Origin of the sequence: Campylobacter curvus, assembly GCF_013372125.1 — a bacterium.
Lineage (GTDB): Bacteria > Campylobacterota > Campylobacteria > Campylobacterales > Campylobacteraceae > Campylobacter_A > Campylobacter_A curvus.
In genome coordinates this window covers 1,724,441-1,955,126 of record NZ_CP053826.1, presented here as the reverse complement: position 1 = coordinate 1,955,126, position 230,686 = coordinate 1,724,441, and the positions used below count along the sequence as shown (strand labels likewise).

The window sequence follows — 230,686 nt, the reverse complement described above, 5'->3', positions numbered from 1 at the left end:
CGGCAAATGCGGCCTCTGCGGCCTCTAAATTTTGATTTATCAAGAGATTTTTTGCCTCTTCGAGGCGGATCTTTTTTTGAAACTGAAGCGGACTAAGCGCCGTAATACGCTTGAAGTTATGATATAGCGACGATGCGCTGATACCGAGCTTTTTGGCTAAATTTTCGATATTTATTGCCTCGGCGTAGTTTGATTTTATCTCTTTAGCAGCGCGCGTGACGCGGTTTTCTATAGTTTCTAGCATTACGTATTGGCGTAGGAAATCGCCGTTTTCGCCCTTTAAGAGTATGTATAAAATTTCTTTTATCGCGAGCTTTGCTAAAAATTTAGCATCGTTTGGGCGCTCTAGCAAACGGATAAATTTAAATACGGCTTCAAGCAGCTCATCATCTACTGCCCCAAGAGCTAGCCCTGCAAACTCGCCCTTTTTGCTCTCGGCGCCGCCAATGCTCTCGATCACGCTTAAAATATCCTCTAGCTCAAAGTTGATCGTTATAGCTAGATACGGGCAGCCTTTGATCTTCGCAACGGCAGGGATATGCGTAGCGGCTAGCAGATAGCGCTGCTCATCGTACTCGTAAAAATCATTACCGACTTTGGCCAGTTTTGAGCCTTTAAAAACCATGCAAAGCGCCGGCTCGTAAACGCCAGTTAAAAACTCGGTCGGCACACTTGCTCGGTAGATAAATAGCTCTTTGATGTCGCTTTGTATCTTGCCGTTTGAGCTAAATTTAGCGTCCAAATACTTGCAAATTTCATCTATCTTGCCCATTGTGCTCCTATTTTTTGTTTTTAAAATTTTAGCAAAAATTTTTAAATTAGACTATTTTTACGCCCAAGCACCCAAAAGTCCTTTAACTACATCTCCATCCCATCCCTACTATACATCTTGCCTTGTATCTCATTTTTTACCTCATTTGGTTCGTCATCTAGCAACCTACTAAAATTCGGTATTAGATTGCTTATTTTTGAGATAAAACTAATAACCTTCGTTTTAAAGTTTTCTAATACAGTTAACTTATCCTGTAAATTTTCTATCGTTTCGTCTTTAACTTTTACTTCTCCTTCCAGCTTGGATATTCTTTGATCTTTGTTATTTATAGAAGTTTGTAGTTTAACGATTTGTAGTCGTTTACTATCATTATCTTCCTTTAAGGCATTCTCGTTACTTAGCGACGCCTCCAGCTCTTCGTTTCTTTGTTTCAAAGACTGATTTGTTTTTTCTTTGCTTTCTAGATCTGCATTAGCTTCTTCGAGCTTGCTTTGTAGGGCATCGCTTTGATCGGCTTTTTGTTTTAGTTTATCTATTTGCGCTATGTCAGCTTCAATATTTTCTAATCTACTTTTTAGTTTATTGTTTTCATCTTCTTTTTGGATTAGGTCAGCCGAGAGATTGCTTATTTGCAAATTTCTATCTTTTATAATTTCATCTTGATTATTTAGATTTGCGTTTATCTCTTTTAGTTTTTTATTCTCTTGTATTAGTTCTTCGTTAGATTGCTCTAGTTTATTATTTTTTGCTATCACTTCACCTTTGTTTAAAAGTTGCCTGGTTAGTTCCTCTATTTTTTGCTTTAGTTCGCTATCAGTGACTATGTTTATATTGTCTTTCATTTGATCTAAAACCAAATTCGTAAGACTCGTTATAAAAGCCTTATCGTCCTCGATTTCTAATCTCAAATAATCTTTGCCAAACATAGACTCTTTCTTTTTTATATACTTCCTTGCTTCATTAACTATCAATTGTCTAATTTTATTATTAAACTCTTGCTCATTATTAAACTCTTTTTCATCTTTGTGCATTTGTTTTAAATTCTTATGCTTTGCCTTGCTACCTATTTCGCCTCTTAGAGCGATGCCGTCAAATGCTATACCGCCCATTTCTTGCATACTTCTGCCAAATTTACTCGTATTTCCTTTTCCGTCGAATCTTAAATTTCTATGTTCTTTAAAGAGATAATTCGTAAAAATTAGTTGATAGTGTTTAGTCTTTTCGTCGTTGTGCTCGCTAATCAATAAACACTTTACGCCGTATTTTGCACAGTACGATCTCGCAAATCTAAGGACTCTATCAAACGAAACTTGGGCGTTAACAAAATTAACTTCGGTTTGATTTAGCCCTTCTTTTTGGTTTTTTGGTCGTTCGGTGCCGAAACTTATCACCACTTCAGAAAACCCGACCATATTTTCTCGCCAACGATTCTTTACCACCTTGCCGTTTTTATAGGTTTTAGTTTGAGCTTCGTAATCGGCTTTCATTTTTTCGTGATATTCTCTCAAAAGCGCTTTTATGTATTTCTTATCATTAAATTCTTTATCTCCAGCTGTGATCTCTCGCATGTGGCCGTTGTTGTTATATTCGCTAAGCACTATGTATCTATTATTGCGACTGTTGCCTCTAAGGTATCCGATCTTAGAGGCATGCTTAACCTCTCTAACATTGTGCTCATACCTTATAATGGCTTTTTTGAGCGTCAAGAATTCGCTTCTTACACAAAGAACTAGGCTGTGTCCGCCTATTTGAAGGGCATTACTCATTTTTAGTCCTTTTCTTTATTATCTACTATAGAAATTAAGAGCATGTTTTAACCCTTTTTTGAAAAATATAAGCTGCAATATCCGTTATCGCAAACGCTATGCGAGAATTCTTTGCATCTCCCATTTTGATATAACGTGGAATATCCCTGCCCTGCGATATACGAAGATCAAGAGTGGATATACCAATGCCAAGAACCGCTGCGGTTTGCTTTCTGTCTAAAACTACCTTTCCTTTATATTGGCTAGATATGTGCTCAAGAAGCGTTTTGTACTCTACGTCGTTATATAGTTCGTTAAGCATATTATTTTTATCCTTTTGCTAAGCTCTTACATAACTAATTATATGTACTTTTCATTTACTTTTATCGTTTTAAGCGGTTTTTGGATAGTTTTTGAAAAATTTTTAATACCCTATGGTTCCTTGGGGTATTTTAGAGTAATTTAGGATAAAAAATTATTTTCGTATTTTTAAAAATAAAAATAAGGTATCTTAGATTAACTTAGAAAGCTTGGTAAGAAATTGGAATATTAAAAAATTTTGGGAACAAATAGGGAACAAATTTTTAAAACTAAGAAAACTTAAAGTTCTTGAAATATCTGTAAAATCGGGGTTTAAAAGGGATTTTTATAAGTAAATGGCTCCGGATGCTGGATTTAAACAGGGAAATATCCTTGAGAAGAAGATAAAGGAATTGATACACAAATCTACACTTTATATTACTCAAAGTGCTTAAATTAAAGGATTTAAGAAAAATCAAAAATCGAATAGAAATAATCGTTGTTATAGCTAATCGGAAGGCTAGATTTTTTTATTTTAGGGGTGCTTTTTTCATTGAATAGGGTGTCAATAAAATCATTTGGGGTGTGTCTTGATATTGCTTGACTTACCTAGCTTAAAGAGTGATGTATATTAGCTAAGGAGGTCATTGTAATGAGAGAAGTTAAACAAATAATAAAAGATGAGATGGATTATAGCCTTTGTAAAATACTACTAGATTATTTGTATTTCAGAGAATTGATAGATGAAGAAAAATGGATAGCAACAAGTGCAGAGGTAAAAGAGAAATACGATCCACCGACGCTAATGCTGAAGTGATGATACGGGGAAAGAAGTAATTAAACTTGAACCTAAGTTTACGGAACTCATCAAACTTGAAAAATTAAAAGTTGCTGCATATGCGAGAGTGTCGACAGAAAAAGATGAGCAGCATAATAGTCTAGAAGCTCAAAAAGATTATTTCTTGAAATATATAAAAAATGAACCGGAATGGGAGTATGTAGGGTTATATTATGACGATAGAATTTCTGGATTAAGTAAAAAAATAGAGATGGTTTTAATAGCCTTGTGAAAGATGCACTTGATGGAAAAATAGATTTAATCGTCACAAAATCAATAAGTCGATTTGCAAGAAATACTGTAGATACCATTAGCACAATTAGAAAACTGAAAAGGGAAGGAATCGGAGTATACTTTCAAAAGGAAAATATTCATACCTTGGATAGCAAGAGCGAGTTTGTTTTAACTCTCATGTCTAGTTTTGCTCAAGAGAAATCTAGGTCTATTTCAGAAAACTGTACATGGGGCCAAAGAAAAAGATTTGCTGATGGCAAAGTGACAGTACCTTTTGAAAGATTTCTAGGATATGACAGGGGGGAGAAGACGGAAACCTAGTTGTTAATCATGAACAAGCCAAAGTGATAAAAAAGATTTATAGACTTTTCCTTCAAGGCTATTCACCTTTTGGCATCGCAAAGGAACTGATTAGCAAGGGAATATTAACACCCAGTGGAAAGAAGAAATGGTCAGCAAGAACAGTTGCAGCAATACTTAGTAATGAGAAATATAAAGGTGATGCACTGCTGTAAAAGTCATTTACAGTTGATTTCTTAACTAAGGAAAAGAAAAAGAACGAGGGTGAAATACCTCAATACTATGTAACCGGAAACCACGAGGCTATTATTCCACCAAGTACATTTGATAGGGTGCAGAGGCTACTAGAGCAAAGAAAAGCCAGTAAGAATCGAATTTCAAGCGTTAGCATTTACTCAAGTAAGATTAAATGCGGGGATTGTGGATCTTGGTATGGTTCGAAAACATGGCACTCAACCAGCAAGTACTGTCAGAAGATATGGCAGTCCAATCATAAGTTTGAAGAAAAATGTACCACTCCACATTTAACCGAAGAAGAAATTCAAAAGCTATTCTTAGAGGCTGTCAATAAGCTGGTTAAAAACAAGAAAGAAATCATAAACAATCATAAGGAAATGGCAAAGATAATCTTTGATACCTCCGCTCTTGAGAAAGAAAAGATTGAACTTGAAGAAGAACTTAATATTGTGGCTGAGCAGGTGAATGAATGCATTAATGAGAATGCCAGAAAAGTTCAAAACCAAGATAAATATGAAATTAGATACTCTAGCCTAGCAAATAGGTTTAATGCTACAAAGGCTAGGCTGGATGAAATCAAGCAAACCATCATAGAAAAACAGTCCAAGCGTGATGAGGTAGAGGACTTTATACATGAATTTGAAAGGCAGGAACTGCAGACATCCTTTGATAAAAATGTATGGCTTAGTATGGTAGACTACCTTACAGTTCATTATGATGGAAAGGTTGAATTCACGTTCCTTGATGGCAGCCAGATAGAATTAAATAAATAAAATTCAAAACAGGCGCTTTACTAAAATTGGTGAGGTGTCTTTCTTTTGTAAAAAAGTATTGATTAAAATCCTGTTTCGTGTTATAATAAAATACGAATTAGGATTTTAAGAGGAGGATATGAATTCAAAGCAATTTTTTTATAATTTCGGAAAAGCTATGTACCATGTAGATTCATTTTATGATGATTTTGCAAAACAAAGTAGCATCTCTACTACCTTGTTATGGGTGCTGTATGCCTTAAATGATGGAAATGCTCACACTCAAATTGAAATTTGTAAGGACTGGGAGCTACCACGAACTACGGTTAATACTGTAGTAAAAGAAATAGAAAGAAATGGATATATTGACTTGATTCCGATTAAAGGAAAAAAGCGTGAAATGAATATAGTCCTAACAAATCTAGGAAAGGCATATGCTGAAGATGTCCTTTCCGAATTATATGAAATAGAAGCCAAAGTTTATGACACGCTTGATGCTAACGAAAAACAGGTTGCTTCTATGCTAAAAAAAATAGCTGAATCTTTAAAGGAAAGTAAAGGAGGAAAAAAATGTCAGAAAAAATAGTACAAACAGCAGGAAGAGATCAACTTGGAGAATTTGCACCTGAATTTGCTCATTTTAATGATGATGTTTTGTTTGGAGAGAATTGGAATAATGAAGATATTAATTTAAAGACTAGAAGCATAATTACTATTGTAGCATTAATGTCGTCTGGTATTACAGATTCATCTTTAATTTATCACTTACAGAATGCAAAAAAAATGGTGTTACAAAAAAAGAGATAGTGGCAATTATTACACATGTAGCATTTTATGTTGGCTGGCCAAAAGGATGGGCAGCGTTTAGTCTTGCTAAAGATGTATGGAAAGAAACTGCGGATAAAAATGATGCAAAGGCACAACATCAAGCGTCTATGATATTTCCAATAGGAAAGCCTAATGATGCATTTGCAAAATACTTTGTTGGTCAAAGCTATCTTGCACCTATTTCTATGGAGCAGATTGGAGTTTTTAATGTAACATTTGAGCCTGGTTGTAGAAATAATTGGCATATCCATCATGCAGATAAGGGTGGTGGTCAAATACTCATTTGTGTTGCAGGAAGAGGATATTACCAAGAATGGGGTAAGGATATTATAGAAATGAATCCTGGAGACTGTATCAATATTCCTGTTGGTGTTAAGCACTGGCATGGTGCAGCGCCGGATAGCTGGTTTTCTCATCTTGCAATTGAAGTTCCGGGAGAAAATGGATTCAATGAATGGTTAGAACCAGTATCTGAGGAACAATATGGTGTACTGAACTTAAAATAAATGGAGGATTAAATATATGATTACAAATGAAATGATTAAATTAGAAAACGGTGTGAAAGTTCCAAAACTTGCTCTTGGTGTATGGATGATTCCAGAAAAAGAAACAGAAGCCGCAGTTAAATCTGCAATTGCTATGGGTTACCGTCATATTGATACTGCGCAAGCATATGATAACGAAGCTGGCGTTGGTGTCGGTGTCAGAAATTGTGGAGTACCTAGGGAAGAACTATTTGTAACATCAAAAATTGCTGCAGAGAATAAATCTTATGAATCAGCAATGGAATCTATTGATGAAAGTTTAAGAGCAATGGGGCTTGATTACATTGACATGATGATTATTCACAGCCCACAGCCTTGGGTTGAAGTAAATCAATCTGAAAATAGATACTTTGAAGAAAATATACAAGTATGGAAAGCTCTTGAGGATGCTTATAAAGCGGGCAAGGTAAAAGCCATCGGACTATCTAATTTTCTTAAAGTGGACATTGAAAATATCTTGGCTACTTGTGAAGTTAAACCAATGGTAAATCAGGTCCTTTCACACATCACAAATACACCATTTGAACTTATTGATTACTGCAAATCAGTAGGCATTGAAATGGAAGCATATTCTCCTGTTGCCCATGGTCTTGTACTTCAAAACGAAAAAATTGCTAAAATTGCAAAAAAATATGGTGTAAGCATTCCTCAACTTTGTATTCGTTATGATTGGCAACTTGGTATGATTGTTTTACCAAAAACTGCTAATCCAGATCATCAAAAAGAAAATATGGCAATAGACTTTGTGATTAGTGATGAAGATATGAAAACACTAAAAAATATGGAAAGAATTGAAAGCTATGGCGAATTTGGATTTTTCCCTGTATATGGTGGGAAATTTAAAGGCTACAGCGGAAAACCTGGGACAGAAATAGTTGATTAATTATCACTAATCCTAAACTTATCTCAAATATCAGTCTGTAATAAACCCAAAAAATGGAGGGAAAACTATGAAATTAGTAGCATATTTCAGTGCGACTGGAACAACAAAGAATATGGCAAAAAAGGTTGCTACAGATGTTGGTGGAGATTTATTTGAAATTACTCCGGAAACACTATATACAGCAACCGACTTGAATTGGATGGATAAAAAATCACGTTCATCAGTTGAAATGAGCGATAAATCTTTTAGACCAAAAATGAACGGAGAAAAAATTGATATCTCAAAATATGATGAGATATATATTGGATTTCCAATTTGGTGGTATGTAGCACCAACAATTATAAATACTTTTTTGGAAAGTGATGATTTTTCAGGCAAGAAAATAAAGTTATTTGCAACAAGCGGTGGCAGTGGATTTGGAAAAACTGTTAAAGAGCTTCAAGCCTCTGCAAAAGGGGCAACAATAGAAGCTTGGATGATAAATGGAAAACTTGTATAGTATGAGTGCATTCTAGGAATATAGTATTAAAAAAAATATGGAAGGATAAAGCATGAAAAGAGGTAAAAAATTATTTATATTTCCGATGATTTTAGTGTTTTTTCACTTGTACTATATGGATGTGGAAATAAAAACCAAAAGAGTGCAGATGTCAACTTATCAGTAACACAAAAACAAGAAAGTGATAGCAATGATAGTAAAAAATTCTTGTAGCATATTTTCCTGTACAGGAAACACAAAAGGTGTAGCAAAGCTCATTGCTTCAGAAACGAGAGCAGATCTATATGAAATTACTCCGAAGATTCCGTATACTGATGAGGATTCGAATTACAACAACAGTAATAGTAGGGCAACAAATTAAAAGAACAAGCTATCAAGCTATATCATCAAAGATTCCGATAAAAGAGTTAATAGAATACTTTGAAGAAAACACTATGGTTAAAAAATATAAAGATTATCAAATACTTTTTAATAATAACAGTAGATATCTATACTTGCCAGAAGAAAACACGGCCTACTCTTTTAACCAAAATAGACACTATACTCCATATATCTACATTAGAGATAAATTTTATGAAGCAGCTAGAAAGATAAAAACTGGATTTTATGATGATGATCTCATTCAAAAGCTAAGACTTAAACAAAATGAATATGAAGACTTCGTAAAAGGTATTGATGGTCATCTAGATATAAATAGGTACTATTTGGTGTTTATCAATAGAATAGAAAACTTTAAAAAATATCTATCAGATATAGTTCGAATTAACTACCAAGGCCTAATTTATAATATAAAAACATATATGAAAGATTGGCGGGATATGCAAGGCTTTAATAAGCTAAAGGAGCGTTATAAAACAGATAAGATATATCTAACAGAGGATCATATATTATTTGGCTCACTAAAAATAACAAAGCAAGAGCTATACGATCAAGGACTTGATAAGAATTTTGGAGTAGAGCAATCAAAACAACCATCGAATATGATAGAGACTAAAAAACAGAGTGTAAAGTCAGAGTATGATGGTTTGGGAAGGTAGGCAAGACAAGCATCAGCAAAGCATGAATGTCTATTGTAAGGTCAAGTATCACCAAGAGTCTATATCTTTTTAACTGCTAGCATTACGGCAATATGTTTGCTTTTCTTGTCACACACTAGTCTTTTATCCTTTAATATTTAGGAACATAATACTAATATGCACAAATAAACAAAATTAATCTGATCAGGCAGGTATTAATACAAAAACCCGAACAACCGAAGAGGGATTTTATTTCCTGTTACAACTTCTATATCATCGGCAGCCATATAGGAGTTTTGGTATGTCCTTTATCTGTTCAAAGCCTTTTAATATAAATTTATCGTCCACGATAAAGTCACTGTGTCTGTAATTACTATTTAAATTAGTTGAAGCTTTACTTTGTAAAAAACTATATTAATTTATTTTATTACCAATTAATATCTATAAAATCGCTCATCTTCCATAAAATCAAATTTCTTTTCTCTATCAATACGACGTTTTAAATCATCAATTATCTTGTTAATAAAAGTCCTGTGTTTTAATAAGTTTGCCGTATTCATCATAGATATTAGTTTTTCATAAAATTTGATATCTCTTTGTATTACGGGCACCCAGCTTCCATGGGACATTCTTAAATTTTTCTCAAATTTTAGGCTTTCAAATAACTCGTAATCATTGTTTTTTGAAATTATATAAGCGTATAGATGTGCCCTGGTATCAATGTTGGCATTTTCAGATTCATCGCTATTAAACTCGCAGATAAGTCTAGATATAAAAATCATCCTTTCTTTATCCGTAAAATATTTATCTATAAATTGTTCTATAATATTTATTGTTTTTTGCGCATCCAGTAATGGTGAATGAAATCCCATAAAAAATGATTTTAGAAATTCTCCTTTTCCAAAAACGAATTTCTTATCAGGGATTTTATGTATAGTTTCTATAATTTTTAAAAATACTGTATTGCAATCTTTTCTATCAAATAGGATGGAAAAATCTGTATGCATATTAACGCTAGAAACACCATTGCTAAGAGTTTTTAGTATATTAACTATATATCTATTTATAAAATCAGAATCATAGTTTAGAAATTTATTTAAGATGTTGGCATCATGATCAAAATTTATATTATCTTTTAGTCTCATAAAATATGCTGTTTCTATCAGTTTTTTATCTGTTTTGATATATTTATCTAACATGCTGGTAAACCGGTAGAAAAACATCTCAATAGTTATTAAAAATTTGTTATTGCTGATAGCTCTATTGCAAAGTACTTTTAATATTTTTAGTGTAATGTCTTTTTTGATATTTTCATACTTTTGTAAATGGTCAGAATATTGTGGAATATTTGTAATATCGGCACTTTTATACAAATCAAGCAAATTCTTAACATCTGTTTGAGTGATATCGTTTTCGTCTATGGCTGTAAATATCCCAAATCTCCAAAAGTCTTTTGCTTTAAAATTCTGTTTTTCTATAAACTCAAAAGCACCATTTTTACCCAAAATCTTTATAAGAATACGACGATCTAAATATAATAAAAATGGATCGCCTAGCTTAAAATACTCGCCTAAAACCTCTATAAACAGTTGCAAATCATTGCTTGATAAAATTTCAAGCAAAATACTAAAGTTGTTTTTAAAACTATATGTATCGCTATCATCAATCACATTATAAATTTCTACGCATATATTAAGTAGCTCTAGCCACCTATCTTTTGTTTTATTATTATTCGAAATTTTTTCTAGTTCATTTTTTATATATGCCTTGTTTTGTTCAATATCATTGCCTTTAAATTTATAAGGACTTGCGCACAACAAATCATCTATATCAAAATAACTATTCTTAAATAGAGTTTGTGCATTTTTGTCATATGAAATTTTATTTTCATCCAAAAAAGATAAAAATTTTCTTACTATTTTACAATGTTTATAAATCTTTGGATTAAAGTATTTTACAACTAAATCTACTATATATTTTTTATCTTGCTCTATTATTTCTATGCTATTTGAAATATTGGGTTTTCGATAGTATGTATTTATAAATTTTTCCAAGTCAGCCAAAAAATAGTTATTTTTAAAGATCTCATCAAGCCTTTCAAATATAGTTTTTCTAAAATCATTCAAAGCTTGTGTTGGAACAAGAGTATAGTTGTATAAATTTAATGTTCTACCATGATGTCTAATATCTTGAAAGTCAGCACCCAACATCTCACTGGCAATCCTAATAAATAGTCTTTTTAAGAGCAAAGTATCGCTATTTTTTGATAGCTCCCAAAGCCTATCCATAACTATATTTTCTTTTTTGTATCCATATCTATAGCTATTAAGCTCATATCCAAAATCTTTTACCAAAGTATAAATAACTTCATGTATTTTATTTGGCTTTTTATTTAGATAGGCCACTATTAACTCTATTGTGATCTTTAGGTTGCTTTCATCATTACTTCTGGATAGTAAAGAGAGTATTTTTAGCACTAAATTTGATTTGTTATCGCCATTTTTAAAAATATCAATACTATTTACATCTATATGCTCTTGTTCTAAGTCTTGTATCTCTTCATGTAGCTTTTCTAGTATTTCTGATTCTTTTAGATACCAAAAAATTTCTATAAACTCTATTATTGGATTATTATCACATGCAGTTAACAATAGTTTATCTGAGTATTTTATCCACAACCTATCTATGGGATCTTTTAGCTCTTTTAAGATTAAATCGATATCAAAAACTGGCATTATTTGATTTAAAACATCTCTTGTTTTACCTAAATGGTTTGGGAAAAAATTTACTATAAAACTACTTATTTTTAGGCTTTTATCCACAAATACAGTCTTATAAAAAAGATATGTTGCTAGTATCTGATCTGATACTTTAATGACACTATTTTCATACATATCAAATATCTCATATTTATGAAGCTTTTCTATTTTATCCCAAATAGCAACAATATCAACCTCAAAGGCTTGTTTTATAACTTCCACTTGTTTATCGTTTTGCCTGTCAATCACTCTAAAAAATGCTACTATCGCAACTATTTTTCCAATGTCAATATCGCCAAAAATATTTATATCATTATCAGCACTTTTAAAATACTCTTTGTATAAATCATATGTATTATTTACAGCATCAAAAGATCCATTTTGAGCTATTTTACAAGCCATAAAAGCCATTCTTGGATTATTTTGTGAAATCTCTAAAATTTTTTCATTATGTATAGGATCTATATTTTTAAAATTTTTAGAAATGATTTCACTTACTGAGATATTGTCCATAGATTGTATTTCAATAACTGAGCAACTAATATTGCTTGGAACTTTTTCTATAATATCCTTAGCATAGTCTCTAACGGTAGCAACTATCTTAATTTGAGAATTTGTAATTTTTTTGTTAAAAGAGTTAAACAAGTATCCAAGTGCTTGATGAATCCTGTTGACATCATCAATAAAAATTAAGAATTTCTCATCTTCAACTTTAAAATACGCCATCAAATCATCGTAAATATTGACACCTCTATTAAAAATGGCCTTAAATTTATACCCATTTTCCTTAGCAAATTTAGGTGCAACCTCTATTGCTAATCTTGTTTTTCCAACTCCAGCCTTTCCTGTTATAAATGTTATTTGACTATCTTTTAAAGCAAGCTCTATATTAGCCACTTCTTTATCTCTACAACAAAGTACTGTATTTAGCGGTGTAGCATAGCCGCCGCTTTCATACTCCGCAACAAAATCGCTCTCGTCTAATATCTGCACGGTATCTACGCTTACACCAAGAAAGTCATATACTATTTTAGAATAGTTTGCATACAAGTCATTTGCTAGACTTGAAATTCCTATAAAAAATAATTTATCTTTTGAATTACAATACTTTTGTAAAATTTCTAATTCATTAGGCTTAATATCGCAATTGCAAGCTAAAATAACTTTCTTTATTTTAGAGATACCAATACCGGTTTTTGCTTCATCAAAACATTTTTCCAAATCTTTTAAAAATTTAGACACTATATCTGATTTTTGCGTTGTACATTCTACAAAGATATAATTCCCATCTTCTAGAGCTACAAAACTATCCGGAGTCCCTGAAATAGGTTTATCTTCGCCTATTTTTGTACCGTTTGAATGAACCATAAAAGAAAACTTTTTGGATAAATATGTGTTTATTAATTTGTGAAATTTTGAGGCATCTATTTGAGATAACTCTTGTTCTATTTGGTTTATCTTACTCATACATAAATCCCTAATACAAAAACCCAAACAGCCAAAGTGGAATTTTATTTCTCACTCCGACTTCAATATCATCTGCCGCTATAAAAGAATTTGGCATATCTTTTATCTGCTCAAAGCTCTTTTTAGCTCCACCTATTTCAAAGGTAAAATTATTACCAACCATAAAGTCACCATTTTTGCCTGAGTAAATTTCGGTGATATTTCCAAGCTGATTGGCAAAGAATGTCTCTCTAACATTTCCTATATCTGGGCTATTTATATACATTAAATTTGTATTTTCAAGGTAAATCTTATCTGTCTTATCCATATTTTTTATAGCTAGCTCGTTTTTCATTAAAAGCCTTATAAGCCCAGCACTATCAAGCATAGCAAGATACTCTTTTAGTGTTCTATCATCTCTTATATCAACAAGTGATTTTAGACTTGAGTAGTTTGGTTGATACGGGACATTTGTACTTATGGCATGAGTTAAGATCTTTAGCTTTCTTGCCGTGTTGCCGTTTAGATTTGGATATATGCTTAAAAGATCGCTATCTATCGTAGCTTCTATACTTTGTCTTAGAGTCTGATAAAAGGCAGTATCATTTGGCATATCGTTATAATATGGATAGTAGCCTACTTTTAGATACTCTCTAAAAAGCTTAATGACGACTAGATCTTTTTGTTTTAAAGCATTAATGATATCAACAGCCATCTCCTGATGGCTTGCGAGCAAATCTTTAAGCTCAATCGCTTCTAAATTTATACCATACCTTAGCCCTAGATACTCCCTAAAACTCATGCCGCTCATCTTATATACGATCGCTCTTCTGCTTAGATCATGAGAGCTTTTTAGTACTTCAAGAGCAGATGAGCCGGTAGCTACTATGTTTAATTCTTTAAAGCTATCATGGGCAAATTTCAATACAGCCGATATATCTTTGCTTTTATGAATTTCATCCAGGTATAGATGCTTTCCACCATTTAATACAAACTCTCTTATAATCGAGGTTATATCGTTTGATATTTCTATGTCATCTAGGCTTAGGTAAAGACTATCTTTGTTTTTACTGGCAAGTTGAGCTAACGTAGTTGTTTTACCTATACCTCTTTGCCCAAGAATAACAATAAGCCTATGAGATAAATCTTTAGAATCTATAAAGTATCTTTTAAATTTATGGTTGTTTAACCTTATAAGGTCATTGCTCTTTAAAAAAAGTTGATCTAACATGGCTTATCCCTAAATTATGTAATGTAATACAATTATAGCATAAAAATATGTGTAATAAGATACAGACAAGATTGTTTTTTAAATAAAAGCGTATTTTATTATAAATGACTATAAGCATTTGTTTTTACGGGAGAAAGCAGTGCTATTGGGCTCTTTTTAAAATTTAAGTTCCCTAATATTAAAGCGTTACTTTTAATATCCACCTTAGTTTAAATATAGCGGCTGCACCGGCTATGCCGTTTTCAGGCCTGCCACACATTGTTCTCCAGATCCATCTTGCACAGACGAAATATTGATTTGGTGCATCATTTAGCAAGTGACCAAGCATATCCTTTGCTTGCTTCTCTCTTCTAGCTTCAAATAGCTCTTTTGCTCTTTTAATCTTTTTCATCGCTACTCCTTTTTTGGGATGAATTTTAAAGTAAAAAGCAGACATTTTTTATTCCTATTTTATAGGTATGATCCTACAAAAGGACGTTAAAACAAAGATATTTTTGACGATATATAAGAATAAATAAAATTTAAAGGTATAAGAAATGGCACTATCTAAGTCCCTATATATCCGCGGTCTTCAGTGCGAAAAGAGCTTGTGGCTTAAAAAGAAAAAGCCAGGGGTTTTGCAAGTTCCGGATGATGGCGCGCAGGCGATATTTGACACCGGTACATCGGTCGGCGAGCTAGCCTGTGAGCTATTTAGTGGCGGTGAGAGGATAGAGTACACGGGCGATTTTAACGCACAGATGGCAAAAACGAAAGAGCTAATAGGATGCGGCACAAAGGTTATCTACGAGGCTACATTTTGTTTTGACGGCATTCTTGTGATGGTCGATATCCTTCGCATCTACGAGGATGGCCTCATCATCAACGAAGTAAAGAGCTCCACCTCAGTAAAAGAGGTCTATATCGATGATGCAAGCATCCAGTACTACGTCATTAGCTCGCTTGGCTACAAGGTGAGCGGCGTAAATATCATCCACATAGATAGCAGCTACGTAAGAGGCGAGAATCTCGAGCTTGAAAAGCTTTTTCATACCGAAGATGTGACCGAGCAAATCATACAGAAACAAGCGCAAATACCTCGAATTTTAAATAAATTTGAAGAAATTTTAAGCAAAAACGTTGAGCCAGATGTAGATATCGGTCCTCACTGCTCAAATCCTTACCACTGCGACGCTTGGGAGTACTGCTGGTGTGAGCAGCGTGGCATACCAGAGTATAGCGTCTTTAACATATCTAGGCTCAGAAGCGATAAGAAATTTGACCTTTACAAAAATGGCGTGGTTAAATTTGAAGATATCAAAGATCTAGATAAATTTAACGCCTCTCAGCAGATCCAAATCCGCTCCGAGCTCTCACAAGAAGAGATCATAGACAAGGATACCATAAAAGAGTTTTTGGACACGCTTAGCTATCCGCTCTATCATCTTGACTTTGAGACCTTTCAACAGGCGGTACCTGAGTTTGTGGGGCTTAGTCCATACGAGCAAATACCTTTTCAGTTTTCTATCTACAAAGAGGACGGCAAGGGGAATTTAGAGCATTTTGAGTTCTTAGCCGAGGCCGGAGCCGATCCTAGATACGAGCTGGCGCTAAATTTGGTCAAATTTATCCCACAAGATGCCTGCGTGCTAGCCTACAACATGAGCTTTGAAAAAGGAGTGATAAGACGTCTTGCCGTAAACTATCCTCAAATTTCAAATGAGCTTATGGCTATCCACGACAACATAAAGGACCTAATGACGCCATTTGCAAGCAAGAGCTACTATCATCCAAAGATGCAAGGCAGCTACTCTATAAAATACGTCTTGCCGGCGCTCGTGCCTGAATTTGAGTCAGCGTATAAGGATCTAAATTTGATCCATCATGGCGGCGAAGCGATGCAGGCCTATGAGGCTATGGCGTATATGCCAGCCAAGGAGCGCGAGGCCTACAAAAAGGCACTTTTGGAATACTGCAAGCTAGACACGTTGGCTATGGTTAAGGTTTTAGAAAAACTGCGCGAAGTGGCAAACTAGACAAAAAGTGTCTGCTTTACTGGCTATAATGCCTATAGGTATTTTAAACCATAGGAGGCAACATGGACGCAGATAAATTTGAATCATTGGAAGAAGCAATACTCCACGCAAAGGAGATCTCAAAAACACAGATGCCACAGTCATCACAGCAGGTGCTGGCATTCTTATTTTTTAATAATTATAAATTAAATATAAAAACGGCTATAATAGTAGCCAAATTTTAAAATGGAGTAAATATGGCTGGATTTCAACAAATAACAATAGCGGATGCGATACGAGAAATCGGGACGGATAAATATCTTATTCCCGCATTTCAAAGGGAGTATGTTTGGTCTGGAGAGCAAGTGGAAAGGCTATTTGATTCTATTATGCGAGGCTATCCTATTAGCTCTATGCTTTTTTGGAAAGTTAGAAGCGAAAGTGCAGAGCAATGGAAGTTTTACAGTTTTTTAAGATACTTTAGGGAATGGTATCATACTCATAACGAATACAAGCCTACCAAGAGCATTAGTGAATTTTCGGCTATACTAGATGGACAACAAAGATTAACTTCGCTATATTTGGCGCTTTGCGGCGAATACCATACGCATAGGCCGTATAAAAAATGGGAAGATACAGACGATAAATTTAAAATTTGTGAGTTTTATTTTAACCTAACCGCAAGTCAAGAACCTAAAAATGATAACGTAGAATATGAATTTTTATGGTTGGAAAAAGCTGAAACTGGCAGCAAAACCATTTACATGGATAAATTTGGTCAAAAATGGTTTAGATGCAAAGATATATATCCTCATAGCAATAACGACGTAAAGGCTATGGAAATACAAGAAAATTTTGGTTTATCCAGCAAAGAAACTAAAAATTTAGCACTTTTTGAAAAAAGAGTATTTTCAGAAGATATTATTAGCTTCTATCAAGAAGATGAACAAAATCCAGAAAAGGCAGTGAATATATTTATTCGTATTAACTCAGGCGGGACACACCTTAGCTATTCTGATATCTTATTTAGCTATGCTATCGCTAACTGGAAACAAAAAGATGCCAGAAAAGAGATCAATGAACTTGTTGATTTTATAAATAACTCTAAAGGCTTTAATATCTCGAAGGATTTAGTACTTAAAGCGTTTTTATATTTATATCACGAAAATATAAAATTTGACATAGGTAGTTTTAATAACGGATTTATAGAAAATATCGAACAGCAATGGGATAACATAAAAATGGCTTTTCATAGCGTTTTTGATCTGCTTGAAAATTTTGGGTTTAATGCGCAAACAATGAGTTCAAATAATGCAATTCTACCGGTACTTTATTATGTATATCATAAAAATTTGGCCAGTTCTATAGTTCACAGTACTGGGCAAAAGCAAACTAGGGAAGTTATAAAAAAATACTTACTAAGGGCTACGCTATTTAAGCCGTTTGGAGGAAGTGCAGATAGCGTTTTAACCGCAACGAGAAAAGTATTTAAAAAGGATTTTGACGGTAAAGTATTTTTTGACGAAAACATTGATGAATTTCCGTTAGAAGGTATTGAAAAGTCTTATAAATATAGCAATGCTGTTGATGATGACTTTTTGCAAGACTTAATGCTGTATAGAAAAAATAGTCCAGAGGCTTTTGCCGTCTTATCTATCTTGTATCCAAATTTAGACACAAAGAATAACTTCCACAAGGATCACTTGCATCCAGAAAGTAAATACAAAGAGTATAAAAAATTGATGGAGAAAAATAAAAAAGAATACTATGACTTTTCCATGTACGATGCTCTCCCTAATTTACAGTTGCTAGATGCAAACGAAAATATGGCTAAAAATGATAAGAGTCTTGAGGAGTGGGTTGAAAACGAATGTAGAAATAAAGACAAGAGTAAATTTTTAATGGATCATTTAATACCTGATGTTGATTTATCTTTAGATAATTTTGATGATTTTTATGAAAAACGTGAAAAACTAATGATAAACAAATTACGAGAGTTACTATAGGGTATACTTTATAGTTGTATAAATAAATTTAAGCCCTGATCTCTGGGCTTAAATATTTTACCTATCTTACATTTGGTAAGCAAAAAGATGTTTATAAAATTTTGAGTGGGCGTTTGTCTAAAGCGAGTAATAAAATTTTTATAACTTTTTGGCAAAATGTTATATTCGAAATTACCCAAGAGCTCCAAATACTTCTACGAATACGAATATATATTATCAAAGTCTTTAAAAGGTGTCTACCTCTCTAACACCCTTTGGCAGATATACGTCGTAGTCATCGGAGCTTACAATAGGCATCCAAATAAGCTTCTCATTAAGCGCGGCACCTATTTTTTCTTTTTGTAGTATAGCTTTGGCTAAAAATGCCAATATATATATCATCAATAGACAAAATTTCTTCTATAGTTATTGAGGTGCTATGTATCTCAGTGAGTATGATAGAGCAGTCAAAGCCCTGCAGCCGCCCATCACAGCATAGTTCTATACCACTAAGATCATAACCATCTTCAAAGTAAAAGTCCTGTAACTTAACAGAGAGAATTTCTTCTTCGTAGTCTTTCATATAAAATAAACCTCGCAGACAATGTCTATCATGTTATGATCATGGTCAAAATTCGCCTTAAAAAGCTCTTTAATACGTAGATACTCTGCCGTCATCTCGCGCTGTATCTCAAGAAGCTTTTGATCAAAAGCTATCAAAAGCTCTTTTCCTTGTTTGGTGTAAGCCATTTTTTTATCTCCTAAAATTTAAGAGGATATTAATGAGAGTTAAAGACATGAAAATGTCTGTTTTTGAGATATTTTATAGACAAATTTTGTCTATATTTTTATTTACAATAAAGGGATAGGAGTAAAACATGACCAAGCAAGAATTTTGGCAAGAATATGATGAATTTTCTTTTTTGGCGCAGGCAAAATCAAGCTATGATTACGTAAATAATGCTAATTTTACTAAATACAGCTGCACAGAAATGTCAAAAGATTTTTACAAGCAAGCTGTTAAGGCATTAAATAATGCGTATGATTTCGTTACTGAGGCTAAATTTATACTGCAAAATCTAAAAAACGACTTTGGCTGTGAGGGCGAATTTATAAAAGAGATATGCTTGCAAATTTTAAATATAGAAATGACACCATATGAGCATCAAGAGGTGGCTAAAATGATAGAAAGTTATAGCTCTATCTCTTGATAAAATGGCTCTTTTGAGCCGCTGCTTGCTGAGTTGTAAATTTTAACTCCGTTTAAAACGTCCGTGTGTGATTTTGGCTCGTGGATATGCCCGCAAAGGATGATCTTTGCCTTTAAAAGATTATTTTTGATAAGCCTTGCAAGCTCTATATCTCCGTGATCCTTGTCATTTTTACTGATGCTCGTATTTGTCTTTGCTGGTGGGACGTGGGTCAGTAAGATATCACACTCCGCAAATTCAATCAGATCATCACACAAGTAAGGCGCGCAGCCAAATTTAACGCCATTTATGGTTTTTATAGTGCCATCAGCATATATGCCGCTTATAGAATTTAGCCAAGAGGGCGGCATATCGTGGTTACCAGAGCATGCAAATACAGGCTTTTTAAAGCTTTTTAGCCACAAAGCAGTTTGCTCTTTTTCTTGTGTGCTCTCTTTGCATAGAAAATCACCACTAAAACAAAAAATGTCAAATTTGTCTTGAAGGGTCAAAATGTATTCGAAATAGCCAGCATTAAAGTGTAGGTCGCTAGCGTGAAAAAGTTTTATGCCGCTCATTTGTATCTATCAGCCTTTAATCCACAAGTAAATTTGTGATCAAATTTACCACCATGTCTTTTTGCTTTGGCTCACTTTGAGCAATTAACAATGCAAGTGCAACAAGGGCGTTGTCGTTTATCCTTAGCTCGCCACTGCTTTTATAAAGAAACTTGCACTTTGATAAAAACAAGATAAATATAAATGATCCGATACGTTTGTTGCCGTCGCTAAAAGGGTGGTCTTTGATGATGTAGTAGATCAAATTTGCCGCTTTTTCTTGCGGGCTTACTAAAAGATCACGTCCGCCAAAGGTCTGATATATATTTTTTATTATCCCTTCAAATTCGCTCGCCTTTTGAATGCCAAAAATTTTAGATGCCTCGCCCTTTTTTCCTAGCTCTCTTTTTAGCTCATCCACTGCCATTAGCGCCTCGTCATATTCAAGGATAAAATTTTCGCCCACATCGCTTTTGCAAAGACCAAGTGAGCCATCATCAAATTTTTGCAGTAGCAACCAGCTCTTTTTGTAGTCTCTTATTAGCTCAAGTGTCTCTTTGTCGTTGCTGCTCATGGCTTAGAAATTTATCTCTTTTAGATACTCGCTGACATCCTTTTTGACCTCATCTGCTAGCTCTTTTGGCGCAAGGACCTTGATAAATGGCAGGTAGTAGTATATAAGTGGCTTTATCTCCATGATGTGTGTAAATTCTATCTCTATCTCGACTGAGCCGTCGTTATCTTGACCTGTTATGCGCTGCTTTGCGTGCGGTTTTCGCTCGAAGTATTTTGCCACTTCAGGGGCTAGTAATAGCCTTGCTGTTTTTGGCTTTTCAAGGTTTGCCCAGGCCGAGTTCATAGCCTTTACTCGCTCATCTAGCTCACTACTTAGTTCAAATTTACCCCCACTTTGCCTTATATCTTTTATGCTTTTTAGGTGAAATTTTTTAAATTTATCGCCTTTGTTACTATCAAGCAAAAGCAAATACCAAAATCCCTCAAAAAGTGCCAGTTTTAGCGGTTTTACACGAAATTCAAAACCGTTATAAGTGCATATTATCTCGGCTTTTTCTCTTATGGCGTCCTCAAGCGCTTGGAAATTTACAAGATCATCCTCGCTTAGCTTTTCGTTGTTGATATTTGTTAGTATTGGGTGGTTTAGCTGCTGAGAAATTTGCTCTAATAGCACGTGAGCTTTGCTGTAGAAATTTGATCCCATGTTTTTAGCTACGTTATCAAGTATGTTTAGCACCACTCTATCATCGCCGTTTAGTCCGTCGCTAGCCTCTTCGTCATTTATGCTCCAGTAGTGCCCCTTTTTGACCGCACCATAGTCTTTTAACGTGTCGTAAAGGTCGCGCTGTATGGTCTTTGAGGTCACTCCAAGCATTTCTGTTAGCTCTTTTATCGAGTGGGGTCTCTCCCTTAGCTTTAGGGCTATTAAATTTATGCGTTCAAATTTGCTGTTTTCTTGTTTATTTATGATAGGTTTCATTTGATCTCCTAGTTCGGAGATTATATCCAAACTAGGACTAGGATATGTCTTTTTTAGCATAATATCTGCCTAAGGCCATCTAGCGCACCACATTTTAGACTTATGCCGATATACTCCGAGATGTAGTTATCTCGCGGGTTTATGCGTATGAGCGTCGCTTTTTTGGAGCGCTTGACAAATTTCTCACCAAAATTTCTGATAGTCGGCACCGCAAGCCCTGCACCTAACTCTATAACCACAAAACGGCTATCTTCATTTGTATCTAGCCATGCTTTATATCTCTCATACTGCTCGTTTATGCGTTTTGTGTTTATCATCCAGTCGTAAAACATCACGATATTTGGACGGCTCACACAGCCACACTCTGGGCAAATAGGCATATCTAAAGCTATAAATTTCTCTTCATCTACTTTGACATTGCTGCTTGTTTCCCAGATATCTCCATCACGCTTATGTATACACTGAGAGTAGTGGATAGAGCCGTGACACTCGTAAATTTTCTCCTCGCTAAAGCCAGCTTTTTGGAAGTGACCATCGACGTTTGATGTGTAGATGAAGTAGTTGTCGTTTTTGCTTTTTACAAGATCTAAAAGTAGCCCAAAGCCCTCGTGAGGCTCTGCGCTTTTGTATAAATTTAGCCTGTGTCCGTAAAATGCCCATGCTAGCTTTGGATCGTCTAAAAACCACTGCGGATTTGCCATATCTTCAAAGCTTAAATTTTTATCCCTTAAGAGTGGATATGCTTTCCAAAAGCCAAGATCGCCTCTAAAATCAGGCAATCCGCTATCCACACCCATGCCAGCACCTGCTGTTATGATGACCGCATCAGCCTCTGCGATGATCTTTTTGATCCTATCTATATTCTCTTGCATTCTGATCCTTTTAAAGAAATTTTAGTAATTGTAATAAACTAATAAGACAATTTTTTGTCCGTTATCTTTTGGTAAAATAGTGAAAATCTTATGAAGGAGAGAAAATATGATAGAGAAATTAACACTTAGAACAAGAGCATATATTTTAACAGACAAGAGATTTGAGAATTTTATATCCAATTCCGGTGACTGGTTTTATGCTGAAAAAGACGACGAGAAGGTGATTGTAAAAAGTATTTCAAAAAGAGCCGATAAGAAATATAGACTTTTATTAAAAAAAGAAATATTGGAAAAAGTTAAAAATAATGTCAATGTAATCATTGGTTGCATTGATGATGATAAATTTTATAGGCTTGAGCTTAAGATAAAAAAATTTGATGCTGATATGGAGGTGCTTTTTAATGATAAATTTGAAATTTGTAAAAATAAAGGTAGTGTAACAGTAGCACAAAAAGATATGATTGACTTAAATATCGAATCATTTACTGATTATGCCGATAACGATAGAAGAATAAATAGCCTAGCTACTGCGGATAGAATAAAAGGTTTTGGCGGAAGAGATGAATTTTTAAATTGGTATAACAACCAAGAGAAAAAATGTTGCTATTGTGGCATTGAAGAAGCAGACCTAAAAAAATATTTTCATAGTAAAAACACACAATATAAAGATGCTAGACAAAGAGGAAAATTTTTAGAAGTTGAGCGAGTGATTACAGCACCAGAAAGTAAAAATAAATATTCAAAAGAGAATTGTCGCTTGGCTTGCTACATTTGCAATAATGCAAAAAGCGATTTTTTGTCAGCTGAGAGTTTTGAACCTATTGCCAGAGGTATAAACAAATTTTGGAATAATTATTTAAACAAGAATGTAGAATTTCCAGAAGATTTTGAATATTGGAGCAAAAACAAAAAATAGTTTTATAAATGGCGGTAACTCTACCACCCAAATTTCTCTGCCGTTATGCAGTGTAGCGCTCCGCCAAGCTCTATGATTTCGCTTAAATTTATCGTCTCTACACTGCAGCCACTATAAATTTTCTTGATCTGCTCTATCGCCGTATCGTCATCATCCATCCCATATATCGGAACTATTAAAATATCCTTAATTTTAATAAAATTTAAGTAAGCGCCCCAATCTCTCTTTTTACTAAAAAAGCCCTCGCCATACTTCATAAATTTGATATTCAAACCGTACTTTTTAAGAGCCTTTATAAGCCTATCGTTAAAACTCTTACTCTCGTTTGAAAAGTCATTTAATAGCACGCTGTTTTCATCTATCCACCTCACCATGCCGTCGCTGTGACCTAGCATATCGTATGGCTGCCTTGGTATGATGATGAGCTCATTTAGCGCGCATTTTTGCTTTATGGTCTCAATGATCTCGGACTTTGTTTTTGTTGGATTTTCTTTGAAAATTTTATCAGTCATGATGGCTTTGCCTCCAAGCCTTATGAAATTTCCACCATCAATGACTAAATTTATATGTTCTTTTAGCGGCTGGATCTTTGTCCTTAGATGGCTATATTTATCATCTTTTAGGTAGTCTGGATCGTAGTCGTAAGAGACGAGGCGCCCATTATCTAGCAAAAACGGCATAAAGTCCCTCATCCAAATGTCTTTTGTTTGCAAAAACTGATAGCCAACTCCGTGCCGGTCAAATATCTGGCACAAACTGGTGGTTACTTTGGCGTGGTGTTTTGGTAAAAGTGCTGAAAGTAGGATAGTTGGCTGCATATTTGCTCCTAAATTTTATAGTTTTTGTGAAATTTTACTAGTAAAATTCTGGACATTTTTTGTCTACTCTGGTTGCTATAATTTCACATATCGCAAAAAATGTATCGGCGATAAAAATCAAAAAAGGATAATCAATGATCTACGAAGAGCTCAAAATTCTCACACAAAATAGCGACAAGAAGGCACTCTCGAAAGCACTTGGCTACGTAAGAGAGCAAAATTTCACAAGAGCACTTGCAAATTTAGAGGCGGCAAAGAGCCTTGATGAGTTTATCACAAAGGGGCATTTTGACTGGGCGCACAGCTCAGAAACGCTCATCCTTGCTCTTAGCAAGCACTTTGGCCTTAGCATAGACGCTGAGCTTAGCGAGGTGCAAAAACTCTACAACGAGCGAGTAAAATTTAGAGGCTCATATATCTACATAGATACAAATTTCAAGCGCAAAAATGAACCTATATTTGCCCTTGCTATGACGCAGCATCTAAGATATATCAGCCTAACGCCATTTTTAGACAAGCTCTGTTTTAAAGCATTAGACGAGCAGCTAAATACAATCTCTCAAGTCGTTAAAGACTACTATCAAAAGACGAAAACGCTACCTATCTTTGGCGAGATAACGGGCTTTAAGCTCTATTTTTTAGGCAAAAATTACTCGCTTGATACAAACGGAAATTTTACAGATAAAGAGATGGCTGAACAAGTTGCGACGATTAAATTTTAAAGGACAAAAATGGAAAAATTTACAAAAGAACAAAGGCAAAAGCTAAATAGCATAAACGAAAGGCTTTATGACCTTGAGCGCCGAGTTGTGCCACGTGCAAAACAGATAAACATCTCTGTAAAAGATATAAAAGAGGCATGGGATCATAAATGTAGCCTATTGCTCTCTTTTTACTCAAAAGATAAACTTCTTATGCGATATGGGCAGTTTATGAATCACATAGATGACTACTTTTATACTGAAAATCAGAGCGAATTTAGAAACTGGCCAACGCATGAGATGTTTGGTGAGTGGCATTGCTGGTTTTATCACTGCTTATATGACCATACAGATCTTAGCTGGGATGAAATTTTGACTATTGACAGGATGGATGGCAAGCTTCACTCATGGTACGACTATACGCCTATAGATCTTTACCTAGAAAAACTAGAGTGTAGCAAGAAAGAAGAGTATATTTCTGATGCTAATAAGGATCAATGGGAGCAGATAGAAAAGATAAATAAAGCGCTAGCTGCTTATCAAGATATACTAATAAGAGATGCACAGATACTTGAAAACAGGCTAAAAGCAAGGGTTGAGGGTGGATTTATCGAGGATTATGCTATGGAATTTCGTTTGGTCTTTCGCCTGTGCGAAGACGATCCAGATTATGACGAAAATGACGACAATTTCTTAGCCATCATCAATGAGCCTATCGTTCCTGGCGAAATGAGCAAGCAAAAGAGCCGCTGGACGCAAAACTGCAATGAATATTTTGGTAGTTCGATCTACTTTGACGACAAGGCGTATTTTTGCTATCTATTTGCAGCTTTTAACAATAACACACATATCAATAAGATCAAAGACATGCTGCGCATAGGCTCTGTTGATATGGCACTTTGCTGGGATGAATACTATGAAATTTAAAGAAAAATAAGCTAAAAAAACCATAGCAAGTTTAATCAGATCAAAAACAAAGCAAGGTTGTTTTTATCTTTTTTTATAAATATCATTATCTAAGCTTAATTTTTTACATATAAAGATAAATAAAGCGCAAGACAAAAAGCGATTAATTTTTTTATTAAAATTTCTAAATATAGACATTTTTTGTCCATTTTGCTTGTTATAATTTCACATGTCACAAAGATATCTTGACAAAAAATAATTAAAACAAAGGAGAAAAAATGTCAAAGAAAAAAGTTGTTAAAACTGCTCCTATAATTGAGCAGTTTGTAGATTTGGCTAGCACACAAAGAGAGCTAGCAGATGAATTAGGAGCTAAGTTTTTAGAATTTTGCAATTCATACCTAAATGAAAAATGTGTTATTGCTAGGAGTGAATTTAACTACCAAAACTCTTTTATGCCAGCAAGCCTGGCCATAGAAGCCTATACTAAAAAACCGACTTCTTATATGTCAAGTGTAAGTGCTTGCATTGGTAATGTCTCTTTTGAACTATCATATGATGCTCAGGGTGAAGAGTATGATGATGACTATTTTAAAGATGAACTAGTTAAGTTCTTAAATAAATAAAAAAATAAACCTACAATACAAGATTGTGCTAATCTAGTGCAAAAGATCTGGAGCTGCCATATAGTGGTGATACGCTGGAGTAAATAAAGAGCGTTTTAGGACGCTCTTTTTAAATTTTTCTCACAAAAATTTCCCAAATTTTTATCATTATGGACATAAAAATGTCTTTTATGCCAAGTAAAATAGCTCCAAACAAAAGCAAAAGGAGTTTGTCATGGAAAAAGAGATTTTTTACGTAGATGGCGAGATATATGAGCTTGCGACACTTTGGACACTTCGTGCTATTTTTGATCTCGGAGGAGAAAGAGAATTGTTAAGAAGCGGATGTGACGATGTTTTAGAGTTTTTGGGTATCGAGTCAAAAGAGCCTAAAGAAGAAGATATCCAAAATCTTAAAAACAGACTTGAAATTCTTGAAAAAAGTCAAATTTCATGCGAGCTAAAAGATCTTGAACACAACCTAAATTTACTTCAAGAAAATTTAGGTCTAAATAGTACCGAGAGAGATATTTTGAGATTTGTCGCGATCATGTACAACTATGAAGTAGTCTCTAATGCCTGCAATACACTAGGAGAGTTAAATAACATACAAGCCATAAAAGCTATCTCAAAGATACTAAATTTAAACTTTGGCGATGTTCAAAAGGTCTTTAGAAAAGATGGAATCTTTGCCAAGACTTCGATAATAAGACTAGACACTAATACGCATAATCTAAAATATAAAATCGATGTCATAAACAATAACTTTATGTGTGATTTGTTTATTAAATGTGAAAGCATGGACGAGATATTTGAAAGCTCGATAAAGCCATGTAGCAAGACAAATTTGACCACAAAGAGCTACCCACACATAAAAGAAGATGTGAAAATTTTGCTCTCATTTCTAAAAAATGCCATTACTAAAAAGCAAAAAGGAGTAAATGTACTCCTATATGGCTCAGCAGGAACTGGTAAAACAGAGCTTAGCAAAGTGATAGCTAGTGAGCTAAATTTGAAGCTTTATGAAGTAGCTTATGATGACGGAGATGGATATGCAAATGAGCATCAAAGGATAAGATCGTATTGTCTTGCACAAAATGTACTATCCGCTGGATCAAATTTATTGATGTATGACGAAGCAGAGGATATATTTAACACAAATAATGACGAAAAAAGACAGTACGGCAAAGCCTTTATAAATAGATCTCTTGAGACTAATGAGCTGCCTACTATTTGGATAACAAATAACATTTTTGATATGGATGAGGCCGTGGTTAGAAGGTTTAACCTAGCCATAGAGATAGGCATACCAACTGAAGATGTAAGAGCAAAGATCATAAAAAAATATAGTGAAAATTTGATAGACAATAAGCTCGTAAAAAAGCTAGCTAAAAATAAGTTTATAGCTCCAGCGCTCATCAGTAACGCAAGCGCTGTTGTCTCAAATTTAAACACAAAGGACAAAAATAAAGCCTTTGAGCGAGTGATAAACAACACTTTAAAAGCACAAGGTTACGAGGAGATAAGAGATTACAATCCAAGAGACGATCTGCCAAGCAGCTACGATCCAAATTTCGTAAACTCAGACTGCGATCTAAAAGAGTTAATGCAAGGCATAAAAGTAAGCAAAAACGCAAGAATATGCCTTTATGGTGTGCCTGGAACTGGCAAAAGTGCTTATGCTAAATTTATCGCTAAAAGTCTAAAAAAGCCGATCATCATCAAAAAAGGAAGCGATCTTTTATCTATGTTTGTAGGAGGAACTGAGAAAAATATAGCATTAGCCTTCAAAGAAGCCAAAGAAAAACATGCTGTGCTAGTCTTTGACGAAGTAGATAGCTTTTTGCAAGATAGAGGCATGGCTACAAGAAGCTGGGAAGTAACCCAAGTGAATGAGATGTTAGTGCAGATGGAGAGCTTTGATGGTATCTTTATCGCTACGACGAATTTGATCGATAATCTAGATAAAGCCTGTCTTAGAAGGTTTGATCTAAAACTTGAGTTTAGCTATTTGCTGCCAGAGCAAGCGCAAAATTTGTTTAAAAAAGAGTGCACACTACTAAAAGTCAAATTTGACGAAAATGCAGCCAAAAAGGTTTCAAATTTAGGCTTGCTAACGCCTGGAGACTTTGCCAGTGTGAGAAGACAAGCTAAATTTAGACCTATAAAAAACGGCGACGACTTTTGCCATAGACTTGAGCTTGAAGTTGCACTAAAAAATGAAGAAAAGAGTGTGAAAATAGGGTTTTAGGGACTATCCCTAACGAGGTGTTTTGTCTGACTTGTCGGACAAAAAGTATCCTCGCCCAAATGAAATACAAGATGACTTTTTGATAGCAAATACCATATATAGAATATAGATGCAAGCTGGTTTAGGTTATGTTTTTCGTTGTTTATTGATCCGTTTAAGATAAATCAAATAACATATAGCAAAATATTAAAAAGCCATAAAATTAAGCATAATTTTAGAATCTTAAATAACCTTAAATTATAAATCAATCTTTACTATTTATGCTAACAATCCCATCATTTTAAATAGTTTACTACGCTCACCCTTCCCCTCCTTGATAAAAATTTATCTCCTCGACTAGATCCTTTAGAATTTTAGGAGTTACTGGTTCGCCATAAGTATTCATAGTGATCTTGTATTGTTGCTCGTATCCTACCAGAGCAGCTATATGCTCGACCCTCTGGCCACTTTGGATGAGCTTGTTTATGAAAGTGTGTCTAAATGAGTGAAATGTCCTTGTTTTATCACTATCTTTTATAACTTTAGTATTGATATTCTTTCTAAAATACTCAGAAAAGTCTTTATTATCACAGTTAAATAACCTAACTGCTTTGCCGCATTTCCTAGCTAGCTTCTTTTTGCTCTCTATAAATTCAAACAGTCCAATGCTACTTAGCTTAGAGTGGATAGGGACTATCCTTACAGAGTTTCTAGTCTTTAAAGTCTTACTCTTGCCTGTTTTTACATCTATTTTTGTATTTAAACTAAAGCATACTATGTTATATTTTTCAACTATGTCATCTGTGTTTAGCTGGATTATCTCATTTAGTCTCATGCCAGAGTAAGCTGCTATATGAGTAACAAAAAATAGCTCATCTTTGCTAATCCTTTGGCTTTTGGTATCTCCACTTGATCTGATCTTACTCACAATATCCAAAAGTGCGTTTACGTCACTATCTTCATAAGGGTTTTTATTTGTAACATCATCTTGGTTTATATTTATTTGCAGATCTATAGCTGGGTTCTTATCTATATAATCACTATCGTAGCAGTATTTAAAAAACTCACTAACTCTAACAATATACTTCTTAATGGTTGATTTAGAAATTTTTGGTCTATCCTTTGCTAAAGCTATGATCTCATCTAAGCTTTTATCTTTATAGAGACTATTTTGAGAGAGCTTGGTTGGTAGTTGTAGTAAGACATTTCTAAAATTTAGTAAGTCATCTCTTTTTATCTTTTTAATATCTAGCCCATCACCAAATTTCATAAACATCAGCTTTCCTACATATCTAACAAGACCAAATGTGCTATCACTCCAGTTGTTTGAAATACTCGTGTTTGATACATAGTTTTCAAATGCGCTCTTTAGTGTGACCATGTCAGCTTTGCTCTCGCTTTTGGTAGTTGATGTTAGATTGGATTTAAAGCTTTTGGCTCTATTTGAAAAGAGCTTTTGAAAGAAATTTATAGCTTCATTGAAAGTCATGCCACTAGCATCACTCGTATCATCTATCGCAAGGTCTTTAGCCTCAATGTCGCTTAAAACCATGCCCTTATCTTCATATTTATCTGCCTTGTATAGCTTTACCTGACCACCAAAGGTAGGATCATCTAAATTTCCATACCCAAATTTTAGATCATCACTTAGCTCACTATCTCCATCTAGTGATAACTCGCAGCCAAATATTCTTAGAATATCGTTTTGTGTGAGTGCGCCTTTTTGCTTGGCTAGCTCATTTATAGCATCTCTTAGCTCGCAAATAGAGTATTTTAGAGATTTTTTAGTAAAAGGGAGTACTAAATTCTGCTTTTTTAAAGTCTCTATATCGTCTTGATAGCTATCTATGTTAGCCTCTTTAACACCTTTTGCTATCTCTTCTTTGACACTATCATCTAAATTTGCACTCTTGTGCTTTTTGCCAAGTGGTACAAATATCTGTTGCTTATCATTTAGTAGCTTTTGGTTTTTGCACATCTTATATGATATGTGATTTATGTTATCTATCGTTGCTTCAAGCACTCTTTTGCCAAGAAGCTTTTTGGTGTGAGAGTCAGTACAAGATAGCTTTTTGCAGATATCATCAACCTCTTTTGATATGGCGCTGGGCAAGCTATCTTCTTTTAAACTCTGTTTTAAAAACAAATTTAGTGATAGTAGTCCATCTAAATTTATATATCTGCCAAGCATATCATGCTCTTTGATACTTTTGGCCTCCTTGGCTTTTAAAAGCATAAGCACCAAGTACTCTATAAGTTCGCTGCTCAAATTCATCTTCCATGCCTTTTTGATCGCGTTAAAAATTATAGAGTAGATCTTAGCACGATTTTTTGCTGTATCAAAGCGTTTTGTGAGGAAGGAGGTTATATATTCAGTTTTATTACCAAAATAAGGTCTCAGATATAGTGGGATAGCTACTCTAAAGTAGTATATGCCATTTCGTTTGATTAGATATTGCATCTTTGTTACCTATGCAATATAACTTTGTAGCAAAATGTAGCAGATATTTAGTGTGAAACTGGCTATGTGCCGTCTTTTTGGTGCTTACACAAAGTTTATTTTAAACCCTCATAAGCCGGAGGTCGGGAGTTCAAGTCTCCCCCGTGACACCAACTGCCTATTTTCTCCTGTTTTTACCTATCGTTTTAGATGATATTTTTATATGTATTTAAGATTTTAGAGGTTATAATCCGCAAAATTTCATGGGGCGAGTTCGCCTATTACTTTTACAAAAATTATTCAAATTTCTGTAAATTTTAGATTGTCAAATTTCATTTTAAAGGTGTTACCATGTTTAAGAAAATGGCTATTTTCATAGCTGTTTGCGGGCTATTCTTCGTCGGTTGCGGCGAGGACAATACTCCAAAAGAGAACGTAAAAGTCGGTGTCGTAAGCACCCAAACCCCGCTTGTCATCGACGAGGCGAGCAAGACTATCACTGTCCTTGCAAAGGTAAATGGCAAGTATCTTGACGAAAATACGCGCCATGCAGTGGTTTTTAAGGGCGGCAAATTCGGCGAGAAACCGGTTTTCATCTCCGAGGCAAATCAAAACGATTTTTACAAAGCTTTGATACAAATCGGCGGCAAACCAGGCAACAATATGACGCCTAAAAACGCTGCTGAGACGCAAGTAGAGGGCGATAAGATCAATATCAGCGTCACTTGGGACGGCGCGCCAAAGACCTACGACATCAACGAGGTCATCTCTGACAGCAACGGTAAGCCGATCGATATGAGATTTGGCGGCAACGAAGCCAACGCGATGAGCTTCAATACTGGCTGCTTAGCCTGCCTGGATAGCTGCCCTGTAGGTATCATCTCAAATCACACCTACACAAACGGCGCGGTCGAGAAACGCAACGAAGTCGTATTTCACGGTAAAAAAGACGTGTTGCCAAAAGACGGCACATACGTGGCTATCAGCTTCAAACTCGCTCAATGAAAATTTTTCTAGCCGTTTATTACGCGTTTTGCGCTATGCTCCTCGGGCTTAGCGCGACGCTTTTAGCTTCGCTTTCAGTGTGGCTGGAGATGCGTATCCACAACAGATACATCGTCGTCGGCGCACTGATACTTGGCGTCATCTACTCGTTTTTTAAGAAAAATGCCAAAATTTCAGCCCTGTTTATCTGTGAAATTTTGCTATTTTTGCTTGCGTTTTTGATGGATAAGCAAAATTTGATCTACTACAACATCAAAGAAACCTATCTGGACGCCTTTTCATTTTCGCAGATAAAGTGCGCATTTTTAGGGCTTTTGCTTGCGTTTAATTGCTTTGCGCTGTTTAAAATTTTACCCCGCAGGTCAAAATGAGTGACGCAAAAAATGCGGTGATACTTTTCACCAGAGTGCCGCTACCTAAAAAGACCAAAACTAGGCTACTTGATTTCCTAAGTCCGCGCGAGGCTACGAGGCTACACGCTCATCTTATCGGCGAGATAAATTTAGAGCTGAAAAAGCTAACAAACACGCAAATTTTCGTATTTTTCACACCAAAGGGCGAGGGCGAAATTTTACGTGAAATTTTAGGCGAGGAGTGGCTTTATCACGCGCAAAGCGAGGGCGATCTGGCGATTAGGATGCTAAATGCGTTTAAATTTGTAAAATTGCTTGGCTTTGAGAAAATTTTACTACTTGGCAGCGACATCGTAAATTTACGCGCACGCCGAATTTGCGAGTGTTTTGACGCACTTGATACAAACGACGTCGTGATAGATCCTACGCTTGATGGCGGATACGCGCTCATCGGGCTAAAAGAGATAAAAGATGAGATTTTTAGCAGCGATTACAGTGACGCAAAAAACGTCTATAAGGGCATCTGCGCTAAATTTAACGAGCTAAATTTAAGCTTTAAGTCTTTCGCCTCACTTCGCGACATCGACACCAAAGAGGACATCTTCGCTCACGTTTTGCGTGTGCGCCGCCTCAGCGCGCTAGCTAGCGGCGAATACAACATCAACTATAAAATTAAAAAGCGCGGCGCGAGCCTTGTTTTTCGCATAAACACAAAATCTCAAATCGGGCTGAAGCACCAGGTCAAATACGAATTTGACGCGCTAAAAGTGCTTGAAAGCTCGGGTGTGACGCCAAAAGCGTACGAATATTTCGCGCCAAGCCCGTTTTTACCGCGCGGGGCGATGAGTATGGAGTTTTTGCCCGGGCGCGCGCTTGATTATAGGCGGGATCTAAAAACCGCGGCGCAGCTTTTAGTGCGCATTCACAGCGTGCCGCTTCCTAAAAAGCATAAATTTTTGATCGCTCGCAAGCCGCTAGCTGCGATGATGACGGAGTGCGGGAAAATGGCGCGAATTTATCACGGATCGAAATTTAAAAGCAAAAACGCGAGCGAATTTTTATCGTGGCTAGAGGAGCGGCTGGGCGGGCTAAATTTAAGCCGCGAGATAAGCGAGCCTCGTATCATCAACACCGAGCTAAATTCCGGAAATTTTTTGATAAACGAGGGCGCGCAAAGCTACGTCATCGACTGGGAAAAGCCGATCGTAGGCGAAAAGGAGCAAGACTTGGCGCACTTTTTAGCCCCGACTACGACGTTTTGGAAAACGGACGTCATCTTAAATTTTAATGAAATGCAAAATTTCTTAAATGAATACGAAAAATTCCTTAGCGTCGATAGGACGAAATTTAACGAATACCTGGCAATGACTTGCTTTCGCGGGCTTAGCTGGTGCGCGATGGCATACACCGAGTATCAGGGCGCTCGCGCTATCAAAAACGCCGCGACCTACGCAAAGATAAAGGAGTATTTAAGCGATAAGTTTTTATCGAACATATCAATTTTTTTAAAGGACATTTCATGAAGAAATCTCAAATCGCGTTGCTGGTAGTGGTTATCGCCATTGCCGCTATCTATTTTTTCGTGCCAAGCGTGAAATCATACATCGATAGCTCGGTATCTACGCTTAGCTCGTTTGATCTAAACGCCGTCTATCACTACTTGCAAAGCTACGAGCATAAGGACGTGATCGCGGTCGTTAGCTTTTTTTTGATGATCTTGCAAAGTATCATCGCGCCCGTGCCGGCATTTTTGATCACTCTTTCAAACGCTCTCATCTTTGGCTGGGCGTGGGGTGCCTTGCTGTCGTGGAGCTCGGCGATGGTCGGGGCTGCGATGTGCTTTTATATCGCTAGGATCTTAGGTCGCGATGTGGTCGAGAAGATCACGGGCAAAAGAGCACTTCAAGCGACCGATGAATACTTCACCAAATACGGCAAGCACACGATCATGGTATGTCGCTTGCTGCCGTTTGTGAGCTTTGATCTGGTTAGCTACGCAGCGGGGCTCACGTCGATGAGATTTTGGTCGTTTTTCTGGGCGACTGGCTTAGGGCAGCTTCCGGCTACGCTTGTATATTCGTATTTTGGTCAGAGCATTTTTGGCACGGCCAGCGTGCTATTTTGGGGGCTGATGATGATGTTTGCCTTCTCTATCGTGGTCTATGTGGCTAAAAATATCCTAAAAGATCGCAAGGCGAAAAAGCTTGGCGAGCAAAATACTTAAAATCGCGGCTGTCCTGCTCATCATAGCTTTTGGCGCGTATCTTTTAAACCGCGTCGGCGTGAGCGAACTAAAAGGCTTTGTGGGCGGATATGGCATCTATGCGCCGATCGTTTATATCGCGTGCTTTGCGATCTTGCCGATATTTTTATTTCCCGTGCCGATCCTTGCAGTAGTCGCAGGAGCGATGTTCGGGCTCGTTTGGGGCAGCGTCTATACGATCGTCGGCGCGATGATAAATTCCATTTTGATGTTTTATATCGCGCGATTTTTGGGCTTTAAAAGCGTTTCAAATTTTATAGGCAGGAGCGATAATTTTTTAGCCAAGCTAGATAAAAGCGTAAATAAATTCGTCCTTATCTTGATACTGCGCCTCATGCCCTTAGTGCCCTATAACGCGCTAAACTACGCTTGCGGGCTAATAAACGTGAGCCTAAAAGACTACGCGGGGGCGACCTTTGTAGGCATCGTGCCAGCGACATTTATAATGGTAAATTTAGGCGATAAGGTGCTTGATGTAAAATCGTTTGAATTTGCGTTTGCCTGCGTGCTGATGGTGCTACTAGTCGTACTTTCAAGCTGGGGCGCAAAGAAACTGAGGGCTAAAAATGGCGATCTCGGTCGTGATCCCGATCTATAACGAAAGCCCCGCGGTGCTGGAAAACATCGTGCGCGAGCTAAAAAAGCAAAGGGGCGAGTTTGAAGCGATATTTGTCGATGGTGGCGTGAGTGAAGATAGGGATTTGGGTGGATTTGCCATGCTGGCCTCGCCAAAGGGCAGGGGCGCGCAGCAAAATTTAGGCGCACGCGTAGCAAAATTTGAAAAAATTTTATTTTTGCACGCCGATAGTAAATTTAAAAGCGAGAGTGCGCTTCTAGCGGCGGAGGCGGCGCTAGAAAAGTGCCAGATAGGCTGCTTTGAGATGAAATTTGACGAGGGCGGCGTTTGGTTAAATTTGATAGCCACGTGTGCGAATTTGCGCGTGAAATTTAGAAATATCGCATTTGGAGATCAAGGCATCTTCGTGCGAAAGGATTTTTTCACGCAGCTTGGCGGCTTTGAGCAGATCCCTATAATGGAGGATTTCGAGCTTAGCCTAAGGCTAAAAAAAGTGGGCGTGAAATTTCATCAAATAAGCGAGCAAATCACCACGAGCGCGCGAAAATTTAAAAAAGAAGGGACGCTAAGAACGCTAATGAAAATGCAAAAATTCCAATACAAATTTAGGCGCGCGCTAAGCGTGTATGGCGCAAAGGGCGCGCAAAAGGCAGCTGATGAGATCGCCAAAGACTACTAAAAACCCGCCCCAGATGTGCATTGACTGCGGGGCATGCACGAAAAAATGCGAGTTTTTAACCAAATACGACATAAATTTACTGGACTTCTCCAAGCGCCCGGATCTCGCGTATAGCTGCTTTTTGTGCGACAAATGCTACCAAGTCTGCCCAAAAGACATCAGCGGCAACGAGATCGCGCTAAATTTACGCGACCTGGCCCCAAAGCCGTTTAGGTATCTAAATTTTCAAAAATCGCCCTATCTTTTCGCGAACAATTCGCCCAAACAAAGCCGCGAGCTCGTGTTTTTTGGCTGCAATTTCACGGGATATTATCCAAAAACGACGCGAAAGATCATCGAAATTTTTGGCGAAGCGGGGATCGATTTTAGTATCGATTGCTGCGGCAAGCCGCTATACGAGGCGCACCGCGGGTATTTTGACGAGACCAAAAAGCACCTTGACGAGCTCTTTGCGGCAAAGGGCGTGGAGACGCTCATCTGCGCCTGTCCAAACTGCTATCATTTTTTAAAGGACAAGGTAAGCGTGAAGATAAAAACGCTTTATGAGAAATACGAGGAGCTAGGGCTTGCAGCGGACATCGAAGAGGAGGCGCATATGTTTTTCCCCTGTCCCGAGCGCAACGGGCGCGAAATTTTTAACACCATGGCGCACCGCATAAAAAATAAAAAGGAAAGTTTCAAAGACGTTAATTGCTGTGGGCTTGGCGGGCTGGCGCGCGGCGAAGAGCCCGAGATCGCCAAGCAATACCCAATCACCGTGCGCAATAAAAACACGCCAAACATCTATACCTACTGCGCGACGTGTGCGGGAAATTTCGCCAAAAACGGCTGTAAAAACGTCAAGCACGTGGCTAGCTATATGTTAGGCGTCAATGAATCGCCAAATTTAAGCTACCTAAAAAACGTGCTCGGATTAAAATTTTATAAAAGGAGCAGGAAATGAAATTCACCGAAAGGATCGCGCCCGAGTTTAAACGCACGAGCGAGATCACGACGCTTCAAATAAACGTCGGCAAAATTTGCAACCTCGCCTGTCATCACTGCCACGTCGGCGCATCGCCAAATCGCACCGAGACGATGAGCCGCGAGGTTGCGCAGGCGGTCGTTGAGGCGCTAAAAAGGCATAAATTCAGCACCCTTGACATCACGGGCGGCGCACCTGAGATGAACGCGAATTTTCGCTGGCTCGTTAGCGAAGCGGTAAAAATCGTCCCGCGCGTCATCGTGCGCACGAATTTAGTCATTTTGCTTGAAAAGGGCTACGAGGACTTGCCAAAATTTTACGCGGATAAGGGCGTGGAGCTGGTCGCCAGCCTGCCTTGCTACACCAAAGAAAACACCGATAAAATGCGCGGCAACGGCGTATTTGAGGGCTCGATAAAGGTTTTAAAAATTTTAAACGCGCTTGGATATGGTAAAAATTTGAGCTTAAATTTAGTCTATAACCCGGGCGGCGCTTTTTTGCCAGGCGATCAAGCGGGACTTGAAAAAGACTACAAACGCGAGCTAAAAGAGGGCTTTGGCGTGGAATTTTCTCATCTTTTTACTATTACGAATTTGCCGATCGGCCGCTTTAAGACCGCGCTACAAAACCACGGCGAGCTGGAAAGCTATATGAGCTTGTTGGAAGCAAATTTCAACCCCTGCGCCGCGCAAAACATCATGTGCCGTAGCCAAATTTCAGTTGCTTACGACGGCTCGCTTTACGACTGCGACTTCAATCAAATGCTGGATTTAAAAGCAAACGGCGTGCGCGATATTTTTGAGCTTGCCAGCGCGCAAGAGCTTTCGCGCGAGATCGTGTTTCGCGACTACTGCTATGCCTGCACGGCGGGGGCTGGAAGCAGCTGCGGCGGAGCGATAGCATGAGGGCTGATATGAAGGCGGCGAAGTCGGAGGGTGTGGCTGGCGCGCGAAATTTACAAAAGCTCACGACCGAGCAGATCGCGGCGAAATTTAGCCAAATAAACTGCGCGCAGGTGCTTTTCGAGCGATACGCAGGAGCGTTAAATTTAGACGAAAAACGCGCGATTTGCCTTGGAGCAGGGCTTGGCGGCGGGCTGCGAGAGGGACTGACGTGCGATACGTATCTGGCGGCGGTGCTTGTTTTGGGGCTTAAATTTGGTGAAGAGAAGGCGAAATTTGAAGCCAAGTTGGCAGAATTTCAAAGTGCGTATTTTAAAAAATGGAATTCAAAAATTTGCCGCGAAATTTTGGGCTTTGATCTAAGCAAACCGGACGAAATGGCGCAGATTCAAAAGCGCGGGCTATTTAAAAGCGTCTGTCCTTGCGTCGTAAGAGACTGCATCGAAATTTTAGACGAGATCTTAGGCGATGCGAAGTAGGCGGGCTTGGAGAGCTAAATTTAGGTCTTAGTTAAGACAGATTAATACAAAGGATTTTTATGGATACAAGTTGTGATTGCGGTGCGGTCAGTAGGGCGATCTTTTTAAAGCAGGCCGTGGGCGAGATCATCGGCACGTTTTTGATGTGCTTTTTTGGTATCGGTGCGGTGGCGACGGCGACGCTTTACGGCGCGCATACGGGGCCCTTTCAGGTAGGCATGATATGGGGTCTAGCCATCGCCATAGCGATCTACGCGACCAGAAACCTCTCTGCGGCGCATTTTAATCCCGCCGTTACCTTTGCGATGTGCGCTAGCGGCAGGTGCTCGTGGATAAATTTCCCGCTTTACGTCGTCGCTCAGTTTGTGGGCGCGATACTGGCTGGCTTCGTGCTTTGGATATTTTTCGCAGATAGCGTGCAGGCTGCTCTAAGCGCTGCGAGTGCTACGATGGAGGCAAAAAGCGCCGCTTATAGCATCTGGTGCGAGGTCTATCCAAACACTGCCAAAGGCGTGATAAGCACCAATGTTGCGGCGTTTGCCGAGGGGCTTGGCGTGTTTGTGCTGGTGATGGTTATATTTTGCATGACCGAAAGCTGCAACCTGGGACGCCCTAGCAACGACCTTTTCCCGCTTTTCATCGGGCTAACGGTCACGTGCATCATCGCAGTCGTAGGGCCGATGACGGACGCGGGGCTAAATCCAGCAAGAGATATGGGGCCGCGCGTGGTGGCATTTTTGGTGGGTTTTAAAGAGGCCTTTTCGTGGGACGTTCTTTACGTTTATGCGCTAGCGCCGATGATAGGCGGGCTGCTCGCGTCGCTGTTTTTCACCAAAGTGATCGAGCCGCTACACGTAACGGACAAAAAGAACAATAGTTGCAATATATGAATTTATAGGCTATGTTTTAAAAGTGTTGATTTTTAAAATTTAAAACGTTATAGCGTAGCCAAATCTTATGTAGCGACGCTATCGCCGCCGATTTTCAAGGAAGCCATAAGGCTGACCGCGAAAATCGTGCTACATGTTCGGCGCTTTGCGGAGTAAATAAGATTTGCGAAGCGTTCGTTTAAGGGTATTGACACTTTTTCAAATTAAAATTTAATCCAAAGGAGAAAACGATGAGTGACATCAGAGAACAGGTAAAAGAGTATTACAGTAAGGTTACCAAAGAAAATGCGGGCAAAATGGAGACTAAAATTTGCTCTTGCGCGGCTGAAAATTTACCGCGCCATTTAAAGGAGATCAGGGCGATGATCCCGGATGAGATCGTGCAGAGATTTTACGGCTGCGGCTCGCCGATACCGCCTGCGTTAGAGGGTTGCACGGTGCTTGACCTTGGCTGCGGCACCGGGCTTGATGTGTATATCCTCTCGCGTCTAGTGGGCGAGAGCGGCAGGGTCATCGGTGTGGATATGAACGAAGATCAGCTGGCTATCGCCAGAAAATATCAAGACGAGATGGCGAAGAAATTCGGCTATAAAAGATCAAACGTAGAATTTTTACAAGGCTACATCGAAGATCTAGCGAGCCTAGGCATCAAAGACGCCAGCGTCGATGTGGTCGTATCAAACTGCGTGATAAATTTATCTCCGTGCAAGCAAAGTGTTTTTAGCGAAATTTGGCGCGTGTTAAAGCGAGGCGGCGAGCTATATTTTTCCGATATTTTCGCCGATCGCCGCGTGCCTGAGGAGATCTCAAACGATCCTGTTTTGCGCGGAGAGTGCCTGGGTGGAGCTATGTATGTGGAGGATTTTAGGCGGCTGATGAGCAAGGTCGGTTGGAGCGATTTTAGATACGTTTCTACCGCAAAAGCCACGATAGATAACGAAGAAATCGAAGATCTGATAGAAAATATAAATTTCACTTCGCGTACCGTTAGAGCCATCAAGATCCCCGATCTGATGGAAGACATCTGCGAGCAATACGGGCAGTTTGCGACCTACAAAGGCGGCATGGTAGGGGCTAAATTTTACTTTGACCTCGACGATCATCACCGCTTTTTCAAAGACTTGCCGATGAGCGTGTGCGGAAATACATGCGCGATGGTCGAGGTGACTAGATTTGGCAAATATTTTGAGATACACGGCGACAGGAGCAAGCACTTTGGGCCGTTTGACTGCAGTGGCGGCTCATCTGGTGCAGACGGGGGCGCGTGCGAAGGCGGGTCTTGCTGCTGCTAAATTTAAGAAGCAAGGGCGATATTAGGCGGCTTTGCGCGGGTAAAAATTTAAGCTAAAAAGAGTAAAATAACGAGCTTAGAGGGCGGTCGCCTTTAAATAAATTTTAGGAATTTACATGAGAAAATTTCTTTTAGCACTTGCGAGTGCGGTTGTTTTGTTCGCTGCAAACGAGGTAGGACATCTAAGCGGCGATGAGGTGAGCAAGCTAGTGGGCTCAAAAGACGCAGTGATCGTCGATGTGAGGGTCGATGAGCAGTTTAACGAGGGGCACATCAAAGACGCCGTGCATATCCCGCTCAAAGATATTGAGGCCAATCCTGGTAAATTTAAGGATTTTGACGGCAAAAAAGTCGTGCTTTACTGCAACAGCGGCAGACAAAGCGGCAAAGCGGCTGAAATTTTACACAAAAACGGCATCAAAGACGTCTATAACGCCGACGGTGTCAAACAATACAAATACGATCTCGTAAAATAGATAAATTTACGGCTGGCTATGGCTGGTCGTAAATTTCCTTACTTTAAAATATTAAAATTTATACCAAATCCAAAACAGCCGCTAAAATTTAGGAGCAAGCATCATCCTAAACATCGCTATGGCATCTCTTACCATGCCGTTATATTTGGTATTTTCGATGTTGAAAAATCCTCTATGCAAGGTGAGTCCGTCCATCATGCTGACTATGGCTCTACTTAGTGTGAAAGTGTCGATATCGGCGTCGGCCTCACCTTTTTCTATCAAAAATTTTAAATTTTGCTCGTAAAAGGCGGCGATCTCTTCGAAAAATAGATTGTATTCGTCGGTAAAATCTTTGCTATTTAGCTGCGCCCCAAACGCCTCGAAGAAAATTTTTACATATTCGGCTCTTTTTTTGTTGATGAAGAGATTTTTTTCTATATGTTTTAAGAAATCATCAAGGCTCGGAAGCATTTTTTTAGGTATCAAGGACGATTTTAGGCTTGTGTAATGATCGACGTTGCACGCAGAGACTAGATCTTGTTTTGATGAAAAATACAGATACAAAGTGCCTTTTGCGATATCCGCCTCTTTTGCAATGTGCTCCATCGTCGTGCTGTTCACACCGTTTTTTAGGAACGTTGCGACCGCCGCTTTTATTATATTTTCTCTCATCAGTTCTTTATCTACGACCTTTGCCACCCTGTCCCCTTTATGCAAAAAGCGTTATTATAACAGTATTGTTGCTTATTTATTACTAAAATTTTTGACTTAATTATTAAAATACAGAAATTTTAGCAAAAAATCAAATTTTTAAGCTGTAATTAATGTAAAAAGGATTACTATTCTACTAAATAAATGACTGGCTAGTCAGTCATAAAATTTCAAAATTCAAACCTATCGCAACGATAGACGAAAGGAAAACACATGAAAATAGCCGTAGTGTATAAGTGGGGCAGAGACCCCGAGTCAGCCGTCGTACGCAGTGACGGTAACGTTGATTGGCGCGGTGCGAAAATGGTGGCGCTAGAGGACGACCCTGCCGCACTTGCGGTAGCTAAAAACATCGCAAGTGGCACAAATGCCGATATAGTCGGAGTTTGCATCGGGGACGGCGATGCTAGCTGGATACTTGCGCGCGGTGTGAAAGAGACATTCAGCGTGGCTGACGCGCCAAATTTAGACGATCAGGCGTTGGTAGCTAAAATTTTAGCCGCCGCTATCAAAAAGATAGGCGATGTGGATGTGGTCGTTATAGGAGATTGTGCGGCGTATCCTATGGTTGCAGGCTGCTTGGCGGGCGAGCTTGGATTTAGCGCTGTTGGTAGTGTGATCTCTGCGAGCGCGACTGCTGATAGTATCGTAGCTACAAGACATATCGGCAACGAAGAGCAGACCATCACGGTTAAGACCCCAGCCGTGCTTGGCGTGGTGGCTCAGACCGAGGAGAAAAATGCTCCCGGCATGAAAGATATGCTGATGGCGAGGAAAAAACCGATAAACAACGTCGCTTCTGCCGAGCTTGGAGTGGAGCTAAAAGATAGATTCGTCTCGCTTAAATTAAGCGTGCCTGAGACTAAGCACACTACGCTGTTTAACGAGGACGCACAAAGTGCGGCTAAAAAACTAGTAGATGCATTGAAAAAAGAGGGAGTATTGCTATGAGTATTTGTATGATCGTAACTGATGAAGCGCCGTTTGGCGGCATGTTAAATATCGCTAAAAGCTTAGGCGATGTCTGCGCCGTGGTGCTTGGTTCTAAAAATTTAGCGGATAAAGTCGCTGCTAGCGGCGTTAGCTCGGTGATATTCGCCGAGACGAATTTGCCCGAGTCAAAGGCAAAAGCGGTGGCAGCGGAAATAAAAAATTTAGCTCCAAAGCTTGTTTTAGCAAGTCTCGCTCCGGGAGCGAAGATAGTAGCAGGAGCCGTTACAGCGGCACTTGACGGGGTCGCTATACCAAATGTCACGGAGGCTAAATTTGAAAATGACTCGCTAGTCGTCACTCAAAGCGCACTTGGTGGTCATGTTTTAGAGACATTAAAAAGCGACAAACCAGTCGTTGCCTTTTATGACGGCAAAGATGTCGAAGCGCCAAGCGGTTCAAGCGTAGAGATAAAAACGCTTGACGGTGAGAGCTATCAAATGGATATGAAAAGCCAGAATTTAGGCTCTGAAAAATCAGGCTTACTGGAAGCTTCTAGGGTCGTATCTTTTGGTAGGGGCGTGAAGTCAAAAGACGATATCGCGCTCATAAGGTCTTTGGCAGAGGCGCTAAATGCCGAAGTGAGTTGCTCGATGCCGATCGCAGACGATCTTGGCTGGATGCCAAAGGAGTGCTACATCGGACGTTCAGGTCAGAAAATTTCACCAAAGCTTTACTTTACGGTGGGAATTTCAGGCGCTCCTCAACATTTAGAGGGCGTAAGAGGTGCAAAGATAATAGTAGCGGTCGATAAAGACCCTGACGCTAGGATATTTAAGTCCGCTGATTACGGCATAGTAGGCGATCTTTATGAGGTCATACCGGCGGTTCAAGACGCCCTTAAAAATTAAAAGGATAAAAAATGGAATTTGACGCACATTACGATGTAGTGGTTATCGGTGGTGGCGGATCAGGACTTTCGGCTGCCGTTCAGGCTGCAAAAAACGGCAACACTTGCGCCGTTTTGGAAAAAGAGGCGACTACGGGCGGTAGCTCGTCTTTTGCCGAAGGGCACGCGGCATTCGAGTCTGACGAGCAGGAAAAAAGAGGCATACACGTAAGCAAAGAAGAAGCGTTTAACACCTATATGGATTATTCTCATTGGAGGGCAAAGCCTGCTTTGGTGTCAAAATTCGTCCATAATGCCGATAAAACGATAGTAAAAATGCGTGAAGAAGGCGCAGTGTATGAAAACGTCGAGGTCACAGCGCCAGATCAACCAGGCGAGCTCGTCACTTGGCACCTACCAGAGGGCGAAGTAGCGCGCGTCATCGAACTTTTAGAGGCGGACGCCGTAAGGCGCGGAGTGGATCTGTTTTTATCGACATCTGCTGTTGAAATTTTAAAACAAGACGGAAAGATCATCGGCGTCAAAGCCGTAGATGCAAACAATGAAGAGGTCTTACTCGGTGCAAAGGCTGTCGTAGTGGCTACCGGCGGATATGCAAATAATCCTGAAATGATGAATAAATACGGCAAGCATAACATCGGTGAGCGAGTCATAAACGTAGGAGGTGCGGGCAATACAGGCGACGGCATACGCATGGTGCTAAATGCGGGCGGAGCGTTAAATTCAAATATCGGAACGAGACTACTTTTTCCTTTCATGAGAGACAAGACGATCACGAGCCATACCAATGCCGCAGGCTTTCAGCCGTATTTTTGGGTCGATAAAGACGCAAAACGCTTCGTAAATGAGCAAATCGGGCTAAATTTCGGTAATGCGGGCGATATGGTCGCATCGCTTCATGGCTCTATGTTTTGGTCGGTCTTGGGACAAGAAGCCATAGAGCACCTAGTAAATGCAGGAAACGAGGTCGGTCTTGGAATTTACGTCAGAAACTATGAAAAGCTCGTAAATTTACCGACTGAAATAGCGGCCGATGCAGCTGACGCTGCTCGCACGAATGTCGTCTCGGCTGGCACGATAGAGGAGCTTGCCGCAAAAATGGGTGTAGATAGCACTATGTTAAAATCGCAAGTCGATGAATACAATAAAATTTGCGACCTTGGCGTGGATGATAAATTTTATAAAGAGAAAAAATATCTCTATCCTATCAGGAAAGCTCCGTTTTACGCCATCAAAATGGAAACGGGCATAATGATAACTATGGGTGCGCTTGAAATAGACGAGTGCATGAGATCACTTGATGAAAATGGAGATCCTATCCCTGGTCTATATGTCGTCGGCTGCGATGCGGGCGGTATGTATGGCGAGTCTTATGCGCTTCCTGTGCCAGGCTCGGCTAACGGTTTTGCGCTAACTTCTGGTTGGCTTGCAGCCGATGATATAAGCGCAAGAATAAACTCCAAAGAGCTTTAAAGGAGCGAGTAATGGCTGATGAAACGCTTGATGTCGTCGTCGTTGGCGGCGGTATAGCAGGTCTAGTGTGCGCGTATGAGTTAGCAAAGGACGGCAAGGAAGTCGTCCTTATAGAGCGTGGAAGCGAAGTGGGCTCTAAAAATTTATCCGGCGGCGCATTTTACTGCCGCGTGATGGAGGAAATTTTCCCGAATTTCATAGAAGAAGCCCCGATAGAAAGGCGTATAACTCATAATATCGTGAGCTTTTTAAATGAAACCTCAGCGGTGAATATCGATTATTACGATGAGCGCTTGGCAAAACCGGTAAATGCCGTAAGCGTGCTGAGGGCTAAATTTGACGCGTGGCTCGCGCAAAAATGCGAGGAGGCTGGCGTGATGATAATGCCTGGCGTAAAGGTCGATTCTCTCATCAAAGAGGGCGATAAATTTGTAGGGGTCAAAGCCGGAGACGACGAGCTGATGGCTAAGGTCGTCGTCTTGGCTGATGGAGTGAATTCATTTTTAGCAGTCGATGCGGGCGTCAGGCAAAAGCAGCCTCCAAAACGCCTAGCCGTAGGCGTGAAATCAGTCATCGCCCTGCCTAAAAAGACGATACAAGACAGATTTCATCTAAAAGATGATGAGGGCGCGGCGTATGCGATAGTAGGAGACGCTACCAAAGGCGTAGCAGGAGGCGGCTTTTTATACACGAACGCCGAGTCTATATCGCTTGGCGTCGTGCTTCAGCTTGAAGATATGGCAAGTAGCGGATTTAAATCCTCCCAACTTCATGATTATTATCTCTCGCACCCAGCTATCGCACCGCTCATCGATGGCGGCGAACTCCTAGAATACGGCTGTCACTTGATAATGGAGGATGGACCCGCGATGATAAAAGAGTGCATCGCAAAGCCGGGGCTTCTTATAGTGGGAGATGCGGCTGGATTTGCGCTAAATACGGGCTTTACGGTGCGCGGAATGGATCTAGCGGCTGGGTCTGGACTGGCGGCTGCAAACACCATAAAAATGGCGTTTGAAAAAGATGATTTTTCTCAAAGCGCTATGGACGTTTATAAAAGTGAGCTTGATAAAAACTGGGTCGGGCTCGATATGAAGACGTATGAAAAAGCGCCGCATTTTTTAGAGACGAAGCGCCTTTATAAGGACTACGGTTTGCTTTTAGCCGATGTGCTTTACGGAGTTTATAACCACGATCTGACACCAAGAAGGCCTTTGCGAAAGGTTGCGTTTGACGCATTTAAGAGCTCGAAGATAAAATTTAGCGAGCTCGTAAGAGATGCGTTTGTGGGCTTGAAATCTTTATAAAAGGATAAAAAATGGTAAATTTTGGCAATGTGACCGAGAGGCTGAATAAAAATTTATATTATTTGGATGAGAAAAATTCGCATATAAAGATAAATCAGGAAAATTTGAAAAAAAGCGGTATAGGCAAGCTTTTGGTGGATATTTGCCCTGCGCACGTTTATACTCAGGAGAGTAACGGCGATGTGAGCGCGTCGTATGCGGCTTGCTTGGAGTGTGGCACCTGTTTTGCGCTAGCGAACAAAGGTGAGCTCGACTGGCATTACCCGATCGGCGGATGCGGAATTTGCTTTAAAGAGGGGTAGATAAAATTTGGCCTTGTCTTCAGCAAGGCCAAATTTGGATATCTTGTGGTTATAATCTTTTATAGTTCTTGGTTAAACCTTAATATACAAACAGCATCTCTATTATCTGCTAATATAGAAAGTAAAATTTTCATGATAGTATCCTTTGGGGGAATTTGGTATTGGTATTATAGCTTTAAAGGTTTTAAATCATAAAGGAGCTGGCGGTAAATTTATACCGCCAAATTTAGGAGTAGGTTATTGATTTTTATCAGTCATTTTTTCAAATTTTGCTACGCTAAAAAACGCAAATTTATAGCCAGCGATGAGTGCCACCGGCCAAAGTATAAGAAATATCAAAGAGTGTATCATCTTTTCTCCTAGTATGCGTGGTGATCGTTTGCGATCTCGTCTTGCGTGATCTTTTTGCTGTCTATCGCGCACCAAACTACAAATATATACGCTAAGACGACCGGAACTAGCAGGCTCACATACGCCATTACGCCAAGAGTATAGTGGCTGGAGCTCGCATTTTTGATGGTAAGTGAGCTTTGAAGGTCGTTAAATGACGGATAAAATGCCGTATCGTTTAGCCCTGTTATCAAAAATAGCGCGGTCACGACGAGTATCACGCCTACGCCGTAAGGTAAAATCCCATAGATGCTTTTGCTAAATGCTCCTCTAAAAATTCCATACAGCACGAGCAAGATGCCAACTATCATCGCAGCTGCGATCCATGGCATCTGGATCAAATTTAAAGCGTATTTGTAGCTTACCATGCTAACGATGCCGTCTTTGTCGTATCCAAACCCATCTTTCATTAGCACCCACGCAAGAAATGCAAGGAAAAACGGCAAAAATGCGATCGTATTTTTCAAAAGCGCCTTTCTGGCGTTTGCTCTAAATTCCTCGTCGTCAATGTTGTTTATGAGATAAAGCGCCCCGCCCACGCGAGAGAGGAAAAACATAGCAAGCCCCAGTAGATAAAGCATCGGGTTTGCGAGTGCTTCAAGCCCACGCCAAGGGGTTTGCCATTGGACGAAATTTTGGTCGTTTAGTACAAAGTCACTACCGGCAAAAAACGTGCTAACGGCCATACCTATCAGTATCACTCCCACCGAGCCGTTTATGAAAAGGAAAATTTCATAGGTTTTTGCGCCCAGGAAGTTATCGGGCTTTTTGCGGTATTCGTAGCTGACGGCCTGGACGATGAAGCAAAAAAGTATCGCTAGCCAGACCCAGTACGCTCCGCCAAAGCTCGTCGCGTAAAATAGCGGAAACGCCGCAAAGCACGCTCCGCCAAACATCACGAGCGTAGTGAATGTGAGCTCCCATTTGCGTCCGATCGAGTTTATGAGCATATCTTTTTGTATCTCGTTTTTACCGAGTGAAAATATCATCGTTTGGCCGCCTTGAACAAACATCATAAACACGAGTAGCCCGCCTAACAGACTGACTATGAACCACCAATAAATTTGTAAAGTTTCGAGTGAGAGACTATGCATGGTTTTCAAATCCTATCTTTATTTGCTTTAGCATGATTTTGACTTCAGCGATGAGAAGCACGGTAAAGAGTATCGTAAACAACGCGACTGAAATTTTGATATTCGTATCGGCTAAATTCGTAGCTCCTACGCCCACGGTCATGAGATCTTGTATGACCCAAGGCTGACGCCCGACCTCGGCCACTATCCAGCCGGCCTCAGCCGCCACGAAGCCAAGCGGTATGGTAAATACGCACAGCCAAAGTAACTTTTTGAAATTTACGATGTCAAATTTGCTTGAAAGGCACATAAACAAAGTCAGCGCAAATAGTGCGATAAAATAAGTGCCAAGTGCGACCATCACGTGAAAGCTATAAAACGTGAGCCCGACATGAGGTACGAGATCCTCGACATTTTTGATGTAGCCGTAGCCTAAGAATTTTAAATTTTGCTCCAAAGTTTGCTTTGAGCTTGCCATCACGCTCTCATCGCCCGCTTTTTTGGCATCTTTGTAGGCTCTTAAAGCATCTACTGCGAGCCTTCCTTTTTCCATCTTGCTGGCTGCGCTTTCGATGCCCTCTTTTTCGTTGCCGTAGATGATGTCGTCGATGCCCGGAGTGAAGTTGTTTATGCCTCTAGTAGCCATGAGCCCAAGCGCATAAGGCACCTTTAGCTCGAGTAAAAACGCCTCTTTATCATCGCCCGCTTTTTTGTTGGGGTTTAAAATCCCCATCGCTACGAGGCCGGCATTTGTCTCGCCTTTATAAAGCCCCTCCATCGCAGCTAGCTTCATAGGCTGTTTGTTTGCAGCTTGATACGCGCTCTCATCGCCGCTAAATAGCAAAAATACAGACGTTATCAGTCCAAAGCTGGCCGCTACGACGATACTTTTTTTAGCCATCACGACGTTGCGTCCTTTCAGCAAAAACCAGGCTGAAATTCCGATCACAAAAAGCGCCGCGATAGAGTATCCGCTGGTGACGGTGTGTAGAAATTTTATGATACCGACCGGATTTAGTGCGACGTCTAGGAAATTTTGCATCTCCATCCTGGCGGTATCAGGGTTGAATTTCATACCTATTGGATACTGCATCCAGCCGTTTGCGATGAGTATCCAAAGCGCGCTTAAATTTGAGCCGATCGCGACAAGCCAGGTCGAGACGAGGTGAAATTTCTTGCTGACTTTGTTCCAGCCAAAGAACATGACCGCAAAAAACGTGCTCTCTAGGAAAAATGCGAGCAATCCCTCGATCGCAAGCGGTGCACCGAAGATGTCGCCCACGAACCAGCTGTAATTTGCCCAGTTGGTGCCAAACTCAAATTCCATTATGATGCCGGTGGCCACGCCGATAGCGAAATTTATACCAAAGAGCTTGAGCCAAAACCTCGTTATATCAAGCCATTGTTTGCTGCCCGTCTTGACGTAGATGCTCTCCATTATCGCGACGATGAAACTAAGCCCCAGTGTGAGCGGGACGAAGATGAAGTGATAAATCGCGGTTAGCGCGAACTGAGCCCTAGACCAGTCAACCGAAGCCAAATCAGACATTTTATTCCTTTGTGAGACTGTTGATAACGAAGTCGCTTTTTTCCTCGTTGGTCTCAAATTTTGTATTTAACGTTTCATTGAAAAGAAAAATTTTAAGTATGCCAAACATTATGATAAGCTTTATCGCTATTATGAGCCATAGCTTTTTACCCAGCTTCATGCCCTTAAAGCCGTCTATATATAAAGACGCGATGTTGTTTAAGTATCGTTTTATCATGATTTTGGAAGTGTATAACAAAAAAACTTAAAAAATAATTTTTAAATTTCACAATGACTTAATACCTTACTAAATATTTAAAAGGTATAATCGACACATCTAAAAAATAATAAATTTAAGGAAAATTCATGGCTAAAGAGACGAAGTATATTTTTATCACCGGAGGCGTGCTGAGCTCGCTTGGTAAGGGTATCGCAGCCGCATCTATCGCCACGCTTTTAAAAAACGTAGGGTTAAAGGTGAGTATGCTAAAGGCCGATCCATATATCAACGTAGATCCGGGCACGATGAGTCCGCTTGAACACGGCGAGGTTTTCGTGACTGATGATGGAGCGGAGACGGACCTTGATCTGGGACATTACGAGCGTTTTTTAGACGAGAGCTTGTCTCAAAAAAACAACTTCACCACCGGACGCGTTTATAGCGCCGTCATAGAAAAGGAGCGCAGGGGCGATTATCTTGGCAAAACGATACAAGTCATCCCGCACATCGTAGGCGAGATCGTGGATCGCATCAAAAAAGCGGGCGAGGGCAATGACGTCCTCATCGTCGAGATCGGCGGGACGGTCGGCGATATAGAGGGGTTGCCTTTTTTAGAGGCTATCCGCGCACTTAGGATAGAGGTCGGCAAAAAACGCGCGATGAATATCCATCTCACGCTCGTGCCTTTTATAAAGGTCGCAGGCGAGCTAAAGACCAAGCCTACACAGCACAGCGTGGGCGAGCTGCGCCGTATCGGCATAAGCCCCGATATGATCATCTGCCGCTCGGAAATGCCGTTAAACCGCGAGCTAAAGGACAAGATCGCTTCAAGCTGCGGCGTGGAGAAAAACTGCGTCATCGAAAGTAGCGACAGCGCGAGTATCTATCAGATCCCGCTTTCGTTTTTAAAACAAGATATTTTAACGCCGATCGCTGAAAATTTAGGCCTTGGCGAGCTAAAGCCAGATATGTCGAAATGGGACAGCCTCGTTAAACGCATAATAGCTCCGACAAACGAGACTACGATAGCCTTCGTGGGTAAATACGTCGATCTAAAAGAGAGCTACAAGAGCCTGACTGAGAGCATCATTCACGCAGGAGCAAATCTTGATACGAGAGTAAATTTAAAATGGATAGACAGCGAAAAGATCGAGCCCGGCAACGTAAACGAGCTGCTTAAAGACGTGGACGGGATCTTAGTCGCCGGCGGCTTTGGCGAGCGCGGCGTTTTAGGCAAGATGCAGGCGATAAAATTTGCTCGCGAGAATAAAGTCCCTTATCTTGGAATTTGCCTTGGCATGCAGCTTGCGATGATAGAATTTGCAAGAGACGTGCTGAATTTAGAGGATGCAAATTCCATAGAATTTGACGCAAAATGCAAAAATCCTATCATCTATCTGATAGACAGCTTCATCGACGTAAGCGGTAAAAAGCAGATCCGCACGTACAAAAGCCCGCTTGGCGGGACGATGAGGCTAGGAGCCTATGAGTGGGACATAAAGGCAAATTCACTTTTAAGTAAAATTTACGGCGGAGCCAAGAAGATAAAAGAGCGCCACCGTCATCGCTACGAGGCAAACCCGAAATATAGGGCGGAATTTGAAAAAGCCGGGCTGATAGTAAGCGGCGAAAGCGACGGGCTGATCGAGGCTATCGAGCTAAAAGATCATCCGTGGTTCGTCGGCGTGCAGTGTCATCCTGAATTTACCTCCCGTCTGACCAGGCCAAACCCGACTATACTTGGCTTCATCCGCGCCAGCATAGCAAATCATGTTAAGTAAGGAAGATATCAGGAATTTATTGGAGCTTAGATTTAGTAACGATATCCACAAAAAGCTTTCGCAAATTCCTACTCCAAGCGCCCTAAAGGATATCTTTAAAGGCGCGATGCGTATCAAAGAGGCGATGCAAAAAGACGAACTCATAGTCATCGTCGGGGACTATGATGTCGATGGCGTTGTCTCTAGCGTGATACTGGCAGAATTTTTTGACGATCTGGGGGTTGGCAACTATCAAGTGCGTATCCCAAATCGCTTCAAGGACGGCTACGGTCTAAACCCGGACATTATCGAAGAGCTAGATGAAAACGTAAAGCTCATCATCACCGTCGACAACGGCATCAGCGCGAACGATGCGGCGCAAATTTGCAAAGCACGCGGCATCGATCTCATCATCACCGATCATCACATGCCCCCGCCCGTGATGCCGGAAGCCTACGCGATCATCAACCCAAAGCAGCCCGGCTGCACCTTCCCAAATATCGAAATTTGCGGCGCTGAGGTAGCGTGGTATCTAGTCGGTGCGCTAAAGGATGTGTGCAAGCTAAACTACGATATGAGTAAATTCCTGGAGCTTTTAGCCATCGCCATAATCGCCGATATGATGGAGCTTCGCGATATGAACAGGATGCTGGTGCGACTGGGGCTAAACAGACTAAATAGCTCCAAACGGGCTGCATTTCGCGCGATAAAGGAATTTTACGGTAAGGATAAATTTGAGTGCGATGATATCAGCTTTCTTATCGCTCCTCTCATAAATTCCGCCGGGCGTATGGACGATGCGATGAATTCGTTTGATTTCTTACGCGCAAAGACAATTGATAAAGCGTATGATTATCTTGATATGATAATCGACTTTAACAACTCCCGCAAAGAGGAGGAGCGCGCACTTTTTGAATGCTCGCTAAAGGACGTGAGAGATGATGACGAGATCATCGTCACGTGGGGCGAGCAGTGGCACGAGGGCGTCATCGGTATCGTCGCGAGCCGCCTGGCAAAGCACTTTTCAAAGCCGGCCATCGTTTTTAGTATAGATAGAGGCAGGGCCAAAGGCAGTGCCAGAAGTATAGGCAAGCTCGATATCCTCGCGCTCATCGCAAAGCATGAAGACCTGCTAAACAGCTACGGCGGGCACAAAGGCGCGGCCGGCCTTGTGATTGCGCCTGAGAATTTGCAGAAATTTAAAGAGGAGATAAACAAAAGCTGCTTTTTGATGGACTTGCATCAGTTTGCCAGCTCGGACGAGCTTTTGGGCGATATAAGCGCCAAAGAGATCGACTTTGAGCTACTTGAAATTTTGGAGCTTTACGAGCCATACGGGCAGAAAAATCCGCGCCCGATATTTAGGATCGACGGTGCTGTCGTCAAAAACGAAAAGCTGATCGGCCGCGATCAAAATCACCTCAAGCTCATATTGCAAAAAGACGACAAGACCCTTGAGGCGCTGTTTTTTAACTTCACGCGCCACGTCAAAGTCGGCGAGAGCATAAACATCATCTTTTCTATCTCTAAAAATTCATTTCGTGGGCTTGTCACGCCACAGCTTTTGATAAGAGAAGTTTTGTAAATTTAGGCGGGCTAAATTTAGCTTGCTTTGCCTTGTTTGAATGCTAAAATTCCTATTGATATGGCTTTATTTTTAAAGTATCAATTTTTAAAATTTTAGGCTCTGTTAAAATATTTCATTGATTTTTAACTTTCAAAGCAGGAGAATGCGAACAGCATTCGAGTAAAACCTTGTGAAGCGACGCTATCGCCGCCGATTTTCAGAGAAGCCGTAAGGCTGAATGCGGTCCGCTTGCGGTTGCGAGTGCAACGAAGCGTCTTGAAAAGCTGCGAGCAATGCGAAGCAGAAAAAATCGTGCTAAGGCTTAACTTCACTTCGTTCGCAACTACAAAGTAGAAGTGAAGCAAATGTCAATGATTTATTATAACGGAACCTTTAAATTTAAAGGACAAAAATGAAAAAATCTTTTTTTGCGCGATATTTGTAGCGGTGCTGTTTGGTAGGGATATTTGCGGCGATGTGGGTATGCAAGGGATATTGTTTAATCTAAAAACAAGCCCAGCAAAGCCATCTAGCGATGTGTCGTTAAAGGAAGTAACCTGCAAAAATAGCGTCGTCACGCAAAGATATGTCTTAAAAAATTTTGAAAATTTTGACTTTGACAAGCTGGCTGGCAAACAAAAACAAGAGCTAAAAGAGGTCATAAGACACGGCACGATAGAGTTTTATTGTAAAAAAGTTATGACGCTGTACGGCATAGATGTGCTAAATATATTGGGGCTTGGGACTTTTGATATGAGATGGGTGTATGAGACGCAAACGGGTAAAATTTTTGAAGAGGTCTTGACGCGCTACGAAGCAGACTGCAAACGCTAAATTTGCACGAGAGATAAATTTGACGGGGCAAAACGCCCCGAAATTTAGGCTAATTTCGCCAAATTCTTTTTAACGAATTCGCCAAACTCATCTTGGCTTAAAATTTTCTTGCCAAGCTTTTCCTTGTACTCTTTGCCAAGCTCACATAAAATTTTGCGGTTCACCTCACTTTGGGACTTGCCGTGCTTTTTGAGGATGTTGTTTAGCTCGTATTCCTCGGAGAAATTTACTAACTCTGCATCTTTTGCCATGGTTGCTTCTTTAAAAAGATATAGAGCAACTATACAACCTTTAGATTTAAATTTTTATTATAGTTTCGCTACTCTCGTCCGCTTAGAAGTGGCACGAACAAACACTCGTCAAATACGCTCTCGCTGATATTGCCGCTCTCGTCTTTTTTAAATTTCACGATGAATTGCTTCTCATGTTTTTTGATCGGAGCGACCAAAATGCCGCCGTTTTTGAGCTGGTTGAAGAGATTTTGTCCGACCTTATCAGTGGCCGCCGATATCAGGATACGGTCAAACGGTGCGTAGCTCTTCCAGCCGTTGTTACCGTCGTCGTAGCGCACATGCACGTTACGTATCTTTAGCGCTTCGAAGCGTTTTTTGGCCTCCATAGCCAGCTTTTCTATGCGTTCCACGCTAAATACCCTATGCGCCAGCTTGCCAAGTATGGCCGCCTGATAGCCGCTGCCACAGCCGATCTCTAGCACGTTGTCGATGCCTTTGTCGCACTCTAGCGCAAGCGTCATCTTTGCCACAGTCAGTGGCGAGCTGATCCATTGATTGCCCAAGATCGGCTGCGCGTCCAGCTTATAGGCGTGCGTTTTTATCGGAACGAAAATTTCTCTCTCTGTCGTTGCGATGGCTTTATAAACGGCCGGTGCGAGTGTGATCTCGTCTGCGATCTCATCGGCTAAATTCTGGCATTTTATCTCTTCGAGGGATGTCAAAGTCATATCCTAAATGAAAATTAAATTCGTATTATATGTAAATAAAACTTGCAAGATACTTTAAAATCTTTAAACGAACGCTTTGCAGATCTCACTCGCTTCACGAGCGCTACGATACGGATGTTTCTATTTTGGTAGCGCTTAGTAGCTTTTTGTTTGTAGTCAGGCACTCGTAGAGTAGAGTGAAATTTTATAAAATTCCTAAATTTTTCTTTACCGAGGTTATTAGATTCGGGTCAAATTCTACGCTTTTTACGAGTTCTCCCGTCGGCAAAAACACGCCCGAAAACTCTAACATCAGTGCGCTTGATGCCACGACGTAGCAGCCGTTTGCCAGCGCAAGTGCCTTGCAAAGCGTAAGATACGCGTCCTCTCGCTCCTTGCCCCACATCGCAGGCGCTAGGATGATGTCGCAGCCTTTTAGCTGCGCCCAAAGCTCGGCAAAACGCAGCTCAAAGCAGATGAGTACGCCTACTTTTAGCCCGCGAAAGTCAAACGGGCGTATCGCCGACGCGTCGCCCGCGGCGAAAATTTCGTGCTCGCGGTTTGGGCGAAAGAGCATGGCTTTGTTTTGCGTGTAGAAGACGTTTTGACTGTTTAGCAGGATAAATTCGTTGTAAATTTGCGTTTTATGCGGCTGCGTGATCGAGATTTTGGCTAGTCCGCTGGCGCGATTTAGGCTCGTTAGGTGCGTGAGAGCGAGGAATTTCTCGGGACTGAGGGCATCTTGAAGTGTCTCAAAAAGTATCGCGTCAAAGCTGCCGATCGCTCCGCCAAGCATCTGTGCGTTCGCGCCCGCGAAAAAGCCGTCGAAGTCATAGCCGCTGATACAAAGCTCGCTCGCGAGGATGAGCGAATTTTGGGGAGCCTCGCTAATAAAATTTACGAGCTCCTCAGTGCGATCGTTTGCGTTTTTGGCTTTTAAAACCACGCTTAAAAGATTCATTTTTTCCTTTTTAAATTTGGCTCTGTTATATCAGAGTATTGATGTCTGCTTCGCAAACCCTGTTCACTCCGCAAGACGCCGAACATGTAGCACGATTTACGCGGTCAGCTGTCGCTTCCCTGTAAATCGGCGGCGATAGCGTCGCTTCACAAGGTTTGACTTCGCTTTACTTTATTAGAAACAGAGCCTTAAATTTTAACCCCATCTTAAGGTAGCAACCTTGAACGTGCTGGGGTCGGCGTTTGTCTAAGGGACATGGGCGGTTTTTCTACTTCGTTGCACTACTCGAATACTGCTCGTATCCTCCCTTTTCAAGACGCTTCACGACCGTAAACAAAACGTTCTAGCCGCACCTCCCTAGAAAAAATATCAAATCTCGATTTTATAAATTTTAAAATTTATCAAGGGGCGGGCGGGTGTTGCTTTGCGACAGGGTTGATCCGCCTAAAAATCATCAAAACTCAAACTACCCTTGCTGTAATTAGTAACCTTACTCTCAAAAAAGTTGCTCTTTTGATCGTTAAATTTAGCAAAATCATCGACCCATTTGATCGGGTGTTTGGCGTTATATTTGCGTTTTAGCCCGATGGCGACTAGACGCTGATCGACTAGATAGTGGATGTATTCCTCGATGATGTCGTCGGTAAAGCCCATGATCTGATTTTGCGTGATGTAGCGACCCCATTTGATTTCGAGGTTGCCCGCCTTTTCAAACATATCGTAAATTTTCTCTTCCATTTCGGGCGTGAAAAGATCGCTTCTCTCGGCGCGCACGGAATTTATCATATTTTGAAACAACAGCAAATGCGTGATCTCGTCGCGCTGGATAAAGCGTATCATCTGTGCGCTACCTAGCATCTTGCCCGCGCGTGCCAGCGCGTAGATCGCCGTAAAGCCGCTGTAAAAGTAAATGCCCTCTAAAATTTGATTTGCCACCATGGCAAGCAGTAGCTTCTCGTCCGTGACTTCGCCCGCTAGCTCCTCATAGACGCTTGAAATGTAGTCGTTTTTCTCGCGTAAGACCTCGTCGTGCTTCTCCATCTCGTAGATGAGGTCGGTGTTATCGCAGATCGCCTCGACCATGACGGCGTAGGACTTGGAGTGGTTTGCCTCCTCGTAGGCTTGGCGGCTTAGCACGGCGTTGATCTCGGGGGCGGTGATGTAGGGGTTGATGTTGTCGGCGAGGTTGTTCGTCTGAAAGCTGTCCATCGAGATGAGCTGACTCCACACGAGGTCATACATGCGTTTTTCGGCGTCCGTGAGGTTGTAGGCGTAGTCGCGCACGTCGTCGGTGGTATCGACCTCTTTGGGAAACCAGGTGTTGGCCTCCATTAGATCCCAAAGCTTGAGCGCCCACTGGTATTTTGCCTTGGTGAAATTTAAAATACCGTGTGGATTGCCGTTAAATACGCGTCGATCGGTTAAATTTTCGTTCGAGCTTGGATTGTAGATGCGTTTTCGATTCATTTTTTCTCTCTTAAATTTAGTGGATCAAAGAGCGATTTTATCAAAAAATATATAAATTTTGGCCGCCAAGGCTATGGTCTAAAATTTTAAAGCCGAATTTAGCGCTTATTTATACGCTTAAACATCATCAAAAAGCCCGTCAAAAATAGCGACGCACCGATGAGACAGATAAACGCGAATAGCACCTGACCAAGCTTACCTAAAAATTCTCCCGTGTGCACCCTTAAGACCTTTTGGCTAAATTTCTTGCCTTGAGGCACGAGATCGTCTTTTGTGAGCAGCTTGCGCTCTTTTATCTCGCCAGTAGTGGTATCGATCTTGAGACTGCCGATCTTTTGGCTCTCTTTTGGCGAGTAAGAGATGGAGTAAATGGTGGAATTTGCGTCCGGTACGTTTATCGTCAAAGCGGTAAAGTTACCCTCAGTGCCCGCGACAAAAATTTCCATAGTCTTATCGATCTCTTGAAATTTAGAAATTTGCGTCGGCGCTTGATTTTTAGGCGGCATCTTTTTTGGGACCATTTTGACGCCAAAGGCCGCATTTACGCTACTTCGCACCCAGCCATACGACCAGTAAAGCCCTGTTAGCGGCATCACGATGAGTGCCACGCTCACCCACAAGCCAAGGCTCGCGTGAAGCTTGTAAAACAGCGCGTAGCCTTTGGCTTTGAGGTTAAATTTAAGCGCCTCTTTGAAATTTTTCTTAATGAGCGGCGCATAGAGCCAAATGCCGCTTATCATCAGCAGGCTCATGATTATCGAGCTTACGGCGACGATTTGCTTACCGATGTTTGCGCTGATGTTGTCGTTTATGAGCGCTAGGCCTAAATTTCGGTGCAGGCTAAGCACGATGCGTTTGAAATTTTCGCCGTTGTCCTCGCCGATCACTTCACCGCTACGAGGATCGACGAAATAGTTTAAAATTTTGCCGTTATTTGTGACGCTTATGCGATAGGCGGTGTTGTCGCCGCCGGTTTGTATAGAATTTAGCGTTTGAAAATTCGTTTGTCCTTTAAATTTTGTCAAAATTTCGCTCATTTTAAGGTCGGGCTTGTCGCTTTTAGGTAAATTTACGCTACTTTCGTTGATGAGGTCGGCGATCTGAGCCCTATATGAAACAAACGGCGCGCTCAGCGTCATTATAAGTAGCGGAAGTGCGGCTATGAGGCCTAGTAGGAGGTGAATGTTGAATATGATTTTGTTGCGTTTTAGTAGCATGGATCGTCCTTTGAAAGTTGTAATTTTATGCTAAATTTATTAAATAAAATATAAAGCATTATCAGAATCAAATTTGATTTATGGAATTTAGGATATGATTTTTGGATCTTAAATAGTGATAAATCTGCGCAAGGAAGTGGTGAAAAACGATGGTGGAGTTAAGCGGGATCGAACCGCCGACCTCTTGAATGCCATTCAAGCGCTCTCCCAGCTGAGCTATAACCCCAAAGGATTTGCTATTTTACAATTTTAAGCCTTACAGAATTTTGAAATTAACATTAAGAAAAATAAAATTTTAAGCAAATTTTGGCTAACATTGCAATCTTTAACGCGGGAATAGCTCAGGGGTAGAGCACAACCTTGCCAAGGTTGGGGTCGCGAGTTCGAATCTCGTTTCCCGCTCCATCAGATGCCCGAGTGGCGGAATGGTAGACGCAAGGGACTTAAAATCCCTCGGTAGTTTTTACCGTACCGGTTCAAGTCCGGTCTCGGGCACCATCACGGTGGCGACATAGCCAAGTGGTAAGGCATGAGCCTGCAAAGCTTTGATCCCCGGTTCGAATCCGGGTGTCGCCTCCATTTAAGAAAGGAAAAATATGCGAAAGATACTTTTGGCAGTATGTGCTATGTTTTTTATGATGGGTTGTTCAAACACATGGCATGGAGTGAAAGAAGACACTCATAACGCTAAAGAATGGACTAAAGAAAAGATCAACGACGGCGCTACTTACGTCAAAGAAAAAACCGAATAGTTATAGTAAATTTTAAGCAAAGTTCGCTATAATCACAAAACTTCATTTTCGGGAGATGGCTGAGCGGTCGAAAGCGGCGGTCTTGAAAACCGTTGAGGTGTGAAAGCCTCCTGGGGTTCGAATCCCTATCTCCCGGCCACAACCACTCTTAAAATATATCTTCAGATATCTGTATTTCAGCATTTTTAAGCAGCCTATATCACCATATTTTCGTCTCAAATTTCGGACGATTTTATTTTGTTACACCGAATTTGGATTTCTGTTACATCGTTTGCTTATTAGATTAGGAGTTTGCAATGACTTCTAAATTAATAACTCGAATCAAAAATAGACCAAGCTACTACTATTTCGATAAGGCCTTGAAAAATGATAAAATTATCACCGTCAAATATTGCCTATTTACGGACAATGAGTTTGAGGCCAAAGCCATCGCTTTAAAAATAAAAAACGAAGCCGATAACAGACGTAATTCTGTTCAAACCAAAAAATTTATTGATTTACCGTTAAGATACAAGATACGCAACATTCAAAAAAATATTAAAAACAAATCGCATCGACTACCGACGACCGAATATAAAGAAATATTTGAAAAAGTTATATCGGGCATTTATGGGATTACCAAAGCCGACAACGATATGTTTATCGATAGAAAAGAATGTCAAGAAAACGATAGGGCAAAGAAAACACGAAAATCGATAAAATTTACGGATATAGCATCCAGATACGCTCAAAACGAAAGTAAGAAGTCAAATAGTAAAAATACCGGATACTATCAGAGGGTAGCCAAAGCACTTGACATTTATTTTAAGCACAAGCAGATAACCCAAATTTCTTACCAAGACTGCGAGGATTTTCAATTACATCTCTTAAATAATAAAAGGCTTAACAAAAAGACCATCAATAACTACACGTGCTACGCAAGTAGAATGTTTGACTATGCTATCAAAATAGGCCTTATATCTCAAAACCCGTTTAAGCTTTTAAGCTCGTTTAAAATTTCCAAAGATCAAAAATCGCCGAAGGATAATTTTAGCATGGACGAACTGGTTAAGATTTTTAAGACGGATAAAAAAGAGCTTAAAGATTATATGGCGTTTGCCTTGCACACTGGACTTAGGCTTAGCGAAATTTGGAGCTTAGATGAAAGTAGCGTAAGCGAGCGAGACGGTATTAAAATTATCAAAGTTCAAACTGCCAAGCAAAAAGGCGGAGATGTTAAATTCAGAGAGCTGCCGATACATAAAAATATATATCGTCTAAGCGATATGAAGTGGTTAACGAAAATAAAAAAAGGTAAAAGCGATTGTAATTATCTTGGAAAAAGGCTTAACAAACATATTCATGCCGTTTTGCCGGACTCCAACGTAAGCTTTCATAGGCTAAGGGCAAATTTTGCGTCCGCTATTAAAAATTACTCCTTAGAAAATGGTTTTACGGATGTTACCTCGGTACTACTCGGGCACGCTACCGATCTAGCGACAGACGTATACGCCAAGGATATCTCGCTAAAAGCAAAGTTAAAAGCTATGAATGGTCTAAATATATTTTCCAGTCTCTAGCGATGAAATTCTATTGAATATCTTTAGCTAGTTATGTATAATTTGGCAAAAAGAGGTGAAATATGAAGAAAGAGATTTTAAATTTACTTGACGAAGAAAACGCAGACTTCGGTAGGCTTTATGAGTTTTACTCTGGCATAGAAAAGGCTTTTATAAACAAAACAGACAATATCAAGATGGGCTTTATCGGAAACACCCTAGATAAGGAGCAGCTTGAGAGAGATATGGACTATTGCGTAAAGAATTATGACAGAAATAAAAAAGACAAAGATAAATGGCGAAAAAGAGCGAATATTTTAAAAAAATTAAACAACTCAATACCTACCAAATATTACCTTCAAGTCGTTTTCAAAGATACTGCAATGAAAATTCAAAGCGTCATGAATTCGGTTAACGAACTTGATGTGCAAAATGAGCCAAAAACAGGTGTAATAGATCTTAAAAATTACGATATACCAGAAGAAGTAATAAAGTACGGCATTTTAACGGATGAAAAAGTAAAAGGCGGCAGATTTATCAATAATCAATTTGTACCCGACAATATTGCGGGGTACTTAGAGAGCGAAACACTTAAAAAAATACCAAAAAGTAAAAAACAACTATTGCCTGCAAATAATGAACTTAAGCCAGAGATAGATTTGCTTGAAACATATGAGTTGTATGAGATGCACGAAGGGGATAAACAGATGTATTCTGATGATACGTTGGGGAGATACAAAAAGGACGTTGAAAGATTAGTAGAATATATGAAAAACAACAATATCTATGAATTAAAGCAACTGCGTGCACAAAATTTTCAAAAGCATATAAAAGATAAAACCAGTAAGGGAAATGCAAATAATATAATAGGCAGACTAAGAAAATTTTTTAATTACGCAGTGCAAGAAAAATATGTGAGTTGTAATCCGTTTGAAAAACTTAGCAACTATAAAGTGGATAAAAATACAACGGATAAAAGAAATTTTACTCTCGATGAGTTAAAAGAATTATTTAGCGGTAAAAATAGCGGCATACGAAAAGAGCTATTAGATTGTTTAAGATTTTTATTATTAACGGGTGTCAGGACGGAGGAATTTTATAATTTAAATAAAGATAGTTTTTATACGGATTGCGATCATCCGTTTTTGAAGGTAAAAACCGCGAAGCAAGGTGCCGATAAGATATTTTATAGAAACATACCATTGCATACATTATTAAAAGATCTCTACAAATACGACTGGATTGCAAAAATTAAAAAAATATATTCAAATAAAGGAACTTTGTCCAAAGCTCTCAATGCCGAAATAGATAAGGTAATAAAAGATAATACGGTAAGCGTCCATAGACTTAGGGGAAATTTTGCTAACGCGATTGATGAGTATTTGTATTCTAGGGATTTTATCGAATATCAAGACACTTTAAAAAATTTAATGGGACATTCGAAAAGGCTAAGGAAAGACGATATCGAAGATCAAGTAAAATATAAAATAACCAAAACTATACTTGGTTATGCACCCGATATGACACAGGGTACATACTCGCAATCCGAGTATGCGGATCCAAAAATATTAGCAATACGAGGGCTTAATGTCTTTGAAGATATTTTTGAATATTTGAATATCCCAAAAAATCAAATCGGACACGTAAAGCCTAGAAAATCTAGAAAAACAAAAAATAAACCCATCGCCATGATTGCAAAATAAGATAAGACACCGTAATCTGCCGAATTTTGATAAAACTTAGTATGTAGACATGGGTATAAAATCGGTTTTTCGGTTTGACTGGTAGTCGCAAGCCCAAATTTAAAGCTATACCCAAATAGCCCCGCTATTATGGCAAACAGTTCGCTTCCGGCTATCACTAGCTCGGCTCCGTCTTTTATATCTCTTAGCACGGGTTTTATGGAGGCTAGTTTTATTTTTGAGCTTGCGGTTTTCTCGTCTTTGCTCGGCCCTTCGGCAGCTTTTGCTATGCTTGCGTATTTTTTTATCGTTTCTATTATGCTTTTATCTCAGCAGGCAAATTTTCGTCAAGCTTTTCTGGAATCGAAACGTATAAATTTTCCTTGCTTCTAGTTAATAAAACATAAATTTTTCTATAAAATAGCTTGCGGTCGTTTTTTAGCGTCGTTTGCAGAAACGGCAAAAAGTTGTGTATAACGACGTTTTGCGCTTCAAGGCCTTTGATAGATTGCATCGTAAGCACATCTATGTTTTTATCTTTTGGTAAGGCGTATTCTTTTATGCCCTCGACCGATTTCTTACTATTGCTTAAAACTACGCTAGTTTCGTTTACGGGCAAGGACTCTAAAACGCCTCTAAGTTGCGCAAAGTCATCCATCGCCTTTATATTCACGCTTCCGTCTTGCAGTACGCATTCGATATCTTTCAAAAAGCTTTTATCTAGGTAAAAGCTGTTTTTATAGTAGGTATTTATGGTACTATCGTTTTGCAAGATTTCAAATGCGCATCTAGCGATATTTGATGGTATTCGGTAGACGTTTTTTTAGATTTTTTACCCGCCCTCTCATGTCTATGCGCTCAAATTTTGGATGATGAAAGATATCTGCGATGCTATTCATCGTATGGGGGTAAAATTTCTGCGCCTCATCTATAAAAAAACACGCAGTCCTTTATCTCCTCGTAAATAACCCCCATAAATCTGGCCGGCATATCCTGTGTCTCGTCGCAAAGGACGTAGTCGATCGGATGCTTTGCTAGGTGAGCGCTAAATTTAGCTCTAAATTCGGCTTAAGGTGCTACCTTACAGCAAGGATGAAGCCAACACTATCTTTAAAATAGTCCAAAATTTTAAAGAGACTAACACAACACCTAGCAAACGCATAAGTGCAAATGATTTATACTATATAACCATGATAGCAGCATATAGTGGTATGAGGATAAATGAGATAGTTCAGCTAAGAGCACGTGACATCGTGCAGCACAATAACGTGCTTTGCTTTAGTATAAATAGAGATGATGGCAAGAGTACTAAAAATATAAATTCCATAAGGCTTGTATCAGTTCATAGTAAGCTAATAGAGCTTGGACTAATGGAGTTTGTAAAACAAAGAGCTAGCTCAAACAAAAGCATCTTTAAAGTAAGCAATAAAGACTTTTCTGAAATTTTTAGATCTCAAATACAACGAAAACTAATAAGCAACGATAAGCAAAAGACTTTTTACTCTTTTAGACACTATTTTATAGATACGCTTGTCCAACAAGAAGTAGAGCCAAATATCATAGCTCAAATAGTAGGACATGAGAAACAGTATAAAATTTTACTTGGAACCTATGCTACAAATATAAATGCTAGTGTGTTAAAAGCAAAAGTTGAAATGGTAAGTTACTAATATATCTCATAATACATTTTATTACGTAACTTTACTTAGGTATACGTGTTTTACTTCACTATACCTTACCATACTTAACCTAACTTCACTATACGTAAAATACGTATACTTACTTTACTATATGTAATTTACGTTACTATACTTAAGTATACCTATTTTACGTAGTTTTACTTTAGTATACGTGTTTTACCTTACTGTACTTCACTATACGTGTTTTACGTGGTTTTACCTTATGTAACATTACGTAAAATTATGCTACCATACACTTTAATTATCTAGATTCACTTCTATTAAACATCAACATTTTTATATGTTGATAAACTTACTTAGCAAGCTCAAACTGAGCTTGCTGTAAGGTCTTAGCCAGACGGGCAAAATTTTTATTTAGAAAGATACAGCTTAAACAAAACTTTATCCATCAAAGATGATCTTTGCTAATAAAATATTTAATTTTTTTTGGAAATTTATTTAAAGATATAAAGTTACCAACCAAACTCCTTTTTGTTTGAAGTTAGCAACTATTTGATTTTACAATGGGTCAAATTTAGATTTCTATCCAAATTTGACCTAAAAGTTTTTAATCTTCTTCTTTTGCGATTCCGTCTTTTGCGAAGGCTTGCATAAAGCGTAGTATTCTAGCTTTTTCTTCATCGTTTATTTTGGCAAATGTTTGCATAGCGGTTAGATATGCATCCCATTCGTTCATCAAATGCTCTTTTGGTTTGTGAGCCGCGTGACATGAGCTACAAGTGTCATAATAAACAAGCTCCGCCTCTTCCCATGAGGCATAGCTATTTTCATTTAACTTTTTGCTGTCTATTAGGTACTGCGCCTTCGGCTTTGCCTCTTGATTTTTAAGCATCAAAAAGGTTATCAACGGATCTTTTTTGTAGGCTAAGATATTTTTGTTATCGGTAACCTCTCCGCTAACTTCGATAAGCGATAAATCACCCTCTTGCTTTATAAATTTTACGGGCGTACCTTCGTAAATTTCACCTACGACCTCTTTGGTTTTAGGATCAAGCAAATCGGCCTTGATATCAAAGATAAACATATCTTTTGCAAAAACAAAATTTGCCAAAACCGCCGCTAAAAATAGAATTTTTCTCATTTATGCTCCTTTTATTATCGGTGTTTTAATGCCGGCATAAGCCTTGGCATCAACTTTTTTGATAGCTACCAAGCAAGTATTGATAGAAGTCGCTTGTGCCATAGTCGAAGTAGGTCTTGAGCTGGTTAATAAATTTACGTGTCCTGCGTTGCATCTTGGGTTTTCATCTGTTAAATTTTCAGGATCATACCAAGCACCTTCGCTTATCGACACGACGCCCTTCATAATGTCTTTGCTTACGACGGCGCCTGCTAAAATTCTACCCCTGTCGTTATATACTTCAACCGTATCGCCGTCTTTTATGCCAAATTTCTTAGCGTCTTCATAGTTTATAAGCACAGGCTCTCTATTTCCTACCTTATATGCTTTTCTTACAAAAGAGTTATCAAGCTGAGAGTGGATGCGATATTTTGGGTGCGGACTTAGCAAATGAAGCGGATATTGCTTTGTAAGTTCTCCATTGCCAAGCCATTCTGCAGGCTCAAACCACATAGGATGTCCCTTAAAATCATCAAGTTTATAATCAGCGAATTTTTGCGAGAAAATTTGAATTTTACCCGTTTCCGTAGCTAGTTTATTTGCTACCGGATCAGCTCTAAATGCAGCGTGACGAACAAATTTCTTTGCCTCTTCACCTGGCTCAAAGTGTAAATATCCTTTTTCCCAAAATTCATCAAAACTTACGTAATTAACGCAATCGCTTCTTTCGTAAAAGCTTCTTATGATCTCCTCTTTGCTCTTACCGCTTGTAAATTTACGATGCTCTTTTTCGCCCACCATTTTTGCCATCTGAGCAAAAACGTCATAATCGTTTCTAGCTTCAAAAAGCGGCTCTACAACCTTTCTCATCGCATAAACATAGTCTTGCGAATAAGAGCCGCCATAGCTTATATCGTCTCTTTCGAGCGGAGTCGTAGAAGGAAGCACTATATCAGCCATCTTTGCCATCGGTGTCCACCAAGGCTCATGAACTATCACGGTATCAAGCTTGCGGATAGCTTTTATAAGTTCATTTGTATTTGGATGGTGTCCTAAAACGGTTGCGCCCGTTATATACATGACTTTTATATCTGGATATGTTATCTCAGAGCCTTTAAATTTGATCTTTTTGCCCGGATTTAACAAAGCTTCGCTAACTCTTGAGGCTGGAATTTTTGCGTCTACTTTGTTTTTACCTTGCGGCAAGCCTACCGGCAAACTAACGCCCGAAAACGCTTGTCCGCCGCCGCCATAATGCATAGAAAATCCAAATCCGCCGCCTGGAAGCCCAACTTGTCCTATCATCGAAGCAAGCACCATAAGCATCCAGTCGACCTGCTCTCCGTGATGGGCTCTTTGCATAGCCCAGTTGCCTGCTAAAAATGTGCGATTTTTTACAAAAGTATCGACAAGCGCTTTTATAACGCTCTCCTCAACACCCGTTATCTTTGCTGCCCAGGCAGGAGTTTTTTCTACCATATCTTCGCTCCTACCAAGTAGATAAGGCAGGAATTTATCAAATCCAAAAGTGTATTTTTCGATAAATTCTTTATCATATTGGTTACTTGTATATAGATAATGGCACATTCCAAGCATAAGCGCCACGTCGGTATTCGGGCGAATTTTAATCCACTCGGCGTTAAATTTCTTGGCAATTTCCGTGTATTGCGGATCAATCGTGATAAATTTTATTCCCGATTTTGCATATTTTTCAAAATAAGGATTATTCCCGCGATTTGCTATCATGAAATCGATCTGATTGCATTTAAACAAATCGGCACCCCACATCACATAAACTTTCGTATTTTCAAGCATTGCTTCATGTGCGGTTTGCAGAGAATAAACTTCCAAATCTCCAACGATAGTTGCATTTACTCTGCCCGCAGCACCGTTGCTATACTCGCCGTCAGTTCCTACCGCTCCGCCAAAAACGGTATTAAAAAATCTACCCGCCACGGAGCTACAGTTGTGAAGAAGACCTGGATGCCCCCAGCCGCCACTTGCATTATAAATTTCGTCCGTCTTTACGCTTTGAAGCTTTTTAACTATTAGCTTCATCGCCTCGTCCCAGCTTACTCGCACGAATTCCTCTTTGCCGCGAAGCTCGGGAGCGTTTTTACCTTCTAGGTAGCTTTTTCTAACGCAAGGATATTTTATTCTGGTATCGGAATAAACCCTGTCTATCCATGCCTCGTTTCCGGGGTATTTTGGGTCTTTATCAGATACCTGCGGTCTAATTTTCACTATCTTTCCGTTTTCGTCGACGTCAGCGTAAAATGCACCTAAATTTGAAGCGTGCGGTATGCTTTTGGTTTTATTCTCCTTTGCTAGAAGAGGATTTGAGCATACTATTGCCGTAGCTGCAGCGGATGTCTTTAAAAAATCTCGTCTTGAAATTGACATTCTTTCTCCTTAATTTTCAAAAATTTGCCGCCATTATATTAAATAACTTCATTTTATTTTCATTTTTAAAATTAAATTTAGCTTATTTTTAAGATAATAAGCAAGATTAAAATTTATAAGGATTTTAAATTACATCAAGAATAAAAAGGCTTCAAAAGCTCTGCGTATTAGTTGTTTGTAGCGACGAAAATTTAATTGAAAAAATAAGGCTAAACAAGGATAAATTCTTAAATTTATATTTTATAAATTTTGATTACTTTTTGGATTTTTATCTTAATTGCAATACAAATTTAGATGTCGTAATTATCGACCTGGACCCTTTGTTTGAGAATAAAGAAGAAATTGATTTCTTTAATATTTCATCCATCTCGCCGAATCAAAAATTTATATTTTTAGCAAAAAACAAAAAAGTCTATTCTAAAATTTTAAAAAATTTTCACGGCGGAAGTTCTGCTATATTATTTAAGCCTATTAAAACAAGCGTTTTACTCGATAGTATCGCTATGCTATCTCCTAGCCGAGAGGCAAGTTTTTTAGTGCTAAACAAAGAAATTAAGATAAATCTCGAAAAAGAGCAAATTTATAAAAATAACGAACAAATTTTTCTAACAAATTTACAGCATAAGCTCATCTTGCTCCTAGCTCAAAACGTAAATAATATAACCACCTTTTCAATGATAGAAGAGATAGTGTATCATAATAAAATGAGTTCAAAAATAGCTATGCAAAATTTAGTAGGCGTGTTAAAAAGAAATTTAAATCTTGATATAAAAAATGTGCATTCAAAGGGCTATATTCTTAACTCCTATTGACTTTTGTTTTGCCCTAAGTTTGTAAGCAAGCTAGTGTAAATTTACTTAGTAAAATTTACACGACTAGCTTACTTTGGTGGCTTAAATTTATAGATTACGCATTGTAAAATTTAAAGGATGCTAGCTACCCCATCTCCATCCCAGCATCATCTTTTGTAAATTTACCTCTTAGCTCTGGTATCTCATTTACTATAATCTCTCTTATCTCTGGGTTGATATTTGCTATTTCTATTAGAATACCTAAGCTTTTGCCATTAAGGTCTCTTAGTCTGATATTTTCTTTTTGCAAACTTTCGGTTTTACGTGTTAGAGATTGATTTTCTCTATTCTTACTCTCTATCAATGTGTTTTGCTTATATATTTTTGTTTGTTGATTGATATGTGCTTCTAGTCTGTTTTTAAGAAGCATTATCTCTTTGTCTTGCTCGGCTTTGGTCTCTTTTAAATCATCTAGCTCTTTTTCTAGCTGCTCTTTTTCTTTTAAGACTTCTATACTTTTCTCTCTATCTTCTTCTATGATCTTGTTTTGTTCTATTATTTGTCCAGTAAGAAACTCTACTTGTTCTTTTAGCTTTTCATCAGATGTGATGGTTATGTTCTCTTGCAGCTGTTCAAAAACAGAATTTCTAAGACCTACTATTAAAGCTCTTTTTTCATTTGGCTCTAACCTAAAGTACTCGTCGCCCCACAAAGGCTCTTTCTTTTGCATATGCTTATTTGCTTCCGCTTCTATAAGCTTTTGAATTTTCTCTTTTAGCTCTTGCTCACTCTTATATTCACTTGCTATTTGGTGCATTTGGGTTAAATTCTTATGTCTATTTTTACTTGGTTTACCACGAAGCACCTGACCTTCAAATGCCTCTGCTCCCATATCTTGTAGCTCTTTACCAAATTCTGCTGTTTGTGCCTTACCGCTAAATCTCAAATTTGCATGCTTCTCAAAGTTGTAGTTTGTAAAGATAATCTGATAGTGCTTGGTCTTCTCATCATTATGTTCAGCTATAAGCAGACACTTTACACCATACTTTGCACAATATGTATTTATAAATCTCATTACTCTATCCATGTGTATGTTTTCATTTATAAATTTTGACTCTTCGTCATTTAGTCCTTCTTTTGGCTCTTTCTTCCTATCTGTACCAAATGTGATGATAATCTCACAAAAACCAGCCATATCTTTGCGCCAAGACTTATTTATAAGAGTTTCTATACCTTTTCTTTTTTGTGTATAAGACTGATTGGTATAGTCTTTCTCAAAGCTTTCTTGAAAGCATTTAAGTAAATTCTTTACAAAGGCTATATTGTGTAGTTCATCATCTTTAGCGTTAGCATCTCTCATATTGCCATTATTATTAAACTCGCTTAGGAGCTTGTAACGATTAATAGTGGCTGGATTTTTGTTGAGATACTTTATATGTTTCTTTTGATTTTTCTCACGACATGCATGTGCAAATCTACCTATAGCTCTACCATATGTTAAAAAATCTGACCTTACGTTTATAACTAGATTGTGATCATTTATTGTGTATGCATTAGCCATGGCAAATCACCTCACTACATAAACTTTCTCTCGTGCTAGCGGTGCTAGTTACTATCAATAAAAATATTTTCATTTTTATCCTTTTAAAATATATTTATAATAATTACACCAATTTTGAAAAAAATTTCAGCTAGAAATGCAAAATTTTGTAAAAAAGTTTATTTTTTAAGAAAGAAAAATTAGAAATATTAAAATGATGGAGGTTAAAAGTGTGTATTTAAGGAGGTTTTAGATAAAAAGTTAGAAGTAGAAATTAAAACAAATTTATTTTTATGGTATTAAAAGGGTGATGGCTTTATAATCGCTAGAATTTTTAAGAGACTGTCCCACTTTAGCAACTAAGTGTTCCACTCTTAAAGGAAATTTTAAAGAAAGGGAAAGAACAAAAGCATCACTGCTAGTGCCTAAAATAGTGCGTTTTGGTGTCACGGGGGAGACTTGAACTCCCGACCTCCGGCATTGCAAGTCGACACTATAAACGAGCAAAATATAAGAATATTTTTATCTTGTTCAGTATATACTTAGAAAAGTATATACGAGAGGTTGTAATAATGCAGGTTAGATTAAAAGTATTTAAAAGCGGTAACTCTTTGGCACTAAGGCTTCCAAAAAGCCTAAATTTAGACAACGTAAAAGAATTTATATTAAAGAGCTTTGATAATAACGAAGTGATTTTGACTCCGGTTAAAGATGATGAATGGAGCGGACTATTTAAGACTTTAAACGAGCTAAAAGATGCTGGAGTTAAATTTGAAAGAGCCGAGCCAAGCTTGCCTCAAGAGCGAAATTTTGGATTTAAATAATGTTTTTGCTCGATACTAATATTTGTAGTTACTTGATTTCTAGCACCGAGCCTTACAGTCAAAATATACTAAGCCATTTGACCAAACATGGCAAAAAAGATATTTTTATTTCAAGCATAACGATAGCCGAAATGTTTTACGGTATAGAAAATTCCACTCAAAAAGAGCTAAATTTAAGACTCATGAGCGATTTTATCTCAAATTTCGGCGTTTTGGATTTTACGAGCAAATGCGCGGCAAGCTACGGCAAAATAAGGCTTGAGATGAGAAATAAAAACAGAAGGATAGGCGATATGGACATGCTGATTGCCGCCGTAGCGCTTAGTAATGATCTTGTTTTGGTTACGAATAACGAAAAAGATTTTAAAGATATAAGCGAGCTTAGGATGGAAAATTGGAGCATTTGATATAATATACGGTAAATACAAAGCCTTTTGTTGGTTATATCGGAGGTTAGCTTAAAGCTGGAATGTGCAACCAAAACAAAGATGACTAAGCTCATGAAAATCAGTTGCGCCACTCTCGATAGACTACTAAACCCAGACAACGATTCGCTAACGCTAAGCACGCTTGAAGGTGCGATAGCGTCAGGCAAAAGACTAAGTATCTAGGTAACCTGGCGGTTGTCGATTAATATATTTAAATAAAAATCGTCTAAAATTTTGGACGAAATTTTATATAAAATATCGCAGAGGAAAGGAATTAATGGTGCTAGACTTGTTACATCTTTTTACCCAGAAAGAGTCAAAATTTATACTCTTAAAAATGCCATAGAAATCCCATTTTTAGGTACTTGTAGTAATAAAAAATGTTTTTACACTCTAGGTGTCCCTATCTCCCGGCCACGATCATATTATTTAAATATTTTTTAGATTAAAGTCATTTATTTTTACCTTTTGTATCTTGAGTTCTCTTAAATATACTTCATCATTTTTTACTTCTATTACGTTTGAAGATAGTCCGATATCTATATATTTATCTTTAAATAAATTTATATATTTGGGATGAAATTCTAAAAATCCTAAATCTTGATTGTGATAATACTCAAAGATTCCGTTTTGCTTTAAAATTTCAGTTGCCTTAAAGATATCCTCATCAAAAACCTTTGCAGTTTTTAAAAAGTAGTCGTTTTGGCTGAAGTATTGCCATTTTTCTTTGGGATATAGTGTATTTTGTTGATAAATTTGCCCTAGATGCTTATTTGCTAAAGAGCAATAAAATACACCCATTTTAAATTTGTTTTCACTTGCAAATTTTAAAAGCTCCAAGCTCTCCTCTTCGCTTCCAGATATAGCAAGGCCACCAGCGTACCAGTAGTTATAGTAGGTTTGAAATGGCGGATATTTGAGCATAAACCCTCTTTTTATATACTCTTTTTCATTCGTCAAAGGAAAGCAAAATTCGAGCAAATTCATACCATCGATTCCGATTTGTTCTAAATAAAACATTATATTTTTCATCTTTTCAAGAGTTTTTGGAATGACTGGCATCTCGACTATAACGGTTTTGATGTAGTGTTTTGCATCTTCGATCTTTTCTATGATGTCTGCTTGCTCGTTTAAACTATCCTCAAGTTTTATGCTAAATCTTATCTCGTCAAGTCCGCTGGATTTTAGCTTTTTGAGATATTTTGTGTCTATCAAAGTACCATTTGTATATAGTCTTTTGTGGATAGTGGTATTTGACTCATTTATGATTTTAAAAAATTCAAGCGCATCATCTTTGTATAGTAGGGGTTCGCCGCCGGTCAAAGCTACAAATTTAACGTTTTGATTATTTTTTAAAATCTTATTTGCTATCTGCTTTGCGGCAAATTTTCGTTTTACATCTTTTTTAAAATCATCTTGGTTCGGATTAAAGCAAAAATAGCAGTTCTTATTGCATTTTAAAGATAGATAAACACTGTGAGTATCGACTCCGGTCCTACATGCTTTACAGGCATTTGACTGAAAATTTATATATGAAAGTTCATTAGTAAATTTATTTGAAAAACCTTTTGTGAAAATTCCATTTTTATCGAAAACGAGCTTATATCTGGCTTCTATGCTTTTTATAAAGTCGTCTTCTATCTGCTTGTACTTATCGATAGCATTTTGTAGATTCGTACTCATTTTCTAGTCTTTGCTAAATTTTATAGGTTCATAAACTACTCTATGTTTTTTTGGGATTATCCCCCACCTATAATCGCTAAAAATATTTGTCTGTATGATGCACTCATAGCATGGCACAGCTGATTGTAAAAATTTTATTTTCTTATCATAAAGGCGGTCTTTTTTATCCAAGTTAGCGGCTAAAGATATAAGGGCGATGTAAAGATTTATCTGCTCATTGACTGACTTTAAAATTTTATAATCATTAGGATCGAACATATGTTTAAATTTTGTCTTTAAACTCTCATCATACGATAAATTTGCGTTTTTCCAAAACTCTTTAAATTCATCTATGTCCGTATCTTTATTTATAAAGCGAAAATAGCAGATCCCTCTACTAGTATGAGCTAAAAGTGCTTTACCTAGTACCGAATCTTGCAATACATAAGATATTTGGATATTGTTTGCGTATGTTTTAAACTCAAGCGGTGTGACCCCATAAACATTGACGAACATATTGTGAAGCTTTGAGGAGCTAGAAAGCCCCATATTAAAGGACGTATCTAATAAATTTTTAGAATTTCTAAGGCTTGCTCTTGCATAGTTTATAGTAATAAGGTGTAAAAACTGTATAGGTGTGACGCCGACATACGTTTTAAAAACCCTTATAAAATAAAATTTGCTCATATTTATTAATTGTGCCAGCTCGTCTATATTAACTTTTTTATCATGATTTTCGCATATATGCTTTATGATGCGCTCTATGTCTTGTTTTAGCGGGTCTTTATCTGTTTTCATAATGATCTTCAGGCAAATAAATTTATGGTTTTGCTTTTATTCTCGCATAAAAAGCACTCTTGTCTATCGTGTGGTATAAATTCTCCGCAGCTACATTTATTTGGTCGTATTTTATTTTCATGATAATGCATAAGCGAGCCTTTTAAATATATAGGTTTAAATCCTTCAATAGCCCCAAACAAACAGGTCGTTTTGCATAGTCCGCACTCGTTGCACCTCATGGCGGAGTGGTACAAGGTTATAGTATTGTTGCTTTTTGTAATACTTATAGCATCAAATGGGCAGATATTTTCACAAATTTGACATCCGCAGCATTTTTTATCGTTTATATTTAGTGTTTTCCAGCCAAATATCTTATCTTTTGCATAAAATTTAAGCCACTTATACATATCTTTTCTTGATATTTTATGTATGTAGTTATCTTTATAGTTTAGAACCGATCTTTTAATGCTGGAAAATAGTCCCCTTCTTGATGAGATATCGGTTTTTACTTCGTTTAAAGAGAGATTGATGTTTTTGTCATATAGCTCTTTACCTAAAAATTCTTTCACTCTTTTTATATTTTTTTCAAATATTTCTAAAAGACCTTTTTCTAGGCATGAGCTGCATTTATCATAGTAAAAGATCAACTTTTTATTGATCGCAAGATGAGCTAAAATCTCCCAAGGCAAAGAGGCTATGCAGTATAGATCTAAATTTTTATCAAATCCATTTTTGTAGCATCCTATGGTAATAGTTTCAAATTTCGATTTTAAAATTTCTTGAAATTTCTTTGCATTTACGGACGAAAAAGATATGGTTCTTATCGGGCAGACTACGGCGCAAAGATTGCAGTCAATACAGGCCTCAAACGAAGCGTGCTTGCTTGCGTCGTGATTCATTATGCCTTTGGGGCAAATTTGTTCGCAGTTAAAGCATATACTTTTGCCCTGTTTGCTGTTTAGACAGCCTTTAGCGTCTTTGCTAGTGTGAAGCCGATCAAAAGCTTCTTTTTCTCCCGATAAAAAATTAGCCAAAGTTATCTCCCGTCTTTTGCTATCTCCAAAAATGTTTTGTCATATTTTAAAAATGTGGTTAAAAAATATGATACCTTTTTTATGTATAAGCCGTTCTGATATTCTAAATCTGAGCTAAATTTACCTACCCATGTAAGTAAGTGCTCGTCTAGAAATTCCAAACTATCGTTGATAGCATCTTTATACGATCTCTCGTCTTGGTTTATGATACCAGCAAGATATAGCATAAAATTTAACTCAAATGCTATATGATCGTCCGCCTCGTGTGGGTGCTTAGTAGGAAGTAAGCCGTATTTGGCGTATTTGTTTCTCACTATAAGAGTCGAGTTGCCAAAGAGTATTTTTTCTTCCGATTCATACGCACTTTCCCAAGGTGGAGCGGGCAGCCTTTGCGGGCCGATGAGCATCGCAGTGTATTCGCTACTAAGCCTAGATAAAAATTCATCGCTTACCTCGCTTAAAAGCTTCGACAAGAATTTATAAAGCTCGCTTATATTGTAAATTTGCTCTGAAATTGCAAATGACTGCTTTATTTTTTCATCTAATAGCTCCTTTACACTTTTGGCGCTTAGCGGTGCGCTAAAAACTATATAAAAAGCTTTGTAGATATAGTATCTGCAAAGCATATAAATTTTTATGTCTTCACGGTTCATTGAAGTCCTACTGTCGTAGTTACCATAGCTACGTAAAATATCAGCTTTGCAAGTACTGCCGCTATAAATAAAAATATCGTCGCGGTAAGTGGTAAATTTAGAGCTATATAGCACTGTTTATCAGATGTTGATCTTATGCCTTGCACAAAAAATAAAAATATAGACACTGCACCCAAAACTGATATCAAAAGTATAAGGCTCGAATATGAAAATAGTATGCTTGCACTTTGTTTTGCGGCTAGTGAGCCTTGCGATAAGCCAAGTCCGTGCAGGACATAAGAGAGACCAAGCATTCCCGCTAAAACTAAAATCACTATGCCAAAAACATAAAAATTTAAACTCATTTCTTTATATGTAAGTGTATAGAAAAATATCGCTCCAAGCATAAGAGCCGATAGGTAGTATTCAAAATAAGTATTTGCACTATCCCAGAAAGGAACGCTTGTCGATATATAAGCCTGCGACATCACATATAGATCAAATATGCCAGCTAGTAAGCTTAAGGCGCAAATCGGCGTTAAAATACCCGTGAATTTACCTGTATATAATATAAGCGCATACGCACAAACGAGCCCTGTATATAGCGATGTAAAGAAAATTTCGCGAGATAGCCAAGAGCTTGAAAGGTTGCTCATCGTTAAATACGCGTTCATAGGATTTCCCAAGTGCAAGAATGAGCTCAAAACACCGATCACGGCTAATATCGCTGCTATCATAGCTGGCTTGGTAAATTCCTTTTTGTATCTAAATTTAAAGATCGCAACGAAAAAGATCATGCCTATTGAGGATTGCAAACATACTGAAAATACACTAAGTCCTAAATCTTGAAATAAACTATGCATCTTAATACTCCTTCTTGCTAAACGAGCTATCAAATGCCTGTGGTTTAGGCTTTATATAAACGCTTGGATGTGTTATCTGCGAATTTGGCAAGATAGGCAAGTCCTTGGTTAAATTTTCGCTTCTATTCGTATCTTCGGTATCTACTATCGTTAGACAACGCATTATACAAGCATCGACGCAAGCTGGATCTTGACCAATATCAAGCAGGTCTTGACACATATTGCATTTGCTTACTAGCCCTGTTTTTTTGGAAAATTGCGGGACGCCATAAGGGCAGTTCCAAATGCAATACTTGCATCCTATACATTTTGAAGCATCATGTTGGACGCTAAGATCCTCGCTTATATGCATAGCTCTTGTAGGGCAGCCTTCGACACATTTTGGATTTTCGCAGTGGTTGCAAGATGTGCTGTAGTGATAAATTCTGACATCTGGAAAGACTCCGGTCTCAAAGCTTACTACTTTTCTAAATAAAGTTCCTATATCAAGATCGTTTTTGTCTTTGCACGCTATCTGGCATGTCTTGCAGCCGATACAGCTTGTCATATCAAAATAAAAGGCTCTTCTTTTCATCTATCGCTCCTTAACTAAAAATAACTCTTGCAGGCTTATTGATATCATCGATCAGCTTACTATGATACTTCTCGATCTTTACTATGACCGAGTTAAAGCCTGACACGCCTTGTCCTGTTGGATACTGACCGGCTAAGATATTGTCGGCTCCGCCCATATCAATGCCTGTTTTTTCATCTATATCCACCCATGCACCGTGTGGCAAAGCTATGACTCCTGGCATCAAACGCTCGGTCACTACTGCATTTCTTAAAACCTTGCCGTAAGCACTCGTGATCAAAACACTGTCATTTTCACTTATACCGTTTTCCTTTGCGTCTTTGGAGCTTATAAATACGGGATTTCTCCATGCCTCTTGCAGCCATTTTACATTGTCAAATACCGAGTGTGACCGCCTTAGATAGTGCGGCGATATGAGCTGATATTTAAATTCTCCTTTTACCTTTTTGTCCCAATCGGCAAAGGTGTCTACGTAACCGTCTTTTACATTTATATATGTTGGTATAGGCGAAATTTTGCTATATCCCATTTGATTGATCTTGTTTGCCAGTGTCAAAGAGCAAATTTCTAACTTTCCGCTTGGGGTATTTAGGGGATTGCTTGTAGGATCTTTACTAAAATTCTCATATGCTATATAGCCGTAATTATCTCCTTGAAACCTCTTTACCTGATAAACGCCCTTTTCTTTAAATTCTTTATATGAAATTCTGCCCGTTTGCGGTGAGCCTTTGACCCCAAGCTCAGCTATATCTTCAGGCGTAATGGTAACTAGCGGCTCATACGTCTTGCCATCATCTTTTACGACTTCTATCGTCGATAGGGCGTTGAAATACTGCTGTTTTTCATCAAACGGATAAATTTCTTTAGGATCTATGCCAAGTCTTTTGCCTAGCTCTATGGCTATCCATTGATCTGACTTTGCTTCAAAAAGCGGTTGCGTGATTTGAGAGTAGTTTATTATCATCTCTCTGTTTCCGCTATGGACTAAATTTCCACCCAAAAAGCCGCCAAATTTCTCCCATTCGGTGATGACTGGCAAAACGATATCGGCGTATTTGGCATTTGTAGTGAGAAACTGCCCGTGAGCTACAACCAGATCGACTTTTCTATGTGCCTCTATGCCTTTGCTCATCCCGTCGCTCGTTTGTAAATTTGCCCCGGCAGCGCTATAAATGACGCGTATGTCGATATCTCTAATCTGTCCTTTGGCATATTGCTTAGGGGAAACGAAGGAACCGCTTCCGGTAAAATTATATTTTCCATCTATTATAGCGTTCCATACCTCATTGGCGTTTATTGTATCATCTATAGGATTCGCGATCGCGGGTAGTCCGTCGTTACCGGCTTTTACAAGTGCAGGACCGCCATTGCCTGATGTAGCGTGCATGGTGCTTCCTGTCATATGACCTGATTTACCCATATGCCCGGTCATCGCACCTATCGTCATTATTAGTTGAGGTAGATTATCAGCGTTTTTGGTTCTTGCCGAAGCCATGCCGCACAGAAACGCTACTTTGTTGTTTTTGCCGAGCTCCAATGCAAGATGCCTTATCTCGCTTGGCTCGATACCACAAATTTCAGACGCCCATTCGGCCGTTTTTGGCTTGCCATCATGGGTGCCTAGGACATAGTCTTTAAAATTATTTTTGACATCTTCGCCCTGAGGCATATGATCTTCGTCAAAACCGATAGTGCATTTATTTAAAAATTCCCAATCTATCAGCGGGTGATTTATAGGATCATCCATAGTGATCAAAGAGTGTGCCACCCCAAGAAGTAAAGCCGTATCGGTTGATGGCCTAACGGGTAGCCATTTGGCGTCTAAAAGGGCGCAGGTATCGTTATAAATAGGATCTATACATATAAATTTGGCTCCGGCTTTTTTGGCTTGCAAATAATGCCAACTAGCGCTTCCCATCGCGCTTCTAGCTGGATTCATGCTAAGCATTATGATCGTGTCGCAATTTCTCATATCAAATCTATCATTGATGGTCTGATCCCAAACTCCAAGCTGTAAAAAGCCTACGACTCCTGGCGTCATCGCCCAGCTGCCAAAGGAATTTGTGTTCCAATATTCCGTATATCCGCCAAAAATCCCCAATGTCCTTGACATCTCGACGATCTGGCTGTTCCAGCCGGCTGAGAGCAAAATAGAGCGGTTGCCATATTCTTTTTTTACTCTTTTTAGCTCGTTTGCTATCAGGTCTAGCGCCTCATCCCATGAAATTCTCTCCCATTCGTCCTGACCGCGTAAATTTTTATCTCCGCCACCAGGGCTATAATGCTTTCTTTTCATAGGATATTTAAGTCTATCGATGCTAAAGACCTGCTTTCTTTGACTTCTGCCCCTCAAGCAACCACGTTGCTGTGGATAGTCCGGGCTATCTGCGTGAGTATCGTCCGTCTTTTGCCTTATGACTACGCCGTCTTTGACTAGGACTTTATTTACGCATCTGCCGCCGCAGTTATGCCAACAGGCCGCAGATATCCACTGCGATGAGTGCTCGGTATCTTTTTTGTCTTGTTTTATTTGTTGCGCTGTGTCACTAGTCTTACTTAGCGAGTTATCCGCACCAAGAACGGAAGCTGCAGTGGCCGTAGCTAAAGCGCTTTTTAAAAAAGCCCTACGATCAAATTTCTGTATTTTTGATGTGTCAGACATGATTTTTCTCCCCACTAAAATAATTTTATGAAAATTATATGGGAACAGCTTTATAAAATCAATCTGAAAATTGCTATTTAGTAGAATATTTTTATTTTATAACTTTTGAATATCTGATGAATAAATTTCACTCTTTCTTACAAACGGCGGCCGAGTGTGTCAAGATATCGTGTAAATTTAGCCTATCTTTTCGTAAAAAGCATAGCAGCAACCCTACGATGCTAAATCCGGCGACGATAAAACAGACATATCGTAAAATAGCGTGTAAAAAGCCTATCTTGCGGCCATTTCGTAAATTTATTAGGTAAATTTGCTGGGCTTTGTAGCCCGGAGTCTGTGCGCTAATGCTAAAAAACAAGCACATTATGAGGCCAAAAGCGGCGTTGCAAACGGCGATAGAGAGCTGGCTGGCGGCAAATTTCTCTTTGCTGCCCAGTACTACATAGGTCGTAAAATACAAAATCGGCATCAAAATGACGAACATATCGATTATAAACGCCTTTACTCGCAGCCAAACCGGCGCGATAACCGCCTTTTGCTTTGGCATCAGTTTCCGCGACTGCCGGGCTTTATCGCTTGGCTCCCGCTCGCGCACAACGGGCAGTTTTCAGGCGCGTAGATCTCGAATTCAAAATTTCCCAGAGCAAAGAGTGGCACATCGCTTGGCAGTTTGCAGTTTGATTTCGCTTCGTTTTTTAAATTTGCCAAGGAGCAAAAGCCTCTGTTTGCAAGCGCTGCAAAGCCCACGACCTCGCCGCCTAGGCCTTTGATTATGTTTGCGGCCTCTAGCGCCGAGCCGCCTGTGGTTATGATGTCCTCGCAGACGATGAAACGCTCGCCTTTTTTGACCTCAAATCCACGCCTAAGCGTCATCACTTTATCGACTCGCTCTGTAAATATGAACCTCTTTTTCGCCGCTCGTGCGAGCTCGTAGCCGGCTAAAATTCCACCCAAAGCAGGCGAGCAAACGCTGTCGAATTCCACGCCATGCGCCGCTATGATCCGTGCCAGCTCATCTGCCAAACGTCCTGCCAGCTGCGGATCTTCGAGCACTTTTGCACTTTGCAAGTAAAACTGCGAGTGGTTGCCGCTCGTTAGTAAGAAATGTCCTTTCAAATACGCGCCCGCATCGCGGTAAATTCGCTCTAGATCCATTTACGCTCCTTAAAATTTTGCGCTATCTTAGCACACACGCTCTTAAGCTACTCTTGCCTCACATAGCCAAGCGGCCTTACCGACGTGACCTTGTAGCCGCTTTGCGGGTTAAATTCAAGCTCCATATTATAAAAAATTACATCTAAATTTTCCTCTTTAAACACTAAAAGATCGAATTTTATGTTTACGAGCCGCTCGGGGTCGTAAAGTTTCGTGGTGTTCATATCGTTTTTGCTAAAGGCATCTTTTAGATGCTCGTCAAGATCGATATCTACGCTTTCGTTGTTATCCAGGGCAAATTTCAAAACAGGTCCGTCGACTCTACTATCATAAAATCCGGGTCCTATAAAATACACCTGCGCTTCTTTGCCGACTTTCAGCTTTGCCGGTGCAAACGAGAGCGAAAAGTATTCGTTTTTGTCGGCATATATGGTGGCTATGCTGGCGTCAAACATATCGATAGCTTTTTTATTTTTGTTCGCGAATTCGCTGTCGTAGCTTTGTATGTAAAATAAAATATCTCTGATGCGCAACGTCAGCTCATCGCCTAGCTGTGCCAGCTCCCGCTCGTCGATATTGGTCCTGATATTGCCGTCGGCATCCAAGAAATTTAGTTGCTTGAATTTCGCAAATAAAATTTGCTTTTGCGAATTTAGCGCTATCGTTTTTGCATCGAGCACAAAGCCCGTGACGAAGGTCGCTAGGATAGCAAAAACGGCTACTGCGCGGTATGAAAAGAGCGGCTTAAATAGCATGGATACATAAATGACGCTCGCAAAAGCCGCCGAAGCGATCAGGTAAATTCTATCGACCGTAAGGCCGTATTCGCCGACTCTGGCCTCTATGCCGATCCATAAAAGCACTATCGCAGGGACGGCTAGGATGGCGAAAATTTTAAAGAATTTAGCCCAAGGCTGCCTGTCTAGGACTAAATTTATCGTGCTTAAAGTAAAGCCGCCAGCCAAATAAGCAAGGACTATGTATGCCACGCCGCCTCTAGGCAGGCCGCTAAAGATGGCGATATTTGCGATATAGCAGTAAAGCAAGATCGTATAAACCAGCAAAAGTGGCGTCAGGATGAAATTTATGATGAGCTCAAGGAATTTAGTAAATTCATACTCCGTCTTGCTGGTCTCAAACGCCAAAAACAAGATCGGCAAGACGCCTAGGACTGCGCCCATGTAAACTCTGGCAAATATCCCCTCTCTTAACATATCTGTGTCAAATAGATAGTCAAGTCCGCCAAACACGGAGAATACGGCAAGATAAAATATATGTGCAGCGATGAAGGCGAAGGCTAAATTTATGATGCGATTTAGCGCTTTGCGGACGAAATTTTGATTTTCTTTGGAGAAATTTTCGCTGATCAAGGCGATGAGCGCGATGAGATTTGCCGCCCAAAATCCCAGTTTGTCAAGATAGTGTTCGCCGTCCGTGTCGATAAATTTTATCGCTGCTATACCGATGATAGGCACCAAGGCCGAGCAGATATAAAGCGCTCTTTGACGCCTGCAAAGAAAGATGACGACTAAAAAGAGCGGCTCAAATACCCAAAATGCGCTATCTTGCTTTAGTGTGCTCATACTGATGAACGAAAGCGGCAGCATGAAAAGAACGATCGCTATGAGCTCGATCTTGTGTGATGATAACGTAGGCTTGAGATAGCAGAGGCTTTTGCGAAAGAGGCTCATAAATTCCCTTTGAATAAACGGCTGAATTTTGATCAGAAATAAGAGCTTTGACTAGAATTTCAGGGCCTTAGCAAAGCTCTTTGCAGCTTAAAATTTAGGCTTAGACCTTTAGTAGTTCGGCCTCTTTTTCTTTTACGAGAGCATCGATCTTGGCGACATAGCCGTCAGTTATCTTTTGAACCTCATCTTGTCCTTTTTTGCTCTCGTCCTCGGTTATGGCTTTATCTTTTTCAAGCTTTTTGACCTCGTCGTTTGCGTCTTTGCGGACATTTCTGACGCTTACTTTGGCTTTTTCGCCCATCGCCTTTGCGTGTTTGGCGTTTTCTTGGCGTTGCTCGATAGTCATCGGAGGGAAAAACAGCTTCACGCATTCACCGTCGCTGTTTGGGTTGACACCGATATTTGCCGCTTGGATCGCGCCTGAGATCGTCTTTATCATGCTCTTTTCCCAAGGCGTGATGCTGATCGTAGAAGCGTCGCTGGCAAGCACGGTGGCTACTTGATTTAGCGGAGTCATCGAGCCGTAATAATCGACCATGACGTGATCTAGGATACTTATATTTACCTTGCCTGTTCTAAGCGTCGTGAAATCGCGCTTTAGCGAAGCGATCGCCTTTTCGCAGCCGTCCTTTTGGGCCGCATAAACATCATTTAGCATTTATGTCCTTTATTAAGAGTTTTGTTGTCCTTTGATGATCGATTTTTAGCGACATCAAAATTTTGTTTTTATTGATAGGCTGGGCGAATTTGTAGCTGAATACGCCATTTTGCATAGGCACGGGCTTAAAGCCCTTAAAGCCGGTCATGAAAAATTTCCCCTCGCTCGCGTTCGTATCGGTCTTTATCGTTATCTCGTCTATCGCGTTGTCTTGCGGGTAATCTTTCGGAAATATCCACTCGGCCTTTAAAAATTTGCTATTTAGCGCCAGAGCTATCTTCGTGCCGTCCTCGACGGGCGTCCTGTAAAGATCGAAAACATCGCTTTTATCTGAAACGGCGCCTGAATTTTGATTTAACAGCGCGTCAAATCCAAATTCCTTTGTAAGCTCTATGACGCGTTTATCATATTCTCCGTAAGGTACGGCGAAATACTTTGGCTTATAGCCCATGTGCTTTTCAAAAATTTCAACCCCGTTTACGAAATCCTGCCTAAGACTCTCGTCATCAAGTCTCGTCATACGAGGATGGCCGTATGAGTGGTAGCCTATCTCGCCGTATTTTTCGGCCTCTTTTATCTGATCGAAATTCATATAGTCTTTATATCTTCGTGCGCTGGCCTCGACATAAACCATCAGTGTGAAAGGATAGTCATACTCTTTGAAAATGCTAAGAGCGTTGTCGTAAAAGCTCTTATACCCATCATCGACCGTCAAAACGACCCAGCTATCGGGGATAGCTTTACCTGCATTGACGGCCTCTACCAGCTTTGAAAATTTGACGACTTCATAACCGCCCGCCTTTAAAAAATCAAACTGCGCGCGTAAAGTCTGAGTGGATATGTTCGTGCTGGGGTATCTAGGGTCGTCGAATCGGTGATATACAAAGATATGCGCATCACCGAATGCGAAAATAAAGCTGCAAAATAAAATCAGCAGCGATTTATACATCATTATTTGGCTGGAGTTTGCGGAGCGCTCGGCACTGACGGCACTGACGGTTCGCTAGGCTCTGCAGGTTTTGGCGCGACTAACGAATTCGTATCGACGCTGTCGATCAAAGAGCGTTTCATATCTTTGTTGTAAAGATAGCCCAGCGTCAAGGTGTTTAGTATAAAAAGTATGCCTACGACAAAGGTAAATTTAGCTAAAAATCCGGCCGGACCCTTTGCGCCAAAGAGGCTTTCGTTGCTGCCGCTATACGCGCCAAGTCCGATAGATGAGCTCTTTTGAAGTAAGACAGATATGGTTATGACTACTGCCAGGATGAATTGTAAGATCAGAAAAATCAAACTCACTGAAATTCCTTTAAAATTTTTTAAATAATTGTTTGCGATTATACAAAAAAAGTTTTAAATTTATTGTTAAAGTCGCTTTTCTATCTCGTAAAGCTCGTATCTGATCGTCTTAAAAAGCTCGGAGCACTCTAAATTTACAAGTTTGAAGCACTCTTCTAAAACGCGTGCGCTCTCCTGCGCTCTTTTTAGGTTTGCGATCATGATGTCGCCTAAATTTTGACGATCTTGCTCGGTTTTGGTGCTTTTTTTTAACACATCCGAGTCGGCGTCTCTAAATTTTATGAATTCATTTGCGGGGATTTTTGCCTTATGGCGGAGATTTTTGATTTTATAGGCGAGCTGCGCGTCGTCAAAGACGTATCTTTTGATATCCTCGACGACACGCAAGCCCTCTTTTAGTCTATTTAGATTCGCATCTATAACGCGGTAGATGCGCTCGTTTTCACTCATCTCTGCCAAAAATTCCTAAAATTTGAAGCAACGAGGTGAAAAGATTTACAAAGTCAAGATACAAAGCGACTGCGCCCTCGATAGGAGTCTCGTAGTTGCCACGAACGATATTTTGCGTATCGTAAAGTATGTATGCGCTAAACAAGATCGCACCGATGCTGGCGATAACTATCTGAAAAATAGGGCTTTGCATAAAAATATTTATGATGCCGGCTACGATGATCACGATAAGCGTGATGAAGAGCATCTTACCCATCGCAGTAAAATCGCGCTTGCTGTTCATCGCAAATATGCTTAGAGCGCCAAATGCGACTGTCGTGAGAGCAAACGCTTGAGCTACTATGGATGCACCGCTTGGCATCGATAAGATAGCCGATAGTAGCGGAGTTAGCGTAAGCCCGCTGACGAAAGTGAAGCCAAATAGAAGTATTAAATTTAGCCCCTCTTTACGTTTGGCTGCCATTAGCCCAAATAACAGTGCAAATTCCACTATGACAAGACCCCAAAACAACAATCTGTTAGTCGCAAAAACGCTTGCTATGCTGATGCCTACGTAAGCACCTGCGGTAGCAGATAAAAGCGAAGCTGCGAAAAGCTGATATGTTTGTTTGATAAAAGTGCTTAACGAGCTTTGCGGATACGCTACTTCGCGCTCGTTTTCCCTTGAGTTTTCATTAGCGTAGTTTCTATCGTATAAACTCATTTTCTCTCCTTTTGAAATTTTTGCCTAAATTTAGCCAAAAATAGGTAAATAGTAGTTAAAATTTGACTTAACCGCAGAGCATAAATTCAACTTATGCGCATCGCTGTGGATTTTGCCATTTGAATCTAAATTTTAATCCTTTATATCATGTTCTCTTGCATATTCCTCTATCTTATCTTTTAACTCTTTAGGAAAATACTCTCTATACATCGCAGGTATCAAAGGATTTAACCTTTTGTCTAGCTTGCCACTTTCATAAAGCTCAATGAGCTCTTCGGGTGTATGATAGTATGGTGCATTGGGGTAGCCTTCAATTGGTGTTAGGGACATTATTTTTGATTCGAGCATTGCACTATCTATGTATAGTTCTAAATCTCTTTGGCTCCACTTATTAGGGAATGCATATTCATCATATTGGTCAGTATAATTTGGTAATTCTTTGGCTCAAGATAAGTTAAGCGGATTCTCTCTTATCAATTTCAACAGTTTCTGATATAAGTTTTCCTGTGTAGTTTTAGTATTATATCTAAGGCTCAAGATAAGTTAAAAACTTTCAAAGGAGTTTTTAACTTATCTTGAGCCATTCTTTTTTTACATACTCCATAAATTCTTTCCTAGTGTATTCACTGGCATTTATATCTCTTGGATCTAGCAATTTTCCTTCATCTTCGATTTGTTCTCTTAAATCCTTATGCATTGAACCACTAGGGTTTAGTGCCACTCCCCCCTGATTAAAATCCATAACCCAATCTACACCTATTATCTCATCAAGGTAAGGTATCATACCGAATTCATCATAGATGGGGGTGAGTCTTTATGATCTCAAGCTCTTTCTTTTCTAATCTATCAAATAAGTTATAATCATTCTTGCTTAAAAAGTATAGTTTATCTCCCCAGCCATTCTTTGTGAATAGGCTTTTTAATTCAAATGCTCTTATTTTATTTCTAACTACTCCGAACCAACCATTCCTATTTATGCGATATAATACATTAAATGCACCAACTCTTCCAAGCTGAGCTGCCAAGAATACACTTTGATATCCTCTCGCTTTAAATCCAGCTATGCCTCCTTTTAAAAACCCCGAAGGATCTCCTAATACTCCTGCACATAAATTCCACTCCCCTTCAAAGAGTTCTGATTTAAGAGTCCCCCTATGCCTCTCTACTTCATCATAAATTTCTTTATACTCTGGCTTAGTTAGTATTCCATTCTCATCCACTATACCTATGGCATCATCTGGGATATCTATCATAGTACACTTTAGACCACTTCTTTTAACTAGATAGATATATCTTTCTCTTTTAGTCTTCAAGCTTTCATAATAAGCTTTTTCTTTTTTAGTCCAAGGAGCTATCTTTCCTTTGGGAGGTTGTTTATAAGATATATCAAGCCATTCTTTAAATTTAAGATAATCAGTCTGTCCATAAGCATCAGGTTTAGGATTGTAATACAATGGTTTATGGTTAGCGTAGAGGGAGGAGTCGAGGATCTTTCTCGTGTCTAAAACAAGTTTTGCCGCCTTTTCCGGAGCTTGCATAGCTTCACTATTTTTATTGGATACTATTAGATTTGTGGCTTTATCAAATTTAACTTCTTTACCATTTGGTGCTATGACTGTGTATGTTTCCAACTTATTTCCTTCATATATCATTATTCCTATTATTAAAATGACAGTTGCTATTATGCCAAATTTTATAAATTTATTGAATTTCATCATATCTATCCTATCCTAAAAACAATCCGTCTTCCATAATGATAGTAGTAGCCAAACGACCTATAATTCTTGGTGGAATATCTTCTTTAGTTTTCTTTTCACGAGGAACCCTGATCCCCACATACATTCCCTTGACATTATTATTACCTATGACATCCAAGGCTTTCATAAGTCTTCTTGCTTTATCGTCTTTATGACCATAGCCGTCTACGTTGTATAATCCGTTACGATAATCTTGCAAAATCTCCATAGCTTCTTGATAACAATCAATCGGAATATTTTCATCTTTACCCATTTTTTTTTGATTATTCTCCGCCGTACCGCCGTATGTCTCATAAATTTCCTTGTGTTCATTCTCTGTGAGATCTAAAAGTCTAGTCCTTATTCCATTATCTCCTACGGCATTTCTAAAGTAACTAGGATCGTCATAATATACTGTCCTTAGCTCATCTAAGCATAAATAAGTTGCTAGCCTACTTAAAGGAAAAGCTCTTGGCAGACTATCATGCGAAGCTAAATTAGTAGAATTGATATGGTAAAACATAAATGAGTGATAATCAAGTCCTCCCGTACAAAATCTACCCCCTATAAACATATCTTTCAAATTTACACTTATGGATGAAGAGTAGATAGTGATAGGATAATAGGTGTATTCTAACGCCTTGGTTTTACTTATATGGTAGTCTTCATGGTTGATAGGCATAGGCGAGATGTTGGTTAGAGAGTAGGCTCCATTATGCTTATCGACAAATCTTTTGTAAAATATGGTTTCAAATTCCTTTTTTAGCTTTTCGTATTCGGTCATATAAACATCTATCAGCGCAGTCACTCCCGCCGACGCTAAAGTTCTTATTCCTAAGTTCATATAGTTTTTAAATCGTATTTTTGCTATATCCTTTTTAATGCTTAGTGATATATTTCCTATCTTTCGCCTGGCTTCTTCAAGTTTTTTTAGATTTTTCTTGCTTCCCTCGGTTATTTTATATTTTATGTGGTATTGGCTCTTTTTAGCTCTAAAGATATTAAAAAATGAAATTCCTTCTAGCTCATGATTACTAAATTTAGGAAGTTTTTTGCCTTTTATAGGGACTAGCTTTACATTTATATTTGCATCGGATATCGTAAATGACGTAAAGATATTTGCAGCACCAAGCTCGCTCATCAAAGCGGATGCAAAAGAGGTATTTTCAAACATGACTTTTGTTATGTTTTTTATAAACCCGTCATACTTACCCTCGGTTATATATGAGGCAAAAGGACAAAGCACTTCAAGCATATCGCCTGCTATAGATGTCATCACTTCATCGACATAGTCTTTGCTTATCGTATCTACTTTTAGTATCTCTTTAAGCTCTTCTTGGTGCCTGTTATCAACTTTTTTGAGTTCATTTATGATCTCATGTTCGTATTGTTTGATATTTTTATTTTGTTGTGCCAAGGCTAGTTTGATACCTTCTTCCTCTGTATCAGACGCTTTTACATCACTGATGTTATTTAATCTCTCTTGGTTTTGCTTTTCAAAATTTTCTATAAAGCTATAAAAATTCTCGTCAAATATCCTTTTACTGTCATTCAAAGAGTAGCCCTTGAATTTATCCGAAATATCTTCTATGCAGATATATGCCTTACTTCCCGATTCTTCGGCACTTTCTTTGAAAAAGTAAAGAGGTATGTCATATCCGTTTAAATTTATATTGGCTTTTGTATTTAAAACCTTAAAGCTATTACCATTAATGGATATCAGCTCCCCATCCTTAAAAATCTTGTCAAAAAAGCCTTTTTTGTTTTTTACTATAGTTGTCGCGTCATACATCTGCTTCATTATATAAAAAGAAATCGCCATTAAAAATATGTCTGTCATCGAGTAAGGCAGCTCAAATTCTTCCGCATTCATATCCTCTTTTTCATCATTATCCAGCTTCGCTTTTATAATAATAGGAGTATCGCTTTTTGACCCTTGTATGACGGTTATGTATCTTTGATTGATATTTTCAAAAAATAGTTTAAATTTAGTAACACTCTCATCAAGAAATATTTTTTCTTTCTTTTTTATTTCTTCAATCTCTTCTGGTTGTTTTGCGTATAAATTTATATGAGATAAATTTAACTTTGCTATATCAGACTTTTTATGAATTTCTCCAAAATCTTGTTCGTTATAGCTATAGTCATATCTCATTTTGTCGATAGCGGCTGATTCATCTTGTATGTTTTTATGAAAATTATTCATAGTATCTTGATCGACCCTGGCAAATGGGCTTAAACTTAATATATAAGTATCTTTTTCATCTTTTACTTTCGTATCTATACTGTAATGACTGTAATCTTTAACGGACTGTATATTATCCGGATTGCCAAAGCTATCTTTCGTTAATGTTTTATCACGCTTTCTATTTATATCGTCATCTATATTTTGTTCTAGCGCAGTTTGGATTATATAGTCACTAAGCCCAGCATTTTGTTTAAGAGGAGCATTTGATATAACAAGGTAGTTTTTGTTAAGACCTGAGAATTTTGAAGAGTTGTTATGCTCTTCATTGGTTTTACCTGATATTAGATTTGCAAATTTTAAAGAGTTAAAATAAGGAGCTTGGATATATACAAGGCTGGCATCCGTTTGGATGATGGAGTTTTTAATCTTACCGAAAAGACTATCTTTTTCTAGCATATCCGAGCCAAAGTTTTTATTTATGCTTTCATATATATAATCTATGTCGCTTGCACTATAATTTTTGCCTATATTATATGCAAAAATATCTATATCGCCTTCTATTTCGCCATAAACAGCCATATACTCATCTAAATTTACATCTATGTTACGGCTCATATCGTCCTTGTTTAAATTTAGTCCTAATTCATCAAACCCGCTAAAATCTATAAAATGTCCGTCCTGGCTATCTTTAGCACTCTTAAATACTAAGATATTGCAAATAGACGTAGTATTTATAAGATTGAAAATGAAACCGAAATCATCACATAAAAGCTTGGCTACAGGACCGGCTAACGCATAATATCCTTTCTTTTTGCTGTATTCGTATATGTTGATGCCGGTATTTACAAGATCTGGCAAAGCCAATATTAAATTGGATTTTTTAAAGGTACTTCTTATATTCGTTACATCTACAAGTCCAAGTATAAATTTTATTATCTCTTTGATAATGTAGTAGCTTGATTGATCATTTATTTTTTTAAATTATTTATAATCTCATTAAAAGCCGTATCGATATTTTGCTTAATGATCGAAGCATCGACCTTTTCTTCTTTTGGAATCTTATCTATGCGAGTGTTTATATCTTTTTTTAATTTTTCCAAAAGCTCTATTAGCTTACCCTTACATTCGTCAAAATTATCCGTGATAAAATTTATAGCCGCAGAAAGTGTTTTGATATCACTTTTATATGTTGGTTTGTGATATATATGGCTCGATATTTCCGTATTTTTTTTAATTTCTTTTTGCCTTTCATCCCATTTCTCACGTTCCAAATCACATACGAGTTTTTTAAGACTTTCGCCAAATTCCTTAAGCGGAGTTTTGTTGCCTTTATTATCTATCGGTATGGATACTGGTTTAATACCGTATGAACTTATATTATCTTTATCTACATCATCAAATAAGCTATCTTTATTAAAATAGTAGTTTGTAACTATATCTACTTTCTTATTGTCGCCACTACGTTTAAAATTAAATAGCTTGTTTATTATGGTTGGTCCAAGAGGTAGGGGATTTGAGAGTTTATACGGATAAAAATCATTCAAACTCGAACAATAAAAAGTAATATGAGAGCTGATGTCGGCAAATTTATCAATCTTCTCTAAAAGCTCATCTCTGGTGTATATAAAAGATAAATTTTGTAATGACATTTTTATTCTTTCAAATTTTTAAATATATTTTATATTTTTATAGATTATATATTGATGAAAGATATCGTTTTTTGGTATCCTAGCTACCCAAATATTATAATGACTTCAATTTCTGGGAGTGTCCCATGAGGTGTCACTATAGAAAGTAAAATTTTCATGAGTTGTCTTTAGTATTGGTATTATAGCTTTTTTAGATTTAAGTTAGGATTTAGCATATCGTTGCCCGTATCATTACTTTAAACTATCTGCAGATTAAATAAAAGTTGCTATAATCACGAAAAAATAGATTTGGAGAGGGTATGGATTCACTGCTTGAAGGTGCGGTTAAATTTATGGAAGATGGCTTTTTGGAGCATGAGGAGCTGTTTAAAAGTTTGCAACATGCGCAAGATCCGCATACGCTTTTTATCTCGTGCGTGGACTCGCGGGTGGTGCCTAATCTAATAACAAACTGCCTGCCGGGCGAGCTTTTCATGGTCAGAAATATCGCAAATATCGTACCGCCTTACCGCGTCAGTAGCGAATTTTTGGCTACTACTTCGGCGATAGAGTATGCACTTGAAGTGTTAAATATAAAAAATATAATAATATGCGGCCACTCAGACTGCGGCGGCTGTGCGGCGCTGTATCAAGACGAGAGTAAATTTAAAAATACGCCAAACGTCAGAAACTGGATCAAGCTCATCGAGCCGATAAAGCATGAGGTGCTTAAATTTACCAGCGACGATCCGGCCAAGATGGCGTGGCTGACCGAGCGGCTAAATGTCATAAATTCCATAGAAAATATACTGACCTATCCTAACGTAAAGAGCGAACACGAGGCGGGTAGGCTCGAAATTTACGGCTGGCATTATATCATCGAGACGGGTGAAATTTTCAGCTACGATCTAAAAAGCAAGACGTTTAAGCTCCTAGCCGTCAGACAGGACAAGCATGAGTAAAATTTTATTTTCCCTGCTTTTGTGTCTGGCATTTGTTTTTGGCGCCGATAACAACAATACCGACCAAAACGACACGAACATCGTAGACATCACAAAACAGATCCAAACCCTAAACGCTCAGATACAAATTCTAAAAGCGCAGCAAACGGACGCGAACTCCTCGGTCAAATCATCAAATTTAGACACGCTCGAAAAGAAAAAAAGTAGGCTGCTTGATAAGATCCCGCTTTCTATAATGCAAATCGACGTCAAGCAAAAGGATATCGATAAATTCAAGCTTCAAAAAGCCAGCCTCGAAAAAAAGGTCGCAAGATATGAAAAGCAAGATGACAAGGACCTTTACATAAAAAATGCCATCGAGCTTGAGAAGATGAAGATAGGAGAGTCTTATTTCACGACTCTTGTCAATCTTGAAAATATATTTAAAAACGGCGCAAAAGCGGGCTCGATAAAAGATCTCATAGACACCGGACTTTTAAACCTGCAGACAAATTCTTATGTGAGCATCAAGGAGCTAAAAGATAGCCTGGGAGATAATACGAACGCCTACGACAGCGCGCTGTCGGATCTTGAGCTGCAAAAGGAGACTAGCGAGGAGATATTGACATATTTAAAGGCAAACGCCGAGCTTTTGAGCTCAAACCTCATCCTATCGGAGCTAAATTTAACCAACGCGATAGAGTATATCAATAAACTAGTACCGCTAAATTCCGCTAAATTCAACACCGGCAAGATCATCATCATCATCGTGGTATTCGCCTTTTTCGTATCCCTCACCAGGCTTTTGGCAAAGCTCACGTATTGGCTCATGTCCTTGCTCACTTCGCTTCAAGAGAGCAAAGATATAAAAGATCAAATTTTAGACATAATCAAAAAGCCTATCACCTGCTTGCTCATCATCTACGCCCTAAATATCTGTATAGGCATAGGATTTTACCCGGCTCCGATGCCTATAAATACCGCAAATGTATTTTCTATCATCGATATCGCGGGCTTTACTTGGTTGATTTTAGCTATACTTGATGGATACGGCACGCTTTTGCTGGGCAAGATCGCGCAAAAAAGCGGACGCAAAGAGGTTGTAAATTTAGTCTTAAAGATCGTTTATTTCATCATAATCATCTTAGCTCTTTTGATGGTGCTAAGCAGGCTAGGCTTTGATATTTCCGCGCTCATCGCATCTCTTGGTATCGGCGGTTTGGCCGTAGCGTTTGCGGCAAAAGACATAATCGCAAATTTCTTCGCCTCCGTGATGCTGCTCTTTGACAACGCTTTCTCGCAGGGAGACTGGATAGTTTGCGGCGATATAGAGGGCACGGTCGTGGAGATAGGCCTTAGGAAAACGACGGTCAGGAGCCTCGATAACGCACTCATTTTCGTGCCAAATTCCAAGCTCACTAGCGATCCGATAAAAAACTGGTCGCGCCGCAAGGTCGGACGAAACATAAAAATGACGATCGGCCTCACCTACGACTCCAAGCCGCCTGTGATATTAAAATGTATAGACGAGATAAGGCAGATGCTACTTGAACACCCTAAAATTTCAAAGTCTGACAACGGCGGGGCGTTCAGAGCTAAGGATAGCAGGAGTAGGTTTAAGCAAAATATCGTTAGTATCGATGATCTCGCGGGCTATAAAAGCAGGCTTTGGGTGTGGCTAGACAAACTAAACGACAGCTCGATAGACATCAACATAAACTGCTTTACAAAGACGATAGTGGGCGATGAATACGTCCTAGTTAAGCAAGATATAATATTTAAGATAATGGATATCGTAGAGAGCAACGGACTAAGCTTTGCCTTCCCGAGCCAAAGCCTATATGTGGAAAATGCAGGCTCAAACGAGTTGCAACCTATCTTAAACAACGATAAAATTTCAAAGGAGACGGTATGAGCGATTTTGACGACGAAGATTTCGAATACGACGACGATGACTTCGAGGAGGATCAAAAAGAGGATTCGTATAATTACAACTACGATGAAAACGACTACGAATACGACGATAGCGACGAAGACGAAGACAGCTACGATTCGTATTGAAATTTAACGGGGATATCTTGACGCAGGATTTTGTAGATCAAAGCAGCTATAAGGCGATAGAAGACATCTATAAGATGATCTTAAACGTCATGATGGTCGGAAATTTGTTCGGACTATGTTTTTTGGTGTTTTTAAATACCTCTATCGTGCTTATCTGCTTTTTGTTTTTTATACTTGCCGTGATGATGAGGTTGAAATTTAAAATAAAATATAGAATTTTGATCTCGTCGATGTTTCATCTAAATTTGATCCTTGTGACCGTGATAGGTACGATGGCTATGGGCTGGAACAGCGGAATCTGGATAGTCATGGTAGGCGCGATATTTGCGAGCTATTTTTTAGCGTTTAACTCAAAGCCTATCACATATAGTGTCTCGATGTGTGAGCTTGGCATACTGATATGGCTTTATCTGGCGTATAAAGATATGCCTGCGGTCATCCCGCACTGGGCGGAGATGACGCTAACTATAACCAACATCGCCCTTGTGTTTTATACCATTTTAAAGATGTCCATCTATGCTGACGTGATCACTTCTAGCGGCTATCAGCAGGTGCATGAGGAGAAAGAGCAGCTTGAAAAGATGTCAAAGCATGACTTCCTCACCGGGCTTTTAAACAGGCGCACTATCGAAAAGGCGCTAAAATACGAGCTTAGTATGCTGCGCGATAAAAATACTAATACGAATTTGGTCGTGATGCTGGGCGATATCGATAACTTTAAGATTATAAACGACACCTACGGGCACGACTGGGGCGATAAAATTTTAAAAGAGATAGCAAAGACGCTTTTAGCGACATTTAGAAAAAACGACTATGTTTGCCGCTGGGGCGGGGAGGAGTTTTTGATCATCCTGCCAGATACGAAGATAGACTTCATCCACAAGATAACAAACCGCCTGACTAAAAACATAAACCACGTGAAGCTACCCGATAAAACGGCTGTTAGTATGACCTTTGGCATGCTAGTTTGCATAAATGCCGCAAGCGTAAATTTCGAATACATCATCAACAGGGTCGATAAGCTGCTTTACAGAGGCAAGCAAAACGGCAAAGACAGGATAGAAATGGAAATTTTAAACGATGCAACGAACGCAAAAAACGATGATGACTAAAATTTCTATATCCTTGGCGCTTAAGATCATAATGGCGATGGTCCTACTCGTGCATGCGTTTTACCTCGTGATATTTTACGTCATGCACGAGGAAATTTTAGCCACTACGAATATATTTTCCATAGTGATATATCTTTTCGCGCTAAAGCTTCTTTTAGACAGCGATGAGAATGGCAAACTCGTATTCGTCATGTTTCAGATCGAAGTATTTTTGCATGCGCTTATTTGCATGCTGATTTTAGGCTGGGGATACGGCTTTGAGCTTTTGTTCTTGGTCTCCACCGTCACTTTGTTTTTCGCGTCGTTTAGCTACAAACGCATAAACTACGCGATAATCACGATCCAGATATTGATCTCGGTAGCGTGCTATGTGCTGCTTGACGGCAAAAATATAAAAGTTTACAGCGAGTATAAAGATATCCTTTTTATATTCAATCTTTCGATGGTGTCGGTGTTTGCGGTGATGACCTCTTATCTTTTGGAAATTTCAAATTCCTTTATATTTTTAAATATCTTGGAGCAAAAAGAGCGCGTCAAAACGATGGTCAATCACGATCCTTTGACCGGGCTTTTAAACAGAGCCTCCATGCAAAATATCTTGCAACAAGGAGCGCTCTTTGAGGGCAAAGACTTTGCCGTGGTGATGTGCGATATCGATGATTTTAAAAAGATAAATGATACCTACGGACATAGTGCTGGAGACGCGGTCTTAAAAAGCCTGTCTGAAATTTTTAAAAATACCTTTAGAAACGACGACTACGTAGCGCGCTGGGGTGGGGAGGAGTTTTTGGTCGTTATCAGAAACGCTAAGAAATTTGGCGCTATAAGCGTTGTAAACCGTGCAAAAGAGCTGTTAAACGAAAATATCGTGGAATTTGAAGGCACAAGGATAAACGCGACGATGACCTTTGGTGTCGTGACTCATGACGGCGCCTCGAAATTCGACATCGAAAAGATGATCAAAAAGGCCGATGAGCTGCTGTATGACGGGAAACGAAGCGGCAAAAATATCGTCATGAGCACGGAATTTAGCTCCGCTTATTAAATCGGGCGTCCTCTCGCAAACCGCGGCGTCACCGATAAATTTCGTCGCTTCACAGATACAGTGTCTGAAGTGATTTTAGGAGCTCTCGCCCCTAAAATTTAAGCAAGCAGGCACAAAATCTGCAAAATTTCACTTACCATACATCAAATTTGGCAACCAAAGCGAAATTTCGGGGATGTAAGTGACTAGCACGAGTCCCAAAAAAAGCGTGAGCGTCCAAGGCAAACAAGCCATGATGACGTCTTTTAGATTCATCCCCGTTAGGCCGCTAGCTACAAATAAATTTAGCCCAACAGGCGGCGTGACCATGCCGATCTCCATATTGACGACTAAAATGATGCCAAAATGGATCGGATCGATGCCAAGCTGCGTCGAGATCGGCAGCAGTAGCGGCACCATGATCATTATTACGCTTGAAGGCTCCATGAACTGCCCCATGATGAAAAGCAAGATATTTACAAAGATGAGAAAGCCGATCTTGCCGATGTTTGCGTCCAGTAGTGCGTCGGCGATCACCTGCGGGATCTGCTCGCTCGTTAGCAAATAGGCAAAGACTACGGCGTTTGCGATGATGAAAAATATCATCGCCGTCGTGAGCGCGGAGTCCAGACAGATGTCCCACAGGTCTTTAAATTTGATGTCTTTATAGACAAAAAGCGAGATGAATAGCGCATACACCGCACTCGCCGCAGCCGCTTCCGTTGGCGTGAATATGCCGCCGTAAATTCCGCCGATGACGACCACGACGATGAGTAGCGCCCAAAATGCCTTGCCAAATTTCCTCATCCGTTCGCTCGCTGGCTCTGCGGCAGTGGCTCTAAACCCAAGCCGCCTAGCCCCGATGTAAGTCTGCGCCAGCATCATCGTCCCTAGCATGAGCCCGGGCACGACGCCCGCCATGAAGAGCTTGCCGATACTGACCTCTGCCGTGACGCCATAAACGATCATCACCACCGAGGGCGGGATCAAAATGCCAAGCGAGCCGGCGGTCGTGATGCCGCCCACGGCGTATTCTTTGGGGTAGCCGGCTTCCTTTATCGCGGCGAACATTATCGAGCCTATCGCTACGACCGTCGCAGGCGAGCTGCCAGATACCGCGGCAAAGATGATGCAGGCAAATATCGCGCTCATCGGCAAACCGCCCGGCAAGTGCCCGACCATGGACTTTGCAAAGTCGATGATACGTCTGGCGGAGCCGCCTTTGCTTAGTAAATTCCCTGCGAGGATAAACATCGGGATCGCCATCAGGCTAAATTTATTGATCCCGTCAAAGATGAGCTGAGGTATGCCAGCGACGTCCAGATCGGTGAAAAATATCATCGTCAAAACCGTGCTCGTTCCCAGCGATACGGCGACCGGCACGCCAATTAGCATGAGTCCAAAGAGCAAAATAAATAAAAATGCTATCGTCATCGCCGCTCCTTAGTTTTTCACTACGCTATCATGCACGAGCTCGGCCTCGGCGTTTAGCACGACGCGATCGGCGGGCGTTTTAGCTACCTGCACGATCTTTTCTCCCGCGCGGTAGCTCGCACCTAAAAACGCGATCGGTAGCACCAGCATCGGCACCCATTGCGGGATATTTAGATCGATCATCATCTGATCCATCTCGTGTAAAATTTGCAAGTACTCCACGCCATAAACCACGATGAAAAGCAAAAATACGCTCGTTAGCACGTGCGAAAAGACAAGGCACGCCTTTGCCAAAGCGGGTGGGAATTTTTCGATTAGGATCGTGACACTGATGTGAATGCCCTTGTTAAAGCCATACGCCGCAGCGAAAAACGCCGACCAGATGAAAAGGTAGTTTGTCACCTCTCCTGCCCACGACCATCCGCTGTTAAAGCAGTAGCGCATAACGACGTTGGCAAAGGCTAGCAACGTGCCGGTGGCTAGCCCGATGACGGCGATCGTTTTATTGATAGAGGCGATGCCAACGTCTAAAATTTTAAAAAAATTTTGCATTTTCGCCCTTTATTTCGCGTTCATCGTCTGCTCTATGAGCTCTTTGCCGATGATGTCGTAAAATTTAGGATAGATACCGCTCATCGCGTCCGACCACTGCTTCCTTTGCGCCTCGTCAAGCTTTAAAATTTCAAGCTTTTTGCCGCCTGCGATGTATTTTTCAAGCTCGGCGATGACGTGAGCGTCCTCTTTTGCGGTCTCTTCGCGCTCAAACGCGGTCGCCTCGCTAAGCGCTTGTACGAAGACCTTTTTTAGATCGTCAGGCAGTTTGCTCCAAAATTTATCACTCACGACGACTAGATAGCCCAAATACCCGTGCGATGAGAGCGTGAGCGAGGTTTGTACTTCGTGGAATTTGGAGTTGTAAAAATTTGAGAGCGGGTTTTCAGTAGCATCGACTACGCCTTGTTGCAACGCCGAATATACCTCGGAAAACGGCAAGACTTGCGGATTGCCCCCGACTGCTTTGATCTGCTCTTCGAGCACTTTTGAGCTTTGGATCCTAAATTTTTGCCCTTGTGCGTCGTTTGGTAACACTATTGGCTTTTTACTCGAACTAAAATGCTTGAATCCGGCGTCCCAGTAATCAAGCGCGACGAAGCCTTTTTTAGTCACGAGCTCTTTTAGCGCCGCACCTACCGCACCGTCTTGGACTTTATGCAAATGCTCGCTGTCAGCGAATATAAATGGCAGGTCAAATAGCTGAAACTGCGGCACTATCGGCGTAAATTTAGAAAAGCTGGGAGCCGCCATCTGCACGTTGCCAAGCTTTAATGCGCCAAACACGCGGTCATCGTCAATCAGCTGTGCAGACGGGAAAACCTGCACCTTGATCGCTCCATTGCTAAGCTCATCAACGCGCTTAGCAAAAAAGTCCGCCGCCTTGCCTTTTGGTGTGGAAGCCGCGACTACGTGGGCAAATTTTACCGTGTAGGTCTTGCCTGCGGCAAAAGCGGATACTGCTACAGCGCAGCTAAGTAGGGTAGAGATTAGAATTTTCATTATGTCTCCTTTGTGTTTTGGTTTAAGGCTTATTATAAATGAAACGATCAGCGACGTATATAATATGTTACTTTTAGTTACATTATTTTATAATATAATGTGTAAAAACGAAACATAATCCAAAATTTTATCCCCTAAAGGATAAAAATACTCAATTAATAATTTAATCAGGTTATTTCATTATAATAGCGACTCACAAACAAAATCAAAGGAGAAAGCAATGTTTAAACTAAGAGAACTTCCGTTTGATGCGAAGTCAAACGCCGTCGTCAGCGAGGAGACCTGTAATTATCATTATGGCAAACACCACGCGACTTATGTGAATAATCTAAACAATCTCGTAAAGGATACGAAATTTGAAAACGCAGGACTTTACGAGCTTTTGGTAGGCAGTGAGGGTGGGCTTTACAATAACGCCGCACAGGTCTATAATCACGACTTTTACTGGGACTGTATAGCTAAAAAAAGTGAGCCAAGCGCCGAGCTAAAAGCTGCATTAAGCGCGAATTTCACGGATTTTAAAGAGGAATTTATCAAGGCTGCGACCACGCTTTTTGGCTCGGGATGGTGCTGGCTGGTTTTGGATCCTAAAAGCAAAAAACTACAGATCGTTCAGACTTCAAACGCCGTCACGCCTGTGACTGACGGTAAGATCCCGCTTCTTGTCGTAGATGTTTGGGAGCATGCTTATTATATCGATAGTTTCAACGCTCGCCCGAAATATCTCGAGAAATTTTACGAAAATATCAACTGGGAATTTGTGAGCGAGGCTTACGAGTGGGCGCTCAAAGAGGGCTTAAATTCTGTTAAATTCTATATCGACGAGCTTCACGGCAAATGCGGCTGTCATTAAGGGCTGAATTCATCTAAAATTTGCCCGCCAATGAGCCTGGCGGGCTTTTAAAATTTTGCTCCATGCGTGCGAGATACCTTGCCTAAGCATCACTGAGATCAAAATTTAAGCGAAATTTCACTACTATTTTCAAACGGCTTTGTTTAAACGACGCAACTATGACAAAGCCTCTTAAATTTAGGTCAAATTTTGCTAAAAACTACGAAAAATAAACTAAATTCGTTCAAAACAACGCCATTCATCGCTTTGCTAAGCTACGATACACCGGACTTTGATATCGTTTGTAGTCCTGATGAGGCTACGAAATTTGGCCTAAAATTTAAGCTCGACGCCAAAAACAGCGTCCCATTAAAATACGACCTGCAAAAATTCCCGATCGGCTTTGAGGAGTATAAAAAGAGCTTTGACATCGTGCAGGAGCACCAAAAAAACGGTGATAGCTATCTTTTAAACCTCTGCTTCTCGACCGTTATAAAGACGGATCTTAGCTTGCAAGAAATATTTGAGCACTCAAATGCGAAAGCAGCGGTGCTAAAAGAAGGTGACTTCGTCTGCTTCTCGCCCGAGCCCTTTGTGCGCATCGAAAACGGCTACATCCACACCTTTCCGATGAAGGGCACGATAGACGCTAGTTTGCCAAATGCCGATGAAATTTTGCTAAACGACGAGAAGGAATTCAGTGAGCAGGCGATGGTCGTAGATCTGATGCGAAACGACCTGTCCATGGTGGCTAGCGAGGTTAGAGTGCATAGATTTCGCTTTATCGAGCGAGCCGCAGGGCTGCTACAGACCAGCTCTCACATCAGTGGCAAACTACACGAGGATTTAGGCTTTGGCGATATTTTTGATAAAATTTTACCTGTCGGATCGATAAGCGGCACGCCAAAGCATGAGACCTGCAGGATCATAAACGAGTGTGAACGCGAGCCACGCGGCTTTTACACGGGTGTGTTCGTCTATTTTGACGGGGAAATTTTGCAAAGCTTCGTGATGATAAGATTTGTAAAAAAGCTCGGTCAAACGCTTAAATTTTTTAGCGGCGGAGGCATAACCGCGCGTAGCGACGCCAGAAAGGAATACGATGAGCTACTGCAAAAAGTCGGATTTACTTTTTGAAACGATAAAAATTCTAGACTTCAGGCCGCAAAATTTAAAATTTCATATAAAAAGAGCGGAAGCCTCGGCCGATGAAGCGCTTAAATTTGACCTTGAAAGCTGCCTCGATTCGCCGCTCGCCGGCCTAGTCAGAGCCAAGGTCATATATGATAGAGGCGGGAATTTAAAAAGCGTAGAGTATTTTGCCTATGAGATGAGGAAATTTTATGAATTTAGGCTTGTGGATGTGGACTTTAGCTATGAGAAGAAATTTTTAGATAGAAGCGATATAGACGCTGCAAAGGGTGCATTCAGCGAGATAGTGATGATAAAAAACGGGCTTGTGACCGATACTAGTATCGCGAATTTAGCGATCTTTGATAACGGCTGGATAACACCTAAAAGCCCGCTTTTAAGGGGCACTACGAGGGCTAGGCTGCTTGAGGAGGACTTTTTGAGACAAGAAGACATAAGCGTGCAAAGGCTGCTTGAGGCTAAAAGATTTGGCGTGATGAACGCGATGATGGACTTTTTGGAGCTCAATGAGTTTAAATTTACGCGCTAGCGTGTGAAATTTTATGGCTCTACTAAAATATTTCATTGATTTTCATCTTTCAAGAGCGAAGTCAAACCTTGTGAAGCGACGCTATCGCCGCCGATTTACAGGGAAGCGGTAGCTGACCGCGTAAATCGTGCTATATGTTCGGCGCTTTGCGGAGCAAACAGGGTTTGCGAAGCAAGTGTCAATGATTTATTATAACAGGGCCAATTTTATTTTAAATTTATCTTTAAAAAGTAAAATCTGTCATAATTTCCCAAAGGATAAACATGAAAAAAATTCTAGCTTCATCTTTGATCGTACTCGCATTTTTAAGCGGCTGCGCGACTTCAAATACCGCTACTCAGGCGCCATCTATGGCTAAAGAGACAAAAACGATCGAATTTCACGGAACAGGAGACTACAAAGACTATAAAGCCACGCTAGTATCGAGCGATCTTTTTGAAACAGCCGTCTTTACGGACTCTATGGGCTATAAATTCGACATGAAGCACGCTCCTGCGGCTAGCGGCATAAGGATGGTTAGCGACAAGGGCATCGAGATACATTTCAAAAAGTGTGAAGGGATATTAAATTTCGGTCATGGTCAGATGTCTTTGGTATATGAGGATAAATGATTTTCTAGTGGATTTAAAGCCAAATGCGCTTTAAATCCCAAATTTTGATTGATCGCTGTGCGAGCCTCGTTCCTATTTTTGACGTGGTAAAACGACACTGTCTCGCAAGTGAGTGCCTTCTTGCTTCAATCATCTTTTCAAATATAAATTTATCCCGTTTTTTAGGCGATTTAGCCCTTCGATGACGCGGCTTTTTTGTGTCGCGATATTCATACGAAGGAAAAAATTATCCCCTCTGTAAGCGTTGCCGTCATTTAGCCAAAGTCCCGCTTTCTCGCGTAGGAATTTCATAAAATCGCTGGAATCCTCGCAGACCTTGGAGCAGTCCAACCACAAAAGATAGGTCGCCTCGGACGCGACTAGATGCACGGGTAAATTTTCATTTTTTATAAATTCTTGCACGATTTTTTTGTTCTCGTAGATGTAGGCTCTCATCTCGTCTAGCCACGTTTCACCACGCTCAAATGCTGCGATAGCAGCGATTATCGCAAAGGCATTGGCCTCGCCGACTTCGTCGTAGTTTATCGCTGCGGCCATTTTTACTCTTAAATTTTCGTTTGGCACGACGACTGCCGAGCTTTGAAGGCCGGCGATATTAAAGGCTTTTGTAGGCGAGATGCAAGCGATGGTGTTTTGCGCGCAAAGCTCGGAAACGCTTATAAAAGGCGTATAGCTCTTTCCCGGATCGGTGATGTCGCAGTGGATCTCGTCGCTGATGACTAGTACGCCGTGTTTATGGCATAGTTCGCCGATCTTGCCAAGTGTGGCCTTGTCCCAAATTTTGCCGATAGGATTGTGCGGGTTGCAAAGTAGCATCATCGTCGTGAGCGGGTTTGCGAGCTTTTTTTCAAGATCGTCAAAGTCTATCTCGTATTTGCCGTTTTTATACACGAGCTCGTTTGCCGAAATTTCCCTGCCGTTGTTTGCGATACAGTTAAAAAATACGTGATAAACGGGGCTTTGGACTAAAATTTTATCTCCCGGGCTAGTAAAACGGCGGATCGCGGTCGAGAGAGCGGGGATCACGCCGGTGCAAAATATCGCCCAGTTTGGCTCGAATCTCACGCCATGTCTGCGTTGCCACCACGAGCAAATAGCGTTGTTCCACTCCTTTGGGATGAACGAATAGCCAAAGACGCCGTTATCTAGGCGATCTTGTAAGACTTTCAAAATTTCAGGCGCAGCGCGAAAGTCCATATCTGCCACCCACATCGGTAGCTCGTTGCCTACGGTGCGCCATTTTGAGGAGTTTGTGCCGCTTCTATCGACGGGCGTGTCAAAGTCGTATTTCATCGTTTTACCTCGCAGTATTAAAATTTTCAGCCATTATATCAAATTTGCTCTATTTGCGTTTTGGCGGGGTCGATCCTATCTTTTTCAAGTATCACTTCGCCGAAATTTTGCGCTCTGATGCGCCCGCCGATCGGGTTTTTCACGCTGTCGATACCGCTTGAAATTTCAGCCTGCACGCTTGAATACTCAAACGCCAGGTTCGTGTTTACCGTCTTGCAGTTTTTTAGCACGACATTGTCGATGTAGCACATGCCTTGCTCGCTTTGGATGACACAGTCGATGAATGTGATGTTTTTCGAGTTCCAGCCAAGGTATTCGCCCGAGATGAAGCTACCCGTCACGGTCACGTTTTGACTGTTCCAAAAGGCGTCTTTTGAGATGATCTTAGAGTTTTTGATCTCTAAATTTTTGACGCCATCAAAGCTGTAGTTGCCTGCTAAATTTAAATTTTCAATGCTGACGTTCGTGCTGTTCATCGCAAAATAATCGCCCCTGGCGCTCACGTTTTTAAGCGTCACGTTTTCACAGCTCCAAAGTGTCTCGGCGGCGTTTGGCAGCGTCACGTTTTGTAGAGTGATGTTTTTTGAGCGTCTGAAATTTTTGGGCGCTTCGATGGTGCATTGGTTGAAAAAAATGTCCGAGCTATACCAGACGCCGGCCCTTGCCATCTCGTAGAAAGTACAGCTTTCCAGCCTGGCGTTTTTGCTATACCAAAGCGGATATTTCCACTTAAAAAGCGTGAAATTTAGCTCTAAATTTTGACTGTGCTTTAGCGGGGACTCACCCTCATTAAAGACGCAATACGAAAATCTCGTGTCCTTGCACCAAAACATCGCCCTTTCGCCGCTAAAATTTTGCTCGTTTATCTCTTGCATCGATATTCCTTTTTATTTTTTCGAAAGTATAGCAGTTTTAGTGCAATACTTACTACAACGCTCCTGTAAAATTTTTAAAATTTTTATGATATAATCCACGCTTATTGTAAAAATAAAGTAAAAAAGGAGAAGATATATTTTTACAAAAATTTGCAAAATTCCTGACTTTGGCAAGTCTCGCCGTATGCGTGGGCGCATTTGGCGAAAGTTCGCTCGAGCAGATCAAAAAAGACGGCGTCATCAGAATCGCGACCGAGGGGACGTATTCGCCTTATTCGTTTCATGATGAGAAAAACGAGCTTGTCGGCTACGACGTCGAGGTCGCAAAAGCGGTCGCAGCCAAGCTTGGCGTGAAAGTAAAATTTATCGAAGCGCCGTGGGACGCGATGCTAGCGGCATTTAACGCAGGCAAGGCCGATGTAGTGTTTAATCAAGTGAGCATCACGCCTGAGCGTAAGGTAAAATACGATTACAGCGAGCCTTACACTACGGCTTACGGCGCGCTCGTAGTTCGCAAGGATAACGATAGCATAAAAAAATTTGAGGATCTAAAAGGTAAAAATTCCGCTCACTCGGCCACTAGCAACTGGGCACAAGTAGCCGAGAAATACGGTGCAAACGTCGTTACAGTAGATGGCTTTAGCAAGGGCGTGGAGCTCATCATCGCAAGACGAGCGGACGCCACGATAAACGACACGATAACATTTTTTGACTTTGTAAAGCAAAAACCGGACGCCCCTATAAAAATAGCCGCCACAGCGAGTGAGCCGATATATTCCGCCGCTCTTTTTCATAAAGGAAGCGACACACTCGTAAAGGCCGTAAATAAAGCCTTACAAGAGCTAAAAGCCGAGGGCAAGCTAAAGGAAATTTCGATGAAATATTTTGACAAGGATGTCTCAGAGTGATGATACGGGCGTTAGATTTGGTTAAATTTGACGCCCGCCCGGCTTGCTAAATTTTGCAAAATTTATATTTTTTGTGATATATTTTCGCTTTAGATTGCCGTTGGCATATACATCAACATAAAGATACAAGTAAAATCATATCTTTCTTAAAGGACAAATCATGAAATTTGCAAATTTGCTTAAATTTGCCGCCATTTTGGCTTTGGGGCTAAATTTACAGGCCAAAACGATAAAAGATGGCGTTCTCACCGTCGCGACCGAGGGCACATACGCGCCGTTTTCGTTTTATGACGAGAAAAACGAGCTCACAGGCTTTGACGTGGATATCGCTCGCGCGGTCGCTGGGAAGCTAAATTTAAAGATAGAGTTTTTCGCCGCGCCGTGGGATAGCATGCTGGCTGGATTTGACGCGGGCAAGGCGGACGCAGTGTTTAACCAAATGAGCCCGACAGAAGAGCGCAAGAAAAAATACGACTTCTCAAAGCCCTATACCGTCGTCTATGGCGCGATCATCGTTCGCAAGGACAACGATAGCATCAAAAGCTTTGCCGATCTAAAAGGCAAAAAGGACGCCGACTCCGCGACTAGCAACTGGGCGCAAGTAGCCAAAAAATACGGCGCCGAGCACGTCGTAGTCGATAGCTTTGCAAAGAGCATGGAGCTGCTTTTTGCGGGCAGAGTTGATTGCGTCATTAGAGACAACATCGTATTTTACGACTTTATCAAAGCCCGCCCCGACGCACCAGTGAAAATAGCCGCCACAAGCGAGGAGAAGGACTACACCGCAGCCGCCGTGCAAAAGGGCAACACAAAGCTTTTGGAGCAGATAAACAAAGCCCTTGACGAGCTTCGCGCCGAGGGCAAGCTAAAAGAAATTTCTGTAAAATATTTTGGCAAAGACGTGACAGAGTAGTCGGGGTAAATTTTGGACGCAGATAGAATAAACCGCATAATCGAGCTCGTCTCGACCTCGACGTTGCCGATGTTAGACGCGCTGGTAAAGGTCACGATCCCGCTCACGCTCATTTCCTTTGCCTGCGGGCTGGTGATCGCGATCATCACCGCCATAGCGCGCCTGTCGAATTTTAAAATTTTAAAATTCATCTTTGGCGCTTACGTTTGGATATTTCGCGGCACGCCAATGCTCGTGCAGCTTTTCATCATATTTTTCGGCTTGCCGGCTGTGGGCGTGACGCTAGATACTTGGAGCGCGGCGATCATCGCATTTAGCCTAAACGTGGGCGCATACGCCTCGGAGTCGGTGCGAGCCTCGATCCTATCCGTGCCAAAGGGACAGTGGGAGGCGGCGACCTCGCTTGGCATGAGCCACGCGCAAATTTTACGCCGCATCATCGCCCCGCAAGCAGTCAGGATCTCGCTACCGCCGCTATCAAATACCTTCATCGGGCTCGTCAAAGACACCTCGCTCGCCGCGTCTATCACAATGGTCGATATGTTTATGGTCGCTCAGCGTATCGCCGCGCGCACCTTCGAGCCACTCGTGCTCTACGTGCTCGCCGCGCTCATCTACCTGGTCGTTTGCACGCTGCTTACGTTCCTACAAGCCAAACTCGAAAAATACACTTCAAGGTATGTCTGATGTCCGTTAAATTTACGAATTTAAACAAATCTTTTGGCGACCATCTCGTCCTTGATGACATCAGCGTCGAGATCTTTGACGGGCAAACGACGGTCATCGTGGGCTCATCAGGCTCTGGCAAATCAACCCTGCTGCGCTGCATAAATCTGCTGGAAATTCCGCAAAGCGGAGAGCTGGAGCTTGGGCGAGAGAGGATAAATTTTGGAGCTAAATTTAGCCAAAACGAGCTGTTGCCGTTTCGCAGGCACACGGGCATGGTCTTTCAGGGCTTTAATCTCTTCCCGCACCTAAATGTGCTAGAAAACGTCATCGAAGGTCCCGTGCACGTGCTGGGCGTCTCAAAACAAGCCACGATAAAAAAGGCGGAGGAACTGCTTGGCAAAGTGGGGCTGGGCGATAAAAAAGACGCTTATCCAAACCGCCTTTCTAGCGGGCAGTCTCAGCGCGTGGCGATCGCTCGTGCGCTTGCGATGGATCCATATTTCTTGCTGCTCGATGAGCCCACGAGCGCGCTTGATCCTGAGCTTGAAGCGGAGGTTTTAAAGGTCATCATCAGCCTCTCGCGTGAGAAAAAATCGCTCATCATCGTTACGCACAATATGAATTTCGCTCGTAAAGTCGCGGATAGAATTTTATTTTTAGACAAGGGCAAGATCGCCTTTGACGGTACGCCGGAGCAGTTTTTCACGAGCCAAAACGAACGTATCGTAAATTTTATCTCGGCGATGGATATTTGAATTTCGTCTAAAATTTACAAATTTAGAAAGGAAAAACATGAAAATCGACACTTTGATCGTAAAAGGCATAGAAGCCAAAGACAATCCGTATAACGCCGTCGTGCCGCCTATCGTGCTCTCAAGCACCTTCGCGCAGGAGGGGCTGGGCGAGTTTGGCGAGTTTGCCTACTCTCGTAGCGCAAATCCTACAAAAAAGGCGTTCGAGGAGCTTTTTGCAAAATTTGAAGGCTCTAAATACAGCTTCGCGCTAGCTTCGGGGATGGCCGCTACGACAGCGGTATTTAACCTATTAAAAAGCGGCGACAAGGTGCTTTTAAACAACAACGTCTATGGCGGCACCTATCGCTACGCAAGCGGAATTTTTAAAAATCAAGGAATCTCCTACGAGCTCGTGGACGATCTGAATTTAATAGAAGAGAACGACATCACGGACGACGTGAAGATGGTATTCATCGAGACGCCGTCAAACCCGCTACTTCGCGTGACGGATATCAAACGCATCGTGAATTTGGCCCACAAAAAGGGCGCGCTAGTCGTCGTGGATAACACATTTTTGACGCCATATTATCAAAGGCTGCTACCTCTTGGCGTAGATATCGTGGTTTACAGCGCGACCAAATACATCGGCGGGCATGCCGACGTCATCGCAGGCATCGTTAGTACAAACGACGATGCTTTGGCCGATAGGATAGCGTTTATGAAAAATACCTTGGGAGCGACGCTTTCGCCTACGGACGCTTATTATCTTATCCGCGGACTGAAGACGCTTAGCGTGCGATTTGACAGGCAGACGCAAAATACGCACAAGATAGTAGAATTTCTAAAATCAAATCCGGCGGTCAGGGCAGTTTATTACGCCGGGTCGCATTCGGAATTTGAAAAAAGAGCGCAAGAAGCGCAGGCTAGCGACATCGGTGCGGTCATCTCGCTTGAGCTAGCCGAGGGCTACGACTATGAGAAATTTGCAAAAAGTCTGCATCTGTTTGACCTGGCCGTCAGTCTCGGAGGAGTCGAGAGCCTCATCTGCCATCCTGCCTCGATGACGCACGAGTCATATCCAAAAGAGCTTCAAGAAAAGATCGGTATCTCACAAAATTTGCTTCGTCTGGCTATCGGTATCGAAAATGCGGACGATCTGATAGATGATCTAAAACAGGCTTTGATAAAGGCCAAAAAATAGATAATTGCTACCTAAATTTAGGTAGCAATCTACTTATCGTGTAAAGCGTAAATTTACTACCTTTACGCGGTATTTTACTTACAAAGCGAAGTCAAACCTTGTGAAGCGACGCTATCGCCGCCGATTTTTACTTCATGCTATGCACTCGTAACGAGACTTCGCTACGAGGACAGGGAAGCAGAGCTGACCGCGGCCTGCTTGCAGTTGCGAGCATGGCGAAGCAAAAAATCGTGCTATATGTTCGGCTACTCGCTCCCGCACAAACGCTGTTCGCGTCCGTGCCAGGTCGCTCCTGGAGTGAGCAAGGTTTTTGCTTCACTTCGTTCGCAACTGCAAAGCAGAAGCGAAGTAGGTGTTAAGATTTATTATAACAGAGCCTACTTATTTTTTGTCTTGCTGCCCCAGTATCCGGCTAGAAGCGAGCCCGAGATATTGTGCCAGATGCTAAATATCGCTCCGGGTAGGGCGCTGAGTCCTGAGAAATATTTGAGCGCTAGAGCTACGCTTAGGCCGGAATTTTGCATGCCGACCTCGATAGCGATCGTTCTGGCGATCTTCTCGCTAAAGCCAAAAATTTTAGCCCCAACGTAGCCAAAAAATAATCCCGCGCCATTATGAAGTATCACGGCGATCACGACGATAAAACCGACTTCGTGTAAACGTTTATTATTCAGCGCGACTACGATAGCGATGATGAGCACGATGACAGCGATCGAAACGGCCGGTAAAAACGGCTCTATACGCTTGACGCCTTTGCCTAAAAATTTATTTAAGATCACACCGAGTATGAGCGGTAAAAGCGTGATCTGCACGAGATCTATGAGCATATTTGTTACAGGCACATCGATCTTTTGTCCGATGTATAGCCACGTGAGAAACGGCATCAGTACCACTGAAAGTAGCGTCGAAGTGAGCGTCATGCTAACAGATAGCGCCAGATCGCCCTTAGCTAGGTAGCTCATCACGTTTGACGCCGTGCCACCCGCGCTAGTGCCTACCAGCATCATGCCTATTAGCAAGTCGCCCTCCAGTCCTAAGGCCAAACAGATCAAAAATGCAGCTGCCGGCATAATTAGAAACTGCAACACGACGCCTAAAACTAGCGCGAATTTCTGCCTCGCGACTTGACGAAAGTCCTCGAGGCTAAGCGTGATGCCCATGCTGAGCATGATGAGCATCAAAAGCGGCGTGATGGCGGGCTTTAAGCCTACAAACATATCGGGCCAAAAATAGGCAACTACGGTGAAAATAAACGCTAAAAATGGAAATATTAAAGTTTTCATGGCGGCGATTATAGCATATTAAGCTTCAAGCGGCTTTGGCTTGTCGAAATAAAACCCCTGAGACGCGTCTATGCCAATAGCGTTCACCGCGTTTAAAACGGTGTTTGAGTGCACGAATTCGGCGATCGTTTTTATACCAAACCTCTTTGTAAATTCCACCATCAGCTCGACCACTTTGCGTGATTCCTCGTTTTCATCGATATTTTGTATCATGGAGCCATCTATCTTGATGTAGTCGGCTTTGATCTTCATTAGGTATTCAAAATTCGAATACCCCGTTCCAAAGTCGTCTATCGCGATCTTGCAGCCAAATTTACGCACTTCGTTTATGAAGTGATTGACCTTGTCGAAATTTTCGATGCCCTCGTCTTCGACTACCTCAATAGTGAGACGTCGCCCGATATTTTCGTATTTTTGCAGCTTTGCTTTGAAAAATTCCAAAAATTTAGGTGACAGGATGTCCTCGATGGCTAAATTTATACTAAATTCGTCGCTGTTTTGTGAAAAATGCTTGAAGGACTTTTCTATCACGATGTCAGTCAGCTTTTGATATAGGTTGGAATTTTTGGCGATGCCTAAAAAATCTATCGGCAAGATCACGTTCCTGTCCTCGTCTATCATGCGTATGAGGCACTCGTATTTTATGACCTGGTTGCTCGTATTATCGACGATGGCTTGTTTATAAAGCACGATACGATCTTCTTCTATGGCTCTTTTTAAATTTTGAGTCAAATTCACGTTGCTTATGAGTTTGTCTTTTTTCTCCTCGAAAACTACGATCGGCGTTTTGGTCTCTTTGGCATAGTCTTTTGCCATTTCAGCGGTGATGAGGTGCATGTCGGAGGATATGCCAAACGCCAGGTCGATGTAAAATTTATTATTTTTGATGCCTAAAGCCTCGTTCTTGAAGTATTCGATGACCTGCTCGCAAAATTTAAAAAAACTCTCTTTATTAAAATCCGACTCTCGTCCCAGGAGTGCGAAGTTATCGTTTGTCAGCCTATAAAGCTCTAAATTTTTATTTTCCATCAGCCTTCGCACGGCGTTGCTTAGCTTTATGAGGATGAGATCGCCCGTCTCAAAGCCGTAGTATTCGTTGATCTGTTTAAATTTCAAGATATCAAAATTTGCGACGAATACACCGCCCTCGCCCTCGCTTAGCTTATCTATCAGGGCTTGGCGGTTTGGCAGCTTGGTGAGCGGATCTTGCAGGTGATTTTGCAGCTTTTCTTGCTGTGCTATTAGTAGCGTGATGTCCTGGCAGATGCAGACGAACTCCAAAATTTCATCATCGTCGCTTAGTATCGGTGTGATGCTCGTTTTCAGCGAACATACGCTACCCTCTTTTTTGTAGGTTTTTATGATGCCTTGCCACTCGTGCTTAGCCCAGATTTTTTGCGAAATTTGCTTTAAAATTTCGTAGTTTAGCCCTTTGTTCAGCAAAATTTCATTTGGCTTGCCGATCAGTTGCTTTTTGCTGACGCCTAGCAGCTCGCAAAATGCGCCGTTTACAAAGGTTATCATATCTCTGGTGTCAAACCTTAGCACAACAGCGGAGCTATCAATCGAGTTTTTGTATTGAGCTAGGAGCATGGTACTTTGCTTTTTCTCGAAATTTAGCCGCTCTTTTTCACGGATGATCTCGTTTATGTTTTGCGCGATCGTCTGAAGCTCTGTAAATTCTATCTCGTCGCTTGCGATATATCCGCCCGTATTTTCGCGCTCGCCAAAATATTCACTAAATTTGGCTATCGATCGATCGAACATATTTTTTATATATTTTGCACTCATTAGTATCAGCAAAACGACGATACAAAAATAAAACAGATAAATGACGATCTTATAGACAAAGTCATTAAACAGCTCTTGTCTTTGCGCGGTCGCGAGCTTGTCGGTCTCGTCCAGGAAAGTCCCCGTGCCAAGCACGAGCCCCAGCACGCCTATGTCTTTTACGAAGCTTAGTTTCTCGGCCCTGGTCCCGTCGTTTTTGCTCCACTCGTATGTCAAAAAGCCCTCTTTGGTATCAAATCTCGCGAGGCTGGTTAGCTGATTTAAAATTTCGTTTCGTTTTTGATTGAATATCGCGTATCGGTTGTTCTCGAGCTCGGCGGAATTTGAAAGTAGGATCTTGTCGGAGTTTTTATCGAGTAAAAATAGATATTTGTTTTGATCCAGCGCGAGATTTTTTATGAAAATTTTAGTCTCGTCTATGAATTTAGCGTTAAATTTATCGATGTCTTTTGAGTATATGACGGCGATGTTTAGCGGCTCGTAAGCCGTGGCAAAGCTAAGGATATTTTGGCTGCCCACGCTGCTTTGCATGATCGCGGCTTGCTTGTCTAAAGCGTTGTTCGCTAGGGCTAGGACGTGAGCGCCGCTATCTTTGCCAAAGAGCAAATTTCGCGATTTGTAGTCGTAGACCAGATAGTTCTCATCGCCTAAATTTTCAAATTCTGTTTTTAGCTTTTTTAGGGTCTGCTCCCTGTTTTGACCCCCTTGCATGTCGCGTGCTAGCTTCGTTCCATCAAGTGCTTTTTGTCTTATGCCGTCGGTGAAATTTTTATACTGGGATAGGTAGTTTTGCTTGATCTGATAGGCGACGCTGTAAATTTCGCCTCTTAAGTTCTCTTGTTCTTTGATTATGAGGTTTTTTTTGATATCCTGAAGCTCGTTTTGATAGCTTGAATAATCGTATCCTACACCCAAAATTTCAAGCATAGTAACGGCTATCAAAGAGAGGATCGTTACCGATAAAAATACGAATTTCCCCATCGATGAGGTCGTTCGTTTCTCTTTTTTGCTTGGCAAAATCAACCTTTTTATTTGGCTTTGTTATAACAAATCATTGACGCTCGCTTCGCTTCTAAAAATCGCGTTTGGCTTTATGTCTTCATTGATTTTACTTCGTTGCACTCGTAACTGGGGCAGAATAGCGGCGATAAGCTTACTATCAAGGTTTGACTTTGTTTTGAAAGTCAAAAATCAATACTTCTTTATAACAGAGCCTTTCGTTTTATTTAGCAGATGTTATTAAAATTTTGTTTAGAGTTTGATTAAAAAGTATGTTTAATTTACGCAATATTTACAAAATATAGCAAAAATGCTTCTAAACGATACAAACCGTAGCTTTTCATACTAAATTTCATTCACTATATATTTAAAATAGCTCCAAACTTGGTTGAAAATTTTTGATCACGAAGCTTTTTCGCGAAATTTCATTTTGTCCATATTTCGCGATCGCCTCTAAATGTGCTTTCGTGCCGTAGCCTTTGTGCGATTTGTAGCCAAAATTCGGGTAAATTTTATCCCACGCGCACATGAGCTCGTCGCGGCTGACCTTTGCCAGGATGCTCGCAGCCCCGACTTCTTCGACTTTTGCGTCGGCTTTTACCATCGTTTGCACGCCCGTACCGTAGTTTTGGTTGCCGTCATATAGTAGCTCGCAGCCCGAAAAATGCAGCTTGAATAAATTTAGCGCCCGTCTCAGGCACTCACTAAGCCCCAGCTCGTCGATCTGCTCGTTTGAAAAATAAACGATGAGATAGCGTGAGTTTTGCGTGATGAGGTGAAATAGCTCCTTGCGACGTTTTGGAGTGAGCTTTTTAGAGTCGTTTAGCCCTGAAATTCCGGCATTTAGCACGCATGCCGCCACCGCCATAGGACCAGCCAGCGCGCCGCGTCCCGCCTCATCGATACCGCAAACTTGCATTTAGCTTAATATCTCATCTACCAAGGCGTCGATGTGTATCTGTGCGGTATCGAGCGTCCCGACACCCAAATTTACGCCGTTAAAGATGAGCGGAAGCTCGGTGCAGCCAAGCACGACGGACTCGATGCCATAAATTTCGCGCATATTTTCGACTATGGTTAAAAATTTGTTTTGAGTTTGTTTATTTACTATATTAAGTTCGAGTTCGGTCGCGATCTTTTCGCCGATAAATTTCATCTCATCCTCATTTGGGGTGAAAATTTCGATACCGTTTTTCAAAAATGGCATTTTAAAAAAGCTCTCTTTCATCGTCGTGTAAGTACCCAGAAGTCCTATTTTAGATAGTTTTTCGCGCTGGGATTGTTTTAGCGTCGCCTCCACGATACTGATGAGCGGGATAGGTGAGCGCGCGGCGAGCTCGTCAAAAACGATGTGCGGAGTGTTCGCGCTGATAGCCCCAAACTGCGCTCCTGCAGCGTGAAGGCTACCGATGCCGTTTAAAAGATATTTAACAAGCTCGTCAAATTTACGCTCGCTACACATTTTTAGCACTTCAAACACATTCAGGCTCTCGACCGTGAAATTTGGAAAGAAATTTTTGCCTGTTTTTCGCTGCACGCCATACGCGATACCCTCGTAATAAAGCAGTGTGGATGCGGGTCCTGTGCCGCCGATGAGACCTAGTTTTTTCATCGTTTTTCCTTGATCTAAAATTTTATTATGGTAGCATTTTTTGCAAATTTAGGGCTTAAAATCGTGTTAACAAGGGCTAAATTTAGCTTTTTTCTGGGTTTAGGCGTGAGTTGATTTTTTCGTTACACCACATAGCCAAAAAAGTGGGTGGAGCGCTAGTTTGGCTGCATATCTCTCGTTTTTGCACAGTGCGCGAGCCATCAAACGCCGCCGACACGCTTCAAACTTGAAATTTTGGCTCAAAATTTATCACAAAATATTTTAGCCGATGTTTTAAAAAGAGCTGAATTTACCCGCCCTCAAGCGTCTTTTGATACTCCTTACCCCACTCGCAGAGCTCTTTTAACACCTTTTCCAGTTGCGCTCCGATGGGGCTTAGCGAGTATTCGACCTTTGGCGGCACTTGCGCATACACCGCTCTTTGCACGACGCCCTGCGCCTCGAGCTCTCTTAGCTGATCGGTAAGAGTTTTTGTGGTGATGCGCCCTAAATTTCGCTTTAACTCGTTAAATCGCACGACTTTTTTAGCGTGGATGAGTGATAAAATTTGCAGCTTCCATTTGCCGCTAAGCACGTTTATGCCGAGGCTCATAGGGCAGGTATCGCTAGATTTTTGGGCTTTTGCCATTTTCTCTCTTTGGTATCAAAAAGGATACAAAATATTAAAATTTAACGTATTGAAGGGCTTTTAAAAATACGCTAGGATTGCATTATATCAAATTTAAAAGGAGAAATTTATGATAATAGACGCTCACGAGCACGTTATGACGCCCGTTTCCTTGCAGCTACAAAAGCTCCAAACCGCTGGCATCGATAGGGCGATATTGTTTGGCACGACGCCTCATCCCGAGCGAGCGCGAAATTTTAGCGAGTTAAAAGAGGAGATGAAAGTTTTGTTTAAGATCCTCTCCGGCAGCGTTTCAAAGGAGGCAAATATGGCTAGATACGAGCGAAATAACCTCGAATTAGCCGCGCTTGTGAAGGGTCACCCTGATAAATTTTACGCATTTGGTAGCGTACCGACTGGCTTGACGCAAGGTGAAAACGGGATTTGGATAGAAAAGCTCGCTCAAAGCGGTTTTAAAGGCGTGGGAGAATTTACTTTAAGCGACGAGCAAATTTGCGAGCTTGAGCCGATTTTCCAGGCACTTTGCGATTTTAGCGGGCTTTGCGTCTGGGTGCATACGTTCTTCCCGCTTGGCAAAAACGGACTTGAAATTTTGATGAATTTGACTAAAAAATACCCCAATATCCCCATTATTTTCGGACATATGGGCGGGTATCATTGGATGGATATGATTGACTTTGCCAGCGTCACCAAAAACGCCTACATCGATCTATCTGCCGCCTTTTCGACGCTCGCGCTTAAAATGGCGATCTCGCAGCTGCCCGAAAAGTGCATTTTTAGCTCCGATGCGCCATACTCCGAGCCACTACTTTGCAAGGACGCCGCGAGCTTTGTAAGCGGTAACGAGCAGGTGCGTGAAATGGTGCTTGGAGGCAATATTTTACGGCTTATCGGCGGCTAGAAAAGCCCGAAATTTTCGCTCAAAAACGGCTTAATTGCGTCAAGCGGCACGCTCTTTTCGCCCTCGTCGTAAAATGTGAGACCAATCGGCGAAAGGGTGAAAATTATGTCCGTTTTTACGTCAAATTTAGCAAAAATTTGCTTCAAATTTTCGTCGTTTGGGTCTTTAAAAATTTGATTTAGCTTTATCTTTTTTTGCGTTTTTTGTGAGATGAGATCGCAAATTTTCAAGGTTTTATTTTTCGTTAGGCATAGATTTTTGATCTTGTCATTTTGATAAAAAAGCTCTAAATTTTGACTCACGCTGGCGGAGTCTGCGTCCTTTGCAAGCCACGTTTGTTTGAGCGCGTCAAGCTCGGATTTAAGCTCATTTTTATATTTTTTGCTAAATTTCGGCGAGAAAAAGTCACTCACTATGGCGTCAAATCTTTTGCCGTTTTGCACGAGCTGCACTCCAAGAGCCAAAATCTCGTAGTTTGCGGCCTGTTTTAGCGTAGCTTTGTAGGCTTTGTTTTTGATGATGATCTTGCCTGCTAGCTCCTCGCCCTGGGCTTTGACGTCTAAATTTAGCCACTCAGACTGCACGGAGAGGGCTGAGATTTTCGTGCCGTTTTGCTCCATTTTTCCTTTATCAAAGTCAAATTTAGCCCCGTTAAAAAAGGCATGTCCGCTGATCTTTGGTAGGATTTGAAAATTTTCACTGGGCTTAAAATTTTCAAATTCGTTTTCAAAATAGCTTAGATAAATCTCAAATTTCGCTCCGTCCGCAACACCGTCAAATTTATAAAATTTGCCCCAGTTTTCGTGGTCTATCTCATATCCAAAAAGCCCGAATGCTAAAAATAAAATCATAAAAATCGCTCGCATTTTCATCCTTTAAATTTTTGAAATTATAACGCAAAAATTAAATTTAAATCCCTAAAGCCCATCTAGAAAATGGTAAAATTTCGCATTTTATGCCCTCGATGCTTAGCTCGCCCGAGTTTGCCACGCTGATGACTTGCAGTCGTGAGACGTTTAAATTTTTAAGTAGCGGATGAAGTTTTTTAAATTTTAAAAATATGATCTCGCTTGCGCTAAAAGGTATGCAAAGCACCGCAAGTTTCCTTTTTATAAGGAAAAAATCAAGCTCTTTGGTATAAAAAATTTCATCCTTAAATTTAAGTAGCTCGCAAAGGATTACATTGGCAAAAGTCGCGGTGAAGTCCTTTTTCGCGCTCAAAGCGTTTCGTAGAGCGAAATTTCTAAAATATAATTTTTTCGTCGCGTTTGGCTCGTTAAATTTTGGCAAAGTAATGATAAAACCGCTGTTTTCCAGTTCATTAAGCCCGGCATAAACGCTATCTTTTGAAATTTTGACACTTTGCTTTAAAATTTTATAAATTTCAAAGGCGCTGACGGTGTCGTGACATTTTGATGCACACTCTTTTATGATGTTTAAATTTACGGGGGTTAGCTCCTTTTTTAGGTCGTTTTGTAGACTCTCGCTAACCTCGCTAGCGTCTAAAAACGCACATTTTATCGCCCCTCCGTGAGCTAAAAAATGGCTGAATAAAAAATTCGCGTCCAAATTTTTCTTAAAAAATAGGATAAACTCCTCGTAGTCAAGGTAGCCAAGCTCGAGAACGCTGAAATTTTCAAATCTAAATGACCTTTGATCGGTCGCGATGATGATCGTCTCAAGTGCGCTAGTATCTATCTTTTTTAAAATTTCAGCTTCGTCTTGGCTACTTAGATTGTCCACACCAAGTGCTTTTAGGCTAGGATGCGCGGCTAAAAATTCGCTCAAATCGGTAAGTAAATTTAAAGGATCCGCCCGCAGATCTTTTAAATTTATATATAGCCTCTCTTCGGCTTTGTATTGCGCCAGATATTCACACATCAGGCTTGTTTTGCCGCTTTGAGGAGAGCCTATTATGAGCGTTTTTTGGTTTGAGATGAACTGCTTTCGGTTTATGAATTTTATAGTTTTTAAAGGTGTCTCATAAAAAAAATCTAAATTTTGCAAAATTTCTCCTTTGCGCTATTCTAACATTTCCTTTTTAAAAGGAAATAAAATCGCTAAATTTAATCTCAAAATCGCTAAATTCCTTGACAATATAATGCCTTTTTTGTAAAATCACAACCTCTTTACGCAAGACGTATGTCTGCTCGTATGATCGCTTGATCCTATGCGAGGCTTGTTTATGTGAAGAGGTCGCGAGTTTGCGACAAGTTCTTTTTAAAGGAAAAACAATGGAAAGAATCAGGTTAAAGCTCAAAGCTTATGACCATAGAGTTCTAGACCGCACAGTTGCAGCAATCGTAGAAGCTGTCAAAAGAACTGGTGCTGACGTTCGTGGTCCAGTGCCAATGCCTACAAAAATCAAACGCTACACCGTCTTGAAATCTCCACACATCAACAAAGACTCACGCGAGCAGTTTGAGATGAGGATACACGCTCGTATGCTTGACATCGTGGCGGCTACTCCGGAGACCGTAGATAGTCTGACCAAACTCGACCTTGCTCCAGAAGTGAATGTCGAAGTTCGTGCGATGAAATAAGCGAGCAAAGGATAGAGTATGGAATATATCGTAGAAAAAATAGGCATGAGTAGAACGATTTCTACACAAAGCACCCCGGTTACGTTGCTAAAGCTCGTAGAGGCTAAAGTTTGTGAGATAGACGAAAACAAACGCGCTATCGTGGCTTACGCTCATACGAAAGCAAATAACAAAACTATTGCAGGTCAGCAAAAAAAATACAATCTAACTGCCGAATTCAATAAATTTGCAACTCTTGAAGTGGCAAATAGCGAAGTCGGAAATCTTGATTTCACACCGCTTAGCGAGGCTAAAATTTTAAAAGTTAGCTTCAACTCAAAGGGTAGAGGTTATCAAGGTGTCGTAAAAAGGCACGGATTTAGCGGCGGACCAAAAAGCCACGGCTCACGTTTTCACAGACGCCACGGCTCTATAGGTAACTGCGAATGGCCGGGTCGCGTTCAGCCTGGTATGAAGATGGCCGGACACATGGGTAATGAAAAAGTTACCGTTAAAAACGAGCTAGTCAGCTTCGACGCTGAAAACGGCATCGTCGTTGTCAAGGGTTGTGTTCCGGGACACAATGGCGCAATGGGCAGAATAAGGATCGTAAAATGAGTAAAATTTTAGTATTGAACGATAAATTTGAAAATTCTGGTGAGCTTGAGCTTCCTGCGAGCTACGCGGAGGTAAATCCGCACAACCTTTATCTTTATGTCAAATCTTACCTAGCAGGCATGAGAGCAAATACGGCTCACACTAAAAGTCGTGCTTATGTAAGCGGCGGCGGTAAGAAGCCTTGGAGACAAAAGGGACGTGGCGGAGCGCGTGCGGGCTCTACTAGAACTAACGTATGGGTTGGCGGTGCGGTAGCATTTGGCCCGACAAACGAGAAAAACTACTTCCAAAAAGTGAATAAAAAACAAAAAAGACTTGCTCTTGAGTGCGCTTTAGCCCAAAAAGCCGAGGCCAGAAAGCTTTTTGCGGTAGATAGTTTGGCGGTAGAGTCAGGTAAGACCAAAGATGCGGCCAAGATCATCGAAGCGCTAAATTTAAGAGATGCGCTTATCGTTAAAGATTTACTTGATGATAAAACGCTTCTTGCTTTTAGAAATATGGCAAACTGCTACGTAGTTGATGCAAGCGAAGTCAATGCTTACCTTGTTTCAGTCTTTAGCTCAGTGATCGTCGAAAAAGCAGCACTACAAACCATAACAAAAGAGGGCTAAAATGGCAGATATAACTGATATCAAAACGATTATTTATACAGAAAAAACTCTTGGCCTTCAAGAACAAGGTGTCGTAGTCATACAAACTTCACCAAAAGTCACGAAAAACGGGCTAAAAGAAGTTTTGAAAGAGTATTTTGGTGTAACGCCGCTTCGCATAAATTCTCTCAGGATCACAGGCAAAGTCAAGCGTTTCAGAGGAAAAGTAGGTCAGCGCGATGAGATAAAGAAATTTTATGTCAAGCTACCAGAGGGCGTCAGCCTAGAAAATACGGAGGCATAAAATGGCGATAAAATCATATAAACCATATACTCCAAGCCGTAGATATATGACGGGGCTAAGTAGTGAAGACATCACCGCTAAGCCAAGTGTCAGAAGCTTGCTTGTAAAAATTCCGGCAAGTGGCGGCAGAAACAACAACGGACGCATAACTTCAAGGCATAAAGAAGCAGGTGCGAAGAAGCTTTATCGTATCATCGACTTTAAGCGTAAGAAATTTGGTATCGAGGGCAGAGTAGAAGCGATCGAATACGATCCAAATAGAAACTGCCGTATAGCCTTGATCTCATATAAAGACGGTGAAAAACGCTATATCATTAGACCAAACGGCCTAAACGTAGGTGATGTCATAGCTTCTATCGACGAGGGCGCGCTCGATATAAAACCGGGCAATGCCATGAAGCTTAAATTCATCCCTGTCGGAACGATCGTTCATAACATCGAGCTAAAACCGGGTAAAGGTGCTCAGATAGCTCGCTCGGCCGGTGGATACGCACAGCTCATGGGCAAAGAGGAAAAATATGTCATCGTCAGGATGCCAAGCGGCGAGATGAGGCAAATTCTAGCCGAGTGTATGGCAAGTATCGGTGTCGTCGGCAACGAAGACTGGGCTAACATCACGATCGGTAAAGCAGGGCGTAACCGCTATAGAGGCATCCGCCCACAAACTCGCGGCTCGGCGATGAACCCGGTAGATCACCCACACGGCGGTGGTGAAGGTAAGAAAAATTCAGGTCGCCATCCGGTAACTCCGTGGGGCAAACCGACAAAAGGTGCTAAGACTCGCCGTAAAAAAGCAAGCGATAAGCTTATAATTTCAAGAAGGAAAGGAAAATAGAGATGGCAAGATCACTCAAAAAAGGTCCTTTCGTAGATGATCACGTAATGAAAAAAGTTGTCGCTGCTAAGGCTAGCAATGACAATAAACCGATCAAAACTTGGTCAAGACGCAGTACGATTGTGCCTGAAATGATTGGACTAACTTTTAACGTTCATAACGGTAAGAGCTTTATTCCTGTGTATGTAACAGAAAACCACATCGGCTACAAGCTTGGCGAATTTGCTCCGACACGCACATTTAAGGGCCACAAAGGCTCCGTGCAAAAGAAAATCGGTAAGTAGGGGTTAGACGATGAGTAAAGCAATTATAAAATTTGTAAGACTTTCTCCTACGAAAGCTAGACTAATAGCAAGAGAGGTTCAAGGAATGAACGCTGAGCTTGCCCTTGCAAGTTTGCAGTTCATGCCAAACCGCGGAGCTAAATTTATAGCCAACGCTATCAGCTCGGCTGTTGCAAACGGCGGGTTTGAGCCTGAAGAGGTTGTGGTGAGCAGTTGCCGTGTAGATGCCGGTCCTGTATTAAAAAGATTTAGGCCAAGAGCAAGAGGAACTGCGAGTAAAATTCGCAAACCGACTTCTCACGTAATGGTCGAAGTATCTAAAGCTCAAAAGAAGGAAGCGTAATATGGGACAAAAAGTAAATCCAATAGGTCTTAGACTAGGCATCAACCGTAACTGGGAGTCACGCTGGTTCCCTACTAAAGCTAGCCTTCCTGAAAATATCGGCGAAGACTATAAAATTCGCGCATTTTTAAAGAAAAAACTTTACTATGCGGGGATCAGTCAAATCTTGATCGAAAGAACGGCCAAAAAGCTTCGTGTGACCGTCGTAGCGGCTCGTCCCGGTATCATCATCGGCAAAAAAGGCCAAGATGTCGAAAACCTAAAAAATGACGTCAGCAAGCTGATCGGCAAAGAGGTCAATGTAAATATAAAAGAAGAAAGAAAAGCTCAAGCCTCCGCTCAACTAGCGGCCGAAAACGTCGCTATGCAGCTTGAAAAACGTGTGGCTTTCCGCCGCGCAATGAAAAAGGTCATCCAAGGCGCTCAAAAATCAGGTGCCAAGGGTATCAAAATTTCAGTTGCAGGACGTCTAGGTGGTGCCGAAATGGCCAGGACAGAGTGGTATCTAGAAGGCCGCGTGCCGCTTCATACGTTAAGAGCGAAGATCGATTACGGCGTTGCGGAAGCACATACGACTTATGGAAACATAGGTATAAAAGTGTGGATCTTTAAAGGTGAAGTCCTTCAAAAAGGTGTCCAACCTGAAAAAACCGAGGACGATGCACCAAAGAAAACACGCAGACCAAGAAGAGGTAAATAATCATGTTGATGCCTAAAAGAACGAAATTTCGTAAGCAAATGAAAGGTCGCAATCGCGGCTATGCAACTCGCGGTGCATCTTTATCGACAGGCGAATTCGCACTAAAAGCCGTTGAAGCCGGGCGTGTAAATTCACGTCAGATCGAGGCAGCTCGTCAGGCTCTTACTCGCCACGTAAAAAGACAGGCTAAAATTTGGATCAGAGTTTTCCCTGATAAGCCGCTTACCAAAAAGCCTCTACAAACTCGTATGGGTAAAGGTAAGGCCGGAGTTGAAGAGTGGGTAATGAATATCAAGCCCGGTCGTATATTATTTGAAATGGCTGGTGTCAGCGAGGAGCTTGCACGCGAAGCTCTTACTCTAGCTATGCACAAACTGTCTTTCAAGTCAAAATTCGTAACGCGAGAGAGTGAAAATGAAATATACTGAGATCAAAGAAAAAAGCGTTGCAGAATTAAACGCGTTGTTAAAAGAGAAAAAGGTGCTTTTATTTACACTAAAACAAAAGTTAAAAACTATGCAGTTAAGCAACCCTAATGAGATTAGAGCTCTCAAAAAAGAGATCGCTCAAATCAATACTGCAATCAGCGCTTCAAAGTAAGGGGTGAGAAATGGCATTAAAAAGAGAAATTCAAGGCGTAGTTTTACAAAAAGCGGGTGATAAGACGGCTACTATTTTAGTAGAAAGACGCGTTATGCACCCAAGATATCATAAATTTGTAAAACGTTTTAAAAAGTATTTGGTTCATGATGAAAAAAATGAGACAAATGCAGGAGATACTGTCGTAGCCGTTGAGTGCAGACCGCTTTCGGCTCGCAAATCTTTCCGCTTGAAAGCTATTGTTGCAAAGGGAGTTGAGTAATGATCCAAAGTTTTACAAGACTTGCAGTTGCTGATAATAGCGGCGCAAAAGAGTTGATGTGTATAAAAGTTCTTGGTGGCAGTAAAAGACGTTACGCTACTTTGGGCGATGTTATCATTTGTTCTGTCAAAAAAGCTCTTCCAAACGGCAAGATCAAAAAAGGCCAAGTGGTAAAAGCCGTCGTCGTCAGAACTAAAAAAGAGGTTCAAAGAGGTAACGGTTCGCTCATAAGATTCGACGAGAACGCAGCCGTCATCCTAGATAACAAAAGAGAGCCAATCGGAACTCGTATCTTCGGGCCTGTGGGTCGTGAGGTTAGATATGCTAACTTTATGAAGATCGTTTCGCTTGCACCGGAGGTTTTATAATGGCGAATGTAAAATTTCAAGTCAAAAAAGGCGATCTTGTAAAGATCATCGCCGGTGACGATAAAGGCAAAACGGGTAAAATTTTATCGGTCCTTGCTAAAAAAAGTCAGGTCATCGTTGAGGGCTGCAAAGTGGCTAAAAAAGCTATCAAGCCAAGCGAAAAGACACCAAATGGCGGTCATATAAACAAAGAGATGCCGATACACATTTCAAATGTAGCGAAAGTCGAGGGATAAGAGTCATGGGTAGATTAAAAGATAAATTTAACGAGAGCATAAAACCAGCTCTTGTAAAAGAATTCGATATCAAAAACCCGATGCTCGTTCCTGCGCTAGAAAAGATAGTCATCAGCGTTGGAGCAGGCGATTCTGCAAAGGATCAAAAGGTGCTTCAAAATATGGCTGATACCATCTCGCTTATCGCAGGGCAAAAAGCCGTCATCACGAACGCTAAAAAGTCAGTCGCTGGCTTTAAAGTGCGCGAGGGCTTTCCTGTGGGCATCAAAGTGACTCTTAGAAAAGAGCAGATGTATGCGTTTTTAGATAAGCTCATCTCTATCGCTCTTCCAAGGGTCAAAGACTTCCGTGGCTTGCCTAAAAATGGCTTTGACGGACGAGGCAACTATAACTTCGGTCTTAGCGAACAGCTTATGTTCCCAGAGGTCGAGTATGATAAAATTTTACGTACTCACGGTATGAATATCACTATCGCTACGACAGCTAAAAATGATAAAGAGGCATTCAAATTGCTAGAGCTATTTGGTTTGCCGTTTGCAAAAGGAAAGTAAAATGGCAAAAAAATCAATGATAGCAAAAGCCGCTCGTGCTCCTAAATTTAAAGTGCGCGGCTATACAAGATGCCAAATTTGCGGACGTCCGCACTCTGTTTATAAAGATTTTGGAATTTGCCGTGTTTGCCTAAGAAAAATGGCTAACGAGGGGCTAATCCCCGGTCTTAAAAAAGCAAGCTGGTAAGGAAAAGATATGTTAAATGATTTAATATCAGACGGACTAACCCGTATTAGAAATGCAAGCATGAGAAAGCTTGAAACAGCTAAACTACTTCACTCTAAAGTCGTCGAGGCTACACTTTCCATCCTTGCAGCAAAGGGCTACGTAGAAAGCTATAATGTCGTAGAAGAGAACAACAAGAAATTCATAAATGTAGTTTTAAAATACGACGATCATGGCAGAAGCATCATAAACGAACTAAAAAGAGTTTCAAAGCCAGGACGTAGAGTATATCAAGGAAAAGATGATATCAAACGCTTTAAAAATGGCTATGGAACGGTCATAGTCAGCACCAGTAAAGGCGTTATGAGCGGTATAGAAGCGAGTAAAGTAGGTGTTGGCGGCGAGGTTCTTTGCACAGTTTGGTAAAAATGGTTTTTGCTTTGCTAAATTCTAAGCAAAGCAAATATTTTACGGCATTGTGGTATTGATTCGAAAATGTAGCAATACCCTAGACAAGTAAAAGGAAAAAAATGTCACGTATAGGAAAACAACCTATCGCTATCCCAAGCGGGGTGGATGTTAGCGTTGCAAATAGCGTCCTAAAATTTAAAAAGGGCAACAATACAAAAGAGCTCGACACAAAAGGGCATGTCGATGTCAAGGTAGAAAACGGTCATATAGTATTTTCACCAAAGGGTGATGACCGCCAAAGCAGGGCCTACTGGGGAACATATAGGGCACTAGCGAACAATATAGTCACAGGTCTTACAAGCGGCTTCACTCGCCAGCTTGAGATCAATGGCGTCGGCTACAAAGCGGCCGCAAAAGGTAAAATTTTAGAGCTTACTCTAGGCTTTTCGCATCTTATAAATTATGAGCTTCCAAGTGGCGTCGAGGCTAGCGTAGATAAAAACATCATAACTATAAAAGGCGATGATAAGCAAGTAGTCGGTCAAGTCGCAGCTCAAGTAAGAGGCTTTAGACCGCCAGAGCCGTATAAAGGCAAGGGTGTTAAATATGTCGAAGAGCGCATAATCCGCAAAGCGGGCAAGACATCTAAGAAATAAGGGGCGGTAAATGACAGCAAAAGTATTAAAAAGAAAACTCGCTCTTAGGATTAAGAGAAAAAGAAGGATCAGAGGTAAAATTTCAGGTGTTGCCACGACCCCTAGAGTCTCTATTTTCAAATCAAATAGAACTATTTATGTCCAAGCTATCGACGATGTCACGGCTACGACTATCGTTGCGGCAGACGGTAGAAAGCTAGGCATAAAGGCAAACAAAGAGGGTGCAGCTATCCTTGCTAAAGAATTTGCAAGTGCGTTGAAAGCTAAAAAGATAGATACGGCTGTTTTTGATAGGAACGGCTACTTGTATCACGGCGTCATCGCGGCATTTGCTGATGCTTTAAGAGAAAACGGCATAAAACTATAACCCAAAGGAAAATCGATGGAAAAATATAATAGAGAAGAATTTGAAGAAGTAATCGTCGATATCGGTCGGGTTACGAAGGTCGTCAAAGGCGGTCGTAGATTTAGATTTACGGCTTTGGTCGTCGTAGGCAACAGAAACGGACTAGTCGGCTTTGGCTACGGTAAAGCAAAGGAAGTACCTGACGCGATGAGAAAAGCTATCGATGATGCGTTTAAAAACATTATCCACGTCAAGCTCAAAGGCTCTACTATACCTCACGACGTAGAAGTCAAATATAATGCAAGTAGAATTCTGCTTCGTCCGGCTAGCGAAGGTACCGGTGTCATCGCTGGTGGCGGTGCACGTCCTATCATCGAGCTTGCAGGTATCAAAGATATCCTTACGAAATCACTTGGCTCAAATAACTCGGCAAACGTTGTCCGCGCTACTATAAAAGCGCTTAGTTTGCTAAAAAGCTAAGAGAAAGGAAAAATATGGCATTACAAAATTTAACTCCGGCTCCTGGCTCGACTCATGCTACAAAGAGGCTTGGTCGCGGTCAAGGTAGTGGAAATGGTAAAACTGCTGGCAAAGGCAACAAAGGTCAAAGGGCAAGAAAAGGCTACAATGAAAAAAGAGGCTTCGAGGGTGGACAACAACCGCTTCAAAGACGCCTTCCGAAAGTTGGCTTTACGTCTAAATTCGAAAAACCTTATGTCATCAATGTAGAGAAAATCACCGCTATAAAAGAGCTTAGCGAGATCACTGTCGCGACGATCGCAAGCGTGCATAAAATTTCAAAAAGTGTAACAAAAATCAAACTTATCGGAGTAAGCGCAAAAGAGCTCGCTTCAAAAGTAAAAGACGAGAACGTTAGCGTTAGCGGATCGAAATAATGAATAAAACATTGACCAACAAGATATTAATCACGTTGGCATTTTTGTTCGCGTACAGGATACTGGCGTATGTGCCGGTTCCTGGCGTTAATGTCGATGTGATTAAAGAATTCTTTAACTCGAATAATAGCAACGCTTTAGGATTATTTAATATGTTCAGCGGTAAGGCCGCCGAGCGTCTTAGTATCATATCTCTTGGTATCATGCCATACATCACCTCGTCGATCATCATGGAGCTTTTAGCGGCAACTTTTCCAAATTTAGGAAAGATGAAAAAAGAGCGTGACGGCATGCAAAAATATATGCAAATCATCCGCTACGCTACCATAGTCATCACTCTCATCCAGTCTATCGGCGTTTCTATCGGCCTTCAAAGCATAACAGGACGTGGCGGCGAGCAAGCTATAATGATAGATATGAACGTTTTCATCGCGATCTCTGCAGTATCTATGCTGACAGGAACTATGCTACTTATGTGGATAGGCGAGCAGATAACTCAGCGTGGTATAGGAAACGGTATAAGCCTTATCATTTTTGCAGGTATCGTTTCTGGAATTCCAAATGCGATCGGTGGAACGGTGAATCTAATAAATACAAGCGAGATGAATTTCTTGGTTGCGATCGGAATTTTCATCATTATTTTGGTGACTATCGGCATTATCATCTTTGTGGAGATGGGTGAGAGACGCATCCCTATCTCGTATTCACGCAAAGTCGTCATGCAAAATCAAAATAAGCGCATAATGAACTATATCCCGATAAAGGTAAATTTAAGCGGTGTCATCCCGCCTATCTTTGCCAGCGCGATACTTATGTTCCCTAGTACCATTTTGCAAGCAAGCACGAACAAATACGCTCAAGCCATAAACGACTTTTTGAATCCACAAGGATATATGTTCAACTTCTTGACGTTCCTTTTTGTCATCTTTTTTGCATTTTTCTACGCTTCTATCGTCTTTAACACAAAAGACATCAGCGAAAATTTAAAGAGACAAGGCGGGTTCATCCCCGGAGTCAGACCCGGTGAAAATACCGCGAGCTATCTAAACGATGTCGCAGGTAGGCTTACTCTAAGCGGTGCGATTTATTTAGGTCTCATCTCGACCTTGCCTTGGGTTTTGGTCAAAACCATGGGCGTGCCATTTTATTTTGGCGGCACATCGGTGCTTATCGTCGTTTCGGTCGCACTTGATACAATGAGGCGCATAGAGGCTCAAATTTATATGAACAAATACCAAACTCTAAGTGCGGTAGGTCTATAAAATGGCGATCTCGCTAAAAAGACCCGCTGAGATCGAAAAAATGCGAGCGGCGAACAAGATCGTCGCTCAAACGCTAGATCACGTTTCTACCATAATAAAACCCGGAATTTCACTCCTTGAGATAGATAAAATTTGCGAAGATATGATAAGAGCCGCCGGTGCCAAACCCGCTTTTAAAGGGCTTTACGGCTTTCCAAACGCAGCTTGCATAAGTGTGAACGAAGTCGTCATACACGGTATCCCGAACCAATACGTTTTAAAAGAAGGCGATATCGTGAGCGTCGATATAGGCTCGAATTTAGACGGATATTTCGGCGATAGCGCCAGGACGTTTGGAGTCGGTAAAATTTCAAAAGAAGATGAAGAGCTCATCGCGTGCAGCAAGGATGCGCTTTATTTCGCGGTGGATTTCATAAGAGCTGGCATGCATTTTAAAGAGGTCTGCTACGAGCTTGAAAAATTTATAATAGCTCGCGGATTCGTGCCGCTTCGTGGATACTGCGGACACGGCATAGGCAGACGCCCTCATGAAGAGCCTGAAATTCCAAATTATCTGGAAGGAAACAACCCAAAGGCCGGTCCGAAGATCAAAAACGGGATGGTTTTTTGCATAGAGCCAATGATCTGCCACACTGACGGCACCCCGATAGTCGGTGAGGATAAATGGAAAGTCACTGCAAAAGACGGCCTAAGAACGAGCCATTACGAGCATTGTATGGCTATTATAGATAATGAAGCCGAAATTTTATCGATAGCTTGAAATTTTAAAATTTAAGAAAGGAGGATAGATGGCAAAAGATGACGTCATAGAGATTGACGGTAACGTGGTCGAGGCATTGCCAAACGCAACATTTAAAGTCGAACTTGATAATAAGCATGTGATTTTATGTCATATTGCAGGCAAGATGAGAATGCACTATATAAAGATAATGCCCGGAGACCGTGTCAAGGTAGAGCTTACACCTTATAGCCTTGATAAGGGTCGCATAACTTATAGATATAAGTAAAATTTCAGTATCGCCAGATTCGTTATCGGCGACATACTAAGTAAATTTAAAGCTGGATTTAGATAAAATCCAACCTTTGCAACAAGCTGTATGAAGAATTGTTTTCAAAGTTCCCACTTATTTTGAAAATAGTTGGTTTAGAATTTTTCTTTAAACCTGATGCAGCCCCTAAAAAAGTGGAATAAATTTTTAGGAGACTAAGATGAAAGTTCGTCCTTCTGTAAAGAAGATGTGTGACAAATGCAAAATTGTCAAACGTAGCGGTATCATTCGTGTTATCTGCGAAAATCCAAAACATAAACAAAGACAAGGATAAGGCATGGCACGTATTGCAGGTGTAGATTTACCAAACAAAAAGAGAATAGAGTATGGTTTGACATATATCTATGGCATAGGTCTTTACAAGTCACGTCAAATTCTTGACGCTGCGGGTATCTCTTACGACAAGAGAGTTTTTGAGCTGAGCGAAGACGAGGCTGCGGCTATCCGTAAAGAGATCCAGGAGCATCACATAGTCGAGGGTGACCTTAGGAAACAAGTCGCTATGGATATAAAGGCACTTATGGATCTTGGAAGTTATAGAGGTCTTCGCCATAGAAAAGGCCTTCCTGTTCGCGGACAAAAGACAAAAACTAACGCAAGAACCAGAAAAGGCAGACGTAAAACCGTCGGCGCGGCTACTAAGTAAGGCAAGGGTTAAAGGATAGTAAATGGCAAAAAGAAAAATCGTTAAGAAAAAAGTTGTTAGAAAAAGTATAGCCAAAGGTATCGTTTATATCAGTGCGACATTTAATAATACGATGGTGACCGTTACCGATGAGATGGGAAATGCTATCGCATGGAGCAGTGCCGGTGGTCTTGGATTTAAAGGAAGCAAAAAATCGACTCCTTACGCAGCTCAACAAGCCGTTGAAGATGCTCTAAATAAAGCAAAAGAGCACGGCATAAAAGAAGTCGGCATAAAAGTACAAGGTCCGGGCAGCGGACGCGAGACGGCAGTTAAGAGCGTAGGAGCGGTCGAAGGCATCAAAGTGACTTTCCTTAAAGATATCACCCCGCTTGCACACAATGGTTGCAGACCACCAAAACGCCGCCGCGTCTAAGAATAGAAATTAGGAGAAATTATTATGGCTAGATATACAGGACCTGTTGAAAAACTAGAAAGACGTCTTGGTGTTTCTCTTGCGCTAAAAGGCGAGAGAAGGCTTGCAGGCAAAAGTGCGCTTGATAAAAGACCGTATGCACCGGGACAACACGGACAAAGAAGAGCGAAAATCAGCGAATATGGCTTACAGCTTCGCGAGAAGCAAAAAGCTAAATTCATGTATGGAATTTCAGAGAAGCAATTTAGAAGATTGTTCCAAGAAGCAGCACGTCGCGAGGGAAATACCGGTGCGCTTTTAGTCCAGCTTTTAGAACAAAGACTAGATAACGTAGTTTATAGGATGGGCTTTGCGACGACTCGTCGTTTCGCACGTCAGCTCGTAACTCACGGACATATCCTTGTAAACGGTAAGAGAGTGGATATCCCTTCTTATAGGGTGGAGCCGGGATCTAAAGTAGAGGTTATCGAAAAATCTAAAAATAATCCGCAAATTGTTCGTGCGATTGATCTTACCGCTCAGACCGGTATCGTCGGCTGGGTTGATGTTGAAAAAGATAAGAAATTTGGAATTTTCACCAGAAATCCAGAAAGAGAAGAGGTTATCATTCCGATAGAGGAAAGATTCATAGTCGAGCTTTACTCAAAATAATAGAAGGTATAAAGATGAGAAAGATTACTACATCAGCTTATATGCCGACTGAGATCGAAGTTCAAAGCATCAGCGAGAACGTAGCAAAGATAACTGCATATCCTTTTGAGACCGGTTATGCAGTCACATTGGCTCACCCGCTTCGTCGTCTTCTTTACACAAGCACGGTCGGTTTTGCGCCTATTGGCGTAAAGATCAAGGGTGTCAGCCACGAATTTGACAGTATGCGCGGTATGCTTGAAGACGTTGCGTTTTTCATTATAAATTTAAAGAAAATTCGCTTCAAACTCAAAAACGATAGCGAGCGTGAGGTCGTAGAGTATAGCTTTAAAGGTCCAAAAGAGATAACGGGAGCCGATCTTAACAACGATGTCGTAGAGATCGTGAACCCCGATGCTTATCTTGCTACGATCAATGAAGACGCAGAGCTAAATTTCAGCGTTATCATTCAAAAGGGTATCGGATATGTGCCTAGCGAGGAGATCCGCGAGGAGATCGAGGACGATTATATCGCACTTGATGCTTTCTTCACTCCTGTCAAAAAAGCTGTATATGAGCTTGAAAACGTTCTTGTAGAAGACGATCCGGACTATGAAAAGATCGTATTTACTATCACGACAGACGGTCAAGTAGGCCCGATAGAGGCATTTAAACACTGCCTAGAGGCCATGTATCAACAAATGTCAGTATTTAAAGGCGTTTTAGATATCGATGTGAACGCTCCGATGATGAGCAGTAGTGTCGGCGGGGAGCATGCAAAGCTACTTTCAAGCGTCGAAGAGCTAAATTTAAGCGCTAGAAGCTTCAACTGCCTTGATAAGGCCGAGATCAGATATATAGGCGAGCTTGCATTGATGGATGAAAACGAGCTTAAAGATCTTAAAAATTTAGGCAAAAAATCTCTTGAGGAGATAAAAGCCGTCATGGAAGAGATCGGCTATCCTGTGGGTAGTGATGTGCTAAAAGATAGTAAAGAGCAGCTGCGAAAAAAGATCGCCGAGCTAAAATCACAAATGAGTGCAAAAGAATAAAAGGACAATAAATGAGACATAAACACGGATATCGAAAACTTGGTAGAACGTCATCTCATAGATCCGCGTTGCTTAAAAATTTAGCTATCGCGATCATCAAAAACGAAAAAATAGAGACGACACTGCCAAAAGCTAAAGAGCTTAGAAGCTATGTCGAAAAGCTCATCACAAGAGCCAGAAAAGGTGACTCTAACGCTCACAGAGCGGTTTTTGCCGCTTTGCAAGACAAAGAGAGTACAAATAGGTTGGTTACTGAAGTCGCTCCTAAATTTAAAGAGCGAAACGGCGGCTACACAAGGATAATCAAAACCCGCATCCGCCGTGGCGATGCTGCAGAGATGGCATATATCGAATTGGTAAGCGAATAACTAAATTCAAATAGAGGGCTAAATTTTGCCCTCTGCTTCCCCTTATTTTTATACCTTTTGTTATTAATAACGTCTTATAATCGTCTCCAAATTTTAAAATTTAGGAGATAAAATGAAAACTCTCATAGTCTTGGCGCATCCATCCTTAAAGGATTCGAAAGTAAATAAGCGCTGGATACAAGAAGCAATAAAGTATCCTGATAAATTTACTATCCACGACATATACGGCGAGTATTCACAAGAGATCATAGACGTAAAAAAAGAACAGGCGCTGATCGAGGCGCATGGTAGCATTGTTTTGCAGTTTCCGATATATTGGTTTAATTGCCCGCCGCTAATGAAAAAATGGCTTGATGATGTATTCACGGACGGTTGGGCTTACGGTAAGGGCGACGAAGCACTCAAAGGTCGCAATATGGGCTTGGCTGTGAGTGCTGGTATAGGCGAGAAAAACTATACCAGAACAGGCAAATATCACTACTCTTTAAAGGAAATTTTAGTACCGTTTGAGATAACTTTTGGCTACTGCGGCGCAAATTATAAAAATTTCGTAGCATTTTACGACGCGGAATTTAAAGCCACGCCAGAGCGTATAGAGGCGAGCGTGCCTACGTATATCGATTTTATCGCTTCGGTTTAGATGCGCTTTTATCTGTTGCATGCTAAATTTCGTCCGACTCGTATATACTAAAACTAAATGTAAAATTTTGCCCGGATTTGAGCACCTTATGAAGCGTCCTTAAGAGCTACGAAACAATAAGTCAGGCTTTGTCCTACGTTACTTGAATACAGATCGAATTTCCTACTCTTGTAAGCAGTGGAGCCGCCCCTTACAGATGTCGTTTTGCTCAATAAAGCTTTATTAAACGCCACTGTAAGCGGATCGTTCGTTTTCTTAATTTTTATAAAAATGGCTCTGTTAAAATATTTATTTATTTTCAGCTCTTAAAGCGAAGTCAAACCTTGTGAAGCGACACTATCGTCGCCGATTTGCAGGGAAGCGGCAGCTGACCGCGTAAATCGTGCTATATGTTCGGCGTCTTGCGGAGCGAACATGGTTTGCGAAGTAAGTGTCAATGATTTATTATAATAGAGCCATAAAAATAATCACGGCAAAATAAGCACTTTAAATTTTCTTTTGCCAAAAAGTGTATAATAACCCAAAAATTTCAAGAGGTAAAACATGATACCATTTAGCGACGAAGAGCTTTTAAAGCCTGTCACGGCGAGCCTGCAAAAGGTGCTACCGATGCTTGAGAACGACGGTGGAGGCATGGAGCTTTTAGGCATAAAAAACGGCAAAATTTATCTGCGCCTTACCGGACATTGCCACGGCTGCGCGGCGAGCACGACGACCCTAAAATACGGCATCGAGCGCCAACTTCGCATAGATATCCACCCCGAGCTTGAGGTCGTGAATATCCCCCTTGGAGAAGAGGTCAAATTTGATTGATTATAAAAAACTTGGCATAAAAAATTTCAAAAAAGCCAAATTTCGCGAGGCGATGACATATTTCTCGCTCGCTTATGAGACCAGCAAAGATAAAAACGTGCTATTTTTCATCCAGCTTTGCTCGCTCGCGCAAGAAAGCCCTGAAGAGGCAAGGATGCTCTTTGAGTATTTCATAAATAAGGATAGGCGCGGCGATACCAAAGGAAATTTCGACGAAATTTTGGAGGTCTTGGAGTCCAGGATCGTCTCTGAGGATGACTTTGAGGAGCAAGACGCGATCAGCTATGAGGACTTTAAAGAGGCCGTCTGGCGCGAGGGGAATTTCAAAAAAGTCTTTGAAAACATCATGTTTTCGACCAAGGTCATGATCTCGAACAAGGATGATTTTTTAGAATTTTTAGAAAATCTCATAAAAAATAATTTCCTCGAAATGGGTATGAACTACCTTGAGAGCGCAGCCGTGATGTTTAGCGGGGACGAGCGCATAGGTGCACTTTTAAAAGAGATACAAAAAAGACAGGGCGATGAAAATATCCATTGACGCAAATTTCTTGACGGACAACTCGAACGAGTGCGAGAGCGGCTGCTTTTTCGTGCAAACGCATGCAAATTCTAAATTTTCCCACGATGCCGTAAAAAGGGGCGCGAAGCTCATCGGTCTTGAAGAGTGCAAGAAAATTTTAAATATTGATGAAAATATCAAGATCGTTGGTATCACCGGCACTAACGGCAAAACTACGACCGCCGCAGCGATTTACGAGACCTTAAGAACGCTTGGTCATAAGTGCGCTCTTAGCGGCACACGCGGTGCGTTCATAGAGGGCGAGCGCATAGACGAAAAGGCGCTGACTACTAGCGCGATCTTGCAGACGCTTTGGTATCTAAAAGCCGCAAGCCAGCGAGGCTGCGAATACTTCGTAATGGAGGTAAGCTCCCATGCGATAGATCAAAAACGCATCGAGAGCCTGAAATTCGCACTTAAAATTTTTACAAATTTGACCCAGGATCACCTCGACTATCACAAGAGCATGCAGGAGTATGCGCGCGTAAAGTCGAGCTTTTTTGACGACGATAGCCTAAAGCTCATAAATATCGATGACGGCGGGATAAAATTTAACCCTAAAAACGCTTATACTTATTCGCTTAAGAAGCCCGCTTCTTTCGCCCCGGTCGCTTACGGTCTAAAGGGCGGCATCGATGCTGTCATAAAAACGCCAAACGGCGATGTGCAGATAGATTCGCCGCTTCAGGGGGAATTTAATCTTTACAACCTTATCGCCGCACTAGGCGCGGTATGCTTGCTAGCAAAGCCTGAAAGCTCCAAGCTTGCAAAGGCGATCAGTAAATTTAGCGGAGTGGACGGACGCGTCGAGGTCGTGAGTAGAGAGCCTTTGGTGATCGTGGACTTCGCTCATACGCCTGACGGGATAGAAAAAGTGCTAAATGCGCTGCGCCATCTAAATCTCATCGTGATCTTTGGCGCGGGCGGCGATAGAGATAACACCAAACGCCCGAAAATGGGTGCTATAGCGCAAAGATACGCTCAGATCTGTATCGTCACCAGCGACAATCCAAGAAGCGAAGATCCAGAAGCGATAATAGATGAAATTTGCGGCGGCATGCGCATGGATGAAAACGTATCGCGCATAAGTGATCGTAAAAAGGCGATAGAGCTGGGGCTTGGCAGGCTAAAAGAGCTGGGTGCTGGCTGGGCGCTCGTGATACTTGGCAAGGGCGATGAGGAGTATCAAGAGATCAAGGGCGTAAAATATCCATTCAGCGATAAAGAAGTCGTTTTAAAGGACCTGTCTTTAGAGGGCTAAATTTCGCCTGGCGTGATAATAGCTACTTGCTAGACGAGGTCGCAAATCGCCTATTTAGGGCATCAATGTTTTATTGAAACAAGAACCGAAGGAAAATCATGAGAGTAGAAATTTTATCCAGTAAAATTCACCGCGCTACCGTCACGGACGCAAATTTAAACTACGTAGGCTCGATCACGATAGACGAGGAGCTCATGCGTGCGGCAAATTTACTGGAAAATCAAAAGGTCGAAATTTTAGACGTGAATAACGGCGAGCGCTTCGCCACCTACGTCATCAAGGGCAAAAAGGGCGAGATCTGCCTAAACGGCGCAGCTGCACGCAAGGTCTGCATAGGCGACATCGTCATCATCGTGGCGTATGCTAGCATGAAATTTAAAAAAGCCAAGAAATTCAGCCCGACCATCGTGCACGTAAATGCGAAAAACGAAATGATCAAAAAATAAAATCGCAAATTTTAACGGGCGCAAAAGGGCTTGGGCCTAAAACCTAAGCAAGCTTGTGTTATAATCTGTCAAAATTTCAAAGGTGTTTTTATGTTTGAGGGATTTGACTTTTCTAAGATGGGCGAAGTGCTTGAAAAAGCCAAAGAGCAAGCTCAGGCGCTGGAGGCCGAGAGCCTGAATAAAGAATTCGGCGCAAAAAGCGGCGGTGGACTAGTCAGTGTCAAAGCAAACGGCAAGGGCGAAATTTTGGATATCACGATCGATGATAGCTTGCTCGAAGATAAAGAGAGTCTGCAAATTTTACTCATAAGCGCGATAAACGACGTTTTAAAAATGGCCGAGGACGACAAAAAGGCGATAGCCGGCAGGATGCTGGGCGGTCTTGGCGACTTTGGCTTTAAAGGATAAACGTGAAAAAGCTCCTTTTACTCATCTGCTTTGGTCTTTGGCTTTTTGCCGATCCGCGCCCGACTCAAGACGATTTCCACGCCTGCTACGAAAAAAACAAAAATTCTATCGTGGCTGTGAATAACCATTTTGGCGTCGTGCTCACCAAGGATCTCATCGCCGTGCCTAAAAACGGCGAAGCCCCGATAAACGACTATGTGAAATTCGATCCTTATTTGCAGCTTTATCTCGTGCGCTCAAACAGCGATCTAAGCCCCGCCGCGATGGCTGACGAGACGAACGAGGAGCGCATAAAAAAGAGCACTTGGGTCGGGATCTTAAGCGATAACAATAACACGAAAATGGGCCACATAAAAGCGCTCGGGCAAAATTTAGGCGAATTTGACACGCTTAGCTTCGAGTATAACGCGACTGGCGAGATAAATACCCCTTGCTGCAAGATGATAGGCATAAGCGTGGGCGGCGATAAATTTATCCCGAACCGCTATTTAAAGCATTTTGCGGCGTATGATGATGTGTATTACGGCGATATAGGCGTGAAATTTTTACCAAAAGACGGCAAATTTTTCGTGGCGTCGGTCGATCCTTTGGGCCGAGGCAAGATGCTGATGGTAAATGACGAGCTTATCAGCATAAACTCCAAAACGCCAAAGAGCCTAAGAGAGCTAAACGAGGCGATACTCTTTGCGCCAAAAGGCAGCAAGCTAGACATCATCGTAAAGCGCGACAGAGCCGAGCTTTTATATCAGGTGCCGGTATCTGGGGATCTAAAATTTACCCAAAGCCTTGATGCGTTGATGCCAGATAGCATGAGTATGCCAAATTTAAACATGATGCCCGGTGAAATTTCCTCGCAGATGGACGATAAAATTTTAAGAGACTACGGCATAAGCGTAGGTAAAAATCTAGTCGTGACAAAGGTCGAACCGCGCTCTAACGCCGATAAATTCGGTATAAAAGTGAGCGATAGGATATTACAGGTAAATCAAGAAGAGGTCGTAGATCGCGCTGATTTGCTAGCAAAGATAGCCGACCAGCAAAGCTTTTTGCTGCTATTTACAAGGCATGATTTTCAATTTTTTGCGAGAGTTCCTAAGTGACCTTGCTCGATGAATTCATAAAATTTCTAAACGCAAATTTGCCCAAAGCGCCGAGCTTTCATCCGTATTACGAGGAGGCGCTTGGCGTCATGCTAAAGGCGGGCGGCAAGCATTTTCGCGCTCAGTTGCTGCTTGGCGTCGTAGATGCTTTGCGTCCGCAGCTTACGCAAAATGCCATGCGAGTGGCACTGGGGCTTGAGATGATGCATACTTATTCGCTCATCCACGACGATCTGCCCGCTATGGACGATGCGCCGCTTCGTCGCGGAGTGCCTACGCTTCACACGAGATACGATGAGGTCACTGCTATACTCGCAGGAGATGCGCTAAATACGCAGGCTTTTTATGAAATTTCACGTGCCGACCTGGAGGCGCCGGTCGTCGTAAAATGCGTTGAAATTTTAAGCGCCAACGCAGGAGCTAGCGGTATGGTGCTTGGTCAGGCGCTTGATTGCTTTTTTGAAAATAGCGATAAAGCAGATGTGAAAAACGCTAAAAATAGGCTCGGTCTCGCTCAAAAAAGGCTAAATTTAGACGAACTAGAATTCCTGCATATCCACAAGACCGCCAAGCTGATCGCAGCAAGCCTTGAAATGGGCGCAGTCATCGCAGCTCTTGACGCGGCGCAGTGCGAGCGGATCTACGGCATCGGACTTGATCTGGGCTTAGCCTTTCAGATAGAAGATGACCTCATAGACGCTACTAGCGACGAGAGCGAGGCCGGAAAACCGGTGCATAACGATGTTACAAAGAATTCTTTCACGAATTTACTTGGCATCAAGGGCGCTAGAGACAGCAAAAACGAGCTCATCGCAAAGATACGCCGAGAGCTTTCGGATATGCCAAAGGGCGTTTGCGGCGTGGTTGAAAATTTGATAGATAAACACTTGAAAGGTTGAAAATGCTGAAAAAACAAGCCGATACGATAAGATTTTTGTGTGCCGATATGGTGCAGGCGGCAAATTCCGGTCATCCGGGCGCTCCGATGGGACTAGCCGATATAATGGTCGTCCTCTCGAAACACCTAAAACACAACCCCAAAGATCCTACCTGGCTAAATCGCGATAGGCTCGTTTTTAGCGGCGGACACGCGAGTAGTCTCGTTTATAGCTTTTTATATCTTAGCGGTTATGACGTGAGCCTTGAGGATCTTAAAAATTTCCGTCAGCTTGGCTCAAACACCCCGGGACATCCTGAAATTCACACTCCGGGCGTCGAGATAGCTACCGGACCTTTAGGTCAAGGCGTGGCGAACGCAGTAGGCTTTGCCATGGCGGCAAAATACGCTGCAAATGTCCTAAATACGCCCGAAAACGAGATAATAAACCATAAAATTTACTGTCTTTGCGGAGACGGAGACCTGGAGGAGGGCATAAGCTACGAGGCGTGTGCCTTAGCCGGGCGTTTGGGGCTTGATAACCTGGTGATGATATATGACTCAAACCACATCACGATCGAGGGCGATACGGCCATAGCTTGGAGCGAGGATGTAAAGGTCAGATTCGAAGCGCAAGGATTTGAGGTCGCACGCATAAACGGGCATGATTACGACGAGATAGAATTTGCTCTAAGCGAGGCGGCAAATAAAGACAAGCCCTATCTCATCATCGCAAATACCAGCATCGCAAAAGGTGCGGGCGAGCTTGAAGGCAGTCATAACGCACACGGTGCGCCGCTTGGCGAAGAGGTCATACGCGCAGCAAAGAGCGCGGCAGGCTTTGATCCGGAGCTTAAATTTCATGTCGATGAGGACGTGCTTATTAGATTTCGCGGGGCTCTTGAGAGAGGAGATCTCGCACAGGCCGAGTGGAACAAGCAACTCTTGTCGCTAGATGATGAAAAGGCCAAAATTTTAAACGGGCTTTTAAATCCGGATTTTAGCACGATAGAGTATCCTAAATTTGACGGTAAAAAGCTAGCAACGCGCGACAGCAACGGGCAGATAATAAACGCTATCGCAAGCGCACTACCCGGCTTCATCGGTGGTAGCGCGGATCTAGCGCCGTCAAACAAGACCGAGCTAAAAGGCATGGGCGACTTCCCGTGCGGCAAGAACATACACTTTGGTATCCGCGAGCATGCGATGGCGGCGATAAATAACGCATTTGCCAGATACGGGTTGTTTTTGCCTTTCTCGGCGACGTTTTTTATTTTCAGCGATTATCTGAAGCCAAGTGCCAGGATGGCCGCTCTCATGAGCCTAAAGCACTTTTTCATCTTTACGCACGATAGCATCGGCGTAGGCGAAGACGGTCCGACGCATCAGCCTATCGAGCAGCTAAGCCAGTTTCGTGCGATGCCGAATTTCTACACCTTCCGTCCGGCTGATGGCAACGAGAATGTCCTTTGCTGGCAAGCGGCTCTAAATTTAGGCGCTCCAAGCGCATTCGTGCTTTCTCGTCAAGGGCTTGCACCGCTTGAGGGCGGAGTCTTTGGCGAGGTCAAAAATGGAGCGTATCTGCTAAAAAAGAGTGAAAACGCGAAGATCACCTTTGTCGCAAGCGGCAGCGAGGTCGAGCTTTGCCTCAAAGCGCATGAAATTTTAAGCGGCGATGGCATAGCTACGAACGTAGTTTCTGCGCCTTGCTTCGATCTGCTTTGCGAGCAGTCATGCGAATATCTGGATAAAATTTTAGATAAAAATAGCGTCGTGATCGCCGTAGAAGCCTCAAGAGGCCTTGAGTGGTTTAAATTTGCAGATCATGTTTACGGCATGAAAGGCTTTGGCGCTTCAGGCAAAGCCGCCGAGCTGTTTAGCCATTTTGGCTTCGAGCCGACTCCGCTAAGCGAATTTGCAAAAGGTGTGCTTTAATGGATATCGTTCATATCATAGTTCTTTCATTGGTGCAAGGCATAACTGAATTCCTACCGATATCAAGCTCTGCGCACCTCGTGCTCGTACCGAAGCTACTTGGCTGGCCCGATCAAGGGCTTGCCTTTGATGTGGCGGTGCATATCGGTACGCTAACGGCGATCGTTTTTTATTTCAAAGATAGTATTTTCGGGCTTTTACGCGACTTTTTCGCCTCTATCGTAAGGCGCGAAAGAGTAGGCGACAGCACGCTGGTCTGGGCGGTTTGTTTTGCGACGATACCGGCAGGGATCTTTGGTCTAGCGTTTAATAGTCTGATAGAAGAATATACAAGAAGCGGCATCGTTATCGCGGTCACTACGATAATCTTTGGCGTAGTCTTATATCTAGCCGATAAGAGAGTTGGCACCAAAAGCGAATATGACGTCACTATAAAGCTGGCACTCATCATCGGTTTAGCGCAGGCTTTAGCGCTGATACCTGGCGTCTCTCGCTCCGGCGTAACGATGAGTGCGGCACTATTTTTAGGCTTTTCCCGCGTAGGAAGCGCGAATTTCTCATTTTTGATGAGTATCCCTATCATTTTACTAGCGGGCGGGCTAGAGAGTGTCAAGCTCATAAGGCACGACGTCTCTTACGTATGGAGCGATCTGGCTCTTGCAGCCCTGATCAGCGCTGTGAGCGCGTATATCTGCGTCAAGCTCTTTATGCACATCATTTCAAGGATGAGTATGACGCCTTTTGTCGTGTATCGTCTTATTTTGGGCGTATTTTTGCTCTTTATATTTGTTTAGAGTGATGGTTTAGGCTGTGAATTTAGCAAAAAGGCGAAATTTACAGCCTAAAATTAAATTTCGCATCGATTTTGCGGTATTCTTGTTTGATTTTAAGCACTTTAAGTTATAATACGCTTCTTTGGGTAGATGTCCGAGCGGTTGAAGGAGCACGCCTGGAACGCGTGTAAAGTGAAAGCTTTCGAGGGTTCGAACCCCTCTCTGCCCGCCATCTTTTATCACTGCTGATTATCAAAAGAATTTAAAAGCTTCGTATATATTTGACTACGCTTGCAATATAAAAATTTATATTTTGTCGTAAAAAGGCTTAAAAAAATTTTGTCTCATCATAAAGCTAAAAATTAAATTTATTTTTTAATATATATAAAGAATTTTTATCAATAAGCAATAATTATTAAAAAATTTGTTTCATTTTTACACATATTTTTTTAAAATTTTAGGATTTTAAATTTAGTTATTAAAAATAATAAAATTTTTATAAATAATGTAAAATATCTGTAAATATCCCTTATTTTAGCCGTTTTATGAAATAAATTTTAAATCAATGTAAAGCTAAAGTAAAAATCAAATCACATAAAAATCGCTATATTCTTAAAATTTACTAAAAAAATAATACTAAAAAAATCTCATTAAGAATTAGCTTATATTTAAAGTATTAAAATCGTATTAGAAAAGCATTAATAAATGATAAATGGAGGTAGGAAATCAGGTGCTTGAAGGATAAAATGGCCCAAAGGGTCTTGCGTCGGGAAATTTAGTGAGACTTTGTCTCTAGTTATAAGATAAAACAAAATCAAGGAGTTTTTATGAAACGCAGTTGGCTAAAAGATGGGGTTTTCGCCTGTATCTTCGCCCTTAGTGCTTCGTTTTTTTGTGTATCTGCTCAGGCTACCGAGAGCATGGAAAATGTATCGGATGATGCTCCAAAAACTTTTCAAAACGATGGAGTAAAGCCAAGGACACTTGAAGACATAGTGCATGGGGACGCAGACTTTTGGGACTATCTTAAGAAAAATCACCCTATTTTTAAATTTGAAAAAGAGGGACGTTTGATCGGAAAATACTCGCTTTCTGATCGTCAAAGTGAGTTTGTAAATTTCGGTGGCGGTAAAAAATATGCCGAGAAAGTTGGACATCCTACCTCTATCACATACCGCTTATCTATGGAGTCTTTTTTGGACTTTCCTAATAAATTCGTAGGCCCTGAAAAATGCGGCGAGTGCCACCCGGCTCAATACGCTCAGTGGGAGCGCTCACGTCACGCTAAGACCATAAGATGGCCTGAGGAGCTCAGCGAAGTAAACGGCGATCCAAAACAAGGTATGTACGGCACTAAAACGCCGATCTTAACGACTGGCATCAGGCCTGACGATACTTACGGTATCATCGGAACACCAAGGACGAAATACTGCTTTGTCGATAAATGGCTCGTTCGCGGCACTTATCACGTTATAGACGGCACGCTTGACGATCCTAACTCAAAAATCGTAGCCGGCGGAAATCAGTTCTCCGTGAACTGGACAAAAAACATCACCCCGGAAGTCGCTAAAAAGATAAAAGAAATTTCGCCCAATTTCCCTACCGAAATGAAAGATTTTGGCGGAAACGGCTCGCATATGTGGGGTATGAACTCTTACGGCTCGACATATCAAAACAAGATGCTTTTCCAGCCGGCCAGTGCATACTGCGAGGTCTGCCACTCGTTTAAATTCGACTTTAAAACCAAAGATGAATTTTTCGCGGCATTGGGAAACGCCAAAGAGCTTAGAAAACACACCGTCGCAAGAGGAATTTCATGCGAAGAGTGCCACGGAGCGGGTGCTCACCTATACGGAGCAAGAGGCGCTGGTATGCCTAGTAACTGCGAGCGCTGTCACCAAAGATTTGCATATCATGAAGACGATGCAAAGATCAATCCTAGCAAGCCTTTCAACTCGTTCTTTAAATCAAGCTGCCCTGCTTGCGGAACCGAGGGCTCTCAGCTTTATAACTCCAAACATTATGATAAAGGGCTAAGGTGCGCTACTTGCCACGATCCGCATGAGATCACTAAAAACGACTGGAGAGACAACTACACCCTAACAGGTCTTAAGAAAACATGCCAAGACTGTCACCAAGAGCAAACGGATATGTTTAAATACGGCGGACCTCACGCGAAGGATAACTGCACGGGCTGCCACATGCCGGCTATGATGAGCTGCGAGAATTTCGCCGCCATACAAGACCCGGATAAAGCCGGATACGACAATACCAGGACTTCGCATATCTGGAAAATTTTAGTCGATAAAGATAAAAAATCGATCAACCCTCCTGAAGGACAGCCACGCGATCCTAAGACCACAAAGGGCTGGAGACTCGCTCGCGAGGACGGACGCTTCTTCGTGGATTTGATGTGGAGCTGCGGCAGGACTGCGTTTGAGGATCCAAATTTAGTAAAACCGGGCGCGAGCGGATGCCATAGCGCTATCCAATCCACACTGCCAAAAGAGCTTCATTACACTGATCAAGCTACGATCTATGATGCTGTGATGCAGTGGCAAATGCCTGTAAAAGACGGATACGCCAAAGTTGAGATCGCCTTAAGAAAGATCGATCGCTTGATGGCTGATGACAACAAGCTTTCGACCGAGCAAAAGTCTAAAATTTTGAGCCTTGCAAAACAAGCTCAAGACAATCTAGACATCTTGAAAAAAGACGGCTCATGGGGCGTTCACGGACCAAAATATGCTAAAAAGCTAGTCGATGAGGCTCTTGTTTATACTACGTATGCCCAAGAGATAGCCGAAGGCAAAAGCAAATAGGCACAAAATTTAGAGGGGTTCGTCCCCTCGTTTTTTAAAAACAATAAAGGAGAAAACGGCTATGTTAAAATTTGCCAAGTTTTTATTTATTGCTTTGATGATTTGCCCTGCCTTTGCGTCGATGCCTGCTGATGTAAATTTAGGTATTGACGGGCTCAAGCCTATAAGTCTTAACGAAGCTGAAAATTTAAAAGCTAAAAACGCCTATTTTTTAGATACGAATACGCCGGTTGAATTTAAGCTTAGGCATATCGACGGTGCGATGAACGTAGATGCGAACAACACCGCTTCGATGCTACCTGAAGACAAAGACGCCAACATCGTCATATACGGGCTAAATTCCTCTTCAAGAGAGCCAAACGATGTAGCCTTGGTCGCAAAACAAAAGGGTTATAAAAATTTATATTTTATGACAAACGGCATCGAAGGTTGGGTGATCGCAGGCAAGAAAACCGTCTCATCGCAAAAGACAGACAAACTCACAAACAAAGAGGTAACTAACTTTCACGACGGAGTACACGGCAGACTTAGGTTCGCTAGCGTGCCAAGCTGTCGCGACTGCCACGACTCGCCTAAAATTTTATATGCGAGCAAGGCCGAACGCGAGGAGCTTTTTAAGGATAAAGAATTCGTAAATGACAACTGCAAAAGCTGCCACAAAGATGTAAAGGCTGATTTTGAGGAGAGCGTGCATTCACCGCTCGTGACAAAGGAGCTAAAAGATGGCAGGAAGCTACCAAACTGCACCGATTGTCACGGTATCCACATCGTCGATAAAAGCGGCGTAGCGAAAAATTTGAAGCAAGTCAGCGAAAGTAACTGCGGCAGCTGTCACGAAAAAGAGCAAAGCCTTTATCATCAGACTTTCCACGGCAAAGCGCTTTTACTAAACAAACCGGGCGATGCAGTAAGGGTAGCGGCGTGTTTTGACTGTCACGGCACTCACAACGTGATGAGCCTTGATAATCCAAAATCTACGATAAATCCTAAAAATCGCGTAAAAACCTGCGGCGAGTGTCACCCGAACTCAAATCTAAATTTCACCGGCTTCATCGCACACGCAGATCATACCGACAGCGAGAATTTCCCGCTTCTACACTCTGCGTATGTGTTTATGACAGGGCTTGTGATAACGGTGTTCGTGTTCTTTGGTCTTCACACTCTGCTTTGGTCTATCAAGCTCATAAAAACGAGACTGGAGAGACCTTTAGAGTGGAAAAAGGCGCGAGAGGCGGCTCACAACGATGCGGTAACGATAAAGAGATTTAGTGCATTCCACATAATCCAGCACTTCTTTATGGCCGCGTCGTTCTTGGGGCTTGCATTCTCGGGCTTGCCACAGAAATTTTACGACGCACCTTGGGCGCAAAGCATGATGGATATGATGGGCGGACCGATAATGGCGACAAAGATCCACCATATCTCGGCCATCATAATGTTTGCGGTGTTCTTTAGCCATATCTTTGAGATCATCATCGTTCAAAGTAAAAAGGGCTCAGGATTTTTCAAGCGATTATTCGACGCTGACTCGCTAATGCCAAGATGGCAGGACTTTGCTGATATGAAGGCGCATTTCTTGTGGTTTATCGGCAAGGGCGAGAGGCCGCAGTTTGACAGATGGACCTACTGGGAGAAATTTGACTATCTAGCCGTCTTTTGGGGTATGTTCATCATCGGATTTAGCGGGCTTGTGTTGTGGTTTCCTAACTGGTTTGCAAATTTCTTACCGGGCTGGATGATAAATCTAAGCACACTGGTGCACTCGGACGAGGCGCTACTGGCGACCGGATTTATATTTGCGATCCACTTTTTCAACACTCACTTCAGAGCCGATCGCTTCCCGATGGATATGGTCATCTTTAGCGGGACATTGTCAGAGCAAGAAATCAAGCAAGAGCGTGTCAAATGGTATGAACGCCTCGCAAAAAGCGGCATGCTCGAGAAGCTTTACCATAAAAACGAGAGCTTTGGCTCGTATAAGCTTATCGCTAAGATCGCCGGATTTGCGATGCTGATCACTGGCATGATCTTCCTCTTTATGATGATATACGCTTATATCGCAAGCTTATCTTAATAAATTTAGCTCCCCTTTGCGGGGGCTAAATTTCAAATCCTACCTAGTGCGGTGTGTTTATAAAATTTTAAGAAAAATGATTTTTTTACGATGATTTTACGCATCGGTCGCTTTACGATTTTATAAAAAATTAATAGTAAAAATTTATATTTGCTTAATATCTCTTTGTGAATTTTGATATCACGCGTCAAAGAGTTTAAATTTTTACTCCAAAGATCGGTATCGAAATTTCGCTTTGAAATATCGATTAAATTTTGTCATTTTTTTATCACGGAAATTCTTAAAAAATTTATTAATGATTTAAATTTATATAGCAAAATGCCTAAAAAGCACCGTTTCTCGGTATTTATGTATTAATATTTATTTAAGAGTATAACAGGTATAGTTTTCAGAGAGTTCTTGAAAAATGGTAATGAAAACGGACATGTGTATGAAGATTTTTCTTTTCTTAAGTTTGCTTTTTACTATTGTTTTTGCTCGCGTCCAAGGCTGTGACTACGACGTTAAGCTCGCTCAAGTCGCACTTTTGGACGACGGCTTGGTCAAAATTTTAAACATCGATACGCAAAAGATCATAAAAAATATCCATTCAAAAGACAAGATCACCTGCCTAGCTTATGACAAATCGGCTCTTTATGTCGGGCTTAGTAGCGGCGAAGTGATAAAATTTGACCCCGTTTTGGGGCAAAGATCGGTATTTTCTCTCGCCGACACCAAGGCTTGGGGCGAAATTTCACTCATGAAGATCCTAAACGATAAAATTTACGCTCTCATCGGGCAAAATACGCTGATCGTTTATGATATGAGCTCCAAAAAGCTCATCAAGAAAGATTTTCCTCAAATTTATAGGATTTCAGCTCTGCTTGCGCTGGATAGTGAGCTTGTGATGGCTGGCTACGACGGCGCGGTTTATAGTCTAGATCCTCAAAATTTAGAGGCTACCAGGCTCTTAGATCTTGGCTTCGTGCCTACTAGCGCCTGTATCTTAAAGGGCTCACAAGATGTGATATTCGGGCTTTTTGACGGTGAGGTGGTGAGCCTAAAAAGCGGGCTTCGCGCAAAGATAGCCGAAACTAAAATTTGCGCTTTGTCCTGTTTGGATAGTGAAATTTACGCTGGCGGAGGTGACGGTAAAATTTATAAACTAGATAAGAATTTTAAAATTTTAAGCGCCCAAAAGGTGCATACAGATGAGCTTAGAGCGATTTTTGCCGATAAAAATTTTATCTTGAGTGTCGCTTTTGACGGCGATGTGAAATACAAAAAAGCAGACTGAAAACATTTTAATAAAAGGAGAGCAAATGCAAAAGTTTTTAAACTCTTGTATCGCGGGTATCGCGCTGCTTGGGTTGTCTTTTAGCGCGGCGTGTAGCGCAAGTGATCTTGAACAGGTCATGAAAGAGCGCGGACTCAGCGAGAAAGACGTCCTAGCAGCCGCCAAAACCTATCAGCCAAGCGGACGAAAGGACGAATTCATCGTATTTTCATCCGGCGGTCAATCAGGCCAGATACTAGTTTACGGCGTTCCGTCGATGAGAATTTACAAATACATCGGCGTTTTCACGCCTGAGCCTTGGCAAGGATACGGCTATGACGACGAGTCGAAGGCGGTGCTAAAACAAGGCGCTATCAGGGGCAAAGAGATAACCTGGGGTGATACGCACCACCCGAATTTCACCGAGAAAAACGGCGAATATGTGGGCGATTATCTTTTCATCAACGATAAGGCCAACCCTCGTATAGCCGTCGTAAATTTACATGATTTCGAGACCACTCAGATCGTCGTAAATCCGATAATGAAAAGCGAGCACGGCGGTAGCTTCATCACTCCAAACAGCGAATACGTCATCGAAGCAAGCCAATACGCAGCTCCGCTTGATAACAACTACCACTCCATAGACGACTACGAGGCGGTTTATCGCGGTGCGATCACGTTTTGGAAATTCGACTATCCAAAGGGCAAGATAGACGAGAAGGCCTCTTTCTCACTTGAGTTGCCTCCATACTGGCAAGATCTAAGCGACGCTGGTAAGGGAGAGAGCTTTGGCTGGGCTTTCACAAACTCGATAAATACCGAGATGTATACAGGCGGCATCGAAAAAGGCTTGCCTCCGTTTGAGGCGGGTGCTAGTAGGAACGATACCGACTTCATGCACGTTTATAACTGGCAAATTTTAGAAAAGCTAGCTAAGGACAAGAAAAACTACATGGAGATAAACGGCCATAGAGTCATCACTATTAAGGCCGCCGTCGATGCGGGAGCACTATTTTTGATACCTGAGTCAAAGAGCCCTCATGGCATAGACGTAACGCCTGACGGTAGATACATCATAATCGGCGGAAAACTCGATACTCACGCTTCCGTTTATGACTTTAGAAAGATAAAAGAGCTCATAGATAAAAAGGATTTTGCCGGTACGGACCCGTATGGCATCCCTATCCTCGATATGAAAAAAGCCCTTCATGGACAGGTAGAACTAGGCCTTGGACCACTGCACAACTCTTTTGACTCTAAGGACGGCATAGTCTATACTTCGCTTTATGTCGACTCTCAGATCATAAAATGGGACTATAAAAATTTAAAGGTGCTTGATAAGGTAAATGTGCATTATAACATCGGACACCTTGACACTATGGAGGGCAAGTCCTCTAAACCGGTAGGCAAATACGCTATAGCGCTGGATAAGCTTTCTATCGATCGCTTCAACCCGGTAGGACCTCTTCATCCGCAAAACCACCAGCTCATTGACATAAGCGGTGCTAAGATGGATCTAATATATGATATGCCTATACCTCTTGGAGAGCCTCACGATGTCGTCTCTATCGCAGCTTCCAAGCTAAGTCCGGCGCTCACTTATAACATGGGAACAAACTCAAGAACAGGCAAGCCAAGCCCTTATGTCACCCTTGCAGGTCAAGAGAGGATCGAGCGAAACGGCAAAAATGTGACCGTCTTTGCAACGATGATAAGAAGCCACATCAACCCTGAGCACATCGAAGTGAATAAGGGCGATAACGTCACTATCCACCTTACAAACCTGGAGCGCGCTCAAGACGAGACTCACGGCTTTGGTATAGATCTATACAATATCCACGCATCGCTTGAGCCGGGCAAAACGGCAAGCGTGAATTTCGTAGCCGATATGGAAGGCATCTTCCCTTACTACTGCACGGAATTTTGCTCTGCGCTTCACCTTGAGATGATGGGATATTTGCTCGTTAAAGATCCGAATAAAAAATACGAATCCGCAAAAGGCAACAAGCTAAAAGCTCTAAGCCCTGAGGCTTTAAAAGCCGAGTATGACAAGGTCATCGCGACAAACAAAGCTACTGACGCGGTAATACAAGAGGTCGTAGCGTATCTCAAAGAAAAACATTTTGAAAAATATCCGAAGGTGAAAGAGCAAGTCGAGGACGCACTGGATCAATACAGCAAGATAGCCGAAGTCAAGAAAAAAGCCGATGAGGCCTATAAAAAAGGCGACGTAAACGGCGCGATCCTTTGGGAGTATCAAGTATGGCAATACATGGTAAAAACCGCCGACGTTGGCCTAAGGGCTAAAAACAATCTCGCAAAAGCTATCGCGACTCCTATGAGTGCGGGTGCTGCAAAAGGCGAGGAGGCCTATCTAAAAGGCGGATGCAACGGCTGCCACGTCATCGGTCAAGTAAGCTCTGGCCCTGATCTAACGGGCGTGCTTTTGCGACACGAGAACGGCGAGAAATGGGTGGCTGATTTCATAAAAGATCCTGCGAAATTTTATGAGGACGACTATGTTAAAGCGATGATAAATTACTTTAACCTAAGGATGCCAAATCAGCACATGAGCGACGAGGAGATAAAGCATATCATCGAATACCTAAAATGGATCGATGAGAACGCCGGTCTTTAAAATTTGGGCGGGATTCCCGCCCTTTAAATTTTGAAATTTGACTTGAAATTTTGAGCGTTTTATAATAGCGACATCGCTCGCAGCTTTTCAAGACGCTTTACGCTATGCGTTTGCAGTGAGACTTCGCTACAAACAAAGGAAGCTGCAGGGCCGACAGCGAAAATCGCGGCATGCTTATCAAATAAAATAGGCTCTGTTACAATATTTCATTGATTTTTAACTTCCAAGAGCGAAGTCAAACCTTGTGAAGCGACACTATCGTCGCCGATTTGCAGGGAAGCGGCAGCTGACCGCGTAAATCGTGCTATATGTTCGGCGTCTTGCGGAGCGAACATGGTTTGCGAAGCAAGTGTCAATGATTTATTATAACAGAGCCATAAAATACTAAGCATAAAAAGTAAAATTTTAAAATTTAAAGGAGAAATCATGAACAAGTATAAAATTTACACCCTTATAGCGCTTGTCATCATGACCGTGTGCTTTACCATACCGGTGCTTGGATTTTACGGAGCGAAGGCAAAGATCGAAAATGGCGACACTTTGCCCGCATGGACATATAAAATTTACGATGTTTATACGTCCTTTCAGTACAAAAACCACCTCCTGCCAAAGGACGTGGCATCAAGCCTTGAAAAGATGATCGAGCAAAAGGCCGAGATTGGCACGCCGTCCTTTCCTATCTGGTATGTCTCGCTTGAAGCGCCAAACTATCCAAAGGCGGCCTTTCCTGACGGTATCCCTGTTTATTTTCACGTAGACGGATACAGCGGAGACGTGCATGAGATGAATACGATAAACCACTACATCGGTATGTATCCGATGGAATACGGCGGCAATGTCGAGCGAGCCATAGCGCCTTATTATCTGCTTATTTGCACGCTTTGTATGCTTGCGTTTTTGTATTATGACGGTAAATTCAGCTCCCTTTTGATGATACCTCCTATCATCGCACCGATACTTTTCATGGGCGCTTTTACGGGCTGGCTCTACTGGTACGGACACAACATGCAAGAGTGGGGCGCGTTTAAGATCAAGCCTTTCATGCCGACGGTCCTTGGCGACGGTAGCGTCGCGCATTTTACGACGCACTCTTACCCGGCTATCGGTTTTTGGGTCATGATAATCATGAGTGCGCTTTGCCTGCTTGCGATGTTTTCAAAGAAAAAAGAGCTGAAAGGCTGAATTTATGAAAATTTTACTCCTTGTGTCGTTCGTGCTTAAATTTGCCGTGGCAAATGCCTTGCAAGAAGTGATCGACAACGCCCAAGCTGGCGACACGATAAAGCTTGGCAGCGGAGTTTACGAGGGGAATATCGTCATAAATAAGCCTCTAAATATCATCGGCGAGGATAAAAACGTCGTGATAAAGGGCGAGGGCAGATCGAGCGTGATAAAGGTCATCGCCTCTGACGTGAAGCTCGAAAATTTAAAGATAAGAGGTAGCGGAGATAGTCTGAGCGATCTTGACGCGGGCATAAGCTGCGACGGGGCAAATAACGTGACTATCAAAGCAAACGAGCTTACGGACGTGCTTTTTGGCGTTGAGCTCAAGCAGTGCAACGCCTCTAAGATCGTAGAGAATAACATCACCTCAAAGGCCGTCGCGATGCCTCTTAGAGGTGATGCGATCAGGCTTTGGTATAGTCATGAAAACTTGATCGAGTCTAACTATGTCCACGATAGCCGCGATATGGTCGCGTGGTATGCGAGCCTAAACACCTTTAGGAAAAACCACGGCGTGCGCGGTCGCTACTCGATACACTTCATGTATGCAAACAAAAATTTGGTGGAATTTAACACCTTTGAGGGAAATGCGGTAGGTATGTTTTTTATGTATTCGCAAGGCTCGCTCGTTCAAAATAATCTGGTCATAAATTCAGACGGTGCTTTTGGCATCGGCATCGGGCTAAAGGACAGCTCGGCCTTTACTATAAAAAACAACACTCTCATCTACAACGCGCGCGGACTGTTTTTAGACGCCTCCCCGTTTCAGCCAAATATGCCAAACGTCTTTGAAAACAACCAAATTTTACACAACACCATCGGCATACAGTTTCACGCCACCCAAGAGCCAAGCGTCTTTAAGGACAACGACTTCATCGGCAATATGCAAATCGCCTCAAACGATACGCCCGGCTCAAAGATGTATCTAAACCAGTGGCGGGGCAACTATTTTGACGAATACGAGAGCTTTGACATCGACAAAGACGGCTTTGGCGATACGCCGTTTTTACACTTTATATATGCCGATCAGCTGTGGCAGTATCATCCGAATTTGCAGTTTTTTTATGGCTCCAGTATATTCAGCGTGCTAAATTTCCTCGCCAAGCTAGCGCCATTTTCAGAGCCAGTCAAGCTACTGCAAGACGATAAGCCGCGTATGAAGCCTGTAAACGAGCAAAATTTGGCTAGGGGCTAGCGTGGATAGGCGAAATTTCATAATTGCCGGCGCTGCGGCGATAGCCTGCGGATATGGCGTAGGTATCGCCCTGCCAAAGACGAGAGCCGATGAGCTTTATCTAAGGCCGCCGGGAGCTGTTAAAAATTTCGAGTCGCTTTGCATAAAATGCGGTCAGTGCGTGCAGGTGTGCCCCTATCACAGCATCGATCTGCTAGACATCGCACAGGGCTACTCAAACGGCACGTCTTACATAGACGCGAACAAAAGAGGCTGCTATCTGTGCGATCTCTTCCCTTGCGTATTGGCCTGTCCTAGCGGTGCATTAAGCCACGATACGAAGGTCATCGGTGATGTGAAAATGGGCGTGGCGATCTTGGTAGACGCCAACGCCTGTTTGGCTTTTAAGGGTGAGAGCGTCGATGAGAGCGGAGTTAAAAATTTACTGGATAGGAAAATTTATAACGACAGGGAGCAGGCGGTAAAGGATAGCATAAAGGCCAAAATAGGCTCTATCTGCGATCTTTGCGCGAGCTTGTGCCCGGTCGGAGAGAGCGCTATAATCATGCAAGAAAATTTGCCTCTCATCAAGCAAGGCTGCGTTGGATGCGGCGTTTGCGCTGAGGTCTGTCCGCCACAGGTCATAAAAATAGCGCCAAATAAAACCTATGATGAAATTTACTAAGGAGAGATGATGAGATATATTTTTTATATTTTTGCCTTTATGCTTCTTTTTAGCGGCTGTAACGATAAAGGCAAAGACGATAAAAACCAGACCGCCTCGCAGTCCGCACAGACTGCCGGCGTGATAAAGGTCGAAAGATCAAGCGCTAGTGCCCAGCCAAGCAGATCGGACTTCGTTCATTACGATATGGACGGAGAAAAAAAAGTGAAATTTGGCCTTGAGGACAATAACGTAAGCAGGCAGATCGGCGCTTTAGCGATGGTGAAAAGCCCGCTTGAGAGCATAAACGCAAAGCTCGTGCGCGGCAGGCTCAGTAAGGACTTCATCGTCAAATGCTCCTCTTGTCACGATGATTACGCAAACGGCATCATCGGTCCGTCGCTGCTAAATAAAAGCGGCGATGAAATTTACGATATGATAATCGCTTATAAAAACAAAGAAAAAGCCAACGTGCTCATGCGAGATCTGGTAAATTCTATGGACGAGAGCGAGGTCAGGGCGCTTGCAAAGGATATAAGCGACTTTAACGCGCAGTTTAGGAGTAAAAAATGAATATAGGAAAGATCGTAACGATACTAATCGCCATAGGCGTCTGTGCGCTCATGGTGATGATGTTGATGTTTCAGACACCAAGTAAAAAAGGCGGCGAAGCAAAAGCGCAAAGCGCTTCTCAAAACAATGCCACACAGGTTTCAAACCAAGCTCAAAGCACGACTATCGAAAATTTCGCCTCAAGCGAGGAGCTAAAAAAGATAAAAGAGCTCGCAGGAAGCGTTCAAAACAAAGCCGCAGAGGGGACTAGCAAGCTATATCTGACCTCGTGTGCGCCTTGTCACGGGGCTGATGGCAAGGGCGTGATGGCACCAAATATCGCCGGAATGGATAAAGAGCAGCTCATCAAAAAGCTGCAAGACTATAAGGCGGGCAAGGTCGATAATTCGCTGATGAAAGGGCTTCTGACAAACACCAGCGACGCTGACATAGCCTTGCTTGCGGATGAAATTTCAAAATTTAAAAAGTAGCCATGAACAAATACACCACCCGCGCGACAGTGAGGCAGATCGGCTTTTTCAATACATTGATCAGCACCGATAAAAACGGCAAAAAACGCCCCAGCATTAGGGCTTGGCGCATAGGAGTCATCGTTTTGGTGCATCTTTTGTTCGTGCTGTCGTATCGAGCCGATATCCAAATTTTAGAGGGCGATATCAGCGGCTCGCGGATATTTGGCTTTCACTTGACGGATGTTTTCATGAGTGCGCAGGTGTTTTTATCCACGCATGAGATGCACGTAAATCTCATCATCGGATCGCTTAGTATACTGGCTTTTTACGTGATAGTGGGCGGTAGAGCGTTTTGCAGCTGGATATGCCCCTATTCTCTCATAGGCGAGATAGGCGAGAAATGGCATGAGAATTTGCGCGCCAAAAAGCTCATAAAAGAGCGAAATTTCGACACCAAATGGCGCTACGTCTTTACGCTGTTTTTTCTGGCTCTAAGTCTTGCTAGTGCGCAGCTCGTGTTTGAAATTTTCAATGTCGTGGGTATATTTTCGCGTTTCATCATCTACGGCTACGCACATGCGATCTGGTTTGTCGTAGCCGTCTTATCGGTGGAAATTTTCTTTTCACGCCGCGCATGGTGTCGCTACGTTTGCCCGATAGGCGCGACCTACTCGCTACTGGCTAAGCCAAACGCGATGAAGGTGAGCTGGGATAAAAACAGATGCGATCATTGCCTGGTCTGCATAGACGTCTGCCTCGTGCCTCACGTGCTCGAGATGACAAAGACCAAGGCAAAAGATAGCGGCGAGCAAAAAGAGACGTTTCGTATCGCAGGGGCTGATTGCACGCTTTGCGGACGCTGCATAGACGTGTGTCATCAAGACGCGCTGAAATTTGACAACGGGTTTAAAAAGCTGATATAAGGGAAAATTTTGATAAATCTAAAAAATATAACGAAGAGCTTTGGCTCGCAAAAAATTTTAGACGATGTGAGCCTTGATGTAGCACGCGGCGAGAAGCTGGTTATCCTGGGGCAAAACGGTGCCGGTAAAAGCTCGCTCATGCGTATCGTTTTGGGTGAGTTTTTACCTACCGGCGGTAGCGTCAGCATAAACGGCTTTGATCCGCTAAAGAGCCGAAAAGAGGCGCTCTCTCTCATATCTTTCGTGCCTCAGACGCCGCCTCCGCTTAAATTTAGCCTCGCCGAGCTTTGCGAATTCGTTTGTAAAAGCTCGAACGTGAGCTTTGATGAGATAGCGAAATTTTGTGGCGAGCTTGACTTTTCACTGGAGCAAAATTTAGGCAAGCCCTTTTACAAGCTCTCGGGCGGCATGAAGCAAAAGATGCTCATAGCCGTGGCGTTTGCTAAAAATACCGAAATTTTGATGTTTGACGAGCCGACGGCAAATCTCGACGTGGAGGCTAGGGGCGCTTTTAAAATTTTGCTAAAAAGGCTCGCCGGGGCTAAGACGATGGTCTTCATCTCGCACCGTATAGACGAGATAGACGATATCTTGCAGCGATACGTGCTGATGGATCTTGGCAAGATAGTAAAAGATGAAATTTTAAAAGGCAAGGGCGCGTGATGAAAAATCTACTTTTGATAGCAAAGCTCGATATAAAGGAGTCTTTTCGCTCCAAGTGGTTCATGCTTTATCTGGGGCTATTCTCGGCGCTGATGCTAGGCTTTTTGTTCAGCGGCGTGACTGATTCTAGAGTGCTTGGCTTTTCGGGACTTACGAGGGCGCTTTTGTTGTTCATTCAAATTTGCGTCGTCATCGTGCCTATTTTCATACTCATTTCCACCGTCAGGAGCATAAATTCCGACCGCGATACGAATTTGCTCGAATACGTCCTCAGCTTTCCCATCAGCTTAGCGGAATTTTACTTTGGCAAGGCTCTCGGACGGGCATTTGTCGTGTTCGTGCCGCTTCTTGTCGCTTTTATCTTATGCGTGGCGGTTGGTATTTTTAAAGCAGTCGCGATACCTTGGGACGTTTTGAGTCTTTATCTGGGGCTACTTTTTAGCCTCAGCATTGTGTTTTTATCACTTGGATTTTTGATCTCTAGCCTCATAAAAAACCAAGAAACTGGGCAGGGCGTGGCATTTTTACTGTGGCTTATAATGCTTGCATTTTTAGATCTTGCGCTGATTGGCTTTTTGATGAGGAGTTCAGTCGATGAAAGGGTTATTTATTTTATCGCTTTGATAAATCCTATCGAGCTTTTTAGGATAGCAGCCATCTGCCTTTTTGATCCAAACCTCGCTGTCATCGGTGCGGCATCGTATTTCATACTGGCGAAATTCAGCCCCGCAGCGTTCATCGCTTACAGCATACTTTATCCGCTGATCTTGGGCGTTCTTTGCCTTACGGGCGGGTATTTCGTCTTTAAAGAAAAAGATTTGGTGTGAAATTTCGATTTTATATTTCATTAAATAAGAATTGGCTTTAAATTTAGAACAAAGCTGTATCATTTCGTTGTCCAACAAGAAAAACCTCCTTTTTGTAGCAACCCCCTTTCCCCCAAGGGGGTTTGTTTTTAGTCTCCTGCATTTTTGCTTATATATGTAAAATCTAGGTAACACTTTTTTTAAATTCAGCTAAAACATAAAATAAGATGAGTAAAATTTATAAACACTTCGTCAAAAAAAGAGCCAAATTTCAACACATGAAAGGATCGAAGATGGAATTTTATATGAAAGCCGCCGTTTTGTGCGGTATATTGGCATCGTTTTGCTCGCTTGAGGCTAAAAATTTAGAGACTGCACACACCAAAACGATAGATGTCGCCGTCAAAAGAGTCGAGCTTGAGATGATATCCGATCTCGTCTACGCCCAGCCGCCTATTTATGGCTATAAAAACAAGGCGCTTGAGATGGATATCATAAAACCAGTCTCCGATCAGCCCTTGCCGACCGTGCTTTTCGTGCCCGGGGGCGGCTTCATCTCATCAAACAAGACTAAATTTTTTCAGCCTCGCGTAGATATCGCGCAAGCCGGATACGCAGTCGCCAGTATCGAATACCGCGTCGCTCCCGAAGTCACATTTCCGCAGCCTCTCATCGATGTCAAGTCTGCGGTCAGATTTTTACGTGCAAACGCCAAGAGATTTGGCATAGACCCGGACAAGATCGCCATAATGGGAAACTCTGCGGGCGGCTATCTCTCTGCGATGACAGGCGTTACAAACGGACTGAAAGAATTTGACGTAGGTGAAAATTTAGGCTTTAGTAGCGATGTCAAGGCCGTTATCGATATTTTCGGGCTATCTGATCTTAATAAAGTCGGTCAAGGATACGCCGAGGAGCTTGAAAACGAGCACTACTCGCCCTCAGCCCCGGAGGCGCTTTGGCTAAACGGGATGGCGACGAATTCTCGCACGAGCGGCAGTGTACTAGACTATCCCGATCGTGCTGCAAAGGCAAATCCAATAAATTATGTCTCGAGCAAAACGCCGCCATTTTTGATAATGGTCGGTGATGCCGATACGCGCGTATCGCCGGTAGAGTCTAAACTGATGCACGAAGCGCTGCTAAAAGCTGACGCTAAAAGCGAGCTCATAATCGTAAAAGGCGCCGAACATGGCGGAATTTATTGGGCGCAAAGGCAAATTTCAGACATTTTGATCAAATTTTTAGATGAAAATTTGAAAAAATAAAAGCCAACGGATAAAATTTAGACGTAAAATTTGAGTCCATATCTCATGGTCTGACAGGCGGTCTAAAAGCACGTTATCCAGGCGGTTCGACGTGCATGGCTCAAGATCTTAAATGATAACGGATTTTAAAATTTATTAACTAAGGGTTGAGTTAAAATTTAGAGCCAAATAGTATGATTTCGTTGTCCGACAAGAAAACCTCCTTTTTGTAGCAAATTAAAGCCCCTTATCCCCCTGAGGGGCTTTTGCTTTATCCTCGCTTTTAAATTTCTTTGTTATAATCCCCGGATAAAGGAAATTTTATGCTTACACATATAGATGAAAAAAACCGCCCCAAAATGGTCGATGTCAGTCCCAAAGAGCCTACGAAACGCGTAGCGAAGGCAAGCGGCGTGATAAAAATGAGTAAAGAAGCCTTTGAGGCCGTGAAGCAAAATACCGGTAAAAAGGGCCCGGTGCTACAAACCGCCGTAGTCGCAGCCATAATGGGTGCGAAAAAGACGAGCGAGCTCATACCGATGTGCCATCCTTTGGCGATATTAGGGGTCGATTGCGATATCGAGGAGCTGGCTGAAATTTGCGCTTTCAAGCTTTACGTGAGCGTAAAGATAGAGGGCAAGACCGGCGTCGAGATGGAGGCGCTGACGGGCGTGAGCGTGGGGTTGCTTACTATTTATGACATGATAAAGGCCATAGATAAGAGCATGCAGATAACTGATATAGTGCTTGAGAGCAAGAGCGGAGGCAAAAGTGGCGAATATTTGCGATCTTAACGGCAAACCTGATATAAAGTATCCGATCTTTTGGGAGTATAAAGTGATATTTGACGCGAGCGAGGATGCGAACGCCAAAATTTCACAGATAGTAAAAGATCGCGAGCACAAGGTGAAATTCTCTAAATTCAGCAAAGACGAAAAATATGCCAGCTACGATGTGAGCGTGCTTGTTTTTAGCGACGAGGAGAGGCTCGAGATATTTTCGGCATTGAAGCATAGCGCAAAATACGTTTTATAGGAGCAAAAATGAGCGACGAGAAGCTAAAGAAAAATTTGCAAAACTACAAGGACAGCGATGGCCTTCTCATAAGCATGAAAGCGCTTGCCGGCGACTTTTTTAAGGAGCTAAAGGATACGAACGAGAGCGAGCTAAAAGAGGCGCTAGAAGCCAAGATGAACGCGATGTATGAAAATTTCAGCGAGCAAAATTTGATCAGCGCCAAAAACCTAAAAAACGCGATGGAGGGGATAAACCAAGCCCTAGTCAGTGCCAAGGAAGAGGAGCTTTACGAGCTTATAGATAAAAAAGACGAGCTCGCACGCGCGATAGAAAGCAAACGCGAGGAGATAAAGCGTAGGCTCAAAATTTCGTTCGAGGCGGCTGAAAATGTGATAAGCGGCAAAGAATTTAACGAAAAAAATGAAATTTTAGAGCTTTTAAACAACGCGATAATCCGCGAGACCAGGATGCTCGGGATCTTGAAAGAAAGTGCTATGAACGCGTTTTTAACGACTATCGAGCGAGGCGAAGACGTGGGCGATACGGCTCTGGCGATAGCAAAAAACATGACCTACGTGGGCATCATCGGCGGGGAATTTAGCAAAGAGCGCATACTGGAGATATCAAAAGCGATCGTCACGGCTGCGTGCGAGGTGGCGAATGAGGGGCATATATTTGCCAAAGAGCTCGTAGACGGCGCGGTAAATGGCAGCAAAGAGGGCATATCTCGAGCGATAGAGCGTTTGAGAGAAAATTCTAAATTCGCCCCTGACGAGCTAAAGCTAAACAGCGAGCTTATGAGCCTAAAAAACATCGATCAAGGATTTATCTCGATGCTAAGAGAGCTTGAGCCTAGACTGGAGGGCGTAGCCAAAAACGAGGTAGAAAAGCTTTTAAATACCGAGCTGGATACGAATTTTGCCAAGCTTAGGCGCATAAGCGATCAAGCCAGCGAGCAGATACTAGCTCGCATCGAGGAGCTAAAGGCGAATTCCAGTATGCTTGAGCTGATGAACGCGGCGAACGATAAAATAGGCGCACTAAGACAAGAGATAAACGAGCGAAGCAAGAAACTCAAGCTAAATTTCGACGCCGGCGAGAAGCTAGAGGGTATCAGGCAAGACATCGCCGAGCTCGAGAAAAAGGCGAGCGAAAAGCTAGAAGACATCAAACAGCTCAATATCAAGATCGAAGCTAAAAAATTTGGCGATAGAGCGTATAAGGCCGCTAAAGACTTTTTAGCCGGGATAAAGAAAGAAAAAGAGTAGGCTAAACAGAGCTTAAAATTTAAGGCTCTGTTCTAACAAAGCATTGTTTTAGCTTTCACAAAAGCGAAGTCAAACCTTGTTAGCGAGCTTATCGCCGCCGATTTTTACTTCGTGCTACGCACTCGTAACGATACTTTGCTACGAGGACAGGGAAGCGGTAGCTGACCGCGTAAATTGTGCTATATGTTCGGCTACTCGCTCCCGCACAAAATCAGCATCGCGTTTTTTGCGAAGCAAAAAGATTTCTTTGAAACGCTGTTTGCGTCTGTGCTAGGTCGCTCCTGGAGCGAGCAAGGTTTGTGAAGCGGACACCAATACTTTACTTGTAACAGAGCCAATTTTTAAGGCAGTATTGACGCTCGCTTCGCTTGCGTAGTTGCAAAAGAAGTGAAGCATCTTGAAAAGCTACGAGATGAAGTCGAAACAAAAAACGGCGGCGATAGTGCCACATCATAAATTCCACCACACTCAAATGTTTAAATTTACGGAGTCATATTTGCAGTGATCTTGAACGGGAAATTTAACTAGCCCGTTCGATTATTTTTAGTGTTTTTAAGCTATCTTTTATCGCCGCACCCTCTTGCTCGCCGCCATTTAGTAGATGAACAAAGCTTTCAAGCTCGCTCGTTAGGGCGTCGGCGCGCTTTACAAAGCAGTTTTGTGCGCGGTAAGAGTTTGTGTCAAATTTTGCTCTCGGTAAAATTTAAAATTTATTTTAATTATAGCGATAATAAAATTTACGACCAATTGATATGATTTAATAGGGCTTTCAAATTCGTAGTAATATAATTTCAAATATACTTCACTATTAGGAGCACACATGTTTTCATTTCTGGCTTCTAAGCCCGGCACTCCTGTTCCGCAAGAAGAAATTTTAAAGCGCTACAATGTCATGCGCTGGTAAGCCCTCTTTGGAATTTTTATCGGTTACGCAGCGTATTATATCTTACGTAACAATTTCCTTTTAAGCTCGCCCGAGCTTCAAAGCAATTTCGGTTTTTCCAAGACCGATATCGGCTGGGTTTCTGGTACGATGCTGGTAGTTTACGGCGTCAGTAAGGGCGTGATGAGCGCACTGGCGGATAAAGCCAATCCTAAATTTCATGGCGTTTGGTCTTTTGATGTCGGCGGCGGTTAATGTTATGATGGGCTTTACGACTGCATTTTGGATATTTTTCGGACTTTGTATGCTAAACGGAATTTTTCAGGGCATGGGTGTAGGTCCTGCGTATGTTATCCTTGCTTCGTGGTTTTCTCGTAAGAACCGCGGCATAATCACCGCTACGTTTAACATTTCGCACAACGTCGGCGGCGGTATTATCGCTCCTATAGCCGGCGGTGCGGTCGCATGGCTAGGTCAGGAGCACTGGCAAGCGGCGCACTTCATGGTCCCCGCGGCGATCGCTTCCATAGTTGCGGCGATCGTGGTGATCTTCGGTAAGGGCAGGACATACAACGAGGGTCTGCCGCCTACGGGTCAAATTCTAGGCACTCAAAAAGAAGAGCTAGTAGAAACCAAAACCGAGGAGACAAAGCTTAGCTCGTGGGAAATTTTTAGAGATTATATTTTGAAGGACAAAAACGTTTGGTTCGTCTCGTTCATAGACGTTTTTACTTATATGATAAGATTTGGCGTGCTTACGTGGTTGCCGCTGTATCTACTCCAAGAAAAAGGCTTTAGCAAATCCGACATGCGTATCGCTTTTGCGATGTTCGAGTGGGCGGCGATCCCTACGACGTTATTTGCGGGAATTCTTACCGACACGCTGTTTAAAGGGCGCCGTATGCCTCTAGCGATGCTCGCGCTAACGGGCGTTTTCGCATCTTTATTTTTATACTGGGGCGGACAGACTTTGACTGCCGTAACGATAGGCGCGGCTATCATCGGATGCCTCATCTACGTGCCGATGTTTTTAAGCTCTCTTCAAACCATCGAGCTAGTTCCGTCGTTCGCTGCAGGATCCGCTACAGGGCTTAGAGGACTTTTGAGTTACGTATTGGGCAGCTACTCGGGCACGGCGCTAATAGGCTACACGGCGGATAAGTTGGGTTGGGATTACGGATTTTATCTAATCATGTTTGCCGTAGTGATGTGCATATTTTGTTGCTTCATGACTCACCTTGGCGTGCTGGAGATCGAACGAAAGAAATCTGCGAAAGTATAAATTCTGAATCGTGCGGAGATAAAATTCCGCGCGACTGTAAGTCTATTTCATGTATAAATTTAAAGAATTCCAATCCGCACCGCAGGATGCGAATTGGAATTTTACGAAGTTACAGCTAGAAGGTAAAAGAACGGCTAGTGAAGCTGCGCGTCACGTCCAAAATTCAATAGGCGCGCTATCAAAGCGAGTGCGTTAAAATCGCATGTCGATGGCCAAAAGTAGTGTACGTTGCTAGTCAAAGCGGGGCTAGGGAAGCGGTTGTGTCCGGTTTGGAAGTAAATTTTGGCTACGACATAATTAAGTATTAAGATTTTATCTGCAAACCTTGCGGGTGCCGAACATGTAGCGCGATTTGCGCGGTTTCTTTGCCGGTCCTATAAATCGGCGGCAATAGCGACGCTCAGAGGGTTTTTACTCGAATGCTGTTCGCATTCTCCTACTTTGAAAATTAAAAATCAATACTTTACTAGTGTGGAGCCTAAATTTACAAGCGGGAGCAGTCTTAGTCGCTACTGCGGCTTCCCGTCGCCAAATTTCGCTCTTATGTCGGCTCCGCAATCCTCTTTTGGGGACCAGCCATCGCGCTTCATCCGCGCTAAATTTTCGCACCCTTCATTCGAGCCGTTTTGACAAAGCTCGTCGTAAATCACCAGGCTACGGCATTGACCGCTTGCGAAATGCTCCAGCGCGGCGGCGTTTTGTAGGCAGGCTCTGATCTTTTCTATGCCGCTTGCCAGCTCGCATGCCTTTGCGAAAAAGCCCTGCGCCTTTAGGCGGTTTCGCACCACGCCCTCTTTGCCAAACTCGTATCTCATCGCTACTTCGTAGCACGCCGCTGCATCGTTTGCATCGCATTTGCGCGTTATGGCGCCAGTTTTAGCGGATGAGAATTTAAAATCTCCTAGCTGCGGCTCGCCCTGCGCGAAAGCAAAACTCAAAGCGCACGCCAAAATCGGCGCAAATTTTAAAATTTTCATCTCACTCCTTAGGCAACAGATCCAGCACCGCGCAGGCGCGCTTGTTGTGCATCTTGCAGGCTTTATTTAGTGCCTCGCCCGATAGCTCGAAGCTTTGCGGCGTGCCGCTTCCTTGCAGGTATTTGACCGAGAGCTCGTAGCACGCCTCGCTACTTCCGCCGTCGCATTGGGCTTTGAAAAGCTCGAAGGAGAGGATCGCATCCTTTTCTACGCCAAGACCTCGCCCCAACATATCGGCGTAGAAAAAGCACGCCAGCTTGTCGCCGCCGTCGCAACCGCCCTTTAGATTGCCGGCTATGCGCGAGCATGCGTCTTCATCGCTTTTGATTATGCAGCCCTCCAAGTCCGCGCGCGATATGCGGCTTAAATCGGCGCTTGAATTTGCCGTCATTTTAGCGTCCTTTGCGCCGGTACCTAGCGCTAAAGTCGCGCAAATAGCGGCTAAAATCAATGATTTTTTCATGATTTCCCTTCTTGAAATTTGATGTTATTTTAATGAAAAACGCTGAATTTAAAAGAAAATCACTTATTTTTTATTCGGTCAAATTTTGACCGAGCGAGCGGATATAATTGTTTTTGACATTTCAATCAAGGAGTAAAAGATGGCTTCAAGTTCTATCGACAGCAGGGTTTTTGGGGTGCTTTTCGCAAGCGAGGATATGAAGAAAATTTTCAGCGAAGAAAACCGCGTGCAAAAGTGGCTAGACACCGAGGCGGCTCTAGCTAGGGCGCAAGCAAAGCTTGGTATCATTGAGCCGCACAGAGCGGAGCAGATCACTAAATTCGCCAGCGCGAAGCTTTTGAATTTGGACGCTATAGGCGAGAATTATAAAAGCTCGATCACCATCGTGCCGCTTTTGAAGGAATTTAAAAAGGTTTTTGACGATGATAGCGGAGAATTCGTGCATTGGGGCGCTACGAGCCAAGACATAATGGATAACGGCATGATCTTGCAAATTCGCGAGGCGCACGCACTGCTGGTAAAACTTCTGGATAAAACCTACCGCGAGTGCCTAAGGATCGCCGAAAAATACAAAAACACCGTCATGGCGGGTCGCACGCACGTCATACACGCGCTTCCGATCACATTTGGCTTTAAGGTCGCGATGTGGGCGCAGGAGATCAAACGAAGCCTTGATCGCCTCGAAGAGATCAAACCTAGGCTCTTTGTAGGGCAGCTTAGCGGCGCGGTAGGCACGCTAGCGAGCCAAGAGGGCAAGGGCTTTGAGATGCAACGGCTGATGTTCGAGGACTTGGGTTTGAATGTGCCCGTCATCTCGTGGCATCCAAGCCGCGATCATATCGCAGAATTCGTAGCCCTTGAAGCGCTTATCGCGGGCACTATCGGGCGCATCGCAAGAGAAATTCTAAGCCTTCAGCGCACTGAAATTTGCGAGGTCGAAGAGCCCTTTTTCATGGGTAAGGTCGGCAGCTCTACGATGCCGCACAAGCGCAATCCGCAGGTTTGCGAAAGCGTCATCGCGCTAACTCGCATAGTAAGGGCGCAAGCGCCGCTAGCGGTCGAGGCGATGGAGTGCGAAAACGAGCGCGACTGGGGCTGCGAAGCGGTCGAGTGGGACTGCATACCGCACGCTAGCGTATGTCTTGCCGCTGCTCTTGAAAAGCAAAATGATATCTTAGAAAATTTGATCGTCTATCCGCAAAACATGAAGCGAAATTTAGACGCGCTAAAGGGTGCGATGCTAAGCGAGGCGGTGATGCTTCACCTAGGCGAGAAGCTCGGTCGCTTAAGTGCGCACGAGATCGTATACGAGGTCTGCATGAAGGCTTTTACGGACGGCAAACCGGTCATCGACGATCTGCTAGAGCGCGAAGAAGTCGCTAAATACTTCACTCGCGCGGATTTGGAAAAGATAATGGATCCCGAGCTTTACACGGGCGAGAGTGCGGCGTTTGTAGATCGCGTGATCGCGGATAGTAAGAAATAAGTTAGACCTGCTCGTCTCGTTGGCTTATGCGGTGTTGGGTTAAATTTCGCTTGGTTACGTATTATCTATATGCTCCCGTCGCGAAATTTAAACCCGCCTTGTCTAAGCGAAAAATACTTCGCGATCTTGCTCTTTGCTATGTAGTAGAGTTTGCAAAATAAAACAGGAACGATAGATCGCGCAGTATCGCACAGCGAGGCGACACGAGCATGCGAATGGGAGCAAGGCGCAAAGTCGCCCACTGCTAGGCGACGAGCTACAGCGAGTAGGCGGAACATATCGCGTAAGCGATGACGAGCCGTACACCTTACCCGTCGCAGTGAGCGCACAATGGCAACGAAGCTAAGCGAAGCGAGACAAGCAGGCATGAACACAAAAAGGATTTCAAATGAAACTAATCAAAGCTCTCATCGTCGTTTTGATCGGCATGGTGATATGGTTTTGTCCGCACCCTGAGGCGGTTACCGCGCAGGCGTGGCATCTTTTTGCTATCGTGGTGGCTACCATCGTCGGTCTCATCGTCCAGCCGCTTCCTATCGGTGCGGTCGCATTTATCGGCGTTACGATAGCTGTTTTGACAAATGTTTTAAGCCCCAAAGATGCACTTGCGGGCTTTGGCAATACGACTATTTGGCTGATCTTTTGCGCTTTTATTTTAGCGCGCGGTTTTATTAAAACGGGACTTGGGCGCAGGATCGCTTATAAGATCATCAGCCTTATTGGCGACAGCACGCTTAAAATCAGCTATGGTATCGTGCTTAGCGACCTTATCATATCCCCAGCGATGCCAAGTAGCGGTGCAAGGGCAGGTGGAATTTTATTTCCGATCGTTCGCGGTCTAAGTAGTGCTCTAGGCTCTGAGCCCGAGAATTCGCGTAAAAAGGCGGGTGCGTTTTTTATGCAGACGCTTTGGCAGGGCAATACCATAACAAACGGCATGTTTTTGACCTCTATGGCGGCAAATCCGCTCATAGCAAAGCTCGCAGCAGACACCTTTAATGTGCAAATTTCATGGACGCTTTGGGCTTTGGGCGCTTTGGTGCCCGGTCTCATATCATTAGCCGTCATACCTTATGTGCTTTATAAAATTTATCCGCCCCAGATCAAGCGATATCCGGAGGGTAAAGCTATAGCCAAAAAAGAGCTTGAAAATATCGGTCCGATGAGCTATGGCGAAAAGGTGGTAACAAGCGTGTTTATCGGCGCGCTCGTGCTTTGGGCGACGGGCAATATCACGGGACTAAACGCCACGACGGTAGCGATGCTTGCAGTATGCGTGCTGATAGTCTTTGGTGTGCTTAGCTGGGACGATGTACTCTTAGAAAAGGGCGGTTGGGATACGCTTATATGGATGGGCGCGCTCATCACGCTTGCGGGCGGACTTAGCAAGCTTGGCTTTGTCAAATGGTTTGCAGGCTATGCTTCAGGCGCAGTTGGCGGGATATCGTGGGTCGTCGCGCTTGGAATTTTGCTACTTGTTTATGTTTATACGCACTACTTTTTTGCTAGCCTTACTGCGCACATAACCGCGATGTATGCGACATTTGGAGCGGTCGCGATAGCAGCGCAAGCTCCGGCTTATTTGGTGGCGCTCGTTTTTGCTTACGCTTCGAATTTAATGATGCCTATCACGCATTACGGCGGCGCACCCGCTCCTATAATTTTTGGCGCGGGATACGTAACGCAAAACGAATGGTGGCGGCTTGGCTTTATAACGACGCTTGTGAATTTGTGTATTTGGACTTTTATCGGCGGAGCTTGGTGGAAAATTTTAGGGTTATGGTAAAATTTTAAAAATCCTCTCGCGGCGGGTGCCAATTAAAATCCCGCTGCGACGAGATCGGGAGCGAAAAGATGGGAAGCAAAAAGGTATTCGAGCTTTTAAATTTACTTCGCGAGCTTGTTAGCGCCAGAGAGATCAGCGTCAAAAACTACGCCCTAAATTCCGGTCTTAGCGAGCGGACTATCAGACGATATCTAAACGATCTCAAAAGCTTTTTTGGCGAGGAGAGCATAATGATAACCTCCCGCGGCACTCATAGCGTAGTGGATAAAAATTTGATAAGCACGATAATGCTGCCAAATCAAAGCGAAAAAGAGGAATTTGAAAAGCTCATAGATCTGCTTCATATCATAAATCCGGGCTTTACCTCCATACTCCCTCCTGCATACAAACATATCGACGATAGGCTTAGCAAGGAGCTAGCGCAGGTCTTTCTCATCAAAGGAAGCCCTCATGAAAAAAACATAAATTTAAAAATTTTAAGCAAGCTTGAAAAGGCTATAAAATTTAGAAAATACTGCGACCTTTACGTCGAAAACACGTGGCTCAAACAGATAAAGCCGCTTAAAATAATCTACTGCAAAGGCAACTGGCAGCTTGCTCTCATAGACGCAAACGACACGTCAAACAACGGCTTTAAGGTCATTAGGCTTTGCTTTATAAACGAGGTGGCGCTTAGCCCCAAGACCTTTAACATAAGCGCATACACTGAAAATTTCATCAGAAATTTACAAAGCTTTTGGGACGGGTATAAGGTCGCTGCCTACGAATGCGAGGTCGCGGTCGCTCCTTGTATCGAAAAATACTTCCGTCAAAAGAAATTTTTCAGCTCTCAAAGGATCGGTGAGAAATTCAAAAACGGCTGGGTCAAAGTCATATTCGAGATAACAAGAGACGATATGATATTGATGCTCGCGCGCAGATGGTTTCCGCATTTTGTCGTGCTTAGCCCAAAAAGCGCGAGAGATAAATTCGACACTATCATCAAAGAGTATGAAAAATTTTCAAATTTTAAATTTTAGCCGCGTTTAAATTTTTGCCAAGTATCGAGACGTCCTTTATATCCCCGCCTAGATCGCAGACTTTTGGCAGTTTGCCCCACTCTTTGAAGCCAAAATTTTTAAACAGCCTCAGGCTCGCCTCGTTGTCCGCAAAGATTACGGCGATGACGTTTTTTATACCAAAATTTGGAGCTATGTCCAATACGTAAGCTAAAATCTTTTTACCAATGCCCTTGCCACGAGCCGATTTACGCACATAGATGCTGACCTCTGCGGTGATGTGATAAGCCTCGCGCGGATAATAATCACCCAAAGCGCACCAGGCTGAAATTTCGCCGCGATCGTCCTTTAGTACGTATATCGGGCGATTTGGCTTATGCGCATGAAACCACCATTCGCGGCTTTGCACGCTCACGGGCTTTGTGTCTGCGCTCGCGTTTTTGTCCAGGATCGCTTCGTTGTAGATGTTTGTGATGCCTTCTATGTCTTGTATCGTGGCTCTAACTATCAAATTTCTCCTCCCTAGCTTGTGGCTCAGGCTCTGTTCTTTCGCGTCGATCAGCTCACTTAAATTTAGCTTTTCACTGCCGCTTGATAGAGAGGCTCCAGCTTTTTGGCTATCTCTTTTAGATCCTTTATGCGGCTCTCGTTTGAGGGGTGGGTGCTCAAAATTTCAGGCACTTTACCGCCTGAAATTTTAGTCATCTTCTCCCAGACCTTTACCGCTTCGTTAGGATCGTATCCTGCGCGCGCCATCAGCTCGGTGCCGATATGATCGGCCTCCGTCTCGTGCGAGCGCGAGAAAGGCAGGCTGATAGTGTATTCGCTGGCTAAATTTAGAGCCTGAGCGCCCGCATCGCCAAGGCCGGCAGCTGCCGCAACAGCGAAGATACCGATATTTTTTATCTGATCGGTACTGGCTTGCTCGCGGCTGTGCTCGCGCAGTGCATGCGCCATCTCATGCCCCATCACGGCGGCCAGCTGAGCGTCCGTTAGATCCAGCCTTTTGATGATGCCGCTATAAACTACGATGCGACCGCCCGGCATACACCACGCATTTATCGTATCTTCGTTTATGACATTGACCTGCCAGTTCCATTTTAGCGCGTCTTTTCTAAAGACACCGGTCTGAGCGATGAGGCGCTTTGCTATGTTTTGCACACGTTTGGTTAGGATAGGATCGATATTTAGCTCGCCTTTTGATCTGGCGCTTCTTAGCGTTTGCGTATAGGCCTGCGCGGCGCTTTGATCCATGGTTTCAGACGATACTAAAAGTAGCTGCCTGCGGTCGGCTCCTACTAAGCCTGCTTGCGTAGAGCTCGTGAAGCAGCCCGTCAAAAGCACTGCGAGCGCGGCAAATGTGAGTAAAATTTTTCTCATTTTATGCTCCTTTTGGCTTGTATTCGATATTTTGTTCAAATTCTTTCAAACGTTTGTAAATGGATCGTAGCTCGGTTATCGTCGTCCAGTTGTCGATAAATACGCTAAAGCTCTCCCTGACTTGTGAGAAAGCGTTGCTAACTTGAACCAAGATGCCAAGAGTGATCACACCGCTAAAAAGCCCATTTCCCATGATGACATAGGGAACGATGACTAAAATTTGCGAAAACGATATGAGCCAGATATTAAAGTATCCGTAGTGCAAAAATAATCGGTAGTAGTTAAATTTTAGCCCCGTAAAAAGCTCCAAGATCGTTTGCGAGCCGCTGTGATTTATCTTGTCATCCTCGCCGTAAACGAGCTCTTTTCTAAAGGCGGCTTCGACTTTTTGATTGTTGTATTCAAGAGAGGGTAGCTTTATGCCTACAAACCACGATATGATGAGCCCGCCTACGCTGATGCCAAGAGCTATGAACACAAGCGAGCCCGGGATATCTTTGATATAAGGTAGGTCGACCTTTGCACTAAGAGCCCAAAGAACGGGTATGAACGCGATCAATGTCATCGTCGCACGTAGGACTTGAACGCCTAGACTTTCCATTATTTTGGCGAAGCGATAAACGTCCTCTTGGATACGCTGCGAGCTGCCTTCGATCTCTTTTTTGCATCTTTGCCAAAATTCAAGATAGTCAAACGTCATCGCCTCGCGCCAGCGAAATACCCAGTGGCTCGCGAAAAACGAGATGATCATATATGTGATGACGTAAGGCATCGCGATGTAGATGAACTGAAGTATCGCAGCCCAAAATTCCTCTATCTTATGATCTTTGACGTTTTGCATGATGTCGTAAAAATCTTTATACCACTCGTTTATACGCACGTTCAGATGTGTTTGATAGATCAAAAGCAAGATGATGAACACTGCTCCGCCATAAGCCCAAAGAGCCCATTTCCTGCTTCTAAAAAATGATGAAAACATAAAATTTCGCCTTGAATTTTTGCGTGATTATAGCAGATAAAGGTAAAGACAAATCGCGATATTTATCTAAAATTTAAACGCTTTTTATATGATTTCGCGAAATTTTAAGTAAGGGAGAAAAAATGAACAAAATTTTATCTGCCGTCCTTGGTGCGTCGATGTTTGCGTTGGTGGCATTTGCCGATACCAGCATGCAGGTTTATAAATCGCCCACTTGCGGATGCTGCGGTAATTGGGGCAAGATAATGGCGAAAAACGGCTTTGAGTCAGTAGAGATAAAGACGAATGATCTTGTCGAGGTAAAAAATAAATTTCATGTTCCGCTTGAGCTATCTAGCTGCCATACGGCGATCGTCGATGGATATGTCGTAGAAGGGCACGTGCCGCCGGCTGAGGTGAAGCGACTGCTCGAGCTAAAGCCTGATGGAGTCATCGGCATCTCGGTGCCTGGCATGCCGCTTGAAAGCCCCGGTATGCAGCAAGGAAGCGAGCCTGAAAAATACGATGTGATCTTGTTTAAAAAAGATGGCACTCAAGAAATTTTCGCGACTTATATCGGCGATAAAAAAACTGCAATGATCGATCTTTGGCGGGTGAAATTTTAAATTTTGTCCGCCTTGAAGTGACTAAAAAGAGACTTTTTAATCACAAAACATAGCTTACATTTGCTGCTTGTTTAAAATTTTAAAATACCATTTTAGGTTTAGAGCAAAGTTAATAATGAGTATTACTTTTTCTAAAATTCAGATATAAATTTTAAATCCAAGGAGAAAAAATGGACGCACAAAAAAGAGCGATCGATCATATGAACGCCGATCATAGCGATATAGTATGCGTATTTTGCGAGGTGTTTGGGAAATTTGAAAATCCTACAAACGTGTTGATGACTGCGATAAACGAGGACGGCATGGAAATTTCATGCGATCAGGGCAAAATTTTCGTTCCGTTTTTGCAAAAGGCAAACGTAAACGGTGAGGGCTTTAGAAACGAGATAATCGCGCTTTACTCAAAGATAAAAAGCGAGCAAAGAGCGGCGGCTAAAGGCGGTGCACATCCGCATGCAGTAGGCCACGGACATGGTGCAGGAGCGCATCCTCATGGTAGCGGACATCCGGGCGGCGAGAAAAAAGAGAGCAAAGCGCAAGAAAGCATGATGGCGTTAGTTGATAGCCTAAAATCTCTCATCATCTCAAGTGTCGATGCTAACGGTGATTGCGTGAGCTCATATGCGCCGTTTGTCAAAGAGGGCGAGGATATATTTTTCTGCGTCAGCTCCGTCTCACAGCACTATCACACGATAAAAGCCAACCCAAGCAAGGTATCCGTCATGTTCATAGAGGACGAAAAAGACGCTAGAACGATCCTTGCCAGACATCGCCTAAGCTCGAAATGCGAGATAAATTTCGTCGAAAACGAGACGAAGAGGGATGAAATTTTTGACAAGCTTCAGGCCAAAAATCCTAACGACGGATCGTTTGAAGACATCAAAGGTATGAAGGATTTTTACATCGTAAAAGCCGTCCTTAAAAAGGGCAGATACGTCAAAGGCTTTGGCGCAGCATACGATGTCGATGGCTTAGAGATAACAAAAGGCCTTCAAGATAGCGATCCTCACACAAAAAGGTAAATTTTATTTAAGCCCTAAATTTAGGGCTTAACTTGCTTTGATTCTATATAAAATTTTTGGCTCTGTTATAATAAATCATTGACACTTGCTTCGCAAACCCTGCTCGCTCCGCAAAGCACCGAACGTGTAGCACGATTTTTGCGGTCAGTCTTACGACTTCCCTAAAAATCGGCGGTGATAGCGTCGCTTCACAAGGTTTGGCTTCGCTTTTGAAAGCTGAAAATCAATGAAATATTTTAACAGAGTCAAAATTTTATTTTCTAATCTTAATTTTTATTATCATCTAATCTAATAAACAATATAATCGCCATATATGATAATATATTTCAAAATCAAGGAAGCACATCATGTCAAAGAGTAAAATTTGCATCTGCATTTTTGTGTCGATCGGCCTATACGGCGCGGATAACAATACGACCAAGCTTGATGAGGTGGTCATAACGGCGACCGGGTTTGAGAGCTTTTTAAGAGATGAGGTCAAAAACGTTACGGTCATAACATCAGAAGACCTGCAAGGACGTGGGTATAGAGATATAAACGAAGCCCTGGAAAAGGCGCCGGGAGTAAGCTACATATATAACGGCTCGGGTAGGAACATCGACATAAGAGGACAGGGGCAAAAGGCCAACACCTCCGTCAAGGTCCTGGTAAACGGTATCGCGATAAATATGATAGACACTACGCCTACTAAAATTCACACCGACCTCATCCCGATAGAAGATGTCGAGCGTATCGAGATCATCCCCGGCGGCGGCTCGGTTTTATACGGTAGCGGCACGACAGGCGGCGTGATAAACATCATCACAAAGCAAAAGCCAAAAGACTTTTTCGTGACCGCCTCGACAAAGATAGCCTCTTACGCTTATAAAGACTTCAACGTAGGCATAGGAGGAAAGGTGAGCGAGGATCTATACCTCAAAGCTGCGGTTAAAGATTTCAATGGGGGGGGGTACAGATACGGCGAGTGGCTTAGAGGATACTACGCAAATTTAGGCATACGCTATCAGATAAACGATATGCAAAGCATCTCTATAAATCCTAGCTATTTTAAGGTCAAAGAAAAAGGTGCCGGGGCACTAACTAAAAAGCAGCTCGAGCAAAACAGACGCCAGGCCGATGACTACAGTGAGGTAGTCAGCAAAAGAGTCGTCGTAGATATCGACTATAACGCTAAATTTAGCGATGCGTTCGAGCTTACCGTTACGCCTTATTATCAAAAAGAGACCGACGATATGGATAGTGATACGAAATTTGAGGATAAAAAGCTGGGCTCAAATTTTAAAGGCAGATACACTTACTCTAGCGGTGAGGTCGTAGCCGGATACGAATATCTAAAAAATGACGGACTGAGGATACTAAACGTATCTGCGGCTACGCCTATGGGCATAATGAGAAACTATACAAAATTTGATATGCAAAAGCAAACGCACTCCTTTTACATCATGCCAAAATATAACTTTACCGATTATTTCGAGCTAAATGTGGGCTATAGATACGAAAAGGCGCTTTACGATACGGACAGACTACAAAGGACGACCATGATGGGAAGGACTACTGGCGGCACCTTTAGCGAAGATAAAAGCATGAGCAACTACGCCTTTGAGGTCACGCCAAATTTCAAATATTCAAAGACGGGAAACGTCTATCTGAAATTTGAGCGCGGCTACACCTCTCCCGGACCAAATCAGCTGGTAGATAAGCTAAATCGCACGACTTACGCCATGAATAACCTAAGGCCGGAGACCTTTAAAACCTATGAGATCGGTATGAAAGATATGTTTTTAGGCGGGTATTTTAGTGCAGCGGCGTTTTACACCGATACTAAAGACGAGATAAGGAATTTTTCTAACACCGCAAATATCTCGGACGGCTGGCGCTTTATAAATTTAGACAAAACCAGACGCTACGGCTTTGAGCTTTACGCAGAGCAAGATATCTTAAAAAAGCTAAGGCTAAGCGAGACCTACTCTTTTGTGGACGCTAAGATCAAAGCGGGTGCAAACAGCGGCAAGCGCATACCTTGGGTGCAAAGGAGCAAATTCGTTCTTGGCGTGGACTACGAGCCGATAAAAAATCTAAATTTGCTGACCGATGTGAAGTGGTATTCAAGCATAGTTGATAGTTATTATGATAAAATAAGCGACAAAACGATCGTGGATTTTGGTGCGAAATATAAATTTCAAAACGGAATTTCGGTCGTAGCCGGCGTGAAAAATTTATTCAACAAAAAATATAATATAGTCGAGATGAAAAGAGCCGATTCTTATTCGCCGGCGCGCGAGAGAAATTATTATGTAGAGTTCAAATATGCCTATTAAAACAAAAGCGAGCATCGTTTTAGTGCTGCTTACTATCGTCGTTTGCGTCGTTTCACTCAGCCTCGGAGGTGCTGATATCGGATACAAAGATATCGTGAATTTCGCTCTTGGCGGCGACATGGACGATATAAAAAGGGCGATAATCCTTGAACTTCGCCTGCCTCGCGTGATAATGGCCTTTTTGATAGGCATGCTTTTAGCAAGCTCGGGCGTAGTGGTGCAAAGCGTTTTTTTAAATCCCCTGGCCGATCCTTATATCATCGGTATCGCCGCTAGCGCGACATTTGGAGCCGTCGTGGCCTATCTTTTAAAGCTTCCCGATGTCTATTACGGCGTCTTTGCGTTTATCGCCTCGGCCATCTTGTCGCTTGTTATATTTAAGCTTTCAAAACGCGGCAAATCCATCGCTACGCTGCTTATAATAGGCATAGCGTTTTCATCGTTTTTAGGCGCTTTCACATCGTTTGCGACCTATCTCATCGGTGAGGACAGCTTTAAGATAGTAGTGTGGATGATGGGCTATGTGGGCGGCGCAAACTGGCAAAAGATCGGCTTTTTAGTCGTTCCGCTCGTGATTTGTATGGTCTATTTTTATATAAAAAGACTTGAGCTAAATGTCATTTTAAGCGGCGACGAGGAGGCGCAAAGCCTTGGTGTAGATGTTGAAAAAACAAAAAAAAATTTACTCATCGCCTCATCTTTAGCTGTTAGCTTTTCAGTCGCATTTACAGGTATGATAGGCTTTGTAGGCCTCATCATACCTCACACTTTGCGAATGATCTTGCGCACATCGAATAACGCCGTTTTGATACCGGTAAGCACGATCGCCGGCGGGTTATTTTTGCTCGTTTGCGATACGATAGGCAAGAGCGTGCTAAGCCCGGTAGAGGTTCCAATAGGCGTAGTAACGGCGTTTTTTGGCGCTCCGTTTTTTCTATTTTTAGCGATGCGCTCGACTAGAGGGATAGTCTGATGAGCGTCGAGATCAAAAATTTAGGTTTTAGTTATGATAAAAAAGAGATCTTAAAGGGTGTGGATCTTGCCGCTAAAAACGGCGAATTCATCGGGATCTTGGGACCAAACGGATGCGGTAAATCCACTCTTTTAAAAAATATTTTAAAAATCATCCGTCCAAACTGTGGCGTCATAAATATCGAAAATAAGGCGCTTAACGAGTATCCGCTAAAGCAGCTGGCTAAAATTTTAGGCTTCGTGCCGCAGCGAAGCGTGCTAAATGCGCCGCTACTGGTCGAGGATATCGTTTTTATGGGTAGGTTTTGCCATTTGAAAAATCAGTTCAGCGGATACGACGAGCAAGACGCAAAAAAAGTGGACGAGATCATGCAGATGCTTGATATAAAGCACTTTGCAAAGCGCATAGCTGCATCGCTGAGTGGAGGAGAATTTCAGCGTGTTTTGCTGGCTAGGGCGCTGGTGAGCGAGCCTAAAATTCTCCTGCTAGACGAGCCGACATCCGCGCTTGATCTAAACTACGCCATAGAGATGCTAAAAATTTGCAAAAAGCTCACAAAGCAGCTAAATCTGCTCTCTATTGTCGTGCTGCACGATCTAAATTTAGCCTCGCTATTTTGCGACAGGATAGTGATGCTAAAAGATGGGCGCGTCAGATATGACGGCGTAGCAAAAGAGCTTTATACAAGCGAAATTTTAAAAGAAATTTACGGGCTTGAGTGTGAAGTCATCGAGCACAAGGGCAGTCCTTTCGTCGTGCCGCTAAAGTAACGGTGGGGTAGTTGATTTACCGGAGATTTTAAGCGTAGTCAAATGAGATGAGCGGCGACATTGCCCTCCGAAAATCAGGGAAGCCGTAAGGCTGACCGTGATTTTCGTGCTACACGTTAGGCATTCTGTCGCAAGCTCATCTTATTTGCGAAGCAAGAAATCGTGCTATTATATGTTTGGCTGCCCACTCCCGCACAAACGCTGTTCGCGTCCGTGCTAGGTCGCTTCTGGAGTAAATAAGATTTGCGAAGCACTATTTAAAGGCATCAACGTTTTATCAAAAGAGAGCCAAAATTTTATAAACAAAACCAAAAACAAAGGAGTAAAAATGTTTAGGAAATTTAAAATTTTAGTCTCGGCATTTGCCGTTTTTGCGGTATTTGCATCGGCTACGACTACTATGGATACGCCTAAAAAGCGCTTAGTGATCTTAGATCCGGCAGTCGTTGAGATGATGTATATGCTGGGTGCGGAGGATCAAATAGCCGCTATCTCGACTCTGACTATGTCAAAAATTTGGCCCGAGGACAAGACCGCGCTTTTAAAAAGCGTAGGCACTTATACAAAGCCCAATTTTGAAAAGATAGTCGAGCTAAAACCTGACCTCGTGGTCACCAGCTTTCACTCCGCAAACGTGAACGAGGATCTTAAGAAATTTAACCTGCCTACGCTTACACTAAAGGCCGATAGCGTGGATATGATCTACTCAAACATCGAGCAAATCGGCAAGATAACGGGCAAGGAGCAAAAGGCGCACGAGCTGGTGGAAGGCATAAAGCAAAAATTTAAGACCTATGAGAGCGGAGCGCTGAAAGGCAAAAAGATAATCGCGATATTTTCGGGCACGCCTATCACGGCATTTAATTCAAAGACGCTTCCGGGAGATATATTTAAAAGGCTTGGCCTCGTAAATTTAGCCGACAGTCTGCAAGGCAGCACGCCTATCGTATCGCCGGAGTTTATTTTGGGAGCAAATCCTGATTTCATCGTGCTTGTAGGCGGTATGGGCGGCAGTAGCGAAAGCTTTTTGAAAGAAAATCCCGTGCTTGCCAAAACCAACGCCGCCAAAAACGGCAAAATTTTGACTTTCCCGTCGTCGATATTGCTTCGCGGAACGCCTAGGATAGGTGAGGGCGTGGATAAAATTTATAATGATTTGCTTAAATGAAGTGTATAAATTTATTAAACAATAAGCAAATAAGCTTTAAAATCAAGAGCTAAAAAGTCCTAAAAGGAGAGAAAGTGTTTGAAAAAAGGATAAAAGGGCATCATTCGGGGCATCCGAACAAATCGGAATTTGCAACGAAAGAGGACTTGTATGAGTTCTTGGAGAATGGTGTGCCCGAGCAAAAAGAGGGCGTGATATATTTTCACGTGCCGTTTTGCGATACGATATGTTCGTTTTGCTCGATGAATCGCAGTAAACTTGACGGTGAGCTTGATGACTATACGCAGTATTTGCTGGGCGAGATCGATAAATACTCGAAATTTAGCTATATCCAGCAAAAAAGCTTCGAGTCGGTTTATTTTGGAGGCGGGACGCCAACGACGCTGAAAGAGCGCCATTTGGAGAAAATTTTAAAAGCTATAAATGAAAAATTCAATATCTCCAAGACTTGCGAATTTAGCTTTGAAACCACGCTACACAACCTAAATATCTCAAAAGTGCGCTTGATGCAAAGCCTTGGCGTAAATCGCTTCAGCATCGGCGTGCAGACGTTTAGCGAGGCCGGTAGGAAGCTTCTAAACCGCACGCACTCAAAAGAGGCTGCGATCGAGCATTTAAAAAAGATAAAGGACGAATTCAAGGGCTTTGTCTGCACCGATATCATCTACAACTACCCTAACGAGACGGAGGAAGAGGTCAGAGAGGATGCGAGAATTTTAAAAGATATCGCAGTCGATAGCACGAGCTTTTATTCGTTGCAGTTTTTAGACGGCTCCGTGCTTTCAAATACCTTTTCACAAGATTATTACAACATCGAGACTGATAGGAAGCTTCATAACGCCTTTGTCGATGAGATGTTTAAGGGCGGGGATTATGAATTTTTAGAATACACAAAGCTCAACCGAAAAGGTCGCGACGAGTATAAATACATCCGTCTAAGCCACGCCGGAGCCGATGTATTGCCTATTGGCGTCAGTGCAGGCGGACAGCTCGGGGAGTTTGGCATCTTTAATATGAGAGCTGACCTTCAAATGATCGGTATCTTGCCGCCTGAGGAGCGAAATAGGAAGAAATTTAACGCTCTCTTTCAGTATCATGACATCAAATTTAGCGATATGAAGCGATATGTCAGCGACGAGATGTTTGTAAATTTGATGGAATTTTTCAAAAAATGCGAGAGCGAAGGCTATATGAGCATCAAGCCTGATGGCATCGAGCTTAGCCTGGATGGCGTATTTTGGGGAAATACGATAGCCGATGAAGTAGCAAAGATAGCAAAGAAGGAGTTTGAATGAAAAAAATAGTGATCTATACCTCACTAAGCGGTAATACCAAAAAAATAGGCGAAGCCATCGCGCAGCAAATAGGCTGTGAAGCGATCAGCTACACCGATGAACGCGCAAAGGATATAAGCGGTTTTGACTTTGTGGCGATAGGATTTTATATCGATAAGGGCGGCCCGGAGGCACATTTCAAGCGCTACATAAAAGAGCATGTAAAGGGTAAAAAAACGGGGCTTTTCATCACTCTTGGCGCCGATCCTGCCGGAGAGCACGGCGAGAGCATGCTAAAGGTCGGACGAGAGCTTTTAAACGAGGGTGGCAATGAAATTTTAGCTGAGTTCATCTGCCAAGGCGCTATCGACCCCAAGGTCATCGAGGAGATGAAAGAGATGGCGGCGAAAATGGGCGATAAAGCGATACATTTGATCACTCCTGAGCGCCAAGCCACATGGAAACAAGCCTCCACTCATCCTGATGAAAACGACCTTAAAAATGTACGAAAAGCATTTGAAGGGATAAAGTAAGAGCCCTTTACGGGCTTTTAAAATTTATGCTCTGTTTTAAAAGGGTGTTGATGTTTTGCAAAATGCTTCACAAACTTTTGTAAATAGCGTTCGTGTGGGCGTAGTATCAAAACGAAATATGCATATTAAGCGCGATGATACAAAGTAAAAGCGCTAACGGAACATATAAAAATCTGCCGACGTTATACCAAAACGAACCGTAAATTTTGCCTGCTCCCATATTTATCTCGTCTAAAATTTCATCTCTTTTTATCACCCAAAACCACGATACCGCACCGATGACCGCACCGATCGGGATGATATAGATCGAGACGAAGTCCATCCAAGGCCCCCAGCTAGTTATGTCCTCCATGTGTGCACCCACGCCAAAGCATATCGCGCATAGTAGCACGAGCGTCCAGGTTCGGCTTAGGCGCGGGAATTTATGCATCAGCGACTCGGCGACCGCCTCGAACATATTTTGAAGCGAGGTGATACCGCCAAAAATGACTGCGGTAAATAAAATGACGGCGAAAATTTGCCCGCCGACCATACCTTGTAAAATTTTAGGCAGTGTTACGAAAAGTAATCCCGGTCCCGTAGCCGGGTCCATATTGTAGGCAAACACCGCCGGTATCATTACAAGTGCCGCTACCATCGCAGCTAGCGTGTCAAATATCGCTGTATTTTTAGCGCTGTTTACGATATCCTCTTTCTTGGAAAGATACGCCCCGTAAACTATCATGCCTGAGCCTGTGATAGAGAGCGAGAAAAAGGCTTGACCCATCGCAGATATCCACACCATCGGATCTTCGAGCTTGCCAAAGTCCGCTGTGAATAAAAATTTATACCCCTCAAACGCCCCGTCAAGCGTCGCTACCCTGATAGCCAGTATGGTAAATAATATAAAAAACAAAGGCATCATGATCTTGTTCGTTTTTTCGATGCTTTTTGCTCCGAAAAATAGCGTGATGAGCGTTCCTGCAACTACTATGAAATGATATGGTAGCACCGAGTATGGCGTGAGTGCAAAAGACTCAAACCAAGTATCGGTGTTTTCGATCATCAGCGAGCCGCTTATGGCTTGCACCAGCGCCTTTAATACGTAGGCGATGATGACTGCGTAGCCGATAGCTATACATAAAGAACCCGCAAGCGGAAGCCAGCCGATGATCTTGCCGATGATGCCTAAATTCCTACTTTTCCAGGCATATTCATAAGAGCCTAAAGTCCCCGTTTTGGCTCGTCTGCCGATGGCGTATTCCGCGCTTAGTCCGGCGTAGGAAAACAGCGCGACGAAGAAAATATAAATGATCAAAAATGCGCCGCCACCGTTTGTGCCTAGCTTGTAAGGAAATCCCCAAACATTCGCCATGCCTACGGCCGAGCCGACGCATGCGATTATAAACGCCCACCTAGATGAAAAGCTTCGTTTGTCCATGTTGTTGTCCGTAAATTTTGATTAGTAGCTATGTTATCTAAATATGATTTAAGAACTATTTATAAATGTAAAATAAATCAACGGCTGTTACCTTTGGTGTAAGTCGTTTGGGCGTTTGAGAAATTTCGCACTTTTTGATATAATCTCTGAAATTTTTAACTTTTAAGGATCATACTTGCACCCCAGTAGCGATACTTCGCTTTTAATGATAGTTCTAGCCGTCGTATTCATTTTATTAAACGCTTTCTTTGTCCTCTCGGAATTTTCACTCGTCAAGATACGCAAATCACGCCTTGAAGAGCTCATAAAAGATAAAATACCAAACGCCCAGCTCGCCTTTGATATGTCAAATAAACTAGATACTTATCTAAGCGCCACTCAGCTTGGTATCACGCTAAGCTCGCTCGCGCTAGGCTGGATAGGCGAGCCCGCGGTAGCCAGACTCATCGAAGAGCCGCTTAAAAAATTTCTAAATTTCAACGATATCTTGGTGCATACGGTCGGCTTTGCGATAGCATTTACGCTCATCACGTTGCTTCACGTCGTAATCGGCGAGCTTGTGCCAAAGTCCGTCGCCATCGCAAAGTCCGAAAAAACCGTGCTTGCCATCGCTCGTCCGCTTCATTTGTTTTGGGTGCTGTTTTCGCCTGTCATAAAGCTATTTGATATATTGGCAAATGCCGGTCTCGCCGCACTTGGCATAAAGCCGGCCAAAGAAAGTGAGCTCGCACACTCCGAGGAGGAGATAAAGATAATCGTAGGCGAGAGCCTAAAAGGCGGTGTGCTCGATAGCTTTGAGACCGAGATCATCAAAAATGCAGTGGACTTCAGCGACACGGTCGCAAAAGAGATAATGACGCCTCGCCGCGATATGGTCTGTATCAACAAACAAAAAAGCTTCGAGGAAAATTTAAAGGTCGTTTTCGAGTCCAAATACACGCGCTATCCGTATATAGACGGCTCAAAAGACACGATACTTGGCATGATACATATCCGCGACGTTTTGCAGCTGCATTTTAACGAGGATAAAGAAAAGGACTTCGACAAGATCGTGCGTAAATTCGTCATCGTCCCGGAGAGCCTTTCGATCTCAAAAGTGCTTGTCATGATGAACAAGCAGCAAATTTCAGCCGCTCTTGTAGTAGATGAATACGGCGGCACGGCGGGGCTTCTTACCATGGAAGATATAATGGAAGAGGTGCTTGGCGATCTAAACGACGAGCACGACGAGGCCGATCCGCATTATAAAAAGATCAACGAAAATATCTATGAATTCAACGGTCGTTTCGACCTTGAGAGCGTCGAGGAGCTACTTGGCATCAGCTTTGATGAGGAGACCGATCAGCTCACTATCGGCGGGTACGTATTCAACCTCATCGGTCGTTTGCCGGTCGTCGGCGATAAGATCGAGGATGAAAACTGCTACTACGAGGTGCGAAAAATGGACGGAGCTAGTATCTCGAGCGTCAAGGTAAGAAAGAAAATTTTACAAGACGACGACTAATCGCGCTAAATTTTGAGTATGGCAAAATAGATATTGCTTTTTGATCACGCAGATTTGGCGCTTTGGGCGTTTATCTTTTTCGTAGCCCCGTTGCTTGCTATTTGGATACAAAGCAAGCCCAAACGCACGGCGAAATTCGTAGCTTCTATGCTTTTAGCCTCAGCTTTTTGGGGCGCTATTTTGTTCTGCTATATCGCCAGCAATACTTACGAGTGGGCAGCTTGGCTGGTTGAAAATTATATAAATTACGCTTTTATGCTGTTTTTCGCTCTTTGCCTTCTGGCTAAATTCGTTCAAATTTTGCTAAATTTTAAAAAATAAACCCAAATTTCGTAGTTGATGTTAATTAAGATATCATTTGTCCGCTTTTGGTAAAATGAGCCTGTCAAATCTAAAAAAAGGATAAAACAATGGCAACAACGAAATTTAAAGGAAGTGTCGTAAATTTAGGCACAAACAGCGTAAGCGTGGGCGAAAAAGCCCCGATAGTAAAGGCAGTCGGCAAGGATCTAAGCGACATACAAATCGGCGGCGAACAGGGCGTGGTGCAGATCGTCGTAGCCGTTCCGTCGCTTGATACCGATGTTTGCGCGATGGAGGCCAAGAAATTTAACGTCAAAGCCGCAAATATCCAAAATGCCCAGCTTATCTTGATCTCGATGGATCTACCGTTTGCGATGGGTAGATTTTGCCAAGCCGAGGGCATCGAAAACGTCAAGGTCGCAAGCGACTTTAGAGCCAAAGAATTTGCAAAAGCTTACGGCGTCTTGATAGAAGATAGCGTTCTGGCCGGACTTACCGCAAGGGCGGTGTTTGTCATAAACGCAAGCGGCGTCATCACTTACAAAGAGATAGTCGCAGAGATCGCCGATGAGCCTGATTATGAAGCGGCTTTAAAAGCTGCAAACGAGGCTGCGAGCACTTGCTGCGGTAGCTGACATTAAAATTTTAGGGGCGAGTTTCGCCCAAAATCATATAAAACCCAAGGGATAAAATGCAGTTCAAAGATCATCTAAAGCCAAATGATGGCGCAAATTTCGGCGTATTTAGGCCCAGTGTTTCAAAAGGCGCAGTGAAATTTAGCACGTTTGGCGCCAGCCAAAGTAGCGAGCAGATGAGGACGCCTGAAATTTCAGCTTTTGCTAGATGGTACGAGAGATTTTGCGCTCAGCCCCATCAGCCGTTTTTCGCAAACGGTTCAGTGCAGCTTATCGCTTTTACTGGTTTGATGCTGCTTGCGTTTTTGACAAACGGTGTTATTGGCGCCGACATCACGCTGTTTCACGTCTATGCCTTCGTTTTTGTGATCTTTATCCAGTTTTTTCTGGGGTTTTTGTTTGTCGTTTTCCCTAAATTTTTAGTGCAGGCAAGTATCGCTAAAAGCACCTATATGCGGCAGTTTTGGGCGTATTTCATCATCTCTTGGGGCTTTTTTGCTTCGATGTTTTTTGACGGGAATTCTTACATTTTGTTTATGGCGCTTGATCTCGCACTTCAAACTATAAGCTTCATCACGCTATTTAAAATCCACGCCAGATCGCTCATAAAGGACAAATACGACACCAAATGGGTGCTCATCACGTTTGCGGCGGGGCTTGCGGCGAATTTGGCATTTTTGCTCTCACAGGCGGATACAAAATTTAGCTTTTTACTAAGGCAAATCGCTATATATGCGGGCTTTTATCTGTTTTTGTTCGCTCTTATATTTGCTATCGCGCAAAGGATGATCCCGTTTTTTACCTCGGTCAAGATCACCGGATACAAGATAAATAAGTCTAAATTTTTGATGGAGAAGCTGTTTTTCTTACTCGCCTTGAAGGTGCTATTTACGGGCTCTAGCTTAGAGATTTTACCCGATGTCTTGCTATTTGCGTTTTTCGTATACGAGCTATTTTTTAAGTGGAAGCTGCCGTTTTTCAGAGCTCCTGCGATACTTTGGGTGCTGTTTTTGTCGCTTTATTGGATACCTTTTGGCTTTTTTATCGCCGCTCTCAATGATCTAAACGATCTTTTTTCTTGGGGAGCGGTATTTGAAAAGGCTTCGCTTCACGCCTTTGGGCTTGGATATTTTGTGACCATTTTGATCGGTTTTGGCACGAGAGTCGTTTTGGGACATTCGGGACAAGTGCCGCATGCAGGCAAATTTGCCATTTTTATATTTTTGCTTTTACAAATCGTAGCCTGTGCCAGGATCGTCGCGGCATTGGGGCTAAATTTCAGCCTTGATTATGCGTTTTGGATAAATTTAAGTGCCGCCTTACTCGTCACGGCGCTTGGCATTTGGGGTGCAAAATATGTCACCATCTTGATAAAAGGTTTCATGCCTCATTGAGCTAAATTTAGCCCATAAACGCTCATCGTACAAGAGTGCTTTAGTGTCGGGATAAATCTCATCAGCCGCGCCTTAAACGGCCAGCGATTTAGATACATGTCCATCATGATGCCTGTTTTTAGGTATTTGATACACCCCTCATCGTCCCAGCGCTCTATGTCGCGCGGATCATCGATGCCAAATTTCGTCTTTGCGTCTTTGATATATTTTAAAGTATCGTGCTTGGTGTGATTTTTCGCCATCATCTTGCAGCACCAGACGTTTAGTAAGTCGAGTGCGACTTCGCCTTTAAAGCGCTTGGCTAAATTTAGGAAAAAGCCCTTCATCTCGCTCTCCTCGAAATACATCGAGACGCCCTCCAAGACAAAAATAAACGGAGTCTGCGGGTATTTTCCCGCTAGCTCGTCCATCCACGCAGTCTCTAGCATGGAGCAAGCTAGGCTGAAATTTTGCTTTGCTTTTGGCACGAGCTCATCGCGAAATTTTATGACATCAGGCAGATCAAGGTCGTAAAATACGGCGTTAGGGCAAGCATGCTCTAGCCTAAGCGGCCTCGTGTCAAAGCCCGCACCCACCTGAACGACGACGATACACTCTTTGTTTTTGGCAAATTCTATGATCTCATCGTCAAAATATTTGGCCCTGATGATCACGCCGATGCGGCTCATATCGGAGCTATCGAATTTGGAAAAATCATAATCGATCTTATCCACCACCGCACCTGAAAATTCATCTTTTAACAAGGGCTTAGGCAGTTTGTTTTCAAGGCTTCTAAAGTATAAATTTATGAGTAATGTCTCTGAAACGCCGTCTTTAAAGCTGATCTTTTGCATATTTATCCTTTCGTTTGAATCCATCGGCTTTGTTTGATGAAGTGTGATTTTTAAATCTATCTAGCGTAGTAAAATCTTTGAAGCACTTGTTGAAAAATATCAATACCTTGTCAAACAAAACCTTTGCGTTATTATACTCCAAATTTTAATAACCATTATCGTTAATACGTATCTTTTAAAAGTCTAGATCACTTTAGTAGCGTGATCTTTCCGCGTGCGAGCTTTAGTAAATTTTTATTTTTCAGATCTTGCAATACACGGTTTATGACATTTTGCGAAGTGCCGAGATGTTCTGCTATCTCTTTATTCGTGACGCGAATTTCTGCGGTATTGAAAGAGCGCAGGAATTCTAAGATCCTGCTGTCTAGGCGCTTAAATTTAGCATCTTCTATAAGCGTGGTTAAAGAGGCATATCTAAGCGTGAAAAGTGAGAAAATTTTAGCTTGATAGGCGCTTGAGGTCGCTATCAGTTCGCGGATCACGCTAGCCGGGATCAAAAGCCCCTTTATATCGGTCATGGCTTCTGCCGTCGCCATGGCTTTGCTGTGAGAAAGGGCGCTTGCTATATTTACTATACATTGCTCCCCTTCGCAAAAATCATAAAGCGGTATCTGCGAAGCTTCGTTTGCCGCGACTAAAAGCTTTATCTTGCCCTTTTCAAGGTATAAAATTTCCTCACAAATGTCACCCTCATAAAAAAGTATCGCGCCTTTTTTAAAATTTACCGATTTTGATCTCGCCTTTACGAGCTCTATTTCTTGAGGGTTTAGCCCGTCAAAAAAGTCAAATTTCATCGTTTCGCTCCATTTTTTGTGATTATAAAATTTACGCGGTTAATCTCAAATAAAACACGTTTTACTCAACATATGTAGTTTATCTTATTTGATTTTAGCGCTATGATCCGCCTGTCAAATTTCATTAAAGGAGCTAAAATGACAAAAGCGTTTTTACAGATCACTCTTTTTGTAAAAGAGAAAAACAGAGCCGCGGCCGCAGCTGTTTATACGAAGTATAAAGAGCCGTTTTTAAAAAATATCAAGGGTGCAAAAAGTAAAGACTTGCTCGTTAGAGACGAAGACGTGCAGGTATTGCATGGATTTGACAGCGTAGAAAATGCAAATGCCTATTTAAAAAGCGAGCTTTTCGAAAATGATGTCGTAAGAGAGCTTTCGCCGCTATTTGACACTGCACCGCAGATCAAAATTTACGCAGTAGCCTAAACACATAGCCCGAAAGCTGAATTTCGGGCTATAAATTTACTCTTGTAACTAACCTTTAATTTTTTTTAAGCAATCATTGTCTTTTTATTAACCATTAAGTTTCATAGGACTAAAATCGTTTTGATTAAAATGGTTTTGCTCTAACAAAGTATCGTTTTAGCTTTCACAAAAGCGAAGTCAAACCTTGTGAAGTGAGCGCTAAAATCGTGCTATATGTTCGGCGCTTTGCGGAGTAAGCAAGGTTTTTGCTTCACTTCGTTCGCAACTGCAAAGCAGAAGCGAAGCGGGTATCAATACTTTACTATAACAGAGCCATTAAAATTTACGGGGGTAAGATATGAAAATTTCAACAAAAGTCATCGTATTGTTCGTAGTTTCGATACTTGTGATCAGCCTCGTACTGACCGTATTAAACAGCAAATTTTCGTCGGATCTGACGGAATTTTTCGCCGATAAATCCTACAACGACCTGGTAGAAGCCAGAAAGGCCGATCTAAAAGACGAGGTCGATACGCTAAATCAAGTGATGAATCTCGTCTATCAAAACGGCAAGAAAAAGGGGCTCTCTGATGAGGCCATAAAGAGTGAAATTTTCAGTATCATCTCGCCGATAAAATTTTTCACCGATAAATCAGGCTATATTTTCATCTATGACTACGAGGGCAATGTCATGATGCACCCGGAAAAGCCCTCTTTAGTCGGCAAAAACATCATAGGACTTAAGGATCCAAGGGGCTTACCGCTCATCGAAAAGCTCATAGAAAACGCCAAAAAAGGCGGCGACTTCCTGACTTTTGGCTGGGCTAAAAAAGAGGGCGAGCAGCCAGTCGATAAGCTCGGATATTCGGCTGGTTTCGAGCCTTATGGATGGATGATAGGAAGCGGCATCTACATAGACGATCTGCAAACCAAGATAGACTCCGAGCGTGCGACACTAAACGACACGAATTCGCACAACACTCTGACATTTGTTGTTATCTGCGTGGTCGCGACGATCATTTTGATAGTGCTGGCTCTAGTCATACTAAATAAAATTTTGATATCTCCGATAGGAAACATCGTAGATACTTTGGGGCATATGTCGGCTGATATAAAAGAGGGCAAAGGCGATCTGACCAAAAAGCTCGTATCTGATAAAAACGACGAGATAGCCCAGATCTCAAACTCTATCAACGATCTCACCGGTGAGCTGAGGACGGTCATAGAAAACACAAAGGGCCTTTCAAATGAAAATTCCTCTATCGCTCAAGAGCTCTCCTCCACCTCGGTGCAAACCGGCAAGCGTGTAGAGGACTCGACCAAGATCATCGCGCAAACTACGCAAAAAGCGCAGCAAATCGGCGATGAGATAAAAGATTCACTCGAAGAGACGAACGCCAGCAGGCAAAATTTAGAAAAGACAGGGCTTTTCATCAAAGAGGTCGCAGACGCCGTTTTAGGACTAGGACATGACATCAACTCCGCAGCGCAAACCGAGATAGAGCTGGCCGAGAAGATGCGAAATTTGACGCAAGATACCGAAAACGTGCGCGGCATACTAAACGTGATAAACGATATCGCCGATCAGACGAACCTGCTAGCTCTTAACGCCGCTATCGAGGCGGCGCGTGCGGGCGATCACGGCAAGGGATTTGCCGTCGTGGCTGATGAGGTTAGGCAGCTTGCCGAGCGAACTCAAAAGAGTCTAACGGAGATAAACGCGACTATAAATTTGATCGTCCAAGAGATCTCGACTTCTAGCGATCAGATAGGCGAGAACGCCAAAAGAGCGCAAGATCTGATTAAAGTTTCTGGACAGATAGAGAACAAGGTATCTGATATGAATGCGCTGATGAGCGAGACCTTGGCGATGAGCGAGCATGCGGCTAAGGACTATATAAACACTAGCGCAAATATCAAAAACGTGATAAAAAGCATCGAAAACGTTGATGCCCTCTCGCAGCAAAACGCTAGAAGCGTCGAGGAGATCGCAAGTGCAGCGACTCATCTTAGCGACATGACCGAGAGTCTAAATGCGAATTTAAATAAATTCAGGACTTGATTTAAAAAGCGAGGCGAGCGAATTTCACTCTCGCCTCATATCCAAATTTTTTGATTTAGCTTTAGCTCTTTTACGATGTCCGCAAAGTCTTGTATCTGGCTCATGTAAAGGCTCAGTGTTTGGCTTTTTATGAGGCTTAGATCGATGTTTGGCTCAAAGCCGTCCGTCCATGTCTCGACCGCGATGAAAATTTTGTTTTGTGTGAAAACGAGATCGATAGGGGCGTTGAATCTCGCTTCAAGTCCTAAGATACGCTCCATCATCGCAGGCGTGAGAACGTATCTGGCGGCTATTTGATCGGTGGAGTAAACATCAAAAAGCCTTTCAAATTTCACGTTGTCCATATTTGCCCGTCGCCCCTCATGGGCTAAATTTTTTGATTTTACGTGATAGACTCTGGTCGTGTGGGCGAGTTTTTTATTGAAGTCGGCTACAAATAAAACGCCCTGAAACTGCGGGACTTTGGTGGTATGGTTTTTGGTCTTTACCTCCATCAGCGCGCAAAAATCGCTAAATTTCACATTCACGCCCTCTATCTCGCCGCTGATTAGATCCTCGCCGTAGTATTCATCGACGCTGCAGTCATAGATCATAAAAAACTCCGCCAAGCCAAGAGAGCCTGCAGGGTCGTATCTTAGCCCAAAATGCGCGGCGACTCTCGTTATGACCTCGTGTTTGAACTCATTTACGAACGCACGTTTCTTTTCGCCTAATAAGATCGCCCAAAGTCCCAGATAAAGCAGCCCCGCGCAGACGACGCCGTAGATGAGCGATATGTAGTGAGCTATGAGTAGCCCTATTATCAGGGCTAGAGGGATAAATTTTATCTTAAAGTCCGTTATCTTTTTTACCAGTATCCTGCGCTTTATCTCAAGCACGTTTAGGCTTTTTGGTATCTTGAAATTTAAAATGTTGGTGTTGATTTTAGGGCGTTTGGGGGACTTGAAAGCGACTAAAATTTTAGGTAGGAATTTAAAGCAGACAAAGCATAAAAGCGCAAACGGCAGTAGGTTTTGGACGATAAAGGTAAAGTCCATCTCGCCTTTTAAAATTTCATCTTTAAGCGGCCAAAAGCTTACGAAGCTAAGCGTGCATGATAGCACGATAGCTGCGATGCCAAGCCAAATTTCAAGATCGTTTTTCGATTTGCCGTTCAAAACCTACCTTTCAAATTTACGCGCTAAATTTCCCAAATTTTGCGGTTTAGATTTAGCTCTTTGACGATGGCGACAAAGGATGCTATCTCTGCGATGTAGCCTCTTATCGCGCCGTTATCCGTGAGCGGGACGTCGAGGTCGGGCTCGAAGCTGTTTTCGCGTTTGTCGATTGCCATTAAAATTTTGCTTTTAGACAGCACGATATTGACCGGGCAGTCAAAGCCCGCCTGCAAGGCTAAGATCTGCTGCATCAAATTTGGCGTGAGCGCGTATCTGGCGTTTATCTGATCGCTCGTATAAACGTCATAAAACTTTTCAAATTCCACGTTGTCCATTTTAGCTCGCTCGCCGTCTTTTATCAGATACGAGGAGTCTTTGTGACAGATGTAGGTCACGGAGTTTAGCCTTTTGTTAAAATCAGCCGCGAATAATATCCCCTCAAATCTCGTGATCCTTCGCGTATTTTTTTGAGTTTTTACGATGTCTATGGCGCAAAAATCGCTAAATTTCACATTCACGCCCTCTACTTCGCCGCTGATTAGATCCTCGCCGTAGTATTCATCTACCTCGCAGTCGTAAATTTCAAAAAAGTCATTTATGCCAAGAGAGCCTCTCTCGTTGTAGCTTAGGCCAAAATCCCTGACTATGCTTTTTGTGATCTTTGTCTTGAAATTTGAGGAAAATTCCCTCATCTTGGCGCTGGTCATCACAGCATATACGAGACCATAGGCCATAAAGCTGGAGGCTATGCCCCAAAATATATCAAAAAATTTAGACATAGCCGCTGCGATGCAGCCTGCTACGACAATCGAAATGAAAGTAGCCTTTTTGATGAGTTTGTTCAGCTCTTGCCTTTGCTTTTCAAGCGTGGCCAGCTCGGCGTCATTTATGATATTTGCCGCGTCTATGTCTAAATTTACCGCAGTTTGGGGCTTTTTCTTTGACTCAAATACGCCTAAATTTTTTGCTATCAAAGCCACGATAAAAGATACCATGATGATTTCAGGCATGTGATCATTAAAATCAAATATGAATCGTGCGGCATTTTGGCTATATACTGCTACGGATATCGTCACTATCGTAGCTACAAATATCAAAAAAAGAAGTATGAGTGCTTTTTTTAGCATCGCCAAGCTTTATTGAGGTTTATGGGTTTGTCTTGGATATTTAAAAACGCCAAACGCCTTTTTAGATTGCGCTCTGGCTGCCTGTCCATGTCGCCTCCTGCTTGTCGCCTAGGATTTGAACATTTTGCCTATGTCTGGTGCGGCGCTTTGGTCGTCCGGGATATCGAAAAACGCCGCTTTTTTAAAGCCGAAGGAGTTGGCGATCAGGTTTGAAGGAAACATCTCTATGGCGTTGTTATAAACCTCCACGGATGAGTTGTAGGCGCGGCGAGCGGCTGAAATTTGCTCCTCGATCTCGCTTAGCGTACTTTGGATGTGTAAGATGTTTTGATTTGCCTTTAGGTCGGGGTAGTTTTCTATCGTTACCTTTAGTCCGTTTAAGAGCTGCGAAAGCCGGTTATTAAGGTCAAATTTTTCCTCGCTGGTGCGAGCGTTTTGAGCGCTTGATCGAAGTGCGGTGATAGCCTCGAGCAGGCCTCTTTCGTGGGAGAGATACTCCTTTGCGGCCGAGACTAAATTTGGTAGCAGATCGTAGCGCCTTTTTAGCTGTGCATCTACGCCGGCTTCGATGTTTAGCATTTGATTTTTCTTGCCTACAAGAGAGTTATAAATGCCTGTGATAGCAAACACAAGAACTACTGCAACAACGATGAAAACGGCAAAAGCGTTCATATCAGTCCTTTAAGAAAATTTATGAAAGTATAGCGAAATTTATTTTGGCTGTGTTTTAAAAAGCGCTGATCTTATTTACTCCGTGAGTGACCTAGCGCAGATGCGAACGCCCTTGCTTTAAGGGGACACTTTTGCGAGCGCCGGATCATCTGTCAGTGCTTTTTATATAAGCATAGTCTGAAATTTCAGTCCATTTTCTGCTTAGCTTCATGAAATTCCTTTGCGAGTCTAAAATTTCTTTAAATTCGCCATCCTTTGCGGACAGTTCGTCTAAAATTTCATCCGTAGCGGCTCTTAGAGCGCTTAAAATTTCAGGCGGAAAGGAGAGGATCTTTACATCCGGATGCTCTTTTGCTATCTTATCAAGCATGATGGAATTTTGATAGTAGCTTGCGTCATAAACATCGGCTGCTACGACTTTGGTCGCACTTTCTATGATGAGCTGCAAGTCCTTTGGCAAGCTCTCGAAGAGATTTTTATTGACATAAAATTCATTTTCGCTCGCAGGCTCTTGCCAGCCGGTGTAGTAAAATTTCGCCACCTTTTCAAAGCCAAAATTTATATCTATCGCCGGTGAGACCCACTCGACCGCATCTATCGTGCCCATCTCGAGCGCCATATATAGCTCGCCTATCGGGACGGTGTTGATGTTTGCGCCCAATTTTGCCATTATCTCGCCGCCAAGGCCCGGGATACGAAATTTCAGCCCCTTTAGGTCGCTAAGCGTCTTGATCTCTTTTTTGAACCAGCCGCCCATTTGCATGCCAAAGCTTCCGCCGTTAAAGGGCACGATGTTGTAAGAGCCGTAAATTTTACGTGCAAATTCCTTGCCGCCGCCGTAGCTATACCATGCGTGCTGCTCGGATGAGTTCATGCCAAAGGGCACGGTCGTAAAGAGCATGAGCTTAGCGTCTTTGCCCTTATAAAAATAGCCCGCTGTGTAGCCGATGTCGTATTGTCCGTTTTTTACGAGGTCTAGTATCGAAAACTGAGCTTTATGCTTGGACGGATAGTCGATGCGAACCTCGATGAGTCCGTCACTCATATCCTCGATCAGTTTTTTGAATTTTTTAGGAGCATCGCCTAATACCGGGACATTGCTCTCGTATGTAGTCGCCAGTTTAAGCTTGTATTTCTTTTCCGCTGCTTGCGTAAATACCGCAAATATCGCTACGATCATCACTATGGCGATCTTTTTCATGGCTTCTCCTTTATCTTACTTTAGTGCAATTATATATATTTGTATCGTAAATTTCATCTACCGACTTAAAAATATAGCAAGAAAATAGCCGCGCTGGGTAGAATTGTAATTTTTAATCTTAAAATTTAAATATAATTCGTATAATTAAAGATCTAAATTTAAGGAGGACGAATGAGAACGATCCAAACCAAACAGATCAAAGAGGCCGTGAGCGAGCTTTGTAAAAAAGCCTGTTATATCGTGACCTCAGATATGAGAGAGGCCTTTAATAAGGCTCAAAAAAACGAGACTTCTCCTATGGGTAGGGACATCTTGGGTAAAATTTTGAAAAATGCCGACCTTGCCGCCGAGGGCGTGGCTCCGATATGTCAAGATACCGGTATGGCGGTAGTTTTCGTTGAGATCGGACAGGATGTGCATATCGAGGGCGGATACTTAGAGGATGCGATAAACGAAGGCGTCGCAGACGGCTATATCGGTGGATATCTAAGAAAATCAGTCGTCGCCGAGCCGCTTTTTGAGAGAAAAAATACTACCGACAACACTCCTGCGATCATCCATGCGCGCATAGTAAAAGGCGATAAACTGAAGATAAAAGTAGCGCCTAAAGGCTTTGGCAGTGAAAACAAATCCGTCCTTAAGATGCTGGTGCCGGCTGATGGCATAGAGGGCGTGAAAAAGGTGTTTTTAGAAGCCGTCAAATACGCGGGACCAAACGCCTGTCCGCCGATGGTCATAGGCGTAGGCATAGGCGGCACTATGGATAAGGCCGCGCTTTTAGCCAAGCAAGCTGCCGTGCGCTCCGTGGATAGTCATAATGCAGACGAGCGCTACGCAAAGCTGGAGGACGAGCTTTTGGAGCTTGCCTGTAAAACCGGTGTAGGACCGCAAGGACTGGGCGGAGACAGCACCGCCGTAAAAGTAAATGTAGAGTGGTATCCGACGCATATCGCAGGGCTTCCTGTCGCCGTAAATATCAACTGCCACGCAGCACGCCACGCCGATATTGAAATTTAACGAAAAGGTAAAACGATGTCAGAAGCAAAAAGAGTAACCGCACCATTTGATAAAAACGTGGTAAAGAGCCTAAAAGCCGGTGATAACGTGCTTATCTCAGGCACTATCATAGCAGCCAGAGACGCCGCGCATAAAGCGCTGACGCAGACCTTGGCCAGAGGCGAGGAACTGCCCGTAGATTTAGCCGGCGAGACTATCTACTATTTGGGTCCGACCCCTGCAAAACCGGGGCAAGCCATCGGCGCAGCAGGACCAACGACGAGTGGTAGGATGGATAAATACACTCCAACTATGATAAACGAGGTCGGCATAAACGGCATGATAGGCAAGGGCTACCGATCCGATGCGGTCGTAGATGCGATGAAAAAATCAGGCTGCGTGTATATGGTCGCTATCGGTGGGGCGGGAGCGCTGATCAGCCAAAGTATCAAAAAATACGAAGTTTTAGCGTATCCCGAGCTTGGTCCCGAGGCCGTGGCTAGGCTCACGGTGGAGGACTTCCCGGCGATCGTGGCTATTGATAGCGAGGGCAACAGCTTTTACGAAGTCGGACAGGCGCCGTATAGAAAGATCTAATAATATCCCAAACAAAGCGTATCGGTCAGTTTGATGCGCTTTTCAAACGGGGCTGGCGAGAAGAATTTACATTTTTCGATGTAGATACGGTAGGAGTACGCTAGCCCCAGATCATCATAAAATTTCTTTAAATTTATAAATTTTATCCCGCAAATTTCGTGAAATTCAAAGAGTTCGTAAAGCTTTGAGCCGTTTTTCTTGACCAAATGAGAGGGCGCTAACGTCGTAAACGAGCAAAACACGCCCGTAAGCACGAGGCCGTTAAGTGCGGTGCAAGTGTTTAGGGCTTTTGTAAATTTAGACGGTATGCTTTTGCGGTGCAAAAATACGATACGAGAATTTTCAAATTTCGCTGAAACTACGCCTTTCCAAAAGAGATAGGCGTTTGATGAAATTTCAGCGTTTTTGGCAAATTCGCAGCCCAAAACGTAATCGTCTAAAAATTCGTTCGGCGCAAGGGTCAGCTTCAAATTTAGTCCTAAATTTATGTGATTTTACGGCATTTGAGAGCCATTTTGATGAAATTATATCAAATTTAAAGAGGGCTGTTATTGACAGAGGTTTAAATTTGTAGTAGGATTTGCGAAATTTAAATTTAAGGAAAAATATGAAAAAAGCTATCTCTACGACCAACGCTCCAAAGGCGATAGGGCCGTATTCGCAAGCGATTTTGGCAAACGGGTTTTTATTTGTTTCGGGCCAGCTTGGTGTGAGCCCTGGTGGTGAATTTACAGGCAGCAACGTCGAAGCTCAAGCCGAACAATCGATGCAAAATATCAAAAATATCCTGGCTGAGGCCGGACTTGGCTTTGAAAACGTGGTAAAGACTACGATATTTTTAGCCAATATGAACGACTTTGCAAAGGTAAATGAAATTTATGCCAAGCATTTTAGCGAGCCGTTTCCGGCGAGAAGCACGGTCGCTATAAAAACACTACCTAAAAACGCCCTCGTGGAGATAGAAGTGGTGGCTGTAAAATAAATTTAGTAGTAGAAGGATATCGTCCTTCTATTTTTTTAAATTTCAAAATTTTCCTCTAAATTTCCCCCGTTTTTCAACATCCTTTAAGCTTGCCTTGTATATAATTCCAGCTCACGATTTAAGAAGCCATCTTTAACTTCCTTGTTAATAAAGCCTTTTCTTTTTTATCGTTTGTTCTTTAACCTACCATTGTTAAACTATTAGTCAATCTTTGAAATCTAAACAAGTGATCGATTGAGCCGATCTGCTTTTAGGCTTTCTTTGGAAAGTAATCAGCGGATCAAAAACTAAATCATCTTTTCTTTGTAATAGATAAAGATGTATTAAAAAATAAAAAACAAAAGTTTTTAGATTAAAAACTTCATATATCAAAAACCACTTAGACATTATCTAAGTAAGTGTCAAACCTTACTTATGCAATAACGACTTGCGAAGCAAGGAGTGTTGCAGTCTTTAGGTGGGTCAAGGGAGCGTAGCTCCTTGTCGCAAGGAAAGGCTTTGCCTTTCTGCGAAGTAAATATGGAGAGTTTGATCCTGGCTCAGAGTGAACGCTGGCGGCGTGCCTAATACATGCAAGTCGAACGGACAAGTAAGAGCTTGCTCTTATGAGTTAGTGGCGCACGGGTGAGTAATGTATAGCTAATCTGCCCCATAGTGGAGGACAACAGTTGGAAACGACTGCTAATACTCCATACTCCATTTATATATAAGTATAAATGGGAAAGTCGAACCCTATATATTGTTTATTTATCAAATACCTACGGCGCAACCGAAAGTTGCGGTGTGCTTTAGGTGGGTCAAGGGAGCGTAGCTCCTTGTCGCAAAGACGGACTTTGTTCGTCTGCGAAGTAAATAATATATAGGGTTTCTCGCTATGGGATGAGGCTATATCGTATCAGCTAGTTGGTAAGGTAATGGCTTACCAAGGCTATGACGCGTAACTGGTCTGAGAGGATGATCAGTCACACTGGAACTGAGACACGGTCCAGACTCCTACGGGAGGCAGCAGTAGGGAATATTGCTCAATGGGGGAAACCCTGAAGCAGCAACGCCGCGTGGAGGATGACACTTTTCGGAGCGTAAACTCCTTTTCTTGGGGAAGAAATTTGACGGTACCCAAGGAATAAGCACCGGCTAACTCCGTGCCAGCAGCCGCGGTAATACGGAGGGTGCAAGCGTTACTCGGAATCACTGGGCGTAAAGGACGCGTAGGCGGATTATCAAGTCTCTTGTGAAATCCAATGGCTTAACCATTGAACTGCTTGAGAAACTGATAATCTAGAGTGAGGGAGAGGTAGATGGAATTGGTGGTGTAGGGGTAAAATCCGTAGAGATCACCAGGAATACCCATTGCGAAGGCGATCTGCTGGAACTCAACTGACGCTAATGCGTGAAAGCGTGGGGAGCAAACAGGATTAGATACCCTGGTAGTCCACGCCCTAAACGATGTATACTAGTTGTTGCTGAGCTAGTCTTGGCAGTAATGCACCTAACGGATTAAGTATACCGCCTGGGGAGTACGGTCGCAAGATTAAAACTCAAAGGAATAGACGGGGACCCGCACAAGCGGTGGAGCATGTGGTTTAATTCGAAGATACGCGAAGAACCTTACCCGGACTTGATATCTAACAAATCATCTAGAGATAGAAGAGTGTCTGCTTGCAGAAATGTTAAGACAGGTGCTGCACGGCTGTCGTCAGCTCGTGTCGTGAGATGTTGGGTTAAGTCCCGCAACGAGCGCAACCCACGTCATTAGTTGCTAACGGTTCGGCCGAGCACTCTAATGAGACTGCCTTCGCAAGGAGGAGGAAGGTGTGGACGACGTCAAGTCATCATGGCCCTTATGTCCGGGGCGACACACGTGCTACAATGGCGTATACAATGAGACGCAATATCGCGAGATGGAGCAAATCTATAAAATACGTCCCAGTTCGGATTGGAGTCTGCAACTCGACTCCATGAAGCCGGAATCGCTAGTAATCGTAGATCAGCCATGCTACGGTGAATACGTTCCCGGGTCTTGTACTCACCGCCCGTCACACCATGGGAGTTGATTTCACTCGAAGCCCAAATACCAAACCGGTTATGGTCCACAGTGGAATCAGCGACTGGGGTGAAGTCGTAACAAGGTAACCGTAGGAGAACCTGCGGTTGGATCACCTCCTTTCTAGAGTACAATGAATATTCTCTCACAAGATATTCGTCAAAGGAAAATTTAGATTATTGTTATAGATAATCTACTCAATCGACCTTGTTTAGTTTTGAAAGATTGACGGCTAATAAATAATAATTATCTAGTTCCTTAACTACCTAGGCAAAAACCTAAATTTATGATTTATGACAAATAAATTTTGAAATAAATCTTTGTAATTTTAGGTGGGTCAAGGGAGTGTTTGCACTCCTTGTCGCAAAGATAAATTTTTATTTGTCTGCGAAGTAAAGGATAGCATGGGGAATTAGCTCAGCTGGGAGAGCGCCTGCTTTGCACGCAGGAGGTCAGCGGTTCGATCCCGCTATTCTCCACCATTTATAAATGGACGATGATTTATCATTGTGGTTGTAAATAAATAGTATTTATGATTTATTTTTAGCTTAGACGAGAAAGCTTTTAAGAAATTAAGGAGCGTATCGGATATACGTGACGAAGGTTTCGCAAAAAGCTGACGAAGTATAAGTTAAAAAGAAACATAAGATATGCGAACTATTTTAGCTTTAGAGAAGGAAAATCTCAATGAGGCAAGGAGCATACATAAAAGTATGTGACGAAGCTAAAGCGGAGATTTGACGCACTATAAAGCTAAAAGAGAAAGCAAGAGGGCCTATAGCTCAGCTGGTTAGAGTGCACCCCTGATAAGGGTGAGGTCACAAGTTCAAGTCTTGTTAGGCCCACCATTATTGAAATTTAGCTTTTAAGCATTAGCTCGCTTATAGTTTAACTGAGTATAAAAGATAAAAGCCCAAACAAAGAGTTTGGTTGATCCTAAATTCTTTGTTTAGACTTTGTCATGGTCTAAGTTCTTTTATTTATCATTGTTAAGAGTCACAAGCAAGTTTTAATAAAAACAATTTTACAGGACTTGTTAAAGATTTAAATCTCTAATCTCTTTGCATTTAATAATGCAAAAGTTTAACATCACAATTATATGGAGCTAAATTAAAACTTATCCATATATAGTTAATGCTTTCCGTCTTGGAGGATAGAGTTTAAATGCAGTAACTAAAAGTTATCTTTAACAAGGAAGTGATGCGAATTAGAATATATAAATATACTAATGACTTCTTTTAACCGATACCATCTAAACTTAAATTTTAGAGTGATCTAATTTTAAAATATACGGCGCTTCCGAAAGAAGCGGTGTGCTTTAGGTGGGTCAAGGGAGTGCTTGCACTCCTTGTCGGAGCAAGAGCTTTGCTCTTGCGAGAAGTTAAAAAAGGTAAGCTACTAAGAGCAAGTGGTGGATGCCTTGGCTAGTAGAGGCGATGAAAGACGTGCCAGGCTGCGATAAGTCTCGGGGAGCCGTCAAGGGGCTTTGATCCGGGAATTTCTGAATGGGGCGACCCAACTAATAGAGATATTAGTTACCGTAATGGAGCGAACGAGGGGAATTGAAACATCTTAGTACCCTCAGGAAAAGAAATCAAACGAGATTACGCTAGTAGCGGCGAGCGAACGCGTAAGAGGGCAAACCACTAGTTTACTAGTGGGGTTGTAGGACTGTAACATAGACTAAATTTAGCTAATAGAATGATCTGGAAAGGTCAAGCATAGAGGGTGATACTCCCGTATATGAAAGCTTTATTTTACTTAGCAGTATCCTGAGTAGGGCGGAACACGTGATATTCTGTCTGAAGCTGGGTAGACCACTATCCAACCCTAAATACTACTACTAGACCGATAGTGCACAAGTACCGTGAGGGAAAGGTGAAAAGAACTGAGGTGATCAGAGTGAAATAGAACCTGAAACCATTTGCTTACAATCATTCAGAGCCCTATGATTTATCAGGGTGATGGACTGCCTTTTGCATAATGAGCCTGCGAGTTGTGGTGTCTGGCGAGGTTAAGGAAACCCGGAGCCGTAGCGAAAGCGAGTCTTAATAGGGCGTTTAGTCAGATGCTGCAGACCCGAAACGATGTGATCTATCCATGAGCAGGTTGAAACTGGTGTAAGAACCAGTGGAGGACCGAACCCGCTAGCGTTGAAAAGCTATGGGATGACTTGTGGATAGGGGTGAAAGGCCAATCAAACATCGTGATAGCTGGTTCTCTCCGAAATATATTTAGGTATAGCGTCATGTAGTAGCTATAAGGGGTAGAGCACTGAATGGGCTAGGGCATACACCAATGTACCAAACCCTATCAAACTCCGAATACTTATAGTGTAATCATGGCAGTCAGGCGGCGAGTGATAAAATCCGTCGTCGAGAGGGGAACAACCCAGACTAACAGCTAAGGTCCCTAAATCTCATTTAAGTGGAAAACGATGTGAAGTTACTGAAACAACCAGGAGGTTGGCTTAGAAGCAGCCATCCTTTAAAGAAAGCGTAATAGCTCACTGGTCTAGTGATTTTGCGCGGAAAATATAACGGGGCTAAAATGAGTACCGAAGCTTTAGACTTGCACTTAATTTTAACTATAAAAATTTTACACAAGGTTTTAAGTTATGTTTCTCATAATTTAATGAACTTTGTGAGTTAAATTATGAGAAAATAGTTTACTAAAAGTAGTTAGAATTAAGTGCAAGTGGTAGGAGAGCGTTGCATTCAGCATTGAAGGTGTACCGGTAAGGAGCGCTGGAGCGGATGCAAGTGAGCATGCAGGCATGAGTAGCGATAATTAATGTGAGAATCATTAACGCCGTAAACCCAAGGTTTCCTACGCGATGCTCGTCATCGTAGGGTTAGCCGGGTCCTAAGCAAAGTCCGAAAGGGGTATGCGATGGAAAATTGGTTAATATTCCAATGCCAACTATGATGTGCGATGGAAGGACGCTTAAGGTTAGAGGAGCCAGCGGATGGAAGTGCTGGTCGAAAGGTGTAGGTTGAAATTCAGGCAAATCCGAATTTCTTTATCCAAGACCCCACAGGCATTTGAAGTTCTTCGGAATGGATAGTGAATCCTTGATACCATCGAGCCAAGAAAAGTTTCTAAGTTTAGTTATAGTTGCCCGTACCGTAAACCGACACAGGTGGGTGGGATGAGTATTCTAAGGCGCGTGGAAGAACTCTCTTCAAGGAACTCTGCAAAATAGCACCGTATCTTCGGTATAAGGTGTGCCTAACTTTGTGAAGGATTTACTCCGTAAGCATTGAAGGTTACAACAAAGAGTCCCTCCCGACTGTTTACCAAAAACACAGCACTCTGCTAACACGTAAGTGGATGTATAGGGTGTGACGCCTGCCCGGTGCTCGAAGGTTAATTGATGACGTTAGCTCTGCGAAGCGTTTGATCGAAGCCCGAGTAAACGGCGGCCGTAACTATAACGGTCCTAAGGTAGCGAAATTCCTTGTCGGTTAAATACCGACCTGCATGAATGGCGTAACGAGATGGGAGCTGTCTCGAAGAGGGATCCAGTGAAATTGTAGTGGAGGTGAAAATTCCTCCTACCCGCGGCAAGACGGAAAGACCCCGTGGACCTTTACTACAGCTTGACACTGCTATTGGGATAAAGATGTGCAGGATAGGTGGGAGGCTTCGAGTAATAGACGCCAGTTTATTATGAGCCATTGTTGAGATACCACTCTTTTTTATTCTGATAGCTAACTAGCATGAGTTATCCTCATGTAGGACAATGTCTGGTGGGTAGTTTGACTGGGGCGGTCGCCTCCCAAAATGTAACGGAGGCTTACAAAGGTTGGCTCAGAACGGTTGGAAATCGTTCGTAGAGTATAAAGGCAAAAGCCAGCTTAACTGCAAGACATACACGTCAAGCAGAGACGAAAGTCGGTCTTAGTGATCCGGTGGTTCTGTGTGGAAGGGCCATCGCTCAAAGGATAAAAGGTACCCCGGGGATAACAGGCTGATCTCCCCCAAGAGCTCACATCGACGGGGAGGTTTGGCACCTCGATGTCGGCTCATCGCATCCTGGGGCTGGAGCAGGTCCCAAGGGTATGGCTGTTCGCCATTTAAAGCGGTACGCGAGCTGGGTTCAGAACGTCGTGAGACAGTTCGGTCCCTATCTGCCGTGGGCGCAAGAAGATTGAGGAGAGTTGACCCTAGTACGAGAGGACCGGGTCGAACCAACCACTGGTGTACGAGTTGTCCTGCCAAGGGCACCGCTCGGTAGCTAAGTTGGGATGTGATAAGAGCTGAAAGCATCTAAGCTCGAAGCCAACTCCAAGATGAATCTTCTTTTAAGAGCTCAATTAGACTAATTGTTCGATAGGCTGGGTGTGTAATGGATGAAAGTCCTTTAGCTGACCAGTACTAATAGCTCGTCTGCTTATCTTTATAAGCATCACTTCCTTGTTAAGGATAAATTTTAATTCCTATTTTTTCTACTATGCTTCGTTAGACTTCGTTTCAGACTTCGGTCACGTATAAAACATACGCTCCCTCGTCTTTACTCGTCTGCCTCGCCTAGCGAAAAAATAGTTCTTAAAATTGTTTAGCATTAAAATTGATAAGATTTCTAATCTAAATTCATATCCGAACAAGACCTTGTTTTTATCATTGAAACATCGCTTTGACTTTTAACAATAAAAGCAGTGTTAAACAAGAAATTTCTAAATTTAACTAACCTGGTATAATAAAACTAGATTGATTAAATTACAAAGAAATTTTAGTTTAGACGAGGCGAACGAAGCAAGAACGAAGGAGCATACATATAGTATGTGACTGAAGTTCGTAGTAAAGCACAACGAAGTATAAACTAAAATTCTGCAGCAATTTTTTATTTAACACTGCCCGTGGCTATACAGACGAGGAAACGCCTTGCTCCATCTCGAACCAAGAAGCTAAGCTCGTCATGGCTGATGATACTCTCCCTTACTGGGATGTTGGAAAAGTAGGTCGCTGCGGGCTTTGTTATTTATACTAAACTTTCTTTCATAAATCATGATCTTTAATAACTTGACTCAAATGATAAAACTATAAAAATTTGATCCATACAATATAAAAATATCCATAAAATATAAAATCCACCTATCTTCTATATGTAAATTTATGATTGCTATGCTAAAATCACTCCTCAATTCAAATCAAAGGAACAAACATGAACAAGGTATTATTGTCATTGATAGCTACTGCTTCATTAGCGTTGGCAGCTGTAAATTTAAACACTGCTACTAAAGAGGAGCTCATGAGCTTGGATGGTATAGGAAGCTCTAAGGCAGATGCCATAATAGAGTATAGGAAGGCAAACAAATTCAACTCCATAGAGGATCTAAAGAAAGTAAATGGCATAGGTGACAAGACATATGAAAATTTAAAATCAGATATTTCTACCTCAGGAGATACTAGCATAAAAGAAAAAGCTAAAAAGCAAAAAGATAAAGTAAAAGAGACCAAAGAAAAGATAAAGAGTAAGGCAGAAGATAAAAGTAAAGACATAAAAGAAGATACGAAGAGCAAGACTAAAAAGATGAAAGAGAAGATGGTAGGGTGATATAGAATAGATATAAAGCAGTAGTGAAATAGGTGGGGGGGGGTTAAGTATATTTTAGGTATTTGTTAGTGAAAAAATTAGTGTAAGTGTTGTGTGTAAATCTAATAAAACAATCTATATAAAAGAAGCCATTATGCAAAATGAGATAGAGTTGAAACGACAAGGGAAAATAAAGAGGCTCACGAATCAAACATTCAGGCTAGATAGCAAAATAGCCGACGGCTTTTACACCGCCAAGTATTTTTTGAAAATAAATAAGATAATCAGCGAAAATTTACCAAACCAGCATGTCACTATGCAGTTTTTTCAGCGAAATGACAACATCATGTTGTGCGGCATAGATGAGGCCATCGTGGTTTTACATACATTTGCCAAGCACCCTGAAGAGCTTGAAATTTTCGCGTTAAACGACGGCGATATTATAAATGCAAACGAACCTGCGCTCAAGGTCAGCGGCAAATATGAAAATTTCGGCTTTTTAGAAAATATCATAGACGCCGTCCTTACGCGTAGGAGCTCGGTAGCTACAAACGTGCATGACATTTTAGCGGCCGCAGGCGATAAAGCCGTCTTTAGCATGGCCGACAGACAAGACGACATAGCGACGCAAATAGGCGACGGATACGCCACTTACGTTGCCGGCGTGAGCCGAGTCTCTACCGATGCGCAGGGACTTTGGTGGGGCGGTAAGGGCATGGGCACGATGCCTCACGCGCTTATTCAAATGTGCGGAGGCGATGTCGTAAAGGCATGTGAGCTTTATGCAAAGACCTTTCCTGACGAAAAGGTAACGGCGCTGGTTGATTACAACAACGACGTGATAGCAGACGCACTAAAAGCGGCAAATGCGCTTGGGAACAGGCTCGCAGCGGTAAGGGTCGATACGTCTAAAAATTTGATAGATAGATATTTTGAAGGCAAGGACACTGGCGGATTCGATCCGCATGGAGTTTGCAAGCAACTTATCTTTGCACTGCGCAAGGCGCTTGATGGTAACGGCTTTAAATATGTCAAGATCGTCGTTAGCTCGGGGTTCGATCCTAAAAAGATAGCTGATTTTGAGAGGCATGATACGCCGGTCGATATTTACGGGGTGGGAAGCTTTAACGTCATAAACAACAGATGTGGCTTTACGGGCGATCTAGTCGAGCTAAACGGCAAGCAAGAGGCCAAGGTCGGGCGTAAAATTTTGCACTCTTCGAGGCTGGAAAAAGTAGAATTTAAGGGCTAAATTTAGCGGCTAAAGGGTGCGGGTAGGAATAGCTGAAATTTCATTCCGATGATTTTAAGAGGCTCTTTTTAAAATTTTGGCTCTGTTTTGACAAAATATTGATTTTTAATTTTTAAGAGCAAGAGAATGCGAACAGTGTGAAGTAAAAATCGTGCTATATGTTGGACTACTAGCCCCCGCACTTTGCTGACAAGGAATTCGCAAATAGCACTTGAGTAGTGAAGCGAAGCAAAAACAGCCTTTTAAAAATAAAGCATTTTTGGGCTATAATCCCCCTAAAGGATGAAATTTGAAAAATATAAAGCATATAGATGTAGCCCACTCGCCCGATGCAGACGATATTTTCATGTATATGGCTATAAAATTTGGCTGGGTCGGCAGTAAAAATTTATCATTTACCAACAACGCTTTAGACATCCAGACGCTAAACGAGGAGGCGCTAAAAGGCACTTACACCGCCACTGCGATCAGCTTTGCGCTCTATCCATTCATAAGCGATGACTACGCGCTTTTAAGGTGTGCCGTCAGCTTTGGAGAGGGCTACGGGCCAAAGCTCATCAAAAAAAGAGGCGTAAATCTAAAACGAAATTTCAAGGTCGCACTCTCTGGCGCTCATACTACAAACGCCCTTCTTTTCCGCGCGGCATATCCCGAGGCGCGTATCGTTTATAAAAATTTCTTAGAGATCGAAAATGCCGTGCTTAGCGGCGAGGTCGATGCCGGCGTGCTTATCCACGAGAGTATTTTAGGCTTTTCTAGCGAGCTCGAGGTAGAGCGCGAGATCTGGGACGTCTGGCGCGAGCTCGCGGGCGAAAATTTACCGCTTCCGCTTGGCGGTATGGCGCTTCGCCGTTCATTGCCGCTCACTGACGCGATAGAGTGCGAGCGAGTACTGACAAAGGCCGTTGCTATCGCCACAGCGCACAAGCCGTTTTTATCGCACATGTTGATGGAGCGAAATTTGATCCGTGTCGATAAAGAAAAGCTTAAAATTTACCTCGATTTATACGCCAATAAAGACTCAATTAGCATGAACGAGACGCAGCTAAAGGCCCTAAATAGGCTCTTTGAGATAGGCTACGATCAAGGCTTCTACCCACAGCCCATAGACGCGCACGACTACCTGATCCCGACTGAATACAACGACGCGAGGTTTAGCTGATGCAAAGCACGCTCGTCGCCCTTGGTATCGAGACGTTTAAGGTCGCGCTCTATCTTAGCCTGCCGATGCTTTTAAGCGGGCTCATCGCAGGCCTTATCATCTCGATATTTCAGGCTACCACGCAGATAAACGAGACTACTCTGAGCTTCGTGCCAAAGATCATTCTAGTCGTCGTCGTGATAATATTTTTGATGCCGTGGATGGTCTCGATGATGGTGGAATTTACTACGCGCATGATCGATTATATCCCGGAATTTATCCAGTGATCAAGAAGATAGATTTTGCTAAATTCAGCTCCGTCAAGATCGGCGGCATACACGAGGTCTTGATCGTAAATTTCACCGATGAAAATTTTGATGACAGAGTGATCATAGGCGGCGGCAACAACATCCTCGTCTCGCCAAATCCGCCAAAACTAGCGATGCTGGGCGAAAATTTCGACTACATAAAAATAGACGGCGAATCTCTCGAGATCGGCGGCGCGACAAAGAGCGGCGCGATCTATAACTACGCAAAAAAGTACGATATAACGGGCTTTGAGATGTTGCGAAACATCCCGGGCACGCTTGGCGGGCTAGTCAAGATGAACGCCGGACTTTGCGGGCGCAGCATAAGCGACGCGCTCACGCATGTGCTCTTTAAAGACGGCTGGCGCGAGCTAGAGCGGATAAATTTCGCCTACCGCACGAGCGGTATAAAAGAGCCGATATTTGGGGCGAAATTTAAAATTTCACATGGCTTTGACGCGCCGCTTGTGGATGAATTTGCCGCCAAACGCGCAAATCAGCCAAGTGGAGCGAGCTTTGGCAGCTGTTTTATCAATCCTGCTGGCGATTTTGCCGGGCGGCTCATCGAGGCTGTCGGGCTAAAGGGGCATGCGATAGGCGGGGCGAAATTTAGCGAAAAGCACGCAAATTTTTTGATAAATTTTGATCACGCGACCTTTGAGGACGCGACTGCGCTGATAGCTCTGGCTCAAAAGCTCGTAAAGGCGGAATTTGGCACCGAGCTTAAAACAGAGGTCGTGATACTTTAAGGAGCGAGATGAAAGAGCTGATGAGTGAAATTTTGACGATGTCGGTAGTGTTTGCTTGCATCGGATTTTACGCGATCTGGCGCGCTAGAAAGGCTCAAAGCGAGCATGAAATCTCGCTGGTCGATCGTGATAAAAGCCTATTTGCCTTTGCGCGCGAATTTGACACGGAATTTGAGCCTGATATAGTAAATTTTAAGGATCTTTGCGACTATCTGGCGGGTAAAAATTTGATACTGAAATTTTCAAAGAAAATAAGCCAAAAGGTCTTTGTCGCGCTGATAAAAGAGCAAAATTTAAAGCAGCACGTGACGGCTGGCGAGGAGGCTATCTCGCAGGATTTCATAAGCCTTTGCGTGCGAAATTTAAACCCTCCTCTCGCGCTTGGATTTTACATCGCGGGCGATCAAATTTTCGCATTTTTATGCGAAGAAAAGAGGCTTTTTAGGCTCATAGATCTTGCTTCAAGGCTTGGCGAGGACATCATAATCTGCGATTAAATTTCGCCTTTAGCCGTCAAAATCGCAAAATCAACAAAAATTCATCTGTTTTTGGATAAAATCAAGCCAAATTTATCACAAGGTAAAACATGGCAAAAGAAAAAGACAGCGACAAAAAACTAGTCCCTTTGGAGCTTGAGGCCGACAAGAAAAAGGCCATCGACCTGGCTTTGAAGCAGATCGATAAAGCATTTGGCAAAGGTACGCTTTTAAGGCTTGGCGATAAACAAGTCGAGCCGATAGAGAGCATCCCCACCGGCTCGATAGGGCTTGATCTAGCACTTGGTATAGGCGGCGTGCCAAAGGGCAGGATAATCGAAATTTACGGGCCCGAGAGTTCGGGTAAGACGACGCTTACTTTACATATCATCGCCGAGTGCCAAAAGGCCGGAGGGATCTGCGCGTTCGTCGATGCCGAGCACGCCCTTGATGTAAAATACGCTTCGAATTTAGGCGTGGATACGGACAACCTTTACGTCTCTCAGCCTGATTTTGGCGAGCAGGCTCTTGAGATCGTAGAGACCTTAGCCAGGACGGGAGCGGTCGATCTCATCGTAGTCGATAGCGTCGCCGCACTTACGCCAAAGAGCGAGGTAGAGGGTGACATGGGCGATCAGCACGTGGGGCTTCAGGCGCGTTTGATGAGCCAGGCGCTAAGAAAGCTCACCGGCATACTAAGCAAGATGAAAACTACGGTCATATTTATCAACCAGATCCGCATGAAGATCGGCATGATGGGTTATGGCACGCCTGAGACCACCACAGGCGGAAATGCACTAAAATTTTACTCCTCCGTTCGTATCGACGTACGAAAGATCGCTACGTTAAAGCAAAATGAAGAGCCTATCGGCAACCGCACGAAAGCTAAAGTCGTCAAAAACAAGGTCGCGCCTCCGTTTAAGGTCGCGGAATTTGACATCATGTATGGCGAGGGCATCAGCCGCGAAGGCGAGATAATAGACTACGGCGTCAAGCTCGATATCATAGATAAAAGCGGCGCGTGGTTTAGCTACAAGGCCGAAAAGCTCGGACAAGGCAGAGAAAACGCGAAAGCCTATTTGAAAGAGCATCCGCAAACAGCCGATGAGATCGTCGCCTCTATCAAGGGCTCGATGGGCATAGACCATTTGCTAACCAGCGGTAAAGACGATGATGATGATAAACAAACAGGAGAGGAAGAATGATTTTTATTGAAGACGTTACAGCTCACGAGGTTTTAGATAGTAGGGGCAACCCGACCGTTCGCGCGAGTGTGACTCTCAGCGACGGCACGGTCGCAAGCGCGGTAGTGCCAAGCGGAGCCAGCACGGGCAAGCGCGAGGCGCTGGAGCTTCGCGATAAAGAGGCTAGATATGGCGGCAAGGGTGTATTAAAGGCCGTTGCAAACGTAAATGAGCGTATCGCGGAGGTCGTCATCGGGCTTGATGCGTTCAATCAAAAAGCTATCGACGATGAGATGCGCGAGCTAGACGGGACGGACAACTATTCGAATTTAGGCGCAAATGCCGTGCTTGGCGTGTCCATGGCTGCTGCACGCGCCGCTGCAAAGAGCCTAAATATCCCGCTTTACCGCTATCTTGGCGGTGCGAACGCCAGCATCTTGCCTGTACCGATGTTTAACATCATAAACGGCGGCGCACACGCAAACAACAGCGTGGATTTTCAAGAGTTCATGATAATGCCTTTTGGATTTTCAAATTTCAGCGACGCACTCAGGGCGGCTACTGAAATTTATCATAAACTAAAAGCCATCTTAAACGCGGCAGGTCACAGCACGGCTGTGGGCGATGAGGGTGGATTTGCACCGAATTTAAAGGACAACGAAGAGCCGTTAAAGCTCATAATGCAAGCGATCGGCGAGGCCGGATATGAGGCTGGAAAGCAGATCAAGCTAGCTCTTGACGTGGCTTCCAGCGAGCTTTATAAAGACGGCGCTTACGAACTTGAGGGCAAGAAATTTTCAAGCGAGCAGCTCATAGAGTATTACGCTAAGCTTTGTGAAAAATATCCGATATTTTCTATAGAGGACGGCCTTAGCGAAGATGACTGGGACGGCTGGGCGAAGCTAACGGCAAGGCTTGGAGATAAAATTCAGCTCGTAGGCGATGATTTGTTTGTCACAAACGAGAAAATTTTACGCGAAGGTATCCAAAAAAACATCGCAAACGCGATCCTCATCAAGCCAAATCAGATCGGCTCCGTGACTCAGACGATGCAGACCGTGCGCCTAGCGCAAAGAAACGGATATCGCTGCATAATGAGCCACAGAAGCGGCGAGAGCGAGGACAGCTTTATAGCTGATTTTGCCGTAGCGCTAAACACCGGCGAGATCAAGACCGGTGCCACATCGCGTAGCGAGCGGAATGCGAAATACAACCGCTTGCTCGAGATCGAGCTTGAAAACGGCGAGTTTTTAGGAGATGATATTTGAGTGAAATTTTAAGAGAGTATGATAGGAAAGTCAAGAAATCATACCTTTTGAAATCATTTTTACGCCACATCATAGCCGTCATTTGTGTCATCGCATTTGGCATATATATCGGCAATATGATGTTTGGCAAGCGCTCTTTGGACGTGATGCTAAGCTTGCAGAGCAAAAAAGAGCGCCTCAGCGAGGATGTCGAAATTTTAAAAAAAGTAAATGCACAGCTTCAAAAAGAGTATTTCGAGCTAAAAGAGCTCGAGCCCGAATCCAATAAAAAGTAGAAACGATGAGAAAATTTTGGCTTTTGTTTTGTATGTCGGCGGCTATCTTGAGCGCGCGGGAGAATCCGTTTGTTCCTATCAGCGAGCTAAATACCAGCGTGATGACGACGAATATCGTCGAGCAGTATCCGGAATTTGACAGGCAAGATATAAAATTCCCCAGCGATATGAGCCTGCTTCTTGGCATCACGATAAGATACCGCGCAAACGACGGCAGCATAAAAGAAAAGGTCATCTCGGACATTAATAAGACCGTTGACTGGAAAAACGAATACGTCATCGAAAAGCTCAAAAATCCGGAGCCAATGGTTGCTAAAAAGCTCGATGTCTCGGTCACTATGCCAGAGCTCGCCCTGCCAAAAGTGGCGACGCCTGTTAAAATTTCAGACAAAAACGACACTAATCTAACTGTTAAAAAAGATATAAATAGGACCTTGTCGATGAGTGCGCCAAGCGTCGTCATGATAAATCTCGACACTCAAAAATCAAACGAAGCCGTAAAAGCTCAAAGCGCGCAAGAGCCCGCAAAAACGCCCATAGATGTAAAGATAACGCCTAACGTAAAGCCTAAGACAAATATCCGCAGCTCATCAAAGATCGTAAATTTCATGAATTTCGTGAAATTTGACGCTGATGATGGCGAGCTCAAAATTTTGACGAAAAGCAAAAATATCAAGCATTTCGCGTATGAGGACAATAAAATCGTCATGGACTTTTCAAGGCCGCCAAGAAGCTTTAAAACCAGGGCTTTGAAATTTGAAAACGGCGTATTCAAGGGTGCAATCATCGGCTGGCACGATAGCTACTACCGCGTCGTAGTCATGCTCGATAAAAAGCGCAAATACAAACTAGAAGCTCTCAAAGACGGATACGAGCTTAGAGTGGAGTGAGCGCATTTCTTTTACTGGCAAGTAAAATAGCCGCCTCAAGATCGGCTTTGATTTATCAAAAATAACCTCACGGCCTGATTTGCCGCCATTTTTAAATTTTTGATCGCGATATCTTTTCTCATAGCCTCTTCAAGGCTTATAGGCTCGTTTAGGATACAAAAAAATGCGTCTATGCCGCTTTTGTTGCACTCTTGCGCGCCCTCGCACACGCAGCCTGCTAGCGCGATGACAGGCTTTTTGTGCTTTTTAGCGAGCTTCGCTACTCCGGTCGGAGTCTTGCCCATAGAGCTTTGAAAGTCCATTTTGCCCTCGCCGGTTATGACTAGATCGGCTTTTTTTATCTCATCTTCAAGCCCGATCTCATCGGTTATGATATCGATGCCCGGCCTTAGCTTCGCATTTAAAAAGTTTACAAAGCCAAACCCCAGCCCGCCTGCAGCACCTGCGCCTTTTAGCTTGTGATGTTCAGTGTCAAAGTGCGTTTTTACCGCATTTGCAAAGCTTTTTAGCCCGTCGTCGAGCTCCTTTACCATGCGGCCATCAGCGCCTTTTTGCGGAGCATATACATAGGCTGCGCCGTTTTTGCCAAAGAGAGGATTGTCCACGTCACAGGCGATCAAAAATTCACACTGTTTTAGCTCTTTTAGCGAATTTTGAGTAGAAATTTTAGAAATTTTGGCTAAATTTTCGCCGATACCTGCTAGAAGATCCCCGTTTTCATCGTAAAATTCAAACCCAAGAGCGCTTAGCATGCCAGTTCCTGCGTCGTTTGTAGCGCTACCTCCGATACCGATGATAAATTTCCTAGCGCCTTTACTTATGGCGTCTTTTATCAAAAGTCCAAATCCATAGGTGCTGGTCTTTAGCGGATTACGCTGTTTTTCATTGATGAGCGTGAGCCCCGAAGCACTAGCCATTTCTAGTATGGCTAGATCTTTTATGAGCGCGTATCTGGCTAAAATTTTGACTCCCAAAGGATCTTGAGTGATAGCGTCGATGTAGCTAGCTCCCAGTGCGTCGGCTAGCGCCTCCACGCTACCCTCTCCGCCGTCAGCGATGGGCTTTACGACGACATCGCAAAGCCCTTTTAGTCCATCTTTGACGGCTAAGCCCGCCTCGAGCGAGCTTAGAGAACCTTTAAAAGAATCAATGGCTACTAAAATTTTCATAATAGCACCAACGACAATACATAAACGCTTAGCATGCCTACGATACCCATGATGAAAGTCAGCATGGTCTGTGTGCGGTAGCCTTGCTGAGCCGTCATCTTGCTAAAATTCGTAACGACCCAGAAGTAGCTGTCGTTTGCATGCGATACGCACATGGCGCCGGCAGCTATAGCCATGACGCAAAGTGCCGCCGCCATCTCGCTGGTGAGGCCAAGTGCCATCATCAGCGTCTCCTCTTGTCCCGGCGAAACGGTGAAGGCGCCCATGATGGATGCGGTCGTGATGATAGCCACGGTCGAGCTTCCCTGCGCTGTTTTGATGATTGCTGAGATGATGAACGGAAAGAAAATTCCAGCCGCTTTGATAACCTCTGCGTTTTGTTTGATGAACTCGACAAATCCTGCCGCTGTTATGACCTTACCCAAAACGCCGCCCGCAGCCGTGATAAAGAGGATAGGTCCTACGATCTTTAGCGACTCGTTTGTCATATCGCTAAATTCCGCGAGCTTGTTGGTCTCAGCCAGCAAGAAAACAGCAAATACCACGCCTATGGCAAGAGCGATGATAGGGTTGCCCAAAAAGCCAAGCAATGTCCCTAAAATACCGCCGATCTTTAGGATCGCGCTTATAGAGCCAAGCGCCATGAATATGATCGGCATGATGATAGGAGCGATGCTTAAAAAGCCGCCCGGGAGCTTGCCGTATTGTTTTAAAAGATCGTCATAACTTTTTGTTATCACGGCGTTAGCTTCGCTGTCACTTATCGTGACCTCTTGACCGATCTTTTTAGCAAAAAAATACACTGCAACGAGCACTGGTAAGGAGACCACGACGCCCATCATTATGACAAGCAGTAAATTCTCGCCAAGCCCGAGTGCTCCGGCTGCGGCGATAGGTCCGGGAGTCGGCGGGATAAAGACGTGTGATGCGTAAAGTCCGCCGCTAAGAGCGACCGCCATGCCGACCGGGCTGGCTGAAATTTTCTTATAAAGCGCCTCTCTGATCGGGTTTAGCACGACAAAGCCGCTGTCGCAAAAGACCGGGATACCGACGATCCAGCCCATGATGAGCATAGCAAGCTCGGGACGCCTTTGTCCTACGAGATTTACGACCATATCGGCTAGTTTCAAGGCCGCGCCCGTTTTTTCCAGCACCGTTCCAATCAGCGCGCCAAAGATGATGACGATACCGATACTCTTAAACGTACCGCTAAAGCCGTCGCCTATGATGCCCGGGATCTTGCCCAGATCGATGCCAGCGACGATAGCCAGCAGCAAGGATATGATCATCAACGCCAAGAAAGGATGGACTTTAAGCTTTGAGATCATCCATATCATCACGGCTATGGCGATCACGAAGCTTATGATTAAGAAAACTCCGTTCATAAAAGCTCCTTGAATTAAAGTGTCGATAGGGCTATATTAGCAAATTTTTCTTATAAAATTTATAAAAATACTTAAATTTTAATATTAAAATTTTTTGCAAGTTTTCGCGCCGCCAAAGGCTCGTTTTTACTTGGTTTTATATTTTTAGACGGACCAGATTCTGGCGATTTTGTGATGCTTAAACGATATGCTAAATTTCATCATTTAAGCAGCGTAAAGCCGATGCCGATCTTATTGGTGTGCCTGTTGTAGTCGATCAAGCTCTCGTCATATCCGTTAAAATACTGCAAATATCCGTAAAGACCGCTCGAGAGTATCGGGAATAGCCAGCTAAACTCGGCTGCACCGCGGTTTGTTTTATCAAATTGCAGGTTGTTTCGCACCATTAGATTAAATATCTGCTCTTTATAGGTAAAAGCTATGTTTATATCGGCTCTGCCAGCGTAGTTTTCTATATTTTTGTTGTCACTCTTATCACCTATGACGGTCCATATCCTAGGCGTCAGGCTTAGGTTTGCAAAGTCGAATTTAGCTTGCAGGTAAAGTCTGTTCCAGCTACGCGAATTTTCACCGTCACGGCCGTTTGACTCATGTAAAATTCCGCCTCTTACATTGCTGATATGAGCGGCTTTCAGGCTATCTTTGGTGTCAAAATCGATAAAAATTTCAGGTCGGTAGTTCGTCTCTCGAAACGGCGCAGATATCTTGTCCGTCTGCCACCACGACGTCTGCGAATACGCTATGCCGATGCTCTCTTTAAGCCCCCAAACATCGTAAAAAAGAGGTTTTTGCACGCTGAACTGAAATTTCGTCTCAAACCTCTTTCGCCCGTCGTTTGGCACGTTTTTAGCGTATGTCGCGGGCAAGAGGTAGTTGAAATGATAAAGCTTGATGCCAAGCGGATCGCTCGCTACCTTTTCTAAATTCGCCTCGCTTTTGTCGCTGCTTGGCTCTGGCTTTGCTGGGTAGTTCGCCTGGATCGGCGAACCTTGTGAAATTTCGTTTTCTAAATTTTGCATAAGGGCGGCGTCATTTCGCTCCATGGCGGCCATGGCGGCTTCTTTATAAAATTTCATCGCTCCTGCCGTATCACCGGCACTTTCTAGCTGTTGCGCCTTTTTAAAAAGCTCGCTCGCACCTCCGAATAGATCAAGCCCAAAAAATACGACGAAAATGGTGGTCTTGATGGCGTTATTTTTATTTATATTTTTCATTGGCGGCTCATTTTCAGCGCAAGCTCGTACTGCTGGGGATCGTTGATGTTAAAAAACTCTTTTGGGCCCTTAAAACCAACCTCCTTGCACCTGCAAAGGCTACGTAAAATTCCGATCTTATTTTCATTTTTTTCATAAAGCTCCTTTGCTTTTTGAGCTAAATTTGCACTGAAAAATCCGCATAAAGAGTGCGTGAATTCACCGTCTTTTGGCACGACCATGTCAAATTCGCCCGTAAATTTAAAGAGCTCTCTTATCGTGCGTTCGCTAAGAAATGGCATGTCGGCCGGAATTATGAAAACGTGCTCGTCTTTGAAATTTAAAAGTATGCTGTAAAGTGCTAGCATCGGCGAAAATTTCGCTTCTTTCAGATCTTTTATCAGCCTAAGCGGCGGGTTAAATTTATCAAACTTGGAGCTTACAAAAACACGCTCAAAAATTTGCGCGAATTTATGCACCTGAAAATGCGTGAGCGTCGCAAACCCGCCAAAGGGCAGCAGCGTCTTATCTCGCCCCATGCGCGAGCTTTTGCCGCCAGCTAGTATCACGCAGGTTTTCATTTTTGCCAGATTTTCGCTCTTGTTTTCACTTTTCATAAGGCTAAATTTGGCAAATTTTAGCTTTCATTCGGATAAAATCAACGATCAAGCCCGCCCGCAAAATGAGTGGTAATAGTAGTTTTGAAAGGATTAAAGTGGCGGCAATATCGTCATTTCCGAGATATTATTTGCCGCTATAAACGATAAGCCATGCCGTCCTCGTGTAATTTAAAGATCTCTTGGATCGGCGATCTTGCCTGCGATCGCGCTTGCCGCGGCGACGGCGGAGTTTGCCAGATACACTTCGCTCGTGCGATCCCCCATGCGCCCGACAAAATTTCTATTCGTCGTGCTGACACAGCGCTCGCCAGCACCCAAAATCCCCATATATCCGCCCAGACACGCACCGCACGTCGGGTTGCTCACCACTGCACCCGCCTCGACTAAAATATCCATCAGACCCTCTTTTTGCGCGGCGAGGGCGATCTTTTGCGTAGCCGGCGTGATGATGAGGCGGGTCTTGCGTGAGACCTTGCGCCCTTTTAAAATTTCAGCCGCGATGCGTAGGTCGCTTAGTCGTCCGTTCGTGCATGAGCCGATGAAGGCCTGATCGATCGCGATGTCGTCTTTCACGGCTTCGCGTACGCTTTTGCCGTTGCTTGGCAAAAACGGATACGCGATCACGGGGTCGAGCCTCTCAGCGTCGATTTCCAGCACGCGCTCGTAGCTAGCGCCCTCGTCGGAGTAGAAAAATTTCGGCTCGGCACGTAAATTTTTACCTTTTAAAAATTCCTTCGTTATCTCGTCGACTGCGATGATACCGCTCTTGCCACCCGCTTCGATCGCCATGTTACACATCGAAAATCGCCCGTCCATATCAAGCGTGTCGATCGTCTCGCCGCAAAACTCCAAAGCCTTGTAGCGCGCGCCATCAACGCCGATTTGGCGGATGATTTCTAGGATGAGGTCCTTTCCATAGACGTGGCGACCGAGCTTACCGCGAAAGACGACCTTGATCGTAGGCGGCACTTTAAACCAGTTTTTGCCCGTTATCATCGCGTAGGCCAGATCGGTGCTGCCCATACCCGTAGAAAACGCCCCCAGCGCGCCGTGCGTACATGTGTGGCTGTCCGCGCCGATGATGACATCTCCCGGCACGACGAGCCCTTTTTCTGGTAGCAGTGCGTGCTCGATACCCATGTCCTTTTCGTCGAAGAAGTATTTCAGGTCGTGCTTGTAGGCAAAGTCGCGCGAAATTTTGGCTTGATTCGCGCTTAAAATATCCTTTGCCGGGATGTAGTGATCCATCACGATACAAAAGCCATCGGGATTTGCGAGCTTCGTTGCGCCGCTTCGCTCGAACTGCTTGATGGAGATTGGCGTCGTGATGTCGTTGCCGATGACCATATCGATGCCACTTTCGATGATCTCGTTTGCGAAGACCTCGCGCCCTACGTGGTCGGAGAAAATCTTTTCCGTGATGGTTTGGTGCATTTTTTGTCCTTGAAATTTTAAATTTATCGTTTGAAGTGCGTTCGCGCTGAGAGTAGCAAACTTATAAATTTCCTCGATTTTATCAAAAAATATATAAATTTTTCATTGATTTTGATAAATCGGGCGCCAGGCTAAGAGTAAATTTAAAGGAGCATTCGCTCCTTTAAATTTAAAATTTCACCGTTGCTGTCAGCATAAACTGGCGTGCGCAGCCCGGCTGGATCGGGATGATGTTTGCCGTCGTGCCAGTTGATGATGATGTGTAGTAAAGCTTGTCGGTCAGGTTTTTGACGTTAAATGCGAAATTTGTCTCATAGCCCGCGATCTTCGTGTCGTAGCTGATAAATGCGTCATAAACGACCGCGTCAGGCATCTTAAATGCCGTTCCTGCCGGTACGTTGGCTAAATTTGTGCGCATATAGTAGGTGTACCACGAGCCAAAATATCGCGCTCCGCCGCCCACTCTAAGCCCCTTTACGCCAAGGTGGCTGAAATCATAATTTGCAAAAAGGCTTGCTTGATGTTTTGGCGTGGCTTCGAGCGGTTTGCCAACTAGCACGGCAAATGCGCCACTATCTTGCCTGACCTCGGTCTTTGTGTAGGCGTAGCTTGCGCCAAGAGTTAGCCCTTGCGTGACGCGTCCGTTGAAGTCAAATTCAAACCCTTTGGAGCGAGCTTTGCCAACTGGCGTGGCGACACTATTTACGGTGCGCATGATGTTTTTCTTATCAATGTTGTAGATGGCTGCGCTTGCGGTTATGCTGTCGTTTTGAAATTTCGTTCCAAACTCGATACTCTTGCCCTCTTCTGGCTTTATGTCGCCGATGTCATCGCCGCTGATAGCCATTTGCGGCTGGAAGCTTTGCGCGTAGTTCGTGTAGATCGACCACTCTGGCGTTAGCAGGTATAAAAGTCCCGTCTGCCACGTAAATTTGCCATCTTTTTGATCGGTCGTTGGCTTGCCCGTGGTCGTTCCGCGTGCGAGCTGATCGTAGTGTTCGTATCTTAGTCCGATCGAGTAGATCAGATTTTCGGTCAAATTTATACTATCTTGCGCACTTGCGCATAAGCACCGATCGTTTTTAGCTTTTGATACTGGATGCTTGATTGTCTGGCTGTCGGCAAGCCCACTTTGCCGTAGATCGGGTGAAAGATATCGATATTAAATTGATTGCCCGTAGCTTGCAAGCCGCCCGGTCGGTAGCGGTAGTATTCCTTCGCGTCAAGCCCAAATAGCAAATTATGCTCGATCTCGCCGGTTTTAACGTAGCCGTTTAAATTTAGGCTGCCCGCGTGCGTGCGGTGGATGAAGCCGTCGTAGTATTCGTTGCGTCTAGTCGCGATGCCCGTGTTTAAATTTACGTTCATGAGGCGGATATGTCCGTATTCGTGCTTTGTGCGTGAAAAGGCGTAAGCACCGCGCAAAAGCCAGTCCTCACCGATATTTTTCTCAAAATTTACATCGACGGTGTCAAGAGTCGTTTTTAGCTTATTAAACGGCTCATCAAGGCGCACCTTTTTACCGATCGGCAGCAACTGCCCCGTGGCTGGGATGAGATACATACCGCGGTCGATCGGGTCAGTCGAGCGTGTGTGCGTGTAGGCGAAATTTATGCGGTAGTCATCGCCCTTATACTAGCGCGACGGGGCGAATAGATAGTTTTTATAATCGCCAAATTCGCGCCAGTAGTCCTTTTGCATCGCGTCAAATATAAATCTATACGCAAAGCCGCTCTCGCTGATAGGGCCTGTCGTGTCAAAGCCTGCGTTCCAGTAGTGGCGGTTGCCCACGCCCGCCCAAATTTCATTTTAAAAGCTATAAAGCGGCTTTTTGGTGACCATATTTATGATGCCACCGGGCTCTTGCGCACCGTAAAGTAGGCTCGCTGGCCCTTTTAGCACCTCCACGCTTTCGACGCTTTTATTAAAGCTGTGCATCACGGTGGCCGGCACGCCATTTCGCATGATCGAGCCGTCTCTACCGCCGCCAAAGCCACGCTTTATGATCGCGTCAAATATGCCGCCCGTGGTGTTTCCGTAGCTGATACCGCTCACGTTTTGCAGGCTCTCTGCCAGCGTTTCAGGCTTTTTGTCCTTTATTTGCTGCTGGGTCACGACATTGACCGTTTGCGGGATCTCTAAAATAGGTGTCGTCGTCTTGCCGACCTCGCTTGTCTTTGCGCGGTAGCCGTCATCTGCGCTGTCTGTGACCTCCACGCCTTCAAGCTTCACGTCTGCAGCGTAAATTTGCGTCAAAAGCAGCACTGAAGCTGCTAAACTTATGTTTATTTTATTCATTTTTTCACCTTAAATCTTAAAAATGGTTATCATTATATTATTATTAAATTTAAAATTATATAAATGATATTTATGCATGATTTTATATTTTATTAAATATAATTATTTACATTTGGTATAAGGATAAAAATGCGTGAGGAGATATACGTTTGTATCGATGATACAGATGAGATCGGATATCCAAGATCAACAGGTATGCTGGCTCAAAATATAGTAAAATTTATAGATGAAAATTTTGCACCTTGCTCCTTTATCAGCCGTCATCAGCTGTTGCTTGACGAGCGGATAAACTACACCTCACACAATAGCTCTATGTGCTTTAGCACGGTGCTGAGTCATATTGAGCGAGATGAGGTTATAAAATTCATACAAGAATTTTTGCTCGCCAAAAGCGCTCCTAGTGCCGAACCTGGCATCGCAGTGGCGTTTAAAGGCGATATCACCGATATTTCGGGGCTGATAGATTTTGGTTACCGCGCTAAAAGCGAATATTTAGACAAAAGCGAAGCCTACTCGCAAGCAAAGAGGCAAAATGTCTATCTAAAAGGGCTCAAAAACGGCGGACGCGGTGTCATCGGAGCACTGGCGGGACTGGGGCTCAGGCTAGGCGGCAACGACGGTAAAGTAAGAGGCTGTATAAAGATGACACAAGATGAGATGAGAGCCACAGAATTCTTAAATCTAGGCTATGCAAGCGAAATTTTAGATGAAAATTTTAATAAGATAAAAAACGACGAAACGATCGTTTTTGGGCGAAATTTAAAGCTTGTGATCAAAAATTCCAGGTCCGTTTTGCTGGTCAAAAAAGATAGCGACGGCAGATTTAGAAGTCTTGATGTAGAGGAGCTACGAGGGTTTTGATGGATGAGAATTTCGATACGAACGGCACCTTTTTATACGGGAAATTTGCATACGAAGATGCTAAATTTTCTGCTTTAAATTGTAAATTTTTCATGCTTGATAGCGACGAAGACGAGCTTGTTTGTGATGATGAGATCAGCTGCTACAACTGCTTGTTTAGGCGCTGGAGCGAGCAAAGCTTTGAGTGCTTGAAATATGAAAATTTATGAAATATTTTTCAGCGATTTAACTTTAAGTGTAGTTTAAATATTTCTCAATTAAAATTATTTTTTTATATAGATATAAAAATACAACGTTTAAAAGCGTTTATAAACAATATAAAAAATAAACTTAAAGGGGAATTCATGAAAAAGTCGCTTTTGATGGCATGTAGTGCGGCTCTGGCACTTCACGCACAAGTTTTTCAGCTAGGGGAGGTCGAGATCGTCGCAAACAAAGACGGCAGCAAGAGTAGTGATAACAATGTCGCCGTCATCACGCAAGAAGATATGCAAAGAAACGAGGTCAAACGCCTATCCGAGGTCGCAGCGATGACGCCTGGTGTGTATGTGGATAAAAAAGGTCCGCGCGCCGAGCAAAATTTCTACGTTCGCGGTTTTGACGCGCGCCGAGTACCGCTTTTTATCGATGGTATCCCCGTTTATATCCCGTATGATGGTAACGTAGACTTTGGGCGATTTACGACGTTTGATCTAAGTCGTATAGATATCTCAAAGGGCTCAAGTTCTGTGCTTTACGGCATGAATACTATGGGCGGAGCGATAAATTTGATCACCAAAAAGCCGACACGCGAGCTGGAAGGAGACATCGGGTACGGCTTTGAAACGGGCAAAAATGCTAAAACTTACGGCAACAACGTTGAATTTAACATCGGTAGCAAACAAGAGCTATTTTACGTTCAGTCCGGTGGTAGCTATATGGAGGACATGGGACAGCAGCTCTCGCATAAATTTACGACTGACGTAAATAAAAACGAAGACGGCGGCAGACGCGAAAATTCAGTCCAAAGAGATAAGAAATTTAACATCAAATTTGGCTTTACTCCAAACGATACCGACGAATACGCCATCAGCTACATCAACCAAAAAGGCGAAAAAGAGCAGCCGTATTATGCGGGTAGATATAGTAAAGGAGTACTCCGAAATAATGGTAGATACAGCGGATATGGTCAGGCCTTAAGATATTGGGATTGGCCGCAATGGGATAGACAAAGTCTCTACTTTTTATCACATACCGATTTTGGTGCGGTATATCTAAATACTAAAATTTTCCACGATACATTTAAAAATACGCTTTATAGTTTTAATGATAAAGAAAAAACAATTTGGCAAACACAGAATTATAGAAGCAATGTGACGTCTTCAGATAGTCGAAGTAGCTATAAGGATACAGCCTATGGCTTTGGTGTGGAAGTTGGCGGCGATATAGGCGATAACGATACTTTGAAATTTGCTACTAACTATAAACACGATAAGCACAAAGGCGCTAAATATCAAGAGCCAGAAGAGCTGATGAAAGATAAGTCATACTCCTTTGGACTTGAAAACACATATAGATTTAGCGATATGACGAGACTTATCGTCGGTGCTAGCTACGACGTGAGAGACGGCATAAGCGCAAAAGCTTATGCCACTATGGCTAACGCTACACAAAAAATAGTAACTTATGATACAACAAAAGAACATGCGTTTAATTATCAAGCAGCTATCAAACATAGCTTTGACGGCAAGGATGAACTAAGTGTCAGCTTTGCTAAAAAGACCTATTTTCCAAGTATGAAAGAAAGATACAGCACAAGGTTTAATCGATATATTTCAAATCCATACCTAAAGCCCGAGATAGCAAACCACTATGAGCTTGGCTATCAGCGAAATTTTAGCGATACGCTAAGGCTCGAGACGGCTGTATTTTACTCAAAAGTCAAAGATGCTATCGGAGATATAAAAACAGGGCTTTTTGTTGGAAATACGGAGCTTAAAAAGAGTGTCAATATAGAAAGGGCTGACTATAAGGGCTTCGAGCTTGGTGCGATATACTTTGCGACATCAAATTTAGAGCTTGGTGGCAACTACACATATATGAACGCAAAATATAAAAATACCGACGATAGTAGGGTCTATGACATACCAAAACACAAGGGCTTTGCGTATGTGGATTTTAAATTTATGCCAAAATTCAGCGTCTATATGTCCCAAGAGCTGGTTTCAAGCAGATGGTCAAACTCAGGCTCAGGCTCAGACTATGTCACGAAGCTTGGCGGCTTTGGCGTGACAAATCTTAAATTTACCTACAAACCGACCGAAAATTTAAGCATCGACGTTGGCGTTTCAAATCTATTTGATAGAAATTATGAATACCGAGAGGGCTACCCTGAAGAGGGTCGAGTATTTTTCTCGAACGTTCGATATAAATTCTGATATTTAGGCAAATTTGGGTAATATGGCAATACCTAAATTTGCCGCTTCTTTTAAGCTTAGCAAAATATCCTAAAATAATAACGGAGCTAAAATGCTTAAAAAATTTATACTTTGTCTTTTGGGCTGCATCTGCCTCGCATTTGGCATGAGCGAAGCTGAAATTTCAAAATTCATTCAGGAAAACAGCAGCGATTTTGCCGCGCTAAAAGGCGTGCCAAGCCGTGTGTATGCGAGCTCGCCGCCGCTTCTTTATATCCTTTACGCGCTCGCTCCCGAAAAGATCAGCGGCGTAAATTTTGAGTGGAACGACTACGAGCGACCATACATCAAGCAAAATGTGCGTGAGCAGCCCGTCGTGGGCGGCTTTTTCGGGCAGGGCAAGATCCCAAACGTCGAGATGCTTTTACGCCTCGACCCCGAGCTCATCCTAGTAAATTTAAGCTCCAAAAACACGAAAAAAATGAGCGAAGTTTTTGGCCCCATTAAAAAACCGATGCTTTATCTAAACGCCTTGCGGCTGGAAGATTATCTGCAAAGCTTTGAGGTTTTGGGCAAAATTTTAGGCAAAGAAGCGCGCGCAAACGAGCTGATAAAATACGCGCAAAGCTCGCTAAATTTAAGCGACGAAGTGGAAAGCTACATCAAAAATAGCGGCGTAAAACGCGCACGAATTTACCACGCGCAGGGTAGCGACGGGCTATCGACTGAGTGCGCGGGCTCGTGGCATGCGACCCTCATCGAGCGAAGCGGCGCGCGAAACGTGCATACGTGCAGCGAAGACCCCAATGCCAAGGCATTCGGGCGCGTGAAGATCAGCTTCGAGCAGCTGGTAAAATACGATCCCGATATCGTTCTCATCTACGAAAAAGAGCTTTTTGATAAAATTTACGCCGACCCCAAATGGCAGCTACTAAGCGCAGTGAAAAACAAAAAGGCGTTTTATATCCCGCGCGAACCCTTTTCGTGGTTTGACCGTCCGCCTTCGTTCATGCGCTTTTTGGGGCTCAAATGGCTCATAAATTTAACCTACCCTGAGGCGTTTAAATTTGATATGGTGAAAGAAACTCGCGAATTTTACAAGCTATTTTTGGACATCGACCTTGACGAAAACGCTGCGAAAAAGATACTTGGTGAGTAAAAATTCCTTCCTGTTTTTGCTATTTTTGCTCGCTCTTTGCGTCTTTGGCTCGTTGCTGCTCGGTAAATACGGCTTTACCGCGCGCGACTACATCGACTACTTCGGCGCCGCAGTGCGCGGGCAAAATTTGGACGCCTACAAGATCATCCACACGCTCGTGATGGAGATTCGCCTACCGCGCATCATCGCCTGCGTGCTCATCGGCGCGTCGCTTGCCATCTCGGGCGCGGCGTACCAGGCGATGTTTGTGAATCCTCTCGTCTCGCCCTCGATCCTTGGCGTGCTATCAGGTGCCGGCTTTGGCGCGGCGGTCGGGATGTTTTTCGGGTTAAACGAGACGCTCATCCAGCTTAGCACCTTTGCGTTTGGCTTTGCGGCGGTCGTTTGCGCGCTTGCGGTCTCGGCACTTTACTCGCGCAGCGACAGCGTCATCGTGCTGGTTCTTGGCGGCGTTATCAGCGGCTCGCTTTTTACCTCGCTGCTTTCCGTGCTAAAATACGCCGCCGACCCCAATGACACGCTGCCCGCGATCACATATTTTTTGATGGGAAGCCTTGGCTTTGCCTCAAAGAGCTTTTTGCAGATCTCGATTCTACCGATGTTGGCGGGCATTTTGCTGCTGGCACTTAGCGGCAAATACCTAAACGCACTAAGCCTTGGCGAGGAGGAGGCCAAAAGCCTGGGCGTGGACGTGCGGCGAGTCAAAATTTTTGTCATCTTGACCGCTACATTTGTGAGCGCGCTAAGCGTGACGATCGCGGGTATCATCGGCTGGATCGGGCTTATCGTGCCGCACATCGCGCGTTTTGCTTACGGAGCGGACAACCGCGCGGTTTTGGTCAGCTCGGCGATGATCGGCGCGATATTTTTGCTGTTTTGCGACAGCTTTTCGCGGCTCATTTTTACCTTTGAAATTCCGATTGGCATAGTTACCTCGCTCTTTGGAATTCCGATGTTTATCGTTGTGCTTCGCCGCGCAAAGAAGGGTTTTTAACGTATGTTGATCGAAGTTAAGAATTTGCGCTTCGCCTATAAAAAGCGCGTGGTGCTGGACGGTATCTGCTTTGGGCTGGGGCGGGGCGATACGCTAAGCATTTTGGGCGCAAACGGCAGCGGTAAAAGCACGCTGCTTCGCATAATGCTTGGCTTTTTGAGATTTGAGGGCGAGGTCAAGATCATGGGCAAGGACGTGCGCGCATACGCTAAAAACGAGCTTGCTAGGGTGGTCGCCTACATCCCGCAGACGCACGAGCCTTCATACGACTACACCGTATTTGACGTGGTGCTGATGGGCGCGCTTTGCAGGACGCCGCTGTTTTCGAATTTTAGCGCGGCGGACAAGGCTCTAGCGGAGGAGGCGCTGGCAAAAATGGGCATCGCACGCCTAAAAAACGAGCCATATACGCGCGTGAGCGGCGGCGAGCGGCAGCTGGCATACATCGCGCGCACGCTGGTGCAGGGCGCAAAGATCATCTTTATGGACGAGCCCACGAACGGGCTTGACTTTGGCAATCAAATCAGACTGCTTGAAATGATCCGCTCGCTCGCGGACGAGGGCTATACGATCGTGCAGACGACGCACTATCCGCGCCACGCGAGGTTCGTGTCAAATTTGGTGATGTTTTTGAAGGAGGGTAAAATTTTGGATTTTGGCGAGAGCGAACGGCTCATAAATGCCGAAAATATCGATAAGATTTATGGGATAAAATACGAAAAATACGAAGATAAATTATGACTCTAGCTTGTCTTTTGATTTGATGCTTCGTTGGTTGCTCTCGCAACGTCGGTCACATACATATTTATATGCTCCCTAGTTTTGCTCGCAACCGCCTCGCCTGAAATCAAAATACCGCGCCTTGGGTTGCTACGAGCACGAAGTGGAAAAATTTATTCATCTTGCGACATTGGGCTTTAAGTTCGTGAGATATGAAATTTATTTTTGACGAATTTAAGCCAGCCGCACCGCTTTGCCTTTGATTTGTGCGGTTTGGCTCGCGTAAATTTTGTATAATTTTGAAAAAGGAAAAACCATGATATTAAAATCAAACTTCGACGAGATCGACTTTAACGAGCTTTACAAAGCCCAGCGTGCGAAAAGCTCATTTGGCGCAAAGACCAAGACCGACTGGGACGCAAAGGCGGCTAAATTTAACGACGGTATCCTGCAAAGTGACTACATTTTGGAGTTTTTGCGACGTGTCGATTTTACGGGCGTGCATTCGGTGCTTGACTTCGCGTGCGGACCGGGCGGGCTTAGCTGTCTTGCCGCACAAAAGGTGCAGCACGTGGTGGCATGTGATTTTTCGCAGCAGATGCTAAAATTTGTCCGCGAAAATGCCGCGGATCTGGGGCTTACGAACGTAACGACACTGCAAAGATCCTTTGACGATGATTGGAGCGACATCGAACCAACCGACGTCGTCTTTGCCTCGCGCTGCCTTGAAGTGAGCGACATATGCGCCACGCTGGCTAGGCTCATCTCAAAGGCAAACCGTGCGCTTTATCTCACGTTTAAAGTGGGCGGGATGTTCGTAGATAGCGAGCTTTTGGACGTCATAGAACGAGACGTCGCGCCGCGTCCGGACTTTATCTACGTCATAAATATTCTGGTTCAAATGGGCTATCATCCAGAAATAAGCTATATAAATAGCTGCTGCCGTGAGAGCGTGCAGAGTGCCGAGGAGTTGATAAAAAAGGTCGAGTGGGGACTGCACGATACGCTAAATGACGCTGAAAAAACGCGGCTTAAACGGTATTTTGAGCGCGGCGGCAAAACTCATAAAAACGTGATGAACTGGGCGTTTATGAAGGTAAATACGATCTAGTGCACCTTTTTTTGGTATGATTTTTGCTCTGTATATCTAAAACGGCACTAAATTTAGCAAGGGCAAGGTTATGAAATACGCGCATTTGGTCCAGATAGCGGCCTTTTTGTCGAAATTTAAAAAGATAAATAGCATAAAACGCGTCGGCGATATGCTGCTCTTGATAGAATTCGAGCGCGAAGATATCTTTTTTGACCTTGCAAAATCGGGCTCTGCGATATATAAAGACGAAAATTTTAAGCAAACTAAAATTTATCAAGCGCCGTTTGACAACGTCCTTAAAAAACGGCTGAATTCCGCCCATATCCAAAGTGTAGAGTGTCTGAAAAACAATAGAATTTTAAAATTTACCTGCACGCAAAGCGGCTCATACAAGAGCCTCGTCACAAAGCTTTATCTGGAATTTACCGGCCGCTTCACAAACGCCATCATCACGGACGAAAAAGACATCATCCTAGAAGCCCTGCGCCACATTGATAACAGCTACCGCAAGATCGAAGTGGGCGAGGCTTTAAAAGAGCTTGAGCCCATAGATATAAAGGAAAAACCAAGTCAAGAGATCGCGGACTTTGATAAATTTTTAAAAGATGAATTTGCTAAGATCAACGAGCAAAATTTAGCGAATTTAAGGGCGATCAAACTAGCTGTCGTGCAAAAAAAGCTTGAAAGCTTGGAGCAAGATTTACGCTTTTTGGAAAAAAAGGACGAGCTGCTTAAACAAAGCGAACATTACGCGCATATAGGCTCGCTTTTACTGGCGAATTTATCGTATTTTAAGGGCTATGAGCGCGAGATAACATTGAGGGATTTTGACGGTGAGATTTTAAATCTAAGCCTCGAAGACACACCCAAAAATAGTGCGAACGACTTTTACGCCAAGTCTAAAAGGCTTAGGGCAAAGGCGCTTGGCGTGCAGCTTGAGGGGCGGAATTTAAGCCAAAAGATAGAATTTTTAAACGGACTAAGATCGCTTTTACAAGAGGCGAGCAGTGTCGGGGAGCTTGAAATTTTAAGCCCTAAAAGACCAAGTCGCCAGAGAGAAAAAGAGGCCAGATCTCAAAGCGAAAACGTCCAAAGCTTTTATGTAAAAGATTTTAAAATTTTAGTAGGGCGCAACGAAAAGGGCAATGTCGAGCTCTTGAAAAACGCCAGGAAAGACGATATTTGGCTGCATGTAAAGGACGCTCCAAGCGCACATGTCATCATAAAAACGAACAAAACGAAGCTCGATGAAGAGGTGCTTAGATTTGGCGCTAAGATCTGCGTGGAATTTAGCGTAAAAGGTGCCGGAAGCTACGAAGTAGACTACACGAAGCGCGAAAACGTGAAGATCACGAGTGGCGCTAATGTAAACTATATCAATTTTAAGACGATCATAATAAACAAACGATGAAAGGTGCAAAATGTCAGTAACACCGATAGGAAATACAACTTTTATCAACCAAAACGCGCCTGTAGTCTCGCAAGTGCAAGCGAACAATCAAGCCAGATTTGACATGCAAGCGGCCCTGGCTACGCAGCTTGCCGGCGAGCAAGAGGGCGAAGTAAAGCAGATCCGCCCTGCCGAGGAGACATATAAAATAGACCCACAAAATCAGCACGAAAAAGAAAAGGGCGAGCAAGAGGCGGGCGCTTTCGAGCAAAGCTCGCAGCAAGAAAGCCAGCAAAACGAGAGCTACGAAAGCCAGCAACAAGAGGACGAGAGCCTTAACGAGGGGCATGTGCTTGATATAAAGATATAAATTTTGGCTCTGTTTTGATAAGGTGTTGATTTTTAAAATTTTAAACATTCTAGCGTAGTCAAATCTTAGTAGCGAGCTTATCGCCGCCGATGTTTCTGCTTCGCTTCGTTCGCTACTCTCGCAAGCAGGGGAACGGCTACTTGCTCTGCACTTTCGCTAGCAGTCGTGAGTGCAACGAAACGAAAAATTAGGCAAGCCCGCAGGGGCTGAGTAGTTTTTTGCGAAGCAAAAAAAGATTTCCTTGAAACCTTGTTCGCGTCTGTGCTAGGTTGCTCCTGGAGTAAATAAGATTGAAGCGTTTGTTTAAGGGCGTCAATACTTTGTCAAAACAGAGCCAGAATTCCCGCTCCTTTGAAATTTTAAACGCTTGGGCAAACGAAACTTCGCTTGAAAATTTCACTCATATAAATTTGGTAAATAACCTCTTAAAATTTAAATGCTATAATGCGCTTAAATTTTAGGCATATTAAGGAGATAAGATGACATCTCGTATCGTAACGGGCGTGCTTATGCTAGCGGCTGTCTTGATAGTATTTTTCATAAACAGCTATATTTTAAATTTCGTCTTGCTAGGCATCGTGCTTTATTTTGCATTTTGCGAGGCGCTCAAGCTCTACGGTATCGAGCATAAGCAGCTAGTTTTCATAGCGCTTGTTTTTTATTCGCTCACATTTTTTACAAACCCTATATTTATCGCGATGCTGGCTATCATGCTAGTAGCCTCAGTGCTGGCGCATGTCAAGAGCCAGAGCTTAAGCAGTGTTTTGCCTTTCATCTATCCGACTACGCCGATATTTATGATGTGGATGCTTTACTCGGAGTATGGTCTAGGGTATCTGGTATGGCTCATTTTGAGCGTCGCAGCCAGCGATACTGCGGCCTATTTTACCGGCAAGGCCGTCGGCAAGCACCCCTTTAGTCCAAGCTCTCCGAACAAAACGATAGAGGGCGTCGCAGGCGGCGTGATAGCCGGCACCATAGTCGGCACGATTTGCGGCAACCTCGTGATGGACGGCTTTTTACAGATCATCTTTACTAGCTTTTTAGTCTGCGTTTTTGCCATTTGGGGCGATCTTTTCGAGAGCTATCTAAAGCGCGCCGGTGGGGTCAAGGACAGCGGCGGGCTTTTCCCGGGACATGGCGGTATGCTTGACAGGATAGACGGATATCTATTTGGCGTCGTTGCACTTCTTTGGGCGCTTTCGTGGTAATACTAGGCTCTACGGGCTCTATCGGTACGAACACTCTTGAAATTTGCTCTCGTCACGGCGTAAGCGTTGAGGCGCTAAGCTGCGCTAAAAATATCGCTCTTTTAAACGAGCAGATCGCTAAATTTAGGCCTAAATTCGTCTGTGTAGCAGATGAAAGCCTAGCTAGCGAGGTCAAAATTTTAAAAAAATCTCAAATTTTTATAGGTGCAAAGGGTCTGCTTGAGATGCTTGAGGCCTGCCACAGCCAAAAGGTGGTAAATGCTCTCGTGGGATTTGCAGGGCTCGCACCTAGTCTAAAGACGCAAGAGCTTGGCAAAAGCCTAGCACTGGCAAATAAAGAAAGCCTGGTCGCAGGCGGTAAATTTCTGGATACAGCCAAAATTTCGCCTATTGATAGCGAGCATTTCGGGCTTAAATTTTTACTGCAAAACCGCACCGCACCAAGCCGCCTCGTAATCACCGCAAGCGGCGGGGCGTTTTACCGCACGCCGATAAAAAATTTAGCCAAAGTCACGCCAAGTGACGCTTTGAAACATCCAAACTGGAGCATGGGCGCAAAGATCACGATAGATAGCGCCACGATGGCGAACAAACTCTTTGAAGTCATGGAGGCTTTTTGGCTTTACGGCACGAGCAGGATCGACGCTCTCATCGAGCCTACATCGATGGTGCATGCCTTGGTGGAGTTTGTGGACGGCTCTTGCACCGCGCATATCTCGCGTGCTGATATGAAGCTGGCTATCGCGCATGCCGTGCTTGAAAACGTGAGCGAAAATGTCGTAGCGCACGCTGATCTGCTAGCTCTTAAAGATATAAAATTTCATAAAATAAATTTAAAGAAGTATCCGATCTTTTCGCTAAAAGAGCAGGTCTTGCAGTGCCCCGATCTTGGCGTGGTGATAAATGCCGCAAACGAGGTCGGAGTGTTTGCGTTTTTAAAGGGCGAGTGCGGGTTTTTGGATATCTCTCGCATCGTTTTGGCTGCGGCGAAGAGATTTGCCGATGTGAAAATAGAGACAAAAGATGAAATTTTTGCGATCGACGCAGAGGTTAGAAAATTTGCAAAAAGGGGACTAAATGCAAAAATATGAGGGCTATCACTTTAGTCTAAAAGATAGCATCATCGGCGTTCAGTTTTTGTTCGTGGCGTTTGGCGCACTTGTGTTGGTGCCGATACTAACGGGGCTTGACGCGAACGTAGCGCTTTTTACGGCGGGCCTTGGCACACTGCTTTTTCAGATAATAACGCGCAAAAACGTTCCGCCGATATTTTTGGCGAGCTCGTTTGCATTTATCGCGCCGATGACTTTTAGCATAAAGGAGTGGGGCGTAGCGGCTACCATGGGCGGCGTGGTGTTTGCCGGACTTTTTTACGTGGTGCTAAGCTTCATCGTGCGCTTTCGCGGCGAGGGCTTTTTACATAAAATTTTACCGCCCGTGGTCGTGGGCCCCGTGATAATGACCATAGGTCTCATCCTCTCGCCGGCAGCCGTGAATATGGCGATGGGTAAAGGCCAAAGCGCCTATGCGCAGACCGAGGCGCTCATAGTGGCGGGCATCTCACTAGTAGCCACGATAATCGTAATGATGATAGGGCGCGGTATCTTACGCCTGGTGCCGATACTTTGCGGCATACTCGTGGGTTATGTGGCGGCTTATTTTTTCGGGATGGTAAATTTCGTCCCGATTATTGAGGCGGCTTGGTTTAAGCTGCCAAATTTCAGCGCCCCAAGCTTCGAGCTAGACGCGATCCTCTACATGATACCTATCGCGATCGCCCCTGCTATCGAGCATATCGGCGATATGCTAGCTATCTCGAACGTAACGAAGGAAAATTTCCTCAAAAATCCCGGACTTAAAAACACGCTGCTTGGCGACGGGCTGGCGACATCGCTGGCTGCCTTTTTCGGAGGTCCGCCAAATACGACATACTCGGAGGTAACGGGCGCAGTCAGCATAACAAAGGCCTATAATCCGGGGGTCATGACATGGACCTCAATAACGGCTATCGTGCTGGCCTTTGTCGGTAAGCTAGGAGCCGCGCTCTCTACTATCCCGGCTCCGGTGATCGGCGGTATAATGCTGCTGCTTTTTGGCATAATCGCAAGCGTAGGCATGGAGACGCTGATAAAAAACAAAGTCGATCTGGCCGATCCTAGAAACATGATCATCGTCGCGCTCATCTTTGTCTTTGCCATAGGCGGTATGGTGCTTGATTTTGGAGTGGTGAGCTTTACTGGTATCGGACTTGGCGCGGTCACCGGCATAGTTTTAAATTTATTCTTGCCAAAGAGCAGGCATTACGAGGGCTACTAGCTATCGATGGAGGATAGTGTGAAAATTTTAAAAATTTTGGCTATTTTGGCGCTGTTTTGCGCATTTTTACAAGGTAAAAATTTAGAATACGCGCTCATCAAAAAGGGCGTGCCAAGCGACAATACGATGCTTTTGATAGGCGGCATACAAGGCGATGAGCCGGGAGGATTTCTGGCCGCTTCTATCGTGGCGACGGACTACAACATCACAAAAGG

General features: G+C 42.5%; 239 protein-coding genes, 8 tRNA genes, 3 rRNA genes and 5 pseudogenes (2 of these 255 cut by a window edge). 173 read left to right on the top strand and 82 right to left on the bottom strand.

Annotated features, from left to right (window positions below):
- The 3 genes from CCVT_RS09680 to CCVT_RS09670 form a co-directional block, all read right to left on the bottom strand.
- A protein-coding gene (locus tag CCVT_RS09680) for an AraC family transcriptional regulator (RefSeq protein ID WP_018137216.1) crosses the window boundary here: on the bottom strand, positions 1-772 show its 5' portion. 95 nt of this gene lie to the left of the window's left edge; only the first 772 of its 867 coding nucleotides appear in the window; the start codon lies at positions 770-772; its stop codon lies beyond the left edge, outside the window.
- An 86-nt stretch (positions 773-858) separates the two neighbouring features.
- On the bottom strand, positions 859-2,538 hold the full coding sequence (locus CCVT_RS09675) for a hypothetical protein (RefSeq protein WP_018137215.1): 1,680 nt from the start codon (positions 2,536-2,538) through the stop codon (positions 859-861).
- Between the two features lie 34 nt (positions 2,539-2,572).
- Positions 2,573-2,839 carry a helix-turn-helix transcriptional regulator gene (locus tag CCVT_RS09670; RefSeq protein ID WP_018137214.1) on the bottom strand — a complete coding sequence of 89 codons (267 nt, stop codon included), beginning with the start codon at positions 2,837-2,839 and terminating at the stop codon, positions 2,573-2,575.
- Between the two features lie 630 nt (positions 2,840-3,469).
- Between CCVT_RS09670 and CCVT_RS09665 the strand changes: the two genes are divergently transcribed.
- From CCVT_RS09665 to CCVT_RS09625, 12 genes and pseudogenes are all read left to right on the top strand, one after another.
- Positions 3,470-3,634: a hypothetical protein gene (locus CCVT_RS09665; RefSeq protein ID WP_018137213.1), complete on the top strand. Its 165-nt coding sequence runs from the start codon at positions 3,470-3,472 to the stop codon at positions 3,632-3,634.
- A 19-nt stretch (positions 3,635-3,653) separates the two neighbouring features.
- Positions 3,654-3,887: a recombinase family protein gene (locus CCVT_RS10155; protein ID WP_155827541.1), complete on the top strand. Its 234-nt coding sequence runs from the start codon at positions 3,654-3,656 to the stop codon at positions 3,885-3,887.
- Positions 3,872-4,210: pseudogene (locus tag CCVT_RS09835) on the top strand (recombinase family protein); the annotation flags it as partial. The gene CCVT_RS10155 and the pseudogene CCVT_RS09835, both read left to right, overlap by 16 nt.
- A gap of 23 nt (positions 4,211-4,233) precedes the next feature.
- A complete protein-coding gene (locus tag CCVT_RS10150; protein WP_211205628.1) occupies positions 4,234-4,404 on the top strand; it encodes a recombinase family protein in 171 nt (56 codons plus the stop codon).
- Between the two features lie 117 nt (positions 4,405-4,521).
- Positions 4,522-5,199, top strand: coding sequence for a zinc ribbon domain-containing protein (locus tag CCVT_RS09825; protein ID WP_018137211.1), 678 nt, complete (start codon positions 4,522-4,524; stop codon positions 5,197-5,199).
- Between the two features lie 118 nt (positions 5,200-5,317).
- Entirely contained in the window at positions 5,318-5,764 is a 447-nt protein-coding gene (locus tag CCVT_RS09650) for a MarR family winged helix-turn-helix transcriptional regulator (protein WP_018137210.1), read from the top strand.
- Positions 5,749-5,999 (top strand): annotated as a pseudogene (locus CCVT_RS09820) (carboxymuconolactone decarboxylase family protein); the annotation flags it as partial. The gene CCVT_RS09650 and the pseudogene CCVT_RS09820, both read left to right, overlap by 16 nt.
- A 114-nt stretch (positions 6,000-6,113) precedes the next feature.
- On the top strand, positions 6,114-6,512 hold the full coding sequence (locus CCVT_RS09645) for a cupin domain-containing protein (protein ID WP_407644588.1): 399 nt from the start codon (positions 6,114-6,116) through the stop codon (positions 6,510-6,512).
- A 16-nt stretch (positions 6,513-6,528) separates the two neighbouring features.
- Positions 6,529-7,434: an aldo/keto reductase gene (locus tag CCVT_RS09640; RefSeq protein WP_018137208.1), complete on the top strand. Its 906-nt coding sequence runs from the start codon at positions 6,529-6,531 to the stop codon at positions 7,432-7,434.
- Positions 7,435-7,501: 67 nt separating this feature from the next.
- Positions 7,502-7,933, top strand: coding sequence for a flavodoxin (locus CCVT_RS09635; RefSeq protein WP_018137207.1), 432 nt, complete (start codon positions 7,502-7,504; stop codon positions 7,931-7,933).
- Positions 7,934-8,123: 190 nt separating this feature from the next.
- On the top strand, positions 8,124-8,294 hold the full coding sequence (locus CCVT_RS10145) for a flavodoxin (protein WP_081605525.1): 171 nt from the start codon (positions 8,124-8,126) through the stop codon (positions 8,292-8,294).
- Entirely contained in the window at positions 8,248-8,970 is a 723-nt protein-coding gene (locus tag CCVT_RS09625; protein ID WP_227898167.1) for a hypothetical protein, read from the top strand. Before CCVT_RS10145 ends, CCVT_RS09625 begins: the two co-directional genes overlap by 47 nt.
- 413 nt (positions 8,971-9,383) lie before the next feature.
- On the opposite strand, the gene CCVT_RS09620 is transcribed toward CCVT_RS09625, so the two are convergent.
- The 3 genes from CCVT_RS09620 to CCVT_RS09610 form a co-directional block, all read right to left on the bottom strand.
- Entirely contained in the window at positions 9,384-13,175 is a 3,792-nt protein-coding gene (locus CCVT_RS09620; RefSeq protein ID WP_018137204.1) for a P-loop NTPase family protein, read from the bottom strand.
- Positions 13,176-13,185: 10 nt separating this feature from the next.
- A complete protein-coding gene (locus tag CCVT_RS09615; protein WP_018137203.1) occupies positions 13,186-14,385 on the bottom strand; it encodes an ATP-binding protein in 1,200 nt (399 codons plus the stop codon).
- 178 nt (positions 14,386-14,563) lie between these two features.
- Positions 14,564-14,776: a hypothetical protein gene (locus tag CCVT_RS09610; RefSeq protein ID WP_018137202.1), complete on the bottom strand. Its 213-nt coding sequence runs from the start codon at positions 14,774-14,776 to the stop codon at positions 14,564-14,566.
- 145 nt (positions 14,777-14,921) lie between these two features.
- On the opposite strand from CCVT_RS09610, the gene CCVT_RS09605 reads away from it, so the two are divergent.
- The 3 genes from CCVT_RS09605 to CCVT_RS09595 all read left to right on the top strand — a co-directional run bounded on the left by CCVT_RS09605 (position 14,922) and on the right by CCVT_RS09595 (position 18,385).
- On the top strand, positions 14,922-16,400 hold the full coding sequence (locus CCVT_RS09605; protein WP_018137201.1) for a DUF2779 domain-containing protein: 1,479 nt from the start codon (positions 14,922-14,924) through the stop codon (positions 16,398-16,400).
- 62 nt (positions 16,401-16,462) lie between these two features.
- A complete protein-coding gene (locus CCVT_RS09600; protein ID WP_018137200.1) occupies positions 16,463-16,624 on the top strand; it encodes a hypothetical protein in 162 nt (53 codons plus the stop codon).
- A 12-nt stretch (positions 16,625-16,636) separates the two neighbouring features.
- Positions 16,637-18,385: a DUF262 domain-containing protein gene (locus CCVT_RS09595; RefSeq protein WP_018137199.1), complete on the top strand. Its 1,749-nt coding sequence runs from the start codon at positions 16,637-16,639 to the stop codon at positions 18,383-18,385.
- 558 nt (positions 18,386-18,943) lie between these two features.
- Here CCVT_RS09595 and CCVT_RS09590 read toward each other — a convergent pair.
- Entirely contained in the window at positions 18,944-19,114 is a 171-nt protein-coding gene (locus tag CCVT_RS09590; RefSeq protein ID WP_018137197.1) for a hypothetical protein, read from the bottom strand.
- A gap of 128 nt (positions 19,115-19,242) precedes the next feature.
- On the opposite strand from CCVT_RS09590, the gene CCVT_RS09585 reads away from it, so the two are divergent.
- Positions 19,243-19,575 (top strand): hypothetical protein, encoded by a 333-nt coding sequence (locus CCVT_RS09585; RefSeq protein WP_018137196.1) that lies wholly within the window; start codon positions 19,243-19,245, stop codon positions 19,573-19,575.
- Here CCVT_RS09585 and CCVT_RS09580 read toward each other — a convergent pair.
- Genes CCVT_RS09580 through CCVT_RS09565 form a run of 4 tightly spaced genes read right to left on the bottom strand, consistent with a single transcriptional unit; the run spans position 19,557 to position 22,478 of the window.
- Positions 19,557-20,132, bottom strand: a complete 576-nt coding sequence (locus CCVT_RS09580) for a metallophosphoesterase family protein (protein ID WP_018137195.1) — start codon at positions 20,130-20,132, stop codon at positions 19,557-19,559. The genes CCVT_RS09585 and CCVT_RS09580 overlap by 19 nt on opposite strands.
- Before the next feature lie 16 nt (positions 20,133-20,148).
- The gene (locus CCVT_RS09575; protein ID WP_018137194.1) at positions 20,149-20,685 is read right to left on the bottom strand and encodes a Fic family protein; all 537 of its coding nucleotides are present in this window, start codon (positions 20,683-20,685) and stop codon (positions 20,149-20,151) included.
- A gap of 3 nt (positions 20,686-20,688) precedes the next feature.
- Complete coding sequence (locus CCVT_RS09570; protein ID WP_018137193.1) at positions 20,689-21,606, bottom strand: helix-turn-helix transcriptional regulator; 918 nt, start codon at positions 21,604-21,606, stop codon at positions 20,689-20,691.
- A gap of 53 nt (positions 21,607-21,659) precedes the next feature.
- Positions 21,660-22,478 carry an SIR2 family NAD-dependent protein deacylase gene (locus CCVT_RS09565; protein WP_018137192.1) on the bottom strand — a complete coding sequence of 273 codons (819 nt, stop codon included), beginning with the start codon at positions 22,476-22,478 and terminating at the stop codon, positions 21,660-21,662.
- A gap of 106 nt (positions 22,479-22,584) precedes the next feature.
- On the opposite strand from CCVT_RS09565, the gene CCVT_RS09560 reads away from it, so the two are divergent.
- A complete protein-coding gene (locus CCVT_RS09560; protein ID WP_018137191.1) occupies positions 22,585-23,394 on the top strand; it encodes a hypothetical protein in 810 nt (269 codons plus the stop codon).
- 20 nt (positions 23,395-23,414) lie between these two features.
- Here the strand turns inward: CCVT_RS09560 and CCVT_RS09555 are convergent, their stop codons facing one another.
- Complete coding sequence (locus CCVT_RS09555) at positions 23,415-24,212, bottom strand: agmatine deiminase family protein (RefSeq protein ID WP_018137190.1); 798 nt, start codon at positions 24,210-24,212, stop codon at positions 23,415-23,417.
- Between the two features lie 134 nt (positions 24,213-24,346).
- On the opposite strand from CCVT_RS09555, the gene CCVT_RS09550 reads away from it, so the two are divergent.
- The 4 genes from CCVT_RS09550 (at position 24,347) to CCVT_RS09535 (ending at position 28,675) form a co-directional block, all read left to right on the top strand.
- The gene (locus CCVT_RS09550; protein ID WP_018137189.1) at positions 24,347-24,934 is read left to right on the top strand and encodes a hypothetical protein; all 588 of its coding nucleotides are present in this window, start codon (positions 24,347-24,349) and stop codon (positions 24,932-24,934) included.
- 9 nt (positions 24,935-24,943) lie between these two features.
- Positions 24,944-25,840, top strand: a complete 897-nt coding sequence (locus CCVT_RS09545) for a hypothetical protein (RefSeq protein ID WP_018137188.1) — start codon at positions 24,944-24,946, stop codon at positions 25,838-25,840.
- A 257-nt stretch (positions 25,841-26,097) separates the two neighbouring features.
- The gene (locus CCVT_RS09540) at positions 26,098-26,445 is read left to right on the top strand and encodes a hypothetical protein (RefSeq protein WP_018137186.1); all 348 of its coding nucleotides are present in this window, start codon (positions 26,098-26,100) and stop codon (positions 26,443-26,445) included.
- A gap of 214 nt (positions 26,446-26,659) precedes the next feature.
- Entirely contained in the window at positions 26,660-28,675 is a 2,016-nt protein-coding gene (locus CCVT_RS09535; protein WP_018137185.1) for an AAA family ATPase, read from the top strand.
- 298 nt (positions 28,676-28,973) lie between these two features.
- Here CCVT_RS09535 and CCVT_RS09530 read toward each other — a convergent pair whose 3' ends face one another.
- A complete protein-coding gene (locus CCVT_RS09530; protein WP_018137184.1) occupies positions 28,974-31,115 on the bottom strand; it encodes a tyrosine-type recombinase/integrase in 2,142 nt (713 codons plus the stop codon).
- Positions 31,116-31,445: 330 nt separating this feature from the next.
- Between CCVT_RS09530 and CCVT_RS09525 the strand changes: the two genes are divergently transcribed.
- From CCVT_RS09525 to CCVT_RS09470, 12 genes are all read left to right on the top strand, one after another.
- On the top strand, positions 31,446-32,099 hold the full coding sequence (locus CCVT_RS09525) for a YdjY domain-containing protein (protein ID WP_018137183.1): 654 nt from the start codon (positions 31,446-31,448) through the stop codon (positions 32,097-32,099).
- On the top strand, positions 32,096-32,470 hold the full coding sequence (locus CCVT_RS09520) for a hypothetical protein (protein ID WP_018137182.1): 375 nt from the start codon (positions 32,096-32,098) through the stop codon (positions 32,468-32,470). The genes CCVT_RS09525 and CCVT_RS09520 overlap by 4 nt, the downstream gene beginning before the upstream one ends.
- On the top strand, positions 32,467-33,975 hold the full coding sequence (locus tag CCVT_RS09515; RefSeq protein WP_018137181.1) for a TIGR04282 family arsenosugar biosynthesis glycosyltransferase: 1,509 nt from the start codon (positions 32,467-32,469) through the stop codon (positions 33,973-33,975). The genes CCVT_RS09520 and CCVT_RS09515 overlap by 4 nt, the downstream gene beginning before the upstream one ends.
- Positions 33,972-34,676 (top strand): TVP38/TMEM64 family protein, encoded by a 705-nt coding sequence (locus CCVT_RS09510; RefSeq protein ID WP_018137180.1) that lies wholly within the window; start codon positions 33,972-33,974, stop codon positions 34,674-34,676. The genes CCVT_RS09515 and CCVT_RS09510 overlap by 4 nt, the downstream gene beginning before the upstream one ends.
- Positions 34,657-35,313, top strand: a complete 657-nt coding sequence (locus tag CCVT_RS09505; protein WP_018137179.1) for a TVP38/TMEM64 family protein — start codon at positions 34,657-34,659, stop codon at positions 35,311-35,313. The genes CCVT_RS09510 and CCVT_RS09505 overlap by 20 nt, the downstream gene beginning before the upstream one ends.
- The gene (locus CCVT_RS09500; RefSeq protein ID WP_018137178.1) at positions 35,282-35,971 is read left to right on the top strand and encodes a TIGR04283 family arsenosugar biosynthesis glycosyltransferase; all 690 of its coding nucleotides are present in this window, start codon (positions 35,282-35,284) and stop codon (positions 35,969-35,971) included. The genes CCVT_RS09505 and CCVT_RS09500 overlap by 32 nt, the downstream gene beginning before the upstream one ends.
- Positions 35,949-36,914 carry a (Fe-S)-binding protein gene (locus tag CCVT_RS09495; RefSeq protein ID WP_018137177.1) on the top strand — a complete coding sequence of 322 codons (966 nt, stop codon included), beginning with the start codon at positions 35,949-35,951 and terminating at the stop codon, positions 36,912-36,914. Before CCVT_RS09500 ends, CCVT_RS09495 begins: the two co-directional genes overlap by 23 nt.
- Positions 36,911-37,840: an arsenosugar biosynthesis radical SAM (seleno)protein ArsS gene (gene arsS, locus CCVT_RS09490; protein ID WP_018137176.1), complete on the top strand. Its 930-nt coding sequence runs from the start codon at positions 36,911-36,913 to the stop codon at positions 37,838-37,840. The genes CCVT_RS09495 and arsS overlap by 4 nt, the downstream gene beginning before the upstream one ends.
- Entirely contained in the window at positions 37,837-38,316 is a 480-nt protein-coding gene (locus tag CCVT_RS09485; RefSeq protein WP_018137175.1) for a C-GCAxxG-C-C family protein, read from the top strand. Before arsS ends, CCVT_RS09485 begins: the two co-directional genes overlap by 4 nt.
- Before the next feature lie 59 nt (positions 38,317-38,375).
- Positions 38,376-39,206 carry an MIP/aquaporin family protein gene (locus CCVT_RS09480; protein ID WP_018137174.1) on the top strand — a complete coding sequence of 277 codons (831 nt, stop codon included), beginning with the start codon at positions 38,376-38,378 and terminating at the stop codon, positions 39,204-39,206.
- 230 nt (positions 39,207-39,436) lie between these two features.
- Positions 39,437-40,498 (top strand): methyltransferase domain-containing protein, encoded by a 1,062-nt coding sequence (locus CCVT_RS09475; RefSeq protein WP_018137173.1) that lies wholly within the window; start codon positions 39,437-39,439, stop codon positions 40,496-40,498.
- A gap of 115 nt (positions 40,499-40,613) precedes the next feature.
- Positions 40,614-40,973, top strand: a complete 360-nt coding sequence (locus tag CCVT_RS09470) for a rhodanese-like domain-containing protein (protein WP_018137172.1) — start codon at positions 40,614-40,616, stop codon at positions 40,971-40,973.
- Between the two features lie 81 nt (positions 40,974-41,054).
- Here the strand turns inward: CCVT_RS09470 and CCVT_RS09465 are convergent, their stop codons facing one another.
- Positions 41,055-41,654: a TetR/AcrR family transcriptional regulator gene (locus CCVT_RS09465; RefSeq protein ID WP_018137171.1), complete on the bottom strand. Its 600-nt coding sequence runs from the start codon at positions 41,652-41,654 to the stop codon at positions 41,055-41,057.
- A 225-nt stretch (positions 41,655-41,879) separates the two neighbouring features.
- On the opposite strand from CCVT_RS09465, the gene CCVT_RS09460 reads away from it, so the two are divergent.
- From CCVT_RS09460 to CCVT_RS09440, 5 genes are read left to right on the top strand one after another with little or no spacing between them, the layout of a single operon-like run.
- Positions 41,880-42,617: an electron transfer flavoprotein subunit beta/FixA family protein gene (locus CCVT_RS09460; RefSeq protein WP_018137170.1), complete on the top strand. Its 738-nt coding sequence runs from the start codon at positions 41,880-41,882 to the stop codon at positions 42,615-42,617.
- Positions 42,614-43,507: an electron transfer flavoprotein subunit alpha/FixB family protein gene (locus CCVT_RS09455; RefSeq protein ID WP_018137169.1), complete on the top strand. Its 894-nt coding sequence runs from the start codon at positions 42,614-42,616 to the stop codon at positions 43,505-43,507. The genes CCVT_RS09460 and CCVT_RS09455 overlap by 4 nt, the downstream gene beginning before the upstream one ends.
- 11 nt (positions 43,508-43,518) lie before the next feature.
- A complete protein-coding gene (locus CCVT_RS09450) occupies positions 43,519-44,979 on the top strand; it encodes an FAD-dependent oxidoreductase (protein WP_018137168.1) in 1,461 nt (486 codons plus the stop codon).
- 11 nt (positions 44,980-44,990) lie between these two features.
- Positions 44,991-46,286, top strand: coding sequence for an FAD-dependent oxidoreductase (locus CCVT_RS09445; RefSeq protein WP_018137167.1), 1,296 nt, complete (start codon positions 44,991-44,993; stop codon positions 46,284-46,286).
- 11 nt (positions 46,287-46,297) lie between these two features.
- A complete protein-coding gene (locus CCVT_RS09440; RefSeq protein WP_018137166.1) occupies positions 46,298-46,588 on the top strand; it encodes a ferredoxin family protein in 291 nt (96 codons plus the stop codon).
- 359 nt (positions 46,589-46,947) lie between these two features.
- Here CCVT_RS09440 and CCVT_RS09435 read toward each other — a convergent pair whose 3' ends face one another.
- From CCVT_RS09435 to CCVT_RS09425, 3 genes are read right to left on the bottom strand one after another with little or no spacing between them, the layout of a single operon-like run.
- A complete protein-coding gene (locus tag CCVT_RS09435; protein WP_026175535.1) occupies positions 46,948-48,072 on the bottom strand; it encodes a cytochrome d ubiquinol oxidase subunit II in 1,125 nt (374 codons plus the stop codon).
- Positions 48,065-49,600 (bottom strand): cytochrome ubiquinol oxidase subunit I, encoded by a 1,536-nt coding sequence (locus tag CCVT_RS09430; RefSeq protein WP_018137164.1) that lies wholly within the window; start codon positions 49,598-49,600, stop codon positions 48,065-48,067. Before CCVT_RS09430 ends, CCVT_RS09435 begins: the two co-directional genes overlap by 8 nt.
- A gap of 1 nt (position 49,601) precedes the next feature.
- Positions 49,602-49,817, bottom strand: a complete 216-nt coding sequence (locus CCVT_RS09425) for a DUF4492 domain-containing protein (RefSeq protein ID WP_009649759.1) — start codon at positions 49,815-49,817, stop codon at positions 49,602-49,604.
- Between the two features lie 128 nt (positions 49,818-49,945).
- Between CCVT_RS09425 and CCVT_RS09420 the strand changes: the two genes are divergently transcribed.
- From CCVT_RS09420 to CCVT_RS09410, 3 genes are all read left to right on the top strand, one after another.
- Positions 49,946-51,580, top strand: coding sequence for a CTP synthase (locus CCVT_RS09420; RefSeq protein ID WP_018137163.1), 1,635 nt, complete (start codon positions 49,946-49,948; stop codon positions 51,578-51,580).
- The gene (gene recJ, locus CCVT_RS09415; RefSeq protein WP_018137162.1) at positions 51,570-53,144 is read left to right on the top strand and encodes a single-stranded-DNA-specific exonuclease RecJ; all 1,575 of its coding nucleotides are present in this window, start codon (positions 51,570-51,572) and stop codon (positions 53,142-53,144) included. Before CCVT_RS09420 ends, recJ begins: the two co-directional genes overlap by 11 nt.
- A 465-nt stretch (positions 53,145-53,609) precedes the next feature.
- Positions 53,610-53,960, top strand: coding sequence for a hypothetical protein (locus CCVT_RS09410; RefSeq protein ID WP_211437507.1), 351 nt, complete (start codon positions 53,610-53,612; stop codon positions 53,958-53,960).
- A 44-nt stretch (positions 53,961-54,004) separates the two neighbouring features.
- Here the strand turns inward: CCVT_RS09410 and CCVT_RS09405 are convergent, their stop codons facing one another.
- From CCVT_RS09405 to CCVT_RS09380, 6 genes are all read right to left on the bottom strand, one after another.
- The gene (locus tag CCVT_RS09405; protein ID WP_018137160.1) at positions 54,005-54,211 is read right to left on the bottom strand and encodes a hypothetical protein; all 207 of its coding nucleotides are present in this window, start codon (positions 54,209-54,211) and stop codon (positions 54,005-54,007) included.
- Between the two features lie 68 nt (positions 54,212-54,279).
- Complete coding sequence (locus CCVT_RS09400) at positions 54,280-54,915, bottom strand: protein-L-isoaspartate(D-aspartate) O-methyltransferase (RefSeq protein WP_009649793.1); 636 nt, start codon at positions 54,913-54,915, stop codon at positions 54,280-54,282.
- A gap of 190 nt (positions 54,916-55,105) precedes the next feature.
- Positions 55,106-55,861 carry a carbon-nitrogen hydrolase family protein gene (locus tag CCVT_RS09395; protein ID WP_026175534.1) on the bottom strand — a complete coding sequence of 252 codons (756 nt, stop codon included), beginning with the start codon at positions 55,859-55,861 and terminating at the stop codon, positions 55,106-55,108.
- A gap of 444 nt (positions 55,862-56,305) precedes the next feature.
- The gene (locus CCVT_RS09390; protein WP_009649561.1) at positions 56,306-57,328 is read right to left on the bottom strand and encodes a ribonucleotide-diphosphate reductase subunit beta; all 1,023 of its coding nucleotides are present in this window, start codon (positions 57,326-57,328) and stop codon (positions 56,306-56,308) included.
- Between the two features lie 98 nt (positions 57,329-57,426).
- On the bottom strand, positions 57,427-58,545 hold the full coding sequence (locus tag CCVT_RS09385; protein ID WP_018137159.1) for a PepSY-associated TM helix domain-containing protein: 1,119 nt from the start codon (positions 58,543-58,545) through the stop codon (positions 57,427-57,429).
- Positions 58,546-58,695: 150 nt separating this feature from the next.
- Positions 58,696-58,771 (bottom strand) — tRNA-Ala (locus CCVT_RS09380).
- Positions 58,772-58,875: 104 nt separating this feature from the next.
- Here CCVT_RS09380 and CCVT_RS09375 point away from each other — a divergent pair.
- The 7 genes from CCVT_RS09375 to CCVT_RS09345 all read left to right on the top strand — a co-directional run bounded on the left by CCVT_RS09375 (position 58,876) and on the right by CCVT_RS09345 (position 62,538).
- Positions 58,876-58,950, top strand: a tRNA-Gly gene (locus CCVT_RS09375).
- A gap of 6 nt (positions 58,951-58,956) precedes the next feature.
- Positions 58,957-59,043, top strand: a tRNA-Leu gene (locus CCVT_RS09370).
- A 7-nt stretch (positions 59,044-59,050) separates the two neighbouring features.
- Positions 59,051-59,124, top strand: a tRNA-Cys gene (locus tag CCVT_RS09365).
- A 17-nt stretch (positions 59,125-59,141) separates the two neighbouring features.
- On the top strand, positions 59,142-59,297 hold the full coding sequence (locus CCVT_RS09360) for a hypothetical protein (RefSeq protein ID WP_009649693.1): 156 nt from the start codon (positions 59,142-59,144) through the stop codon (positions 59,295-59,297).
- A 49-nt stretch (positions 59,298-59,346) separates the two neighbouring features.
- Positions 59,347-59,436: transfer RNA gene (locus tag CCVT_RS09355), tRNA-Ser, on the top strand.
- A 157-nt stretch (positions 59,437-59,593) separates the two neighbouring features.
- On the top strand, positions 59,594-60,856 hold the full coding sequence (locus tag CCVT_RS09350) for a tyrosine-type recombinase/integrase (protein WP_018137158.1): 1,263 nt from the start codon (positions 59,594-59,596) through the stop codon (positions 60,854-60,856).
- A gap of 62 nt (positions 60,857-60,918) precedes the next feature.
- Complete coding sequence (locus CCVT_RS09345) at positions 60,919-62,538, top strand: tyrosine-type recombinase/integrase (protein ID WP_018137157.1); 1,620 nt, start codon at positions 60,919-60,921, stop codon at positions 62,536-62,538.
- A 295-nt stretch (positions 62,539-62,833) separates the two neighbouring features.
- On the opposite strand, the gene CCVT_RS09340 is transcribed toward CCVT_RS09345, so the two are convergent.
- Positions 62,834-63,289, bottom strand: a complete 456-nt coding sequence (locus tag CCVT_RS09340; RefSeq protein WP_018137156.1) for a hypothetical protein — start codon at positions 63,287-63,289, stop codon at positions 62,834-62,836.
- A 301-nt stretch (positions 63,290-63,590) separates the two neighbouring features.
- On the opposite strand from CCVT_RS09340, the gene CCVT_RS09335 reads away from it, so the two are divergent.
- Positions 63,591-64,187: a site-specific integrase gene (locus CCVT_RS09335; RefSeq protein ID WP_018137154.1), complete on the top strand. Its 597-nt coding sequence runs from the start codon at positions 63,591-63,593 to the stop codon at positions 64,185-64,187.
- Between the two features lie 577 nt (positions 64,188-64,764).
- Here the strand turns inward: CCVT_RS09335 and CCVT_RS09330 are convergent.
- Together CCVT_RS09330 and CCVT_RS09325 are read right to left on the bottom strand one after the other, a co-directional pair.
- Positions 64,765-65,298 (bottom strand): hypothetical protein, encoded by a 534-nt coding sequence (locus CCVT_RS09330; RefSeq protein WP_018137153.1) that lies wholly within the window; start codon positions 65,296-65,298, stop codon positions 64,765-64,767.
- Positions 65,299-67,680 (bottom strand): molybdopterin-dependent oxidoreductase, encoded by a 2,382-nt coding sequence (locus CCVT_RS09325; RefSeq protein WP_018137152.1) that lies wholly within the window; start codon positions 67,678-67,680, stop codon positions 65,299-65,301.
- A 320-nt stretch (positions 67,681-68,000) separates the two neighbouring features.
- Between CCVT_RS09325 and CCVT_RS09320 the strand changes: the two genes are divergently transcribed.
- Positions 68,001-68,492 carry a response regulator gene (locus tag CCVT_RS09320; protein WP_155827527.1) on the top strand — a complete coding sequence of 164 codons (492 nt, stop codon included), beginning with the start codon at positions 68,001-68,003 and terminating at the stop codon, positions 68,490-68,492.
- A 124-nt stretch (positions 68,493-68,616) separates the two neighbouring features.
- Here CCVT_RS09320 and CCVT_RS09315 read toward each other — a convergent pair whose 3' ends face one another.
- Positions 68,617-70,032, bottom strand: a complete 1,416-nt coding sequence (locus tag CCVT_RS09315; RefSeq protein WP_018137150.1) for a coiled-coil domain-containing protein — start codon at positions 70,030-70,032, stop codon at positions 68,617-68,619.
- Positions 70,033-70,583: 551 nt separating this feature from the next.
- Here CCVT_RS09315 and CCVT_RS09310 point away from each other — a divergent pair.
- Complete coding sequence (locus CCVT_RS09310) at positions 70,584-70,835, top strand: antitoxin (RefSeq protein WP_018137148.1); 252 nt, start codon at positions 70,584-70,586, stop codon at positions 70,833-70,835.
- Complete coding sequence (vapC, locus tag CCVT_RS09305; RefSeq protein WP_018137147.1) at positions 70,835-71,242, top strand: type II toxin-antitoxin system tRNA(fMet)-specific endonuclease VapC; 408 nt, start codon at positions 70,835-70,837, stop codon at positions 71,240-71,242. Before CCVT_RS09310 ends, vapC begins: the two co-directional genes overlap by 1 nt.
- Positions 71,243-71,692: 450 nt before the next feature.
- On the opposite strand, the gene CCVT_RS09300 is transcribed toward vapC, so the two are convergent.
- The 21 genes and pseudogenes from CCVT_RS09300 to CCVT_RS09200 form a co-directional block, all read right to left on the bottom strand.
- The gene (locus CCVT_RS09300; protein WP_018137145.1) at positions 71,693-72,946 is read right to left on the bottom strand and encodes a radical SAM protein; all 1,254 of its coding nucleotides are present in this window, start codon (positions 72,944-72,946) and stop codon (positions 71,693-71,695) included.
- Between the two features lie 3 nt (positions 72,947-72,949).
- Positions 72,950-73,723, bottom strand: a complete 774-nt coding sequence (locus CCVT_RS09295; protein WP_018137144.1) for a helix-turn-helix domain-containing protein — start codon at positions 73,721-73,723, stop codon at positions 72,950-72,952.
- An 8-nt stretch (positions 73,724-73,731) separates the two neighbouring features.
- Positions 73,732-74,604 carry a 4Fe-4S binding protein gene (locus CCVT_RS09290; RefSeq protein WP_169331156.1) on the bottom strand — a complete coding sequence of 291 codons (873 nt, stop codon included), beginning with the start codon at positions 74,602-74,604 and terminating at the stop codon, positions 73,732-73,734.
- Between the two features lie 137 nt (positions 74,605-74,741).
- On the bottom strand, positions 74,742-75,392 hold the full coding sequence (locus CCVT_RS09285; protein ID WP_018137142.1) for a TorD/DmsD family molecular chaperone: 651 nt from the start codon (positions 75,390-75,392) through the stop codon (positions 74,742-74,744).
- Positions 75,389-76,234: a dimethyl sulfoxide reductase anchor subunit family protein gene (locus tag CCVT_RS09280; protein ID WP_018137141.1), complete on the bottom strand. Its 846-nt coding sequence runs from the start codon at positions 76,232-76,234 to the stop codon at positions 75,389-75,391. The genes CCVT_RS09285 and CCVT_RS09280 overlap by 4 nt, the downstream gene beginning before the upstream one ends.
- A gap of 1 nt (position 76,235) precedes the next feature.
- Entirely contained in the window at positions 76,236-76,808 is a 573-nt protein-coding gene (locus tag CCVT_RS09275) for a 4Fe-4S dicluster domain-containing protein (protein WP_009649512.1), read from the bottom strand.
- Between the two features lie 10 nt (positions 76,809-76,818).
- A complete protein-coding gene (locus CCVT_RS09270) occupies positions 76,819-79,470 on the bottom strand; it encodes a molybdopterin-dependent oxidoreductase (RefSeq protein ID WP_018137140.1) in 2,652 nt (883 codons plus the stop codon).
- Positions 79,471-79,597: 127 nt separating this feature from the next.
- Positions 79,598-80,017 carry an RDD family protein gene (locus CCVT_RS09265; protein WP_018137139.1) on the bottom strand — a complete coding sequence of 140 codons (420 nt, stop codon included), beginning with the start codon at positions 80,015-80,017 and terminating at the stop codon, positions 79,598-79,600.
- Complete coding sequence (gene pyrE, locus CCVT_RS09260; protein ID WP_018137138.1) at positions 80,017-80,625, bottom strand: orotate phosphoribosyltransferase; 609 nt, start codon at positions 80,623-80,625, stop codon at positions 80,017-80,019. The genes CCVT_RS09265 and pyrE overlap by 1 nt, the downstream gene beginning before the upstream one ends.
- 47 nt (positions 80,626-80,672) lie before the next feature.
- Complete coding sequence (locus CCVT_RS09255) at positions 80,673-82,316, bottom strand: DUF4153 domain-containing protein (RefSeq protein ID WP_018137137.1); 1,644 nt, start codon at positions 82,314-82,316, stop codon at positions 80,673-80,675.
- Between the two features lie 100 nt (positions 82,317-82,416).
- A complete protein-coding gene (gene frr / locus CCVT_RS09250) occupies positions 82,417-82,974 on the bottom strand; it encodes a ribosome recycling factor (protein WP_009649626.1) in 558 nt (185 codons plus the stop codon).
- Complete coding sequence (locus tag CCVT_RS09245) at positions 82,964-83,926, bottom strand: polysaccharide deacetylase family protein (RefSeq protein ID WP_018137136.1); 963 nt, start codon at positions 83,924-83,926, stop codon at positions 82,964-82,966. Before CCVT_RS09245 ends, frr begins: the two co-directional genes overlap by 11 nt.
- Entirely contained in the window at positions 83,926-84,270 is a 345-nt protein-coding gene (gene secG / locus CCVT_RS09240; RefSeq protein ID WP_018137135.1) for a preprotein translocase subunit SecG, read from the bottom strand. Before secG ends, CCVT_RS09245 begins: the two co-directional genes overlap by 1 nt.
- A 66-nt stretch (positions 84,271-84,336) precedes the next feature.
- Positions 84,337-84,720, bottom strand: coding sequence for a hypothetical protein (locus CCVT_RS09235; protein ID WP_026175533.1), 384 nt, complete (start codon positions 84,718-84,720; stop codon positions 84,337-84,339).
- A complete protein-coding gene (locus CCVT_RS09230; protein ID WP_009649874.1) occupies positions 84,713-85,423 on the bottom strand; it encodes a Bax inhibitor-1/YccA family protein in 711 nt (236 codons plus the stop codon). The genes CCVT_RS09235 and CCVT_RS09230 overlap by 8 nt, the downstream gene beginning before the upstream one ends.
- Positions 85,424-85,555: 132 nt before the next feature.
- On the bottom strand, positions 85,556-85,771 hold the full coding sequence (locus CCVT_RS09225) for a hypothetical protein (RefSeq protein WP_026175532.1): 216 nt from the start codon (positions 85,769-85,771) through the stop codon (positions 85,556-85,558).
- Positions 85,772-85,867: 96 nt separating this feature from the next.
- A pseudogene (locus CCVT_RS09220) lies at positions 85,868-85,951 on the bottom strand (IS1595 family transposase); the annotation flags it as partial.
- Between the two features lie 37 nt (positions 85,952-85,988).
- A complete protein-coding gene (locus CCVT_RS09215; protein ID WP_035160938.1) occupies positions 85,989-86,207 on the bottom strand; it encodes a hypothetical protein in 219 nt (72 codons plus the stop codon).
- 10 nt (positions 86,208-86,217) lie between these two features.
- The gene (locus tag CCVT_RS09210; RefSeq protein WP_051068554.1) at positions 86,218-87,141 is read right to left on the bottom strand and encodes a hypothetical protein; all 924 of its coding nucleotides are present in this window, start codon (positions 87,139-87,141) and stop codon (positions 86,218-86,220) included.
- Between the two features lie 7 nt (positions 87,142-87,148).
- A complete protein-coding gene (locus CCVT_RS09205) occupies positions 87,149-90,205 on the bottom strand; it encodes a hypothetical protein (protein WP_155827525.1) in 3,057 nt (1,018 codons plus the stop codon).
- A 110-nt stretch (positions 90,206-90,315) separates the two neighbouring features.
- Positions 90,316-90,996: a hypothetical protein gene (locus CCVT_RS09200; protein WP_018137132.1), complete on the bottom strand. Its 681-nt coding sequence runs from the start codon at positions 90,994-90,996 to the stop codon at positions 90,316-90,318.
- A 299-nt stretch (positions 90,997-91,295) separates the two neighbouring features.
- On the opposite strand from CCVT_RS09200, the gene CCVT_RS09195 reads away from it, so the two are divergent.
- The 5 genes from CCVT_RS09195 to CCVT_RS09175 are packed head-to-tail and all read left to right on the top strand — an operon-like array spanning position 91,296 to position 96,134.
- Positions 91,296-91,937, top strand: a complete 642-nt coding sequence (locus CCVT_RS09195) for a carbonic anhydrase (RefSeq protein WP_009649723.1) — start codon at positions 91,296-91,298, stop codon at positions 91,935-91,937.
- Positions 91,930-93,831: a mechanosensitive ion channel domain-containing protein gene (locus CCVT_RS09190; RefSeq protein ID WP_018137131.1), complete on the top strand. Its 1,902-nt coding sequence runs from the start codon at positions 91,930-91,932 to the stop codon at positions 93,829-93,831. Before CCVT_RS09195 ends, CCVT_RS09190 begins: the two co-directional genes overlap by 8 nt.
- Positions 93,828-93,977 carry a hypothetical protein gene (locus CCVT_RS09185; protein ID WP_009649853.1) on the top strand — a complete coding sequence of 50 codons (150 nt, stop codon included), beginning with the start codon at positions 93,828-93,830 and terminating at the stop codon, positions 93,975-93,977. The genes CCVT_RS09190 and CCVT_RS09185 overlap by 4 nt, the downstream gene beginning before the upstream one ends.
- The gene (locus CCVT_RS09180) at positions 93,974-95,089 is read left to right on the top strand and encodes a GGDEF domain-containing protein (RefSeq protein ID WP_018137130.1); all 1,116 of its coding nucleotides are present in this window, start codon (positions 93,974-93,976) and stop codon (positions 95,087-95,089) included. The genes CCVT_RS09185 and CCVT_RS09180 overlap by 4 nt, the downstream gene beginning before the upstream one ends.
- Positions 95,058-96,134, top strand: coding sequence for a GGDEF domain-containing protein (locus CCVT_RS09175; protein WP_026175531.1), 1,077 nt, complete (start codon positions 95,058-95,060; stop codon positions 96,132-96,134). The genes CCVT_RS09180 and CCVT_RS09175 overlap by 32 nt, the downstream gene beginning before the upstream one ends.
- A 129-nt stretch (positions 96,135-96,263) precedes the next feature.
- On the opposite strand, the gene CCVT_RS09170 is transcribed toward CCVT_RS09175, so the two are convergent.
- From CCVT_RS09170 to CCVT_RS09160, 3 genes are read right to left on the bottom strand one after another with little or no spacing between them, the layout of a single operon-like run.
- On the bottom strand, positions 96,264-97,547 hold the full coding sequence (locus tag CCVT_RS09170) for a TRAP transporter large permease (RefSeq protein ID WP_018137128.1): 1,284 nt from the start codon (positions 97,545-97,547) through the stop codon (positions 96,264-96,266).
- 9 nt (positions 97,548-97,556) lie between these two features.
- A complete protein-coding gene (locus CCVT_RS09165) occupies positions 97,557-98,099 on the bottom strand; it encodes a TRAP transporter small permease (RefSeq protein WP_018137127.1) in 543 nt (180 codons plus the stop codon).
- 9 nt (positions 98,100-98,108) lie between these two features.
- Positions 98,109-99,101 (bottom strand): DctP family TRAP transporter solute-binding subunit, encoded by a 993-nt coding sequence (locus CCVT_RS09160; RefSeq protein WP_018137126.1) that lies wholly within the window; start codon positions 99,099-99,101, stop codon positions 98,109-98,111.
- A gap of 220 nt (positions 99,102-99,321) precedes the next feature.
- On the opposite strand from CCVT_RS09160, the gene sodB reads away from it, so the two are divergent.
- The 4 genes from sodB to CCVT_RS09140 all read left to right on the top strand — a co-directional run bounded on the left by sodB (position 99,322) and on the right by CCVT_RS09140 (position 102,225).
- Positions 99,322-99,954, top strand: a complete 633-nt coding sequence (gene sodB, locus CCVT_RS09155; RefSeq protein WP_018137125.1) for a superoxide dismutase [Fe] — start codon at positions 99,322-99,324, stop codon at positions 99,952-99,954.
- A 189-nt stretch (positions 99,955-100,143) separates the two neighbouring features.
- Positions 100,144-101,070 carry an aminodeoxychorismate synthase component I gene (locus tag CCVT_RS09150; RefSeq protein WP_018137124.1) on the top strand — a complete coding sequence of 309 codons (927 nt, stop codon included), beginning with the start codon at positions 100,144-100,146 and terminating at the stop codon, positions 101,068-101,070.
- Positions 101,036-101,614, top strand: a complete 579-nt coding sequence (locus CCVT_RS09145; RefSeq protein ID WP_018137123.1) for an aminotransferase class IV family protein — start codon at positions 101,036-101,038, stop codon at positions 101,612-101,614. The genes CCVT_RS09150 and CCVT_RS09145 overlap by 35 nt, the downstream gene beginning before the upstream one ends.
- A 263-nt stretch (positions 101,615-101,877) precedes the next feature.
- Positions 101,878-102,225 (top strand): hydrogenase 4 subunit B, encoded by a 348-nt coding sequence (locus CCVT_RS09140; protein ID WP_018137122.1) that lies wholly within the window; start codon positions 101,878-101,880, stop codon positions 102,223-102,225.
- A gap of 129 nt (positions 102,226-102,354) precedes the next feature.
- Here CCVT_RS09140 and CCVT_RS09135 read toward each other — a convergent pair whose 3' ends face one another.
- Together CCVT_RS09135 and CCVT_RS09130 are read right to left on the bottom strand one after the other, a co-directional pair.
- The gene (locus tag CCVT_RS09135; RefSeq protein ID WP_018137121.1) at positions 102,355-103,518 is read right to left on the bottom strand and encodes a MalY/PatB family protein; all 1,164 of its coding nucleotides are present in this window, start codon (positions 103,516-103,518) and stop codon (positions 102,355-102,357) included.
- A 38-nt stretch (positions 103,519-103,556) separates the two neighbouring features.
- Positions 103,557-104,393 (bottom strand): DUF3737 family protein, encoded by an 837-nt coding sequence (locus tag CCVT_RS09130; protein WP_018137120.1) that lies wholly within the window; start codon positions 104,391-104,393, stop codon positions 103,557-103,559.
- Between the two features lie 134 nt (positions 104,394-104,527).
- Between CCVT_RS09130 and CCVT_RS09125 the strand changes: the two genes are divergently transcribed.
- From CCVT_RS09125 to CCVT_RS09105, 5 genes are all read left to right on the top strand, one after another.
- Positions 104,528-105,301 carry an amino acid ABC transporter substrate-binding protein gene (locus tag CCVT_RS09125; RefSeq protein WP_051068553.1) on the top strand — a complete coding sequence of 258 codons (774 nt, stop codon included), beginning with the start codon at positions 104,528-104,530 and terminating at the stop codon, positions 105,299-105,301.
- Positions 105,302-105,461: 160 nt separating this feature from the next.
- Positions 105,462-106,214 carry an amino acid ABC transporter substrate-binding protein gene (locus CCVT_RS09120; RefSeq protein WP_018137117.1) on the top strand — a complete coding sequence of 251 codons (753 nt, stop codon included), beginning with the start codon at positions 105,462-105,464 and terminating at the stop codon, positions 106,212-106,214.
- Between the two features lie 69 nt (positions 106,215-106,283).
- A complete protein-coding gene (locus CCVT_RS09115; RefSeq protein WP_211205629.1) occupies positions 106,284-106,901 on the top strand; it encodes an amino acid ABC transporter permease in 618 nt (205 codons plus the stop codon).
- Positions 106,901-107,638, top strand: a complete 738-nt coding sequence (locus CCVT_RS09110) for an amino acid ABC transporter ATP-binding protein (RefSeq protein WP_018137115.1) — start codon at positions 106,901-106,903, stop codon at positions 107,636-107,638. Before CCVT_RS09115 ends, CCVT_RS09110 begins: the two co-directional genes overlap by 1 nt.
- A gap of 37 nt (positions 107,639-107,675) precedes the next feature.
- The gene (locus CCVT_RS09105) at positions 107,676-108,818 is read left to right on the top strand and encodes a trans-sulfuration enzyme family protein (RefSeq protein WP_018137114.1); all 1,143 of its coding nucleotides are present in this window, start codon (positions 107,676-107,678) and stop codon (positions 108,816-108,818) included.
- Positions 108,819-109,195: 377 nt separating this feature from the next.
- On the opposite strand, the gene CCVT_RS09100 is transcribed toward CCVT_RS09105, so the two are convergent.
- From CCVT_RS09100 to CCVT_RS09080, 5 genes are all read right to left on the bottom strand, one after another.
- Positions 109,196-110,101 (bottom strand): bile acid:sodium symporter family protein, encoded by a 906-nt coding sequence (locus CCVT_RS09100; protein WP_018137113.1) that lies wholly within the window; start codon positions 110,099-110,101, stop codon positions 109,196-109,198.
- Positions 110,102-110,119: 18 nt separating this feature from the next.
- The gene (locus tag CCVT_RS09095; RefSeq protein WP_018137112.1) at positions 110,120-112,909 is read right to left on the bottom strand and encodes an EAL domain-containing protein; all 2,790 of its coding nucleotides are present in this window, start codon (positions 112,907-112,909) and stop codon (positions 110,120-110,122) included.
- A 349-nt stretch (positions 112,910-113,258) separates the two neighbouring features.
- Positions 113,259-113,810, bottom strand: coding sequence for a ribonuclease HII (locus CCVT_RS09090; RefSeq protein WP_018137111.1), 552 nt, complete (start codon positions 113,808-113,810; stop codon positions 113,259-113,261).
- Positions 113,811-114,503, bottom strand: coding sequence for an aspartate/glutamate racemase family protein (locus CCVT_RS09085; RefSeq protein ID WP_018137110.1), 693 nt, complete (start codon positions 114,501-114,503; stop codon positions 113,811-113,813).
- A 289-nt stretch (positions 114,504-114,792) separates the two neighbouring features.
- Positions 114,793-115,131, bottom strand: a complete 339-nt coding sequence (locus CCVT_RS09080; RefSeq protein ID WP_018137108.1) for a winged helix-turn-helix transcriptional regulator — start codon at positions 115,129-115,131, stop codon at positions 114,793-114,795.
- 109 nt (positions 115,132-115,240) lie between these two features.
- On the opposite strand from CCVT_RS09080, the gene CCVT_RS09075 reads away from it, so the two are divergent.
- A complete protein-coding gene (locus tag CCVT_RS09075; RefSeq protein ID WP_169765147.1) occupies positions 115,241-116,032 on the top strand; it encodes an amidohydrolase family protein in 792 nt (263 codons plus the stop codon).
- Here the strand turns inward: CCVT_RS09075 and CCVT_RS09070 are convergent.
- Positions 116,029-116,898, bottom strand: coding sequence for an acetate and sugar kinases/Hsc70/actin family protein (locus CCVT_RS09070; protein ID WP_018137106.1), 870 nt, complete (start codon positions 116,896-116,898; stop codon positions 116,029-116,031). The two genes, CCVT_RS09075 and CCVT_RS09070, sit on opposite strands and share 4 nt — an antisense overlap.
- A 43-nt stretch (positions 116,899-116,941) precedes the next feature.
- Positions 116,942-118,039 carry an ATP-binding protein gene (locus CCVT_RS09065; protein ID WP_018137105.1) on the bottom strand — a complete coding sequence of 366 codons (1,098 nt, stop codon included), beginning with the start codon at positions 118,037-118,039 and terminating at the stop codon, positions 116,942-116,944.
- A 227-nt stretch (positions 118,040-118,266) separates the two neighbouring features.
- On the opposite strand from CCVT_RS09065, the gene rpsJ reads away from it, so the two are divergent.
- The 57 genes from rpsJ to CCVT_RS08780 all read left to right on the top strand — a co-directional run bounded on the left by rpsJ (position 118,267) and on the right by CCVT_RS08780 (position 161,922).
- Complete coding sequence (gene rpsJ / locus CCVT_RS09060; protein WP_009295257.1) at positions 118,267-118,575, top strand: 30S ribosomal protein S10; 309 nt, start codon at positions 118,267-118,269, stop codon at positions 118,573-118,575.
- An 18-nt stretch (positions 118,576-118,593) separates the two neighbouring features.
- On the top strand, positions 118,594-119,172 hold the full coding sequence (gene rplC, locus CCVT_RS09055) for a 50S ribosomal protein L3 (RefSeq protein WP_009649777.1): 579 nt from the start codon (positions 118,594-118,596) through the stop codon (positions 119,170-119,172).
- Complete coding sequence (gene rplD / locus CCVT_RS09050) at positions 119,169-119,783, top strand: 50S ribosomal protein L4 (RefSeq protein ID WP_018137104.1); 615 nt, start codon at positions 119,169-119,171, stop codon at positions 119,781-119,783. The genes rplC and rplD overlap by 4 nt, the downstream gene beginning before the upstream one ends.
- A 1-nt stretch (position 119,784) precedes the next feature.
- A complete protein-coding gene (locus CCVT_RS09045) occupies positions 119,785-120,066 on the top strand; it encodes a 50S ribosomal protein L23 (RefSeq protein ID WP_009649499.1) in 282 nt (93 codons plus the stop codon).
- Position 120,067: 1 nt separating this feature from the next.
- Positions 120,068-120,901: a 50S ribosomal protein L2 gene (gene rplB / locus CCVT_RS09040; RefSeq protein WP_009649696.1), complete on the top strand. Its 834-nt coding sequence runs from the start codon at positions 120,068-120,070 to the stop codon at positions 120,899-120,901.
- A 2-nt stretch (positions 120,902-120,903) separates the two neighbouring features.
- Entirely contained in the window at positions 120,904-121,185 is a 282-nt protein-coding gene (rpsS, locus tag CCVT_RS09035) for a 30S ribosomal protein S19 (RefSeq protein ID WP_009649595.1), read from the top strand.
- A 10-nt stretch (positions 121,186-121,195) separates the two neighbouring features.
- Positions 121,196-121,528 carry a 50S ribosomal protein L22 gene (rplV, locus tag CCVT_RS09030; RefSeq protein ID WP_011992852.1) on the top strand — a complete coding sequence of 111 codons (333 nt, stop codon included), beginning with the start codon at positions 121,196-121,198 and terminating at the stop codon, positions 121,526-121,528.
- A 1-nt stretch (position 121,529) separates the two neighbouring features.
- Entirely contained in the window at positions 121,530-122,228 is a 699-nt protein-coding gene (rpsC, locus tag CCVT_RS09025) for a 30S ribosomal protein S3 (RefSeq protein ID WP_009649492.1), read from the top strand.
- A 2-nt stretch (positions 122,229-122,230) separates the two neighbouring features.
- Positions 122,231-122,656: a 50S ribosomal protein L16 gene (rplP, locus tag CCVT_RS09020; protein ID WP_009649480.1), complete on the top strand. Its 426-nt coding sequence runs from the start codon at positions 122,231-122,233 to the stop codon at positions 122,654-122,656.
- The gene (rpmC, locus tag CCVT_RS09015) at positions 122,643-122,828 is read left to right on the top strand and encodes a 50S ribosomal protein L29 (RefSeq protein ID WP_009649515.1); all 186 of its coding nucleotides are present in this window, start codon (positions 122,643-122,645) and stop codon (positions 122,826-122,828) included. The genes rplP and rpmC overlap by 14 nt, the downstream gene beginning before the upstream one ends.
- Positions 122,829-122,838: 10 nt before the next feature.
- Entirely contained in the window at positions 122,839-123,090 is a 252-nt protein-coding gene (gene rpsQ, locus CCVT_RS09010) for a 30S ribosomal protein S17 (RefSeq protein WP_009649669.1), read from the top strand.
- Complete coding sequence (gene rplN / locus CCVT_RS09005; protein WP_009649740.1) at positions 123,090-123,458, top strand: 50S ribosomal protein L14; 369 nt, start codon at positions 123,090-123,092, stop codon at positions 123,456-123,458. The genes rpsQ and rplN overlap by 1 nt, the downstream gene beginning before the upstream one ends.
- Positions 123,458-123,694: a 50S ribosomal protein L24 gene (gene rplX / locus CCVT_RS09000; RefSeq protein WP_018137103.1), complete on the top strand. Its 237-nt coding sequence runs from the start codon at positions 123,458-123,460 to the stop codon at positions 123,692-123,694. The genes rplN and rplX overlap by 1 nt, the downstream gene beginning before the upstream one ends.
- Positions 123,695-123,699: 5 nt before the next feature.
- Positions 123,700-124,245, top strand: a complete 546-nt coding sequence (gene rplE / locus CCVT_RS08995; RefSeq protein WP_018137102.1) for a 50S ribosomal protein L5 — start codon at positions 123,700-123,702, stop codon at positions 124,243-124,245.
- Position 124,246: 1 nt separating this feature from the next.
- Positions 124,247-124,432, top strand: a complete 186-nt coding sequence (locus tag CCVT_RS08990; protein WP_009649734.1) for a type Z 30S ribosomal protein S14 — start codon at positions 124,247-124,249, stop codon at positions 124,430-124,432.
- A gap of 9 nt (positions 124,433-124,441) precedes the next feature.
- Positions 124,442-124,837 carry a 30S ribosomal protein S8 gene (gene rpsH / locus CCVT_RS08985; RefSeq protein ID WP_018137101.1) on the top strand — a complete coding sequence of 132 codons (396 nt, stop codon included), beginning with the start codon at positions 124,442-124,444 and terminating at the stop codon, positions 124,835-124,837.
- A 104-nt stretch (positions 124,838-124,941) separates the two neighbouring features.
- Entirely contained in the window at positions 124,942-125,478 is a 537-nt protein-coding gene (rplF, locus tag CCVT_RS08980; RefSeq protein WP_009649839.1) for a 50S ribosomal protein L6, read from the top strand.
- 10 nt (positions 125,479-125,488) lie between these two features.
- The gene (gene rplR, locus CCVT_RS08975) at positions 125,489-125,845 is read left to right on the top strand and encodes a 50S ribosomal protein L18 (RefSeq protein ID WP_018137100.1); all 357 of its coding nucleotides are present in this window, start codon (positions 125,489-125,491) and stop codon (positions 125,843-125,845) included.
- Between the two features lie 15 nt (positions 125,846-125,860).
- On the top strand, positions 125,861-126,304 hold the full coding sequence (rpsE, locus tag CCVT_RS08970) for a 30S ribosomal protein S5 (protein ID WP_009649732.1): 444 nt from the start codon (positions 125,861-125,863) through the stop codon (positions 126,302-126,304).
- Between the two features lie 14 nt (positions 126,305-126,318).
- Complete coding sequence (gene rplO, locus CCVT_RS08965) at positions 126,319-126,720, top strand: 50S ribosomal protein L15 (RefSeq protein WP_009649704.1); 402 nt, start codon at positions 126,319-126,321, stop codon at positions 126,718-126,720.
- The gene (gene secY / locus CCVT_RS08960; protein ID WP_018137099.1) at positions 126,720-127,982 is read left to right on the top strand and encodes a preprotein translocase subunit SecY; all 1,263 of its coding nucleotides are present in this window, start codon (positions 126,720-126,722) and stop codon (positions 127,980-127,982) included. Before rplO ends, secY begins: the two co-directional genes overlap by 1 nt.
- Position 127,983: 1 nt before the next feature.
- Positions 127,984-128,742: a type I methionyl aminopeptidase gene (gene map / locus CCVT_RS08955; protein WP_018137098.1), complete on the top strand. Its 759-nt coding sequence runs from the start codon at positions 127,984-127,986 to the stop codon at positions 128,740-128,742.
- A gap of 28 nt (positions 128,743-128,770) precedes the next feature.
- Positions 128,771-128,989: a translation initiation factor IF-1 gene (infA, locus tag CCVT_RS08950; RefSeq protein ID WP_009649712.1), complete on the top strand. Its 219-nt coding sequence runs from the start codon at positions 128,771-128,773 to the stop codon at positions 128,987-128,989.
- 202 nt (positions 128,990-129,191) lie between these two features.
- Positions 129,192-129,305, top strand: a complete 114-nt coding sequence (rpmJ, locus tag CCVT_RS08945; protein WP_002941545.1) for a 50S ribosomal protein L36 — start codon at positions 129,192-129,194, stop codon at positions 129,303-129,305.
- A gap of 3 nt (positions 129,306-129,308) precedes the next feature.
- A complete protein-coding gene (rpsM, locus tag CCVT_RS08940; RefSeq protein ID WP_009649750.1) occupies positions 129,309-129,677 on the top strand; it encodes a 30S ribosomal protein S13 in 369 nt (122 codons plus the stop codon).
- A 22-nt stretch (positions 129,678-129,699) separates the two neighbouring features.
- Entirely contained in the window at positions 129,700-130,092 is a 393-nt protein-coding gene (rpsK, locus tag CCVT_RS08935; protein WP_009649639.1) for a 30S ribosomal protein S11, read from the top strand.
- A 24-nt stretch (positions 130,093-130,116) separates the two neighbouring features.
- The gene (gene rpsD / locus CCVT_RS08930; RefSeq protein WP_009649525.1) at positions 130,117-130,743 is read left to right on the top strand and encodes a 30S ribosomal protein S4; all 627 of its coding nucleotides are present in this window, start codon (positions 130,117-130,119) and stop codon (positions 130,741-130,743) included.
- A 14-nt stretch (positions 130,744-130,757) separates the two neighbouring features.
- The gene (locus tag CCVT_RS08925) at positions 130,758-131,774 is read left to right on the top strand and encodes a DNA-directed RNA polymerase subunit alpha (RefSeq protein ID WP_009649689.1); all 1,017 of its coding nucleotides are present in this window, start codon (positions 130,758-130,760) and stop codon (positions 131,772-131,774) included.
- An 11-nt stretch (positions 131,775-131,785) separates the two neighbouring features.
- Complete coding sequence (rplQ, locus tag CCVT_RS08920) at positions 131,786-132,142, top strand: 50S ribosomal protein L17 (RefSeq protein WP_018137097.1); 357 nt, start codon at positions 131,786-131,788, stop codon at positions 132,140-132,142.
- Between the two features lie 112 nt (positions 132,143-132,254).
- On the top strand, positions 132,255-132,782 hold the full coding sequence (locus CCVT_RS08915; protein ID WP_018137096.1) for an NAD(P)H-dependent oxidoreductase: 528 nt from the start codon (positions 132,255-132,257) through the stop codon (positions 132,780-132,782).
- A gap of 543 nt (positions 132,783-133,325) precedes the next feature.
- Positions 133,326-133,595 carry a NifU family protein gene (locus tag CCVT_RS08910; protein ID WP_009649487.1) on the top strand — a complete coding sequence of 90 codons (270 nt, stop codon included), beginning with the start codon at positions 133,326-133,328 and terminating at the stop codon, positions 133,593-133,595.
- Positions 133,588-134,136 (top strand): hypothetical protein, encoded by a 549-nt coding sequence (locus CCVT_RS08905; protein WP_018137095.1) that lies wholly within the window; start codon positions 133,588-133,590, stop codon positions 134,134-134,136. Before CCVT_RS08910 ends, CCVT_RS08905 begins: the two co-directional genes overlap by 8 nt.
- Positions 134,120-135,418 (top strand): UDP-N-acetylmuramoyl-L-alanyl-D-glutamate--2,6-diaminopimelate ligase, encoded by a 1,299-nt coding sequence (locus CCVT_RS08900; protein ID WP_018137094.1) that lies wholly within the window; start codon positions 134,120-134,122, stop codon positions 135,416-135,418. The genes CCVT_RS08905 and CCVT_RS08900 overlap by 17 nt, the downstream gene beginning before the upstream one ends.
- Positions 135,419-135,516: 98 nt before the next feature.
- Positions 135,517-135,864, top strand: a complete 348-nt coding sequence (gene panD, locus CCVT_RS08895) for an aspartate 1-decarboxylase (RefSeq protein ID WP_009649873.1) — start codon at positions 135,517-135,519, stop codon at positions 135,862-135,864.
- Positions 135,865-135,954: 90 nt separating this feature from the next.
- A complete protein-coding gene (locus CCVT_RS08890) occupies positions 135,955-136,272 on the top strand; it encodes a YbaB/EbfC family nucleoid-associated protein (RefSeq protein WP_018137093.1) in 318 nt (105 codons plus the stop codon).
- A gap of 2 nt (positions 136,273-136,274) precedes the next feature.
- Positions 136,275-137,372, top strand: a complete 1,098-nt coding sequence (locus CCVT_RS08885) for a DUF7488 domain-containing protein (RefSeq protein ID WP_018137092.1) — start codon at positions 136,275-136,277, stop codon at positions 137,370-137,372.
- Between the two features lie 2 nt (positions 137,373-137,374).
- On the top strand, positions 137,375-138,271 hold the full coding sequence (locus CCVT_RS08880) for a polyprenyl synthetase family protein (protein WP_026175528.1): 897 nt from the start codon (positions 137,375-137,377) through the stop codon (positions 138,269-138,271).
- A gap of 2 nt (positions 138,272-138,273) precedes the next feature.
- Positions 138,274-140,184 (top strand): transketolase, encoded by a 1,911-nt coding sequence (gene tkt / locus CCVT_RS08875; RefSeq protein ID WP_018137090.1) that lies wholly within the window; start codon positions 138,274-138,276, stop codon positions 140,182-140,184.
- Complete coding sequence (locus CCVT_RS08870) at positions 140,184-140,978, top strand: undecaprenyl-diphosphate phosphatase (protein ID WP_018137089.1); 795 nt, start codon at positions 140,184-140,186, stop codon at positions 140,976-140,978. Before tkt ends, CCVT_RS08870 begins: the two co-directional genes overlap by 1 nt.
- A 123-nt stretch (positions 140,979-141,101) precedes the next feature.
- A tRNA-Ser gene (locus CCVT_RS08865) sits at positions 141,102-141,189 on the top strand.
- A 595-nt stretch (positions 141,190-141,784) separates the two neighbouring features.
- Positions 141,785-143,779: a multiheme c-type cytochrome gene (locus CCVT_RS08860; protein WP_018137088.1), complete on the top strand. Its 1,995-nt coding sequence runs from the start codon at positions 141,785-141,787 to the stop codon at positions 143,777-143,779.
- A 61-nt stretch (positions 143,780-143,840) separates the two neighbouring features.
- Complete coding sequence (locus CCVT_RS08855) at positions 143,841-145,853, top strand: rhodanese-like domain-containing protein (protein WP_018137087.1); 2,013 nt, start codon at positions 143,841-143,843, stop codon at positions 145,851-145,853.
- 430 nt (positions 145,854-146,283) lie between these two features.
- Positions 146,284-147,129 (top strand): WD40 repeat domain-containing protein, encoded by an 846-nt coding sequence (locus CCVT_RS08850; RefSeq protein ID WP_018137085.1) that lies wholly within the window; start codon positions 146,284-146,286, stop codon positions 147,127-147,129.
- Between the two features lie 25 nt (positions 147,130-147,154).
- A complete protein-coding gene (nosZ, locus tag CCVT_RS08845; protein WP_009649435.1) occupies positions 147,155-149,746 on the top strand; it encodes a Sec-dependent nitrous-oxide reductase in 2,592 nt (863 codons plus the stop codon).
- Positions 149,747-150,172: 426 nt separating this feature from the next.
- Positions 150,173-150,928 (top strand): hypothetical protein, encoded by a 756-nt coding sequence (locus CCVT_RS08840; RefSeq protein WP_011992783.1) that lies wholly within the window; start codon positions 150,173-150,175, stop codon positions 150,926-150,928.
- 4 nt (positions 150,929-150,932) lie between these two features.
- Complete coding sequence (locus tag CCVT_RS08835) at positions 150,933-152,165, top strand: nitrous oxide reductase family maturation protein NosD (RefSeq protein ID WP_018137083.1); 1,233 nt, start codon at positions 150,933-150,935, stop codon at positions 152,163-152,165.
- 1 nt (position 152,166) lies between these two features.
- On the top strand, positions 152,167-152,829 hold the full coding sequence (locus CCVT_RS08830) for a 4Fe-4S dicluster domain-containing protein (RefSeq protein ID WP_018137082.1): 663 nt from the start codon (positions 152,167-152,169) through the stop codon (positions 152,827-152,829).
- Positions 152,830-152,838: 9 nt separating this feature from the next.
- Complete coding sequence (locus tag CCVT_RS08825; RefSeq protein ID WP_018137081.1) at positions 152,839-153,381, top strand: c-type cytochrome; 543 nt, start codon at positions 152,839-152,841, stop codon at positions 153,379-153,381.
- Positions 153,378-153,851 (top strand): c-type cytochrome, encoded by a 474-nt coding sequence (locus CCVT_RS08820; protein ID WP_018137080.1) that lies wholly within the window; start codon positions 153,378-153,380, stop codon positions 153,849-153,851. Before CCVT_RS08825 ends, CCVT_RS08820 begins: the two co-directional genes overlap by 4 nt.
- A gap of 2 nt (positions 153,852-153,853) precedes the next feature.
- A complete protein-coding gene (locus CCVT_RS08815; protein ID WP_018137079.1) occupies positions 153,854-154,756 on the top strand; it encodes a NapH/MauN family ferredoxin-type protein in 903 nt (300 codons plus the stop codon).
- A gap of 9 nt (positions 154,757-154,765) precedes the next feature.
- Positions 154,766-155,419, top strand: coding sequence for an ABC transporter ATP-binding protein (locus tag CCVT_RS08810; RefSeq protein WP_018137078.1), 654 nt, complete (start codon positions 154,766-154,768; stop codon positions 155,417-155,419).
- A complete protein-coding gene (locus CCVT_RS08805) occupies positions 155,419-156,246 on the top strand; it encodes an ABC transporter permease (protein ID WP_018137077.1) in 828 nt (275 codons plus the stop codon). The genes CCVT_RS08810 and CCVT_RS08805 overlap by 1 nt, the downstream gene beginning before the upstream one ends.
- Before the next feature lie 272 nt (positions 156,247-156,518).
- A complete protein-coding gene (locus tag CCVT_RS08800) occupies positions 156,519-157,493 on the top strand; it encodes an alpha/beta hydrolase (RefSeq protein WP_018137076.1) in 975 nt (324 codons plus the stop codon).
- Between the two features lie 302 nt (positions 157,494-157,795).
- Complete coding sequence (gene moaC / locus CCVT_RS08795; RefSeq protein WP_018137075.1) at positions 157,796-158,266, top strand: cyclic pyranopterin monophosphate synthase MoaC; 471 nt, start codon at positions 157,796-157,798, stop codon at positions 158,264-158,266.
- Positions 158,244-158,507, top strand: a complete 264-nt coding sequence (locus CCVT_RS08790) for an HP0495 family protein (RefSeq protein WP_018137074.1) — start codon at positions 158,244-158,246, stop codon at positions 158,505-158,507. The genes moaC and CCVT_RS08790 overlap by 23 nt, the downstream gene beginning before the upstream one ends.
- Before the next feature lie 8 nt (positions 158,508-158,515).
- A complete protein-coding gene (locus CCVT_RS08785) occupies positions 158,516-159,757 on the top strand; it encodes a hypothetical protein (protein ID WP_018137073.1) in 1,242 nt (413 codons plus the stop codon).
- 1,121 nt (positions 159,758-160,878) lie between these two features.
- The gene (locus CCVT_RS08780) at positions 160,879-161,922 is read left to right on the top strand and encodes an MFS transporter (RefSeq protein ID WP_233445229.1); all 1,044 of its coding nucleotides are present in this window, start codon (positions 160,879-160,881) and stop codon (positions 161,920-161,922) included.
- A 509-nt stretch (positions 161,923-162,431) separates the two neighbouring features.
- On the opposite strand, the gene CCVT_RS08775 is transcribed toward CCVT_RS08780, so the two are convergent.
- Together CCVT_RS08775 and CCVT_RS08770 are read right to left on the bottom strand one after the other, a co-directional pair.
- Complete coding sequence (locus CCVT_RS08775; protein ID WP_018137068.1) at positions 162,432-162,899, bottom strand: hypothetical protein; 468 nt, start codon at positions 162,897-162,899, stop codon at positions 162,432-162,434.
- 1 nt (position 162,900) lies between these two features.
- Positions 162,901-163,362, bottom strand: a complete 462-nt coding sequence (locus CCVT_RS08770) for a tetratricopeptide repeat protein (RefSeq protein ID WP_018137067.1) — start codon at positions 163,360-163,362, stop codon at positions 162,901-162,903.
- Between the two features lie 139 nt (positions 163,363-163,501).
- Between CCVT_RS08770 and purB the strand changes: the two genes are divergently transcribed.
- From purB to CCVT_RS08755, 3 genes are all read left to right on the top strand, one after another.
- Positions 163,502-164,848 carry an adenylosuccinate lyase gene (purB, locus tag CCVT_RS08765; RefSeq protein ID WP_018137066.1) on the top strand — a complete coding sequence of 449 codons (1,347 nt, stop codon included), beginning with the start codon at positions 163,502-163,504 and terminating at the stop codon, positions 164,846-164,848.
- 388 nt (positions 164,849-165,236) lie between these two features.
- Positions 165,237-166,634: an anion permease gene (locus CCVT_RS08760; RefSeq protein WP_018137065.1), complete on the top strand. Its 1,398-nt coding sequence runs from the start codon at positions 165,237-165,239 to the stop codon at positions 166,632-166,634.
- 68 nt (positions 166,635-166,702) lie between these two features.
- Entirely contained in the window at positions 166,703-167,653 is a 951-nt protein-coding gene (locus CCVT_RS08755) for a helix-turn-helix transcriptional regulator (RefSeq protein ID WP_018137064.1), read from the top strand.
- On the opposite strand, the gene CCVT_RS08750 is transcribed toward CCVT_RS08755, so the two are convergent.
- From CCVT_RS08750 to CCVT_RS08740, 3 genes are all read right to left on the bottom strand, one after another.
- Positions 167,643-168,143: a GNAT family N-acetyltransferase gene (locus tag CCVT_RS08750; protein ID WP_018137063.1), complete on the bottom strand. Its 501-nt coding sequence runs from the start codon at positions 168,141-168,143 to the stop codon at positions 167,643-167,645. The two genes, CCVT_RS08755 and CCVT_RS08750, sit on opposite strands and share 11 nt — an antisense overlap.
- Before the next feature lie 62 nt (positions 168,144-168,205).
- The gene (locus tag CCVT_RS08745; protein ID WP_009649632.1) at positions 168,206-169,012 is read right to left on the bottom strand and encodes a M48 family metallopeptidase; all 807 of its coding nucleotides are present in this window, start codon (positions 169,010-169,012) and stop codon (positions 168,206-168,208) included.
- A 1-nt stretch (position 169,013) separates the two neighbouring features.
- On the bottom strand, positions 169,014-169,991 hold the full coding sequence (locus tag CCVT_RS08740; RefSeq protein ID WP_018137062.1) for a putative transporter: 978 nt from the start codon (positions 169,989-169,991) through the stop codon (positions 169,014-169,016).
- 122 nt (positions 169,992-170,113) lie between these two features.
- Between CCVT_RS08740 and CCVT_RS08735 the strand changes: the two genes are divergently transcribed.
- The 8 genes from CCVT_RS08735 (at position 170,114) to CCVT_RS08700 (ending at position 178,654) form a co-directional block, all read left to right on the top strand.
- Positions 170,114-170,596, top strand: a complete 483-nt coding sequence (locus tag CCVT_RS08735; protein WP_018137061.1) for a DUF411 domain-containing protein — start codon at positions 170,114-170,116, stop codon at positions 170,594-170,596.
- A 170-nt stretch (positions 170,597-170,766) separates the two neighbouring features.
- The gene (locus tag CCVT_RS08730) at positions 170,767-171,618 is read left to right on the top strand and encodes a HugZ family heme oxygenase (RefSeq protein ID WP_018137060.1); all 852 of its coding nucleotides are present in this window, start codon (positions 170,767-170,769) and stop codon (positions 171,616-171,618) included.
- A gap of 347 nt (positions 171,619-171,965) precedes the next feature.
- Positions 171,966-173,936, top strand: a complete 1,971-nt coding sequence (locus tag CCVT_RS08725; RefSeq protein WP_018137059.1) for a TonB-dependent receptor — start codon at positions 171,966-171,968, stop codon at positions 173,934-173,936.
- A complete protein-coding gene (locus CCVT_RS08720) occupies positions 173,926-174,909 on the top strand; it encodes a FecCD family ABC transporter permease (RefSeq protein WP_018137058.1) in 984 nt (327 codons plus the stop codon). Before CCVT_RS08725 ends, CCVT_RS08720 begins: the two co-directional genes overlap by 11 nt.
- A complete protein-coding gene (locus tag CCVT_RS08715; RefSeq protein ID WP_018137057.1) occupies positions 174,909-175,679 on the top strand; it encodes an ABC transporter ATP-binding protein in 771 nt (256 codons plus the stop codon). Before CCVT_RS08720 ends, CCVT_RS08715 begins: the two co-directional genes overlap by 1 nt.
- A 328-nt stretch (positions 175,680-176,007) precedes the next feature.
- Positions 176,008-176,847, top strand: coding sequence for an ABC transporter substrate-binding protein (locus tag CCVT_RS08710; protein WP_018137056.1), 840 nt, complete (start codon positions 176,008-176,010; stop codon positions 176,845-176,847).
- A gap of 74 nt (positions 176,848-176,921) precedes the next feature.
- Positions 176,922-178,142: a radical SAM protein gene (locus tag CCVT_RS08705; protein ID WP_018137055.1), complete on the top strand. Its 1,221-nt coding sequence runs from the start codon at positions 176,922-176,924 to the stop codon at positions 178,140-178,142.
- Entirely contained in the window at positions 178,139-178,654 is a 516-nt protein-coding gene (locus CCVT_RS08700; RefSeq protein WP_018137054.1) for a flavodoxin family protein, read from the top strand. The genes CCVT_RS08705 and CCVT_RS08700 overlap by 4 nt, the downstream gene beginning before the upstream one ends.
- A 106-nt stretch (positions 178,655-178,760) precedes the next feature.
- Here CCVT_RS08700 and CCVT_RS08695 read toward each other — a convergent pair whose 3' ends face one another.
- Positions 178,761-180,074 (bottom strand): sodium-dependent transporter, encoded by a 1,314-nt coding sequence (locus tag CCVT_RS08695; protein ID WP_018137053.1) that lies wholly within the window; start codon positions 180,072-180,074, stop codon positions 178,761-178,763.
- Between the two features lie 175 nt (positions 180,075-180,249).
- On the opposite strand from CCVT_RS08695, the gene CCVT_RS08690 reads away from it, so the two are divergent.
- The 4 genes from CCVT_RS08690 to CCVT_RS08675 all read left to right on the top strand — a co-directional run bounded on the left by CCVT_RS08690 (position 180,250) and on the right by CCVT_RS08675 (position 183,910).
- Positions 180,250-181,578: a hemolysin family protein gene (locus CCVT_RS08690; protein WP_009649814.1), complete on the top strand. Its 1,329-nt coding sequence runs from the start codon at positions 180,250-180,252 to the stop codon at positions 181,576-181,578.
- Between the two features lie 33 nt (positions 181,579-181,611).
- On the top strand, positions 181,612-181,899 hold the full coding sequence (locus tag CCVT_RS08685; protein WP_018137052.1) for a hypothetical protein: 288 nt from the start codon (positions 181,612-181,614) through the stop codon (positions 181,897-181,899).
- Between the two features lie 89 nt (positions 181,900-181,988).
- The gene (gene prx-suh / locus CCVT_RS08680) at positions 181,989-182,516 is read left to right on the top strand and encodes a thiol peroxidase Prx-SUH (protein WP_018137051.1); all 528 of its coding nucleotides are present in this window, start codon (positions 181,989-181,991) and stop codon (positions 182,514-182,516) included.
- Between the two features lie 56 nt (positions 182,517-182,572).
- Positions 182,573-183,910 (top strand): NnrS family protein, encoded by a 1,338-nt coding sequence (locus CCVT_RS08675; RefSeq protein WP_018137050.1) that lies wholly within the window; start codon positions 182,573-182,575, stop codon positions 183,908-183,910.
- On the opposite strand, the gene CCVT_RS08670 is transcribed toward CCVT_RS08675, so the two are convergent.
- Positions 183,904-184,743, bottom strand: a complete 840-nt coding sequence (locus CCVT_RS08670) for a class I SAM-dependent methyltransferase (RefSeq protein WP_018137049.1) — start codon at positions 184,741-184,743, stop codon at positions 183,904-183,906. The genes CCVT_RS08675 and CCVT_RS08670 overlap by 7 nt on opposite strands.
- Positions 184,744-184,931: 188 nt before the next feature.
- A complete protein-coding gene (locus tag CCVT_RS08665; protein ID WP_018137047.1) occupies positions 184,932-185,537 on the bottom strand; it encodes a Crp/Fnr family transcriptional regulator in 606 nt (201 codons plus the stop codon).
- Positions 185,538-185,675: 138 nt separating this feature from the next.
- Here CCVT_RS08665 and CCVT_RS08660 point away from each other — a divergent pair, with 138 nt between their 5' ends.
- The 3 genes and pseudogenes from CCVT_RS08660 to CCVT_RS10170 form a co-directional block, all read left to right on the top strand.
- Positions 185,676-185,963, top strand: coding sequence for a hypothetical protein (locus CCVT_RS08660; protein ID WP_018137046.1), 288 nt, complete (start codon positions 185,676-185,678; stop codon positions 185,961-185,963).
- Between the two features lie 337 nt (positions 185,964-186,300).
- A pseudogene (locus CCVT_RS10175) lies at positions 186,301-186,921 on the top strand (cache domain-containing protein); the annotation flags it as partial.
- A gap of 576 nt (positions 186,922-187,497) precedes the next feature.
- Positions 187,498-187,719, top strand: a pseudogene (locus CCVT_RS10170) (methyl-accepting chemotaxis protein); the annotation flags it as partial.
- Positions 187,720-188,039: 320 nt separating this feature from the next.
- Here CCVT_RS10170 and CCVT_RS08650 read toward each other — a convergent pair.
- From CCVT_RS08650 to CCVT_RS08635, 4 genes are all read right to left on the bottom strand, one after another.
- Positions 188,040-189,161 (bottom strand): DUF3137 domain-containing protein, encoded by a 1,122-nt coding sequence (locus tag CCVT_RS08650; protein WP_018137044.1) that lies wholly within the window; start codon positions 189,159-189,161, stop codon positions 188,040-188,042.
- A gap of 23 nt (positions 189,162-189,184) precedes the next feature.
- Positions 189,185-190,288 (bottom strand): DUF3137 domain-containing protein, encoded by a 1,104-nt coding sequence (locus CCVT_RS08645; protein WP_018137043.1) that lies wholly within the window; start codon positions 190,286-190,288, stop codon positions 189,185-189,187.
- 108 nt (positions 190,289-190,396) lie between these two features.
- Positions 190,397-190,960 (bottom strand): LemA family protein, encoded by a 564-nt coding sequence (locus CCVT_RS08640; protein WP_018137041.1) that lies wholly within the window; start codon positions 190,958-190,960, stop codon positions 190,397-190,399.
- 145 nt (positions 190,961-191,105) lie between these two features.
- Complete coding sequence (locus CCVT_RS08635; RefSeq protein ID WP_018137040.1) at positions 191,106-192,161, bottom strand: TRAP transporter substrate-binding protein; 1,056 nt, start codon at positions 192,159-192,161, stop codon at positions 191,106-191,108.
- Between the two features lie 171 nt (positions 192,162-192,332).
- Between CCVT_RS08635 and CCVT_RS08630 the strand changes: the two genes are divergently transcribed.
- Together CCVT_RS08630 and CCVT_RS08625 are read left to right on the top strand one after the other, a co-directional pair.
- Positions 192,333-193,178 (top strand): fumarate hydratase, encoded by an 846-nt coding sequence (locus tag CCVT_RS08630; protein WP_018137039.1) that lies wholly within the window; start codon positions 192,333-192,335, stop codon positions 193,176-193,178.
- Positions 193,179-193,193: 15 nt separating this feature from the next.
- Complete coding sequence (locus CCVT_RS08625; protein ID WP_018137038.1) at positions 193,194-193,754, top strand: Fe-S-containing hydro-lyase; 561 nt, start codon at positions 193,194-193,196, stop codon at positions 193,752-193,754.
- Here the strand turns inward: CCVT_RS08625 and CCVT_RS08620 are convergent.
- The gene (locus CCVT_RS08620; protein WP_018137037.1) at positions 193,751-194,224 is read right to left on the bottom strand and encodes a hypothetical protein; all 474 of its coding nucleotides are present in this window, start codon (positions 194,222-194,224) and stop codon (positions 193,751-193,753) included. The genes CCVT_RS08625 and CCVT_RS08620 overlap by 4 nt on opposite strands.
- A 137-nt stretch (positions 194,225-194,361) precedes the next feature.
- Between CCVT_RS08620 and CCVT_RS08615 the strand changes: the two genes are divergently transcribed.
- The 16 genes from CCVT_RS08615 (at position 194,362) to CCVT_RS08540 (ending at position 209,862) form a co-directional block, all read left to right on the top strand.
- Positions 194,362-194,736 carry a RidA family protein gene (locus CCVT_RS08615; protein ID WP_026175527.1) on the top strand — a complete coding sequence of 125 codons (375 nt, stop codon included), beginning with the start codon at positions 194,362-194,364 and terminating at the stop codon, positions 194,734-194,736.
- A gap of 516 nt (positions 194,737-195,252) precedes the next feature.
- Positions 195,253-196,903: ribosomal RNA gene (locus CCVT_RS08610) — 16S ribosomal RNA — on the top strand.
- Positions 196,904-197,186: 283 nt separating this feature from the next.
- Positions 197,187-197,262: transfer RNA gene (locus CCVT_RS08605), tRNA-Ala, on the top strand.
- A gap of 289 nt (positions 197,263-197,551) precedes the next feature.
- Positions 197,552-197,628, top strand: a tRNA-Ile gene (locus CCVT_RS08600).
- Between the two features lie 540 nt (positions 197,629-198,168).
- A 23S ribosomal RNA gene (locus CCVT_RS08595) occupies positions 198,169-201,184 on the top strand.
- A 454-nt stretch (positions 201,185-201,638) separates the two neighbouring features.
- Positions 201,639-201,757 (top strand): 5S ribosomal RNA (gene rrf / locus CCVT_RS08590).
- Together the 16S, 23S and 5S rRNA genes with 2 tRNA genes alongside form the textbook arrangement of a ribosomal RNA operon.
- A 190-nt stretch (positions 201,758-201,947) precedes the next feature.
- Entirely contained in the window at positions 201,948-202,340 is a 393-nt protein-coding gene (locus CCVT_RS10140; protein WP_169765189.1) for a ComEA family DNA-binding protein, read from the top strand.
- Positions 202,341-202,473: 133 nt separating this feature from the next.
- Complete coding sequence (locus CCVT_RS08580) at positions 202,474-203,571, top strand: nicotinate phosphoribosyltransferase (protein WP_018135911.1); 1,098 nt, start codon at positions 202,474-202,476, stop codon at positions 203,569-203,571.
- Between the two features lie 289 nt (positions 203,572-203,860).
- Positions 203,861-204,733: a menaquinone biosynthesis family protein gene (locus CCVT_RS08575; protein ID WP_018135912.1), complete on the top strand. Its 873-nt coding sequence runs from the start codon at positions 203,861-203,863 to the stop codon at positions 204,731-204,733.
- Entirely contained in the window at positions 204,730-204,999 is a 270-nt protein-coding gene (fliQ, locus tag CCVT_RS08570) for a flagellar biosynthesis protein FliQ (RefSeq protein WP_026175387.1), read from the top strand. The genes CCVT_RS08575 and fliQ overlap by 4 nt, the downstream gene beginning before the upstream one ends.
- A complete protein-coding gene (locus tag CCVT_RS08565) occupies positions 204,996-205,769 on the top strand; it encodes a UDP-N-acetylmuramate dehydrogenase (RefSeq protein ID WP_018135913.1) in 774 nt (257 codons plus the stop codon). The genes fliQ and CCVT_RS08565 overlap by 4 nt, the downstream gene beginning before the upstream one ends.
- An 8-nt stretch (positions 205,770-205,777) precedes the next feature.
- Positions 205,778-206,266, top strand: coding sequence for a hypothetical protein (locus tag CCVT_RS08560; RefSeq protein ID WP_018135914.1), 489 nt, complete (start codon positions 205,778-205,780; stop codon positions 206,264-206,266).
- An 89-nt stretch (positions 206,267-206,355) separates the two neighbouring features.
- Positions 206,356-207,450 carry a recombinase RecA gene (gene recA / locus CCVT_RS08555; RefSeq protein WP_018135915.1) on the top strand — a complete coding sequence of 365 codons (1,095 nt, stop codon included), beginning with the start codon at positions 206,356-206,358 and terminating at the stop codon, positions 207,448-207,450.
- Positions 207,447-208,697: a phosphopyruvate hydratase gene (gene eno, locus CCVT_RS08550; protein WP_018135916.1), complete on the top strand. Its 1,251-nt coding sequence runs from the start codon at positions 207,447-207,449 to the stop codon at positions 208,695-208,697. The genes recA and eno overlap by 4 nt, the downstream gene beginning before the upstream one ends.
- Positions 208,694-208,972 carry a hypothetical protein gene (locus tag CCVT_RS08545; protein WP_009650923.1) on the top strand — a complete coding sequence of 93 codons (279 nt, stop codon included), beginning with the start codon at positions 208,694-208,696 and terminating at the stop codon, positions 208,970-208,972. Before eno ends, CCVT_RS08545 begins: the two co-directional genes overlap by 4 nt.
- A gap of 5 nt (positions 208,973-208,977) precedes the next feature.
- Positions 208,978-209,862: a hypothetical protein gene (locus CCVT_RS08540; protein WP_018135917.1), complete on the top strand. Its 885-nt coding sequence runs from the start codon at positions 208,978-208,980 to the stop codon at positions 209,860-209,862.
- Positions 209,863-209,897: 35 nt separating this feature from the next.
- Here the strand turns inward: CCVT_RS08540 and CCVT_RS08535 are convergent, their stop codons facing one another.
- The 9 genes from CCVT_RS08535 to CCVT_RS09975 all read right to left on the bottom strand — a co-directional run bounded on the left by CCVT_RS08535 (position 209,898) and on the right by CCVT_RS09975 (position 217,961).
- On the bottom strand, positions 209,898-211,031 hold the full coding sequence (locus CCVT_RS08535) for a glycerate kinase family protein (RefSeq protein ID WP_018135918.1): 1,134 nt from the start codon (positions 211,029-211,031) through the stop codon (positions 209,898-209,900).
- Positions 211,028-212,416, bottom strand: a complete 1,389-nt coding sequence (locus CCVT_RS08530) for a GntP family permease (protein ID WP_018135919.1) — start codon at positions 212,414-212,416, stop codon at positions 211,028-211,030. The genes CCVT_RS08535 and CCVT_RS08530 overlap by 4 nt, the downstream gene beginning before the upstream one ends.
- A gap of 200 nt (positions 212,417-212,616) precedes the next feature.
- Positions 212,617-213,630: a phospholipase A gene (locus CCVT_RS08525; RefSeq protein ID WP_018135920.1), complete on the bottom strand. Its 1,014-nt coding sequence runs from the start codon at positions 213,628-213,630 to the stop codon at positions 212,617-212,619.
- A complete protein-coding gene (locus CCVT_RS08520) occupies positions 213,627-214,226 on the bottom strand; it encodes a molybdenum cofactor guanylyltransferase (RefSeq protein ID WP_018135921.1) in 600 nt (199 codons plus the stop codon). Before CCVT_RS08520 ends, CCVT_RS08525 begins: the two co-directional genes overlap by 4 nt.
- 171 nt (positions 214,227-214,397) lie before the next feature.
- Positions 214,398-215,663: a 3-isopropylmalate dehydratase large subunit gene (leuC, locus tag CCVT_RS08515; RefSeq protein ID WP_018135922.1), complete on the bottom strand. Its 1,266-nt coding sequence runs from the start codon at positions 215,661-215,663 to the stop codon at positions 214,398-214,400.
- A gap of 169 nt (positions 215,664-215,832) precedes the next feature.
- Positions 215,833-216,702, bottom strand: coding sequence for a TonB-dependent siderophore receptor (locus tag CCVT_RS09990; RefSeq protein WP_233445228.1), 870 nt, complete (start codon positions 216,700-216,702; stop codon positions 215,833-215,835).
- A gap of 2 nt (positions 216,703-216,704) precedes the next feature.
- Positions 216,705-217,226 carry a TonB-dependent receptor gene (locus CCVT_RS09985; protein ID WP_227898164.1) on the bottom strand — a complete coding sequence of 174 codons (522 nt, stop codon included), beginning with the start codon at positions 217,224-217,226 and terminating at the stop codon, positions 216,705-216,707.
- A gap of 72 nt (positions 217,227-217,298) precedes the next feature.
- A complete protein-coding gene (locus CCVT_RS09980; protein WP_227898163.1) occupies positions 217,299-217,454 on the bottom strand; it encodes a hypothetical protein in 156 nt (51 codons plus the stop codon).
- Between the two features lie 18 nt (positions 217,455-217,472).
- Positions 217,473-217,961 carry a TonB-dependent receptor plug domain-containing protein gene (locus CCVT_RS09975; RefSeq protein WP_227898162.1) on the bottom strand — a complete coding sequence of 163 codons (489 nt, stop codon included), beginning with the start codon at positions 217,959-217,961 and terminating at the stop codon, positions 217,473-217,475.
- Positions 217,962-218,090: 129 nt separating this feature from the next.
- Here CCVT_RS09975 and CCVT_RS08505 point away from each other — a divergent pair, with 129 nt between their 5' ends.
- The 13 genes from CCVT_RS08505 to CCVT_RS08445 form a co-directional block, all read left to right on the top strand.
- On the top strand, positions 218,091-218,822 hold the full coding sequence (locus CCVT_RS08505; RefSeq protein ID WP_018135923.1) for a thiazole biosynthesis protein ThiG: 732 nt from the start codon (positions 218,091-218,093) through the stop codon (positions 218,820-218,822).
- Positions 218,822-219,031: a hypothetical protein gene (locus CCVT_RS08500; protein ID WP_018135924.1), complete on the top strand. Its 210-nt coding sequence runs from the start codon at positions 218,822-218,824 to the stop codon at positions 219,029-219,031. Before CCVT_RS08505 ends, CCVT_RS08500 begins: the two co-directional genes overlap by 1 nt.
- A 135-nt stretch (positions 219,032-219,166) precedes the next feature.
- The gene (locus CCVT_RS08495) at positions 219,167-221,239 is read left to right on the top strand and encodes a TonB-dependent receptor plug domain-containing protein (protein WP_018135925.1); all 2,073 of its coding nucleotides are present in this window, start codon (positions 219,167-219,169) and stop codon (positions 221,237-221,239) included.
- A gap of 91 nt (positions 221,240-221,330) precedes the next feature.
- Entirely contained in the window at positions 221,331-222,377 is a 1,047-nt protein-coding gene (locus tag CCVT_RS08490; protein WP_018135926.1) for an ABC transporter substrate-binding protein, read from the top strand.
- A complete protein-coding gene (locus CCVT_RS08485; RefSeq protein ID WP_018135927.1) occupies positions 222,370-223,371 on the top strand; it encodes a FecCD family ABC transporter permease in 1,002 nt (333 codons plus the stop codon). The genes CCVT_RS08490 and CCVT_RS08485 overlap by 8 nt, the downstream gene beginning before the upstream one ends.
- A 3-nt stretch (positions 223,372-223,374) precedes the next feature.
- Positions 223,375-224,112: an ABC transporter ATP-binding protein gene (locus CCVT_RS08480; RefSeq protein WP_018135928.1), complete on the top strand. Its 738-nt coding sequence runs from the start codon at positions 223,375-223,377 to the stop codon at positions 224,110-224,112.
- A gap of 295 nt (positions 224,113-224,407) precedes the next feature.
- Positions 224,408-225,202: a class I SAM-dependent methyltransferase gene (locus tag CCVT_RS08475; RefSeq protein ID WP_018135930.1), complete on the top strand. Its 795-nt coding sequence runs from the start codon at positions 224,408-224,410 to the stop codon at positions 225,200-225,202.
- Positions 225,203-225,272: 70 nt separating this feature from the next.
- Entirely contained in the window at positions 225,273-226,595 is a 1,323-nt protein-coding gene (locus CCVT_RS08470) for an NFACT RNA binding domain-containing protein (protein WP_018135931.1), read from the top strand.
- A 10-nt stretch (positions 226,596-226,605) separates the two neighbouring features.
- A complete protein-coding gene (locus CCVT_RS08465) occupies positions 226,606-226,944 on the top strand; it encodes a hypothetical protein (RefSeq protein ID WP_018135932.1) in 339 nt (112 codons plus the stop codon).
- A gap of 479 nt (positions 226,945-227,423) precedes the next feature.
- Positions 227,424-228,155, top strand: coding sequence for a phosphatidate cytidylyltransferase (locus CCVT_RS08460; RefSeq protein ID WP_018135933.1), 732 nt, complete (start codon positions 227,424-227,426; stop codon positions 228,153-228,155).
- The gene (gene dxr / locus CCVT_RS08455) at positions 228,149-229,246 is read left to right on the top strand and encodes a 1-deoxy-D-xylulose-5-phosphate reductoisomerase (protein WP_026175392.1); all 1,098 of its coding nucleotides are present in this window, start codon (positions 228,149-228,151) and stop codon (positions 229,244-229,246) included. Before CCVT_RS08460 ends, dxr begins: the two co-directional genes overlap by 7 nt.
- Positions 229,233-230,471 carry a uracil-xanthine permease family protein gene (locus CCVT_RS08450; RefSeq protein ID WP_018135935.1) on the top strand — a complete coding sequence of 413 codons (1,239 nt, stop codon included), beginning with the start codon at positions 229,233-229,235 and terminating at the stop codon, positions 230,469-230,471. Before dxr ends, CCVT_RS08450 begins: the two co-directional genes overlap by 14 nt.
- A gap of 18 nt (positions 230,472-230,489) precedes the next feature.
- Positions 230,490-230,686, top strand: the 5' end (the start) of a protein-coding gene (locus CCVT_RS08445) for a M99 family carboxypeptidase catalytic domain-containing protein (protein ID WP_227898161.1). 1,105 nt of this gene lie beyond the right edge of the window; the window shows 197 of its 1,302 coding nt (coding positions 1-197); it begins with the start codon at positions 230,490-230,492; its stop codon lies beyond the right edge, outside the window.

Coding starts and splice junctions, on each gene's coding strand:
- CCVT_RS08785 (WP_018137073.1), top strand. CDS start 158,516: ATGAGCGACGAGAAGCTAAAGAAAAATTTGCAAAACTACAAGGACAGC.
- CCVT_RS08535 (WP_018135918.1), bottom strand. CDS start 211,031: ATGAAAATTTTAGTAGCCATTGATTCTTTTAAAGGTTCTCTAAGCTCG.
- rpsJ (WP_009295257.1), top strand. CDS start 118,267: ATGGAAAGAATCAGGTTAAAGCTCAAAGCTTATGACCATAGAGTTCTA.
- CCVT_RS08660 (WP_018137046.1), top strand. CDS start 185,676: ATGACAAAAGCGTTTTTACAGATCACTCTTTTTGTAAAAGAGAAAAAC.
- CCVT_RS09080 (WP_018137108.1), bottom strand. CDS start 115,131: ATGGCAAAAGCCCAAAAATCTAGCGATACCTGCCCTATGAGCCTCGGC.
- CCVT_RS08800 (WP_018137076.1), top strand. CDS start 156,519: ATGGAATTTTATATGAAAGCCGCCGTTTTGTGCGGTATATTGGCATCG.
- CCVT_RS09975 (WP_227898162.1), bottom strand. CDS start 217,961: ATGAATAAAATAAACATAAGTTTAGCAGCTTCAGTGCTGCTTTTGACG.
- rplQ (WP_018137097.1), top strand. CDS start 131,786: ATGAGACATAAACACGGATATCGAAAACTTGGTAGAACGTCATCTCAT.
- CCVT_RS09225 (WP_026175532.1), bottom strand. CDS start 85,771: ATGCTCGAATCAAAAATAATGTCCCTAACACCAATTGAAGGCTACCCC.
- CCVT_RS09460 (WP_018137170.1), top strand. CDS start 41,880: ATGAAAATAGCCGTAGTGTATAAGTGGGGCAGAGACCCCGAGTCAGCC.
- CCVT_RS09360 (WP_009649693.1), top strand. CDS start 59,142: ATGCGAAAGATACTTTTGGCAGTATGTGCTATGTTTTTTATGATGGGT.
- CCVT_RS08850 (WP_018137085.1), top strand. CDS start 146,284: ATGAAGATTTTTCTTTTCTTAAGTTTGCTTTTTACTATTGTTTTTGCT.
- CCVT_RS08760 (WP_018137065.1), top strand. CDS start 165,237: ATGAAACTAATCAAAGCTCTCATCGTCGTTTTGATCGGCATGGTGATA.
- CCVT_RS09610 (WP_018137202.1), bottom strand. CDS start 14,776: ATGAAAAAGATTAAAAGAGCAAAAGAGCTATTTGAAGCTAGAAGAGAG.
- CCVT_RS08645 (WP_018137043.1), bottom strand. CDS start 190,288: ATGCTAAAAAAAGCACTCATACTTCTTTTTTTGATATTTGTAGCTACG.
- CCVT_RS09590 (WP_018137197.1), bottom strand. CDS start 19,114: ATGGCTTACACCAAACAAGGAAAAGAGCTTTTGATAGCTTTTGATCAA.
- CCVT_RS08675 (WP_018137050.1), top strand. CDS start 182,573: ATGCAGTTCAAAGATCATCTAAAGCCAAATGATGGCGCAAATTTCGGC.
- map (WP_018137098.1), top strand. CDS start 127,984: ATGGCGATCTCGCTAAAAAGACCCGCTGAGATCGAAAAAATGCGAGCG.
- CCVT_RS09410 (WP_211437507.1), top strand. CDS start 53,610: ATGCAAGGGATATTGTTTAATCTAAAAACAAGCCCAGCAAAGCCATCT.
- CCVT_RS08805 (WP_018137077.1), top strand. CDS start 155,419: ATGAAAAATCTACTTTTGATAGCAAAGCTCGATATAAAGGAGTCTTTT.
- CCVT_RS09110 (WP_018137115.1), top strand. CDS start 106,901: ATGTCCGTTAAATTTACGAATTTAAACAAATCTTTTGGCGACCATCTC.
- CCVT_RS09530 (WP_018137184.1), bottom strand. CDS start 31,115: ATGCAATATCTAATCAAACGAAATGGCATATACTACTTTAGAGTAGCT.
- CCVT_RS09195 (WP_009649723.1), top strand. CDS start 91,296: ATGGATTCACTGCTTGAAGGTGCGGTTAAATTTATGGAAGATGGCTTT.
- CCVT_RS09550 (WP_018137189.1), top strand. CDS start 24,347: ATGATCTACGAAGAGCTCAAAATTCTCACACAAAATAGCGACAAGAAG.
- rplC (WP_009649777.1), top strand. CDS start 118,594: ATGGAATATATCGTAGAAAAAATAGGCATGAGTAGAACGATTTCTACA.
- CCVT_RS09120 (WP_018137117.1), top strand. CDS start 105,462: ATGAAATTTGCAAATTTGCTTAAATTTGCCGCCATTTTGGCTTTGGGG.
- CCVT_RS09310 (WP_018137148.1), top strand. CDS start 70,584: ATGCAGGTTAGATTAAAAGTATTTAAAAGCGGTAACTCTTTGGCACTA.
- CCVT_RS08640 (WP_018137041.1), bottom strand. CDS start 190,960: ATGAACGCTTTTGCCGTTTTCATCGTTGTTGCAGTAGTTCTTGTGTTT.
- CCVT_RS08890 (WP_018137093.1), top strand. CDS start 135,955: ATGTTTGAGGGATTTGACTTTTCTAAGATGGGCGAAGTGCTTGAAAAA.
- frr (WP_009649626.1), bottom strand. CDS start 82,974: ATGCTAAATGATGTTTATGCGGCCCAAAAGGACGGCTGCGAAAAGGCG.
- CCVT_RS09170 (WP_018137128.1), bottom strand. CDS start 97,547: ATGACGATAGCATTTTTATTTATTTTGCTCTTTGGACTCATGCTAATT.
- CCVT_RS09395 (WP_026175534.1), bottom strand. CDS start 55,861: ATGAATCTTTTAAGCGTGGTTTTAAAAGCCAAAAACGCAAACGATCGC.
- CCVT_RS09575 (WP_018137194.1), bottom strand. CDS start 20,685: ATGAGCAGCAACGACAAAGAGACACTTGAGCTAATAAGAGACTACAAA.
- CCVT_RS08525 (WP_018135920.1), bottom strand. CDS start 213,630: ATGAAAAATATAAATAAAAATAACGCCATCAAGACCACCATTTTCGTC.
- CCVT_RS09480 (WP_018137174.1), top strand. CDS start 38,376: ATGGATACAAGTTGTGATTGCGGTGCGGTCAGTAGGGCGATCTTTTTA.
- rpsE (WP_009649732.1), top strand. CDS start 125,861: ATGGAAAAATATAATAGAGAAGAATTTGAAGAAGTAATCGTCGATATC.
- CCVT_RS09595 (WP_018137199.1), top strand. CDS start 16,637: ATGGCTGGATTTCAACAAATAACAATAGCGGATGCGATACGAGAAATC.
- rpsD (WP_009649525.1), top strand. CDS start 130,117: ATGGCTAGATATACAGGACCTGTTGAAAAACTAGAAAGACGTCTTGGT.
- pyrE (WP_018137138.1), bottom strand. CDS start 80,625: ATGGATCTAGAGCGAATTTACCGCGATGCGGGCGCGTATTTGAAAGGA.
- CCVT_RS08700 (WP_018137054.1), top strand. CDS start 178,139: ATGAAAAAAATAGTGATCTATACCTCACTAAGCGGTAATACCAAAAAA.
- rpsK (WP_009649639.1), top strand. CDS start 129,700: ATGGCAAAAAGAAAAATCGTTAAGAAAAAAGTTGTTAGAAAAAGTATA.
- CCVT_RS09445 (WP_018137167.1), top strand. CDS start 44,991: ATGGCTGATGAAACGCTTGATGTCGTCGTCGTTGGCGGCGGTATAGCA.
- CCVT_RS09165 (WP_018137127.1), bottom strand. CDS start 98,099: ATGCAAAATTTTTTTAAAATTTTAGACGTTGGCATCGCCTCTATCAAT.
- nosZ (WP_009649435.1), top strand. CDS start 147,155: ATGCAAAAGTTTTTAAACTCTTGTATCGCGGGTATCGCGCTGCTTGGG.
- CCVT_RS09280 (WP_018137141.1), bottom strand. CDS start 76,234: ATGCATAGTTTATTTCAAGATTTAGGACTTAGTGTATTTTCAGTATGT.
- CCVT_RS09470 (WP_018137172.1), top strand. CDS start 40,614: ATGAGAAAATTTCTTTTAGCACTTGCGAGTGCGGTTGTTTTGTTCGCT.
- rplB (WP_009649696.1), top strand. CDS start 120,068: ATGGCGATAAAATCATATAAACCATATACTCCAAGCCGTAGATATATG.
- CCVT_RS08520 (WP_018135921.1), bottom strand. CDS start 214,226: ATGAAAAGTGAAAACAAGAGCGAAAATCTGGCAAAAATGAAAACCTGC.
- CCVT_RS09570 (WP_018137193.1), bottom strand. CDS start 21,606: ATGAAACCTATCATAAATAAACAAGAAAACAGCAAATTTGAACGCATA.
- CCVT_RS08460 (WP_018135933.1), top strand. CDS start 227,424: ATGACATCTCGTATCGTAACGGGCGTGCTTATGCTAGCGGCTGTCTTG.
- CCVT_RS09245 (WP_018137136.1), bottom strand. CDS start 83,926: ATGATGTATAAATCGCTGCTGATTTTATTTTGCAGCTTTATTTTCGCA.
- CCVT_RS09345 (WP_018137157.1), top strand. CDS start 60,919: ATGAAGAAAGAGATTTTAAATTTACTTGACGAAGAAAACGCAGACTTC.
- CCVT_RS09670 (WP_018137214.1), bottom strand. CDS start 2,839: ATGCTTAACGAACTATATAACGACGTAGAGTACAAAACGCTTCTTGAG.
- CCVT_RS09510 (WP_018137180.1), top strand. CDS start 33,972: ATGAAGAAATCTCAAATCGCGTTGCTGGTAGTGGTTATCGCCATTGCC.
- CCVT_RS09070 (WP_018137106.1), bottom strand. CDS start 116,898: ATGCGAGCGATTTTTATGATTTTATTTTTAGCATTCGGGCTTTTTGGA.
- prx-suh (WP_018137051.1), top strand. CDS start 181,989: ATGGCAACAACGAAATTTAAAGGAAGTGTCGTAAATTTAGGCACAAAC.
- CCVT_RS09190 (WP_018137131.1), top strand. CDS start 91,930: ATGAGTAAAATTTTATTTTCCCTGCTTTTGTGTCTGGCATTTGTTTTT.
- rpmJ (WP_002941545.1), top strand. CDS start 129,192: ATGAAAGTTCGTCCTTCTGTAAAGAAGATGTGTGACAAATGCAAAATT.
- rplV (WP_011992852.1), top strand. CDS start 121,196: ATGAGTAAAGCAATTATAAAATTTGTAAGACTTTCTCCTACGAAAGCT.
- CCVT_RS09420 (WP_018137163.1), top strand. CDS start 49,946: ATGGCTAAAGAGACGAAGTATATTTTTATCACCGGAGGCGTGCTGAGC.
- CCVT_RS08715 (WP_018137057.1), top strand. CDS start 174,909: ATGAGCGTCGAGATCAAAAATTTAGGTTTTAGTTATGATAAAAAAGAG.
- CCVT_RS09535 (WP_018137185.1), top strand. CDS start 26,660: ATGGAAAAAGAGATTTTTTACGTAGATGGCGAGATATATGAGCTTGCG.
- CCVT_RS09300 (WP_018137145.1), bottom strand. CDS start 72,946: ATGAGTACGAATCTACAAAATGCTATCGATAAGTACAAGCAGATAGAA.
- CCVT_RS09315 (WP_018137150.1), bottom strand. CDS start 70,032: ATGGCTAATGCATACACAATAAATGATCACAATCTAGTTATAAACGTA.
- CCVT_RS09615 (WP_018137203.1), bottom strand. CDS start 14,385: ATGTTAGATCAACTTTTTTTAAAGAGCAATGACCTTATAAGGTTAAAC.
- CCVT_RS09605 (WP_018137201.1), top strand. CDS start 14,922: ATGGCACTATCTAAGTCCCTATATATCCGCGGTCTTCAGTGCGAAAAG.
- CCVT_RS08730 (WP_018137060.1), top strand. CDS start 170,767: ATGGACGCACAAAAAAGAGCGATCGATCATATGAACGCCGATCATAGC.
- CCVT_RS09265 (WP_018137139.1), bottom strand. CDS start 80,017: ATGCCAAAGCAAAAGGCGGTTATCGCGCCGGTTTGGCTGCGAGTAAAG.
- CCVT_RS08815 (WP_018137079.1), top strand. CDS start 153,854: ATGAACAAATACACCACCCGCGCGACAGTGAGGCAGATCGGCTTTTTC.
- CCVT_RS09600 (WP_018137200.1), top strand. CDS start 16,463: ATGGACGCAGATAAATTTGAATCATTGGAAGAAGCAATACTCCACGCA.
- CCVT_RS08910 (WP_009649487.1), top strand. CDS start 133,326: ATGATACCATTTAGCGACGAAGAGCTTTTAAAGCCTGTCACGGCGAGC.
- CCVT_RS09330 (WP_018137153.1), bottom strand. CDS start 65,298: ATGAGAAAAATTCTATTTTTAGCGGCGGTTTTGGCAAATTTTGTTTTT.
- recJ (WP_018137162.1), top strand. CDS start 51,570: ATGTTAAGTAAGGAAGATATCAGGAATTTATTGGAGCTTAGATTTAGT.
- CCVT_RS08475 (WP_018135930.1), top strand. CDS start 224,408: ATGATATTAAAATCAAACTTCGACGAGATCGACTTTAACGAGCTTTAC.
- CCVT_RS09145 (WP_018137123.1), top strand. CDS start 101,036: ATGAGCTACTGCAAAAAGTCGGATTTACTTTTTGAAACGATAAAAATT.
- CCVT_RS08770 (WP_018137067.1), bottom strand. CDS start 163,362: ATGAAAAAATCATTGATTTTAGCCGCTATTTGCGCGACTTTAGCGCTA.
- CCVT_RS09650 (WP_018137210.1), top strand. CDS start 5,318: ATGAATTCAAAGCAATTTTTTTATAATTTCGGAAAAGCTATGTACCAT.
- CCVT_RS09130 (WP_018137120.1), bottom strand. CDS start 104,393: ATGCAAGAGATAAACGAGCAAAATTTTAGCGGCGAAAGGGCGATGTTT.
- CCVT_RS09500 (WP_018137178.1), top strand. CDS start 35,282: ATGGCGATCTCGGTCGTGATCCCGATCTATAACGAAAGCCCCGCGGTG.
- CCVT_RS09160 (WP_018137126.1), bottom strand. CDS start 99,101: ATGAAAATTCTAATCTCTACCCTACTTAGCTGCGCTGTAGCAGTATCC.
- CCVT_RS09625 (WP_227898167.1), top strand. CDS start 8,248: ATGAGGATTCGAATTACAACAACAGTAATAGTAGGGCAACAAATTAAA.
- CCVT_RS09485 (WP_018137175.1), top strand. CDS start 37,837: ATGAGGGCTGATATGAAGGCGGCGAAGTCGGAGGGTGTGGCTGGCGCG.
- rpsQ (WP_009649669.1), top strand. CDS start 122,839: ATGGCATTAAAAAGAGAAATTCAAGGCGTAGTTTTACAAAAAGCGGGT.
- CCVT_RS08860 (WP_018137088.1), top strand. CDS start 141,785: ATGAAACGCAGTTGGCTAAAAGATGGGGTTTTCGCCTGTATCTTCGCC.
- rplR (WP_018137100.1), top strand. CDS start 125,489: ATGACAGCAAAAGTATTAAAAAGAAAACTCGCTCTTAGGATTAAGAGA.
- CCVT_RS08740 (WP_018137062.1), bottom strand. CDS start 169,991: ATGTTTTCATCATTTTTTAGAAGCAGGAAATGGGCTCTTTGGGCTTAT.
- CCVT_RS08915 (WP_018137096.1), top strand. CDS start 132,255: ATGAAAACTCTCATAGTCTTGGCGCATCCATCCTTAAAGGATTCGAAA.
- CCVT_RS09635 (WP_018137207.1), top strand. CDS start 7,502: ATGAAATTAGTAGCATATTTCAGTGCGACTGGAACAACAAAGAATATG.
- CCVT_RS09285 (WP_018137142.1), bottom strand. CDS start 75,392: ATGAACCGTGAAGACATAAAAATTTATATGCTTTGCAGATACTATATC.
- CCVT_RS09105 (WP_018137114.1), top strand. CDS start 107,676: ATGAAAATCGACACTTTGATCGTAAAAGGCATAGAAGCCAAAGACAAT.
- rplE (WP_018137102.1), top strand. CDS start 123,700: ATGGGTAGATTAAAAGATAAATTTAACGAGAGCATAAAACCAGCTCTT.
- CCVT_RS09560 (WP_018137191.1), top strand. CDS start 22,585: ATGATAGAGAAATTAACACTTAGAACAAGAGCATATATTTTAACAGAC.
- CCVT_RS09675 (WP_018137215.1), bottom strand. CDS start 2,538: ATGAGTAATGCCCTTCAAATAGGCGGACACAGCCTAGTTCTTTGTGTA.
- CCVT_RS09290 (WP_169331156.1), bottom strand. CDS start 74,604: ATGAATCACGACGCAAGCAAGCACGCTTCGTTTGAGGCCTGTATTGAC.
- CCVT_RS08780 (WP_233445229.1), top strand. CDS start 160,879: ATGTCGGCGGCGGTTAATGTTATGATGGGCTTTACGACTGCATTTTGG.
- CCVT_RS09115 (WP_211205629.1), top strand. CDS start 106,284: ATGTTAGACGCGCTGGTAAAGGTCACGATCCCGCTCACGCTCATTTCC.
- rpsC (WP_009649492.1), top strand. CDS start 121,530: ATGGGACAAAAAGTAAATCCAATAGGTCTTAGACTAGGCATCAACCGT.
- CCVT_RS09230 (WP_009649874.1), bottom strand. CDS start 85,423: ATGAGTTTATACGATAGAAACTACGCTAATGAAAACTCAAGGGAAAAC.
- leuC (WP_018135922.1), bottom strand. CDS start 215,663: ATGCACCAAACCATCACGGAAAAGATTTTCTCCGACCACGTAGGGCGC.
- rplD (WP_018137104.1), top strand. CDS start 119,169: ATGAGTAAAATTTTAGTATTGAACGATAAATTTGAAAATTCTGGTGAG.
- CCVT_RS09135 (WP_018137121.1), bottom strand. CDS start 103,518: ATGAAATACGACTTTGACACGCCCGTCGATAGAAGCGGCACAAACTCC.
- CCVT_RS09215 (WP_035160938.1), bottom strand. CDS start 86,207: ATGATACCTTACCTTGATGAGATAATAGGTGTAGATTGGGTTATGGAT.
- CCVT_RS09475 (WP_018137173.1), top strand. CDS start 39,437: ATGAGTGACATCAGAGAACAGGTAAAAGAGTATTACAGTAAGGTTACC.
- CCVT_RS08505 (WP_018135923.1), top strand. CDS start 218,091: ATGCGTGAGGAGATATACGTTTGTATCGATGATACAGATGAGATCGGA.
- CCVT_RS09295 (WP_018137144.1), bottom strand. CDS start 73,723: ATGAAAACAGATAAAGACCCGCTAAAACAAGACATAGAGCGCATCATA.
- tkt (WP_018137090.1), top strand. CDS start 138,274: ATGCTGAAAAAACAAGCCGATACGATAAGATTTTTGTGTGCCGATATG.
- moaC (WP_018137075.1), top strand. CDS start 157,796: ATGCTTACACATATAGATGAAAAAAACCGCCCCAAAATGGTCGATGTC.
- CCVT_RS08775 (WP_018137068.1), bottom strand. CDS start 162,899: ATGAAAATTTTAAAATTTGCGCCGATTTTGGCGTGCGCTTTGAGTTTT.
- CCVT_RS09520 (WP_018137182.1), top strand. CDS start 32,096: ATGAAAATTTTTCTAGCCGTTTATTACGCGTTTTGCGCTATGCTCCTC.
- CCVT_RS08465 (WP_018135932.1), top strand. CDS start 226,606: ATGTCAGTAACACCGATAGGAAATACAACTTTTATCAACCAAAACGCG.
- CCVT_RS09390 (WP_009649561.1), bottom strand. CDS start 57,328: ATGAATCGAAAACGCATCTACAATCCAAGCTCGAACGAAAATTTAACC.
- CCVT_RS09075 (WP_169765147.1), top strand. CDS start 115,241: ATGATAATAGACGCTCACGAGCACGTTATGACGCCCGTTTCCTTGCAG.
- rpsS (WP_009649595.1), top strand. CDS start 120,904: ATGGCAAGATCACTCAAAAAAGGTCCTTTCGTAGATGATCACGTAATG.
- CCVT_RS08450 (WP_018135935.1), top strand. CDS start 229,233: ATGCAAAAATATGAGGGCTATCACTTTAGTCTAAAAGATAGCATCATC.
- infA (WP_009649712.1), top strand. CDS start 128,771: ATGGCAAAAGATGACGTCATAGAGATTGACGGTAACGTGGTCGAGGCA.
- CCVT_RS08855 (WP_018137087.1), top strand. CDS start 143,841: ATGTTAAAATTTGCCAAGTTTTTATTTATTGCTTTGATGATTTGCCCT.
- CCVT_RS08635 (WP_018137040.1), bottom strand. CDS start 192,161: ATGAAAAAGATCGCCATAGTGATGATCGTAGCGATATTTGCGGTATTT.
- eno (WP_018135916.1), top strand. CDS start 207,447: ATGATTTTTATTGAAGACGTTACAGCTCACGAGGTTTTAGATAGTAGG.
- CCVT_RS10140 (WP_169765189.1), top strand. CDS start 201,948: ATGAACAAGGTATTATTGTCATTGATAGCTACTGCTTCATTAGCGTTG.
- rplF (WP_009649839.1), top strand. CDS start 124,942: ATGTCACGTATAGGAAAACAACCTATCGCTATCCCAAGCGGGGTGGAT.
- CCVT_RS09580 (WP_018137195.1), bottom strand. CDS start 20,132: ATGAGCGGCATAAAACTTTTTCACGCTAGCGACCTACACTTTAATGCT.
- CCVT_RS08500 (WP_018135924.1), top strand. CDS start 218,822: ATGGATGAGAATTTCGATACGAACGGCACCTTTTTATACGGGAAATTT.
- CCVT_RS09450 (WP_018137168.1), top strand. CDS start 43,519: ATGGAATTTGACGCACATTACGATGTAGTGGTTATCGGTGGTGGCGGA.
- CCVT_RS09440 (WP_018137166.1), top strand. CDS start 46,298: ATGGTAAATTTTGGCAATGTGACCGAGAGGCTGAATAAAAATTTATAT.
- CCVT_RS09985 (WP_227898164.1), bottom strand. CDS start 217,226: ATGTATCTCATCCCAGCCACGGGGCAGTTGCTGCCGATCGGTAAAAAG.
- CCVT_RS09425 (WP_009649759.1), bottom strand. CDS start 49,817: ATGATAAAACGATACTTAAACAACATCGCGTCTTTATATATAGACGGC.
- CCVT_RS09275 (WP_009649512.1), bottom strand. CDS start 76,808: ATGAAAAGAAGAGCCTTTTATTTTGATATGACAAGCTGTATCGGCTGC.
- CCVT_RS09640 (WP_018137208.1), top strand. CDS start 6,529: ATGATTACAAATGAAATGATTAAATTAGAAAACGGTGTGAAAGTTCCA.
- CCVT_RS08490 (WP_018135926.1), top strand. CDS start 221,331: ATGCTTAAAAAATTTATACTTTGTCTTTTGGGCTGCATCTGCCTCGCA.
- CCVT_RS09235 (WP_026175533.1), bottom strand. CDS start 84,720: ATGAGTGAAAACGAGCGCATCTACCGCGTTATAGATGCGAATCTAAAT.
- CCVT_RS09620 (WP_018137204.1), bottom strand. CDS start 13,175: ATGAGTAAGATAAACCAAATAGAACAAGAGTTATCTCAAATAGATGCC.
- CCVT_RS09325 (WP_018137152.1), bottom strand. CDS start 67,680: ATGTCAATTTCAAGACGAGATTTTTTAAAGACATCCGCTGCAGCTACG.
- recA (WP_018135915.1), top strand. CDS start 206,356: ATGGCAAAAGAAAAAGACAGCGACAAAAAACTAGTCCCTTTGGAGCTT.
- CCVT_RS09045 (WP_009649499.1), top strand. CDS start 119,785: ATGGCAGATATAACTGATATCAAAACGATTATTTATACAGAAAAAACT.
- CCVT_RS08835 (WP_018137083.1), top strand. CDS start 150,933: ATGAAAATTTTACTCCTTGTGTCGTTCGTGCTTAAATTTGCCGTGGCA.
- CCVT_RS09455 (WP_018137169.1), top strand. CDS start 42,614: ATGAGTATTTGTATGATCGTAACTGATGAAGCGCCGTTTGGCGGCATG.
- CCVT_RS09545 (WP_018137188.1), top strand. CDS start 24,944: ATGGAAAAATTTACAAAAGAACAAAGGCAAAAGCTAAATAGCATAAAC.
- CCVT_RS09435 (WP_026175535.1), bottom strand. CDS start 48,072: ATGCATAGTCTCTCACTCGAAACTTTACAAATTTATTGGTGGTTCATA.
- rplO (WP_009649704.1), top strand. CDS start 126,319: ATGGCATTACAAAATTTAACTCCGGCTCCTGGCTCGACTCATGCTACA.
- CCVT_RS08695 (WP_018137053.1), bottom strand. CDS start 180,074: ATGGACAAACGAAGCTTTTCATCTAGGTGGGCGTTTATAATCGCATGC.
- CCVT_RS09665 (WP_018137213.1), top strand. CDS start 3,470: ATGAGAGAAGTTAAACAAATAATAAAAGATGAGATGGATTATAGCCTT.
- CCVT_RS09270 (WP_018137140.1), bottom strand. CDS start 79,470: ATGTCTGACACATCAAAAATACAGAAATTTGATCGTAGGGCTTTTTTA.
- CCVT_RS08530 (WP_018135919.1), bottom strand. CDS start 212,416: ATGAACGGAGTTTTCTTAATCATAAGCTTCGTGATCGCCATAGCCGTG.
- CCVT_RS09085 (WP_018137110.1), bottom strand. CDS start 114,503: ATGAAAAAACTAGGTCTCATCGGCGGCACAGGACCCGCATCCACACTG.
- vapC (WP_018137147.1), top strand. CDS start 70,835: ATGTTTTTGCTCGATACTAATATTTGTAGTTACTTGATTTCTAGCACC.
- CCVT_RS08560 (WP_018135914.1), top strand. CDS start 205,778: ATGAAAGAGCTGATGAGTGAAATTTTGACGATGTCGGTAGTGTTTGCT.
- CCVT_RS08925 (WP_009649689.1), top strand. CDS start 130,758: ATGAGAAAGATTACTACATCAGCTTATATGCCGACTGAGATCGAAGTT.
- rplP (WP_009649480.1), top strand. CDS start 122,231: ATGTTGATGCCTAAAAGAACGAAATTTCGTAAGCAAATGAAAGGTCGC.
- CCVT_RS08625 (WP_018137038.1), top strand. CDS start 193,194: ATGTCAGAAGCAAAAAGAGTAACCGCACCATTTGATAAAAACGTGGTA.
- CCVT_RS09540 (WP_018137186.1), top strand. CDS start 26,098: ATGTCAAAGAAAAAAGTTGTTAAAACTGCTCCTATAATTGAGCAGTTT.
- CCVT_RS08470 (WP_018135931.1), top strand. CDS start 225,273: ATGAAATACGCGCATTTGGTCCAGATAGCGGCCTTTTTGTCGAAATTT.
- CCVT_RS09210 (WP_051068554.1), bottom strand. CDS start 87,141: ATGATGAAATTCAATAAATTTATAAAATTTGGCATAATAGCAACTGTC.
- CCVT_RS08825 (WP_018137081.1), top strand. CDS start 152,839: ATGAGATATATTTTTTATATTTTTGCCTTTATGCTTCTTTTTAGCGGC.
- secY (WP_018137099.1), top strand. CDS start 126,720: ATGAATAAAACATTGACCAACAAGATATTAATCACGTTGGCATTTTTG.
- sodB (WP_018137125.1), top strand. CDS start 99,322: ATGTTTAAACTAAGAGAACTTCCGTTTGATGCGAAGTCAAACGCCGTC.
- CCVT_RS09350 (WP_018137158.1), top strand. CDS start 59,594: ATGACTTCTAAATTAATAACTCGAATCAAAAATAGACCAAGCTACTAC.
- CCVT_RS08755 (WP_018137064.1), top strand. CDS start 166,703: ATGGGAAGCAAAAAGGTATTCGAGCTTTTAAATTTACTTCGCGAGCTT.
- CCVT_RS08990 (WP_009649734.1), top strand. CDS start 124,247: ATGGCAAAAAAATCAATGATAGCAAAAGCCGCTCGTGCTCCTAAATTT.
- CCVT_RS09585 (WP_018137196.1), top strand. CDS start 19,243: ATGACCAAGCAAGAATTTTGGCAAGAATATGATGAATTTTCTTTTTTG.
- rplN (WP_009649740.1), top strand. CDS start 123,090: ATGATCCAAAGTTTTACAAGACTTGCAGTTGCTGATAATAGCGGCGCA.
- CCVT_RS09565 (WP_018137192.1), bottom strand. CDS start 22,478: ATGCAAGAGAATATAGATAGGATCAAAAAGATCATCGCAGAGGCTGAT.
- CCVT_RS08710 (WP_018137056.1), top strand. CDS start 176,008: ATGTTTAGGAAATTTAAAATTTTAGTCTCGGCATTTGCCGTTTTTGCG.
- CCVT_RS08480 (WP_018135928.1), top strand. CDS start 223,375: ATGTTGATCGAAGTTAAGAATTTGCGCTTCGCCTATAAAAAGCGCGTG.
- CCVT_RS09385 (WP_018137159.1), bottom strand. CDS start 58,545: ATGCTACTAAAACGCAACAAAATCATATTCAACATTCACCTCCTACTA.
- CCVT_RS08670 (WP_018137049.1), bottom strand. CDS start 184,743: ATGCAAAAGATCAGCTTTAAAGACGGCGTTTCAGAGACATTACTCATA.
- CCVT_RS08540 (WP_018135917.1), top strand. CDS start 208,978: ATGAGAAAATTTTGGCTTTTGTTTTGTATGTCGGCGGCTATCTTGAGC.
- CCVT_RS09200 (WP_018137132.1), bottom strand. CDS start 90,996: ATGTCATTACAAAATTTATCTTTTATATACACCAGAGATGAGCTTTTA.
- CCVT_RS09185 (WP_009649853.1), top strand. CDS start 93,828: ATGAGCGATTTTGACGACGAAGATTTCGAATACGACGACGATGACTTC.
- CCVT_RS09100 (WP_018137113.1), bottom strand. CDS start 110,101: ATGAAAACTTTAATATTTCCATTTTTAGCGTTTATTTTCACCGTAGTT.
- CCVT_RS08615 (WP_026175527.1), top strand. CDS start 194,362: ATGAAAAAAGCTATCTCTACGACCAACGCTCCAAAGGCGATAGGGCCG.
- CCVT_RS09140 (WP_018137122.1), top strand. CDS start 101,878: ATGAAAAAAATTCTAGCTTCATCTTTGATCGTACTCGCATTTTTAAGC.
- rpsM (WP_009649750.1), top strand. CDS start 129,309: ATGGCACGTATTGCAGGTGTAGATTTACCAAACAAAAAGAGAATAGAG.
- CCVT_RS08820 (WP_018137080.1), top strand. CDS start 153,378: ATGAATATAGGAAAGATCGTAACGATACTAATCGCCATAGGCGTCTGT.
- CCVT_RS09495 (WP_018137177.1), top strand. CDS start 35,949: ATGAGATCGCCAAAGACTACTAAAAACCCGCCCCAGATGTGCATTGAC.
- rpsH (WP_018137101.1), top strand. CDS start 124,442: ATGTTAAATGATTTAATATCAGACGGACTAACCCGTATTAGAAATGCA.
- rpmC (WP_009649515.1), top strand. CDS start 122,643: ATGAAATATACTGAGATCAAAGAAAAAAGCGTTGCAGAATTAAACGCG.
- CCVT_RS08900 (WP_018137094.1), top strand. CDS start 134,120: ATGAAAATATCCATTGACGCAAATTTCTTGACGGACAACTCGAACGAG.
- CCVT_RS08720 (WP_018137058.1), top strand. CDS start 173,926: ATGCCTATTAAAACAAAAGCGAGCATCGTTTTAGTGCTGCTTACTATC.
- CCVT_RS08745 (WP_009649632.1), bottom strand. CDS start 169,012: ATGAGAAAAATTTTACTCACATTTGCCGCGCTCGCAGTGCTTTTGACG.
- CCVT_RS09525 (WP_018137183.1), top strand. CDS start 31,446: ATGTTTAAGAAAATGGCTATTTTCATAGCTGTTTGCGGGCTATTCTTC.
- CCVT_RS09090 (WP_018137111.1), bottom strand. CDS start 113,810: ATGCAAGTTTGCGGTATCGATGAGGCGGGACGCGGCGCGCTGGCTGGT.
- CCVT_RS08725 (WP_018137059.1), top strand. CDS start 171,966: ATGTCAAAGAGTAAAATTTGCATCTGCATTTTTGTGTCGATCGGCCTA.
- CCVT_RS08665 (WP_018137047.1), bottom strand. CDS start 185,537: ATGAAATTTGACTTTTTTGACGGGCTAAACCCTCAAGAAATAGAGCTC.
- purB (WP_018137066.1), top strand. CDS start 163,502: ATGGCTTCAAGTTCTATCGACAGCAGGGTTTTTGGGGTGCTTTTCGCA.
- CCVT_RS08840 (WP_011992783.1), top strand. CDS start 150,173: ATGAACAAGTATAAAATTTACACCCTTATAGCGCTTGTCATCATGACC.
- CCVT_RS08870 (WP_018137089.1), top strand. CDS start 140,184: ATGGATATCGTTCATATCATAGTTCTTTCATTGGTGCAAGGCATAACT.
- arsS (WP_018137176.1), top strand. CDS start 36,911: ATGAAATTCACCGAAAGGATCGCGCCCGAGTTTAAACGCACGAGCGAG.
- CCVT_RS10145 (WP_081605525.1), top strand. CDS start 8,124: ATGATAGTAAAAAATTCTTGTAGCATATTTTCCTGTACAGGAAACACA.
- CCVT_RS09405 (WP_018137160.1), bottom strand. CDS start 54,211: ATGGCAAAAGATGCAGAGTTAGTAAATTTCTCCGAGGAATACGAGCTA.
- rplX (WP_018137103.1), top strand. CDS start 123,458: ATGGCGAATGTAAAATTTCAAGTCAAAAAAGGCGATCTTGTAAAGATC.
- CCVT_RS08495 (WP_018135925.1), top strand. CDS start 219,167: ATGAAAAAGTCGCTTTTGATGGCATGTAGTGCGGCTCTGGCACTTCAC.
- panD (WP_009649873.1), top strand. CDS start 135,517: ATGAGAGTAGAAATTTTATCCAGTAAAATTCACCGCGCTACCGTCACG.
- CCVT_RS09430 (WP_018137164.1), bottom strand. CDS start 49,600: ATGTCTGATTTGGCTTCGGTTGACTGGTCTAGGGCTCAGTTCGCGCTA.
- CCVT_RS09645 (WP_407644588.1), top strand. CDS start 6,114: ATGATATTTCCAATAGGAAAGCCTAATGATGCATTTGCAAAATACTTT.
- CCVT_RS09255 (WP_018137137.1), bottom strand. CDS start 82,316: ATGAGCCTCTTTCGCAAAAGCCTCTGCTATCTCAAGCCTACGTTATCA.
- CCVT_RS08580 (WP_018135911.1), top strand. CDS start 202,474: ATGCAAAATGAGATAGAGTTGAAACGACAAGGGAAAATAAAGAGGCTC.
- CCVT_RS09175 (WP_026175531.1), top strand. CDS start 95,058: ATGCAACGAACGCAAAAAACGATGATGACTAAAATTTCTATATCCTTG.
- CCVT_RS08735 (WP_018137061.1), top strand. CDS start 170,114: ATGAACAAAATTTTATCTGCCGTCCTTGGTGCGTCGATGTTTGCGTTG.
- CCVT_RS09515 (WP_018137181.1), top strand. CDS start 32,467: ATGAGTGACGCAAAAAATGCGGTGATACTTTTCACCAGAGTGCCGCTA.
- CCVT_RS09555 (WP_018137190.1), bottom strand. CDS start 24,212: ATGCAGCCAACTATCCTACTTTCAGCACTTTTACCAAAACACCACGCC.
- CCVT_RS08630 (WP_018137039.1), top strand. CDS start 192,333: ATGAGAACGATCCAAACCAAACAGATCAAAGAGGCCGTGAGCGAGCTT.